Source organism: Amycolatopsis sp. CB00013 (genome assembly GCF_001905755.1).
In the GTDB taxonomy this organism is placed as follows: domain Bacteria; phylum Actinomycetota; class Actinomycetes; order Mycobacteriales; family Pseudonocardiaceae; genus Amycolatopsis; species Amycolatopsis japonica.
In genome coordinates, this window is the sequence record NZ_LIWC01000001.1 from 170774 (window position 1) to 401459 (window position 230686).

The window sequence follows — 230686 nt, forward strand, 5'->3', positions numbered from 1 at the left end:
CTGGTGGCACCGTCGACTCCGGTCGAGACTCTCCTGGCCGAAATCTGGCGGGATGTGCTCAAGGTGGACGAGCTGGGCGTCGACGACGACTTCTTCGACCTCGGCGGCCATTCGATGCTCGCCACCCAGGTGGTGGCGCGGATCGGCAAGGCGGGCGCCGGGCAGGTCGGCGTCATGGACCTGTTCCAGCACCGCACCATCCGCGAACTGGCGTCCTTCATGGACGGTGACGACGCCGACCGGCCAAGGCACCTGCTCTACGAGCTGACCAAGCCGGCGAAGCAGCGGACGTTGACCTACGTCTGCTTCCCCTACGGCGGCGGCAGCGCGATCGTCTACCAGCCCTTGGCCGACGCGCTCCCGGAGGGCCATTCGCTCTACTCGGTCGCCATCCCCGGCCACGACGTCGGACTTTCCGAGGAGGCCCTGCCCTTCGACGACCTGGTCGAGCGGCTGGCGGGCGAGATCCTCGACCGCATCGACGGCCCGCTGGCCATCTACGGTCACTGCGGTGTCGGCAACGCGCTCGCCGTCGCCGTCGCCCGGTTGCTCGAAGAACGCGGCCGCGAGCTGGAGGTCGTCTACATCGGCGCGATCTTCCCGTTCGCCCGGATGAAGGGCGCGGTGGGCACATTGCGCACCCGGCTGGAGAAGCTGCGCAGCAACCGGTACTACTCGAACTGGCTCAAGGGTATGGGCGTCGCCACCGACGACCTCGACCCGGCGCAGGCCGACCGGATCATCACGAACATGCGCGCCGACAGCCGCGCCGCCGAGGAGTACTTCAGCGGCCTGCTCGACGCCCGCGTGGCCAAACTGCGCGCGCCGATCGTGTCGGTCGTCGGCTCCGAGGATCCGGTCACCGACTACTACGCCGAGCGGTACCGGGAGTGGGAGTTCCTCACCGACACCACCGCGCTCGTGGTGCTCGACCAGGCCGGGCACTTCTTCCTGCGTTACCGCGCCGAAGAACTCGCGGAGATCGTCACGCGGGTGCATCCGGCGCTGGACGATCCCGGCGAACTCGACGTCCGGGTCCGCGGCGAGGACGCGGCCTGGGCGGTGCACGAGACCCATCGGGCGGTCGTGGACGACAAACCCGAGGTGCGGCCGAGTATGGGCCGGTTCGTCACGATCACGATCGGGCAGCTGGTGTCCTCCACCGGCTCGGCACTGACGTCGTTCGCGGTGCCGATCTGGCTCTACACCCGCACGGGCTCGGTCGCCGACCTCGGCCTGCTGTGGGCGCTCGCGCTGCTGTTCGGCGTGCTCGTCCTGCCGGTGGCGGGCGCGCTGGTCGACCGTGGTGACCGTCGGCGGATCATGATCGCGGCGAGCAGTATCGCGGGCGGGATCCAGCTGATATTGGCGTTGCTGCTGGTCACCGGGCACGTCCAGCTGTGGTTGTTCTACGTGCTGATCCCGCTCGGGTCGGTGGCCTCTTCGTTCCAGCGCATCGCTTATCAATCGTCGGTGGCGCAGCTGGTGCCGAAGCAGTACCTCGGACACGCGATGGGCCTCGCGCAGCTGTCCAACGGGTTCGCCCAGCTGCTGATGCCGGTGCTCGCCGCCGGGCTGCTGGCGGCGATCGAACTGTCCGGCATCCTGATCCTGGACATGGCGAGCTACGTGTTCGCGATTGTGGGCCTGCTGCTGGTGCGGTTCCCGGACATGATGGGCTGGCGCCCGCGCGAGCCGCTGCTGACGGCGATCGCGGGTGGGCTGCGGTACTCGTGGAACCACCGCGGTTTCCGCACGATGTTGCTGTACTTCGCGCTGGCGAACGTCTTCCTCGCTCCCGCGCTGGTGCTCGTCTCGCCGCTCGTGCTGTCGTTCGGTTCGGTCACCGACGTCGCGCAGGTGGCGCTCGCCGAGGCTCTCGGCGCGGTGGCGGGCGGTATCGGGATGGCGCTGTGGGGCGGCCCGCGGCAGCGGCGGATGGTCGGCGTGCTCGCCGGCAACGTCGGGATCGCGCTCGGCAGCCTGGTGATGGGCCTCCGCCCGTCGCTGATCGTGGTCGCGGCCGGGGTGTTCCTCCTGGCCGCCGCGATGGCCGTGTCGCAGGGTATCTACGCGACGCTCGTGCAGGTCAAGGTGCCGCAGCGGTTCCATGGCCGGGTGTTCGCGATCAACCAGACGATCACCTGGTCGACGCTGCCGATCGGGTTCGCCGTGCTCGCACCGCTGGCGGTCGGCTGGTTCTCGCCGCTGCTGGCGCCGGGCGGTGCGCTGACCGGATCGGTCGGCGCCGTGCTCGGCACCGGCGAGACGCGGGGGATCGGGCTCGCCTACGTCATCTTCGCGCTGATCCTGTTGCTGATCAACCTGGGCGGGTTCTCGCTGCGGCGGCTGCGCCGGTTCGACACCGAGGTGCCCGATTCGCTGCCCGACGATCTGGTGGGGGCACAGGAACGGGAGCGCAAGCTCGCCGGGAAGGAAGCCGCATGAGTACGGCAGTGCTGGTCAGGGAGGCCCGCGGGCACTGGGTCGGCGAGGTCGCGCCGTCGATGCGGGCGGCCGGGCACCGTGTGGTGCTGCTCGCCCCGCCGATGGACGAGGCCGAGCGTGCGTCGCTGGACGGCGTGGTGGACGACATCGTCGCCCTCGACGATGTCCATGACCCGGAAGCCGTCGCGGCGAAGGTCCGGGAGATCGACGGCGGCGCGTTGGCCGGGATCTTCACCGGCTCGGACGGCGCCATCGCGAGCACCGCCCATGCCGCGGAACTGCTCGGGGTGGCGCGGTGCCCGGCGTCGGTGTTCGCCTTGTGCGCGAACAAGTTCGCCGTCCGGGAGGCCCTCGCCGCGGCCGGTCTGCCAGGGCCCGCGTACGCCCTGATCTCGTCGGCCGCCGAAGCGGAGACCGTCGCTGCTGCGGTCGGGCTCCCGGCGATCGTCAAACCGGTCAACGGGGCGGGCAGCAACCTCGTCCGCACCGTGTCCACTGTGGACGAGCTGGCGGCCGCATACGAGCTGCTGGCCGCCCGGTTGCCCGAGTCCGCGGATCCGCGCTACCACCGTCCCTTGGGGACACTCGACCCCGCGAAGACGTTCCTCGTGGAAGGGTTCCTGAGCGGTCCGGAGTACGCGGTGGACGTGCTCGTCCGTGACGGAGTGGCCGAGCCGGTCGAAATCCTCGACAAACCGCTGATCGACGAACGGAAGTTCGAGCTGGCGCTGTCGTGCCCACCGGCCGGGCTCGCCGACGACCGGGCCGAACTGGTCACCGCGGCGGCCGTCGCCGCCGTCCGCGCGCTGGGTCTCGACAACACCTGTGCTCACGTCGAGCTGATCGACGACGCCGACCGCGGCCCGACGATCGTCGAGGTCAACGCGGGCAGGCCCGCCGGTTCGATCATGCCGCTGCTGGCGAAGCTCCGCACCGGCATCGACGTGTTCGCCGAGCTGGCCGCGCTCGCGGTGGGCGCTCCGCCGCCGGCGCGGGAACCCGCGAAACTGCCGATCCCGCTGGGCATGCTGATCCTCTACGCGGCCGGTTCGGGCCGGTTGACGAAGATCGGCGGGCTCGACGAGATCGCCGACCTGCCCGAGGTGATCGACGTCGTCACCACCGTCTCGCCGGGGCAGGTGCTCACCGACGAACAGGAGACCTACGCGGTCAACCTCGTCGTGGCCGGGTTCGCCGATCACGACGACCTCGCCGCCCTGCACGCGGAGGCGAGCAAGCTCGTCCAGCTGGAACTGGAGGATGTGTGAACACCGCGTTCGTGGTCCGGGAAACCGCCGGACAGTGGATCGCCGACGTCGTGGCCGCCGTGCGGGCGACCGGCCTGCGGGCCGAGCTGGTCACCGAGCCCCTGGAACCGGCCGAGCTCGCGCAGCTGGCCGACCTGGTGGACGGCTTCATCGTCGTCGGCGACGTCCGTGACGCGGAATCCGTGGCCGCGGCGATCCGGGCACGGACCCCGCTTCCGGCCGGGGTGGTGACCGCCGCCGAAGGGATCGTCGCGAGCGTCGCCCGCGCGGCCGAGCTGCTCGGCGTCGCGCGCTGCCCGGCGTCGGTGTTCACCTTGACGCACGACAAGTTCGCCGTCCGGCAGGCGCTGGCCGCGGCCGGGTTGCCGGGGCCGCGCTGCGCGCTGATCTCAGCCGAGTCCGAGGCGGCGTCGGTGGCCGAGGCGGTCGGGCTCCCGGCGATCGTCAAACCGGTGAACGGCGCGGCGAGCAATCTCGTCCGTACGGTGTCCACAGTGGACGAACTGGCGGCGGCGTACCGGCTGCTGGCCGAGCGGTTGCCGCTGTCGGAGGACGCCCGGTACCACCGGCTCGTCGGATCGATCGACCCGCTGAAGGTGTTCCTCGTGGAAGGCCTGCTGCGCGGGCCGGAGTACGCGGTCGACGTCCTGGTGCGCGACGGCGTCGCGGAGCCGGTGGCGGTGGTGGAGAAACCGCTGATCGACGAACGCAAGTTCGAGCTGGGCATGGTCTGCCCGCCGCTCGAACTGTCCGAAAAGGACACAGAACGGCTGTTCGCGGCGGCGACGGCCGCCGCGCTCGCGCTGGGCCTGGACAACACCTGCGCTCATCTGGAGCTGATCGACGACGCCGAACTCGGCCCGACGATCGTCGAGGTGAACGCGGGACGCCCGGCCGGCGGCGCCCAGCCGGTGCTGCTGAAGCTCGCGACCGGCATCGACGTCATCGCCGAAGCCGTGTCGCTGGCCCTGGGCACGCCGCCGCCCAAACGAGGCGTGGGACTGCCGGTGCCGGTGGGCTACCTCATCTTCTACGCCGAGGGCACCGGGCGGCTGGTCCGCGTCGAGGGCACCGACGAGGTCGCCGATCTGCCCGAGGTCCTGGAAGTGGTCACGATCGTGCGTCCCGGCCAGCTGCTCACCGACGACCAGGAGATCTACGCGGTGAACGTGCTCGCCGCGGGGTTCGCCGACACCGAGGACCTCGCCGCGCTGCACGCCGAGGCCGCCAAGCTGATCCGATTCGAACTGGAGGAGTCATGACCGCCGAACTCACGGCGAACCTCGGGCACATCGAGGGCAACGACCACACGAAGCTCGCCGTGTACGCGGCCACGGGCCTGGACTGGGTGCGTGCGCACCGCGAAACGTTGCAGGAGCGGCTGCGCGAGCACGGCGCGATCCTGCTGCGCGGGATGCCCGCCGATCTGACGGTGTTCAACCAGGTCACCGAGGAGATCGGCGGCTCGCTGCTGACCTACACGGAACGATCGACGCCGCGCTCGGCGGTTTCCGGCAACATCTACACCTCGACCGAGTATCCGCCCGCCGAGTCGATCCCGATGCACAACGAGAGCTCGTATTCGGCGCACTGGCCGGACCGCCTGTTCTTCCTGTGCGACATCGCGGCCGAAACCGGTGGCGCGACACCGATCGCCGACAGCCGCGCGATGTACCGGCTCCTGCCGGAAGACCTGCGCGAGCGCTTCGCGGGCGGCGTCACCTACACGCGGGCGTTCCGCGAAGGCCTCGGGCTGAGCTGGCAGGAAGCGTTCCAGACCGAAGACCGGCAGGCGGTGGAGGACTACTGCGCCGCCAACGGCCAGACGTACGAGTGGACCGAAGAGGGCTTGCGCACGCGGCACGTGCGCCCGTCGTTCGTCGAGGAGCCGCACACCGGCGGGATGGTGTGGTTCAACCAGGCCAACCTGTTCCATGTTTCGAGCCTGGGGGAGGAGGTCAGCGAGGCGCTGCTGGAGCTGTACCCCGTGGAAGACCTGCCCCGCAACGCTTTCTTCGCCGACGGCTCGCCGATCCCGCAGGCGGACCTGGACGCGGTCAAGGCGGCTTACGACGAGGTCAGCTACGCGTTCCCTTGGCAGCCGGGCGACATCATGGTGATCAACAACATGCTGATGGCGCACGGGCGGGAGCCGTTCACGGGTAAGCGGCGGACTCTGGTCGCGATGACCTGACCTCGCGGCGGCCGCGTTCGTGTCGCGAAAGCCACTTTCGGGACAGTCGGCGACTGTCCACAAGGGACGCAAGTCCTCATCAGGCTGCCCGGTTTGGGCGCTTCGTGCGGGGTCGTGAGTGGCAATGGTCGTTCTAACCCTCTTTATCACTCACGACCCCCACCTGGAATCGCGCATACAGGCATGAATCGGGCAGTCGACCGAGAGCCGCCTTGGCCATTGACGTTGCGAAAGCCACTTTCCCAACCTTCAACGTTGCGAAAGTGGCTTTCGCAACGCGTCAGGCCTTACCTGGCTTTATTCCCGGCGCGCGGGCATGGTGACGACGAAACCCGTGCTGCGCCCCAGATCGTCCAGCAGCCAGCCCATCCGTTTGGCCGTCCGCAGGATCAGCGCCGAGTCGACGATCGAGAGCGGGGCCAGGTCCTGCTCCAGATGTTCCTGCATCCGCATCGATTCCTCGATCGAGCGCATCCACGTGGTCACCAGTAGATTCGCCGGGCCGGGCAGGCTCGCGATCTGGCGGATGGCCGGGTTCGCCCGCAGCCGGTCCACGCAGGTCGGCACATGCGCGACCGGCACCTGGCACCACCAGTTGACGACGATCGGCGACGGGGTTAGCCCCTGCGCGATCTCGCACCGGAACGTCAGCGCGTCGGCGGCGATCAGGTGGCCGAGCTGGCGCCGGACGGTCGACACCGGACGGCCGGTGAGCCGGGCCAGGTCGGCGGCGGTGCGGCGGCCGTCCTCGCCCAGCGCGGCGGTCAGTGAGGCGTACGGCTCCTGCCACGGCTGCATCGCCGTCTGCCGTCCACCCGCGCCGCCGGACGGCGGCAGCTGGGACAACGCCTGCACGCGCCCCCGGTCCAGCGCGCCCACCCGCCACGAGCTGCCTTCGACGTGCAAGCGGGACACCAGATGTGAACGGATGTTGAGGACTCCGGGAAGCCCGGGGATCGCGTCGAGCAGCAGCGTCGACAGGTCGTGCATGCCGAGGCCGAACACCGTCAGCACCAGGCTGTACTCGCGCGAAGCCTCCTCGATGCTGACCACCGACGGCCAGGTGGACAGCTCGCTGATGAGTGCCCGCACTTGGCCGCTCGCGCAGCGGATCTCGACGTACGCGGCCTGGATCCGGGACCGTCCGGGCACGCGCGGATAGGCCGTCACCCAGGCTCCGCCTCCGTCACGCAGCCGTTCCCACCGCCGCGTCAGCGTCACCGGCGACGAGCCGAGGGCGTCGCCCAGCTGAGCCCAAGAGGCGCGGGGCCGCAGTTGCAGAGCGTGAATGAGCGAAAAGTCCTCCTCATCCAGCGAACCGATCACCATTTTTACTTCCAGGGGTCGATCGTTGAGCGATTCCGACAATTCTAGCCCGATATCGGACGTGGATTCGCACACTCGACGACCAAGACGCCGACGTCCGACGCAGAGGAGATCGACCGGTGGACCTTCACGACGACGCTCGAAGCCTGCAGGACGAGCTGGTCCGGTTGCGGCGCGACCTGCACCGCGAGCCCGAGATCGGTCTCGACCTGCCCCGCACACAGGAACGGGTCCTGCGTGAACTCGACGGGCTCGGCCTGGAGGTCTCCACCGGGACCGGCACGACCTCGGTGACCGCGGTGCTGCGCGGCGAGGGTACGGCCAGGGATTCGGCCCGGCCGCGGACGGTCCTGCTGCGCGCGGACATGGACGCGCTCCCGGTGGCCGAAGCGACCGGCCTGGACTTCGCCGCCACGAACGGCGCGATGCACGCCTGCGGCCACGATCTGCACACCACGTCGCTGGTCGGCGCGGCCCGGCTGCTGCATACACACCGCGACCGCATCAACGGCGACGTCGTCCTGATGTTCCAGCCCGGCGAGGAGGGCTGGGACGGCGCCGGCGTGATGCTCCGGGAAGGCGTGCTGGACGCCGCGGGCAGGCGCGCCGACGCGGCCTACGGGTTGCACGTCTTCTCGTCGATGCTGCCCAGCGGGCAGTTCGCCAGCCGTCCCGGCACGCTGATGTCCGCGTCGTACCGGCTGCTCGTCACCGTGCACGGCGAGGGCGGCCACGGGTCGATGCCGCACCGCGCCAAGGATCCGATCTCCGCCACCGCGGCGATGATCACCGCGCTGCAGACGATGGTCACCCGGCGGCTGGACATCTTCGACCCGGCCGTGATCACGGTCGGCGTCATCCGCGGCGGCACCAAGCGCAACGTCATCCCCGCCACCGCCGAGTTCGAGGCCACCGTCCGCTGTTTCTCGGACGCCGCCGGCGCGCTGCTCGACAGGGCGATCCGCGAGACGATCGACGGTGTCGCGCGGGCACACGGCGTCACCGCCGACGTCGTCTTCGAAAGCGAGTACCCGGTCACCGTCACCGACGTCGACGAGACCGCGTTCGGCGCCGAGGTCGTCCGCGAAACGATCGGCGAGCAGTACTACACCGAACTCCCCAATCCGGTGGCCGGATCCGAGGACTTCTCCCGGGTGCTGGCCGAAGTGCCGGGCACGTTCCTCGGTCTCGGTGCGCTGATGCCCGGGCTCGAACCGGACACCGCGCCCAACAACCACAGCCCGTACGCCGACTTCGACCCGTCCGTGCTGTCCAGGGCCGCCACCGTCTACGCGGAACTCGCCGTCCGCCGTCTCGACCGCTTCGCCGAAGGAGCCACCCGATGAGCGCGACCGCGGGCACCGCCACCATCCCGGACCGCCGCCGCACCCTGTTCGGCCTCGGCGCGGGCAACGCGATGGAATGGTTCGACTGGAACATCTACGCGACCTTCGCGTCGTTCTTCGCCGCGCAGTTCTTCAACGCGCACGACGAGGTTTCGGCGCTGTTGAGCACCTTGGCGGTCTTCGCGGTCGGCTTCGCCGCCCGGCCCCTCGGCGGCTTGGTCTTCGGCTGGATCGCCGACCGCAAGGGCCGTCAGCTGTCGATGACGCTGACGGTCGCGATCGCCGCCGGCGGCAGCCTCGTCATCGGCTTTTCCCCCACGTACGGCCAGATCGGCGTATGGGCGTCGGTGATCCTCGTGGTGGCACGGCTGGGCCAAGGCCTCGCGCACGGCGGTGAACTGCCTTCGGCGCAGACCTACATCGCCGAGGTCGCCCCGGCCGGCCGTCGCGGGCTGTGGTCGAGCCTGATCTATTTCTCCGGCACTTGTGGCGTGCTCGCCGGCACGCTGCTGGGCGCGGTCCTCTCCGGTGTGCTGAGCCACGATCAAATGCTCTCCTTCGGCTGGCGGATCCCGTTCGTGATCGGTGGCATCTTCGGGATCTACTCGCTCTACATGCGGCTGCGCATGCGGGAGACCGGGGTCTTCCTCGCCGAGTCGGCCAAGGACGAAGCCGCCGGGAAGAAGGCCGAGAAGGGCCGGATCTGGCAGACGATCAAGCAGAACCCGAAACTGCTCGTGCAGGTCGTCGGCCTGACCGTCGGGGCCACGGTCATCTACTACATGTGGGCCGTCGCCGCGCCGTCGTACGCGATCACCGTGCGCGGCGTCGACCCGACCGGTGCGCTGTGGGCAGGCGTGTTCGCGAACGTGATCTTCCTGATCGCCTTGCCGTTGTGGGGAAGGCTGTCCGACCGCATCGGCAGGAAGCCGGTCCTGTTCATCGCGATCGTCGGCCTGCTGGTGCTGAGCTTCCCGCTGAACGCGATGGTGGGTAACCAGGCCTGGCAGTTGTTCTTGGCGATGTCGATCGCCCTGGTCTTCATGGCCGGGTTCTCGTCCATCGGCCCGGCGGTCTACGCGGAGATCTTCCCGACGCGTATCCGCACCATCGGCGTCGGCGTGCCGTACTCGATCGCGGTCGCGGCCTTCGGCGGCACCGCGCCGTACCTGCAGACGCTCCTCGCCAAGAACGGCCACCCGTCGCTGTTCGTCGTCTACGGCATGGTGCTGATGGTCATCAGCGCCTTGGTCGTCTTCACGCTCCCGGAAACGCGGGGTGTCGACCTGCACGAGAAGACGAACGCGGACGTCGAGGCCAGGACCGTCGCCTGAGCGTGCTCGGGGCGGGTGAAGGGGACTTTCACCGCATGCGATGCGGGTAAAGCGCCCTTCACCCGCGCCAGGCGCACGACACTGGGCCACCGTGTCCGGTCACGGCGATAGTCGCCAGGGTGCGAGCGCGACTTCGGTCGCGGTCCTCATCGCGGCCTGCAAGGTGGCGGGGTCCGTTCCGTCGGTGTCGTCGAGCAGGGCCTGAAGCGCGCCGGTGACCGCGCCGACGAACGCCCCCGTCAGCGCCGCCGCTCCCACCGGATCGATCCGGTCCGGGAACGCGGCCGCCAGACGCTTCGCGATTTCTCGTTGCGCGGCCAGTTGTTCCTGGAGCGCACGGCCGCGGACGGCGGGCACGGTCTGGATCATCCGCAGCCGCAACGCCGCCAGGGGGCTGACCAATTCGTCACTGGTGGCGGTGACCTGGCTCAGGGCTCGCAGCAGTACCTCGGCCGGGCCTTCGGCCGGTCCGCGAGTGGCGATGGCGTCGATGGCGGCCTGTACGCGCTCGTCGGCGTCCGGGAACAGCAGCTCTTCCTTGCTGGCGAAGTAGCTGAAGAACGTGCGCGCGCCGATCTCCGCGGCCGCCGCGATGTCGGCGATCGTCGTCTCGTCGTAGCCCTTGCGCTCGAAGAGTTCCGTCGCCGCGTCGATGAGGGCTTGGCGCGTGCGGGCTCGCTTTCGATCACGGAGGGACATGCGGGGAGCATACGCGGAGCAGCACTGAGTGCAAACTTGCAGTCATTGCCGATTTGCACTCACTGCTGATATCGTCGTCCGGCATGGAGAACGTGTTGATCTGCGGCGCTGGAGTCGCCGGCTCGACGCTCGCCTATTGGTTGGCACGTAACGGCTTCAAGGTCACGGTCGTCGAGCGGGCCCAGGGCATGCGCTCCAGCGGTAACCCGGTCGACGTCCGCGGGCCCGCGCTGCCGGTCGTCGAGGCCATGGGTGTCGTAGGCCGTCTACGGGACGTCGCGACGAGAGCGAAAAGGGTGTGCCTGCTCGACGGAGACGGCCGTCGGATCGCCACCGTCGGGCTGTCTGCGGGCAAGGGGGAGGAGCTCGAAGTCCCACGATCCGATCTCGTCACCGTGCTGCACGAGGCGGCCCGCGGCGACGCCGAGTTCCTGTTCGACGACACGATCGCCGAGCTGCGGCAAGACGAGCACGGCGTCGACGTCACCTTCGACCGGGCCGCACCCCGGCGCTTCGACTTCGTGATCGGCGCGGACGGCCTGCACTCCGCGGTCCGGCGGCTCACCTTCGGGGCCGAGCGTTCTTTCGTGCGCCCCATGGGGTTCTTTGTCGCCACGACGTCGTTCGGAGGCCCGGTCGACCACCCCGAGGACGTGCTCCTGCACAACACACCGGGCAGGCTGGTCGCTGTTCACCCGTCACGGGACGACGGCGGCGTCGCATTCATCTTCCGTGCCCAGGCCGAGAACGTGGACCACCGGGACACGGCCCGGCACAAGCGGATCGTCACCGCGGTCTACGGCGATGCCGGATGGCGGGTCCCCGAGCTGCTCGAACGCCTGCGGGAGGCCGACGACGTCTTCTTCGACGCCGTCAGTGTCGTCGACCTCCCGTCCTGGTCACGCGGCCGGATCGCCTTGGTGGGTGACGCGGCCTCCTGTGTTTCCCTGCTCGGCGAAGGCTCCAGCCTCGCGATCGCCGGCGCGTACACGCTCACCACCGCCCTGACGTCGGCGTCGCCCACCGGTTTCGGTCAGTACGAGGCCGAGCACCGCGCCCGGGTCAGGCCCGCACGGCGTACCGCCAAGATGACCGCGGCCATGCTCGTGCCGAAGACCGGAATCGGCTTGGCGACACGAAATCTCGCGGCCCGGGCCTGGCGGTGGAGCGTCTGACCCACATGGGCGTGCGCTAGCTTGCCTGCCAGGACCGAGCGCGGATCCGTCGTCTGGCCACCGGCCCCGATCGAGACCGAGCGGCGTTCATCGACTTGTTCGCCTCGCCGGCGGTTGGACGGATCGATGATCGGCATGATCACGCTCGGTTGGTTCGCCGACGCGCTTCCCGCTGAACCGGTGGTGCTCTGCACGCAGACTGCGAACGGTCCCTCGATGCGGCTCGCGGCGAAGCTGGGATTCATCGAGGTGGAGCGGTTCGAGGAGTACGGCGCCGAGCAGTGGTTCGGCGTCTGGCGCCCCACGCATGACGAATAGCCGGCCGGGCTCGGACCGCCCTCGACCGGATCGGTCACCCGTCGTAGATGTCGGCACCCCCGGCCGGGGCGAAGCGGGCTTGGAAGAAGCGGAGGTGGGGTGGTTCGTGAGTGAAGGTGAGGCCGTGGGTGATGTCGTGGCGGTTCTTGTGGACGCGGACGAGGGTGTCGGCGACGTGGTCGATGTGGCTTTGGGTGTAGACGCGCCGGGGGATGGCGAGCCGGAGGAATTCCAGCGGCGGGTAGCGGTTCTCGCCGGTGGCCGGGTCGCGCCCGGCTGAGACGGTGCCGCGTTCGACGCCGCGGATCCCGCCTTCGAGGTAGACGGCGGCGGCGAGGGTCTGGCCGGGGAGTTCGGTGCGGGGGAGATGGTCGAGGACGGCGGTGGCGTCGACGCAGACGCAGTGCCCGCCGACGGGGTGGACGATCGGGACGCCCGCGGTGTCGAGCCGGTGGCCGAGGTATTCGACCTGGGCGATGCGGGCGCGGATGTGGTGTTCGTCGACGGATTCGCCGATGCCCTGCGCGATGGCTTCCATGTCCCGGCCGGCCATGCCGCCGTAGGTGTGGAGGCCTTCGTAGAGCAGGACGAGCCCGCGTGCCTGTTCGGCGAGGCCGGGGTCGCGGAGGGCGATCCAGCCGCCGATGTTGGCGAGACAGTCCTTTTTGGCCGACATGACGGCGCCGTCGGTGGGGGCGCACAGCGCGAGGAGGATGTCCGCGATCGAGTGGTTCGCCCAGCCCGGTTCGCGTTGCTTGACGAACCAGGCGTTCTCGACGGCGCGGGCGGTGTCGAGGAAGACGGGGATTCCGTGGGCGTGGGCGAGGTCGCAGGCGGCGGTGAGGTTGGCGACGCTGATCGGCTGGCCGCCCGCCATGTTCACGGTGGCGGCGAGTGAGACATAGGGGATGGCGGCGCCGTGTTCGGCGATGACGGCCCGCAGTTTGGCGAGGTCGACGTCGCCCTTGAACGGGTGTTCGTCGGCGGCGTCGTGCGCTTCGTCGATGATGACGTCGTGGAAGGTGGCGCCGTTGAGTTCCTGGTGGGCACGGGTGCTGGGGAAGTACATGTTTCCGGGGATATGGGAACCCGGGCGGATGAGGCAGCGGGAGAGGATGTTCTCGCCGCCTCGGCCTTGGTGGACGGGAATGACGTGTTCGTAGCCGTAGTGCGTCCGGACGGCCTGTTCGAAGAGGTAGAAGCTGCGGGCGCCGGCATAGGCCTCGTCGCCGCGCATGAGGGCCGACCACTGCCGGTCGGACATCGCGCTGGTGCCGGAGTCGGTGAACAGATCGATGTAGACGTCTTCGGAGCGGAGCAGGCAGGGATTCCATCCGGCTTCCCGTAAGGCTTTTTCGCGGTGTTCGCGGGTGGTGGTGCGGATCGGTTCGATCATCTTGATCCGCCAGGGTTCCGCCGGGTGGTCAGGCATCTCGGGTCACCTTGTCTCGTTCGAAGTGGTTGAGGAGCGGGCCGGTCATGGCCGTCGTCACGAGGGCCATGGCGACCATCGCGGTGTAGAAGGCGCTGTCGATGACGCCGAGGCCGAGCCCGATGCTGAGGAAGACGAGTTCGGTGACACCGCGGGTGTTCATCAGGGTCGCGAACACCGCGGCCGGCCGCGGCGGTTGTCCGGCGAGGCGGGCACCGAGGTAGGCGCCGCCGCCTTTCGCGACGACGGCGACCACGATGATCGCGAGGGTTTCGGTCATCAGGGCGGCGTCGAGCCCGCCGAGGTCGACCTTCCGTCCGATGAGGACGAAGTACAGCGGGACCAGCAGGGACGCGGCGGGCGTGATCAGCGCGGCGGGATCGTGCCGGGACACGGGCCTTCCGGCCGCCATGCCGATCAGGAACGCGCCGATCGCGGAATGCAGGCCGATGGCGTCGGTCGTCGCGGCTCCGGCGCAGGCGAGGGCGACCATGGTCACGACCGCGGTCGGCCCGGACAGGCGATCCACCGCCCGGCCGAACCACGGCCGGGCGAGGACGAGCAGGCCTGACAGGAACGGGACGGCCAGTAGGAGCGTCCAGTCCTGGGTTCCACTGTGGACGGAGGCGACGACGGCGAGTGCCGCCCAGGCGGCGGCGTCGGTGAGCGCGGCGGAGGTGAGCGCGCAACGGCCGCGGTCGTCGTCCAGCATCCGCCGTTCGGACAGGATCCGCGCCAGTACGGGGAAGGCGGTGACCGCCATGGCCGCGGCGGCGAAGAGGACGAACGGCGTGACCCCGGCAGGGGCGTGGCGTGCGGCGAGCCAGAGCGCGAGCAACGTGCCGAGGACGACCGGGACGACGGTCGCGCCGAGGGCGGGGACGAACGCCGCCGTGATCCGTGCCGCCGTCATCGACGGCGCGAGGCGGGCGCCGACCCCGAACAGGAACAGGATCAGGCCGAGCTGGGCGAGCGCGTCCAGCGTCGTGTCGACCCGGCCGGGCAGGCCCGGGCCGGCTTGCAGGGCGAGGCCGACGACGAGCCCACAGGTGATCTCCCCGAGGACGGCGGGCTGCCCGGCACAGGTGAAGACCCAGCCGAAGCAACGGGCCATGGCCAGCAGAACGGCGAGCGCGGCGAGCAGCAGGGCCAGGTCAGGCATCGGGCACCCGCCACCGCCTGCCGTCCGCGGTGGGGACGAGCCCGCCGGGGAACATCGGCGGCTCGTCGCCCGCGGCCTCGCCGAGCAGGCCACGCAGCTGGAGCTGCACACCTTCGGCGAGCACGTCGCCGAACATCGCGCGGGAAAAGTCCTGTGAGGACACTCCGCCGACAAGTTCGGCGAAAGCCTCGTCGGCGGTTCCGTGATGGCCGGTCAGCCGTCGCGCCTGCCGGAAGTAGTCGTCCTCGCCGGAGTCCAGCCGGTAGAAGGAGATGAGGAAATCCCGGAACAGCCCGAATTCCCGTCGGTAGCGGGCCTCGAACTCGGCGAAACACCGCTTCTCGTCCGCGAAACCCGAGAGGGTGCTGTTGATCGACCGGGCGGCCAGCAATCCGCTGTAGGTCGCCAGGTGTACCCCCGAGGAGAACACCGGGTCGATGAAGCAGGCGGCGTCGCCGACGAGCACCATGCCCGGCGACCACAGGACGGTCCGGTCGTAGGAATAGTCCTTCCGTACCCGGAGCCGGTCATACGGTGGTTCGGTCGCGCGGCGCGCGTCGCGGAGGAACTCCTCGATGAGCGGGCAATCCTCGATCAGCGCCGAGTAGGCGGTCTCCGGATCGCCCTGCACCCGGTCCGCCGATTCCTGTTTGACGACGGCGCCGACACTGGTCAACGTGTCCGACAACGGGATGTACCAGAACCAGCCGTCGGCGAACGAGACGCACAGGATGTTCCCCGCGTCGGGCGCGGGCATCCGTTGGCCGCCCTCGAAGTAGCCGAACAGCGCCAGGTTCCGGAAATGCGGCGAATACTCGCGGATGCCGCCGACGTCGTGGTGGAGCCGGCTGCCATGCCCGGAGGCGTCGACCACGAACCTGGCCGTCGCGTGCCGTTCGTAACCGGCGTCGTCGAGATAGCGGACGCCACCGATCCGCTCGCCCGCCCGGAGCGTGCCGAGTGCCCGATGGCCTTGCCGGATTTCGGCACCGAGACGGCGGGCACCGTCGAGCAGCAGCGTGTCGAACCGGGCGCGCTCGACCTGATACGCGTACGACGTGGGCCCGGCCATCCGGTCGGACGCGGCGAAGGAGAACGTCCACGGCTCGGCACCGGTGCCCCATTTGAAGGTGCCGCCCCGTTTCCGGACGAAGCCCGCCCGTTCGATCTCTTCGCGGACCCCGAGCATCGCGCAGATCCCGTGGACCGTGGCGGGGAGCAGGGATTCCCCGATCTGGTAGCGGGGGAAACGGTCCTTGTCCAGCAGCAGCACCCGGTGACCTTCCGCGGCCGTGAGGCCGGCGACGGTGGAGCCTCCCGGGCCGCCGCCGACGACGATCACGTCGTAGTCGTCCATCACGGCGTCTTTCCTTTCTCTGTGGCGGGAACGAGTTCGGCGAGCCGGGCCACGGTGCGGCGCAGCAGGACGTCCCGCAGGGAACAGGGCACACCCTGTGCCCGTAACCGAGCGGCGAGCGCCGCGGCGGAGAGACTGTGCCCGCCGAGGTCGAAGAAGTCGCTGTCCGCGTCGACCACCGGAAGCTCCAGTTGGACGCGGAACGCGGCGGCGACGAGCTCCTGGGTGGAGGTCAGCACGATCGTCCGCCGTACCGCGACGGGCGGGGTGAGAGCGGCCCGGTCGATCTTCCCGGTCGGCCCGAGGGGCATCGCCTCGAGCGGGACGATGGTGGAGGGGAGCAGATACGACGGCAGCATGGCTCGAAGCCGTTCCCGCAGCCGGCCGACGCTTCCCGTGTCGAGCACGACGTAGGCGACCAGCCGCGGCTCGGAGCCTTCGACCCTGACCGCGGCCTGCCGGACCCCGGGAGACGTGAGCAGCGCCTGCTCCGCCTCACCCGGCTCGACCCGATGGCCGCGGATCTTGACCTGATCGTCCAGCCTGCCCAGCCATTCCAGGTGACCGTCGGCCATGAGACGGCACCGGTCGCCGGTCCGGTACCGGCGTTCTCCCGCGGTGACGAACCGGTCCGCGGTCGGCCCCGGCCGCCCGAGATAGCCCAGTGCGAGGCAAGAGCCGCTGATCACGAGTTCGCCGGGTTCCCCGATCGGCACGGGCCGCAGGTGTTCGTCGACGATCCGGGCGGTGGTGTTGCCGATCGGCCGTCCGATCGACGGCGTCGCGTGGTCGTCGAGCCGGCAGGCCGTGGTGAACACCGTGCACTCGGTCGGGCCGTACAGGTTCACCGCGGTGACGCCCGGGGCCGCGCGCAGATACGACCAGAGATCCTGGCCGATGGCCTCCCCGCCCATCACCAGCATCCGCGGACGGCTCCGTCCTCCGAGCAACCCGGCCTCCACCAGCGCCGACATCTGCGCGGGCACCGCCTCCACGACCGACAACCGGTGCTCCCGGACGAAGTCCACATAGGACGCCGGATCCGTGCGGACGGGGTCGGGGAGCAGATGCAGCTCGTGCCCGCCCGCCATCCACAGCAGCGGATTCCAGGACGCGTCGAAGAACAGCGGCAATCCGTGCGCCACCCGCTGAGGGCCACGGCCCGCGGGGAAGAACCCGTCGGCCAGTTCGCCGTACAGGTTGACCAGGCTCCGGTGTCCCACCGAGACCCCTTTGGGGAGGCCCGTCGAACCGGAGGTGTAGATGAGGTACGCCGGACCGGCGGCGGCCCTGGGCGGCCGGTGCCCGGCATACCCGGAGAGCTCCGCCTGCCAGTCCTCAGTGGACAAGACCAGGTCCGCCCGTTCCGCGAGCCGCACCACATCCGTCAGCACGACGGCGGGGCGGGCGTCGGCGAGAATCGTGTCGAGGCGTGAGTCGGGCAGGGCGGGATCGACCGGAAGGTAGACCGCTCCCACCTTCGCCGTCGCGAGTACGCCCAGCACCGCTCGCACGGACCTCGTCATCGCGCAGGCCACCACCGTCCCCGGCGACGCGCCCGCGTCCCGCAGCATCTGGGCGAGCCGCTCGCCCCAAAGGTCGAGGTCGTGGAAGGTCCACGCGACCTCGTCGGCCACCAGACAGACCCGGGCGGGGGCCCGCCGGGCCTGAAGCTCGAACAAGTCGCACCAGGTCACGTCGGGAATCCGTCGTGTCACACCGCTCACCGTGGACAACGCCGCCTCAGACATCGCACGGTTCCAAACCGAACCGGACCAGATCCCAGAAGCGGGCTTCCTCGCCTGGCGTGAGAACCGCCAAGTGGCCCCCGGGCACGACGCAGCCGGTGAACCGTCCGGTCGTCCAGGCCCGCCAAGCCCGGATATCCTCGTCGCCGGTCGCGAAGTCCGGGTCGTCCGCTCCCCGGAACGCGACGATCGGGCAGGACAACGGCACTTTCGCGGGGCCCGGGTAGGCGCTGGTCAACCGCAGGTCGCCGAGGAACAGATCGAGCGTGTACTCCCGGAGTTCGGGGGAGTGCCGGTAGCCCGCCGACGAGCGCTCGAGCAGCCTTCCCGCCTCGGCGGTGTCCGTCTTCGCGTACTTCCCGGGAACGCGCCGCTGCGGCGCGCACGCTCCCACCACGACCAGGCCCGCGGGGCCGGGTAGCCCTCGGCCGAGGACGCGCTGGGCCACTTCGAGTGCGACGAACGCGCCCATACTGAAGCCGATCAGCACGGTTCGTGAAAAACCTTCGGCACCGAAGCGATCGAGGCAATCCAGGGCGATTTCCTCGGCGAGATCCGCGAACGATTCGCCGGGCGGCTCGGTGAGACGCGCGCCGCGTCCGGGATATTCCACGCCCCATACCGCCGATCCCGCCGCCGCGCGGGCGAGCCCGCGCAGCCCGAGAACCGTGCCGCCGGCAGGTGGGAAGCACAGGTATTCGGTACCGTGACCAGACCGTATGTCCACTATGGACAGTTGGCTGACAGCAGTGTTCCTTGCCACGTTCTCTCCCGAACCGTTCGTCAACGGGGGGTCGCCGCCCGTTGAAGACGAAGCCGAAGGGCACGACGCGTCGCCTCGGCGTCCATATCGGACGGAGTGGGCGGTGCGGTGCCGTGCGCTACCAGCGAGTTTTCACGATGTCGCGCCATCCCGGTGAACGTCCGGGCTCCGCGCGGATGACGCGCCTCGGCGAAAACGGGTTTCGCCTCGCCCGCACCTTTGGGGTGCTTCCGCGACCGCGCCGACCGCGGGAAAGATGCGGGCTCCTTCGTGTTCTCTTCCGTTAGGTGGTAACCGTCAGAGGTGGTGGTCCGAAAGATACGACGCCCTTAGGCCGTTCGGGGTAACAGTTTGATGGCGAGACCGAAATCGCTGCAAGCGGCGACCTGTCCGTGGTGCCGCTCACCCGGCCGGGCTACCTCAGTGTGCGTGGTGGCCTTCCCGCGGTTCTCCGTGGAGAACCGGGCGCTTGCCCGATCGGCCCGACTCGGCAGCCCGATCGTCCCCGAAGCCGCCGGATACGGGCGGAGGCGGCGGACCCGCTCCTAATTTGGTGTTCGTCGCACAAAAAGCGGAGCGGGGAGGAATCCGGATGGTGCCGGGAATGGCGAGCCGGTCGACGATGTCGCCGGGACGGGCGCGGTTCGTGCGGAACTGGACCGGCAGGCTCGTCGCGTTCGGCGAGTTCATCGACGGCTACGACCTGCTCGTCATCGGCGCCGCCGTCCTGTTCCTCAAGCCGTCGTTCCACCTCACCGCCTCCCAGGTCGGCCTCGTGACCGCGGCGGCGTTCGTGGGCACGGCGCTCGGCCTGGTGGTCTTCGGTGATCTGTCCGACCGGTTCGGCCGCCGGGTGATCTTCATGATCAACCTGGCGGTCTTCGTGGTGGCCTCCCTCGCCGCGGCGTTCGTCCAGGACGTGTGGCAACTGGTCGCGGCCCGGTTCGTGCTCGGGGTCGCGGTGGGGATGGACATCCCGACCTCCCACGCCTTCCTCACCGAGATCGCGCCCAAATCCCGCCGAGGCCGGATCGCGGGCAGCTTGCCGAACATGATGTGGCTGGGCGGCGCCGTCACGTCGGTGCTGCTCGCGCTCGCGCTCCAGCCGTTGTTCGGCGACGAGACCTGGCGGTGGCTGTTCGGGCTGGCCGCGCTGCCCGCGGCCGCGGTCCTGGTGGCGAGGCAGTTCCTGCCGGAGTCACCCCGCTGGCTGAGCGCGCGTGGTCGCGTGGAGGAGGCACGGCGGATCTACGACGCGCTCGGGTTGGAACCGCCGAAACACGAGGTCTCGGAGCGGCGGAGCTATCGGATGCTGGTGTCCGGCGGGGCGTGGCGGCGGCTGGCGACGGTCACGGCCATCTTCGCCATCCAGGCCTTCGGCGGCGCGGTGGCGACGGTCGCCGGACCGTTGATCATCAGCAGCACCGGCATCGGGGTCTCCAACACCCTGTACTTCTCCCTGCTGGGTTTCGTGGTGGGGCTGATCGCCGTGGTCGCGGGCGCCGCGATCATCGACCGCGTCAACCGGCGCTGGCTGGGTGTGTGGACGTGCCTCGGGGTGTTCGGCGCCGGGCTGGGAATCGCGTTCACCGGCGAGCACGCCGGTGTCGGACTGGTGGCCTTCTGGGTCGTGTACGCCATGCTGACCTGGTTCGGCCCTGGCGTGCTGTCCTGGGTGTGGAGCACCGAGGCGTTCCCCACTTCGTTGCGGGGCCTGGGATCCGGTATCGCGCAGTGCGTGACCCGGCTCGCGATCGCGCTCAACGTGTTCCTGGCACCCATGCTGGCGCAGAAGCACGGCATCACGGTCGTCGCGTGGTACGCCTGCGCGTTCCTGGTGAGCGCGGTGATCGTGCTGCTGTCGCCGTGGCTGGCCACCACCGGTGTCGAGCTCGAGGAGACCAACGGTGTCGAGTCCGGGAAACCGGAGTCACGATGAACCACCCCGGTCACACCGGAAGCCGGCCGCGCCAAGCCCGGCAGGCCAACACGGCCGCCGTGCTCCAGTTGCTCGTCCGGAACGGTCCGCTGGCGCGCGGCGACATCGCGAAGGAACTGTCCCTCAACCACGGCAGCGTCAGCCGGATCATCGAGCCTCTGCTGTCCGCCGGTGTCGTCCGTGAACTCGCCGAGCGGTCCACCGGTGCCCGGGTCGGCAGGCCCCGGGTGCCGGTGGAGATCGATTCGTCCAGCCGGTACGCGGTCGGTGTGCACTTCGGCCTCGAACGGACCACGCTCGGGCTGATCGACCTGTCCGGGCACTGCGTCCAGACGCACTCCGAGACGCGCGATCCGGCGGACAGCGCCGCCACCCTGCGGCACGCCGCGGAACTGGCGGCCGGGGTGGCGGACGCCGCGCCGGGACCGGTGCTGGGCATCGGGGTCACCGCCGGCGGTGAGGTGGACCGGGCGACCGGCCGGGTCGTGCGCAACGACGTGCTGGGCTGGGCCGACGTCCGGGTCTCCGACGTGCTACGTGAGCGGACCGGGCTCGACGTCGTGGTGGACGGCAACGTGGCCGCCCTGCTGGGTGCCGAACTCACCTTCGGCGCGGGGCTCGGCGGGCACGACGTGTCCTATCTGTTCATCGGCAACGTCACGGAGACGGGGTTCCTCAGCCGTCCGGTGGGTACCTGCTCGAACGGCATCGTTCAGGGCGACTTCGGCCGCCTCCTCGTGCCCGAGCTCGCCGGTGGCGGTCACCGGCGCTTCGGCGAATGCGGGACGGACGTGGCGTTGCTCGCCGCCGCCCGGTCCGCCGGGGTCGCGGCGACCTCGCTGACGGAGCTGATCCGCTTGGCGGACACGGATCCGGCTGCGGCGGGGCTGCTCGAGGGACGCAGCGCGCAGGTGGCTCTGGTGGCCGACACGGTGTACGACCTGATGCGGCCCGACCTGATCGTCCTCGGCGGCAGCGGCGCGCCGTCGGACCGGTGGCTCGACGCGGTACGCGATCGCGTGGAGACGGCCCCACCTGGGGCGCTGGTCCGGCCACTGGCACGGGGCAATCCGTTGGTCGTCGCGGCGGCGGGACTCGTCGTGCGTGCCTTCTTCACCAGTGGGGAGTGGTCATGAGCGGTGTGGTGGTACTCGGCGGCGCGGGCGGCATCGGCTCGGCCGTGGTCCGCGCGTTGCAGGCGGAGGGACGACCGGTGGCGGTGGTGGACGTCGCGCCAAAGCCATCGGAACACGACGGCGTGCCGTGGATCCGTGATGACGCGAGCGATCCGGCCGTGATCGGTGCCGCGTTCGACGCGCTCGGCGACGTGACCGGACTGGTGCATTGCCTGCTGAGCGAGCATCGCGCCCCCTTCACCGAGCAGACGACGGACGCGCTGCGCGAGGTGTTGGACATCGGCGCGGTGTCGGCGCTGGAGCCATTGCAGCAGTTGGTCGCCCGCGCAGGGGGAAGGCCGTGCGCCGCCGTGCTCGTCAGTTCGATCCACGCCGGTCTGGCCTGGGGCGGACAGGCCCCGTACGCGATGGCCAAGGCCGCGTTGGAAGCGCTGGGCCGCGCGGCCGCCGTGGAACTCGGACCGCGCGGGTTGCGGTGCAACACCGTCCGGCCGGGGTTCGTCATGGTGCCGCGTAACGCGCATCGCTGGCAGGACGCGGGCACCCGCGAAGCCTTGTCCGGGCTTCAGCCGTCCGGCGAGCTCGCCGGACCGGACGACGTCGCGAGTGTGATCGCCTTCCTCCTCGGCGATCGGGCCAGGTTCGTCTCCGGCGAGACCGTCACCGTGGACGGCGCGATGACCGCCGTGTTGCCCGAGCCGCCGCCGTCTTTCAACCGAGGAGGGCCTGGGTGATCTGGCGGGTGGTCTGCGCGGCGACGCGGGGGTTCACGGCGGCGTAGTGGACGTAGGCGTTCAACCCGGTTGCCAAGGCCCAACCACGTCCGCGGGTCCAGGTCGCGTCGTCCACATCGAGCGCGGCGCGGAAGGTGGCTCGCGTTTCGGCTGACATGAGGGTGAAGGCGATGATCAGATCGCGAGCCGGATCACCGACGCCGAGCTCGCCGAAGTCGATGACGGCGCTGAGGCGGCCGTCGGTCGTCAACAGGTTGCCAGTGTGGAAATCGCCGTGAAACCAGACCGGCGGACCGCCCCGGCCGGGGGCGGCGAGGGCGGTGTCCCACAGGTCGGTCATCGCCGCGGCGTCGAAGGCATCGCCGACTTTCGCGATGGCGATCCGCGTCGCCGTGTCCCGGGTGGCGAGCGGACGACCGGTGAGCTCCTCGGTCGTTCCGGCGTCGATCCGGTGGAGCGCGGTCAGGAACCCGGCCAGCGCAACCGCGGCCTCGTGCGAGCCGGACAGGGCGTCCACGGTCGCCACCTCGCCGTCCAGCCACCGCGACACCGCCCATGGCCACGGATAGCCGAAGCCCGCTGCTCCCACTCCCACCAGTTCGGGTACGGCCAGCGGCAGGTGCGGGGCCAGCCGGGGCAACCACTCGGCTTCCTTCGCCGCCTGCTCGATCGCGCCGTCGTGGCGAGGTAGCCGCACGGACAGGTTCTCGCCCAGCCGATAGATCACATGATCCGAGCCCGCCGGAGCGTACGGAAGCAACGGCAACCCGGCCCATTGCGGGAACTGTGTGTCGATCAGACGCCTCGCCAACGCGATGTCGATCACCGGGCTGGGTTTCACGGTCAAGAGCAGCTCCTGCGGTCGGCTGTGGCAGCGTGTCATGGCCGCTGCGGTGTGATCAACCGATTTGCCGGACTCGCGCGTGAGCTGGGCCCTCGCCTTCCGGGACATCGACGTGACCGGAGCCCGAACCCGACTTTCGGGCCTACTCGGCGGTGTGCCGGGCGCCTACCGTGGCATGGTCTAGACCTCTCATGAGAGGACTCTTGCGATGAAGTTTTCCCGCTCTGTGGTGAAAGTCGCGGTTTTGACCGCGGTGTTCGGCGCGGTTTCGGTGTTCACCGCCGTTCCCGCGCTCGCGCATGGCTCGATGGGCACTCCGATCAGCCGGATCATGCGCTGTTTTCAGGAAGGTCCGGAGAATCCGCGGTCCGCCGCGTGCAAGGCCGCCATCGCGGTGGGCGACAGCTGGCCGATTTACGACTGGGACGAGGTCAACATCGGTGACGCCAGCGGCCGTAGCCGCGAGATCATCCCGGACGGCAAGCTGTGCAGTGCCGGACGGGCCAAGTACAAGGGGCTCGATCTTGCCCGTGCGGACTGGCCGGCGACCACGATGCCGGCCAGCGGTCCGTACACCTTGCGGTATCAGCTGACCGCCGCGCACCCGGGCACCTTCGAGCTGTATGTCACCAAGCCGGGTTACGACCCGACGAAACCGCTCAAGTGGTCCGACCTGGAAGACACCCCGTTCTACAAGCAGAACAACCCGCCGATCGCCGGCAACGCCTATCAGTTGAAGGCGAACCTGCCCGGCGGGCGGACCGGCAGGCATTTGATCTACTCGATCTGGCAACGCCACTGGCCCGATTCCGGCGAGGCCTTCTACTCCTGCTCGGACGTCATTTTCACCTGATCTCCGCGGCCCGGCCGGCAAAGGTGGCGAAGACCGATGTCGGCTGGGCAACGCTCGCCGACTCCGCCCCGATTGTCGAGCGCGGGTCAGATGGCAAGAGGGCCTGAACGGTTTTGGCTGGGGTCGTGAGTGTTTTGAGTCGTTAGAGCCAAGGGTGTCTTAAGTACCTACGCGGAGCGCGGCTGCGGCTGATCCAACCTGCGTCAGTAGGCACTAGCGGAGTGGTGTGGACTGAAGGCTCCCTTCACCGAGTCTGACGCGACGAAAGGAGCCTTCGCCCCCGGCCGGCTACGGGAGCGGTGGTTCGGTCGCAGGTGCCGCTTCGTGAGTGTTTTGGGTCGTTAGAACGACCCAAAACACTCACGACCCCTTCGCAAACCGCCCGGATCGGGGCCCTTAACTGAGGTAGAAGCCGCCGTCGTTGCGGAGGACCGTCGCGACGATCGGGAACCGGCGAGTGCCGTTCCACCAGTGGTAGACGGCGTGGTACTGGCCGTTGGCCGCTTGGAAGAAGTCCATCCCGCCGGGGCCGGGGTGGTTGCCGGGCAGGCCGCGGTAGGGGTTGAGGCCGCCGGTGCCGGTGTACCCGAAGTAGGGCCGCTCGGCCCCGTTCTGCCGCGGTGTGCAGCGCGTCGACGGGATCGGGCCGGTGCCGCACCGGGCGATGCCGGTCGCATACCGTGCGCTGTCCCAGTTGTTGCCGGAGTAGGCCAGGTACCAATAGCCGTCGGCGGACTTGAACATCGACGGGTTCTCGATCACGTGCGTGCCGCCGCTCATCCGGATGGTCTCCCAGCCGATGTCGGTGCTCTTCAACGCGTCCCGGCGGGTGTCCCAGTCCGCCATGCCGTTGGACTGGGTGCGCACGACCGAGATACCGGTCTCCGGGTACGAGGTGATCGCGTCGTCCCGGTAGGCGACGTACATGGAGCTGCCCGAGACGAACGGGTTCGCGTCGATGGCCCAGCGGCCGTTGCCCGGGCAAGCCCACTCGACGGGGTTGGTGAACGGCCCCCGCGCACTGCCCGAGACGGCGCGGCCGAGGCATTTCTGGCCGGAGCCCCGCTTGGACGCGGTGTAGTACATGAAGTAGGTGTCGCCGAAGCGGACGACGCCGGGCGCCCAGACGTTGCCCTCCGCCCAGCTACCCGGCCCGTTGGGCAGGGCGTCGGCCGACGCGCACGTGCCCACGCCGACGGTGTTGCCGGAGCCGTGCACGAGTACCGGCACGAACAGTTTCCCGGTCACGCCGCACCGGTCGCCGACACCGGCGCCGACCGTGGTGCCGTAGGTGACGTACGAGCCGTCCTTCGCCTGGACGGTGTCCGGGTCGGCGAGGGGGAACGTCGACTCGGCGGCCGCGGTCGAGACACCGTCGGCCGCGCCTGCCGTGCCGACCGCCGTGACGGTGGCCGTGGCGGTCGTGGCGAGCACGCCGGCCACGAGTAATCTGGTCATCCACTTGCGCATGCTGAATCCCTTACTGGGCAAGAAGAGTGATGTCGGTCAAGAGGAGCACCCGGCCGCCCACGGTCGGGGTGGGAAGCCCTGCGGCTGCGATGCCGGGCGAGATTCGCCGGGGTGTCCGGCTCCTCTCCCCGGTTACTTGTGGACGGACAAGTGCGCCGGTTGCAAACTATGTGACCTCACTCGCCAACGGGACTGAAAGCGCGGAAACTGCCGCTCGATGCATCCGTACGGCCTATCGGCGCTGTCGTTCGACCGTGGTGAGCAGTCCGCGTAGCGCGGTCGGGGTGTGCCCCAGGTGTTCGCGCATCGTTCGGCACAAGTGCGCCTGGTCGGCGAACCGGAGGTCGGCGGCGAGAGTGGCCAGGCTGGGCTCACCCGCCTCCAGCCGGTCCAGAGCTTGGGCGACGCGGACGCGGTTGCGGTAGCGGGTCAGCGAAACTCCCAATTCGCGGGTGAAGGCTCGGCTGAGCCGGTACGGCGAGACACCCAGAAGAGTGGCGAGCGGGACCAGGCCCTCCGCGGCGGGATGACCCTCGCCGATCAGACTTCGGGCTCGGGCTACCAGTGTCCGGTCACCGGCGCTCGCCGGATCGCTCTCCGGGACAGTCGTGGTCACGACCTGCCGGACGGCCTCGGTCACCAGGCTGACCAGTCCTTCGGTCGCCGCGTAGTCCGTGTCGGCGGCGCGGGAGGCGGCCAGGAGTCGTCGGTGGGCGAGGTCGAGCCTGCCGTCGACGTACAGCGACGTGCGTTCCAGCCGTGGTGCGTCGCCGGCCATCGCACGCCAGAACGCGGGGGTCAGGCTGATCGACGTGCACCTGTCGCCGCCGGCGGGATGGGCGAAGTGCTCCTCCTCACCCGGCAGTCCGAGGTAGCCGACGGTGCGGTCGAGATCCACGTGGACGCCACGGACCCGGCGGCGGAACCCGCCGCGGCGCACGAGCACGAGCCGCACGTCCTCGCGTGGCCGCTCGGCCGACCAGCCGCGGTGATCGTCTCGGCAGTCCACGTCCGCGATGGCGAACTCCGGGCGGGCCGCGAGCCCGAGGAAGGAGAGCACCCGCGGAGGCTACGCGGTGGGTCCGACAGTTCCGCAAGGATCTTCAAGACCTGGGGGACGGGTTCGGGGCAGGGTTGGCGACATGACTTCCCTCAGCAACGAAATCATGGTCGAGTCCAGCGCCGAAGCGGTGTGGGAGGTGATCGGCGACTTCAGCGCGGGTCCTTCGCGGATGGCACCGGGGTTCGTGGTGGACACCCGGATCGAGGACGGCTGCCGGGTCGTCACCTTCGCCGACGGCACGGTGGTCCGGGAGCGATGCGTCACCGTCGACCACGACACGCGCCGGATCGTCTACGCGGTGATCGGCGGCACCGTTCGGCCGGACCACGACAACGCCTCCATGCAGGTCTTCGCCGACGGTGAACGACGGTGCAGGCTGGTGTGGGCCCGCGACGTCCTCCCCGACGCCTTGGCCGCGCCGATGGCCGAGGCGATGTCGCGCGGTTTGGAGGTCATCAAACGGACCCTCGACGAGCCCAGGCGGTGATCTCGGTCGTCGGCCTCTCCTGACCGGCCGCCCACGACGCCAAGAGGGCCAGGCCGTCCGCGGTCGTCGTCCCGGCGGGTGCGGTGTAGACGGTCAGAAGCAGGCCAGGTTCGGCAGGCAGCTCCATCGACTCGACGTCCAGGTCGAGCCTGCCCACTACGGGATGGTGCAGACGTTTGCGTCCGGACCGGTGAAGCTGAACGTCCTGAGACGCCCACCGCCGCCGAAACAGCCGACTGCGCGTCGACAACTCACCGACCAGGGCGATCAGCTTCTCGTCGTGCGGATCGCGGCCGGCTTCCATACGTAGCTTCGCGGCCACATCGCGGACGATCCGGTCATAGTCGACAAAGAACGCTTTCGCCGCCTCGGGATCCAGATACACGAACCGCGCGGTGTTCGCCGGTAGTCGCGGGTCGGCCAGCATCGGTGAATACAGTGCGCGGGCAAGGTGATTCATGGCCAGCACGTCATAACGGCCGTTGCAAATCCACGCGGGCGCATCGGTGATGGCGTCGAGAACCTGCTGAAGCGCGGGGCGCACCGTCACGGCGGGCCGGCGTCGGCGAGTGGGTGCCTTGGATCGCCGCGCCAGGTGGAACAGGTGATCGCGCTCGGCCTCGTCGAGGTGCAAGGCGGAGGCCAACGCGCCGAGCACCCCGTCGGAGGCGCCGGCGAGGCTGCCGCGCTCCATCCGCACGTAGTAGTCGACCGATACCCCGGCCAGGAGAGCTACCTCTTCGCGACGCAGACCTTTGACCCGGCGGTTGCCGCCGTAAGCGGACAGTCCGGCCCGCTCCGGCGTGATCCGGGCGCGACGCGAACTCAGGAATTCCTTGATCTCGGTGCGCAGGTCGATCGTGGCCACCCCTGCACTGTAGGCCGGTGTCCACAGGCGAAGGGAGGTACTGCTGGTACCCCCTAAGTACCCGACGCGGTCGTCGCGATGCCGCCGTCGACCGGGACGATGGCGCCCGTCAAATAAGACCCCGCCCGGCCGGCGAGGAACACGGCGGTGCCTGCCATGTCGTCGTCACGGCCGATGCGGCGCAGAGGCGTCTTCGCCGCGATCGTGTCGCCGATGGCGTCGATCGTGGCCGCCATCATCTGCGACGGGAACACTCCTGGGGCTATCGCGTTCACCGTGACGTGCTGTGGGCCCAGTTCCCTGGCAAGCACCCTGGTGAGTTGATGGAGTGCCGCTTTGCTGCCGGCGTACGAATAGTTGGGCGCCTCGGCGACGTGGATGGCGGCGATACTGCCGATGTTGATGATCCGCGCGGGATCATCGGCGGTGCCCGCCCTGCGCAGCGCGGGCAGCAGCGCCTGCACCAGCCAGAACGGCGACTTGAGGTTGAGGTCGATCACCGCGTCCCAGGCCTCGGCGGGGAACGTCTCCAGCGGCTCGCGCCACATCGCTCCGGCGTTGTTGACGAGGATGTCCAGGCGTTCCCAGCCGGCCTTGACGAGATCAGCGAGGCGCTGACACTCGTCGTACCTGGACAAGTCGGCCGGGATTGCTTGAACGTCGCCGAATTCGGAGAGCAGACGCTGTGCCTCCGCGCACGCGTCGGCCTTGCGTGAGCTGACGATGACGCGGGCGCCCGCCTGCAGAAGACCGCGCGCGATCATCATCCCGATGCCCCTGGTTCCGCCAGTGACAAGTGCGCATTTCCCGCTCAGGTCGAAAAGTCCTGAATGAGTGGTGAACTGGTTGCCCGCCATAGGTTTACGTCCGTTCTGTCCTGTGAAGCCGACTCGAACAGGCTGACAGGCGTGCTGGACGTCTGGGAGATCCTGGCGATACAGGTACTGCGAGGGCCCCTGTCCGGGGCCGCGGAGGCCGGCGGTTCCCACGTCGGGCGACCGCCGGCCCTTCCATCAGGGGCGGAGCCAGGGCCCGGTCATCGCGGCGAGAAGGCTGTGCTGCGGATCGTCGGCGCCCAGCTCCCACATCATCATGCCCGCCAGGCGGTGGCGTTTCGCGAACAGCGAGCGATCCTGAATGGACCGTGGGTTCTCGTAGCTCACCCAGATCTTCTTCTCCGGGTTCCAGAGGTACGGCGAGCGCACGATCGGATCCCATCCCTTGCGGAATCCGGGGTCACCGGCCCACTCCGGGCCCATGAGGACCTTGTAGTCGAGGAACTGCATGGCCGTGTACGGCTGGTAGAGGCCGTCGTTGGCGGTCGAAGTGACGGTGAAAGCCCGGCCGTAGAAGGGAACGCCGAGAACGATCTTCTCGCGCGGGACACCGTGGTCGGTCATGTACTTCAGCGCGCCGACGTTGTTGTTGTACTCGTCGTTCGGATCACCGGGCCGTTTGACCAGCGGGTCGTTGAAGCAGGAGAACTTCGAGTAGCCCGTGCAGAAGTCGTAGGTCATCAGGTTGAAGATGTCGACGAGCCTGCCGACTTCACGCAGGTCGAAACTGTTGGACGCGTCGTAGGGCGCGCCCCCGGTTCCGGTGCCGTCGTCCTGGACGCGGCCCGCGGGGATGTCCGCGGACAGCTTCATGGCGCGGGCAGGCCTGCCGTGGTCACGGGCATAGCGCTGCAGTTGTGCCCGGAATTCCTTGAGCAGCAGGGTGAAGTTCGCGCGGTCGGCGGGCGAGTTGCCGATACTGGGCAGCCCTCCGGAGACCGGGAACTCCCAGTCGACGTCGAATCCGTCGACCAGTCCGGCCGGGAACGCGCTCAGCCATTTGTCCACACAGGACTTCACGAAGGCGCGCCGGGATTCTGCCGTCGCGGCGCCGGCGCCGAAACCCGGTGCGGCCCAGCCGCCGATGGAGATCAGCACGGTCAGGTCGGGATGATCACGTTTCACCGCCGCGAGACTTTCGATGTCCTTGCGCTGCTTGGCGTCCGGGGTGCTGCACCGGCCGCCCGCCGGTGAGGCGAACCAGTAGCTGATGGTGTTCAGCATTTCCCAGGGGACCTGATCGGCGGGCGGCGTGCCGCCCCAGAACGCCTCGAGGACCGGCCGGTCCGGTGGCGGGGCGGCCTCGGTCTCCGGTGTCCCGGAAGCGGGGGAGGCGGGGAGCAGTGCCAGGACCGCGGCGAGGCACAGCCCCAGCCGCAAGGCCAGATTCTTCGGTCGCATGGAAGATCCTTCCTAGTGGGAATGCGTACGAGTGGTGGTGGCGACCAGACCCGCCCGCGCGGCGGCGACGCCCGCCTGGAACCGGCTCTCCGCGGCGAGTTCCTGCATCATCGCCGCGATGTGCCTGCGCAACGTCCGTTCGGACAGACCGACCCGCCGCGCGATCACCTCGTCCTTGAGACCGGCGGCGAGCAGGTCCAGCACCCGGGACTTGACGACGTCGAGGGTGCCGTCGTAACCGGACCGGCCGGGATCGAAGTCGGTGCCGGATTCCCAGCCGCGGTCGTGCGTCCCGGCGAGGAACTGCGCGATCACCGGCCCGTGCACCATCGCGACGGCCTGCTCGCCTTCGAGGCCGGCCCGGAGGAACGCGACCTCGCGGTCGAAGACGGCGAATCGGTCGAAGATCTCGTCCGAGGTCCGCACCCGGCCGCCGAGGGAGGCGACGTTGCACAGGAACGACCGGGTCGCCGCGTCAGCGCGGGCCGCGTGCGGGTACAGCACCCGGACGCGGAGCCCGCGCCGCAGCGCGTCCAGTACGAGCGGCCGCAGATGCCGCGCTTCGGGCGGCTCGTGCGCCACGCACGACTGCATCATCAGCACTTCGGACTTGCAGCCGTTCGCCGTTTCGACGAGCCGCAACTCGGTTTCGCGCGGATCGCGCGAGACCTGGATCGGCGAGTGACGCGGGTTCGCCTGTTCCGCGCGGCCGAAGGCGTCGGCGAACGAACGCAGTTGCCGCCGCCGGGCCAGCAGCAGGCTGCGTTGCTCGTGGATCGCCCGTTCCAGCGGCAGCAGCAGTTCGGTCCGCGCGCTGTCGGGATTGACCGCGACGACCTCGCCGTTCCGGGTCTCCCTGATCAGCCGCAGCCGCCGCAGGAGGCCGAACGCACGGTCCACCTCGGCCGCCGGGACACCGAGCCGGTCCGCGATCTCCGCGGGCCCGTCGCCGTCGAGGATCCGTTCGTAGACCTCGACGGCGAACTCGTCGGCCTCGATCCGGTCACTGAGCACTTCGCAGGTCCCTGATCGAGCGGACCGCGAGCAGCAGCACGGTACAGACGAGCCCGAGCACGGTCGCGAGGACCATCAGTGGCCGTGCGCCGAAGAGGCTCGCCATCGGTCCGGCGAGCGACCTGCCCAGCACCAACGCGAGCAGCGACCCCGAGACGTCGTAGGCGTAGACCCGGTTCAGGAGTTCCGCGGGAATCTGGGTCTGGACCGTGGTGGACCACAGGACACCCCAGTAGGCGAGGCCGAAACCGGCCAGCGTCCAGCCGGCGACGAGCAAGGCGACCGGAAGTCCCACCGCGGGTGTGATCGGGTACAGCGCGAACAACGCCCAGCCGATCGCCCCGGACAGCAGCGGACGGCCCGGTCGGACGCGCATGGCGACCGCGCCGCCCGCGACCCCGCCCGCGCCGAAGGCGGCCATCCCGATGCCCAGCGCGGTCGAACCGTAGTCCGAGACGACCAGGTCCGCGCCGACCGGCAGGGACACACCCGCCACGAAACAGCCGTACACCAGGTGGATCGCGATCACGCCCCAGAGCCAGCCACGGGCGGCGAACTCCCGCCAGCCTTCGACCAGCTGACGCCAGAACGACGGTTCACTGTCCTCAGTGGACTTCACCGGCGTGAGCCGCAGGGCGAACAGGCAGAGGGCGCTGATCCCGTACGTCGCGGCATAGATCCCGAACACGGTCCCGGTTCCGGCGACGGCGACCAGCACACCGGCGAGCGCCGGGCCGAGCACGCCCGAGATCGCCTCGGAAATCCGCAGGATGCCGTTCGCGCCCTGGACGTCCTCAGCCACTTGCGGGACCATGCTCGCCACACCGGGCTGGAACAACGCGGTGGCGGCACCGCTGAGGAACTGCAGGACCACGATCGTCGGCAGCGACGGCGTTCCGACGGCGAAGGCGACCGCCATCCCGCCTTGGACGACCAGCCGGACGAGGTCGGCGATGATCATCATCCGGCGCGGCGTGAACCGGTCCGCGAGCACACCGCCGAACAGCATGAACAATGCGAGCGCGCCCATCCACGCGCCGAGGGCGTAGCCGACGCCGTCGATCCCGTGACCCGCCGCCAGCACGGCGATCGAGAGTGCGACGGGCAGCATCGCGTCGCCCAGCATCGACCCGCTGCGCGCGGTGAGGTAGAGCTTGAAGTTGCCGGACCAGAGCCGTCCGGCGGCCGGTTTTCCTTCACCGGTCAGGGTTTCCGTGTCGTGACTCATACCGGCAGCTCCCGCCCGCTCGCGGAGTCGATGGCCGTGGCCGTCCAGGCGTCCGGATCCAGCGGATCGGCGGGAGGCTCGGCGCAGATCACGTAGTGGTGCGGTGCCAGCGCGGTCGGCCGTCCCGGTAGCGCGGCCAGTACTTCGGCGTGCAGGTCCGCGGGCGTCGCCGGGCCGGTCAGGTGGCACACCAGCCGGTGACCCAGGACGTCGTCGGGCTCCGCGGTCACCAGATGCGGCCGGTCACCGAGGACGTCGGAGACGAGTTCCCGGACGGCGTCCAGTTCGACCCAGCACGAGTCCGAGAGGTACCAGCCTTCCCCACGTTCGACGGGGGCGAGCGTGGTGAGCGAATGCAGTTCCTTCACCGGAAGATCCGCCTCGGCCGCCGCGCGCAACAACGCCAGGAGACCGCGGCCGAACTCGGTCACCTCGGAGGTGTCGAGGCAGCCGGGGTCGACCCACAGCGTCAGATCCAGTTCCGTGTCGAGGCGGTACAGGCAGCCGAAGAAACGGGTCGGGATGTCCTCCGGGGGCAGTAGTTCCAGTGTGCCACCGATTTCGGGGTCGTCTTCGACGTCCGGTCCACCCGGCAGCCACACCGACGGCAGCCTGCCGTACGCGGCGCGAGGCGGCTCGCCGACCGCCGCGTCGCCCAGGGCGCTCATGTCGTTGAACACGAGATCCCTGGCGAAGGAGAAGCCTCGTTCGTGGGTGACGCGGGTGATCACCTCCCAGATGGCGTCGGCTTCGAACCAGCTGTGCCGGTACGCGGGCACGGAAGCGGCGCGGACGGCGTGGACCAGTTCGTCGAACGTCTCCGGGATGGTGACCGGCAGCAGCGCGTCCTGCGCCATCGAACCGAAGAAGCGGCGCAACGGCTTGAGCACCCGGTTACCGGACAAGGACGTCGTCACGCAGGAGGACTGCGCGGTCCAGTGCGCGATCAGCGCGTTGAGCGCGGCGAGGGCGATGGCGGAGGGGCTCGCACTGGTCCGCTCGGCGATCGCCGCGATATGGCCCATCGCGGCCCGTGAACGGACTCGCAGCCCGGGCCGGAGGAAGCCGGTTCCGGTGGCGGGCACGGGGAACATCGCCTGCGGAACCGTGCGCAGCTTGCTTTCCCAGTACCGCGTCGCCGCTTGTCCCAGCCGCTGCACCGCGGGTGTCTTCTCGAGTTCGACGACGTCGAGAGGCTGCGGCGAGTCGTCCACGGGCAGCTCGTGCCCGGCGGCCAGTTCGGTCCATTCGCCGAGGAGGAGTTCGCAGGTGGCGACGTCCATCGCGGCGTGGCTCACCACCCAGACGAGCCGGCGGGGGACGGCGTTCTCGGTCACCACGGCGAGGTGCAACGGCAGCTCCGCGGTCAGATCGAAGACCCGGGACCGCAGGGCGCGCGCGGTGCTCTCGGCCGTCTGGAGGACGTCGCCGTCGCTCTCGACGACCTCGACCTCCACCTCGCCTTCCGCGAGCACGTGCTGGAGCGTCCGGTCGCCGAACGAGTACGTCGTCCGCAGCGACTCGTGGCGTTCGAGCAGCACCCGGATCCAGCCGGCGACCTGGTCCACCGGCGCGCCGGGTACGTCGAACACCATCGCGAGGTTGAGCCGCGTCGGATCGTCGTCGAGGGTGATGGCGCGGACGATGTTCGCGTGGCCGAACGCCAACGGACCGGAGCGAGCCGTCTTGCCGGTGAAACGGACCTGGAACCGGGTCATTTCGTCACCTCGTGGGTCGGGCGGGTCAGGGGAGCGGCGGTGGTCTCGAACCGGCAGAAGACGACTGTCGCGTCGTCGTGGTGTTTCCCGGCGAAGTGGCCCGGCGCGGTACGGAGTTCGGCGCGGCGGGTCTCGTGGACGACGGCGGCCGGGCCGTCGAGCTCGGCGACGTCGAGCAGCTGGTGCCAGGTCCACCCGTAGCGTTCGACGAGCCGGTAGGCGCCGTCGGTGAGGAGCGCGGCGCGCCGCAGTCGCGAGAGTTCCACGGTGCCGGTGCGGGCCTGATCCGCGGCGGCCGGATCGCTGCCCGCGACCCAGAACCCGCCGGGCGCGTTGCGCAGGGGCCGGACCTCCTGCCAGGACAGGTGCAGCAGCCGGTCGATCCGGTCGTCGATGACGGCCTCGACGGTGCCCTCGAGCCGTTCGAGCACCACCGCCGAATCGCTGAGCACCAGGTAGTCGGCGAAGCCGTCCCGTTCGCGCAGGATCGCCACGGTCGCGGTCGGGCCGCAGGGATTGCCGAGATCGCAGGTGCCGGAGTGGGCGTCGCGGACCGACTCGATGGCCGCGCGGAGGACGGCGCGCAGGTCTTCGGCCGGACGTTCGACGAGGATCCGGTCCAGCGCGGTGCCGAGCCTCGCCACCAGCCAGCGGACGTCGTGCACGCAGCCGGTCTCCGCGCCCGGTTCCGCCGTCGCGCCGTCGATGACCAGTGCGTGATACCGGCCTGAGAGCGCCAGATCCTCGTTGACCAGGCCGTCACCCGGCTGGGAGAGACGATCGACTTTCATGCTTCGTCCTTTTCGTAGGCGAGCCATTGGGCGAGTGCGCGGATGCCTTGATCGAGTTCCGTCGCCGGTTCGTCGGCGACGAGACGAGGGGCGGAAGGGCCGCGCGGTGACGACGGCCGGCTGACCGGAACCCGCCGGACGGTCCGGGCGACCGCCTCGGCCAGCTCCCGGCTGGTCAGCGGGGACGGCGTCGCGACGGTCCGCCGCGGCGCCGGCTGGTGCAGGAGGTGGTGCACGGCGAGCGCGATGTCCCGGATGTAGGCGGGCCGGTGGGTCGCCTGTGCCGGGACGTCGGCCTGGATCGGTTGTGCCAGCAGGGCTTGCCGGGTGAACGTCTCCAGGACGGAATAGCCCTCGATACCGGGCCCGTACGGCGAACCGGTCCGCAGGACGCTGGTGCCCGGCGCGGCGGCGGGGACGGGTGCGCCAGGAGGACAGACCTGGACAACGTGCCGCGCCGTCACGGGCGGGAGCGTGGAACCGGGTTCGGCGACGTGGACCACGGCGTCGACGTCCGGCCCGTCGTTTTCGTCAAGGACCTCGTATCCGCGATCGGCCAGATGACGCGCGATCTCCCGGCCGAGCGGGCGGTGGGTGGTGGTGACGAGGACGCGTTCCCGCCGGGGCGAGGGCGAACGTCGTGCCCGGGCACCGGCTTCGTGGCCGAGACGCGCCAATTCCGACATGGCGGGCCGCAGCGTCCGGAGCGTGGCGGCGCCGACGGTGGTGCACACCCCGCCCGCGCCGATCGTGCCCAGCGCGAGGGAGCCGACCCGGTCGAGCCTGCCGCGGGTCCCGAGTGCGCCGAGGAGGTAGGCCGTGGTCCAGAGTCCTTCGATGGCTTCCTCGTCGAGATGCCGTTCCAGCTCGTCGAGAGCGCCGAACACCGACCCGGTGACTTCGAGCCGTTGCTTCTGGCAGGCGTCGAAATCCCATCCCGCCCGGCCGAAGTACCGCTCGGCGTCGATGGTCGTCCGTCTTCCGTCCTCACGGACGACGCACTGGGCGATCCCGTGCTTGAAGAACGGGATGACGTCGGGATCGAGCGGACCCGCGCCGAGTGACCAGTCGTCGCCGGGCGGGGCGGCGAAGCACGCCGACCGCCGTGAGCCGTGCGAGTCGTTGCGGAGGACGCTGGGTTCGTCCGCGTGCTCGACGAGATTCGGCGCGACCAGGAGCACCGGGACCCCGGCCGCGCGCAGGTACCGGGACATGACGACGTCGTCGGGCCAGGTCGAGCCGTGCGCTTGCGCGAAATCCGCGAAACCGGCCGCGATCCGGGCGGGCAGCGCCAATGCGACCGTCGGGGTGTACTCGTGGGTCGCGGTGACCCATCTCGCCCCGGCCAGCGCGGCGAGCCGCACGGCGGCGCCGTTGCGGGAGTTCCAGTTGGTGTAGAAGGCGATCGCGGCGTCGGGCGCGGCCGCGACGGCGGCCCGGGCGTGGTCGAAGAAGCCGTCGGCGGGAACGGCGTCGTCCTGGAGGACCAGGTGGTGGGTCGTGCCTTCGGCGATCGCGGACCAGGCCCGGATCGCGGTACGCAGAGCGGTCGGCGGTCCGGCGGGCTCCGGATCGGCGACCGGTCGCAGCGCCCCGGCGGGCGCGGCGGCCAGCAGGCGGCCGGTGAGTCCCGTCCGCCGCGGATGGGTCATGACGGCACCGGTGAGCACTATGTCGTGGCGGAGAGTCGGAGTGGTCACGTGGCTTGTCCAATCAGGACGTGAATTCGAGACGATCCGGAACGGAATCTAGGTCGGTTCCGGCGGACGCCACCAGAATTTGGCCGAAAGCGGACTCGACGACCGGAGAAAGACATCCCGATCGGCGACGCCGGTGATGATCAATCCACAATGGACGAAGAATGCGGCCGGTACCGGACAGTCGCTTCAGCCGACCGCGTCGGCGGGAAGCCACCCGCATTCCGCCGCCCGGAAACCGAGTTCGAACCGGCTCCTCGCGCCGACGCGGGCCATGAGGACGTTCACGTACCGCCGAACGGTCCTCGCGGATACGCCCAGCCGGTTCGCGACCGCCTCATCGGTCAGTCCGTCGACCAGGCAGCGCAGGATCGCCTGTTCGAACTCGTCCGGCCGAGCGGACGTCATCTCCCAGGGCGTGGCCTCCTCCCAGCGGGGGTCGAAGGCGTCGGCGAGGGCGCTGATCAACGTCGGCGTGGTCACCATGAGCAAGCTTTTGGCGTCGTCGCCACCCGATGGGACCAGCGCCAGTCTGCGGTCTATCAAAAGGGATTCTTCGATCGCCCGATCGGTGACCTTCACCCGTAGCCCGTGCCGCACCGCCTCGATGATCTCGCCGCGCGCGTGCTCCGCCGGTGTCGTGCACAGCAGTCGCACCCGGACGTGCGGCGGGAAGGCGCCGCGGCGCGCGGCCGCGGTGACGGTCCCGCCGAACCACGGCGAACCGCCCGTAGCGGTGGTCAAGACTTCCTGTCTTGCGGTGGAAACCAGATCGAGTACAGTCGACAGGCTCGTTCCATCGGTCGGGTTCGGAGCGGATGACGCAGACACTGACCTTGCCCCCAGGCGTGTTCGTCCTACACGATCGCACTTTGTTTCCCGCCAGCTGAATTCTTGTTCCGAAGCATGCGTAGAGCCGGTATAAGTTTGGTATGGACCACTAATCGGAAAGGTCGCGAGCGCTTCGCGATTATTCCGGCGAGGTGAGTGGGGGACATATGGAGTTCACGATTCTCGGGCCGCTCGGTGTCCGCGATGGGAATACCGAACTCGAGCTCGGCGCGCCGAAAGTCCGCCGTCTGCTGGCACTGCTGCTCCATCGCGCGGGCGAGGTGGTCCCGGTGAGCGCGCTGGTCGACGGCCTGTGGGCGGGCCGCCCGCCGCGCACCGCGGCGAAGAACCTCCAGCTCTACGTCCTCCAGCTCCGCCGCGCGCTGGCGGATCCGGATCGCGTGGTGCACCGCAGACCCGGCTATCTGCTGGTGGTGAATCCCGGCGAACTGGACGTGCGGCGGTTCGAGGATCTCGCCGACCAGGCGCGCACGGCACACGAGCGGCGGAACGCGGTCGTCGCCGGAAGTCTCGCGCGGCAGGCACTCGCGGTCTGGCAGGGCCCTCCGTTCGGCGGGCTGGCCGACAGCAGTGCCGCGCTCCAGGTCGAGGCGGACCGGCTGCAGGAACGACGGCTGGTCCTGCTGGGGCAACGCATCGACGCGGATCTGGCGCTCGGCAGGCACGCGGACGTCGTGGCCGAACTCACCGAGCTGGTCTGGGAACATCCGTTGCGGGAACATTTCCAGGCCCAGCTCATGCTCGCGCTCTACCGGTCGGGGCGCCAGGCCGAGGCGCTCAAGGTCTACCGCCGGGCGCGTGCCCTGCTCACCGGCGAGCTCGGGCTCGAACCGGGTGCGGAGCTGACCGGCCTCGCCCAGGCCATCCTGCGCACCGATCCGGCGCTGGACCTGCCCGCCGCCGAACAGCCGGTTTCCGCCGGGCCGAGGCAGCTGCCCGCCGCTGTGCCGACGTTCACCGGCCGCACCACGCAGCTGCGCCGGATCGACGCCCTGGTCGCCGGCGGCGCACCGGTGGTGGTCGTCAGCGGCACCGCGGGGGTGGGCAAGACCGCGCTGGCACTGCAATGGGCGCACGGCGCGCTCGACCGGTTCCCCGACGGCCAGCTCTACCTGAATCTGCACGGCCACGCGCGGTCGGCCACGGTGACCGCGGCCGAAGCGCTGGTCCGGCTCGTGCGCTCGCTGGGTGTCCCGCCCGACCGGATACCGGTGGACCCGGACGAACTGGCCGCGCTCTACCGGTCCGAGCTCGCGGGCAAACGGATGCTCGTGGTGCTGGACAACGCCGGCACGGCGGATCAGGTGCGGCCGCTGCTGCCCGGCCGTCCCGGCAGCCTCGTCGTGGTGACCGGCAGGCAGGAACTGCCCGGGCTCGTCGTCCTGCACGACGCGGGCGCCGTCCGGCTGGACCTGCTGACCGAAGAGGACGGACTCAAGCTGCTCGCCAGGATCGTCGGAGCGCAGCGGGTCAAGGAGGAACGCCGGGCGGCGGCGAAACTGGTCCGGTTGTGCGCCGGGTTGCCGCTCGCGTTGCGGATCGCGGCCGCGGACATCGGCATCGGCCGGGACCGGCCGATCGGCGCCGTGGTCGACGGGCTGCTGCGGGCCGACCGGCTGGACCGGCTCGGGATCGACGGCGACCCGTCGGCCGCGGTCCGCGCCGCGTTCGCGCTGTCGTACCGGCGGCTCGGTCCGGCCGCCCAGGGCTTGTTCCGGTTGCTCGGCGTGGTCCAGGTGCCGGATTTCACCGCACGGTCGATAGCCGTGCTCGCCGGGCAGGACCCCGAGAGCACGTCTCAGGCTCTCGCCGAACTGGAGCGTGCGCATCTCGTCGCCCGGGGCGCCGACGGCCGGTACCAGTGCCACGACCTGCTTCGGCTGTACGCGACCGAACGCGCGCGGGCCGAGGACGACGCCGCCGACCGCGACGCGGCCAGGCTCCGGCTGTTCGGCTGGTACCTCGCGACGGTGACCGTCGCGGTCACGCGGATCACGCCGCAGATCCTCCGGCTTCGGGAGGGAGCCGAATTCGGCGAGACCGACGTCGTGTTCGATGACGACGCCGAGGCGCTGGAGTGGCTCGAAGCGGAACGTGCCGACCTCATGGCCATCGTCCACGACGCCGCCGCGCACGGCCCGCACCGGATCGTCTGGTTACTGGCGGACGCCCTACGCGGTTTCTTCTGGCTCAGAAGGCATTCCGTGGACTGGGTCGCCGTCGCGAAGGCCGGGCTGGCCGCGGCGGTCGTGGACGCTGAGCCGCGCGGCCGGATCGCCGCCCGGCAAAGCCTCGCTCAGGTGTATCGCGGGCTGGGCGACTACTCGGCCGCCGTCGCGCACTACACCAGGGCGCTGGAGCTGGCGACCGCCGAACGGTGGCCGGAGGCGGAAGCCGCCGCGCGCGGCAATCTCGCCGGAGTCCACTGGGAGCTCGGCGCGCTCGACGAGGCGGTCGCCGAACTCGACCGCGCGATCGAGCTGAACAGCCGGATGGGCTGGGAAGCAGGACTTTCGGCCAACCTGCACAACATCGGGACACTGCTGCGGGAGCTGGGCAAGCCACAGGAAGCCATCCAGCGACTGGCCCAGGCCCTGTCGCTCATCGAACGCGCCGGCAATCGCGACGGCGCCGCGCATGTGTACACCACGCTCGGCGAGGTCTATCTCGACCTCGGCAGGCTGACCGATGCGCGCGAGTCGCTGTCGAAAAGTGTTTCCCTGCACCGGGAGAACGGCGCTCGTTACGGGGAGACGACCGCACTCTGCTCACTGGCGGCCTTGTGCGCCGAGACCGGGGAATTCGCCGAAGCGGCCGAGCACGCCGAGGCGATGCTGGAACTTGCCCGGGAGACCGGAGATCGCCGGGCGGAGGCGAACGCGCTCGCGGCACTGGCCGAACTCGGTGGCCGGACCGAGTTGTCCGTGGCGCCCGAGATCTTGGCCGGGCAGGCGGTCGAACTCGCCCACAAGATCCACTACACCCGCGCGGAGATCGTCAGTCTGCTGGCGCTTGCCGAGGTGTGTCGTCGTGGCGGGCGGCTCGACGACGCCGTCACGCATGCGGGTGCGGCCGCGGATTTGGCCGCACGGAGGGACTTCCGGCTCCTCGTCGCCCGGGCCCAGACGGTGCTGGCCACCACTCGGCGGGACCTCGGCGACCGGAAACAAGCGGCCGAATGTGCCGAGCGCGCGCTGACCCTGCATCGCCGCACCGGCAACCGGATCGGCGAGGGACACGCGCTCGCCGTCCTCGGCGAAGTCACCGCGAAACGGGATCCCGGTGCCGGGCAGGGACTTCTGCGGAAGGCGCACGACATCCTCGCCGACTGCGGTTCGGTCGAACGATTCCGCGTGGCGAACCTGCTCGCGACCTGAGTTCAGGCCGTCCCCAGCGCGACCGCGATCACGAGCCCGCGCTCACAGGAAATGGAGACGTCGACCCGCTCGATGCCCAGCGCACGAGCACGTTCTGACGCCGCACCGCGCAACTCCACCGACGTCGCGCCCGCTCCGGACCGCCGGAGCACGATCTGGGCGGGCGGGACCGAACCGGACAGGCAGGTCCTGAGCATCTTCAGCACCGCCTCCTTCGCGGCGAACCGGCAAGCGAGACAGACGCTGCCCGCCGTCGCGAGGTCGTCGATTTCCTCCTGGGAGAACAGGAACTTCAGGAACCAGCCGCGCCGCGCGAGCAGGTCGAGTTCGGCCACGCGCAGCGCGTCCACTCCGACGAGCGTGGTCATACGTTCCCGGTCCCTTCGCACTTCGCGCCGGTCGCCCGGCCGAGTGGGTCGTGAGTGGCGATTCGTGTTCTGTCGAGGGGCAGGGCGAAGGGCGGCGTGTTGCGAAAGCCACTTTCGCAACGTTGAAGGTTGCGAAAGTGGCTTTCGCAACGTCAGCGGACTGTCCAGGTGGTCCGGCCGGACTGCGTCCTCGCCATGCGGCCACCCTAGATCGCCGCCGCATCGGGAAACCAGGGTGCTGGCCGGTGTCGGCCAGACCGCTTGCGGACGTTGAATCGCGCGGATTCCTTGCCGTAGCGTCGAATCGAGTCCGGAAGAACGGAGGAGACCTTCGTGGCCAGTGACATCAGCGACATCATCGACGCGGACGAACGGTTTCGCGGCCTGCTCGATCGCCTTTCGTCGAAGTCGATCGACGACTACTACAACCCCTATCAGATGTTCGAGTGGCCGGACAGCCTGCCCGAACGGATGTGGTGGATGAGCCCCGAGCTCACCACCACGCACGGCACCGAGTTCGCCACGACACTGAGCGAAGACCAGCTCTTCGCCTTGTCACGGTTCGAAAGCATCAACTTCTACAGCCTGAACGTGCACGGGATCCGCGAGCTGCTGATCGAGGTCGTCGCGCGTATCCACACGGCCGGCTTCGAGACGCCATCGGAGTTCTTCCATCACTTCATCGGCGAAGAGAACGAGCACATGTGGTTCTTCGCCGAATTCTGCCTGCGCTACGGCCAAAAGATCTACCGTGCCCCGGGTGCCGGTGTCACCATCCCGCCCGCGTCTTCGTCCAAAGTGGAGAGTCTGCTGGTGTTCGCGAGGATCCTGATCTTCGAGGAACTGGTGGACCACTACAACTCGTTGATGGCGCGGGACGAACGTCTGCACGAGACGATCCGCGCGATCAACCGCATCCACCATCAGGACGAATCGCGGCATATCGCGTTCGGCCGGGAGCTGGTGGAGCATCTCTACGGCGACCTCAAGAAGACGGCGACCGAGGAGGAACTCGTCGAGGTTTCGGCCTATCTCCGCCGTTATCTCACCTACAGTTTCGAGTCGCTGTACAACCCGCAGGTCTATCGCGACGCCGGCATCGAGAACCCGCTGGAACTCCGGCGTGCGCTGCTCGACGCGCCCACCCGGCCCGCCGCCGAGCAACAGGTGTTCCGCAAGACCCTGAAGTACCTGGAGCGAACGGGGATCCTCCGATGACCCGCACCACCGGAGTGGACGGCGCCGAAGCGCTGGCGATCCTCGGTCCCGACGAGACCGCCCTGGTCAAGGAACTCGACCGGACCTTCCTCGGCTGGGCGGGCGCCGCCGGGGCGCGGGAGATCAGCCCGCCGCCGCTGTACCCGGTCACCGACCTGGAGAAATTCGACGTCTACGCGAACTTCCCGCATCTGGCGTTCGTGGCCGGTCCGCTGGATCTGGCCGGCCGGGAGGGAAAGCCGGTCGACGGGCGGTTCGCCGGCGGCGATCTGCAGGACGGCCGTTACGGTCTGCCGCACGCGACCTGTTACGGGGCTTACCTTTTCTACGAGGGCACGAAGGTGTCCGAGACGGAGATCGTGACGCTCGTCAACCGCTGTTTCCGCAGCGAAGACCACTACAGCGGATTGCGGCGGCTGGCGAGTTTCCAGATGCGTGAGATCGTCGCGCTCGGCTCGTTCGAGCATACCCAGGAAGTCGTTTCCCGCTTCACCGAACGGATCCTGGCGTTCTCCGGCGAACTCGGCCTCGGCCTGGAAAAGGAGGCGGCGATCGATCCGTTCTTCCAGAACGACGGCGCCCGCGCTCTCCTGCAGAAGCTGAGCCCGGTCAAGTACGAGTTCCAGCACGGCACCCTCGCGATCGCCTCGGTCAACACCCACCGCAACTTCTTCGGCGAACGGTGCGACATCCGCTTCGGTGACGGCAAGGAGTTCGCCTACACCAGTTGTGTGGCGTTCGGCTTGGAGCGCTGGCTCGCCGTGCTGACCGAGGTCCATCACGGCGATCTCCCGGCGGCGCTGGCGGCCGTCCGAGCGGCGGCGGACCGGGCCGGGTGACCATGTCCGCGAGACGGATCGGCATCGACGTCGTCCCGCTCAGCCGGGTGCGCGAGCTCGTCGCCCAGGACGCGGAACCCGCGCTGCGGCGCATGCTCTCTTCCGCCGAACTGCTGAGTTCGTCCACTCCGGACGGTCCGGATCTGGCCGGTATCGCGGGACGCCTGGCCGCCAAGGAAGCGGTGTTCAAACTCTTCCACGTCGGTGGGCAGCCCGTGCCCTGGCTCTCGACCGAAGTGCTCAAGAGCGACGGCGGCTGGCCGGTGGTCCGGCTCACCGGACGCGCCGCGCGGCTGGCCCGGGAAGCCGGGCTCGGCGAGATCGAAATCAGCATCACCCACGACGACGCGTACGCCATCGCGGTCGCGGTGTCCGCCGCGGACTGAGAAGGAAACAACCTCGAAGGAGAAGACATGCCCGCCCCTGGTATCGAAAAGGTCAGTGACTGGATTCTCGGCAGGCACCCGGAACGCACCGAGCTGGCGTTCGAAGAGGACCTGATCGAAAGCCGCTTGGTCGACTCGCTTTCGTTCGTAGAGCTGGTCTACGTGATCGAGGACGCGAGCGGCGTCGAGGTCGACTTCGACAACATCGACATCGCGGACTTCAAGACCCTGTCGGCCATCGAGAAGGCGTTCTTCGCCGGAGCGGGAGTCAGCTGATGCACGCCGTTTCCTATACCGCGCAGTGGATGGCGGCGGCTCGTTCGCTCGAGTCCGAACGCGAGGACGCGCTGTTCGCCGACCCGCTGGCGAGCGCCCTCGCCGCGCCGGACGGGTTCCGGCTGATCGAGCGCTACGCCGGTGGCGGGCTGCTGCCGTTCATCAGCATCCGGACCAGGTTCCTCGACGACGCCATCGGTGAGCTGCGGTCGGATCCCTCCATCCGCCAGGTGGTGCTGATCGCGGCGGGGATGGACACCAGGGCGTTCCGGCTGGACTGGCCCGAGGACACCGTCGTCTTCGAGGTCGACCACGAGCCGCTGCTGGTGGAGAAGCAGCGGCGGCTGACCGAACTGGGCGCCGAGCCGCGTGTCGATCGCCGGGTCGTTCCCGCCGACTTGACCCGCGAATGGCTGCCGGACCTGGAGAAGGCTGGCTTCGACCCGACCCGCCCGACGTTGTGGGTGGCCGAGGCGCTGACCTTCTTCCTGACCGAGGAGCAGGCCGGCGGTCTGCTGAAGACGCTGGGTTCGGTGTCGGCGCCGGGAAGCAGGCTGGCACTGGACATCCTCGGCCGTGCACTGCTGCGCAGCCCGTTCTCGAAGCCGTTCCTCGACCGGCTGGCCGACGACGGGACACCGTGGATCTTCGGCACCGACGAGCCGGAGGAGTTCCTGCTGGCCCACGGCTGGAAGGTCGACGCCGTCAAGGAGCCCGGTCAGCCCGGCGCGGGTGAGGGCCGCTGGCCGTACGAGGTACAGCCGCCGGAACGCCGCGGCGCCAACCGGCTCTGGCTGTTGCAGGCCGAATACCTGGAGGGCTGATGGGCGCGACCACACTGGAACGCGTCGAATCGTTCGTACCCGACCGCAGCGTCCGCATCGAGGAGCTCGGCGAGCACCTCGGGCTGCGCCGGGCCGAACTCGGCGTGTTCCGGAAGTTCTACGGCCTCGACACGCTCCGGTTCGATCCCGGGATGGACCTGTTCGACCTCCTGTTGCCCGCCGCGAAGCGGGCGCTGGCGGCGCTGCCCGCCGGCCGGAGGATCGACAGGCTGGTGTTCGCGCATACGACCCAGGCGCTCGCGCCGGCCGACGTCGACATCGCCCAGGAGCTCGTGCGGCGGCTGGGGCTGGTGGACGTCGAGGCGTTCGCGTTGTCCCACCAGGCCTGTGTGAGCAGTCTGGGTGCCATCGACGTCGCGGCCGAGCTGCTGCGGGCCGAGGGCGAGACCGGCGGTTACGCGCTGATGGTGACCGGCGAGCGGGCGTTTTCGCCGATCGTGCAGCTGATCCCCAACACCGCGATCATGGCGGACGCGGCGTCGGCGTGCCTGCTGACGGTGGACGGCGACGGCGACGTCGTGCACTCCTTCGTCACGAAGACGTTGGGGCAGTACGCGGAATGGCTGGCGCTGACTCCGGAGCAGAACACCGAATTCGGCGAGCTCTACGGGCCGAGGCTGGCCGAGGTGATCCTTGAGGCGGTGGCCGAGGCGGGATGCGGGTTCGACGACATCGATCTGGTGATCCCGCACAACGTCAACGCCCTCGCCTGGCGGCAGACGGTGAAGGCGCTGGAGGCGCCGTCGGAGAAGTTCTTCCTGGAGAACATCCCCAAGCTCAGCCATTGCTTCTCGTCGGACGTGTTCCTGAACTACACGACCTTGCGGGAGAACGGCAGGCTCGTCGACGGTGCCCGCTACGTGCTCGTGACGGTCGGTCTCGGTGCGACGTTCGGCGCCATGGTGATCACCCATCGGACGCGGGGGAGCGGGACGTGACGGCCCGCGACGAGGTGGTGTCGGCGATCGGGGACGCGCTCGGGGACGTCCTGGAACGGGAGATCACCGGGCTGACCGAGGACACGCGGCTGTTCGACGACCTGCGGCTGGACTCGTCGAAGGTCTTGGAACTGCTGATGCTGGTGGAGATGGCCGTCGACATCACGGTGGATCCGGACGACCTCGACATCGATCGCCTCCGCACCGTCCGTTCGTTCGCCGACTACGTCGAATCCAGGCAGGCCATCGGGGAAGGAGTGTCATGAGCGGTGAACCGACCCTGCGCGGCACGAGCGCGGTGATCTCACCGCCGGGGCCCGGCTACCGGGAGGACGCGGCGGTCTCGAGGTTCCTCGCGGATCTCGTCGAACCGTTCGGGTCCAAAGTGGACGAAGAACGCTGGCAGCGCGGCGCGCACGTCTCGCACAAGGCGCTGACCGACCGGTTACTGGAAGCCGAGGGCGTGCGCACGAGCCGCCCGCAGCTGGTCATCGTGACCCACGCCCTGCCCGACGTCCTGCCGTTCACCGCCGTGGCGCCGTATCTCGCCGACCGGCTGGACGTCACGGCGACCACTTTCTCCTTGGCACAGCAGGGTTTGGCCGCGCCTTTCACGGCCTTGCGCGTCGTGGCGGCGTATCAGCGGTCGGGACGGTGCGACGAGGCGGTCGTCGCGGTACTGGAGCAGACGACGCTCCCGACCCCGCATCCGCTGGTCGACGACGGCGGGCTGGTCGACTCGGGTGCCGCGCTGGTCCTCGGCACCGGACCGGGGCCACGGCTGGCGTCGGTGTCGTCCAGCGGGACGGTGGGGGAGCTGCTCGAACCACATCGGGAGCCCGGCACGCTCGTGGTCCTCGGTCCGTGGGTGACGGAAACCGTCGAGGCGGACGTCCACCGGGTCGCGCCGGGCTCGTACTGCACCAGTGTGTGGCTCGCCCTGGCGGGAAACTGGCCGGCGTGGCAGGAGACGTACCGGAAGGTCGTGCTCTGCGACACCGACCCGGTGAGCGGCCGCAGTCACGCCGCGGTCTTCTCCTTCCCGGCGGGGTAGCAAGATGCGGATCGGGGCCGACCTGCTGTACGTCGGCGAACTGGACCGGCTGCTGGCACGGCCGTGGTTCCGTGCCTACGTCTACGCCGAGTCCGAACTCGCCACCGCGGCCGGTTTCGGCCCCGATCGATGCCGGGAGTTCCTGGCGGGCCGGTTCGCGGCGAAGGAAGCCGTCGCGAAGGCGATCGGCACCGGTTTCGCCGACGGCGTCGCGCCGCGCCAGATCGCCGTCGAACGAGCCGATTCCGGAGCGGCCCTGGTGGTGCTCACCGGCGCGGCGGCCGCGGGAGCCGCCGCGCTCGGGGTGGTGGAAGTCCAGGTCTCGATCACGCACAAGGCGGACCTGGTCCTGGCGGTCGCGCTCGCGGCGTAGACGAGATCACCGCGCGGTGCGGGGCCAGGTCCAGGCGTACCGCAGGATGAGGGCGAGAACGATCAATTCCAGTGCGACGCCGAGGCCGTAGAAGTACCGCCAGGACTCGCCCACCGCGTTGAACGCCGCGAAGGGGACCTGAATCGAGGCCACGATGAGGTTCGTGGTGCGGTTCGCCCGGGCGGGCAGGATCATCGACAGCACGACCATGAAGGCCGGGATCGCCATCAGCGTGAGGAAGACGGCGAACAACGTCTGGCTGATGTCGAACTCGAAGACGACGCCGGCCTCGATGTCTTTGACGACACCGGGTTTGAAGAAGGCGAGAATGTCCACATAGGCGTACAGGAGCACGAGGCTCGTCCACGCCGCGGCGAGCTTGGCTCTCACCGGGATCCGCTGCTCGTCCAGGGCGGTCGTGGCGGGTTGAAGTGTTCGCATCGTGGGCTCCGTTGTCGTCGTGAGGACCGGTGGGCCAACGATCGCCGAGCCGGGCGGCGGGCACATCGTCGTCGAAGCCGGACCCGTCCCGGCCGTGGGGAGGAGCGGCGTCTCGTTCTTTCGGTCGGTCCCTGACGCCTCGGCGGTCCCTAGGCTGAGCGCGTGACCACCAACGCCCTGCGCTCGCTGTGGGCCGAGCCGCGCGCCACCGACGCTCCCGAACGGGTTTCGCGCGACTGGGTGCTGGTCGCGGCGCTGATGGTGACGGCGCTGCTCGAAGGAGTCCTCCGGGACGACGTCGCCTGGCGGCCGTTCGTGACGATCGTGGCGGTCGGACTCGCGCCGGTGCTGCTGTGGCGGCGTAGCCACCCGTTGATCTGTGTCGTGGTGGCCTTCGGCGCCGCGACGGCGTTGGGACTGGCGAGCCTGCCGGGCGGGGCCCCGAGCCTGGGCCTCGACACGATGATCTACGTCCTGGTGTTCGTCTACGCGCTGGTCCGCTGGGGCTCCGGGCGCGAGATCGTGATCGGGCTGGCGGTGGTGGCGGTCGCCGCGGGAATCGGCATGGTCCCCGACCACGTCGGGCCGACCGAGATCTTCGGCGGGTTCGCCATCCTCGCGGCGGCTGCGGCGGGTGGAGCGGCGTTCCGCTACCGCGCGGACAGCCGGCGCCGGGAGCGGGACCAGATCCGCGGCCAGGAGCGGGTCGGTCTCGCGCGCGAGTTGCACGACATCGTCGCCCATCATGTCTCGGCGATCGCCGTGCAGGCGCAGGCGGGCCGGGCGATGGCAGCCCGGCGACCTGAGGCGGCACTCGAGGTGCTGGCGGCGATCGAAGGAGAAGCGTCGCGGACGCTCACGGAGATGCGGGCGATGGTCCGCGTGCTGCGCGACGGAGCGCCGGCGGGGTACTCCCCTCAGCCCGGCGTTGCCGACCTGCTCTCCCTCGCCAGAAGCGCTCCGGCCCCGGTGGTCGACGTGGAGTTGCCGGAGGACCTGGGTGAACTTCCGCCCCAGATCGACGCGGCGGTCTACCGGCTGGCGCAGGAGGCGCTGACCAACGCCCTGCGGCACGCCCGCGACGCCTCGCGGGTCGAGATCCGGGTCGTGGACGGCGCGGGAACGTTGCGGCTACGCGTGAAAGACGACGGACGGATCGATCCGGCACGGCCGGTGAACCACGGCTTCGGGCTGCTGGGGATGACCGAGCGCGTGCAGCTGCTCGGCGGCACGCTGCGTGCCGGGCCGGCGCCCGAGGGCGGGTGGACGGTCGACGCCGAACTGCCGACTAAGGTACGCCGATGACGGTGCGCGTGCTGGTGGCCGACGACCAGGATCTGGTGCGCACCGGCCTGTCGATGATCCTTGAAGCACAGCCAGGCATCGAGGTCGTCGGCCAGGCCGCCGACGGCCACGCCGCCGTCGAGCTGGCGCGTCGGCTCCGCCCCGACGTGTGCCTGGTCGACATCCAGATGCCCGGCCTCGACGGCATCGAGGTGACCAAGCTCCTCGCCGGGCGGGGCGTCCCGGACCCGATCGCGGTGGTCGTGATCACGACGTTCGACCTCGACGAGTACGTCCACGGCGCGCTCCGGGCCGGCGCCCGGGGCTTTCTGCTCAAGGACGCGGGGACGGAGCTGCTCGTCCAGGCCGTCCATGCCGCCGCCGTCGGCGATGCCCTGATCGCGCCGAACATCACCCGGCGGCTGCTGGCCACGCTCGCCGGCCGGGAACCGTCGAGCCGGCGGACCCAACCGGTCGAGCCGCTCACCGACCGCGAGGAGGAGGTGCTGACGCTGGTCGCCCGCGGCCGCACGAACGCCGAAATCGCCACCGAGCTCTTCATCGGCTTGACGACCGCCAAGACCCACGTCGCCAGCCTGCTGACCAAACTCGGCGCCCGGAACAGGGTCGAGATCGCGATGTGGGCGTACGACACCGGCCGGGTGGGGGACTGAACCGAACCCGACGAGCCGGCGTCAGAGCCCGTTCATGTACATGGCGTCTTCCGGGTACCGCTGGCCCTTTGTGATGCCCGCCGGCACCGCCGCGTCGAGCAATGCCATGTCGTCGGGACCGAGCCGCAGAGACACGGCCCGGAGGTTCTCCTCGAGCGTCCACCGTCGCTTGGTGCCCGGTATCGGCACGACGTCGTCACCTTTGGCCAGCAGCCACGCCAGGCACACCTGCGCGGGGCTCGCGTCGACCCGGGCGGCGACGGCGCAGACCTCGTCGACGGCGGCGGAATTCGCGCGGAAGTTCTCACCCTGGAAACGAGGATCCCGCCGGCGGTAGTCGTCGGCGGCGTACTCCTCCGCGGGTTTGGCGTTTCCGGTCAGGAAACCGCGGCCCAGCGGGGAATAGGCGACCAGGCCGATACCCAGTTCGCGCAGGAGAGGCAGGATCTCGGCCTCGATGTGGCGTTCCCACAAGGCGTATTCGGTCTGCAGGGCGGTCACGGGGGTGACCGCGTGCGCGCGGCGGATCGTGGCCGTCCCGGCTTCGGACAGGCCGAAGTACCGGACCTTGCCGGAGGCGATCAGCCCGCCGACGCCGTCGGCCACGTCCTCGATCGGGACCGTGGGGTCGACCCGGTGCTGCGACAACAGGTCGATGCGGTCGGTGCGCAGCCGGACGAGCATCGCGTCGACGGTCCGGCGGATGTGGCCGGGCCTGCTGTTCAACCTGCCACGGGTGCCGTCCTGGGCGTATTCCCAGCCGAACTTCGTGGAGATGAACGCTTCGTCGCGCCGTCCGCGCAAGGCGTCGCCGAGCAGTGCTTCGTTGTCGAAGGGGCCATAAACCTCCGCGGTGTCGAAGAAGGTACAGCCGAGGTCGAGTGCCCGGTGGACGGTGGCGATCGATTCGGCGTCGTCCGCGGCACCGTAGGCCCGGCTCATCCCGAAGCAGCCGAGGCCGAGCGCGGACACGGCGGGACCGCCGTTCCCCAGGACACGCGTGGGCAGGGCATCGTCGTATGTCACCGTAGTTTCGCTCCCTGGCCGACGACCGCGTCGAGGAAGTCGCCACGCGAGAGCGCGGCGGCGAGCGCTCCGATGTCGTCGCTCAGATACCGGTCCCGGTTCAGGGCCGGGACGGTCGCCCGTACCCGGTCGTGGGTGATCCGGCCGAGCGGACCGAGCCGCCGGTACCGGCCCGACACGTCCACGGCCTGCGCCGCGGCGAGCAGTTCCACCGCCAGGATCCAGTTGTTGTTCGCCAGTACCCGGCGGGCGTTCCTGGCCCCGATCAGGCCCATGCTGACGACGTCCTGGTTGTCGGCGTTGGCGGGCACGCTCTGGATGCTGGCGGGGCCGATCGTCCGGTTCTCGGCGACCAGCGCGCTCGCCGGATACTGGGCGCCGGCGAGCCCGCTGTTCAGACCGGGATCGCTCGAGATGAGGAACTCCGGCAGGCCGTCGTTGAGATGCCGGTTCAGCAGCCGATGCGTCCGGCGTTCGGAGAACACGCCGAGCTGGGTGAGCGCGATGGTGCAGTAGTCCATCGAGAAGGCGATCGGCTGACCGTGGAAGTTCGCGCCGTGGAAGATCTCTTCCTCGTCGGCGTCACCGGATTCGCCGAAGAACAAGGGATTGTCGTTGGCGGAGTTGAGTTCGATCTCCAGTGTGGCTTCGGCCTGCCGGAGGGTGTCGCGCACGGCGCCGAGCACCTGCGGCACCGCACGCAGGGTGTACGCCTTCTGCAGGTAGACCTCGCCGTCGCCGTCGCGGGCCTGCCGTGAAAGTTCGGCGTGACCGACGGCGAGCCCGCTGCCGTCCAGCAGCAGGCGCAGGTTCGCCGCGGTGTCGATCTGACCGCGGTGGGGCCGGGCCCGCTCGTGCCCGGCGGCGAGGAACGGGCTCGTCGAACCGCGCAGGACCTCCAGGACCAGCGCGGAGATGATCTCGGCCTGCCGCACCTGGTCCAGCGCGCGGCCGACCACCAGGGCGCCGAGCCCGGTCATCGCCGACGTGCCGTTGATCAGCGCGAGCCCTTCCTTGGCCCGGAGTTCGAGTGGAACGAGCCCGTGCCGCTCGAGGACCGGTCCGGTCCGTGTCCGTTCGCCGTCTTCGAGGACGTGACCTTCGCCGATCAGGGTGACGGCGACGTGCGAGAGCGGCGCGAGGTCCCCGCTGGCGCCCAGCGACCCGATCTCCGGCACGGCCGGGGTGATGTTCAGGTTCAGGTACGCCGCCAGCCGGTCGAGGACGGCGGGGCGCACCGCCGAGTGGCCCTTGGCGAGCGCGTTGAGCCTGGCCGCGATCATCGCCCGGACCTCGTCCTCGGCGAAGAGCGGGCCGACACCGGCACTGTGGCTGCGGACGAGGTTCGTCTGCAGGGCCACCTCGTCGCCGGCGCCGACCGGATGGTGCACCAGTTCGCCGTACCCGGTGGTGACGCCGTAGACGGGAACGCCGCGGCTTACCAGCTCCTCGAACGACTTCCGGTTCCTCGCGACGGCGTCCAGTGAGGACGGGGCCACCGTGCACGGCGCCCCGTCCTCGGCGATCCGCCGGACACCGGCGAGGTCCAGGCTCTCGCCGTCGAGTTCCACCGGCCGGTGTTCCCTGTCTTTCACAGCCCGGCTCCCGCCTGTGTCGCCGTTCCCGATCGGCCGAGCACCCAGCTCATTACCGCCGTCGCCACGGCGAGCGCCGCGAGCACCCCGCAGGTGACGACGAACGCGTCACCGAAGTCGCTCGCGGGGATCGACGCCGTGTCCTGCGGATTGCGCCCCAGCGCGGCGCGGTAGACCGTGCCGATCCCCGCGATCCCGACGGCCATCGCGGCCTGGGTGACGGTGTTCAGCACCCCCGAACCCGCCCCGGTCAGATCGGCGGGCACCTGTGCCATGGCGATGCCGACCAGCGGCGAGACCACCAGTCCCTGCCCGATCCCGGACAGCCCGATGGTGGCCGCGAGCGCGACGGCCTGGGTGCCGGTGCCCGCCTGCACGATGAACGGCATCGGCAGGAAGCTCGCGAACATCAGCAGCGCGCCGGTGATCAGCACCCGGGTGCCGTAGCGCTCGGCCAGCCGTCGTCCGGCCACCGAAGCCACCGCGAACCCGACGCCCAGTGGCACGAACACCACACCGGTGGCCAGCGGGTCCAGGTGCAGCGCGGACTGGAGGTAGTAGGTCAGCACCAGGAAGTAGCCCGCGTTGCCGGCGAAGAACACCGTCACCGTCGCCATGCTGGCCGGGAATCCGCGCCTGCGCAGGACCCGGGCAGGCAACAGGGGATCCCCGCCGCGTGCGGCGAGCCTGTTCTCGTACCGGAACAGGCCAGCCGTCAGCAGCGCCGCGGCGGCGAAACAGCCCCAGATCCACGGCGGCCAGCCGTGTTCCGGGCCGAGCGACAACGGGATCAGCAGGATCGGCAGCACGGACGCGGTGAGCACCGTGCCCACCATGTCCAGCGGCGCGGTGACCTCGCTCCGGCTCTCCCGGACCGTCGACGGCGCGGCCAGCAGGATGAGCAACCCGATCGGGACGTTGATCAGGAAGATCGTCCGCCATTCCAGCCCGGCGACGTCCACGTTCAGGAGCAGCCCGCCGCCGATCAGCCCGGCGACGACCCCGAGCCCGATCACCGAGCCGTACGCGCCGATCGCGCGCTGCCGGTCCCGCGGCCGGGCGAAGGTGCCCTGGATGATCGACAGCACCTGCGGCATCAGGACGGCCGCCGCGGCGCCCTGCACGACCCGCGCCACGATCAGCAGATTCGCCGTGGGACACAGCGCGCACAGCAACGAGGCGACGGTGAACGCCGCCACCCCGTACTGGAACACCTTCTTGCGGCCGAACCGGTCGCCGAGCTTGCCGCCGGTCACCATGCCCGCCGCGTAGGCGATCACGTAGCCGTCGATGACGAACTGGATCTGGCCGAAACTTGCGCCCAGATCCGCTTGGATCGGCGGGCTGGCCACGTTCACGATGAACATGTCGATCTGGCCCATGAACGTGGCCAGCAGCACCACCCCGATCCCCGCCCAGTCACGAGGACCGGGCACGGTCGAGGGTGATGTTTCCGCGACGGCAACCATTCTCGTCCTTACCTGGTCGGGTGGGCGCCGCCGTTGACACCGAAGGTCTGCCCGGTGATGTGCCGGGCGCCGGCGGAAGCGAGGAAGTACACCGTTTCGGCGATGTCGGCGGGAATCCCGGCGCGGCCGGTGCTGGTCGCGTCGATCAGCTGCTCGGCCCGCTCGGCGGGGAGCTTGTCCCGGAAGAACTCGGTCTCGCGGATGTAGCCCGGCGAAACCACGTTCGCGGTGATCTTGCGGGCCCCGAGCTGCTTGGCCAGGTCGACGTTCCACGACGCGAGTCCCGCCTTGGCCGCGCCGTACGATCCGGCGCCCTGGTCCGCGGCGATGGATCCGATGTGGATCACCGATCCGCCTTCGGCCAGCTTGTCCTGGGCAGCGGTGGTGGTCAGCACCGCGCTGATCAGGTTGGCGTCCAGGTTGGCCCGCCAGTGCGCGAGGACCCCGGCGAGCCCGTCCTGCTCGGGGAGGTCGAAGTCGGTGTTGCCGCCCGCGTTGTTGACCAGTACGTCGATCGGCCCGTCCAGCGAGTCCAGCGCGGCGGTCACCTGTTCGGGATCGGTGGCGTCGCAGACGAGCGGCCGGACCGACGAGCCGAGGTCGGCCGCCGCCGAGACCAGTACGTCCTTGCGGCGGCCGGTGATGTGTACGACGGCGTCGGACGCCGCGAATCTCGCCGCCACGGCCCTGCCGATGCCGGTGCCCCCGCCGGTGACCAGGATCGTCCGGGTCATCTAGCCTCCTTCGTGTTCGCCGGTCCTAACTCACGTTTAGGCCTAAATGATAGGCTGTGCGTCGTGCAGCCGACAACCGCGGTGGAGGTCTGGGATGAGTGCAACGTCCGAAAAGGACCCCACGCCGGACGCCGCGGACGAGATCGAGGCGGCATGGCAGCGCGAACGGCCCGGCACGTCGACCGAGTCCATCGGCATCGTGACCCGGGTGTGGCAGCTGGCGAAGCTGTTCGGTGAGGACCGGCGCCGCGTCCTGCTGGATTCCGACGTCGATTCGGCCACGCTGGACCTGCTCAGCATGCTCCGGCGCAGCTCACCGCCGTACTCGCTGACGACCAGGGAACTGGCGAGGCTGACCCTGGTCACCGCGGGGGCGATCTCGCAGCGGGTGGCCCGCGCGGAACGCGAGGGGCTGGTCGAGCGGCACACCGAACCGCGCGGCCGCAGCGTGTACGTGACCCTGACCCCGGCCGGGCACGCCCTGGTGGAGCAGACGGTCGATCGCGTGCTGGAGCGGGAACTCGAACTGATCTCCGGGCTGAGCGACGAGCAGCGCGCCCAGCTCTCCTCACTGCTACGGGTGCTCCTCGGCGAGGTCCAGGGCCGCTGCAACGATCACGGTGTTTCGCATGTCGGTGATGTCGGTTCGGTGCTCTGACCCTCGAACCGGTGGCGGTCGTTTCCTAGGTACATGAAGGCCCCCTTCCTGTACCTAGGCGCAAGGAAGGGGGCCTTCATGTACTCGGGAAGGTGTGAAGGTCGAGTTTTCTCCGCTGAGCCGAGGGAAGGAGGCCTTCACGGACGGCGCTCAGCCGCGAACGACCCTCCCCACCGGACGCGGATCAGAGCGACCGGGTGAAATGCCGGACGACCCGCTGCGCCTGATCCGGGTTCAGCCGGGGGTCGCAGGCCGACTCGTACCTGTCCAGGTCGAGGGCGCCGGACAGTTCCGCCACCGTGTCCACGCATTCGGTCACCGGGTCGGGGCTCACCTCGAGGTGGAGTCCGCCCGGGTGGACGCGGTGCTCCCGCAGGATCCGGCAGAACCGGGTGATCTCGGCCTGGATCTCGGTCACCACCCGGGTCTTCTGGCCCGCCGTGGTCTTCTTGGTGTTGCCGTGCATGGGATCGCACAGCCAGGTCACCTGCCCGGCACGCGTGCCGAGCGCCGCCACCAGCGCGGGCAGCCGGTCCGCGATCTTCTCCGCGCCCATGCGGATGATGAGGCTCAGCCTGCCCCGGCGATGTCCGGTGGCCAGCCGGTCGACGATGGCGATGAGCTCTTCCGGCGTCGCGTTCGGGCCGATCTTCACGCCGACGGGATTGGTGATCCGTTCGGCGAACGCGAGATGCGCGTGGTCGAGCTGCCGGGTGCGCTCACCGATCCACACCATGTGGGCCGAAGACGCGTAGTCGCCGCCTCGGGCCGGATCCGGGCGGAGCAGCGCGTGTTCGAAGTCCAGTAGGAGGGCTTCGTGGCTGATGTAGGTCGGCGCCAGCAACGAACCGATCCCGCTGCCACCCTCGAGAAGCAGCAGTTGCCGCATGAACAACGCGTCCAGGCCGCTCGCCGCGAGATCGTAGGCGGTCAGCATCCGCGCCGGATCGGCCCGCCTGGCCGCGGCCGTGGGGGTCACGCCGTTCACCGCGTCGCCGCGGTAGACCGGGATTTCCGTGCCGTCCGGCAGGACTTCCGTCGCGCAGGAACGGGGTTTGGCGAACTGCCCGGCGAACCGGCCGATGCGGACGGTCGGAACCCCGGCGGTTTCGGCGGTTTCACAGAGATGGTGCAACTGGGAGGCCTTGGCCTGGACCCGGTGCCGCGCCGAATCGGAGAACAGTTCCGCGCAGTCGCCTGCCTGGATCACCACGGCTTCCCCGCGGGCGACGAACTCGAGTTCACCCGCCAGGGCGTAACAGGAATGCGCGTCGACGAGCGGAGGTCTGGTGCGCAAGGCGTTCCGCACGGCGGCGAGCTCCTCCGGAGCGGACCAGTCGGGTTGGTGGGCGGCGGCGATTTCCAGCATTGTCCGGGGGATCATCGCGGTCTCCAGGTGGGGTGGTGGTGATCACGCGGGGCGAAGCTCCGGCGGTTTCAGCCGGAGCTGTACCCGCCGGGCCAGGTCGATCAACCGTTCTTCACTGCCGGGCGGCCCGACGATCTGCACCCCGAGCGGCGCGCGGTTCACCCGGCTGAGCCGGGCGGGCACGGCGATGGCGGGCAGTCCGGCGAAACTGGCGATCGGGGTGTACCCGATGCGCCGGTCGTAGTCGGCTTCTCCCGGGGCCGGGATGGTGGTGGCGGCCGGGCTTCCGGTCCGCAGATCGGGCGGGGGAGAGGGATCCAGCGGCAGCAGCCAGGCGTGCATGTCGTCCCCGAAGCGGGTGACGTTCGCCTGACGGCACGCGTGCATCGCGTCGAGGATCTCCGTGTACTCGGCGTCGGTCACCCGTGCGCCGACCTCCAGCGCCTGTTCGGTGCTCCGGTGCACCGGCACGGTGATCCAGTGTCGCCACTGCCGGTAGCCGTCCCACGCCTGCCGGGCGCAGAGCTGCCAGGCGTCGCCGCGGCGTCGCCAGAGATCGTCCCCCACCCGGAGGTCGGTCAGCTCGTGGCCGTCGTCGGACAGCGCTGCACTGACCAAGTCCAGCGTCTCCAGCATCTCGGGATCGCACGAGCCGTCCCGGACGTCGGCGGGCACGCCGATGCGGTACCGGGCGGGAACCGGTTGCCCGGCTTGGCCGAGCAGGGCGCGCAGCCCGAGGCGCCGCCACAGGAACGCGAGGTCCTCGGCCGTGCGCGCCACCCAGCCGACCGCGTCCATCGGTGGTGACAAAGGGAAAATGCCGTGCAGCAGCCCGGGATCGTGCGTCATCCGCAAGCCGACGGTGCCGCAGTGCCCGGCGGGCCAGCGCACCGAACCGAGGACGTCCGTGCCCATCGCGAGATCGCAGAGACCGGCCGCGACGGAGACCCCCGAACCCGTGCTCGAGCCGGCGGGGTCGATGTGCGGGAAGTAAGGGTTCACGCAGCCCGAGCCGACGCCGATGTTCAGCTCCGTGCTCACGACCTTGCCGATCACCTGCTCCTCGGCGCCGTCGAGCCGGGAAAGCGCCCTCGCCGACGCCACCGGATGGTGCCGGTAGTGCCGCAGGCCCAAGGAAGTCGGCAGACCGGCGACGTCGATGGTGTCCTTGACGCCGATCCGGATCAGCGGTGTACCTGATCGCGGGCCGCGCCGTGAGGTGACCGCGCGGTAGCGGGCGTCGGCCACGGAATGCCAGGTTTCGTTCTGCTCCGCCCATTTCCGGTCGTCCCACTCGCCCCGGTCGTGCAGGTCGCATCGTTCGGCGAGCGGGAGTTCGAGCAGATCGGGCAGCTCCGGGCGATCGTCCGGATAGGCGATTCCCGCGTTTTCGGCGTAGCTGCCCAGCGACGTGGCGGGATCGGACGGGCGCGGACGGGGGGCCGCGGCCATCAGCTCGCTCCTTCCAGCGCCGGCCTGGATTCCTGCTGGGTGAGCGCGTACAGGGCGGTGACCGCGATCTTCCCGGTCGCGGTCCGGGGGATGCGCCGGACCTGGTGCACCGCTCGCGGCGGGGTGACGTCGTGCATGACCTTCCGCAACCGGGCGGAGATCTCCCGGTGGGAGAGGTCCTGATCGAAGCTGTAGAACAGTTCGTAGTGCTCGGCGCGGACGGGATCGTGCACGGGCAGGCAGGCCACGTCCAGACCGTCGGCCGAGTTCCGCAGCGCGGTCGCGAGTTCCTCCAGGTTGATGCGCTCGCCGTTCACCTTGATCAGCGCGGAAGCCCGCCCGTGGAACTCGAAGGACCGGTCGTCGCGGTGGATCACGTCGGGCAGCTGCCACGTGTCCGGCCGGGTCGCCATGTCGCTGCGGCGGGCCAGCCGCGGGCTGCGGATGTTGAGCCACTGTCCCGGACCCGCGCTCGGATCGGCGAACTCGACGTCGGGCAGGAGCCGCCACCGTCCCGTCCCGGTGCCCGGCGGTGTGATCTCCCGGTGCGCGATCCCACCGGTTTCGGTGGACCCGAACAGTTCGAACGCACGGAAACCGGTGCCGGACAACGCGGCGAGCACCTCACCGGTGGCCTGCACCGTCGGCCCGGTGCCGTGCAGGGCGACCGCCGAGGGGAGTGCCTTGAGCCTGCCGAGCAGATGACGCAGCACCAGCCAGCTCGACGGCAGGCAGACGAACAGTGTCCGTTTCTCCTCCACCTCGGGCGGCAAACCGGTGGGCGCGTGGGTGAGGTGATGCACGGGAACGCCGCGAAGCTCCGGCAGGACCTGGGCGAACAACCGGCCGAACAGGTGCTCCACCGGCGCGAAGCTGACGATCTGCTCGATCTCGCCGACGAGTTCGTCCGCGATCAGCCCGGCCTCGGCCCGGAGCTGGTCCGGGGTGCGCAGCCAAACGGCGGGTGAACCCGTGTGCCCGGACGTGCGGAACTCGATTTCCGGTGCCGTCATCGAGACCCTCCGAAAACGGCCCGGTCTTCCAGCTGGGAGTGGACGAATTCGGCGATGCGGTCCAATTGCGCGAAGGTGTAGCGGACGTCGTGCTCGACGAAGTCGACCTCGATGCCGAACTCCTTTTCCATCGCGGTCACGCATTCCATCGCGCCGAGACTGTCGTAGCGGTCGCCGAGTGTTTCCGGGAGCGGCGTGTCGGCGGGAAGGTCGTCGATCTCCGGGCCGAACAAGCCGGCCAGCACGGTCCGGGTCCGGCGCTGGAGCGAGTCGAGGGTGGGGACGGAGGATAAGGTCATCGGTTTCCCCTCAGTGTGGCGTCCGCGCGACGAAGTCGTCCCTGGGCGCCGAAGTACACGGATTCCTTGGGTGTCGGCCGGAATTCCAGATAGAGGAACGGAGTTCCGGCGGTCATTCCGAGCGAGTCGGCGAGCACGGTGGCGAGTTCTTCGTAGAAGGCTTCGTCCCGTCCGACGGACACACAGCAGACGACGCTGGCGTGGTGCAACCCTTCGTCTTCGTGTGGCAGGGCTTCGACCGGGAGGCCGCCGACGAACACCGTGCCCTCCTCGGTCCGTTCGAACCGCACGACCACATGCTTGCGGTCGCTGTCGTGGTCGCCGAACCACCGGGTCAGCCGGACGGCGATGGCCCGTCGTTCGGTAGTGGACAGCGCGGTCGTGCGAATGGTGATGGTGGGCATGATTTCCCCAGGATGGAAGGGTTTTCCTTCAGGACAGGGTGAGCGCGGGCAGGTCCGCGCGGCGTCCCTCGATCCGTTCGCGGAGCAGTGAGCCGAGGCAGTCGGCCAGCGCGCCGCCGCCGGTCGGCGCGAGCGGGGTCCACCCGATGCCCTCCGGCCGGACGAGCCGGTCGAGGAAGACGGTCAGCCGGGCGAAATCCACGAAGATGCCCTGCCGGTCCGCGGTCACCACGGCTTCGTAGGTGCTCAGCAGGTCCGGCATGCGCGAACCGACGTTGGCGAACCCTCCACTGGACACCCGGTGGCGTTCGAGCAGGGCGGCCAGCTCGCCGGCCGTGGCCTGGCCCAGCTCTTCCCGGATCCGCAACGCCTGCAGCCCGGCCCTGAGCGTGGGAGGCGCCCCCGGGACGTGCCGATGGCCCTGTTCGTCACGGCAGCCCAGGACGAACTCCGCCAGGCGCGTGGTGTCCAGCACCTCGGAGACCGGAATCCCGAGCAGTCGCAACGCTTCCACCGCCGCCGCGGTGGAGACCAGATCCGATCCCCGGCCTTCCCAGTAGCCGAAGCCACCGTCCGGGTTCTGCAGATCCGCCAGCCAGTCCGCGATTCCGGCCGGCGCGGTGGGGTCGGCGTCGGCCGCCCCCGCGGCGAGCGCCCACAGGGTGCACCGCACTTCGCTGCCCCGGGCGGGCATGTACATGACCCCGCCCTCGTTCGGCAGACGGCATCCGGCGAGCCAGGTGCGCCACTGCTCCTGCCGCGGGTCGTCGGCCGCCGTCGTCAAAGCGGTCGCCGCGGTGCTCAGCGCGTCCCCGGCCTGATCGGGTTCGCGGTAGGTGAAACCGCCGGCGGGGCAGGAGAGCTCGTGCAGCCTGCGCAGCACGGGCCCGGCGTGCGGGCCGGTGTCCGCGCCCAGCGACCGCACCGAGCCGATCGCGCAGAACGAAGCCCAGACGTCGGCCACGTCGTAACCGGCCCAGCGGACGAACGCGCCGTCGGCCGTCCGGCGGTCCAGTACCCAATCGAGGCAGGACTGTTTCTCCGCGGGGACCGCGCCCAGCGCATCCAGCGCGGCCGTCGCCCGATAGGTGGCCCACAGACACGGGATGTCCGCCGACGGACCGAACCGGAAACCGCCTTCGGCCTGTTGCTGATCCCGCAGCCAGCGCACGAGCGCGGGACCGTCCCAGGGAAGCGCCAGCTCCGGGTCCACGGTTCGCAGCGCCCGCCAGGACATCACCCCGTAGAAGCAGGCGCGGACGTCGGAATCGGCGGCACCGGCGTGCTCCGGCGACCAGCCGAGGCCACCGTCCGGCGCCTGCAAGGCGCGAAGCCAGCTCACCAGCCGATCGAGGTCCGGCGGGGCGTCCCCGCACAGTTCGACCACGCTGCGCACCGAGAAGTGCGTGGCCCAGACGTCGGGCGCCTGGCCGGGCAGCATCGCGTACGCGTCACCTGACCAGGTCTCGCGCAGCCAGCCCCGCGTCGCGTCGAGCTCGGGGATCTCGGCGCCGAGTTCGGCCATCGCCTGGGTGCAGTAGAACGTCGCCCACGCGTCGGAGGCCATGCCCTTGCTCCAGGCGTACCCGCCATCGGTGTTGCGCCGGCTGCTCAGGTAGCCGATCGTGGCCGCGCGACCGGGCAGATCGCCGGTCCGGTCCAGCCATGCGGCCGCGCGAACCGCGGCGTAGGTGCACCACAGGTCGGCTTCACCGGTGGTGACGGCGACCCCCTTCGGCGCGTGGGGAGCGAGGCGCGCGGTCATCCGCGCGCTCCCACTACCCGGAAGTTGGAACGCTTCCAGCTCTTCTGGGACGCGCCGCTCTTGGTGCTCGCGGGCAGCTGGTTGACGAAGAGCACCTCGTCCCATTCCAGGCCGAGCACCTCCCGGGACGAATGCTGGAGGCGGTCGGCCATCGTGGCTTCCCCCGCCCGGTCCCAGTGCACGTCCCGTTCCAGGATCAAGCGGGCGAACGCGCCGGGGGCGTCGGTCTCCATCAGATAGCCGGTCGCCTCGGTCTCGCCGTAGACCACCTCTTCGACCGCGCGCACGGTGAGCTTCGCACCGCGCACGGCCACGGCGTCGGAACCGCGTCCGACCACTTCGATCACCGGGGCGCGGTCACCGCAGTCGCACTGGGCGCCCAAGCGCACGTCGTCTCCGGTGTCCAGGCGCAGCACGCACCGGGCATGCAGGTTGAGCGGGGTGACCACGAGCCGTCCGGCGCCGGATTCCGGCAGCGGGCGGACCGTTCCGTCGTCGTCGGCGAGTTCGAAGTAGTTGGTGGCGGTCAGCAGGTGCAGGCGGTCCCTGGCGCAGCCGGCGGCCAGGGTGCCGGTCTCCGTGCTGCCGTAACTCGCGTCCAGCGCGGAGGCGTCCCACCACCGGCCGAGGCGGGCCCGGAACGGCGCGGTGCTGACTTCGCCGAGCAGCATCATCCGATTCACGTCGGCGCTCAGTTCCGCCAATAGCCCGCGTTGTTTGACCAGTCTGCTGAACTGCAATGCCACTCCGGGCGCGGCGAAAACGGTGGTCGGCCGGAAGGAGCGGCACAAGCCGATCAGCCGGTCCCAGTCGGAGATCCCGGTGGCGAACGGATAGGCCCGTGTGTGGGGGCGCCCGAGGTACTCGCAGACACCGACGATAAGGTCCGCCACGGGAACGATGTCCGACGGCAGCATAATCAATACGCGTTCATTATCCGGCAACAGATCGCGCCAGGCTTCGGCCACCGAAACGGTGTTCCAGATTATGTCCTCCGCCAGCCGGGGAGTCGGCGTCGGCAGTCCGGTTGTCCCGGTCGTTTCATAATATTTTGCCGCCGCGTCGATAGGCGCTGCCAGGAATTCATAAGGGGTTTTCTTGAGGCGATGCTTACTGGTGGTGCCGAGCTTCTCGAATCGGGCAAAGGAGTACTCCGGGAGGCCGGCGTAGGCCTCGGTCCGTCCGGCCCGCTGCCATGTCTCGGATAGTTTTCGCAGGTAGAAGCCTTTGTCGGGCAGGCTTCGCTGCTGGTCGCGGATCTCGTCGCCTGCGTGCTGCACCAGGCGCAACCGATCGCTGCTGTTGATGATCAAGGACAATTCCTCCCCAGGAAATGAACTCAGTCGATGATCCCCTTGTGTCCCCATGGCGATTAGAACGCCGACGAAGTTTAGCACTAAACGCCAACTTCACGCAAGTTGTCCGGCGAGACAAAGCGACCTTTGTCTCCATCGCCGGTGACGTCACTCTGGTGGCGGTACGGGCCCTGTTGGGCGCTGAGTACAGTCCTCGACCAGATGAATTACCGGCAGTTGTCGTCGTGCGTTCGTCTGCACTATATCGCCGACATGGTCGGTCAAACACCCTCTTTCGTCCACCCCGTCGCGCCGAGCCAATAGCACGTGTCGCCAGGGTGAACGACTCGTCGTGGCAGCGTACGAGGGAATCGAGCAGACCCAGCATGCCTCTAAGACAGGGAGCGTCATGTGCGGAATCGCCGGCTGGATCGATCTCAGCCGTCCCAACGAGTGGAAAGAAGCGGATCTCGAACGCATGACCCGCACGCTGGCCCGCCGCGGGCCGGACGACGAACGGCTGTGGTCGGACCGGTATGTGGGACTCGGTCACCGCAGGCTGGCCATCCTCGACGTGCGCCGCGGTGTGCAGCCGATGGTCGCGGGTGCGCCCGAGGATCCGCACGCCGTGCTCTGCTACAGCGGCGAGGTCTACAACTTCCGTGAGCTGAGGGCGGAACTGGCCTCACGTGGCCACGTCTTCCGCACCCACGGCGACACCGAGGTGGTGCTCAACGCCTATCTGGAATGGGGCGAGAGTTTCGTCGAACGCCTCAACGGGATGTTCGCCTTCGCGCTGTGGGATCCGCGCGTGCGGAGGCTGCTCCTGGTCCGCGACCGGCTGGGCGTCAAACCCCTCTACTACGCCCGGTCCGGCGACGCCGTGTTGTTCGGGTCCGAACCGAAGGCGGTGCTCGCCCATCCGGAGTTCACCGCCCGGCTCGATCACCAGGGGCTCGCCGATCTGCTGGGCCTGGTCAAGACCCCCGGCGTGACCCCGTTCCACGACCTCTACGAGGTGCCGCCGGGGCACGTCCTCACCGTCGACGGCAACGGCAGCAGGCTGTCCCGGTACTGGAAACTGCCGACCGCTCCGCACGAGCAGGACATCCCGGACACGGCCGCCCACGTCCGCGAGCTGCTCGTCGACATCGTGCGCAGGCAGTTGATCACCGACGTTCCGCTGTGCACCCTCCTCTCCGGTGGCCTGGATTCGAGCGCGCTGACCGCCATCGCCACGGCCGTCCTCGACGAGGCGGGCGAAGGACCGGTCCGGTCGTTCTCGGTCGACTTCGTCGACAGCGCCGAACACTTCCGCGCCAGTGCCTTCCGGCCAGAACGGGACAATCCGTACGCCCTCCAGGTCGCCGAACATCTCGGGGCGGCACATCGGACCATCGAGCTGCCGGACGAAGCCCTCACCCAGGACGGGAACCGGGACGCGGTACTCGGTGCGCACGACCTCCCGCTCACCTTCGGCGACGTCGACACCTCGCTGTACCTGCTCTTCTCGGCCATCCGCGAGCAGTCGACCGTCGCGCTGTCCGGTGAGTCCGCGGACGAGGTGTTCGGCGGCTACAACTGGTTCCACGATCCCGAGGTCGTCGCCACGGCGGACTTTCCCTGGCTCAGCACCATGCAGTTCGTCCCCGAACACATGCTGACCACGGAGTTCCGCGAGCACACGCGGTTCGGCGAGTACCGGGCCGACCGCTACCGGCAGGCGATCGGCGAGGTCGAGTACCTGCCGGGAGAAGACGCCGAAGACCGGCGAATGCGCGAATTCGGTCATCTGCACCTCACGCGCTGGTTGCCGGTGCTGCTGGATCGCAAGGACCGGCTCAGCATGGCCGCCGGACTCGAAGTGCGGGTGCCCTTCTGCGATCACCGCCTGGTCGAGTACGTGCACAACATCCCGTGGAAGATCAAGACCTACGACGGCAGGGAAAAGAGCGTGCTCCGCGGCGCGGCGGCCGGTCTGCTGCCCGATTCGGTCCTCAGCAGGAAAAAGAGCCCATATCCGACCACCGCCGACACCCGGTACGAACAGGATCTGCGACGGCGCGTCGGCGCCCTCCTCGCGGAGAACCGTTCGCCGGCGCTGGACATCGTCGACGCGGGCGCGCTGCGCGAGTTGCTGAGCAGGCCGGAGGGCTACTTCGACACCCAGCTCCGGCGCAACCCGCTGGAGACCGTGCTGAGCCTCGCCCAGTGGTACCGGGAGCTGTGGAACTCGTGACCAGACCGTCGGGAGGAAAGATGGAAAACCTGTGGCTCGCCGACGTCCTCGCGAGACCCGCCCCGGAATCGGTGCGGTTCCTCAGCCGGGCCGACGTCGTCGAGTGCCTGGCGGGGATCGACGTCGTGGCCGCGGTCAAGGACGCGCTGGTGAGTCATCACTTCGGCCGGACGATCCTGCCGAGCGAGGCGTACCTGTCCTGGACCAACCGGCACGGCGCCTACAGCCGCTCGATCGGCATGCCGGGCGCGGTGCTCGAGAACGGCGCCGAGGGCGCCTACGGCATGAAGATCATCAACGCCAGCGTGTCGAATCCGGAGTTCGGCCTGGAAAGGGCCGGTGGGCTCGGACTCTGCTTCGACCCGCGGACCGCAAGGGTCACCGCGGTGATGGAGGTCGGTGTGCTCAGCGCCGTGCGGACGGCCGCCGTCACCGCGATCGCCGTCGAAGCCGCCGGGTACCGGGCGACGCGCTCGCTGGCCGTCGTCGGGTGCGGGACTCAGGCGCGGGTGCATCTCGCCCTGCTCCTCACGCGATGCCCGGAGCTGAGCCGGATCACCCTGTGCGACGTGCGGGGGCCGGTGGCGGAAAGTCTCGCCGCCGAACTCGCCGCACGGCATCCGGGAGTCTCGTTCTCCGTCGCGGCCACACCGGCCGAGGCGATGGCCGACGCGGAAACGGCGTTGTTCCTGACCACCGTCGCCGAGGGGTACGTCCAGCCGGAGTGGGTGCGGCCCGGGTCGCTCCTGGTCAACGTCTCGCTCGGCGATCTGACCGACGAGGTCCTGACCGGCGCCTCCGCCTTGTTCGTGGACGACGTCCAGCTGATCGTCGAAAACCCCCGGCGTCCCTTGGGCCGTCTGGTCAACGAAGGGCGAATCGCGGCGAAGGTGCGGGAAGACCGGCCATCGATCACCGCGACGCTCGGCGAACTGCTCGCCGGCGACACCGTCGCGGAGCGGCCGGACACCGGCTACGTCGTCGTGAACCCGTTCGGGCTCGGCATTCTCGATGTGGCGCTGTTCGGCGCGGTCCTGCGCCGGGCGAGCGGCGCGGACATCGGGCAGGCGCTGGAGCTCGTGTGATCCGGAAGTTCCACCGCCATCGATTCAGGGAGTTCAGGTGCGGTTGCCCAACCATCGCGGTCCGGTGAGCGAAATCCTCGTCCGGGTCTTCCAGCGTCCTCCGGAGGACGGCGACGAATCAATCCTGGGAGCCATTTCGGCGACCTATGTGGACGCCATTTCCGACGAGGACCTGCAGCTGAGTTTGTTCTTGTGCTATGGCCCCCAGTACTGCCTTTTCGGCGAAGCGGCGCAGACCTGGGAATGGGATACCTCGCTGGTCGAGTTACGCAAGCGGCTCGAAGCCCGCTTCGCCCGTGAACTACGGGAAACCGCCGGACCGCTTCCGGTGGTGGACGTGGACAAGCTCCCCGGGTTCCTGATGGAACTCGGGAAACCGAGCCCTGGGCGGTCTCTTTCGCGGTATCTCAAGCAGGACGCCACGATGGAGCAGTTCCAGGAGTTCCTCATGCACCGGTCCGTCTACAGCCTCATGGAGGCGGACCACCACAGCCTCGTCATCCCGCGGGTGCGCGGTGGCGGTAAACCCGCTCTGGTGGAAATCCAGGCCGACGAGTACGGCGGCGGAATTCCGGGTCGCCTGCATTCCCAGTTGTTCGAGCTGACCCTCGCCGAGCTCGGCATGCACACCGAATTCGGCGCGTATTTCGAGGACGTTCCGGCTTGTTCGCTCGCGAACGTCAACGTGATATCCTATTTCGGAACCTATGGTCGTCACCGTGGAGCGCTGCTCGGAAACCTCGCGATGACGGAAATCGGCTCCCACTACGTGAATCGCAATTTCCGGAACGGTCTGCAGCGGTTGAACGGGTCGGACGACTCGTGGTTGTTCTTCCAGGAGCACATCGTGGCCGACGCCGTCCATGAGCAGCTCGCCGCCTACGACATGTGCGGCAAGTTCGTGCGGGGCAACCCACGTGAACTGTCCGACCTGGTCTTCGGCGCCGTCGTGACGGCCGAACTGGGCGCACGGGCCAACGAGTACCTGCTGTCCTCCTGGGAACGGGGGGAGTCCTCTCTCCGTGTCGTGGCATCGGCGGCGGGCTGATGGACGCCCGGGAACCGGACCGGAACGGGGCCGCGGTGCAGAAGTCCGCTCCGGCCACGGTCGTGGTGTGCGAGGACGGGCCGGTCATCATCCGCGGTGACTACGACCTGCGCAGTCAGACCGACGAGCCGATAGATCCGCAGCGGAAGACCATCGCGCTCTGCCGTTGCGGGCGTTCACTGCAGAAGCCGTTCTGCGACGGCAGCCATATCTGGGCTAGGGGCGTGACCCATGGAGATCGGTCGAACCGGACGTGACCAGTGAGCTGGTACAAGGGGGAGGGGAAGACGTTGCCGAGTGAACTGCACGGCCCGGTGCCGGGGCGGACCCCGATGCTGAACGCCGTGACGAGATATCGCGGTAGAACGACGAATCTCTGGCTGAAACTGGAACAGGAGAACCCGTTCGGGTCCATCAAGGACAGAGTGGCGTACTCCCTGCTCTCCTCGATCTTCGAGTCGGGGATGCTCTGCGGCGGGATCATCGAGTCGACGTCCGGGAATCTCGGTGTCGCGTTGGCGAGGTACTCCCAGATCTGCGGGGTGGAGTTCACCGCGGTCGTCGACCCGCGGACGTCGCGCAAGCTCGTGCGGCAGATGCGGAGCGCGGACGCGAAGATCGTGGAAGTGACGAATCCCGACGAGACGGGCGGCTACCTGCTTTCCCGGCTGGCCTACATCCGTGACCGGATGGCGGTCGAAGACCTGCTCGTGTGGCCGAACCAGTACGAGAACCCGGCCAATCCCCGCGCGCATTCCGAGGGGACCGCTCCGGAGATCGCTTCCGCGGTCCCGCACGGAGAACTCGACGTCTTCCTCGGCGTGTCGACCGGGGGGACCGTGCGCGGGTTCACCGACTACGTCAAGCACAACAGCTTGCCCTGGCGTTGCGTCGCGGTGGACGAGGTGGGCTCGGTGGCGCTCGGCGGCCCGCCGGCGTCCCGCAGCCTCAACGGGATCGGCGCGAGCCGCACGTCGTCCTTCGTCGACGGGCGGGATTGCCTGAACGTGAAGGTGACCGCGGCCGAGGCGGTGGCCGCGTGCGACTGGGTCGCGAACGAACTGGGCGTCCGGGTCGGCGGCAGTTCGGGCGCCGCGGTCGCCGGTGCCCTGCGGTGGATCGGCGAGGGTCTCGGCGCCGAGCACGTGGTCGTCGTCTGTCCCGACGGCGGCGATCGTTACGAGGACACGATCTATTCGCCGGGCTGGCGCCGTGCGAAGGAACTCACGTCGAGGGCGGAGTGGGAGTTCCCCGAGGTGCGCTCGACGCGGGTCGTTGACAATTCACTGGTCTTGATCTGACGGGGGTGCACAGCATGGTCGGTTTTCTTTCACTCGATGACGTCGACACCGAGGACCTGCACGGAATCGTCGAGCGCTCCGCCGGCGTGCTCGACCGGCCGGAACCGTTGGCACAACGGCTTTCCGGCAAGGTTCTCGGCATCTACTTCGCCAAGACCTCGACGCGCACGCGGACAGCGTTCACCTCGGCCGCGTTACGGCTCGGGGCCTCGGTCATACCGTATGGCCCGAACGATCTCCAGCTCAACACCGGCGAGTCCCTGCACGACACCGGCCGGATGTTCGGCGCGATGCTCGACGGTCTGGTGATGCGCACCGCGGGCCCGCTGGAGGACATGCGACTGGTGGCCCACAGCAGCGGTTTGCCGGTCGTGAACGCGATGGCGGCGCAGGAACATCCGACTCAAGGCGTCTGCGACGCGGCGTCGATGCTTCGGCACTTCGGCCAGGTGGACGGCCTGTCGGTGCTGTATGTCGGCGAAGGGAACAACACGGCCGTGGCGCTGGGAAAGATCCTGAGCACCTATCACGGTGTCACAGTGGTTTTCGCCACGCCAAAGGGCTACGGGCTCGACGCCGCGCTGCTCGGTTCGTTGCAGGAAAAGGGCGCGGACTCGGGATCCCGTTTCCACGAGACCCACGACCTCGACGCCGTCGACATCACCGCCGACGTCGTCTACACGACTAGGTGGCAGACCACGGGGACGGCCAAGCCGAGCGCGGACTGGCGGGAGGACTTCCGTCCGTTCCACGTGGACGACGAAGTCATGGCCCGGTGGCCGAACGCGGTGTTCATGCACGACCTGCCCGCGCACCGCGGTGACGAGGTGAAGGGATCGGTGCTCGACGGGGACCGATCGATCGCCTGGGAACAGGCGCGGATGAAGTACGGCAGCGCGGTCGCGATCCTGCAGTGGATCTACCGCGACGCTCGATGAACGGCTCGTGAGTGAACAACGCGGGGGGACCGCTTGACGACAGCTACTTTGCTCGCTTTCACCGCCGCGGCCGCGGTCATCGTCATCGTGCCGGGGCCGGATCAGGCGTTGCTGCTCCAGACGAGTGCCGCCGCCGGACGTCCGGCGGCGGTGCGCACCGCCGGCGGCGTCCTGCTCGGCATCGTCCTGTGGGGCGTCGCTTCGGTCGCCGGGCTGGCCGCGCTGCTGGCCAATGGCAGCGTGGCCTTCCGGATCGTGACCGTGATCGGTGCGGCCTATCTGATCTGGCTCGGCATCACGGCCTTGCGGTCCGCGGTGACGGCGTCCACGTCCGCGCCGAAACACGAAGACCGCCGGAGCACGGGTTTCTTCCTACGCGGGCTGCTCATGAACTGCCTGAACCCGAAGATCGGCCTGTTCTACCTGTCGATTCTTCCGCAGTTCCTCCCTGGCTCGGCCGCATCGGCCCTGGGCGCGGAGCTCGTCCTCTTCGCCATCTACGTCACGGTGAGCGCCCTGTGGTTGTTCGGGTTCGCCTTCGCGGCCGGCAGTCTCCACCCGTTCCTGAACCGGCCGCGGGTCAAGCGATCGTTGGATTCGGTGGTGGGCGTGATCTTGCTGGGACTCGGAGTCATGGCCTTGGTGGGAGTGTGACGGTGTGGCCGTACGACAAGAAGAATCGGCACTGTGGCAAGAGCAGTTCGTCGGAACCCGCAGCGAGGTGGGGCGTGCCGTCGACGCAGTCGAACGGGCCCGAGGCGTGTTGCGGATGTCCGGTGATCCACTGATGGCCGCGGTCGACAGCGCCCTCACCTGTGCCGTGTCGCTGATCGAACTCCGGCGGCACGGAACGGAATGCGACATCGACACGCTTCACAACGCGCTGGACGCTGCCCGCGCACTGGTGGGCGAAGTGACCTTCGCCGTGCGGGACAGCTATCCGGGGTCCGGTTCTTGACGACCGGGTTGTGAAGCTCCGCTGAGGAGGCCGTCGACGATGAGCGACCAGATCGGACGCTGCTCATGACGCGGCTCCGCCGCGGTCTCGGCGGAGCCGGTTGATCCTGAGAGTGGCGGAAATCCGCAGCTCAGAGAGCTGGGAGGACGCGTGGTTGCTGTCCGAACCCCGTTGGGGATACGTGCAAAAGCGCCGATCGATCGGATCGGCGCCTTTGCGGTTTCGGAGTCGACACGGCGCCGGTGATTCTGTTGCTTCGCAGGATCCCGTAACACCTTCGGTGGGCTTCGCGCCGTCAGTGCTCGACGGGGTCGGGGCGGACGAGCTCGTCAGTGAGTCCTTCGAGGGGCTTGGTGAGGTATGGGTCGCGTGCGATCCATCGTTTTCCTTCGGCGGCGATGCCTTCCACGATGTGCAGGGTGTGGGTGAACCCGGTCTGGGCTTTCGTCGAGGGTGGTTTGGTCACTGGTGGGGTCGGTGATGTGGATGCTGCGGGGTTCACCGGTTACGAGAGTGAGTTCGAGGTCGCAGCTGAGGTCGGTCGGTGTGGCTACGTAGACGGATGAGACGGCGTCGAAGCGGAAGTTGTTGCGCTCGATGTCGGTGAGGGTCATGTACCGGGACGAATTTGCTGTGCGCTGGGTGAACAGGCAGCACAATTCGGAAGCCGGCAACCGATTGCGCTCCTTCGAACAAACCCATCGGATCCTCGACATGGATCGCTTGATTTCGCAGTGGAACAAGGTCTTGGACCCGAACGACCAGAAACGCTTCTGGGTTCCGATCACGCCCTGGAATCGGGCACGCTGGGTTCATGGCGAGCGAGGTGCGTCCGGAAGTCCGGGCGCATCTCACCGGCGTCGAGCCCGGACGTGACGACGAGAGGGTGGGTATTCGTGACCGTACCGGTGAACCAGCTGTGGCAGCAGATCATGAACCTGCTACGGGAACACGCCCCAGCCACCGCCCGCGAGATCCGGCCTCCCGGCCCTGCCGACGATATCCGGGGGCTTCAGCGCCTCGTCGGACTCGCTCTCCCGGATGACCTCGTCGGCTGGTGGGCGCTCATGGATGGCATCGTCGATCGCTACGACCAACGAGCCGGGGACCTGGTGCCACACGCCTTCGTCCCGCTCGCGGTGCGGCGCGCTCATGAGGAATACCGGCGGGTGTCGGAGTCCACCGCCACAGATCCGACGTGCTGCGGTCCAGGCCAGGCGCACCAGAACTGCGCAGGCGATGACGGAGGCCCGTTCTGCACCGCGCTCGTGCCCATCTGCCGTGATATCACCGGCGCCTCACTGTGCGTGGACCTGCGCTCCGGCCCCGACCACGGCATGATCATGACGATGGCGCCCGGAGACGGCTTCAGTGCGACCCACTGGGGAAGCGTGACCGAGATGCTCACCGAGATCGCGGAACGACTGGACGCCTACACCCGTCAAGCCGAACTTCCCTACGGTGAAAAGCATCCCACGGTCAACGACGAAGGCATGCTCCAATGGCCATAAGGGAACCTGCTGAATCGCACAGTCCACAACGGTGGCGGGGGAGGTCGCTGTGAATCCGGAGCGATCCGGGGAAGTGCAGCGGCTCTCGCAGGCCAAGACGCGACTCACAAGACTTCAGGAGGCGATCGAAGCGGGTGCGGATCCTGGAGCGCTGATCGAACCGTTGAACCGGGCGAAGGAGGAGCGCGACGCCGCTGAGGAGGATCTGGCGCGTGCTCCGGCTGAGGAGTCGATCGGCAGGGCCGAACTCGAAGCGATGGTCGATGCGTTCGGCGAGCTGGGACGTCAGGTCGGGACCGTGAGCCCGGAAGACTTCAGGAGCTCTACGGCGAGATCGGCCTGGAGATGGCCTACAACGCAAAAGAGCGGACGGTCGATGTGACCATCCGCCCACCCCGTAGGGTTAATGCGTGTGTCCGAGGGGGAGTTGCTCACTAACCACACGACTTCGACTGAAGTAACGATCGGTAGTCGGGTGTGCTTGCAGTCGACGGTGGGTACTTCCTTGTCGGGAAAATCGGACCGGCTCGTGCCCAGGCGTTTCTTCTGCTTCCGCAGGTCCGTGGTCTCGTTGCTCCTCGTTGGGACGGCTTCGAACGCGCTCCGGTCGCCTGAATATCACCGTGGGTGAGGTTCGGCACGTACAGGGTGATCTGGGCCGGGCGATCCCTCTGTAAGAGGCCACCATGGCCGACAGCGAGCGGGTGCTAGGCCCCCGACCACCTCAACATACTGGTCTCGTGCAACAACTTTTCTGCAGTGCTTTGCTTGTGTCTTCTCCGCCGGGCTCGCTGGCCGTGAGAACATCCTCCGCACGGCGGGAGGAGTTCGGGGTGGGACGCGACGAGCGGCCGATCGAGAACCGGATGGATGTCAGTGGCGACCTCACCGGTGCCGCGGTTCAGGCGGGTTTGGTGCACGGTGGACTGCACATCCACCTGGCGGCGCCATCGCCCGGGCCGCAACTGGCGGCCGACCCGCCCGACAGCTGGGACGACCTGCCGGAGCTTCCGCCGTCGATACAGCAACTGCTGCACGCCCAGGTCGAGATCGCGCAGGACTTTCCGTACCGGTTGCCAGGTGCGCAACGGCCGTCATTGTCGGCGGTGTACGTCCGTCAGGACATCAGCAGCGGGTCCGAAAGCCAGCCGTCGGAGCCGGAGCGTCCGGTCCCGATGCTGGACAGTCGTGGCCAGCTGATCGACGTCCCTGCTCGACCGGTGACCAGGTTGGTGGTGCGCCCGCCGTCCCGGACGGTCCGCGCCGCGCTCGACGACGACGATCACCTGCTGATCACTGGCGGACCTGGACAGGGAAAGTCGACTCTCTCACTGCGGCTGGCGGCTGACATCGCCACGCGGTGGTCCTCCGACGGCGACGCCCCGCTCGCCGAACCGGTGATCCCGCTAAGAGTGACCGCACGAGAACTGGCCATGCGACTCGACCTGCCGTTTTTTCAAGCCCTGGCCGAAACCGCGCTGGCCGAGTACGGCTCACTGCTGGCGTCTCCCGTCGACGCGGATACGCTGGCCAGGCGAGCTATGGGCTGCCGCTGGCTGCTGCTGGTCGACGGACTGGACGAGGTGGCCGACGGGAATCAGCGGGACCGTCTGATCAGGGTCCTGGGCACCTGGGCGTCGGATGTGGCTTCTTCGCACCTCCGGGTTGTACTGACAAGCCGGCCGATCGCAGGGCTCGCACTGGCACCGTTCCAAGTAGCGGGCGGGGCACGCTACGAACTACTGACGTTCGATGAAGAAGCGCTTCGCGCCTTCGCCGCCAACTGGTTCGACGAAAACGTCGCACAAAGGTTCGTCAGACAGGTCCACGAGGCCAATCTGGACGAACTCATCCGTATCCCGCTCCTCGCGACGATCGCCGCGATCATCTTCGAGCAGGACTACAACCGCCGATTGCCGGACAACCGGTACGAGCTTTACGAGGCATACCTGACCTACCTGCGTTCCGCTCGCTCGGCCGCGCCCTCATCGTGGGATCACCTGCGCGAAAGTCTTCTGGAACACCTGGGCAGGGTCCGCCTCGAACAGGACACCTCCCTAGTGACAGCGGCCTGCACCTGGATCAGCGAACATCTGCCTGAGGCCTGCGCGACCACTACCTGGCAAGAAGAGCTGACGACCTATCTCGCGGCGATCGGTCCCTTCAACTCACGTGGCGGAGACCTCAGATTCTTGCACCACAGCTTCGCGGAGCATCTCGCTGCCACCGCACACGGGCGCCTTCTCCCTGGTGAGTTCGACCCGGGGTGCCAGGAATTCGTTCGTCTTCTCCACGCCGCACGCCTGGAAGAACGTGGTCGGCACGCTCGGCTTGTGCTTCTCCATTACACGCGCCTGCACTCGGCGGAAACCGATAGCCTGATCCGACACCTCCACGCGGGCAATGGAGCGATGCACGTGTTGGCGGCCAGGCTTCTCGCGTGGCACGCACCGGCGAGTACCGAAACAACGGAGGCCTTCCTGGCCACGGCACGAGGGTGGGCGTCCACCACGCAGTATCCGTCCGGTGTCATTCTGACCCAGGTCAGCCGCGCCGCACACCACCCCGGTCTCTCGGAGTGGCTGTGCGACCTCATGGGAGACAGTGAAGCGCCATGGGAATCGCGGATCAAAGCGGCACGAGCGCTGGCCACCCGGCTCTACGGCTCTGATCGCCGCGGAGCGCTCACGCTGCTGCGAACAATCACGAGGAACGAGGCGATCTCAGTCGAGTTCCGCTTCGAAGCGGCGAAGGCGCTCGCCGACTGCGGCAGTGCCGAGCACGCTGGCGCCGTGAGCGGTTTGCGCTCGGTACTGAACAATCCCGCCACAACTGCTTGGCAGACCCGCAGTGCCGCGACCGTGCTCGCCGGTCTGGGCGCGGAGCCACGGCGCGAGGCGATCGAAGCGCTGATCCAGCTCCTCGAAGAGCCCCGGATTTCGGAGAGCGACATGGTCGATGCCGCCATGGGGCTCCTCGAAATCAGCGCTGAGTTCCATGACCGATGTGCCGACGTTTTCCGCAGGATTGTCACAAAGCGGAACGGCTCGATCGCCGGCCTTCGGGACGCGACACTCGGTTTGGCGTCTCTGGGACCAGATCACCTCGCAGAAGCGGCCGCCGCCCTCAAAGGACGTCTCATCGACAAGCGTCTGGTCGGCAACCCCCAGATGGTGTTCATCGCCCGGTTGCTCAGCGACCTCGGACCTCTCTATCGGGTTGAAGCAGGAAATCTTCTTCTGGCTTCGGCGAAAGCACCAGAGACAATCGCAGCCACTCGTGTGAACATCGCGAGTTCGCTCGCGGAGTTCGGGCCGGAATTCCGTGAATCGGCCCTGGTATTGCTGCGTAAGGTATTGGCAGACCGTTTGGCCAGCACGAACAACCGGCTTTGGGCGGCCAGGGCCTTGGCGGACTTCGGCCCCGAACATCACGCCGAAGCAGCACGAGAGTTGGAGCGGCTCGCTCGCCATCCTCTTGCTCCGGGATTCGAGCGAATCATCGCGCTGGGCAAACTCGCCGACCTCGGTGAGCCATATCGAGCTCCGGCGATATGTACCCTGCGGGGTGACCTCATGGCACGAGACGTCGAACCTGACAGAAGGATCCGTGCAGGTCGAGAGCTGATCCGGCTCGGACCGGAGTTTCAGGCCGAGGCAGCCCGGTATCTGGTCGAAGTAGCGTCGAACTGGGCGACCACCCCGGACGTCCGCGTGATAGCTTGGCGTGAACTCAGGTCTTTCGGCAGTGCTCTGCGTCACCAGGCATCAAACGCCCTTCTCGCGTTGATGGGTCCTGAAGCGGCGGTTGTTTGGGAGACGCATCGCGCGGAGGGCAGCTTTGTCGGAGGCGATACTGATCTCCAGGCGGCGGCAGCAGAGGCTTTCACCTCAGTCCTGCGGGATCCGGAGCGCGGAGTGCGGCATCGTGTCGCCGCTGCTCATAACCTGGTCAACCTCGGACGTAGCCATCATCAGGTCGCGGTCGACGGTTTCATGGACCTCATCCAGCACAAGGAGATACCAGCCGGTGAATTGGACTCCGCAGTCAGCAGCTTTTCAGACATAAGCGTCAGCCTGCGCACCGCGCTGGCAGCCTGCCTCAGGTCTGCGGTGTCGGATTCCGTGACCTCGGCGACGCTTCTCTGCGAGACTGCCGAGGCCTTGACTTCGTTGGAGATGCCTGCTTCCGACGTCGACGCGGCTCTGCGTGCCTGCTTCGTCGACGAGAAAACCCCTCCGTCTTCCCGCTGCGAGGCCGCCATGATCGTGGCACGCACTCAGGCCGCGGAGTTCACTACCGCGGTCAGCACGATCCTGCGGCTCCGATACGACATCGCGGCCAGTACTTGGATCAAGCACGTGCGCGAGCTGCGCACGCTCGGCGCGGACGTCATCGACGACGTGCGATCGGCAGTCTCGGAGCCCACTTCGAGCCGGTGGCTGCGCGAGCAGTGCGCGATGGCGATCGCCGAGGAAGCAGCCGACCTCCGTGAGGAAGCGCTGGCCGAGATACGTTCACAAGCAACGGACGAATTCCTCGAGTTCACGTGGCGGACTGAGGCGATCATGCGACTTGTGGAACTCGATCCGTCGACGACAGACGCCGCGATCGTTTTCCACAGGTCAGTGCTTGACGACGAGCAGTTGCCCGTCACTGCCCGAGCCGAGGCGGGGTATCAGCTCGTAAGGCTCGAACCGGACCAGTATGGCGCCGTGATCTCGGTGCTCCAGCATCTAGTCTGTAGTCCTCTCTTCCCGCAGTCCGAGCGTGCCGATGTGCTCAGCTGGCTTGACTACCTATCGTTGCCCTCGCTCGAGCTAGTACCGCTCGCACGCGCCATCGTTCACGACCCGTCGACCTCGTACAAGACCCGTCAGAAAGCGGCTCAGTATCTACCTGCTAGGGAACTTAGAGACCTCTCGAGGGCAACAATCGGCGAGCGCGCAGCACCAGTCACTTCTTGGCCCTCAGCAGTCAACTACTGGCACGACGCGAGGTCGGTGGCGGCGGAGGTCGAGGACGTCCTCCGAGAGACGGTGATCGCCCCTGAAGCCTCATGGGAAGAACGTGTCGAGGCCGCAGCCAGGCTTGCCGAGCTGTCGCCCCGGCTTACTCGTGACTCTGTCGGTCTCCTGGAGAAACTCAACGGAAGCGGGCGGCCGAAGCACAACGTGCTGCTGGCGTTAGCGGAGCTTGACCCGGCGTGGAGAACGCGTGTCGTCGCTGACGCACGACGCACGCTTGACGCGGAAGATCAACCATGGCAGCAAAAGGTTGCTGCAGGCACCCTTCTCCGGCTAGTGGTTTCCGAGTCACTGCCCGGCCCGGACCGCGACCGTCTCTCCCGACTGATCTCCGACGTTCGTGTCGCTGACCAGGTTCGCCTGCGCATACTCTTTGCGCTTGATCGACTGGATGACATCCGAGCGATCCGTGACGGAGAGCATACTGGTCCAGCAGCGCGATGGTTGGCAGCGAATTGGCTTCGCAATCATCAATGTGATGACCGCGAGCGGGGTGCGCAGGTTCTTGACAGTATCGCGGGAGATAAGTCTTGCCGTCCTCCCCTTCGATGGCGTGCAGCAAGAGAGCTCGCCAGGTTCGGGGTGCGCGGTCGAGCGCTCGCGGCTGTGCGGCTTCAGGGCATGATGTCCGACGAGATGATCCCGGTCATAGTCAGGGTCGACGCCGCCCGGGTTCTGGGAGAGTTTCGGCCCGACCTACGCGGCGAAACCCTTAGTTTGCTCCGTCGGCTTCAAACTGCCGAGAACCCGAGGGCCCGGCTTCAAGTTCTCGAAGCACTAGGCGCGTACGAGCCTGACGAGGCCGCCAGAGCGCTGCACGCCATGGCCGAGAAGCAGGAGCTCGAGCCGGCGGTCAGACTACGGTGCGCGGACGCATCGGCTTGGCTGCTCCGTGGTTACGGCGAGACCGCCGCGATCGTATGCCGGGAACTGGCACACGACGAACGCGTTCCTCGGCACATCCGCGTGAAGGCGGCGGAGCGTCTGGCCTTGTTCAGCAGTCTCTGCCGGTCGGAAGCGCGAGACGTCCTTGCCCAGCTGTCCTGATCGAAAGCGGCGAAGCCGGGCGCGGCGGCTCGAACCGCCGTACGTGCCAGCGGATCGGCAGGATACGTGCCCGATGTAGGCCCGGTTCATGACGCACGAGTACTGGCCTGACAAGGCGACTCTCGACTACGAAGAGTGAGGCCTGGTCCGGCGCCCGATGTTCCCTAACGTGTAGCGAACGTCGGAGCCGTAAAGACCGACGTCGTGTCGAGGGGGAACTCGCGACCGAGTCCCTGTGGTCGCACGACGCCGCCGCCCGGCCACTCGAACTGGCGATAGGGCTGACTCAGCGGCCAACCGTGATCACCAGGAAATCGGCACGGTCATCGACGCGGTCGCCCCGGTCAAAGGGGTCGGGATACCAGCGAACGCCAACGAGGTAACCCACTCGGTACTGTCGACTGGGTCAGGTCGTGTACGACTGAGGGAGCGAATGTGCCGGATCCGGTTCTTGTGTCCATCGCTGCGGCTGCGGCTGGGCGAGCCATCGCGGGTTTGTACCAGCTGATCAAGCAGCAGTTCGCGGACGACGAGGTGGCGACAGCGGTGCTCGAAGCCGCGGAGGGGGCGGCCGAAGACTCGGTCGAGGTGCGAGACCTCGGCGGCGCGTTGGAGCAGGCGGAGGCGGCCGACCCGGACTTCAGTGAACGCCTGCGTGCCCTGTGGCAGCAAAATGCCGACAACAGCGGCGTGACCAACCAGATCTCGGGCACCGTGCACGGCAACGTGGTCCAAGCGCGCGATATCAGCGGCGGCATCACGTTCTGAATCGCTGTTGCCGACCAGTGCAGGGTCGTGGAGCACGGCGGCGACGGGAACCGCATCGACGGCTCTGTCCATGCTCCGGTGGTGCAGACCAACGTCATTCACGGAGGGAGTTCACTTCCTGCCCGGTGGTCCGGGCTATGCCCTAGAGCTCCGTATAGACTGGATGGCGTCTCGAGACGGCCCGATCTGGGCTAGTCCGAACTATCTTCTCGATGCGCGGTCGGGGGTCGTCCGTTCCGTTCCCGGCCGTTCGGCAAGGGAAACTTCGGTCGCGACGTACCCGGTAACCTGTCCCTTGTCGTCCCTTACGGCCGTGCGGGCAAGGGCAGGAGTTGGCTCGCCGCGCGATTCGCGCGTGAGTCCGTCGAGGTGGGGTGGGCGGTCGTCGATGTCCGTCGCGCGTTCGGGTGGATCCGAGTCGGGGTGCGGTGTGGCAAACCGCGCTGGTCGTGGTCGACCACGCCGATCAGTGGACAAAGGATCAGCTCGCCGACGGTCCTGGATTCGTGCCTTATGCTATTCGGTCGCCTGTTGTTCTGTTGGGAGCGTCTTCATGATGGCGCGTGCTTGTTCGAGTAGCAGGAGTTCCTCGTCGTACCTGTGTGTCCCGCGGCGAACGCGACTGAGATAAGCCAGGGTCAGCGCTTCGCCGTGTCTGTCGCCGAGTGACCGGAAGATAGCCAAAGCGGTGGTATGGATGTTGTCGGCTTCGTGCCAGCGTTCGAGAGTTTGCAGGGCCTCGCCAAGTGCGTTGAGGGCCCTGCCCTCGCGAGGCTTGGTGTCGAGTCGGCGGCATATGTGGATTGCTTCAACGGAATAATTAATCACTAAATTATGATTTTTCACGTGATTACTGATGGTGATGAGGTGTTCCAGTGCTGCGAGTTCGCTGGCGCTGTCTTCGAGTTTTTTGCAGATGGCCAAGTCGCGTTGGTGGTACTCGGCGGCTTCCTGCCATCTGTTGAGGGTCTGGTATGCGGACCCGATATTGTTCAATGCGGTGGCCTGGAGGTGAAGATCGCCTAGTTTCTCGAAGATGTCGAGGGCCCGCCTGTGCCGTCGAATGGCTTTCAGGGGGCGTTGGAAGTGCTGATCGGTCAGGCCCAGGTTGTCGAGTGCTGTTCCCTCGAGGTGCGGCAGGTTCAGCTTGCGGGCCAGGTCTGCTGCCTGTCGGTGCAGGCTGGAAGCGTCGCCCCATTCATTCAGATCTTGCTGCGACAAGGCGAGGTTGTTGAGTGTGGACGCTTCGCCGCGGCGGTCGCCTATCGCTCGGAACACGGCGAGTGCCTCGCGATGACATCGGGCGGCGTCGTGGTGGCGGTCCATATTCTGATGGACCAAGCCGAGATTGCTTAATGTTGTTGCCAGGCCCCGCTTGTCACCCAGTTCCCGGCAGATAGAGCTCGATTGTTCCGTGTAGTTGGCGGCAGTCTTCCACTGGTGCAAGTATTGGTATATCCTGCCAAGACTGTTGAGTAGTATTCCCTCACTGTTCCGGTCCGCGATCCGTCGAGCGCAGGCCAGGGCAAGGCGATGCGTGGTGAGCCATTCGGGCACCATTTTTCGCAGGTCGAAATAGTGGTAGAGACGGTTCGTCAGGTTGATGACATAATCTTCGGCGCCGAACAGGCTGGTCATCTTGACAGATGCCACCAAGTTGGGATACTCGGCATCGAACCAGGCGACAGCCGATGCCCGGGCAGCCGATCGAGTGCCGCTGGGCGCAGACTTGGCGGAATTCAGGCTTTCGCTGGCAGCCGCGCTGGAGGACAGGTAGTAGCCCAGGAGTCGCCAAGTCGCCGCGGCCAAGTCATTGCTGACCCCGGGGCCGACTGCGTGGACTGCGTTCTCGGCGGCGTGGAGCCGGAGCAGATCGTGAATCTGCCATCGGCCAGGAACGGGTTGCTCTAACAACGACAGACGTTCCAGGGCCCGGAGAATGGTCCTCAGCTGACCGTCGGGCAGGTCGGTAAGTTCGGCCGCGGCGCGAAAGCTGACGTCGACGCCGGGAGCGCAGCAGAGAAAGACAAAAGCGCGCAGTTGTTCCGCGGACAGCCTTCGATACGACCAGGAGATCACGGCAGGGAGATTCGCGGCCCGATCGCCGTCGTCCAGGGCGCTCAGACGGGTAGCCTCGTCGCGCACTTCGGCGGCGAGATCCCCCAGCGGGAAACGAGGGTGGTCCGCGGCCCTGGCGGCGACGATGCTCAGAGCCAGCGGAATGCCACCGCAGCACTCCGCGAGAGTGTGCACGGCGCCGGGTTCGTCGTCGACGCGCCGGCTACCCAGGCGAGCCGACAGCAGTTGGCGTGACTGCGCCGCCGACAAGCACCCCACTGACAGCACGCGAGCACCGTGTGCCGCAACCAACCCTGGTAGACGGTGGCGGCTGGTGACCAGCACAACACAGGAGGCGCTACCTGGCAGCAACGGCGTGACCTGGTCGGCGTCCGCGGCGTTGTCCAGGATGATCAGCATCCGGCGCCCCGCGACGAGACTCCGGTAAAGCCCGAACTGGGCATCTGTGCCGACGGGCATGCGGGTCGCTTCGACGCCCAGCGCGTCGAGGAAGCCGCGCACGACCATCGCGGGAGGCGTGGGCTCGCCCGTGGGTGCGAAGCCGTGAAGGTCGACGAACAACTGACCGTCCGGAAAGCGATCGAGATGATGATGGGCCCACCGCAACGCGAGCGTGGTCTTACCCACGCCGCCGATTCCGGCGAGCGCGGTTACTATTGCCTGTTGCTCACCGGCGCGATCGACGGCTTCGGTAATGGCCGCCATCTCTTCAGTGCGGCTTGCGAAATATGTGGATACCGGCGGTAACTGCCGGGGGACCGGCGTCGGTGCCGGGGAGTGGACGTGCACGTCGCCGGTGATGGCGCCGGTCTGAACCAGGTTTCCGCTGACCGGACCGGTATGGACATTGCGGACCGCCAGTTGTCGCTCTTCGTTTGGCGGCGTGTCGGCACTAGCCGTCATCGGCACCTCATGTCGTGGTTTCGTTGTCCATACGGTGTCGATCCACCGTAGCGGTCAGCTGCGCCGAGGCGGACTTGTGCCGTTCGTCGCCGTGACGGCAGCTGCTGACACCTTGGGGCTGTCGTCGAATGCGGCGGTGAACTCGCCGTCAGCGATGTGACCGGCCACCCGCGATTTTGCCGTAACCTCACTCGGCTGGTCGCACTCTTCGAATTTTGGCCGAGTAGGCCGTCCACGCCACACAGCGGCGTCGTCGCGGGTTGCCGCAAGCTGGACTCTGTCATCGAGAACGGCGATGGACACGGCACTCGGCTCCATGAAGCAATATCTCACAGTTGCGGGGATCTCCGTTTCAGGCAAAGGCAGACGCCGGCTTCAGGACACGGACAATGCAGCACACTCCTGAAAAATACTGTTTAGCTGACGGTGCTGATCTTCAGACGGACGCGGTCGGCGTCTTTCGTGCGGTATTGCGACTGAAACAGCTCGAGAGCTTGTTTCCAGGCCTCGCGTGCCGCCGCCTTGTCTTGAGCCTGAATCGCATCTCCGAGGAGATCGAGCGCGTTGGCTTCAGATGCTGCATCGCCGAGTTCCCGGTAGAGGGAAAGGGAGTGCTGATAAGTGTTGACCGCGTGGTCGGTGTCACCGGTGTGGTGGGCGATGTAGCCGAGGCTGAGCAGTGTGGTTGCTTCGCCGCTGCGATCCTGCCGGCTTCGACATTGTGCCAGGGCGTCGGTGCAGTGCTTATGCGCGTGGTCGAGGTCGCCGATTTGGGCGGTGTACCAGCCGATCTCGTTGAGGGCGTGAGCGCTGCTGGCCGGGTCACCGACGTCCTCATAGAGGCGGAGGGCGCGTTCGGAGTGCTCTAGGGCTTTCTGGTATTCGTTGCGTTGGTCCCAGGCGACTGCGAGTGCGCGATGGGTGTGGGCCTCACCCAGCTGGTCGCCGTGCTCTTGTGCCCAGGAGATGCCGTCTTGCAGGTGGTGGAGTGCGTCATCATGTTGGCCGAGCAGCGCGGCGGCGCGGCCGCAATGGCGGTAGGCGCGAGTGCGGAGACGAACGTCGGGCAGGTGCTGGGACGCGGCCAGTCCTGCTTTCCATGCGGTCTGATAGTCCTGGAGGTGCCCCTGGCGGAGCTGGACGGTGGTCAGGGCCCAGGCGAGCTGCCATACCGCCGAGTCCCACCCCTTCTTCGCCGCCAGCTGCAGGGTGGCCATCAGATTGGCCCGCTCGGTAGTGAGATAGGTCCAGGCGTCGTCACGGTCGGCGAGTTGGCGGGGTACGCAGCCAGGAACCAGCTCGTCGAGCTTGATGGGGGTGTGGCTGGGTGCGATGAGCAGGTCGGCGGCGTGCGTGGTGTGGCAGGCGAAGGTCGCCAGGCGGCGCAGGCCCTGAGCTTCGGCAGTGGGCTCGGTGTGGCGTGCGGCGTAGAGCCGGACCAGGTCGTGCATCTGGTAGCGCTGAGGCGCGTGCTGCTTGATGAGCGACACGCGCTCGAGCGACCGCAGGATCGTGCGGGTCTGGGGTTCTGGTGTGCCGGTGAGGCTGGCGGCGGCAGGCAGACTGATGTCGGGCCCGGGCGCCGCGCCGAGCAGCGCGAACACCGTGGCCTGTTCTGGAGTGAGGGCACGGTAGGACCAGGACAGCACCGTTTCCAGGCTGCTGGTCGGGGTTCCCTCGTCGAGCGCCTGCAGACGAGTGGCGGTGTCACGCAGTTCCGCGGCCAGCTCCGCCAGGGGAACGTGCGGGTCCAGGATCGCGCGGCCAGCGACGATGCTCAACGCCAGCGGCAACCCTGCACAGCTGAGCACCAGCTCAGCCACCGCGGCGGGCTCGCCCGCCAGCCGAGCTTCGCCCAGCCGGCGGGCGAGCAGCGCATGTGACTGCTGCTCGTCGAGTTCCTTGACAGTGACCGGTTGTGCGCTGTGCCGGGCGATGAGGCCGGCCATCTGATCCCGGCTGGTCACCAGCACCGTGCAGCGGGAACCACCGGGCAATAGCGAGGTGATGTGGTCGCTGTCCCGGGCGTTGTCGAGCACGATGAGCATCTGTCGCGTTGCAACCAGGCTGCGGTACAACCCGACCTGTGCCGACGGCTCCGCGGGAATGCTGTCCGAGGCGACTCCGAGGGCGTCGAGAAACCCGCGGACCGCCTCGTGCGGTGGCATCGGGTCGTCGCTGGGGTCGAAGCCACGCAGGTCAACGAACAGCTGCCCGTCTGGAAAACGATCCTGGTGAAGGTGCGCCCAGTGCAGCGCCAACCATGTTTTCCCGATCCCGCCAGCGCCAGCAAGAGCTGAGATCACCACCGTGGAACCCTTCCCCAGCTCGTGCTCAAGCACCGCAGTTAGCCGTTCCAGCTCGGCTTCGCGACCGGTGAACAGCGACGATGCCGCCGGCAGCTGCTGCGGCACCACCGACGGGCGCCCCGCCTGCTCAAGGACGATCGTGCCGATATCCCTCGCCTGAACAGCGTTGCCCAGGACATCACCGCGGATCACGTTCTGCCCCTCTGAGGTCCCCACCATGCCCCTCAGTGTGCCCGATCGCAGGCCGCTGATCCTCCGCAGCTCAGAGATACCAGCTGCTGAGCTTCGTCACTGGGAGGGGACTGTTCGCGAAACGGCACCTCTCTGCCAACGACGCTGTGCAACAGAGATGAGCCGTTTGTGCCGGACAGACCCCAGCCATCCTCTCAATCACCCGGCGAGTGCTGCCGTAATTGGGAGCGCAAGGCGTCCGCGTTCTCGGTCTTTCCCAAGACGTCGAGAATTTTCGCTAATTGATCGTGGGTTTCGTATCGTGTGCTTGGAGCGAGATCCGGGATTAGCGCGTCGAGAGCGGTGATGAGTGCGTCCACTGGGGGCAGGATGTCGTCGCCGGCCACGATCTTTACCGTACGGTTTAGGTCTTCGACGACCGAGCTCAGCTTGGTGACGTCGTAGTCGTGGTGTCGCAACCACCAGAGCGCAGCCGATGCCGTGTTCTTGAAGACGGTGTTCTTCAGGTAAGTGAGTTCGGCCCGTTCGACTTCGTGCCCGGCGGCGGCGACTTCTCGTTGCCGGAGCTGTTGTGCATGTTGCTGTGCCAGTTCGAGTTGGTCCGGGGCCACGGTGACGACTACATCTTCTGCCCTCACACGAACCGGGGGATCGTTGGACAGCACTGTACCTGCCGCCAGGTCCGCGGCTAGTCGGGTTCCGGCGACGTCTGCGTGGGTAGGCGAGTAGTTGCTCAGCAGATTGATGGCATGGGCTACGACCTCCCGACAAGCCTTTTCTTGCCAGGCTGGAGATGCGTTCCAGACCACCGTGCAGCGCACCTCGAAGTCGAAGCTAGGCAGCTCACTGGGAACTGCGCCTGTAAATGGTGCGCGCCGGTCGGGCTCCTCCTGTGCGAACCCGACCGGTGTCGTGCGGCGGCGCCATCGCATGCTCAGGAGTCCTCGTTCCGGAGGGGTTGTGCGGTGAACGGATGCCCGGACAGCAGTGCCTCTGCCAGCGCCTGATGCACGACAAGGCGCGGGTCGGTGCTGTCATGGTCGTCCCAGTAGCGGGGGACGAATCCGAGCCAGCGGTCGGCAGCCATGCGCACCGTCCCGATCCGCGCGACCGAGGCGTCGAACGCCGTCGCAGCTTCGCCGAGCACGGCCAGCAGGAAAACCCGCTGGTCCGAGCCAGTCGCCAGGTCCAGCCAGGATCCGATCGCTTCATGGACGAGCGCGTGGTCTTCCACAGCCAGCAGGACCCGCCAAACCCGGACCAGCGCCTGCCGGTGCACCCCGATGAACTCGCCGGCGTCCACGGAGAGCAGTTCGCGCAAGATCCGCACCGCGACAGCCCGCTGCCGATCCTTGCCGCTGCGCAGCCACTCGTCGAGTTTTGCTAACACCTGCGGGAACGCGCCGTTGTCACGAACTAGAGCGAGCACGGCCGCCACGACCTTGTCGCTAACCTGGCGCTCGGTGTGCAGGGCGAGATTGCCTAGCCGGGTGAGCGCCTTGTCCGTGTGCTTGCCGCCAAACTCGGATTGGCAGACTGTCAGCACGAGATCGACGAGCGCGGGGGCGAGGTCGGATTTTCGAGCCCACTCGTTGAGCTGGCGGTGCACCACTGGAGCGCTGCGATCGTCGAGCGCTCCTGCAGTAAGGAGGTCGGCGGCCATGCGGGCGGGCACCGCCTTGCCGGAGCCCGCCCAGTTTTCAGCCACCTTCGTGATGAATTTGGTGGCGTCCTGGGATGCGCAGAGGTCGAGAAAACGGCTCACCATGCCAGTCCTGGCGTCATCGTCCAGCCGAGGCTGCTGTCCAAGTCCGAGGTCGGTCACCCACTTCACTAGCCTGTCGCGGAGTTCGGGGTATCCGCGCCAGACGTGCCGGAGCACCGAACGGTCATAGCCGAGGCGGTCGAACTGTGCCCGGTCGTCGGCGAAGCTAACGCCCTTGAGCTCGGTCAGCCGGCCGGCGAAGCCGCGGCCCTCTAGCAGCTTCCCGGTGGGGGGCGTGTAGCCGGCGGTGGTGAGTAGTGCGCGTTCCGCCCAGTACTGGGTTTCGGTGGAGCACCCACCGAGCAGGGCCACGGTGAGCAGAAGGCTGCGCTGGTTCCAGTCTTCCTCCTTGTCGACGACGGTGATCAGCTCGGCCGTCCAGTTGCCGTAGGCGAGGACCGCCTTCTCGACCACGGTGCCGATGGCGGCGTTCACGCCCGCGAGGTGGTACTCGCGAACGATTAGGTCGGCCAGCCAGGCCGCGTCGGCGGGGCGGGCAGACGTGAGCGCCTCGGTGATCTTGGGATCAGACACGATTTCCGCAGGAACCGAAGTCTTCTGCAGGTGTGCGTGCAGCACGTCTCCGGCAGCCGGTTCGATGAGCTGCTTGATCCGGCCCTGATAGAGCGCGTGCAACCCAGGCGGTGGTGGTTCGGGCAGGAGCACGACGAGATGTGCTTCCGCGGCCGCGACGGTACCTAGGAAGCTCTTGAGCTGGCTTTCGGCGTTGTCGAGCACGTCGTTGTCGGTTTTGGTCAGGTCGAGCAGGATGTGGGCGCTCTGTGCGACGCGGCGCAAGTCGAGCTGGGTCTCTTCGTCGAACTCGATGACGTTGATCGTCGGCGTTTCGGCGTTAGATACGGTCTTGAGCGCCAAGACGCCGGCCGTCCACCGTCCGCTGTGCGGGCGGCCGTAGAGGAAGACAACTTTGTTGTTACGCAACGAGTTCACGATTCCGGTGAAATCGTGCGGCTCGGCGAATCGGTCCTCGAGCCAGCGCAGGTGGCCAGGGTCGATCTCGTCCCGGACGATCAGATCCCGGTATCCGCTGCCGGTGCCGAAGACCTGGATCATGTCTCCCTTCTGCACGTCGATGGAAACATCGCCGGTGACGTCGCCGCGCACGGTCACGTTGCCGTCGCCGGTGACCGAGGTGCTATCGGTGGGGGCGGTGAAGCTATCCGTGGTCATCAGTCTTTCTTTCCGTTCTTGCGGACGTGCTGTCGGATACCGCCGCTCACGCTGCCGCCGGTGACGATGTTCCCGTCGCCGGTGGTGTGCTGGTGCGAGTGCCGGGATTTGTCGGTCCAGCGATTCTGGTCCCGCATTTGGATCGCGTTCCCGTGTACGGTGCCGTTGATTGTGTTGGTCACTGCACTTTCGGCTTCGGGAGCTTCGTCCGTTGAAGCCGAATCCTCGGGAACGAGCTCGTCCCGCGTGCCGATGCCGCGGGCCAGCAGATCACCTGAGGGTTTCGGCACGTGCAGATAAGCGTCGCCCACGTAGTTCTTCACTGACACCGGGACGCGAACGAACTCAGCCGGTGCCTTCGTCGTGTACCCGCAGAGCACCACGTCCTCGTAAACGCGTGCCGAGAGCACCGCAGCGACGAACGTGACCTCAGGTTCGGAACTGGCGAGTAGCATGCGGACTGGCTCGCAGTCCAGGAGTCGGTGCGTCTCGATCATTGCCGCACCTGAGCCGTCCCCTAGCCGGGCGTTCCCGGAATCGATCAGCGGGCCCACCGCGACGCTCACTCGCAGCCGGGTCGGCTCGCCGGACTGGCCGAGGCGCAGACGGTGGTGGTAGGCCAGTTCGTCTTGCAGGGCATCGAGGAACGACCCGACGAGAATCGGCAGGGTCTCTGGCCGGAAACCGACCACGAACCCGTCGCCACGACCGGCCGGAAACCGGCGGTCTGCCCAGACCGCGGCGTGGCCCGAACGCTCGAACGCGCGCTCAAGGATGGTAGGGATCAACTCGGTGAGTGCGTAATGATCGGCGGGGGTAACCCCACTGAAGTTCTTGACGTCCACCGACAGCACCGCGTGGTACGGCGGCAGCTCGTCGGAGGGGGAGTGCGTGTCCTCAGTCATGGGAAGCACTGTGGCCTGCTGGACCGTGGGGTGATGTCCACCGGAAGACGAACAAAAGTGACCTGCATCACTCCCTGTTGGGGTATGCGTGGCGGCGGAGCTTGTCGAACCGTTCGATGGTCAGGTTGCGCTCGGCACTCAGAATGCCCTCCTGGCGCAGCTGGGCGACCAGGCCGGCCACCAGGCTGCGGGACAGCCCCAGCACGTGCCCGAGCCGGGTCTGCGACAGCGGGATCAGGCGAGGGTCATGTCCCGGCTCGGCCAAGTCGGCTAACTGCACCATCAATCGCGCGATCCGCCGCAACGGGGGCAGGCTCAACATGTCCACCGAGTCCTGACCCGCCCGCTGCAGCTTGGCTGCCACATACCGGCCGAGCTCCCGGTGGACACCGTCGGCGACGAGCACGCGCTCAAAGGTGCCTAAGGGCACAGCAAAAGCTGCACAGGGTTCTAATGCGAAAACGTCGGCAGTCCGCACCCCACCGACCTCGAACGCCACCTCGCCGATCACATCTCCGGCACCGCGCAGGGCGATGAGGCGGTAGTCGCCGTCCTCAGTGTGGCACCCCACTTCGACCCGCCCGGACGTCAGCAGCAGAACCGAGCTCGCCGGAGCGCCACGTACGAAGATGGGCTCGCCCTTGCTGAACGCGCGTCGGAAGCCGAGCTTGCACAACGTCGACCAGGTGCGTTCGGGGACGAGCGCGCGAAACCCCCGGAGTGCATGATCATCTGGCACGACCAATCACGATAACCGGCCGGAGGCTGAATGTCAGGCGAACCACCCGTTCAGCCGGACCCTGTTGTCTCACACGAATCCGCACGCAGCGGTTCCTGGTTACCGGCTTGTCTATATCAGTGAGCGCTGCGCACGCGAAACTTCGGCGGGATAGCTTCCGCGACCTCCGGAGCCTCGTGACGAAGAGTGATCTTGGGGTCGTATCAAGTCCTACACAAGTAGGACTCAGGCGGATCGATGACGTGTGCGAGGCAGTAAGTCGGCAGCCGCCCCACGTGGTCGTCGGTGCGCGAGGATGCCGCCCGCTGATCGGTCTGTTACAGCTCGGTCAGGAAGGCCGGTTCGTCGGACTGTGGGCACCCGGCTCACCCCCCCGTTGGCGGCGGCGGGTGTCGTGCTTCAGAACCTTTCCCGCTGCTGAACGGGTGGGATCGATTGACGTAAACTCGGCGCGGATCAAGGGGTGAGGGCCATGGCAGGGGACGGCGGGGCAACCAATCGTTTCGTTGGTATTGCGGGAAATGTCGCGCAAGTCGGTGACGTTCATGGCGACCTTCACCTTCATAGCACGCCGGATATCCCGCCGAGAGCTCCCTTGTTCATGTTCCCGCCCGAGACCGAGCATGTGGTCGCCCGTCCTGAGCTGATCGAGCAGGTGGTGAAACGGCTCGGTGTCGTCGAATCCACGTCGGCCGTCGTCATCAGCGGGATCGGCGGGGCAGGTGGCTTCGGCAAGACCACGCTGGCCGCTCAAGTATGCCGGGACCGTCGCATCCGCTCCAGATTCGAGGAAGTCCTCTGGCTGACGGTGGGGGAGGATGCCGCCGGCACCGATTTGGCCGCCAAGATCAACGATCTGGCGGCACAGCTCGCGCCGAGCAGGCCGACTTATGTGGACCCGCAGCAAGCAGGGTATTTCCTCAGTTCTCTTCTGCGGGATCGCCCCCGGCTCCTTGTCCTCGACGATGTCTGGCGAGCCGCCCAGCTCGCACCGTTCCTGTTCGGCGAAGATCGGTGTGTGCGCCTGGTGACCACGCGCCAACCGGCCATCTTGCCTGCCGATGTCGACCCGGTCGTCGTCGACCAGATGACCGAAGCACAGGCGGAAGAGCTGTTGCTCGACTGCTTGCCCGCCGACGCGGAGAGCGCCAGCGTCGGTGAACTGCTACGACGAACGGGTCGCTGGCCGGTCCTCTTGCGGATCACCAACGGCGCAATCCGGCGTTTGCTGCGTACGGGTGCTTCACTGGACTCCGCGCTTCGCTGGGTGGTGGACCAGCTCGCGGTCAGAGGGCCTGCCGCGTTCGACCCGGGAAACGCCGACCAGAGGGCAGCTGCCGTGGACGCGACAATCGATGCGAGCCTTCGTCTGCTGGCGAAGCTCGACGAACGGTGGCTGGACCGGTTCCTGAGCCTGGCGGTGTTCCCCGAGGACACGCCGATCCCGTTCAGCGTGCTGACGGTCTACTGGTCGCGCCACGGCACGCTCAGCGCGGACGAATCACTGCGCTTGTGCCTTGACCTGCGTGACCTCTCCCTGGTCGAACGGTTCGAACTCGGCGACAGTCCCGAAATGCGGTTGCACGACGTCATCCGTGACTACTTGCGGCATCGCGCCGGGAACGCCGCCCGGGACATGCATCGCGACCTTGTCGAGGCGTACCGCGGCACCGGCGCTCCGTGGCGGGAGCTGGCGGACGAGGAACGATACCTGGCCGAGAGGCTGAGCACTCACCTCGCGGAGGCAGGACTCGAAGAGGAACTGAGCTCGCTCGCCTGCGACCCGCGGTGGCTGGCCGTCGTGCTGCGCTGGCTCGGGCCGCCCGCCGCCGAAAGTGAATTGGCGAAGTCCAGCGCTTCGCTGGCGCCGGTGATCGGGGAGGCCATCAGCCAAAACGCTCACTTGCTCGCCTCGATCGAGCCTCGCAGTGCCATGCTGCCGCTGCTGCTGACGAGGCTCGGCTGCGACGCGCGGTTGGCTTCCCTGGCTGGTGAACAGTTCGCGAAGCTCGACTACAGCCACCTGATGCCCTCCCGGCCGCTGCCCGACGCGCCCGATCCTGCCAACGCTCGCACGATCAGCGTCGGAAAAGGGGCGGTGCAGTGCTTGGAAAGCAGCCCCACCGGAGACTGGTTCGCCACCGCGGGCCGCGGTTCCCCTCAGGTCAGGTTCTGGAACGCCAACGGTTCGCCGCGAGCGACGTTCGAAATGCCCGACGGCGCGAGCGCGTTCGCGCTGAGCCCCGACGGGCACTGGCTGGCAGCGGCCGGACCCTTCGGACGTACGTCTGAACTGCGGATCTGGCACACGGACGGAGAGCTGATCGCCTCCGTCCCGACGTACGCTCGCGGCTTGGCGTGGAGCTCGGACAGCGACTGGGTCGTCACCTCGAAACTGGAGGTCATCGACCGCGCCGGGCAGAAAACTTCGATCGCGCCCCATGCCTGGAGCAGCGGCGCCGCTGTCGCCGTCAACCCTGCCTCGACCATGATCGCCGTGGTGAGGGACGTCGCGGTGTGGTTGTTCGACAGAACAGGCCACCCGATCGTCACGTTCGCAGGCCACACTGGCGGGATCAACGCCCTTGCCTTCGGCGCCGCCGGGCAATGGATCGCCACGGCAAGCGACGACGGGACGGTCCGGATCACCGGGCTCGACGGCGTTTGTCAGACCATCTTGTCTGCCGACGGCGATCCCGTGCGGGCTTTGGCCGTCGCGCCGGACGGACATGACTTGGCGACCGTGGACAATGCCGGCCAACTCCGGCTGTGGACCCTCGAAGGCGAGTTGCGGGCGACCGTCGACGCCCATCCCAAAACCAGGATCGATTCCGTCGTCTTCACTCGAACCGGCAAGCATCTGATCACCGGCGATGGGCGGGGAACGGTCCGGATATGGGACGTCAGCGCCGTATCGCGGCAGCGGCGAACGACGCTCGCCGAGCTGACCGCCGTGCTGGCGATCAGTCCGGACGGGTCCAGGAGGATCGCTGTCGACGACTCCGATTCGGCCGTGCTGATCGACCTTGCCACCAACGGGGCACGGCGAACGATTTGGCCCGACGGCCTTCACCTCGACTGCGTTCGTATCAGCCGCGACGGCCGCTACATGATCGGCGCTGGGGGAAAGGACGACGTCGGTAAAGTGCTCGTTTGGAACGCGGACAGTACCGAAGAACTCGAACTGTCCGGGCATACGCGGCCCGTTCTGACGGCCGCGATCAGCCCGGACGATACTTGGTTCGCCACCGGCGGAATGGACGGAACCCTCCGCTTCTGGGATCGGAGCGGATCATCGCGTGCGGTGGCCCACGACCAGGGATGGGTCATGGCCACGGCAGTGAGCCCCGGTGGCGACTGGCTCGCCTGCGCGCACGACGGCGGCGAAATCCGGATCTGGGAACCGGATGGGACGATGCGAACTCAGTTCGCGGACACTGAGGACGGCATCGCCCGTGCGCTTGTCGTACCCGCGGACGGCGCCACAGTCGTCAGTGGTCACGTCCGGGGAGCCCTGAACGTGTGGACACCCGAGGGCCAGTTGATCACCACACTACGGGGACACAGCGGCACCGTGTTGAGCCTCGCGCTGAGCCCTGACTCCCGATGGCTCGCCAGCGCCGGACACGACGGGCAACTCCGGATTTGGGACTTGCGCACTCACCAGTGCAGCGCGGCGACCCGCGTCGATGGCCACTTGCGCCACGTGTGCTGGGAGCCCGGCAGGATGGATATCCTGGCCAGCGGAACAAGGGGATTGTACGAGTTTTCGTTCCGTTCTGCACTCCAGTAGGGCGTTCCTGCGGATCTTGTTCCTAGTCGTGTGTTGAGTTGACGGATACGGCGTGAGCGGTGATTGCGCCTTTGCTTCCTGTGGAGACCGGGCAACGGGGCGGCCGGATCCGGAGACCTCGCGAGGCTGGCAGTTCGGAAACGCGCGCAAGTTTGTCGAGCCGCTCGGCGGCCGGATCGTGGCGGAGTACTTCGACATCGGGCAGTCGCGCTCAGTGCCGTGGGAGCGCAGGACCGAGGCATCCCGGTTGCTCGCCGAGCTGAAGAATCCGCGTCGGACGTGGAACGCTCTGGTCGTCGGCGAGGGCACCCGGTGTTGGTTCGGCAACCAGTTCTCGCTGATCGCCCCGCGGTTCGCCGCCTATGGGGTGGAGCTGTGGGTGCCGGAGCTCGGCGGGCGGTTTGATCCGCGGAACCCGTCACACAAGATGCTGATGAGCGTGCTCGGAGGCATGAGCGAGTCGGAGCGGCAGCACGTTCAGGCTCGGGTGAGGGCAGCGATGGACGCGCAGGTCCTCAACGAGGGAAGGCACCAGGGCGGCCGCGCGCCGTACGGCTACGTGGTCGTAGACGGCGGACCTCATCCGAACCCCAGGAAGGCTGCGGAGGGTTTCCGGCTGCGAGTGCTCGCGATCGACGAGCCTGCTGCCGAGGTCGTGCGGCGGATCTTCGCCGAGTACCTCGACGGGAAGGGCGACCGAGCGATCGCGAACGGGCTCAACCTCGATGGGATTCCGTGCCCTTCCGCTCGGCGGCCGGAGCAGAACCGGCATCGGCTCGCCGACGGATGGCAGGGCAGCACGACGCGATCGATTCTGGAGAATCCGCGCTACACCGGGTACGCCATCTTCGGTCGATGGGCGAAGCACGAGACGCTCTTGAACCCTGACGACGTAGGCGCTGGCCATGTGGTCCGGTTCCGGCGCGCGGCACCTGACCGCATCGTGCGCTCACGGCAGCCGGCGCATCCGAAGATCGTTTCGGTTGAGGACTTCACGCAGGCCCAGCTCATGCGCCGGTCACGGGCTGCCGGTGGACTGCGTGGCATCGCGAAGCTGGAGCGTGAGCGGCCCGCTGTCAAGCACACGTACTTGCTGAAAGGGCTGGTGCGCTGCGACATCTGTGCTCGGAGGATGCAGGGTGCGGTGATTCGGAAGGGCATCTACTACCGGTGCATCGCGCGGACGATGGCGCCGGGGTCGTCGGTCCTGGCCGATCACCCGAAGACGGTGAACCTTCGCGAGGACGTCGTGATCCCACCGCTCAATGCCTGGCTGTGCCGAGTGTTCGACCCGGACAACCGCGACGAGACCGTGGCCGCGATAGTCGGAGCTCAGCCGGGTGGGCCGGGAACGGGACGCGAGACCGTTGAGAAGCGGTTGAAGGCCGCAGAGGCGCGGTTGCTGCGTCATCAGGCGGCGATCGAGGCTGGCGTGGATCCGGCGGCGCTCGTGGACGCTATGAACCTTGCTCAGGCGGAGCGCCAGGCGGCACGAGAGGAACTGGAGAACCTGCCCGAGTCCGCCACGATCGACGCGGCGGAGGTGTACGCCATGCTGGACTCGCTGGGTGATGTCGAGCGAGCGCTGAACTCGCGGAACCCGGACCGCATCACGCAGGTCTACCGGGATCTCGGGCTGCAAGTGCTCTACGACAACAAAAAAGAGGCGGTCGTAGTGACCGCCTCTCCACGTGTGGATAACGTGTGTGTCCGAGGGGCGTGTTGTTCACTATCCACACGCTTCCACCTGCCCAAATGAGGCTTGGGACGCGCTAGGCCCCGCTCGTTCTCCTGGACGTCGTTAGACGGCTTCACCAGGCAGGTCGGCAGTACACCAACTGCATGGTCGGAAAGTGTCGGTGGTTCGTGCAACGCTGGCTTGGTGCGACTTCGTGATGCTCATGGTGCGGAACTGAACGCTGACTTCGGTATTGAGGTGGATGAGGGCTACTTGAGCCTTGTGCTGGAGAGCGCCGGCGGAAGGACGGCTGGGGCGGATCGTCCGCGCAATGACCAGTACGTTCCCGCGCTGAGGTTGCTGCTGGAGCGTCTACGTGACCGGCAAGCAGTGTTGCTGTCTGCGCTGGTCGCTTCTGCGCGGGTTTCGGGGTTGTCCGAGGACGAGCGAACCCTGGTCAAGGGGCCGTTGAACCTCTCCGGGGTGGCCGATGTCGAGCAGTTGAGGCTTGAGATCACCAGCGCCCAGGGCCGTGTCGGGTTGCGGCCGGGTGCGCGGAAGGAGGGCAACAACCGCAAGCGTATCCGGCTTCGGCTCGATGTGCCGGGGTATCGGCTTGAGGATGCAGCTCAGCTTGCCGCGGACCTCGCCGGCCTGCGCAGCGAGCCGATTGAGCGGTTGGCCGCGTCGAGGGAGCTGCCGACGGCGAAAGAATTGCTCGCCGCGCTGACAGGGGTGGAGATTCTGACGGCAACCGGCCGTCCGAATACCGTAGTCGACGTGCAGGGGAACGTTGCGCGCGTGCAGACCGAACGCTCTCCTGACGGCAGCCCGGTCGAGATCGGTGAGGTGCAGAAGGGTTTGGACAAGCTCGCCGAGCGCGGATCCGTGCAGGTGACGGTCGACGAGTTGGGCCACCGAAGTTCGTTTGTGGGCGCGGCGCTGGCGACGCTTCCCGGAGCACGGTTCGATGGCCCGCCCGCGAGAGTGGTCCTTCGTGAACCGACCGGTGACGAGGTGGCAAGCGATCTCCACTTCGGCGAACTCGACGCGGTCAGCAGTGTCAAAGTCCGTACCGAGCAGAGGAAGTTACGTAAGCTCCTGGCCGGAGGCGCAACATCCGCCGAGTGCGCGCTCTGCGGCGACCAATACCCGATCAACTTCCTGATCGCCGCGCATATCAAGAAGCGTGCGGTCTGCACAGATCAAGAACGCCGCGACTTGACCCACGTTGCAATGTTGGCCTGCTCGTTCGGCTGTGACACGCTGTACGAATCCGGCTGGGTAACTGTCGATCGACACGGCTTTGTGCGAACACGACCAACAGATGACTTGGCTGAAAGCCACCTTCGAACCCGGCTCTTGCATTTGCAAGGACGACCCTGCCTAGTTCACAGCGCAAAATCGGAGCCTTACTTTGACTGGCATCGAACAAACGTGTTTGTTCAGATTTGATCTGCAGCCTTTTGGTAAGCTCCGCGAGAGCTGGATTGCATGAGAAGGATTTCTAGTAATTCCTTATAGGCCATCCGAAAATTTAGAACTTTAAGATTGCCGATGCTGTACATATGACTTCCGAAACTAAGCAACGAGTTCGCTGAACTTTTCGTAGGCACTTGACAGCGCTTCGCGTGTCATACTGTCGACCATGAGCTGGCGATCGGTATTTTTCATCGGCGCTACGGTCGCGATACTGGCGAGCTGGGCGTGGTTCCTCTGCGAGCAAGGGCTCGACCGGGCAGACAAGTGGTCGAGCATCATTGGCGTAGTTATCTCAAGCATAATTGGAATTATCGGCATTATTGTTGGGCTTAAATCACTGCGGGCTGCACGAAAAACTCCAAGTGCAGGCGAAGGGCATGCAGGAACTACCTACAATATTAGCGCAGGGCGGGACTCTTACCTTGCACACGAGATGCACATTAACAAATCAAGCGAAAAGGATGATAATTGAAGAAAAAGTTCAGAATCTTTCGAAAGGTTGCTAGATCGTTTGACGAGGAGCTGCCAATACTTTCAAGTCGCGATGCCTACGTTGCTCAGACTATTAATTTCTACCAGTCGCAACGTCGCGCAATTGTGCTGCACAGTGCCACTCCGCGGCACGAGTATAGGTACTCGTCAGGTTCCATCAGCCAACTGCTGTTGGCTCGACACGCTGTCGTGCCGTTCATCGGCCGAGTTGACGAACTAAGCAAGCTATCTCGATGGAGAGACTCTGATCGTAAGGCGTCAGTTCAGGTGATCTTAGGGGCGGGAGGGCAAGGAAAGACGAGACTTGCGTCGGAGTTCGGGAGACGAAGCGTCGACCTGGGTTGGATCATAAGTAATGCAAAGATTGGTTTTGGATCTGCGAATCCGTTGAAAAGCAAAGAAAGGTCAACTGGCGAGAAGGGGGCAATTGGGAGGCTTATTTTAATTGACTACTCGGATCGGCTTGATCTCGACTCGATCGTTGAACTAATCGCTGAGCTAACAGTCGAAATGAACGGCCTTCCTTTACGTCTTCTGCTTACTGCTCGTTCAGGTGACTGGTGGAGTTCACTACAATACTCACTGTCGGACTACGGTATTCCGGTCTGCGTAGACCAGCTTGTCGAGGTTGCGTCAAGCAGGGGTGCGCGCATTGAGCTCTTTAACTTGGCATATGAATCCTTTGCGGATCATCTCGGAATAGATCCGCGTATCGCACCAGGTGACCCGAGCGTTATCGAGTGTGGTGCATCAAGTGTGCTTGCGGTTGAGATGCAAGCCCTGGTTCAGGTGCAGGCTCAAATTGAGAACAGAAAAGCCCCGTTGAAATCTACTGACGTAAGTATTCATCTGCTTGAGAGAGAAATTATCAATTGGAGGCGAAGGCATTCTGAGAATAAATGTGCGATCGGCGTAAAAACGATGGCACGCGCGTGCTTTCTGGCAACCCTCGTCCCTTGTGTTGAATATGAGTATACCAAAAATCTGATCGATTCTCTTGGGGTAGCGACTGCGGGAGAATCTGCAGATCAGATCATCTTCGATCATCGAAGCTATTATCCTTCGCCTGCCGGGAGCACGGATGTCGTACTTTCTCCAATACTTCCCAATCGCCTGGGCGAGGACTTCATTGCATGGCAACTTGAGGGAGGTGATGGAGGCGTTGAAGCAGTTGATCCTTGGATGAGCGTTGCGATAAAGAAAATCATTGATGCGAGTATCAAAGCCAGTAAACTCGAAGAACTGGCGATGACGATTACAATCCTTGTGGAGACCAGCTGCAGGCAACGTTCAGTCGCTCTTTTTCACCTCGCTCCCTTGCTGGAGAGTTCCCCTGGGCTGGCCCTGTATTCCGGGCCTGCTGTGCTAGCGAAGCTGGCAGCAATGCCTGAATTGGGAATCAAAACTATTCGCAGTCTCTATGAGGATGTGAAAGAAAAGCCAGGTGTCCAGTTTAGTGAAGCGGCTGCTCTTCTGGCACGTAGAATCGCCTTATCACTAGAGCAGGAAGCAGGGCATGCAAAAGAGTTTATTCTACTATCCGTAGACGCTGCCTCATTTTTTTCCGCCGCTGGGCGCGATAGAGATGCCGTGCTGATGCTATTCAAGGCAATGCGTAAGAGTAAACAGTTGAGCAATATAGACCCAGAGGTCTCACTAAAATCCTATGCTTCGATCTTGGGAAGCCTTGGATCCGCCTTATCTGAGACGGGGCGGCACAAAATGGCACTTTCCTTGACTTGGACATCGGTCGAGCTTTGGCGACATATAGCTCAGGGAGATGAGAACTGCAGGAACGTCTTAGCTACGCATCAAATCAACCTAGGAAACCGCTTGACCGATGCGCGAAGGTATAATGATGCGCTCGCTGTGGTCACCGATGCTGTAATCTCGCTGAGCTTGCAGGCAACTAGAAGGCCCACTATTCACATTATGGAGCAGCTAGCCCATGCGCAGGTAAGCTTAGGGAATCGTCTCGCCAAACTGGGTCAAATTGACGAAGCGCGATACGCGACAGAGAGATCCGTTACGACGTATGGATGGCTAGTTCGGCGCAATCCTGCTGAGTACAATCTTGGGTATGCGATTTCTTTAATAAATTTCGGCTGCCGTTTAAGTGAGACAGGTCAAAGGCAGGAAGCTTTAAGGGTAACTGTCAAGGCCGAGGAGATCTTGCGTCAGATTGTTGAACAGAATTACTGGGCGGGAATTAGATGGCATGTGCGCGCTTTGATGAATCTTGCGTTGAGAAATTCAGAAGCAGGAAATTTTGACAAATTTGTGACGACGGCAACCGAGGCAGTTAGTATAGGAAGAAAACTGTATTGGCGTGAACCTGAGGCCTACCGATCAGAATTGACCAGACTGCTAGTGGTCCACGCGGGGGCTCTTCGAAAGAGCGGGGACTATGTCGCCGCGCTAGAGGTTGCGTTCGAAGCTCAGAAATACTTTGATCAGTCATCAAATGATGTGGCGCAGTTCGAGGAAGAATTCGAGGGAGGGCTGCTCGCCCTGATTGGCGGACTGCTGCTGAAGCAGTCGAACCTCGCGTCGGCAGTATGGTACTTACGGCGCGCTGTCGAAAGCTTTTTAGGGTTAAATATGGAAGTAACCATAACGAAATCGGCGATGCTGGCCTCGGCTGCATCGGACTACAGCCTCGCCCTCTCAATGATGAATGACCAAGAGGGCTCTTATAATTTCACCAATTTGGCATTATACCTATACTCCGCATTGGCAGAACGAGATTATGCCTACTATGCAGAAGATGTGGCCGTTTGCCTAGGGAACCTAAGTTGGAGATGTATGGCTACGGGGCGACCCATGGGCGCAATTGAGGCATCGTACAGCGCATTCGATCTCATGGCTCGATTGATGCAAGATGACCACACTAAACACTTTAACAAGTTTATTGTTGCGGGTCGCAATCTTGAAGGACTTATTAGGACGGTCTGTATGCCTCGCGCCATCTGGGCGAGCGCGATGGCTGTTGATCGATTGCGAGAATTGGAGGGCTTTCCTGGCGAGGTTGAATGGTGTGAGGTTCAAATTAGGCTTCTTGTTTTATATTCAGCAATTATGATCGATGATGCCGAAGTTGAAGCGCGCGTTCAGGCGAAGTCGGTGGCGCGAGAAGCGTTGTCTATATATGAGAGTAACATCGAAACTCTTTCTGATAATCTTGACATTCAAGACGTAGTTCAAGTTGCTAGGACTATCTCTGAGGAAGCCACTCCGGGGGACTGAAACGCGTTTCAGGTGCCAACAATCGAAGAAATGAAATGGAGATTTTCTTCTTCGAGGCAAAATAACCTACGAAAAAGGACTCGGGTTGATAGTTAAGGTAAGGTCTGATGCGTATTCGCCTAAAGAATTTTGTGCCTGAACTATGAGAGTATCGTGCGGAAGGTCGAACTGAACCTTCCAAATCGGACGATAACGCCCCACGCTATGCTGAACTTGGCGTTCGATTCCGGGAGCTTGCTGGTTTTCGCAGTCACGCGAAATTGCCGACAGCACGTGAATCTCGGAAGCAGCGTCTCCCCATATTGTCCAGGTGACACCGTCTCGTCGTTCGCCAAGCCTTCTGATCGCCGGCGACCCGTCTGCTGCCACTCTTTGACATGTCGGCGTTGTGTTCTGCGAGACTATATCGAAGATCGTTGTTGCATGAGCGAGGAATTCCTTACTTCGATTATGCTTTTCAAAGCTAGCCAGAAGTAGTGCTTGCTTTGGGTTGTATCCATGTGAACGGGGCAGAGTAGTGTTTGCAAGCTTACTGATCGCGGGTTCAATCTGTGCGGAAAGGGACTTTTCTACTCTTTTGTTGGCCTGAAAAATGCCCGTAGTGGAGGAAGCTCCGATTTTGTTCAGTAGAGGTTCTGCTTTTCGGATCCAGGCGGGTCGTTGAGTATATTCTACAAGAAGTACCGTCATTGCCAGATCGCGATCGACTCTGTACTTACTTGCATATTTTACCGTGGCGTCGATTGCCGCCCTTGGGATCTTCTTAAAGTCTGCCTTGATGGATTCAATGTTTAGGCCGCTTTGCTGTGTCCAGCGAAGGAGGTAAGTGGATGCCAATGCGGCGACAATTCCTGTACTGAGAACTTCCATGTACTTGTCAAATCCAGGCAGCTTTGATCGCCACAGCGTCGCCGTTGCGGCTGCAGTCAGCCCAATTGTGAGCCCAAGAATAGTGACCCCAACATGAAATGCTAGCCTTGACAGGGCTAGCTGGCGGCGAACAATGCTTACGACTACTGCGCCAATATTTGACCATAAGAAATGAAACCCGCATGTCATTAGTGCCACTGCATACTGGTTTGCTCGCTCAGCTGGAACGTTTGCGCATGCAATAACACACGCACTGTAGACTGGAAGGTATCTGTATAGCAAAAACCGCGGAAGCGTGCGAGAAACTTGCTGACCGACTAAATCGGCCTCTGTGTAATAACTTGTGGGCCACTTTGTGCTAACTAATCGAAAAAATAATAAGAGTGCAGTGGCTGCGAGTATGCTCGGAACTATGGCTAGAAGGATGGGGTTTCCTGGTTGCATGAAGTCATTGTAGCTCTTAACTGGAGGATAGCCTAGGGGGTGTCTAATTGCAGAGGTCGAGCGCTTAAAGGAGTGGTGGCGTGAATCGATGATCTGATTGACAATGGCGAAGGCGCTGGCGGCTATGGCACTATTTTGCTTACCTGCTCGGCGAGCCAATATTGGGTTTCTTGGCATGTGAGCGCTTGCTGCGCGACGCGTTGCAGCTGGCTCCTGTAGTAGGCAGTGTCGTCGTCGTTCTCAAGGAAAAGGCTCGTCGTAAATTGTTGGTGGTGTACTACTGGGCGGTGCTGATCGTGCAAGTAGACCGTGAACCCTATATGCTTTGCGGTTATATCCGCATTCGCTGGAAGAACGTGGATGCGGTGATAGGGAACCGAAGAGATGATAAGCAGATGAAGCAGTTGCTCATGTAAGACTGACCGAGATGCAGAGTGTTCGAGCAGTGCAGCTTCGTGTAGATAGAAGGTGAACTGTCCCGACATTCGGGAGCATATGGATTGTCTGGCGAGCCGAGTGTGAACCAATGCGTCGAGAATGGGGCCTTCGTGGTATCCGCTCGCGACGAGAACCTCACGGATATATGGCTCGATTTGGAGTTGTCGCGGAATGCTGACCGGGTTGTATGTTGTGATGGACTGGCTTCCGTTGTCGAGCAGAGCGATGAGCGGAAGATCGTCGGGAAAGCCCGCGCGGTGGCTCCTGACCTGGTAACCGTCGTCAGGTCGGCGGTCTAGGGCTACCAGGTTGTTGAGCTCGCGAGGGGTGGCCTTTGCTCGGGCGAGGTAGATGGCGATGTCGCCGGCTTGGTAGGTGCGTAGACCGCTCTCTAGACGTGAGATGGTGGAAGCGGGCCAGCCGAGCATGCGGCTCATGTCGGTTGCGAGGTATCCGGCTCGCGTACGGATCCGGCGCAGCTCTGCACCCAACTCTCTCTGCTTTGCCGTAGACAACTGGGGCCGTTTCTTCGATTTCACCAGTTCCTGCTCAGGGGTGTTGTGGCGAATGCCGTGCTGGACATGGGGACAGGTCGGCCGTCTTCCGAGACACGTGCCGTCGAAGGCGTTGTGACACAGGAAAGTGGCAATGACCTGCGAGAACACCTCATGTGACGGTTGGGTCGGCTGGCTTTCAAGCCGTCACACCCGTCGCAGGTCGCCTTGGAGACCCGCCTTTTGAGGGGGCGATCAGGTGTCACACCGGTGAAGTGGGCCAGCGCGTTGTGCAGCGACGAGGTCTACGGCTCGGCTAGCGACTCGCTGGAACGCGGTCACGTGTCCGGCGAGCCGCTCGAAGCCGAGTTCGGTGAGACATAGCAAGCTTCGATGCCGTTCGTGCCGAGCTATGTACCCGGCCGCGAGCAGCCGGCCGGTGTGAGGGGTGAGGACTCGTGAGCTGACGCGAAGGCGGGTCGCAAGAGTGCCCTCTTCCTGCCACCTGACGTCAGCAAGAAGACACAGGACGAACAGCCGGACCGGCAGGAGCAGAAGCGGGTCGAGCTCACGCTGGAAGACGGGGAGCGAGGCGTCGGCTGGGGACGTCATGACTCGCCGCGGGGTAGCTCGGTAGTGCGGAGAGCGGCACTCGAAGTCGAAAGCCTGCGGGTTCGAGCTGTGCTCGGCAAATGCCGCGCACACGGCCTCCGGGCATCGGACCCAGGAAAAGGTCGGAAGAACCGGCGCAAGCGCGACGGCTTGCGGTGCTGAGGTGGGCGGAGACGCCGTTCGACGGTGGATGGCGTCGAACGAGCTGATAGGTACGTCTTGCAGCAGCCACACGCTCGCCCAGGTGGAACGAGCATCGAGAAGGGCACCACGATGTGGCCGCAGAGTCCCTCGTATCGTCCAAGGTCGTCATCTCGGCCGCGCGCGAACTCTTCGTCGGTTACGGCGTGATCGAGGCCGTCGATCTCGCTCCTGTGCCAGGTGACGTATGTCCCGGCAGCCGAATCCGGCCGCAGCACGTCGCACATGAGTCCTCCGCTCCTAACAGGCTGACCAGCCACAACGGGCTGTAAGATCTGAAATCAGCCTGCCTTATGAGCTTATTTAGGCGATAGGGCGCGCGGACGACATAGCGAGGACATCTCGCGGGCAGCACAAACGCCGGGAGGGCACGATGACGGCTGGCGGCGGCGACATGCCGCGGACAGTTCTGGAGATGAAGCTCCGCAAGCGGAATCAGACGCTCGCCGAGTTCGTCGAGGATGCCGAGCGGTTCGCGCGCAGGTTCGGCGAGCCTGGCACGCTCAGCGTGCGGCACCTGCAGCGCTTGATCTCGGGACGCAAGCCGGACGGATCTCCGGTCGGACGCCCGCGCCCGGCTACAGCGCGCCTGCTCGAACGGATGCTCGGTCTTGGGATCGGCGAACTGCTGTCGACACCTGACGCCGTCCGCAGTTCCACCGAAGACCCGGATGCGGAACTCCGGCAGCGACTTAGCGCTGCTCGCCGGGTGAACGCGGACGTGTTGACCCTGCTTCATAGCCAGTTGTCCTCGGTCCGGCGCCTTGATCGGGAGTTGGGTGCTTCAACAGCTCACGAAGAGGTGGCTACCAAAATCCGGCAAATCGCGCGCTTGCGGTCCCACAGCCTCACTGCGGACGTTCGTGGCCGACTTGCTGCTCTACTCGCCGAGTTTGGCACGCTTGCCGGCTGGCAGAGGCTCGATATGGGTTCCGTTTACGACTCCTGGCAGTTCTACGAGCATGCCAAGGCGGCTGCTCGCGAGTCCGGTGACAAGGCATTTGAAGTGCACTGTCTCGCTGAACAGGCCTTTGTGCTGATCGACGTCGGAGAGACTGGATCAGCGGTCGACCTGTTGTGCGCTGCCGAGCGTCAGGCCCGACATCTCGCCGGTCGCCTCCTTCGAGCGTGGCTCGCCGCCGCGCACGGTGAAGCTCTTGCGGCAGACGGGCAGCGTTCAGCGAGTCTGCTGGCCTTCGATCGTGCCGCAGCCCTTCTGCCGACCGACGTGTCTGCAGCGGACGGCCCCTACGTGGTGCTTGACCCTGTTCATCTCGCTAGGTGGCGTGGGCACGCGCTCGCCCGGATCGGTGAGCCGGAGGCGGTAAGCGTGCTTTCGACAGCGCTTAGCCGTCTCGATCCGACGTTCACGCGCGCGGAGGCAGCGTTGCGAGTGGACCTCGCGACGGCATTCGTCGCGATGGGCGAACACGAAGAAGGCCGAGCGCACGCAGCGCGTGCTCGTGCCCTTGCTGTCGAAATCGGGTCTGTGCGGCAGCAACGTCGAATTGCCCAGCTCATCGCTTCAGGGCGCGAAGACTGAGCAGGAGGTGGTACTGCGGGCAACTGCCAGCCCGTAGGCTCGCGGCGTGGCTGACGAGCATGGGTCGTGGAAGACGTTCGGTGAGCGCCTGGTCTACGACAACCGATGGGTCAAGGTCGGGCTGACGGACGTCGAGGCGCCGAATGGCGAGCGCTGGGACTACCACGTCGTGCACCTCGCGCGGATAGCTATCGCGTTGATCGTGAACGACCAGGACGAGGCGCTGATGCTGTGGCGCTACCGGTTCGCTACCGAGCAATGGGGCTATGAGCTGCTGGGCGGCATGGTCGACGACGGCGACGACTCCGCTGGGACGGCCGCGCGGGAGGCGGCCGAAGAGTCCGGCTGGCAGCCGGTCGGTGAGCCGGAACATCTGGTGAGCTTCGAGCCGCTGCCGGGCCAGGTCACGGCGCCGGTCGACGTGTACCTGTGGCGCGAGGCCGAACACATCGGCGAGCCCACCGACACGGAAGAAGTCGGCAGGGTGGAGTGGGTGCCACTGTCGCGGGTCAACGAGCTTGCGCAGCGTCAGGAGCTGCTCGGATCGGGCACGCTGGTGTCCCTGCTCTACTACCTCAACTCACGCCGGGGATGACTCGCCTGGCAACACCAGTCGTTCCAGCCGACGTCGTAGCCGCACGGAGCCGACCTGGGAGATGATCCGCCTGGCCTGCTGCGCATAGGTCCGGGCGGCCTCTCGGTCGCCTGATGCGCTGTAGGCGAGGGCGAGATCCACATACACGGCGGCGCCGGCGCGAACGAAGGACGTCGACCGGGCATCATCGACCACGCGTTCAAGATGCTCGATCGCTTCGGGCGCGCCGAGGTGCACCAATGCGTTGCCGCGCCATCGGTCGAGATGGCTGCCGCCGAGGAATACGAACGGAAGCTCAGGGTGGACGACTTCGTTCGGTAGGAGCGTGTCGGCCTCATCGAACGCTCGGAGAGCTTCGTCCCGGTGACCTGCGATCGCGTGGCCTTCGCCCTCCGCGGCCGCGAGCCAGGCACGCAGCAGTTCCGGGGCGCGCTCGCCGATCGAACGCGCCTCCTCGAACAGGGCTAGCGCGTCATCGACGTTGCCCGTGTCGATAAGGACGAATGCCTGCTCAGCTGTGGCGTGAGCAAGCAATCCGGTCGACCCGGACTCCAATGCCGCATATTTCGCGCGTTCGTAGTGCGTCCATGCCTGAGCAAGCGAGCCGATGTCGAGTGAGTTCCACCCCGCCAGCGTGGATGCCTCGACGAGCACACCGGCCAGCGGAGCCCTGTCGCGACGCAGGATGGTGTGCCTGAGCAGGCCCTCGATCTCGGTGATCTGTCCGCGGAGTCGTTCGAGCCTCGCGGCTGACCCGAACCGACGGTCGGCATGGCGAACGCTGATGACCTCATCGCGGAACAGTTCGATGGTCTGCTCGTCCACGCGGCGGGCGATGACCAGCCGTTCGGCCAGTTCATCGCCGGAGGGGCCGGCGAAATCGCCTGTCGGGAACCCGAGATCGTCGTCGGTTCGGCCATAGATCTCGCGTAGGACGGCGCGCATCGGCGGTTCGGGCACTACATGGCCGTTCTCCCACCGGGAGATATCCGTCTTCCGGCTGGGGACCGAGCGTTCGGGCAATCCGTGTGCTGCTGCACGCGCGTTGATTGCTCGCGCGAGTTTCTCCTGGCTCCAGTCAAGCGCATTCCGGGCGGCCTTCAAAGGGCTTGTCGAGTTCATGGCGCGCACCTCCGGCACCGGCCTTGAACTGCGGAGATAACAGGAAATAACACGGGGCATGTAAACCGCTGCCAGCTCCCGCGGCCCGGAAAAATGCCGTTTCTTGGTGACATGAGAAACGACAAGGAACACCGGCGGTCGACCGAGTCGGCCGATCGCAAACAGGGTTTCGCGCTAGCCGCGGGAAGTCCCATCGCGGCGGAGCAGCTCAGTGAGATCGGCGAGGTGCTCGGTGATCTCCGACAGCCGCTGTTCGATGACAGCGAGCCGTGCCGACACGGCGTCTTCCATGTCTTCGCGAGGCTGGCCGAGGGTTGGCGGGATGCGGCCATGCAGGACAGCGAGCAGATGCTGCGGGTGCAAACCGAGCGCGACCGCAAGCGCTTCGAGCGTCCGGTCGCTTCGCTTGCGCTCCACGGTGTGGTTCTGGATTTCACGGACGATTGCCTGGGAGACCTGCGAGCGCTCAGCCAGTTCGCGTTGCTTCCATCCGAGCTCGTGTACGCGCTCGTTGATGGTCTTCGCGACCGCCGCCCAGTCTTCCGACACTTATTCCTCTTCCTTCGTGGTCCGCCTCAGCGCCGACATTAGCGCTTGACGGAATCAACGACGCTGAGATCCACACCGCGTCGCGCGTTCGGACCATTCTCGCGCCTTTGTGCGACTAAATCAGCGCACTTTTAGGGCTTAAATCAGCTTTATGACTTTAAGGACTACCCAATGCAGAAGAAAATGCCTGACGCTGGCGGGCCAGCGTTCTACTCACCGGCTGACGCCGCCTGGATTCTCGGCGTTGACCTCAACTCGATCCATCGCGCCATCCGGATCGGTGAACTGCGGGCCGAGCGGCGCCGTTCGCGACTTGTCATCCCGGCTTCAGAGCTGCGGCGAGCCCTCGGTGGGGGTGCGCGATGAGCCAACCCGACTACACGGAGATCGCCGCCCAGCTAGACCAGTTCGCCTCTGTGCCTGACTCGGTCGTGAAGGATGTCGTCGAAAGGGACGGCCTGTGCTTCTGGGCATTCGAGCGCGCGGACATACCGGAACTGACCGGGGACGATCCACCTGACAGGGAGCTGGCCAAGCGGCTGTGCGCCGGCTGCCCAGTGATCGACGAGTGCCTTGAACTCGATCTGCGCACTACCGGACCGGATGCTCTCGGCGTGTGGGGCGCGATGGCGGATACCGACCGGCGCGTCCTCCACACGGTTTGGCAGCGTCGCCGAGGAGGCGAGGCGCGATGACGCTCACCCTCTCAACGACACAGGTTCTCGCCGGACTTGGTGTTCTGTTCGCCCTGTTCATGGTGTGGCGTGTCGGCGCACGCAAAGCGCGCCGCGCCGCCGAAACGGCACGAGCGGGCGCACGAGTCGTCTCGCTCACCGGAAAAGTGCTGTTCACGGGCGCTGCGTTCGTGGGCGTGCAGTGGCTCGTGATCACCCATCCTGGCAACCCGACTCTCTTGCTCGTGGTACTCGGAGTGCCGGACCTGATCGCGGCATACGTCCTGACGCGTGCTCTGACCGTCACGTCACTCGATACCTCACGTCGAGGAGGTAGGCGATGATCGCCACGAAGCAGGAGGCCGCGTCCTGTACACCATCGGTGAGCCGTGCTCAGCGACTCGCCGCGGAAGCCGCAGAGGCTGCCGATGTGCGCCGCTGGCGAACCCATCCGGACGTCGTAGCCCTTCGGATCGAGCGAGTTCGTGCTCAGGTCGATCGGCTGTGCTGGGCCGGAATCATCCTCGGACTGGCTTTCACCGCGGCCAACGTCCAGTGGTTCGCTGCCGCCGGATCGGAATTCGGCTCGTTACCCTGGCTGACGGCCTGGCTGCTGGACCCCACTGTGTGCCTGGTGCTGCTCGCCATCCTTCGAGCTGAGCAGGTCACCTCCCAGTACCAGGTTCGCACCGGGCGGTGGGTCCGTGCGGCGAAATGGCTCACGCTGGCGGCCACGTACGTCATGAACACCTGGTCCTCGTGGGCAGCCGGATCACCGGCTGGGGTGGTCTTGCATTCCGTGCCGCCGATGGTCGTATTCGTCGCGGCCGAAGCCGTCACCGATCTACGCGACAAGCTCACGGACGCCGTGCAGGTTGCTCTCGTGAACACCGCGAAACCCGCGGACGTTCATGAACTGGCGACGGCTGATCGTGAACGCCCCGCTCGTCGGCTGTTCGCCGACTACCTCGCCGACGCGCGGCTGGCCTGGAAACCCGAGGTCAAAGTGACGCCCGCCTGGGTGCGAGAGGTCACCGGTTGCTCGCGCGGGTTGTCCTCCCGGCTCGCTGCCGAGCTTTCGGCCGAGGTGGCCGAGGAGGTGCGCCATGGCAGCTGAAGCGAGTTCAGAGGCTGACAGCGGTGTGTCTCTGGCCCGAATGGCCTCAGGCGACGTCGAGCACGTCGGGCCGATCCTGGACGGCGAGTTGATCGACGACTCGCTACCCCAACCGCGTGTTCGGACCGTCCGTCGGCGGCTCGCGCGCTGGTGGAAGCACTCACCGCGAGTGCCACTGTGGATGAAGAGTAGGCCGCAAGCCGTCCAGGCTGCGAAGGACGCCGTGGTCTGGATAGTCAAGTCGCCACTTCGGTACGCGGGTGCGGTGGTCCGTGGGGCCGTAGCCGGAACGCGAGCCTGGCGAGGCTGGGTCAAGGTAAGCGACTACCGGACGGCTGCCGAGGACTCGGAGAAGCTTGCTGACAAGTTCACGGAGATTCGTGAACTGACGCTGTTCCGCTGGAAGGTCACTGGTGCCGTCGTTGCCATAGCGGCGTTGGCGGTCGCCGTTGTGGATCTCCTGTACGGGCACGATCCACTGTGGATCGGCGGGGCTGCCGCATCACTGGCGCTGGCGATTCTGGGACGCCGCAAGGATGGCAGTCCGGGACGGAAGCCCGCGCTTGCCGGTCCGCGCACGCTGACGTGGACGATGGATCCGCAAGTTCTTGTGGATGCGTTCCGCGACGCGAAGCTGATCGGAAAGGACGAGACACTTCGCTTGGTAGAACGAGCAACGCGCGTGGGCGACGGTTGGGCGGTCACCGTGGACCTGCCGGCGACGCGGAAGGCCGCGGATGTCGTGAAGAACCGGGATGCGTTGGCCTCAGCCCTGGCAGTCGACGAAGTTCAGCTCATCGTCGAGCGCGTGCGCGGAAACGGTGGGCATGCCGGCCGAATCTCGATGTGGGTCGCCGATGAGGACCCGTACGTTCGCGCGCCTCTTCAGACGCCACTGCTCGGCGTTACGCGGTGGGATGCTTGGCGACCTGTCCCGTTCGGACGTGACGCGCGAGATCGGCGGATCGATCTGCCGCTCGTGTGGACGTCGCTTCTGATCGGCGCTATTCCCAGGCAAGGTAAGACGTTCGCCGCCCGCCTCGCTGCTAGTGGACTTGTCCTGGACGCTTGGGTGCGGCTCTACGTGGCGGACTTCAAGGCTGGGAAAGACTGGGTCGCCGCCGGACAAGTTGCGCACCGCTTCATGGCTGGCGATGAGCCTGAACACGTCTTGGCCCTCATTGATTGGCTGGCCGAACTGGTCGCCGAAGTCCAGGGCAGGTTCCGGCGTATGCGGGATCTGGACGACTTGGTGTGCCCAGAATCGAAGGTGACGCCGGAGATGTCACGGGACAAGGCGCTGAACATGCCGATAACGGCGATCTTCATCGACGAGGTTCAGGTGCCGCTCGAAGATCGCACTCCAGTTGAGGTACAAGGAAAGAGGCTTGCGGCAGGCGAGTACATCGGCGAGTTGTTGACGTGGCTGGCCAAGAAGGGGCCAGCGGCCGGGATCGTGCTCGTACTCGCCACTCAACGCCCCGACTCCAAGACCATCCCATCCGGGCTCCGGGCGGTGCTCGGATCACGGTTCGCCCTTCGGGTGATGGACTGGCGTGACTCCAACATCGTGCTCGGCGAGCAGATGAACACCCGCGGGTTCGACTCGTCTCGCCTTCTGTCGTCGCACAAGGGCGTAGGCATCCTCAGACCGGACGGTGACACGGCGGCTGGGGCGGATGTGTTGGCGCTGATGGTCCGCACGTACTACATGCCGAACGAGGACTGGCAGACCATCTGTCGGCAGGGGCGCGCTCTGCGGGAGGCGGCTGGAACGCTGACAGGGCATGCGGCCGGTCAGGACAGCATGCCAACGCTCGATCACGCTGCCGTTGCACACGTTCTGGGCGCGGGGGTTGCAACCAGCCCATCGATGCCTGAGTTACCAGAACCGCTCTCTGCGCTCGTCGAGTATCTGGGGGTCGACCTCGGACCTGAGGGGCGGCAGTTCGTCCCCACGGCCGAGTTGGTGGAGGCGCTCGGCATCGAACGCAGGACGTTCTCGCAGCAGATGACCGAAGCAGGATGTCGGCCGACGCGAGACCGTGTGACCAGCGAAGACGGTGAGACTCGGCAGGTCCGGGGCTACCTGACCGCTGATATCCGCCGTGCTGTGGAGCAAGCCGGTCATGGCGAGGGGTATGCCGCCGCAGGGGCACAGCTATGAGCGCGAACCAGAAAAACCAGCCTTGTCGGGTTATCCTACCTGCGGGATTGCCTGATCTGACGCCTGCGGCAGCATGCGCCTTGCTGGCGGTTCTCATCGACCTGACTGAGGTGCCGGTCCTCGATGGACCGGGGAGGGAGGCGACCGATGGCCGCTGAAATCAGCGACCCATGGTCGAAATTGGACGAGATCCTCGGTCTTGAGGTGGCCGAGCCTGTGGACGATGGGATCGGCGCGCTGGCGGTCTACGGTCGCTGCTCGACTGAAGACAACCAGGACCCGGAGACCTCGCGAGGCTGGCAGATCGGCAACGCGCGCAAGTTCGTCGAGCCGCTGGGCGGCCGGATCGTGGCTGAGTATTTCGACGTGGGCCAGTCGCGGTCAGTGCCGTGGGAGCGGAGGACGGAAGCATCGCGTCTGCTCGCCGAGTTGAAGAATCCGCGCCGGACGTGGAACGCCCTGGTCGTCGGCGAGGGGACCCGTTGTTGGTTCGGCAACCAGTTCTCGCTGATCGCTCCGCGGTTCGCCGCGTACGGCGTGGACTTGTGGGTGCCAGAGCTGGGCGGGAAGTTCGATCCCCGGAATCCGTCGCACAAGATGCTGATGAGCGTGCTCGGTGGCATGAGTGAGTCGGAGCGGCAGCACGTTCAGGCGCGCGTCCGGGCGGCGATGGACGCACAGGTCGTTAACGAGGGGCGTCACCAGGGAGGCCGTGCACCGTACGGGTACGTGGTCGTCGATGGCGGGCCGCATCCGAACCCGAGGAAGGCGGCGGAGGGGTTCCGGCTGCGTCTGCTCGCGCTCGACGAGCCTGGCGCCGAGGTGGTTCGTCGCATCTTTGCCGAGTATCTCGACGGGAGCGGCGATCGCGCGATCGCGAACATGCTGAACCTCGAAGGAATCCCGTGCCCGTCTGCGAAGCGGCCAGATCAGAATCAGCACCGGTTGGCGGACGGCTGGCAGGCAAGCACGGTTCGAGCGATTCTGGAGAATCCGCGGTACACCGGCTACGCGATCTTCGGTCGCTGGGCCAAGCACGAGATGTTGCTGGATCCCGACGACGTAGCAGCCGGCCACGTGGTCCGCTTTCGGCGCGCCTCTCCAGACCGCGTGGTGCGGTCGAGGAGTCAGGCTCATCCGAAGATCGTGTCTGTCGAGACGTTCACGCAAGCTCAGTTGCTCCGACGCTCGAAGGCGAGTGGCGGCCTAGCGACCGCGAGGAAGGCGGAGCGAGGCGCTCGCAGCACAGCGCGGACCTACCTTCTGCGCGGCCTGATCCGTTGCGGGGTTTGCCATCGGAAGATGCAAGGCGCGACCATTCGGAAGGGTGCGTACTACCGCTGTACGGCGCGGACGATGGCTCCGGGCTCGGCGATGCTCGCCGACCACCCGAAGACCGTGAATCTGCGTGAAAGCACGGTGGTCGAAGCGCTCAACGGCTGGATCGGGCGGCTTTTCGCGCCTGACAATGTCGACCAGACCGTTGCGGCGCTACTTGACTCCGCTGGCGGGAACACCGGAACTGCGCATGAGGCAGCTCGGCGCCGACTGTCGGACGCGGAGGCGCGACTTCGCCGGTTCCAGGAAGCTATCGGGGCAGGGGTGGATCCCACGGCCGTCGTCGATGCCATGAACCAGGCACATGCGGAGCGAGTTGCGGCGAAGGCCGAGCTGGACGGAGCGCCTGCGAGCCGGAGAGTCACAGACGGAGAGATCTACGCGATGATCGATTCGCTCGGTGATGTCGGAGCGATGCTCGCCGATGCGAAGCCAGCCGGGCTGGCCCGGCTCTACCAGCGGTTGAACCTGGAGTTACGCTACGAACCAAAAGAGCTGGCCATCTATGCGATGACCAGCCCCGGTGTAGATACTGCGTGTGTCCGAGGGGGGACTTGAACCCCCACGTCCGTTAAGGACACTAGCACCTCAAGCTAGCGCGTCTGCCATTCCGCCACTCGGACTTGCTGATGTGAGAAGAGTATACGTCGCCTGAGAGGCCTCAATCAGGGGGGTACGTATAGTCACGCAGACCTACATTGAGACGATGATCGGTTACCCTCCGGAAGCTCTCGTGGCGTCAGGGCGGCAAGTTCCCCCAGGTCGAAGGCTAAAAGTGCGTAGTGTGACCGGAGGCTACGGAGAGTGGGGAATCAAAGCCGGGCGCTGGGCGCTTACACGGGCGTGAAGAAGATTGGTTTCCTGTCCTTCGGCCACTGGTCACCGAGCGCGCACTCCGAGACGCGGTCCGCGGCCGACTTCCTGCATCAGTCGATCGACTTGGCGGTCGCGGCCGAGGAGCTCGGTGTGGACGGCGCGTACTTCCGGGTGCATCACTTCGCGCGGCAGGCGGGGAGTCCGTTCCCGTTGCTGTCGGCGATCGGGGCCCGGACGTCGAGGATCGAGATCGGTACCGGCGTGATCGACATGCGCTACGAGAACCCGATGTACATGGCCGAGGAAGCGGGCGCCGCCGACCTCATCTCCCGCGGCAGGCTCCAGCTCGGGGTCAGCCGGGGATCTCCGGAGCAGGTGATCGACGGCTGGCGGTACTTCGGGTACGGGCCGGCGGAGGGGCAGACCGCGGCCGACATGGCCCGGCAGCGCACCGAGGTCTTCCTGAAGCTGCTCGAGGGCGAGGGGTTCGCGCAGCCGAATCCGCGGCCGATGTTCGCCAATCCGCCGGGGTTGCTGCGGCTCGAGCCGTACTCGGAGGGGTTGCGCGAGCGGATCTGGTGGGGATCCAGCTCCAACGCGACCGCGGTGTGGGCGGCGGATCAGGGCATGAACCTGCAGAGTTCCACCCTCAAGGACGACGAGACGGGGGAGCCGCTGCACGTCCAGCAGCGCAAGCAGATCGAGGCCTACCGCGAAGCCTGGAAGGAGGCCGGTCACTCGCGTGAGCCGCGGGTGTCGGTCAGCCGCAGCATCTTCGCGTTGACGAACGACCTGGACCGGGCGTACTTCGGCCGTGACCGGGACTCGCGGGACCAGGTCGGCATGATCGACGAGACGACCAGGGCGATCTTCGGCCGGTCGTACGCCGCCGAGCCGGACGAGCTGGTGCGGGCGCTCAAGGAGGACGAGGCGATCGAAGCCGCGGACACCCTGCTGCTCACCATCCCGAACCAGCTCGGCGTCGAGTACAACGCGCACGTGCTGGAGAGCATCCTCACCCAGGTGGCGCCGGAGCTCGGCTGGCGCTGAGAATGCGCGGTTCGGCGGATGGGCCGGGGCGTTCCGCTCGTTACGATCGGGACATCCCCGGCCATCGGAGGGTCCCGTGCGACTGCCCCGATCCCTGTCCTGCCTGGTCCTGGCCCTCGGCCTGGCCCTGCCGTCGACCGCGCAAGCGAGCGCTCCCGCTCCGCTCGGCGGCGGGAGCGTGTTGCAGAGCAGCGCCGCGACGCGGTGCACAGCTGGGTTCGCCGCCGTCTCGGGAAAGACCGGCTACTTGATCGCGAGCTCGGCTTGCGGCAAGCCCGGTGACACGATCCGCAGCGCCGGCCGGGTGGTCGGGGTGGTCGTGGGCGCCCAGACCCCGCCGACGGGCGCGATCGTCATCCGGGTGACCAACACGACCGACTGGCGGCTGGTGGGCTCGATTCCGCCCACCCAGCCCCGCGTGACGATCACCGGGTCGGTCGAGGCTCCGGTCGGCGCGTCGGTGTGCAGGTACGGCGCGACCACGGGCTGGCACTGCGGCACCATCCAGGCGAAGAACGTGTCGATCAGCTTCCCGGAGGGAACGCTGACCGGTTTGACCCGGACTTCCGTCTGCGCCGAGCCGGGGGACAACGGCGGGCCGTTCGTCAGCGGGACACAGGCGCAGGGCGTGCTGATCGGTGGCAGCGGCAACTGCTCGAGCGGCGGCTCCACCTACTTCGTCCCGATCAACCGGATCCTGTCGGCCTACGGGCTGACGATCCTCGCCGGACCTTAGAACGGCAGCGTCCTCGGATACGGGGGAGGCGAATGCCGCGCGAACGCCGGCGTGGTCGTCACCCGGGCTTCCCGCACGATGTCGAAGATCGTCTGGTGTTCCGGGGCGAGCGTTCCTGCTTCGGCGTTGAGCGTGGCCGGGCGGGTCGACGGCCAATCTCCACTGTCCAGCCGCCGTTCCAGCGTGCGCAGGGCGGTGATCTCCTCGGACGCGGTGAACACACAGTGACCTGCGCGGTTCACGAACAGCTGACGGAGTTCGTCGCCCTGCCCCACTCGGTCGGCGTAGGCGCGTTCGTGCGCCGCGGGTGCGGTGCCGTCCGCGACGGTGTGCATGGTCAGCACCGGTACCGGCGTGCGGCCCAGCGGCAGCCCGAAGCGGGCCAGATAGGCGGACGCGGCCGGATCCGGAGTGATCCGGGGCGCCTTCGCCAGGCGGTCGAGATCGGCGCCGAGGTCGAGCCCCGCCTCCGCGTAGGCGCGTTCCACCAGAGTCCGTTCGCCGGACTTCGCCAGGATCCGCCGGTAGTCGACACCCACGTTCCAGCTCGGGTTGCCGCCGGCCCGTTGTTCCAGTGCGACCCGGTCGATCCCGAACGCTCCCGCGCGGTAGAAGCGATCCCAGACGCCCTGCCAGAAAACCTGATCCGCGACGTCCGGCGGACGTGGCTGCGTGGCGTCCAGCCAGCCGGGGATCTCGGCCAGCGCGTTCGCCAGCGCGAGCCGCGCCCTGCCTCCCGGATTCGCGGTGGCGGCCTGCACCACGTCGACGAATCTGCCCACGTTGGCAGCGGGATCGGTGATCCGCACCAGCTGCAGCCGCGCGTCGAGCAGCGTGTTCAGCGCGTACCCGACATCGAGCGACGAATTCCAGTGCGCGGCCCCGCCGGCGAGGGTGCCGCAGAAGGTCATCAGGCCGTCGAACCGGCGCGGGTTCCGCTCGGCGAGCAGGGTCGCGGTGATCGCGCCCACCGATTCGCCCGCCGCGATGGTGCGTCGCGGCGGGCCGATCGTGTGGGTGAACCAGTCTTGCAACCGGGTCTGGTCGGTCAGCGCCTCCTCGATCGACCAGCCGCGCACGGTCCGATACTGGGACGCGGCCAAGGCGTATCCCCGCGCCAGCAGGAAAGACTCGGTCGCGGGCTGTGACGTCAGCGCGATCCGATCGGGTTCCGGATACGCCACGGAGTACATCCCGTGGCTCCACAGCACGAGCGTGCCGTTCCAGTTTTCCGGCACCAGCACCAGATAGCGTGCGCCTTCGAGGTCGCCCTCGTACCTGGCGACCGGGCCGTCGGCCGAGGCACGGGGAACCGTCAGCCCCAGAAAGATCGTGAGCAGGGCCAGGAAGACAAGTCCACGTCGTGCCACGACGACCACCCCCGCGGCTCATCTTTCGCCGCGCGGACCGCGGTGTCGACGGCCGCTCGGCCTAACTGAAGATGACCGAGCGGAAGAGAAGTCTGTCCGAGCCCCGGCCGCCGTTCGGGCGAAGCGAGAAGTAGGAGTCGCTCGAGCAGCCGTCGTCCAGGAACACCACGGCGGTCGAGTCGGTGTCGTTCCGCGGACGGAACGCGTCGACGTCCCAGTCGGCTATTTCGGGTATTTCGATGCATTCGCCGTCGTCCGGATCCACCAGGGTGCCGACCTGGATTTCTTCGTCTTCGTCGTAGTAGCGGTAGGTGAATTCGCCGTCGGCCGCGGAGGCCACCGCCGGAATCGTGAAGCACAGGGCGACGGCGCTGACAAGGGAAAGGAAAGCGGTTCGTGTACGCATGGTTCGACGTTAGGACGGTGATCAACATCTCCGGTAGGTCCCGCGGCGAGGTCCACCCGAGGGTGTGGACCTCGCCCGGACGGTGATCGATAGTGAGGGCATGTACACCGGCAACCCCGACGTCCCCGACGACGTGTTCGCGGACGTTCTCAGCCAGATCAGCGATTTCGTGCGCACCCGGGTGATGCCCCGCGAGCTGGAGATCATGAACACGGACGCCATTCCGGCGGATCTGCGGGCGCAGGCCGCGGAGATGGGACTGTTCGGGTACGCGATCCCCCAGAAGTGGGGCGGGCTCGGCCTCGACCTGGTGCAGGACGTCGAGGTCGCGATGGCGCTGGGGTACACGTCGCTGGCGCTGCGGTCGATGTTCGGCACGAACAACGGGATCGCCGGGCAGGTGCTGGTCGGTTTCGGCACCCGGGAACAACAGGCCCGGTGGCTGCCGGGGATCGCGTCAGGTGAGGTCGTCGCGTCGTTCGCGTTGACCGAGCCGGGCGCTGGGTCGAATCCGGCCGGGTTGCGGACCAGTGCGAAGCCGGACGGTGACGGCTGGGTGATCGACGGCGGGAAGCAGTTCATCACCAACGCCACCGAGGCCGGCCTGTTCGTGGTGTTCGCGCGGACGGACACCGGGATCGCGGTGTTCCTCGTGCCCGCCGACGCGCCGGGCATCACGGTCGGGGCGAAGGACGCCAAGATGGGGCAAGAGGGTTCGCGGACCGCGGACGTGACGTTCTCGCAGGTCCGCGTCGGGCCCGAGGCGCTGGTCGGCGGAGACGGCGAAGTCGGCTACAAGGCGGCGATGACGTCGTTGGCGCGCGGCCGGATCCACATGGCGGGCCTCGCCGTCGGGACGGCGCAGCGGGCGTTGGACGAGTCGGTCGCGTATGCCGCGTCGGCCACCCAGGGCGGTACGCCGATCGGGGATTTCCAGCTGGTGCAAGCGATGCTGGCCGATCAGCAGACCGGTGTGCTCGCCGGCCGCGCGCTCGCCCGTGAGGCCGCGCGGGCGTATGTGACGGGGGAGGACCGGCGGATCGCGCCGTCGGCGGCGAAACTGTTCTGCACCGAGATGGCGGGCAAGGCGGCGGATCTCGCGGTGCAGGTCCACGGCGGGAGCGGCTACATGCGCGAGGTCGCGGTCGAGCGGATCTACCGGGATGTCCGGTTGATGCGGCTGTACGAGGGCACGAGCGAGATCCAGCGGTTGATCATCGGCGGTGGGCTGGTACGGGCCGAGAAGAAGAAAGCATGACGCGGCCACTCGACGGGGTCACCGTCGTCGCCGTCGAACAGGCCGTGGCCGCGCCGCTGGCCACCCGCAACCTCGCCGACCTCGGCGCGCGGGTGATCAAGGTCGAACGCGTCGACGGCGGGGATTTCGCCCGCGCGTACGACCACGCCGTGCACGGCAGCGGCGCGCATTTCGTCTGGCTCAACCGGGGCAAGGAATCGCTCGCCGTCGACCTCAAGACCGGCGAGGGCCGTGACGTCGTCCGGCGGCTGGTCGCGAAGGCCGACGTGTTCGTGCAGAACCTCGCGCCCGGCGCGGCGGAGCGGCTCGGTTTCGGTGATCTGCGGGCGGATCACCCCGAGCTGGTCGTGGTGAACCTGTCCGGGTTCGGCGCGGGCGGGCCGATGGAGCGGCGCAAGGCCTACGACATGCTGGTCCAGGCCGAGGCCGGGCTCATCGCGATCACCGGCACCCCGGACGCGCCGGCGAAGACCGGCATCCCGACCGCCGACATCGCCTCGGGCATGTACTGCGCGCAGGCGGTGCTGGCGGCGTTGCTGCGCCGCTGGCGCACCGGCGAGGGCGCGACGATCGAGGTCTCGATGCTGGAAGCCACCGTCGAATGGATGGGATACGCGCTCAACACCCGGATGTACGCCGGCACCGAGCCCGAGCGGATGGGGCTGAGCCACAGTTCGATCGCGCCGTACGACGCCTTCCCCACGCGCGACGGCCAGATGCTCATCGGCGTCCAGAACGACACCGGCTGGCGCACGCTCGTCACCGACGTCCTCGACGCGCCCGAACTCGCCGACGACCCGCGTTTCACCACCAACGTCCAGCGGGTCGCCCACCGCGCGGAATGCGACGCCGCTGTCGCCGCGAGGACATCGCGGTGGTCCAACAGCGAACTCGACGACCGGCTCGCCGCGGCCGGGGTTCCCGCCGCACAGCTCAAGGACGTCGGCCAGGTCGCCGACCATCCTCAGCTCCGGGCGCGCGATCGCTGGCGCAAGGTCGGCACCGAATTCGCCCGGATCGACGCGCTGCTGCCGCCGGTGACGTTCGACGATTTCGAGGCGTGCATGGGCGACGTCCCGGCTTTGGGAGAGCACACGCACGCGTTGCTCGTCGAGTCCGGAGTGGACGCCGACGATTATCTTCGCCGCGGGATCGCCCGCTGAATTTCGGGAGCGTCTGGAGGAACTCCAGGATTACGATCAAGAACATGCGATTCGCCATCAAGACTTCGCCGCAGGACACCGTTTGGTCCGACATGCTCGCCGTCTGGCAGGCCGCCGACGAGATCGAACTCTTCGAATCGGGCTGGACCTTCGATCACTTCTATCCCATTTTCTCGGATTCGACCGGCCCTTGCCTGGAAGGGTGGGTGACGCTCACCGCGCTCGCGCAGGCCACGAAACGGCTCCGGGTGGGCACGCTGGTCAGCGGGATCCACTACCGCCACCCCGCGCTGCTCGCGAACATGGCCGCGACACTGGACATCGTTTCCGGTGGACGGCTGGAGATCGGTGTCGGCGCGGGCTGGAACGAAGAGGAATCCGGCGCGTACGGCATGGAGCTGGGCACCATCAAGGAGCGCAGTGACCGCTTCGAGGAGGCTTGCGAGATCCTCGTCGGCCTGCTGACCCAGGAGACCACCAGTTTCCAGGGCGAGCACTACCAGCTGACCGACGCCCGCTGTGAACCCAAGGGCGTGCAGAAGCCGCATCCGCCGATCTGCATCGGTGGCAGCGGCGAGAAGCGGACCCTGCGTACGACCGCGAAGTACGCCCAGCACTGGAACTTCGTCGGCGGCACGCCGGAGGAGTTCGCGCACAAGCGAGAGGTGCTGCACCGGCACTGCGCGGACATCGGCCGGGATCCGAAGGAGATCACCCTGTCCTCGCACGTCCGCCTCGGCGCGGACGGTGACTACGCGAAGGTGGCCGCGGAGGCCGAAGCACTCGGTGAAGTGGGGCTCGACCTGGCGATCATCTACTTGCCGCCGCCGCACACCCCCGCCGTGCTGGAGCCGCTCGCGAAGGCGCTCGAACCGCTGCGCTGAGGTCTCGAAGGCCGGCCGGGGAGCGACGGCCCGTTGCGGAACCGGCCGGTCTCGCTATACGGTGACAGAACTAGAACAGGTTACAGTTCTGCACGGTGGGCGACCGAGGAGCGGACATGGCGAACAGGGCTGCGCGCGGCGACGAGGCCGACTACGTGGTCGTCGGATCGGGCAGCTCGGGCGCCGCGATCGCGGGCAGGCTGGCGGAGGCCGGGGCCAGCGTGATCCTGCTCGAAGCGGGTAAGACGGACGAGAAGATGCTCGTCAAGAAGCCGGGGCTGGTCGGCCCGATGCACGCGGTGCCCCAGCTCAAGAAGCCGTTCGACTGGGGCTACTACTCGGTGCCGCAGAAACACGTTCTCGATCGCCGGATGCCGGTGCCGCGCGGCAAGGTGGTCGGCGGCTCCAGCTCCATCAACGGGATGGTCTACGTGCGCGGCAACCGCGCCAACTTCGACTCCTGGGCCGCCGAGGGCAACAAGGGCTGGGACGCCGACAGCGTCAACGCCGCGTACAAGCGGATGGAGGACTTCGAGGACGGCGAGAGCGACTTCCGCGGAGCGGGCGGGCCGATCCGGGTCACCCGCAACAAGACCCCGCAGGAGGGCACGCTCCAGTTCCTCCAGGCGACCGCCGACGCGATCGGTTGCGACATCCTCGACGACTACAACGCCGAGTCCCAAGAGGGCGTCAGCCGGATGCAGCAGAACGCCGCCGACGGCCTGCGCTACAGCGCCTCACGCGGCTACATCCACCATCTCGCGCCCGCCACGCTGCAGGTCCAGTCCGGCGTGCTGGCGAAGAAGGTGGTCATCGAGAACGGCCGTGCCGTCGGTGTCGAGGTCGTCGACGCGAACGGCGGGCAGCGCATCCTGCGCGCGGGCAAGGAGGTCATCCTCTCGGCGGGCTTCGTCGGATCCGCGCAGCTGCTGATGCTGTCCGGGGTCGGCCACGCCGAGCACCTGAAGGAACACGGCATCGACGTCGTCGCGGATCTGCCGGTCGGGGACAACCTGCACGACCACATGTTCCACGCGCTGACCTTCCGCGCGTCGTCGAGCAAGAACAGGGGCACGCCGCCGTACTTCGCGCGTGGCCTCGTCAGCGAACTGATGCGGCCCGGGACGACGTTCCTGGCGAACTCGGTCTTCGAGGCGGTCGCCTTCCTCAAGACCTCCCAGGCCGCCGAGGTGCCCGACCTCCAGCTGCATCTCCTGCCGTGGGCGTACGTGACGCCGAACCAGGACGCGCCCATCCGCCACGACGTCGACAAACGGCCCGCGCTCACCGTGCTCACGACGCTGATCTACCCGAGGAGCCGCGGCACACTGCGTCTCGCTTCGGCCGATCCCACGGCGGCGCCGCTCATCGACCCGCAGTACCTGTCCGATCCGGGCGATCTCGAGGTGCTCGGTGAGGGCTCGGAGATGGTCCGCGAGATCTTCGCATCGAAGGCGTTCAACGGCTCGATCAAGGAGGAGCTGCACCCGGGCAAAGCGCTGCAGGGTCAGGAACTGCGCGACGCGATCCTGAACCGCGCGACCTCGGTCTACCACGGTGTCGGCACCTGCCGGATGGGCGTGGACGAGCTCGCGGTCGTGAGTCCAGACCTCAGGGTTCGCGGGGTCGAGGGCCTGCGGGTCTGCGACGCCTCGATCATGCCGTCGATCACCGGTGGCAACACCAACGCGCCCGCCATCATGATCGGCGAAATGGGCGCGCAGCTCGTCCTTTCGGACAACTGACGGAGAAGAGGGCCATGACCGTCACACCGCTCGCGCTCACCCGTCCGGCGTCGGTGACCGACGCGTTCCTCCGACGGCTCGCCGCCCGCGTGCCGGGCTCGTCCGGCGCGACCTGGAAACTCACCGAGGTCTACACCGGCGAGGTGCTCGTCGAGCTGCCCCAGTCGACCCCCGCCGACATCGAGCAGGCGTTCACCACGGCACGCGCCGCGCAGGAGAAGTGGGCCGCCACCCCTCTCAAGCAGCGCCTGGAGGTGTTCAAACGCGCGCACACGCTCTTCGTCGACAACGCGCCGGCCGTCACCGACCTCATCCAGGTCGAGAGCGGCAAGAACCGCCGGATGGCGATCGAGGAGACCTGCGATCCGGCGATGGTGATGAGCCATTACCTCACGCGGGCCGCCAAACTGCTGGCGCCGGCGAAACGCGGGGGACCGGTCCCGTTCCTGACGACGTCCACCGAGATCCGGCAGCCCAAGGGCGTGGTCGGGATCATCGCGCCGTGGAACTTCCCGTTCGCCACCGGCATTTCCGACGCCGTCCCGGCGCTGATGGCCGGGAACGCGGTGGTGCTGAAACCCGACAACAAGACCGCGCTGTCCCCGCTCTACGGCGTCGAGCTGCTGGAGCAGGCCGGGCTGCCCAAGGGGCTGTTCCAGGTGGTGTGCGGCGAGGGCCCCGACGTCGGCCCGACGCTCATAGGCCAGGCGAACTACGTGATGTTCACCGGTTCCACCGCCACCGGCCGGGTGATCGGCGAACAGGCGGGCCGCAACCTCATCGGCTGCTGCCTCGAACTCGGCGGCAAGAACCCGATGATCGTGCTCGAAGACGCCGATCCGGACGAGACCGTGCAGGGCGCGATCTTCGGCGCTTTCGGCAACACCGGGCAGATCTGCATGCACATCGAGCGGATCTACCTGCCGGAGTCCCGCTACGAGGAGTTCAAGAACGCGTACGTGGCCAAGACCAAGGCCCTCGACGTCCGCGCCGCGTACGACTTCGGGCCGGACATGGGTTCGCTCGTCTCCGTCGACCACATGAGCCGGGTCAAATCCCACGTCGACGACGCCGTCGCCAAAGGCGCGACCGTCCTTTGTGGAGGGAAACCGCGGCCCGACCTCGGCCCGGCGTTCTTCGAGCCGACGATCCTCGAAGGTGTCACAAAGGACATGCTGTGCGGCGTCACCGAAACCTTCGGACCCGTTGTGGCACTGCACAAGTACCGCACGGTCGACGAAGCCGTCGCGCTCGCCAACGACACCGAGTACGGCCTCAACGCCTCCGTCTGGGGCGCTGACGTCGGCGCCGCGCGTGCCGTGGCCGCGCGGATCGAGTCCGGCAACGTCAACATCAACGACATCCTGGCCACCGCGTACGCCTCGAAGGGAACGCCGTCGGGCGGGGTCAAGAACTCCGGCGTCGGCGCCCGCCACGGGGACCAGGGCCTGCTCAAGTACACGGACGTGAAGAACGTCGCGGTGCTCAAGAAGCAGGTCATGGGTCCCCGCGGCGGCCAGACCTACGAGAAGTACGTCGAAGGGATGCTCTCCGGCCTGAAACTCATGCGGCGCTTGCGTATCCGCTAAACCTCGTCGGTGTGCTGCGGCGCGGCCAGCACACAGGCGATGCTCAGCACGCACATCCCGATCAGCAGGCCGATTGCCGGCCAGACACTGCCGGTCGCCTGGAACAGCAGCGTCGACACCAACGGCGAGAGGCCGCCGAACAGCGCGCCCGCGAGCTGATAGGACAGCGAGATGCTGGTGTAGCGCGCCCGCGGGCGGAACATCTGCGAGAGGATGGCGGCGATCGGGCTGTAGGTCGCCGTCATCGCCAGGCGCATCGCGACGAACGCCGCGATGATCAGCACCGCGTTCTTGGTCGACAGCACCAGGAACTGCGGCGCCGCGAGCACGGCGACCCCGATCAGGCCGATGACGACCACCCGCACCCGGCCGAAGCGATCGCCGAGCCAGGCCGCGCCGAAACTGACGACCAGTTCGACGAAGGCGGCGATGGTGAGCGCGTTGAGCACCAGCGATTCGGAGACGCCGACGGCCGGGTCGGTCGCGTACGCCGTCGCGAACGTGGTGACGAGGTAGTAGCCACCGACCGCGACGGGCAGCACGCAGATGCCCAGCAGGATCGGCTTCCAGTTCGTCCGCACCGCGTACAGGATGGGCACGCCGGTTTCTTCGACGGTTTCCTCGAAGACCGGTGACTCCTCGACCTTCAGCCGCACGATGAGGCCGACGCCGATGAGCAGCACGGACGCGAAGAAGGGGATCCGCCAGCCCCAGGTGGCGAGCCATTCCGTGCCGCCGGTGCTCAGGAGACTGAACAGGCCGGTGGCCAGCAGCGCGCCCGCGGGGTTGCCCGCCTGCGCGAACGCGCCGTAGAAGGTCTTCTTGTCCGGTGGCGCGTGTTCGACGGCCATGAGCACGGCGCCGCCCCACTCGCCGCCTACGGCGAGGCCCTGGACGAACCTGAGGACCACGAGCAGGATCGGCGCCCACGTGCCGATCTGGCCGTAGCCGGGGAGACAGCCGACCAGGAACGTCGCCGCGCCCATCATGGTCAGCGTGATCACGAGCGCGGTCTTGCGGCCGACCCGGTCGCCGACGTGCCCGAACACGATGCCGCCGAGCGGCCGCGCGAAGAACCCGACGGCGTACGTCGCGAAGGCCGCCGCGACACCGGTCAGCCGGTCGCCGGTGGCGGGGAAGAACACGGTGCCGAAGACGAGGCTCGCGGCCGTGGCGTAGATGTAGAAGTCGTACCACTCGATCGTGGTGCCGACGAAGGCCGCGAGCCCGGCCCGGCGGGCACGGCGGAGCGAATGTGTGTCGGTTCGGACGGTCATCGGGCCACCTCGCCGTCGATCCAGGTTTCCAGCACGCCGATGCCCGCGATCCGGCTCGGGTCGCAGGTCAGGGGATTCTCGTCCAGCAGCACGAAATCCGCGCGTTTGCCGGGGGTGATCGAGCCGAGGTCGCGTTCCCGGCCGAGCACCCGGGCGCCGGCGATCGTATGCGCGGCGACGGCCGACCGGACGTCGATCAGCAGGTCGTCCCCGCCGAGCCGGTGACCGCGGCGGGTCGTCCTGGTCACCGCGGTCTGGATGGCTTCGAGCGGATTCGGTTCCGCGACCGGGGCGTCCGAGCTCAGCGTGACCGGTACACCCGCGGCCTGGAACTCGCCGAGCGGGTTGAACCGCTCGCCGGGGGTCCCGACGGCGTCGGTGACGCCTTCGCCCCAGTTGTAGTAGTGCTGCGGCTGGTTGACCGGATGGACGCCGAGCGCGGCCATCCGCTCGATCTGCTCCGGGGAGGGCAGCCCGCAGTGCTCGATGCGGTGCCGCGCGTCAGGCCGGGGATTACGTTGCTGCGCGTCGTCGATGGCGTCGAGCACCATGGCGATCGCGTCGGGGGACTGGGCGTGGGTCGCGGTCTGGAGCCCGGCTTCGTGGGCCTTGCCGATGAGCGCGGCGTAGTCCTTCGGGTCGTGATAGAGCTGCCCGGTACGGCAGGGATCACCGACGTAGCCGTCCGGGAAGTACGCGGTCCAGCCGCCGAGCGTGCCGTCGGCGTAGAACTTGATCCCCGCGAAAGCGAGGCGGGTGGTGCCGAAAGCGCCGTGCAGTCCCATTTCCAGGGCCTGGTCGAGCAGATGGGAAAGCAAGTACATGTGGACGCGTGTCTTGAGCCGCCCGGCCTCGTCCAGCCGCAGGTACATGTCGAACTCGCGGCGCGTGACCTGGGCGTCGCCGATCGCGGTCACCCCGGCGGCGAGGAACTTCTCCTGCGCCGCGGCCAGCTGCCGCGCGTGCTCCTCCGGCTCGTCCTCGAGGTGGAAGTTCGGCCCGTGCCGTCCGACCTTCACCCCGGCGACCCCGGTGAGGATGTTGCACGCGGCGTCCGAGAGCTCCCCGGTGAGTTCGCCGTGCTCGTCACGGAAGAACACCCCGCCGTCGGGATCCGGGGTGTCCCGGGTGACGCCGTTGCGCCGCAACGTGAAGCTGTTCACCACGCCGCCGTGCCCGCTGGCGTTCATGAGGTAGACCTCGCGATCGCCGGCGACCGCGTCGAGTTCTTCCTTGCGGGGGTGGCGTTTCTCGGCGAGGTTGCGGTGTTCGTAGCCATAACCGCGGACGGGCCTGCCCGCCGGGGTGTTCTCGGCCGCCTCGCGCAGCAGGGCGACGATGGCGGGGATGGTCGACGCGCGCTCGGGACCGCAGTCGACCCAGGTCATCATCTGCCCGTACATCAAGGGATGCGCGTGCGGATCGACGAATCCCGGCAGGAGCGTGCCCGGCAGCCGCCGCACCTCCGGATCGGGACGGCCGAGGCCCGCCGCGCGGGCACGGCATTCCTCCACCGAACCGACCGCGGCGATCTCCTCGCCGAACACGAGTACCGCTTCGGCGCCTTCGGTGGCGTCGTCGACGGTCACCAGCTCATCGGGACGCAGGATCGTCGCTCGCGCGTCGAGGACTGAACGATCGAGGGGCAACAGGCGCATCGGGCGGACTCCTGGGGTTTTCGACGGTGAAGTGGGGCGAAGGTAAGCGACGAAAACCGTCAGCGCAATCAGATCGGTCGTATACGGATGGTGTTCACGATCGATCTGCACGCGATCATGAACACAACGCGCAATCCCGGCTGTCTTTGCCGGGTTTCCGCTGGTGATATGGTGCGTCTCGCCGTCGGAAATTCAGCAGAGGAGAAATCGCGTGGACGACGCGCTGGTCGCGGCTTTGCGCACGGACGGCCGGATGAGCGTCGCCGATCTGGCCAAACGCGTCGGGGCTTCGAGGTCGGCCGTGTCGGCCAGGCTGGAGCAACTCAAGGCCGACGGCTCGCTGAACGTGGTCGCGGCGGTCCATCCCGAGTTCCTCGGCCTGACCGCGTACGCGCACCTCGCCATCCGCACTACGGGCCGCTCGCAGGCGACGACGGACGCGATCGCGGCCTTGCCCGCCGCGGCGTTCGTCTCCGCGGTGAGCGGGGATCACCAGACCGTCGCCGAGCTGCGCTTGCCCGACTCGCCCGAGCTCTATCGCACGGTGGCCGACATCCGCGGCCTGCCGGAGGTGGAGCAGGTCAACACCCTGGTCTACGTGGACGTGGTCAAGGGACTGTTCATGCCCGGCCGCCCGCTGCCGCCCTGGTTGCGGCTCGACGACCGCGATCTCGCGATCATGCTGCGGCTGCAGGCCGACGGGCGGGAAAGCTACGCGCGTATCGCCGAGCACGTCGGGCTGTCGCCGTCGGCCACCCGCACCCGCGTGCGCTTCCTGGTCGAACACGACGTCATCCGCATCGCGCCGGTGCTCAGCCGCGCCCGGCCGGACGCCGGTCTCGTCTGCGGGATCGGCCTGAACGTGCGGGGATCCGGGGATTCCGTGACCGCCGCGCTCGCCGCGCGGGAAGACACCGAGTTCCTCGCCAGGACCATCGGCCGGTTCGACGTCGTCGCCACCATTGCCGCGCAGTCCGCCCGAGCCCTCGACCGGGCGCTCGAAGAGATCAGCGGCAGGCCGGACGTGGTGACCGCGGAGACGTGGGTCCACCTCCGCATCGCCAAGGAACGCTACGAATGGCCGCTGCCGACCGCGGAGGAACTCGCGCGCCGCTAGGCGTTGTCCAGCAAGGCTTTCCGGATCTCGGTCTTGAGCACCTTGCCGATCTTGGACCGGGGGAGATCCGGCCAGACCAGGATCTCCTTCGGCGTTTTGATGCTGCCCAGCCGCTCCTTGACCGCGGCGCGGAGCTCTGGCGCCGCCGCCGTTCTCCCGGAGTGGAGCTGGACCACGGCGGTGATCTGCTCGCCCCATTTCTCGTGCGGCAGCCCGATCACGGCGCAGTCCTGCACCGCTTCGTGCGCCATGAGTGCCTGTTCGACCTCGGCCGAATAGACGTTGAAACCGCCGGTGATGATCATGTCCTTGGCGCGGTCGACGATGTAGAGGTAATGGTCCTCGTCGAGGTAGCCGATGTCGCCCGTGTGATGCCAGCCGTGCGCGCTCGCCTCCGCCGTCGCGTCCGGATTCTTGTAGTAACCGAGCATCACCAGCGAACCGCGGACGACGATCTCGCCGCGTTCGCCGGGCGGGAGCAGCTCGCCCGTGTCGGACATGATCGCCACCTGGGTGAGCGGGGTGGGCTTACCAGCCGACGTGAACCGTTCCAGGGCAAGGGATCCATCGGGATGGACGTGCTCGGCGGGGGCGAGGGTGGACACCATCATGGGGGCTTCGCTCTGCCCGAACAACTGCCCGAAGACCGGGCCGATCCGGGTGATCGCTTCGGCGAGTTTGGTGGCCGACATCGGCGCGGCGCCGTACCAAAGGCATTGCAGCGACGACAGATCGGCGGTGTCGAGCGCCGGATTGTCGAGCAGCAGGTAGATCAGGGTCGGTGGCAGGAAGGTGTGCGTGATGCGGCGGCGTTCCACCAGTGCGAGGAATTCGCCGAGGTCCGGCGAGGGCATGACGACGATCTCGCCGCCGAGGGTCAGGACCGGGAAACAGAGCACGCCCGCCGCGTGGGTCAGCGGCGCCAGCGCCAGATAACGCGGGCGGCCGGTGAACGGGTAGCTCATCAGCGTGAGCGCCGACATCGTCTCCACGTTGGTGCCGCTGAGCATCACCGCCTTGGGGTGGCCGGTGGTGCCGCCGGTGCCGACCAGCAGGACCATATCGTCCGGCGGGGTTTCCTCCCAAGGATCGGCGCTGTCGATCCAGTCGGAAAACGGGACGGCGCCGGGCATCGTGCCGTCGAGACAGACCACTGTGGACAGTTTCGGCAGGTCGGGGAGCATCCGGGAGACGAGCGGTGCGAACGACTCCTGCACCAGGAGGCAGGTGCAGTCGAACAGGTCGAGCAGTTCCCTGTTCTCGGCGGCCTCGTTGCGCGGGTTGACCGGGCACCACACGGCACCGGCCCGGCTGATCCCGAAGACACAGCCGAACGACAGGGGATCGTTCCCGGACAGGATCGCCACCTTGTCGCCCGGCTTGACACCGGACCGGGCCAGCGCCCGCCCCACCTGCCACGACAGCTTTTGGACTTCGCCGTAGCTGAGGGACGTGTCGCCCATGGTGAGGCAGGGAGCCGCCGGATCTAGTGAAGCGCCCTTGTCGAGGTAGTCGGTCAGTCGCACGCGCTCGTCCTTCCGGTCAGTCGTGGACGGTCAAGACCGGATTCGAAACCAGCCCGAAGCTTCGTAGCACGCCGAGCAGTTCGCGGTGGCCGAAAGCCTGGCACCCGGAGGCGAACCCCACGCGTTTCGGCGGCTGCTGAAGCAGCGAGTAGGCGCCGTAAGCCTGCATCAACCCGGTCTGCTTGTAGTTGCAGGTCCCGTGGATGACACAGTGCGCGCGGCCCAACGGCCCCGAGGCGTGCACCGAATCCAGCGAGGTGTTGAGCCGCTGGTTCTCCCTCGGCGGCATCTCGTCGCGCACCGCGGCGGCCTGCTCCGCCAGCACACGCATCTTTTCGTCCAGCGGCAGGTCTTTCACCTGTTCCAACACGGCCGCGACGATCTGCGGCACCCCCTGCATGAGCGCGCGGTCGAAGACGCCGCCGACGGCCTTGACGTTGGCCACGCGGGCGTCGTTCTTGAACCAGACCGGATGCGAGGTGCCGCCCCAGGGAAGGGCCAGCCCGGTTTCGTGATGGCCGGGCACGGTGACGTCCTGCAGTCCGCCGTCGGCGGGCCAGGGTCGGTACTCGTTCTGTTCGAGGTAGTACGCGGCGGACAGCGCGGCGTTGACCAGGATGGTCTTCGTCGAAGCGACCGTGGGATAGCCCTTCCAGAACACCAGGATGTCCAAAGTGTCCAGTCCCGGTGTCTCCAGGCACAGATTCGCCGCGATCTCGCCGGTGGTGTACATCTGCGCGATACCGGGGGAGAGCAGCAGGCCCTTCTCGGCCATCTGCGCGCCGTAGCGTTCCTCGGAGGCGATCAGCCAGTCCTGTTCGCCGGTGGTGTCGAGGTAATGCGTTCCGGTGCGCAGGCAGGCTTCGACGACCTCGTGGCCGTACTCGCTGAACGGGCCGACGGTGTTGCACACGACCTTGGCGTCGCGGAACAGTTCGGTGAGCGCTTCGACGTCGTGCGAGACCTCGACGACTTCGTGATCGATGGTGTCGAGGCCGGGAACGTGGTCGATCGCCTCCTGGATGCGGGCCTTGTCCCGGCCGGCGGCGATGAACGGGACGTTGTATTCGCGCAGGTACTCGCAGATCAGCCGTCCGGTGTAGCCGGAGGCGCCGTAGACCACGACGGGTTTGGGGCTGCTCATGGTGATTCCTTTCGGGTTCGTGCTGGTCACATGCCCATTCCGCCGTCGACCGGGAGCCCGGCGCCGGTGATGAAGCGGGCGGCGTCGGAGGCGAGGAACACGACGGCGTCGGCCATGTCCGCGACCTCGCCGAGCCGCCCGGCGGGGGTTTGCGCGACGACCGCGCCGATCGCGTCCTCGACGCTGGGGAACAGCCCGACCTCGACGACGTCCTGCGCGAGCTGATTACCCATCTGGGTGGGGACGAGGCCGGGGTAGACGCAGTTGACGCGCACGCCGTAGCCGAGTTTCCCGGCCTCCATCGCGGCGACCCTGGTGAGCCGGTCGACCGCCGATTTCGTCGCCGAATAGCCGGCGATACCGGGGAAGGCGATGGTCGCGGCGACCGAGGCGATGTTCACGACGGCGCCACCGGCGCCCGCGGGACCACCGGGCCGCATCGCGCGGAAGGCGTGCTTCACGCCGAGGGCGGTGCCCAGGACGTTGACGTCGAGCATCTTGCGCACGTCGGCGGGGTCGAGGTCGGCGACGAGCCCGGTGATCTCGACGCCGGCGTTGTTCACCACGATGTCCAGCCCGCCGAGTTCGCCGATGACCGCGTCGACCGCCTGCTCCCAGCTCTGTTCGTCGGTGACGTCGAGCCGGACGAAGCCCGCGTCGAGCTTGTCGGCGGTGGCGCGCCCGAGATCCTCCTGGACGTCGCCGATGACCACCGAGGCGCCCGCCTGTGCCAGCGCTTCGGCCATTCCGGCGCCCAGTCCCTGCGCGCCACCCGTGACCAGGGCTTTTCGGCCCGAAAGGTCGTACGAACCCATGGACTTCTCCTCCTTGAGACTGTCCGCGGTTGCGGTGTGGGTCACATCCTGTGCCAGTTTTGGACAGTCGTCAAGATTTTCTTGGACAGTCGTCAAGAGATCCGCGAAGCTAGACTGTGGGACCCCGCGGCAGGCGCGGGCTCCCGGACCGGACAGGAACTCGTGGTGACCGAGACGAGCGAGCGGATCGCACGCCGGAGCGTGGACAAGTTCGCCCAGCGACGGGCGGAACTGGCGGAGTCCGCGCTGCAGGCGCTGTCCGAGCTGGGGTACGCGAGGACGAGCCTGCGGGAGATCGCGCAGAAGTCGAACTTCTCGCACGGGGTGCTGCACTACTACTTCACCGACAAGGTGGAACTGCTGACCTATGCGGTCCGCAAGTTCGAGGAAGTGTGCGTGACCCGCTACGACGAGGTCGTGGCCATGGCGCGTTCGGCCGAGGAACTGGAGCGGGGATTCGGCGAGGCGATGGCGGGCACGCTGCGGGCCGACGCCGTGATGCACCGGCTGTGGTACGACCTGCGGAATCAGAGCCTGTTCGAGGCCGCGTTCCGCGCCGACGTGCTCGAGATCGACACTCAGCGGCAGGCGATGATCTGGCGGGTCGTGGAGCGCTACGCCGAACTCGCCGACGCTTCGCCCGTCGTGACGCAGCAGGTCGCTTACGCGGCTTTCGACGGCCTGTTCCAGCAGGCGCTGCTGCACCATCTCGCCGATGGCCTCGCCGAGGACGCCGGGTCGTTGCTCCGGCGGCTGGTCTCGTAAGTCCGTTCGATGGGCTCCTGGAGGTGGAGCCCATCGAACGGCTTGCTGCTAGTCGGTGGCGTTGATCGCCGCGCCGTCGTAGAGAAGGGTTCCGGCGCTGTCGTAGACCCGGACCTTGAGCTTCGTCATTTCCGACCGCGAGTCGGCCATCAGCCGCTCGAACTCCGCGCGGCCTTCCGTGGAAGCGGCTTCATGGGCTTCCAGCCTTACCCGCGCGTGGCGGAGGCTGACCATGTCCACGGCTATTTCGGCGGCGAAGGTGCCGTCCACGACGTCGGCTTCGGCTACTGTGCCGTCGCTCGCGTGGAGCTCCAGTCTGGCCGCTCCGGGGGCGAGGCGTCCCATCAGGCAGGCGGGCCGGCCGTTGTAGGCGGCCATCCAGCGCCAGACCGCGTACGGGCGTTGGTCTTGGTCTTGTTTTCGGTCTTGGGGTTGCAGGTTCAGCCACGTGCCGCGGCCGTTCTCGAGGTTGCAGATGCCTGCGGATCCGTCGTCGTTGTAGGCGAGGAGTGCGCCGAGCTCGGCCGTGGCGCCGATTCTGGCGCCGGGATGCCAGCCTTGGGTGAGTGGCAGCTGGTCGGTCGAGCCTCGTGCGGTTTTCTCTTCGATGGTCGTGGTGAGGGCTGATTCGAGCTGTGCTGCGGGTGATGTCATTGCGTGCTGTTCTCCTTTGTGTCGGTTCGATGAGCGAGCGGATTCGATGTTAACAGTAAGCGCTTACTGAGGGTTCGGTTTGTTCTTGGAGTCGGCTGGTCGGCGGTGACGCCGAGAACACCAGTGGCCTGCCGGGAATCCGGTGGTGGCTCAACTCTTGAATCCCCGTTCGAAATTTCTTCGCATTCGTACATGTGTTCGATTTATGGTATTCTTATGGGGTGTCTGAGACCTTCCTCCCCGAGTTGCCGCAGGAGTTGTGGCGTGCCGGCAAGCTGGAGCTTGCCCATGGCGTGCAGCACGCTTTGCAGGTGATCCGGATCGCGACCGCCTGTCTGGGGCGGTTTTTGGCGGAGATCGAGTCTCGGGGCGTCAAAGACTTGTACGGGCATGGCAGTACGGCGAGCTGGCTCGCGGAGATCGCGGGGCTGTCACGCGGTGAGGCAGGTCCGATCGTGAAGCGCGCGATCGCGCTAAACCCGACGCGTGCGTTGGATGGCACTGAGGTTCCGCCTCTCGCGCCCGCCACTGCCGCCGTCGCCGCTCAGGGGTTGGTGGGGGATGAGCGGATCGATCAGATCCTGGAGATCTTGAAAAACCTTCCCGCCGAGATTTCGGCTGAGGATCGGGCGGGTGCGGAGCAGATCCTCGGCAATCTCGCTCCGACTGCCGGACCCCGGCAGCTCGCCAAGGCCGAGGCGAATCTGCAGGGCTTGCTCAACCCGGACGGCAACGAACCCAAAGACCCCGAGCCCAAGGAACCGCGTCGCGAGATCACCCTGGAGCGGCGTAAGGATGGGTTCTGGAAGCTGACCGGTCTGCTCGATGATGAGACCGGGGCTCGCACGGCGGCGGCGTTGGAGGCGCATGCTCAGCCACGCCCGGTGGACGAGTTCGGGCAGGCGGATCTGCGGATGAAGTGCGAGCGCATGGGCGATGCCTGGGCCGACCTGCTCGACCTGGCGATCGCGTGCCCGGACCAGCCCGGCACCAGCGGCTACAGGACCCTCGTGCATGTCACCGTCGGACTTGAGGAACTGAAGTCGGGTCTCGGGACCGCGTGTCTCGACTTTGTGGGGACGATGACGGCGCGGGAAGCCCGGCTAGCGGCCTGTGATTGCCTGATGGTGCCGGTCGTGATGGGTTCCTCGGGTGAACCACTGGACATGGGGCGGCTGAGACGGTTCGTCACCCCAGGCCAACGACGAGCACTGAACATCCGAGACGGTGGCTGCGCCTTCCCCGGGTGTCATCGGAAGCCGAAGAATTGCCACGCTCATCATATTGAGCACTGGGCAGACGGCGGGCCGACGGATCTTCGGAATCTGGTGCTGCTGTGTGGTTTCCATCATCGGCTGATCCACCACGGTGACTGGGAAGTACGCATGGCGGCCGATGGGCTACCGGAGTTCATCCCACCCCAGTACAGGGATCCGCTCCGAAAACCCCGGCGTAACACCCTGCACCACGTCTGAACCCGAGGAGCCCGTCGGCCACGCCGGCGACGGGCCCTTCGTCATGCCCGCCGGGCTCATCGATATCCGGCCGCTCCTGATCGGACCGATCACGCACGACTGTGTGGATTTCGGGTCATCCAACGCCCCAAAATCCACACAGTCCCTCGCCAACGGACCAGTCATGATCGATCGGACATCCTCGAGACCTGGCCGCCATCCGTCAAGCGTCCCCAGTCCGCTCATAAACGGTTAAAAGCCCCATACGTTCGACGGGATACACCGGGAGTGGGTGCCCATATCGTCGGAGGCCGACCGCGACCCGGTGAGGAGCACCTCGGATGAAACTCGTGCGGATGATGGGGTTGGCCGTGCTGACGGCCTCCGCGTTGGTGTTGTCGATGACCGCGGCGTCCGCGCACGATCCGGAGACGGCGGAGGGGCAGGCGGCGGCCCGCACCTTCATGGCCGACCACGTCCCGGCCGAGCGGCATGCCGTCACGGGCACCGCGGCGGGGGTCCCGTGCGTCAACGGCAAGGCCGACAAATACCCGTGCAAGAACGTCGACCTGCTCAGTGTGCTGCCTCTCTCCGGTCTCGGCGGCGGCAACGGCAACGACATCTGGGGCTGGACCGATCCGTCGTCCGGCAAGGAATACGCCATCGTCGGGCGGACCAACGGCACCGCGTTCGTCGACCTGAGCGTCCCGACCTCGCCGAAGTTCCTCGGCAACCTGCCCTCCAACGGCGGCAGCAGTTCGTGGCGGGACATGAAGGTGTACAAGAACCACGCGTTCATCGTGGCCGACTTCATCACCGGGCACGGGATGCAGGTGTTCGACCTGACCAGGCTGCGCACCGTCACGACACCGCAGACCTTCACGGCCGACGCGCTGTACAAGGAATTCGGTCCCGCGCACAACATCGCGATCAACGAGGAGACCGGTTTCGCCTACGCGATCGGCTCCAACACGTGCAGCGGCGGGCCGCACATCGTCAACATCCAGAACCCGAAGGCCCCGGCCAAGGCTGGCTGCGTTTCCCAGGACGGCTACACCCACGACACCCAGTGCGTCGTCTACCGCGGACCGGACACGGCGTACAGCGGCAAGGAAATCTGCTTCAACGCCAATGAGGACACGCTGACCATCGTCGACGTCACCGACAAGGCCAGGCCGGTCCAGATCTCGCGCAAGGGCTACTCGGGCGCGCAGTACTCGCACCAGGGCTGGCTGACCGGTGATCAGCGCTACTTCCTGCTCGACGACGAACTGGACGAGTCGCGCGGCACCGACAAGCGCACCAAGACCTACGTCTGGGACCTGGCCAAGCTGTCCGCCCCCGTGCACACCGGCGTCTACAGTTCGCCCGCCACCGCGATCGACCACAACCAGTACATCAAGGGCCAGTACTCCTACCAGGCGAACTACCAGGCCGGTCTGCGCATCCTGGACGTCAGCGGGGTCGCTTCGGCGAAGTTGTCCGAGGTCGGCTACTTCGACATCTACCCGGCGGGCAACGCGGCGAACTTCAACGGGGCGTGGAGCAACTACCCGTACTTCTCCAGCGGCATCGTCATCGTCAACGGTATCGAGCAGGGCCTGGTCGTGGTGAAGCCGAACCTCGGCGGCAAGTGACCGGGGGCAGGGCGTGCGCAAACCCCGGCTCACGGATTGGTTGTTCCTCGCGCTGGCCTTGGTGATCGGCACGGCCGCGGTCTTCGTGGCCCTCCGGCCGGCACCGGGCTCCGCGCATTCGGCTCACCGGCAACAGCCCGTGGTGACGGCGGATCTGCTTCAGGCCGCCCACAGCGACGGGCTGTCGGAGGCGGAAAGCGGCTACCGGTTCGAGCGGGTCACCACTCCCGCCGTCCGGGGTCCCGAGGTACCGGTCGCGTTCCGGATCCTGGGGCCCGACGGGCGGCCGGTGACCCGGTTCCTGGACAACCAGACCAAGCAGATGCACTTCTTCGCCGTGCGCGACGACATGAACGTCTTCCAGCACGTACATCCGAGGCTGGACGGGGACACCTGGCACACGAACCTCGAGCTGACCGACGGCGGCGCCTACCGGATGTTCGCCGAGTTCGTGCCGCTCGACACGAAGGATCCGAAGCATCCGGTGGTGCTCGGTGTCCCGTTCACCGTGCCCGGTGACACCACCTTCGTGCCGGTGCCCGCTCCGGCGGGCGACACCGTGACGGCCACGGGATACCGGGTGACGCGGGTCGACGGGGCGGCCCGGATCCCGTCGATGCGGGCGCAGGTCCTCCGGTTCGCCCTCCGCGGCCCGGACGGCGCGCTCCTCACCGCGGTCGACCCGCATCTGGGTGCCAACGGCCATATGACCGGGTTCCACAGCATGCTGCTGTCGGCCACGCATCTGCATCCGGTCCAGCCGCTCGGCGTGGCACTGGCCGGCGGCGAGCTGACCTTCAACTCCCTGTTCTCGGAACGCGGGGAGTACCGGCTGTTCCTCGAGTTCTCCCACGGCGGGCGGGTGCACACGGCCGCGATCACGGTCGCGGTGGACTGACCGGGACCACCTCCGCGATCTTCGGTGCCGCGCCTCCCGGTGACCAGAGGAGCCGGACCTTGTCGGTCGTGACGCCGTCGGCAGGCAGTTCCGTGTAGCCGCCCGACATCCGGCCGATCGTCCGCCAGCCGCCAACCGAATCCGCGACCTGGACGTCGGCGCCCGCACCGGCGTCCGCCGCCAGGACGACGACCTTGCTCAGCGGTTTCGGCGCGACGCCGGTGACGACGAGCGCGTCGCCCGCCATCGGCGCCGACGCCGCCGCGTACAGCGAATCGGCGTTGTTGTCCGCCGCCGCGGCCAGGTTCGACCCCGCCGGTGTGCCGGTGACGGTGTACTTCGGACTGTCCGGTGTGGACACGGTGAATTCGCGGACCACGACCCAGAAGGTCTGCGTGCCGGTCGTGCGGATGCGGACGAACCGCGCCTCGGCGCCCTCGGGGAGATCGGCCGAGATCACCGGCTCGGTGACCGTCTTCACGGTCGTCCACTGGGTGCCGTCGGCGGAATATTCGAGGACGCCGGCGTGGACGTAGTCGTCCGGGCTGGTCGGCTTCCCCATCAGGATGTCCACATGGGACACCCGCTGCGCGGAGCCGAGGTCGACCCCGATGGTGGCGCCGATCCGGGGTGCCCAGTCGCTCCAGTAGTAGGTCTCGGGGTCGCCGTCGACCATCCGGGCGGGGACGTTGTCGGTGTAGGTGCCGAGCGACGTCGTCGGCCGCGGCCGGATACCGGGCAGGCCGAACCAGCGGTCGGCCGTGGCCAGCGCGCTGTCGAGGAACGGCACGCAGACTCCCGTGCAAGTGCTCGGGTTGCGCGGGCCCCGCGAGGTCGGGACACGGATCGCCTGCGCCTGCTTGAGCGCGGAGACGAGCTCGCCGCGTTCCGCCCAGGCCTTCGCGCCGTCGCCGTCGACCTGGGCCAGCAGCATCCGCACCGCGTGCCTGCCGGCCTGACCGTAGAGCCCGACCTGGTCGAGCCACGGTCCGACCTCCGCGAGGAACTTCGGATTCGACGCCATGCCGCGCCGCAGATCTTCGGGGTCGGAGGCCATCGAGGTCAGGTAGCGATCCAGTTTCGCGGCCGCGTCCCACGGATCCTTTTTCTCCAGCGCGGTCCAGAAGGCGGCCAGCAGCGGCCGAAGCACCGGTGAATCCAGATCGGGTTTCCCGGTTTCGAGGCGGACGAGCAGACTCGAATAGTTGTTCTCCGCGAACACCTTCAGCGCGGGGGCGGCCGGTCCGCCGAGGTCGGCGATGGCGGCGAGCCACGACTTGTCGGGGTCGTACCGGTCCGGGTTCCACAGGAAGTCGCCGGAGGTGAACTCGGCGATCTTGGACGCCTCGGCCTGCACCATCGGGTTCGCGGTGATCCCGGAGAGGTACCTCGCGACGCCGGGCTCGCGGCCGATGTACGGGCCGAGCAGCAGACGTTCGGTGATGTAGTCGTTGACCGGGTAGTTGTCCCAGATCAGGATGTCGTGCCCGAAGACCTCTTTCGCCTGCCGGGCCTGCTTTTCGGTGATCTGCCCGGCGATCACGCCGACGCCGGTCCACTCGACGATCACCGCCTTGTCGAGCTGGGTGCGCAGCGCGGTCTTGTACGGCGAGTCGGCGAGGTCGTAGTACTCGGTCGGGACGGTCTGCAGCCGCTCGACACCGGGATGCGTCGCGATGAAGTCCTGCTGAACGCGGTTGAGCAGGAACGACTGTGCCGCGCCCGCGGCCGCGCCACCGGTGCCGAACTTCGCGGCGTCGGCGTCGCAGTTCCAGCGGGTGTAGGAGATGTCGTCGAGCGGGATCGCGAACGACCGCACCCCGATGTCCCACAGCGACTGGAACTTCGTGACCAGTGCGGTCTTGTCGGCGTCGGAGGAGTAGCACACGGAAAGGCCGGGGGAGAGGGCGTAGGTGAACTCGACGTGGTTCGCGTCGGCGCGGCTCACCAGCTGCGAGAGCAGGGCGAGCTGTTCCGGCGGGTACTGGTCGCGCCAGCGGGCACGCAGGAACGGGTCGTCCTTGGGCGAGTAGACGTACATGTTCTGCTTGGTGCGGCCGTAGAAGTCCAGCTGTGCCAGCCGGTCGGCATGCGACCACGGCGCACCGTAGAAGCCCTCGATCACGCCGCGCAGCGGGGCCGCGGGCCAGTCACGGATGCCGAACGCGCCGCTCGTGCCGGAAGCGAACAGCTGCCGGAACGACTGCGCCGCGTAGAACGTCCCCGAAGTGTCCACACCGGACAGTGCGATCACGCCGCGGTCGGCGGCGAGGACGTAGCCGCCGGGGGCCAGACCTTCCGGACCTTTGAGGCGGAGCGCCGCGAGAGCCAGTGCGGTCGCCCTGCTTTCGGTGGGTCCGCCGACGAAGACGACGAGGCCGCCGTTGCCGCGTTCCCGGTCGACCGCGGCCTGATCGTTGTCGGTGACCTTGACGATCGTGTTCGCGCCCGCCGCCCGGAGGACCTGGTCCACGACGGCGAGCGCGGAGGGATCGGTGGCCGCTCCGACGACTTCGACGACTGTGCGCGGGATGGTCACCTGCCCCGCTCGTGGCGTCACCTGCTGGGGCGTCGGCCATACCTGGGCCAGGGGAGGTGCGGGAGCCGCGCTCGCCGGTGCGGGGACGGCCACCGCCACCGCGGTCACGAGCAGCGTCACCGGAATGAGTCGGAATACCCATCGGAAGGACATCGGCGGCCCCCAAATCGTCGATCAACGACGTTCTGTGAGCAAGCAAACACCCGATGCGATGACCTGGGCTAGGTCGGTCCGGGTGATTTTCCGGCCGGACCGACGGCTACTCGGTCAACGCGGCGGCGGTCAGGGTGAGATGCCGGGTCAGCGCCTCGGCCGCCGCGTCGGCGTCGCGCGCGAGCGCCGTTTCCTCCAGCAGGCGGTGTTCGGCGAGGTGATCGCGGCCGGGAGCGCGGTGCGCCGCCCAGCGGCGGGCCAGTTCGCTCGCGGTCCACATCCGGTCGAACGTCTCCAGCAGGACGGGGTTCCCGCAGCCGTCGAGCAGGGTGCGGTGGAAGACGCGATGGGCTTCCGACCACGCGGCGCTGAGGTATTCGCCTTCTTCGGGAACGAACGGCGGCGTCCGGCTCAGCCGGTGATGGGCGGCGCGGACGCGGGCCTCCCAATCGAGGTCGCCGCGTTCGACGGAGAGGCGCAGGACGAGCGGCTCGAGGGTCCGGCGGGCTTCCGTGATCTCCTGCCAGCGCCGATCGGAGAAGGCGGGGACGGCGAAGCCGCGGTTGGGGAGCCGGTCGGCGAGGCCGTCGCCGACCACGCGGACGAGTGCCTCCCGGACGACCGCCAGGCTCACGCCGTGTTCCTTGGCGAGGTCCTGCGGTTTGAGCGCGGCGCCGGGGGCGTGGTCGCCGCGCATGATCGCGTCCCGCAGGCGGGTGTACACCTGCTCGGAGAGCATCTGCTTGTCCGGTGAAGCCATCCTCGGAGCATAGACGAACGGGCAGATAATCGATTATTTGTGTTATGGTCGATTTATGAACGATCCTTTCGCGAGGCTTCCTGAGGTGGCCTCCTTCACCGTCACCAGTGCTTCTGTCGCCGACGGCGCCGCCTGGTCACCCGAACAGCTGGCCGGGAAGGACGTCTCACCGCAGCTGAGCTGGAGCGGTGCTCCGCGTGGCACCAAGAGCTACGCCGTCACCGTCTACGACCCCGACGCGCCGACCGGCTCCGGTTTCTGGCACTGGGCGGTCGCCGACATCCCCGCCGCCGTCACGGAACTGCCCGAAGGCGCCGGTGACGACGCCGGCTCCGGGCTGCCCGAAGGCGCCATCCAGGTACCCAACGACGCCCGTCTCGCCCGCTTCCTCGGTGCGGCGCCGCCCGCCGGGCACGGCGTGCACCGCTATTTCGTCGTGGTGCACGCCCTCGACGTCGAGTCGCTCGGCGTCCCGGCGGACTGCACGCCTGCCTTTCTCGGCTTCACCATGGCCTCGCACGTTCTCGGTCGCGCGGTCCTGGTCGCCACGTCGGAAACCCCTGGCCCCGAACGCATCGAGGTCTCCCGGCTCGTCCCCGCCTCCGCGGACGCGATCTTCGCGGTCTTGAGCGATCCGCAGGGACATGTCGACATCGACGCGTCGGGAATGCTCATCGACGCGGAGGGCGATCCGGTCGAGCAAGCGGGCGACCGGTTCGTGGTCCACATGGACCGGGAAGCGCTCGGGGACGTGCCCCTGGGCAAGTACGACGTCGAGGTCGTCATCACCACGCTCGCTCCTGGCGAGGAGATCGCCTGGACCGTGGAGGGCCGGATCCGGCCGCATGCCCGGCACATCTACGGCTACCGGCTGGAGCCCGCCGAGGGCGGCACCCTCGTCACGTCGTACTACGACTGGTCGGAGGTGAGCGAGGAGTGGAAGAACCGCATCACTTTCCCGGTGGTTCCCGAGTCCTCGCTCAAGGCCACGCTCGGGATTCTCGAGCGGACCGTGCGGCGTCGAGGCGATTCACCCACGCGCTGACGCCGAACACGACAGAATGTCCCGGTGCGGAACATCCTCGTAGCGATCGCCCTCGTCCTGCTCGGTGTCACCGGTTGCCAGGGCGGGGTTTCCGGTCAAGCCGAACCCGAAGGTGACAGTTTCGCGATCAAGGACGGGTCGCGGCTGCGGTTCCGTCCGGTCCTGGCGGAGCTCCCGCCCGGCCCGGCGACGGGCGCGGCGACCGACCGCCAGAGCACGGATCCCGCCGCACAGCAGGCCGCCGCGGCGGCGCTGGACTGTTCGGAGGGGCCGGATCCACTGGACGGCCGCGACGACCCGGCGCTCCCGCTGGTCAGCTGCGACCGTGTGCAGGGCACGAAATACCTGCTCGGCCCGGCGTTCCTCACCGGAGCCGACCTCAGCCGGGCGAACGCTCGCCTCGACACACAATCCGGGGGTCCGCTCATCGGGCTCAGCTTCACTGACGCGGGCGCGCGGACATGGGCCGACTGGACCGCGGCGAACGTCGGCAAGCAGGTCGCGATGGTGCTGAAGAGCCGGGTGCTGACCGCGCCGTCGATCCAGTCGGCCATCACCGGCGGGGAAACCCAGATCACCGGCAAGTTCACCATGGACGACGCGCGCCGGCTGGCGCGCGACATCGCCGGCGGCTGAGCCCGCGGAATACGATCACCGCACCCGACGTTTGAGCGTTCAACTACTTGAGGAGTTGGACATGGGTTACGAGATCCTGGGCACCCCGCAGGCGCCGACCTTCGGCCTGGACACGTTCGGCGACGTCGGGAACGACGCGAACGGCCAGCCGGTGAGCCAGGCCGAAGCCATCCGCGAGGTCGTGGCCGAGGGTGTCCTCGCCGACCAGGTGGGCGTGGACTACTTCGGCGTCGGCGAACACCACCGCGCGGAGATGGCGGTGTCCTCGCCGGACGTCGTGCTGGCCGCGATCGCGGGCCGGACCGAACGGATCCGGCTGGGCACGGCGGTCACGGTGCTCAGCTCGGACGACCCGGTGCGCGTGTACGAGCGGTTCGCCACGCTGGACGCGGTTTCCCGGGGACGCGCGGAGGTCACGCTCGGCCGTGGCTCGTTCACCGAGTCGTTCCCGTTGTTCGGGTACTCGCTCGAGGACTACGAAGCGCTGTTCGCCGAGAAGCTCGACCTGTTCACGCATCTGCAGGAGGAGAAGCCGGTCGACTGGTCCGGGACGGTCCGCCCGGCCCTCGAAGGCGCGCAGGCCTTCCCGGTCACCGAATCCGGCAGCCTGCCCGCGTGGGTCGGCGTCGGCGGCACCCCGCAGTCGGTCGTCCGCGCGGCGGCGTACGGCCTGCCGCTGGTGATGGCGGTGATCGGCGGGTCGCCGGAGCGGTTCACCCCGCTCGCCGACCTGTACCGGCGCGCGCTGAAGGAGGCGGGCCACCAGGAACTCCCGATCTCGATGCACAGCCCCGGCCACATCGCCGAGACCGACGAACTGGCCGTCTCGCAGCACTTCTCGCACCACCAGGCCGCTTTCGCCAAGATCGGCGCCGAGCGCGGTTGGGGTCCGATGTCCCGGGCCGACTACGACGTCATGGCGGGCCCGCGTGGCGCGCTGTTCGTCGGCTCTCCCGAGACCGTCGCGCAGAAGATCGCCTGGGCGGTGCGGACGCTGGGCCTCTCGCGGTTCCAGCTCAAGTACAGCGTCGGCGCGCTTCCGCACGAGCAGCGCCTGAACTCCATCCGGCTCTACGGCGAGCAGGTCGTCCCGCGGGTGAAGGAACTGCTCGGTTAGGGTCGAAGCCGTGGTGTTCGATTCCGCGCGATTCGACCTTCAGCCCTACCTCGGTTTCGACATGGCCCGCTATGTCCGGCGGACCTATTGCAGCTGGGAGGATTCCGGCTGGGAGTCGCTGCTCGTCCAGCGGTTCGAGCACGTTCCCGTCGCGGAGGACATGCGGCTGCCCGCCGTCGCGGATCTGCATCTGGTCCTGCCGCTTTCGGGGCGGACGGTGATGGAGACCCGCGGCGAAGGCCGGTGGAACCGGCACGAATGGGGGCCGGGACGGCTCGAACTCGCCGTTCCCGGCAAGCCCCTGCGGCGCCGCTATCGCGGGGACGAAGCGATGCGCAGCCTGCAGGTGCACATCCCGGGCACGACGGTGGACTCGGTCGCCGCGCGGCTCGGCGGCCGCGCGGTGGACCACGAGGCGATGGCGGCGTCCGTGGCCGAGGGCGATCCGCTGCTCGACGAACTGGTCCGGGCGGTCGGGAACGCGAGCGAGGACGACGACCTCTACGCCGAATCCGCGGCCGCCTTCCTCGCCGTGCACCTGCTCACCCGGCATGCGCGGAAGCCGGGCCCGCCGAGCGCGGGCCGGGAGGACGACCGGGTCCGCGCGGCCGTCGCGATGATGCGTGACCGCCTGGCCGATCCGCTCAGCGTCGCCGAAATCGCCGGCGAGGTACATCTGAGCGTCTACCACTTCATCCGGGTCTTCAAGGAGAAGACCGGTGAGACACCGCACCGTTTCCTCGGCGGGCTCCGGATCGAGGAGGCGCGAAGGCTGTTGCGGGGCACCGATCTCCCGATCGCCGCCATCGCGGGAAGGTGCGGGTTCGCCACCCCCGGCGCCCTGTCGGCCGCTTTCCTGAAACACACCGGATCGCGGCCCTCGGAGTACCGCAATTCCTGATCACCGCGGCGCAATCCGGCGCATGGTGGCCCCGCCCGGCCGTTCCTAGGGTGATCCTTGTGAGTGGAACGCAGTCGTACGACGTCACCGCCGAATCGTCCGCACCGCCCGCCGCGGTGTGGGCCCTGTTGCTGGACGCCCGCAGCTGGCCGGTCTGGTCACGAGTCGGTTCCCTGGAGGTCGCCGCGTCACAAGGACTTTCGGCCGACGGTCAAGACAAGGTCGGCGCGGTTCGCGCCTTCCGGACCGGCAAGACGGTCACCAAGGAGCGGATCACCGCCCTGGACCCGGAGCGCCGGTTCGCCTACGAGGGCGTGGACGTTCCGGTGATGCTGGACTATCAGGCCTCGGTCGATCTCTGCGAAACGCCCGGTGGGGGAACGCGGATCCGTTGGCACGGAACGTATCGCGTGGGCAAGGGGAGCGCGTGGATCTTCCGGTGGTACCTCCGCCGCTTCATGCGCGACATGGCGACCGGGCTCGCCGGTCACGCCGGCGGCCCGATCCGGAGGCCATGACGGGGGATCAGTGCCGATGGGCGGCTTCGCGGTGGAAGCCCGCGATCATCGCTTCGGTGCCCGGCGGGTTGAACGGCTGGCCGAGAGTGCGCATGAGCGAATTCACGCTGGGGCGGTACATCCCGGTCTTGCAGTAGCGGGAACCCTCGAAGACACCGACCGTGCCACCGTCGGGAGAAGGCTTGCCGAGCCACTTGTACCACTTGGCCTGGCGGTCCTTCATCTGCTGGGCCGTGAGCGCGGAAGCGTTGGGCTCCCGGGGTTCCCGGGTGTCGCAAGTGCCGTAGTCGTACTCGTCGGCCAGCCCACCGATGGAGTGTCCGAGTTCGTGGGCGACGATCTGGCTGGCCTGGATGTTGCCGCCGGAAGACGTCGCGACCCCACCGCCCGCGCCGCCGTACTTCGTGGTGTTCGCCAGCATGATGACCTGATCGACGTCCGGCGCCGCCGCGGCGTACTGGTTCGCCTTGGTTTCGTTGACGCACAACAGCCGTTCGATGCCGCCGCACCAGAAGTACGAGCCCAGCGCGGTGTTGCGCCGGATGCCCTGGGTCGGGTCGTTCGTGATGCCCGACTGGGGCGAGACGACGTCGACCTGCCAGAGGTTGAACTGCTTGCGGTAGCTCTTGTACGGCTCGATGGCGAACAGCGCCGCGATACTGGAGCGGACGTGCTGTGAGTACGTGCCCAGCTGGGTGGAGGTGTAGCCGTCACCGACGAAGACCAGGTCGAAGGTGGTCTCGCTGGGACCGTTGGTCTCGATCGGGGTCACCGCGGCGGCGGCCGCGATCTGCTGCGGCGCGGCCGCCCGGTCCGAAGCGGGCCGGGTGACGTCCACCCGGGTGATGGTTCCTCCGGGCTCGAAGGCCTCCATCGACGTCGTGAATCGGGGAGCCGCCGACGCCGTCGCGGGAACGAGCCCGGCGACGAGGACGGCGGTCAGCGCGACCATGAGGCAGGCGCGTCGCATGCGTACTCCTTGCGGGGAGGGGAGAGGGGAGTACGAAAAACGATCCCGACTTTCGACGGCTTCCGGCACATCCCAAGTGGCCATAAGGTCCGCGTGATGGACGTCGAGTTACGTCATCTGCGAGTGGTGTGCGCCGTCGCCGACGCGGGCAGCATCACGCGTGCGGCGCTCGGGATCGGGAGCACCCAGCCCGCGCTGACCGCCGCCGTGCAACGGATCGAGCGCGCGTTCGGGGGAACCTTGTTCGTCCGGGGGCGCGACGGCGTCTTCCCGACGGCGTTCGGCGAATGCGTCCTCGTCCGCGCCCGTGCCGTCCTCGCCGCGGCGGACACGATGCACCGGGACGCGGCGCGTTTCCTGGCGGAGGGCGAGAAACGTCCTGTCGCGCTGGGTGGGATCGGCGGGTCCATGGTCGTCGAGCTGGCGGACCGGCTCGGGGATTCCGGCCGGGGACAAGCGGTTTCGGTGACCACCGAGTTCTCGCCGTTGCGGCTGCTGGATCTCGTGGCCGGCGGGCAACTCGACGCCGCGGTCGTCGCCGACTATCCGGGCCATCTCCTGCCGTCGGCGCCGGGTGTGGCGTCGCGGCCGCTGGCCACGCAACCGGTGTTCGTGGCGATCGCCGCGGACCATCCCGCGGCCCGCCGCGCCGAGATCGACCTAGCCGAGCTCGCGGGGGAACGGTGGGTGCTCGGGCCGTCCGACGGCGCCGGATGGCCGGAGTGCTTCGAAGAAGCCTGTGCCCGTGCGGGATTTCGGCCGCAGGTCGCGCACCGGAGCACGGAATTGCGCCCGCTGCAACGCCTGATCGCGGCGGGCCGGGCGATTTCCCCGTGCCAGGTCACCTTTCCCTCGTCACCCGGGATCGCGATCCGGCCTCTCGCGGGGGATCCGCTGTGGATGCGGTATCTGATCGCGTGGAACGCGGACGGTGCCTTCGGCGGCGACACCGACGCCTTGATCGCGGCGGCGGAGGCGGCTTACCGCTCCGACACCGAAACCAGCCTCCCCTATCGTCACTGGCTCGCCCGCCGCGCGGGACCGGTCAACGGCAGACGTGCCATCGGGTGACACCTGGTCGGGGAATTCCCCTTGTCGGGCAATGGGTCCTAGCCTCGGATCACCTCATCGACGAAGGGTAAGAAATTGCGTCTGCGCGCCCTGCTGGCCGCTGCTGTCCTGACCATCACCACCGCTCCGGCCGCGCTCGCCGCGCCGGACGTCGCCCACGGCACCGATGTCCCACCGGGGCGGTTCGGGTTCGTCGCGAAGATCGCGATGACGAAGATCCCACGTCCCGACGGTTCGACCTACGGCAGCTACTGCACGGGCGCGCTGATCGCGCCCAGCTGGGTCGTCACCACGGGGCACTGCTTCCACGACGCGCACCGCAAGCGGGTCGCGGGCAAGACGCCGTATCCGACGATGGTGACGTTGGGCCTGGTCGACGAGGCGGTCGAATCGGGTGTGGCCCGCAAGGCGACCGAAGTGCTGCAGGCGAAGGAAAACGATGTCGCCCTCATCAAGCTGGACACCCCGGTGACGACGGTGACCCCGTTGAAGGTGAGCAGAGTGCTCCCGAAGGTCGGCCAGCAGCTGACCTTGGCGGGCTGGGGGAGCCTGACCGCCACGAATCCCGCTCCGGCCACCCGGATGCAGCAAGGCACCGTGCAGGTGGCGACGGTGGCACCGACGACGATCGGCGTCCGCGGCGCCGCGCCGTCGATCACGACCAGTGCCTGCACGTACGACTCGGGGGCGCCGTACTTCGTCGCCGAGGGCACGGGTGGCGCGTTGGTCTCGCTGGAGGCCACCGGGCCGGCTTGCCCGCACGCCGGGATCGAGACGACCTCCCGCGCGGACGTCATCGCGGACTGGATCGCCACCCATACGGGCTAACGGACCGTTTCGGCCGGTGGCGCATCGGGTAGGTGGCGTGATCAGGAGGTATGTGCGATGACGAATCCTCGAACGACCGCCCCTCCGGCGCCGCCGGACCCCATGCCGCCGGACCCGGGTATTCCCGAACCGGTGCCTGATCCGGGCAAGCCGGAACCGGTCCCGGACCCCGGGGTACCCGAACGGGTCCCCGCTCCGGCGCCGGACCGCCCGCTGCCGGAACCCGAGAGCCCGCCGGAATCCCAGCCGGGACCGGCGGGGCTCAGAGGGTGAACGCGAGCCAGAGCGCGAGCCAGGCGCAGGCCGCGATCGCGACGACGACCGCGAACACCCGCAGGCCGGCGGTGGCGATCCGGAGTGACGCCGTGCCGGTGTGGTGTCGGTGATTCCCCATGATTCCGCCCTCCTTCCAAGATCACCATCCGCTCCCGGCGCGCCCGGCGCAGCGGGGAAGGTCCATCCGGGTGACCCCGGCCGGGTGAGTGATACCCGCATTCAGAGGACGAAATGCGGGGGTTTCAGAGCCAGTTGTTGTGCGTGGCGAAGACGCCCAGCTGGAACCGGCTGGAGACGCCGGCGCGGTCCATCAGGGTTTCGAGATAGCGGAACAGGGTGCGTCTGCTGACACCGAGTTCGGCGGCGATCTCGTCGTCCTTGCGCCCGGCGGCGAGCAGGATCAGCAGCTCCCGCTCGACCGGCCGGATCGGTTGGCCGGACGTCCGCCCACGCCGGTCGATCGGGAGCGCGGCCGCCCAGGACGTCTCGAACAGTCCCTCCAGCGCGGAGAAAAGGCTGCAGGGGCGCACGATGACGATGGACTGGTTGCGATCGGCCTCACGGATGGTCAGCGCGATGGTGGCCGCACGGTCGTCGAACAGCGTCAGTTTCACCGGGAGTTCGGGCAGCAGACGGGCCTGCTCACCGGCTCGCAGGCACGGCAGGATGTTCGCGGCCAGATAGCCGGGATCGCCGAACGACGCTCCACTGTAGACACAGCGGTAGCCGATCCCACGCCGCAGTTGCTCCTCCTCCAGGAGATTCCGGCGGCCGCCGGTGAAATAGGGCGGGGAATCGAGGCGGCGCACCTGATGTCGCACCGTGGTCGCGAGATGCTGCAGCCGGGGGATGATGGCGTCGCCGGTGACCACTTCGAGCAGGTCCTGCGCGTTCGGCATCCCCGCGTGCGCCCGCCTGAACGCGCGGTACGCGGTCTGGACCGCGAGCCGCGCGTCGTGCAGTTCGGCCTGTCTTCGCGTGGTCAACGCGGTGAGCGCCTCGCTGGGGTTCGCCGGGACGTACTCGTCTCCGTCCACACCGGACGACACCGCGAGACCGGCGTCGGCCAGTTCCTTCAGCGCCAGCTCGACGTTCTCCGCGTCGTCCTCCCGCCAGGCCAGCTCCGCGGCGGTGACAGGCGCGCTTTCGAGCATCCGCCGGTAGATCCGGGCGGCGGTTTCGCCGAGACCCAGCCTGCCCAGTTGCGGGCCGAGCCCGTCCGGAGTCGTCGATGCCACTTCCTAGACGCCCGACGTGTTCCGGATCCAGGTGCGGTTCGCCGAGATGCTGGTGTGCGTCGAGCTGTCCACCTTGTTGCCCGCGATGTGCACGCCGACCTGCTTGCCGCCGACGAAGACCGGCCCGCCCGAGTCGCCGCCGTTGGTCAGCCCGTTGCCCCGGCGGGCCTTGATCAGTCCATTCCCGACACTGGTCACCGTCATCCGGGCGACCTTGAGGTAACGCTGCAGATCGCCGTCTTCGTTGTAGCCCCAGCCATAAACGTATTCGGTGTCGCCGACCGCGACGGAGGTGCCGAGGGACGCGTACGTCGTGGTCACGGAACGGTCCAGTTTCAACAGTGCGATGTCGGCGCCACTGGACGGCGTGTAGATGTCGGCCACCACCGCGTACGTGCCGGCCTGGTGGTCGACGTCGCCCACCCGGACGGAGTATCCGGCGCCGGGTTCGTCGATGCAGTGCTGGGCGGTGAGCACCCAGCGGGCGCTGATGATCGAACCGGAGCACCACTGCTCGCCGTTCTGCTCGATCATGGCCGCCCACGGGCCGGACTGGGCGTATTCGCCGTCGATGATGGGGGCCGCGACGGCGGCGGGCGCGACCGTCGTGAGACCGGCCGCGCAGAGCAAAGCGGTGAGGAGACCTCGGATACGCATGGGTGCCTTCCAATGCAGGGGAATCAGGGAAATCGACGGGTCACCCGTTCACGGCCACGGCGGATCGCCGGGGATCGCCCGGCCGGATCCGATACCGGTTTTCCCATGCTAGGCAAGCGGATACGGCGGTTGATAGCGACTAAAGACGGGAGAAGGCCGCGGCGGGCGGCACGGGACCCGGGCTTTCGGCACTCGTGTGCCGGTGGCACCGATGTGCCAGGGAAGGGTCCTTTGGGTACGAGGTCGCCACTCACGCGGCGGTCGGGCGGCTGAGGTACATGAAGGCCCCCTTCCTGTACCTAGGCGCAAGGATGGGGGCCTTCATGTACTTGGGAAGATGTGAAGGTCGACTAGCGACGACGGCGGCGCTCGGACGGCCGCGGATCGAGCAGTTCCTCGGCGAGCAGGATGGCCCGGTCCGAAAGCGTGACGGACAGCCGCTCCACCGACTCGCCGATCCGGCCCGCTTCCCGGCGCACGCCCTCGCCCACGGGCTTGCTGTGCCGATCGGCGAGGCCCGCGAGCCTGCTCCCCGAGACCAGCACCAGATCGGCGAGCCGTTCGCCCAGTTCGGTCAGCCGGTTCGCCGTCCTGCCCGCGCGGCGCGCCACGAGATCTTCGGTCTCTCGTCGCAGCTCACGGACCGCGGACCTCGACTCGGTCGTCGTGCCGGTGAGTGCCGACCTCAAGGTTTTCGTCACGTCCATCAGGGTTCGACCTCCACGCGGCTCGCCTGCATTGAGTGTACAACTGTGCACCGTTTATGCGGAATACGTGACCACGCCTTCCCGCGTTCCCTTGTATTCGGAGAACAAGTGTGTCGCTCGGCAGCCCAATACTGACCGGCGAACTCATGTCGCAAAATTTCGGAAACAAGTCAACTTCTTGCATTTTGTCTCCGAGTTGTTGCATGCTCGTACGGCTCTGGCTCCCTCCCCGCCGTCTCAAAGAAGAGAAGACGCCATGACACGTATGCGCCTGTCCCGGATAGTCGCCGGTTTCCTGGTCGCCGGGCTTTCCGTCGCCGGACTCTCCTTCGCCTCCGCCGCGAGCGGGCCACCCGATCCCGCCGCCCCACCCGGTCCGGCGGCGCTCGCCGAAGTCCCGTTGACCCGCACGGTGTCGGCGAGCAGCGCGTTGCCCGGCTATCCCGTCGCGAACGCCGTCGACGGAAACCGGGAGAGCTACTGGGAATCCGCCAACAACGCGTTTCCTCAATGGATCCAGGCCGACCTCGGAGCGGCCAAAACCCTGTCGCGGATCGTGCTGAAACTGCCGTCCGGCTGGGAATCCCGCACTCAGACGCTCGCCGTGCGCGGAAGTACCGACGGCGCTGCGTTCACCGACCTCGCCGCGCCGACCGGCTACGCGTTCGCGTCCGGGACCAACACCGTCACGATTCCGATGACCGCGTCGGCCCGCTACGTCCGGCTGCAGGTCACCGCGAACACGCGCTGGCCAGCGGCGCAGCTTGCGGAATTCGAGCTGTACGGACCGGACACCGGGGACACCCAGGCGCCGAGCGCGCCCGCGAATCTCGCGCTGACCGAGCCCGCCGCCGGCCAGATCCGGCTGACCTGGGCGGCCTCGGCGGACAACGTCGGGGTCACCGGGTACACCGTCTACCGCGACGGCACGCCGGTCACGACGATCACCGGCACCACGTTCACCGAATCCCGGCCTGCCGGGACCCGGGTCGAGTACTTCGTGCGCGCCAAGGACGCGGCGGGCAACGAGTCCGGCGACAGCAACCACGTCGTGCGCTCCGGGACGAGCGCGGGCGCGAACCTGGCGGCGGGCAAACCGATCGAGGCCACCTCGGCGGTCCACTCGTTCGTCCCCGCCAACGCCAACGACAACAACACCGCCACGTACTGGGAGTCCGCCGCGGGCTATCCGAACTCGCTGACGGTGAAGCTCGGTGTCGACGCGGAGGTCGACTCGGTCGTGGTGAAGCTCAATCCGGACGCGATCTGGGGCGCGCGGACGCAGAACTTCGAGATCCTCGGCCGCGCGCAGGGTGCGACCGCGTTCACCTCTCTTTCAGCACGGGCCGACCACCGCTTCGACCCGGCCACCAACCAGAACTCGGTGGTCGTACCGGTCAGCGGACGCGCTTCGGACGTGCGCCTGCAGTTCTTCGCCAACTCCGGAGCGCCCGGCGGTCAGGTCGCGGAATTCCAGGTGATCGGCACGCCCGCGCCGAATCCGGACCTCGTCGTCACCGGCACGACGTGGACGCCGTCGAATCCGACGGAGACCAGCCAACTCGCCGTTTCGGCGACGGTGAAGAACACCGGCACCGCGAACGCGGCCGCCACGACCGTGAACGTCAGCCTCGGTGGCACCGTCGTCGGCGAAGCCGCGGTCGGGGCACTCGCCGCCGGCGCGTCCACGACGGTGACCGTCGACGCGGGAACGCGTCCACAGGGGACGTACACCGTGGCCGCGACCGCGGACCCGGCGGGCACGGTGGCCGAGCAGAACGAAACCAACAACACCTACACGTCGCCGACCGCGCTGGTCGTCGCGCAGGCGCCGGGGCCGGATCTCGAGGTCACCGGCATCACGTCGAACCCGCCCAACCCGGCGGCGGGTTCGGCCGTGTCCTTCACCGTCGCGGTGCACAACCGCGGCACGAGCCGCGCGGACGCTTCGGTGACACGGCTGGCCGTCGGCGGCACCACGCTGACCGGCACCACCGGTGCGATCGAGGCGGGGGCCACCGCGAACGTCGCGATCGCGGGCACCTGGACCGCCGCCGACGGTGGCGCGACCCTGACCGCGACGGCCGATGCGACCGGCACGGTCACGGAGACCAACGAGTCCAACAACAGCCTCTCGCGGGCGATCGTCGTGGGCCGCGGCGCGGCCGTCCCGTACGTCGAGTACGAGGCGGAAGCCGCGCAGTACCAAGGACAACTGCTGGAAACCGACCCGTTGCGCACCTTCGGCCACACGAACTTCGCGACCGAGTCCTCCGGCCGCAAGTCCGTACGGCTGGCGAATCAGGGGCAGTACGTGGAGTTCACGTCGGCGAACGAGGCGAATTCGATCGTCGTGCGCAACTCCATCCCGGACGCCCCGGGCGGTGGCGGGCAGGACGCGACCCTCAGCCTCTACGTCAACGGGACGTTCGCGCAGAAGCTGACACTGTCGTCGAAGCACAGCTGGCTTTACGGCAGCACCGATGACCCCGAAGGCCTGACCAACACCCCGCAGGCCAACGCACGGCGCCTGTTCGACGAGGCGCACGCGCTGCTGTCCCGCTCGTATCCGCCGGGCACGAAGTTCAAGCTGCAGCGGGACAGCGGTGACAACGCGGCGTTCTACATCGTCGATCTCATCGACTTGGAGCAGGTCGCCCCGGCGTCGGAGAAGCCCGCGAACTGCACGTCGATCACGGAATACGGCGCCGTGCCGAACGACGGGAACGACGATTCGGCGGCGATCCAGCGCGCGGTGACCGACGACCAGAACGGCGTGATCGCCTGTGTCTGGATTCCGGCGGGGCAGTGGCGGCAGGAGAAGAAGATCCTGACCGACGACCCGAACGTGCCCAACGGCGGCGGCCAGTACAACCAGGTCGGCATCTCCAACGTGACGATCCGGGGCGCCGGGATGTGGCATTCGCAGCTGTACTCGCTGATCGAGCCGCAGAACGCGGGCGGCATCAACCATCCGCACGAGGGCAACTTCGGATTCGACATCGACAAGAACACGCAGATCTCCGACATCGCCATCTTCGGTTCCGGCCGGATCCGGGGTGGTGACGGTGGCGCGGAAGGCGGCGTCGGTCTCAACGGCCGGTTCGGTACCGGAACGAAGATCACGAACGTCTGGATCGAACACGCCAACGTCGGCGCGTGGGTCGGCCGGGACTACAGCAACGTCCCGGCGCTTTGGGGACCGGGCGACGGCCTCGAGTTCAGCGGTATGCGGATCCGGAACACCTACGCCGACGGCATCAACTTCACCAACGGCACGCGGAACTCGAAGGTGTTCAACTCGTCGTTCCGCACCACCGGTGACGACTCGCTCGCCGTGTGGGCGAACCAGTACGTGAAGGATCCTTCGCAGGACATCGCGCACGACAACGTGTTCGCGAACAACACGATCCAGCTTCCTTGGCGTGCCAACGGGATCGCGGTCTACGGCGGCTACGGCAACAAGATCGAGAACAACATCGTCCACGACACGATGAACTACCCGGGCATCATGCTGGCGACGGATCACGATCCGCTGCCGTTCTCCGGGGAGACGCTCATCGCCAACAACGCCCTGTACCGCTGTGGCGGCGTGTTCTGGGGCGAGCAGCAGGAGTTCGGCGCGATCACGTTCTTCGCGCAGGGCAAGGACATTCCCGGAGTCGTGCTGCGGGACACCGAGATCCACGACTCGACCTACGACGGTGTCCAGTTCAAGACGGGCGGCGGCGTCGTGACCGCGGCCCTCACCAACGTCAAGATCGACAAGTCCAACAACGGCGCGGGCATCCTCGCGATGAGCGGCGCCCGTGGCAGCGCGACCTTGACGAACGTGACGATCAGCGGCTCCGCGAACGGTGATGTCGTCCGTGAGCCGGGGTCGCCGTTCGTGATCAACGACGCTCCGGTGCCGGCGGTGGTCTCGTCGGGCCGCCGCGGCACCCGGTAAGCGGAATCCGTGCCGGGGGCCGCAGTGGGCGACCACTCCGGCCCCTTGTCACGTCCCGGGGCTCAGCCCCGCCACGGCCAGCCGGAACAGCCGGTCCGCCCGGGCGGCCGGATCCGGGTGGTGCTCGGTGGCCAGGACGATGCCGACGATCAGCGTGATCAGATCCGCGACGGTGACGTCCGGCGGCACCGCGCCGTCCCGCGCGGCCCGCCGCAGGAGCGGTTCCCCGGCGGCCTCGATGGCGGCGGAACAGGAGTTCTCCTGTGCGGGCCCGTCGTAGGAGAGCGCGGCCGCCAGCCCACGGGCGGAGACGCAGTAGACGACGACCTCGTCGAGCCAGGTCAGGAGCGCTTTCCGGCTGTCTTCTTCGCCGGTCAAGGCGGCCGCGCGGGCGCACAACGCGGCGATCCGGCTCGCGGAGACCGCCTCCAGCAGCGCCCGGCGGGTGGGGAAGTGGCGGCGCACGGTCGCCGAGCCGACGTTGGCGGTGCGGGCGATCTGCTCCAGCGAGGCGCCGGAGCCGTGGGCCGCGACCTCTTCCTCGGCCACCGCGAGGATGCGCGCGTAGTTCCGCCGCGCGTCGGCGCGCTGACCGTCGGACATGCCTTCACCTCGGTGTTTGCGTAAGTGGCGGGGCCCGCCATATTGTAGCGGACGATAAGTGGCGGGCCCCGCCACTTAGGCGAGCGAAGGAGTCACCATGTCCGCAGCACCCGTTCTGGTCACCGGCGCCACCGGCAGGCAGGGCGGTGCGACCGCCCGCGCCCTGCTCGCGGCCGGCGTTCCCGTCCGCGCCCTCGTCCGCGATCCGGCCAGGGCGAAAGCCGTCGAAGCGCTCGGCGCCGAGCTCGTCGTCGGCGACCTCCACGACGTCGAGTCCGTGATCCGCGCGGCCAAGGGGGCCCGCGCCGTTTTCTCGGTGCAGATGCCCGGAATGAACGAGGACGGATTCGACTTCGCGGGCGAGGTGACGCAGGGCGTCAACCTCATCGAGGGTGCGAAGGCGGCGGGCGTGCCGCAGTTCGTGCACACCTCCGTCTCGGGAGCCGGTCAGCACGTCGAGGCGGACGGTTGGGCCGAAGGTCGCTGGGCATCGATGGAGCCGACGCTGGGCGCCAAGGCGGCGATCCAGGATCGCCTCCGCGAGGCGGGCTTTCCGCGATGGACACTGCTCAAGCCGGGTTTCTTCATGGAGAACTTCCTGCCCGACATGAAGTTCCTGTTCCCGCGCGGGGTGGACGGTGGCCTGGTGAGCGTCATCAAGCCCTCGACGTCCCTTTCGCTGGCCGCCGTCGACGACATCGGCACCGCCGCCGCGGCGGCCATCGCCGAACCGGACCGGTTCGCCGGGGTCGAACTCGAACTCGCGAGCGACTTCCTGACCATGACCGAGATCGCCGAGGTCCTGTCCGGTGCGCTGGGGACGAGGCTGACGGCTCCGAATATGACCGTCGAGCAGGCGGTCGCCGCCGGGATGCCGCCGATGGGCGCTTCGCACGAGTGGCTGAACGTGATCGGTCAGCCGGGACGTCCGGAATTCGCGCGGGACCTCGGCATCCCGCTCACCGGCTTCGACGGCTGGGCGCGGAAATACCTTGCGTAGCGGGTGATCGTTGAGGCATGCGCATCAAGCCCCTGCTGGACCATCTCGACCGCGAGGATCCCGGCGGCGTCCTCGGGTTGTACCTCTACGGTTCCGCCGCGGCCGGCGGGCTCAAACCGGACAGCGACGTCGATCTGCTGCTGGTCACCCGCCGGTCGCTAGATGAAGAGGAACGCGCCGCTCTGGTATCACTGCTGCTGCGGCTTTCGGGCTGGCGTGGCCACGCCGACCGGTTTCCCGACGCGGCGGACCGGCGTCCGATCGAACTGACCGGGATCGTGGCCGGAGGCGAACCGGCTCGCCGGGATTTCCAATACGGGGAATGGCTTCGGGAAGAGTTCGTCGAGGGCCGTCTTTCTTGGCCTGCCGAGGATCCCGATGTCGTGATCCTCGCTGCCACGGCCCATGCGGCGCACCGGGTTCTGCGCGGCGCCGCGCTCGCGGAGGTCGTCGATCCGGTGCCGCCGGACCAGCTTCGTGAGGCGGCACTCGGCGTCATCCCCGGCCTGTTGTCCGAGATCGAAGGCGACGAACGCAACGTCCTGCTCACGCTCGCGCGCATCGTCGTGACCGTCGAAACGGGACGGATCGTCTCGAAGGACACCGCGGCGGAGATGGTCGACGGTGGTGTGCTGCTGGAACGGGCGCGGGCGGGGTACCTCGGCACGGCTTCCGATGACTGGACCGGGCTTTCGGCTGAGGTGGCCTCGCTCGCGAGTGCTCTTGCGGACCGGGCGAGGGGCGTTTGACAAAGCGGAACACTGCTCCGTATGTTTGTGGAACAGTGTTCCGCTTATCTCGCGAAGGAAGTTCACATGAACACGCCAGTGATCTCGATCGCCCCGGTGGAGCTGTCCACGCCGGACCGGGCCGTGGCCCTGCGGCTGCGGATCTCCGTGCCGGCGACCGGGAACGAGCTGCCGATCATCCTGCTGTCGCACGGCCAGGGACCTTCGAACCATCTCTCGTCGTTGCACGGCTACGCCCCGCTCGTGAATCACTGGGCGGCGCACGGATTCGCCGTCGTCCAGCCGACCCATCTGAGCTCGCGGTCGCTGAACCTGCCGCCCGGCGACCCGGAAGCGCCGCTGTACCAACGGTCCAGGGCCGAGGACATGATCCGGATCCTCGACCGGCTCGACGAGATCGAGGACGCCGTCCCGCTGCTGCGCGGCAGGCTGGACCGGGGGAGGGTCGCGGTGGCCGGGCATTCGATGGGCGGGCACACCGCGAGCCTTCTGCTGGGCGCGCGCTACACCGATCCCCGCAGTGGTGAGGAAGTACGGCTCGCCGATTCGCGGATCTCGGCCGGTGTCCTGCTCGCCGCGCCCGGCCGCGGCGGCGACGCGGTCACCGGATTCGTGGCCGAGAACTATCCGTTCTTCGTCAGTACGGACTTCTCCGCGATGACGACCCCCGCGCTCGTCGTCGCCGGGGACAAGGACGACTCCGGCCATCTGACGGTCCGGGGCCCGGAATGGCACACCGACCCGTACTTCCTTTCGCCAGGCCGGAAAACGCTGCTGACCCTGTTCGGCGCCGAGCACGGGCTCGGCGGGGTGTCCGGCTACGACGTCGCCGAGACGACGGACGAGAACCCGGATCGGGTGGCCGCGGTGGGGCGTCTCACCTCGGCTTATCTCCGCTCCGAGCTCTACCCGGGCGACACCGCGTGGCGGGCGGCCTGCGAGGAACTGGCGGCGGCGCCGGATCCGCTGGGCCGGGTCGAGTCGAAGTAGTTCAGCTCACCGGGATCTCCGCCCACACCGTCTTGAATCCCGCACCGGTGTCCACGCCCCATTCGGTGCTGATCGCCTCGACCAGCGCCAGCCCTCGTCCATGCGGACTCGTCGGGTCGGTTTTGATCACCCGGTGCGGCCGCAGCCGAGGGCGGCGGTCATCGACCTCGACGCGGACGACGTCCCGTCCCGAGGGGACGGAGACCCTGAGCTCGGCGACGCCGTCCGCGTGTTCGTGCGCGTTGGTGACCAGTTCCGTGGTCAGCAGTTCGGTGTCCGCGATGGTGGTGCGTCCGACCTCGCTCAGCCGCTCGCGCAGCCAAGCCCGGACCTCTCCCAGTGGCGGGGCGATGCCGGTGGGGAATTCGTACGTCTGTCGTGTTCTCGTGATACCCACGCGTTCTCCTTAGCGGGTTTCCCAGCTGGGCCAAGAGCATGGGCGCAGCCATGGAGTACCCAAGGAGTGCCGGATTCACACGCGGGCGTCCCCGGCGATCGCGGTGACCCTGATCTCGACCCGCATCTTCGGCGCGCCGAGGGCCGCGACGCCGATCTCGGTCCAGATCGGCGCCCGGTCGCCCATGTGCTCGCGGAACTGCGCCACCATCACGCGGTTGTGGGTTTCGCCGATGAAGCCGGGGACCTCCGGGACGTGGTACGAATCGACGGAGACGACGTCGCGCCAAGTGGCGCCCGCGGTGGCGAGGGTGCGGGCGACGTTCTCGAAGGCCTTGACGATCTCCTCCTCCAAGGATTCCGGGAAGGTCAAGTCGTCGTCCCAGCCTCCCTGTCCCGAGATCTCGACGCGATCGCCGACGCGCACCGCCTGGCTGTAGCGCATTTCGGCCAGCTGCCGGTCGCCGTAGCCGGGCGTGGCGAAAAACTCCGGCTGGGTCATGGTGGATCCTTTCGTTGACTTCACGCTTGAAGTCAAGCTAGCACGATTTCACTTCACGTGTGAAGTCGCGTCGTTCTGGGTAAGGTTCCGCCATGGCCACCCAGGACCCGGACGAAGCGCTGTGGCTGACCCCTGCCGAAAAGGAGGCCTGGACCGGGCTGGTCTCCTTGGTCCTCCTGCTGCCGGGGCGGCTCGAGTCGCCGTTGCAGCACGACGCCGGGTTGACGCTGTTCGAGTACTTGACCCTCAGCCATATTTCGGAGGCCCCGGAGCGGCGGCTGCGGATGAGCGAACTGGCGTACCTCGCCAACGGCTCGCTCTCCCGTCTGTCCAATGTGGTCAAACGCTTCGAGCAACGCGGCTGGGTGGAGCGGACGCCGGACCCCGGCGACGGCCGGTACACCCTCGCCGTGCTCACCGACGACGGCTACGACATGGTCGTCGCGGCCGCGCCCACGCACGTCCGTTCGGTACGGGAGCTCGTCCTCGACCCGCTGACTTCGGACGATCAGCAGGCGCTGGCCCGGATCGCCGCCAAACTGCGGACGCGGCCCGTCGATCTCGCCTAGTGAACCGAAGGTCGAACGTGTCTTGCCGGGCGGAGTGTCCAGGACCAGGGCGGCACCTGCGACCGAACCGCCGCTCCCCGTAGCCGGCCGGGGCGAAGGCTCCTTTCGTCGCATCAGACTCGGTGAAGGGAGCCTTCAGCCCACACCACTCCGCTAACGACCCACGTTTGCCCTGCCTCTCGCCTAGTACTTCGAGGCGGTCGAATGTGCGCGCGAAGGTACGTTGTGCGCGCGTCGCGGACTCTGGTCCCCTGGCGGAGTTCATTCCGCACGAAGAGGGGGAACTCTCGTGGTCAAGAAGATATTGGCCGTCTTGTCGGTGTTTTCGATGGCGCTCCTGGGGCTCGCGGGAACGGCGCAGGCCGGGATCGTGCAATGGTCCGACGGTTACGAATCGAACCCGTTCGGTGTATGGGAACGGGGAATTCAAGGCGGTGACGGGCATTCCTGGTTCGATATCGGTATGGGAGTGGCCCGGACCGGCAACAACAACGGCTGGCTCTTCGCGGACAACGGCTGGTCGGCGATGAGGACGGCGAAGTCGCTCAGCAGTTTTCCGTCGAACCGGTCGAATTGCGCGGCCGCGATCCACGCCGACCCGGTCGGAGGCGGAGCGAACATCGGCCTCGAGATCTGGGACCCCAACGGCTGGCGGAAAATCTCCCACACGGTGAAATGGATCGACGACCGGGCGGGCTATCAGCTCATCACGCTGCCCAATCTGAATCTGAACGGCGTGGGTACCGTCTATCTGCAGCCGATCTACGGCAACAACGGCGGCCCGGCGAAGTACATCCGCTTGGACGACGCGATCATCCAGTGCGTCTACTGAGCGGACCCGATGTCTCGCCGCGGTATCGATCGGCGCGTCACGTTGCGACATTCGGTGACTGTTCGCCGGGTTGATACGGATTCCGTCCGGCCGAGGTGATCACGGAAAGCAGGAAACTTCGACATCTCTCACGCTGAAGAGTGAGAGATGTCGAAGGTCCTTCGGCTGGACGGCGCAATGCGGACCTGGTCCGAGTAGCGCGGATTCGCGGTAACAGCCCGTTGGACGGCTTGACACAGGGCGCTCCGGGTGAAGCCCGGCTCTCGCGCTAACGAAAATCGAAATATTCCGTCTTTTCGAGGAAGCCCACAGCAATTCCGGCTCCGGCCGGGTCTGAGGAGGGAAGTCCATGTCACGAAGACCACTGCTCGTCGTCCTGGCCGCCGTCACGGCGATGTTCGCGTCCACCGCGGTCGCCGCCGCGGCCCCGCCGGGAGTCGACCCGGCCACGGTCGACCTCACCCTCAACGCGGGGCAGAGCACGACCGTGACCAAGAACGTGACGACCTCGGCCGTGCCGCCCAATCCCGACCTCGTCCTGCTCGCCGACACCACGGGCAGCATGGGCGGGCCGATCGGCAACGTGCGGTCGAACGCCAGCGCCATCACCGGTGACGTGCTCGCCGCGCAGCCGACCGCGCAGTTCGGCGTCGCCGAGTACAAGGACTTCACCGACTCGGTGCCGTTCAAGGTCAACCAGGGCATCACCGGGGACACGACCGCCGTCCAGGCGGGGATCAACCAGTGGGTGGCCACGGGCGGCGGGGACACGCCGGAGGCCAACCTGAACGCGCTTTACCAGCTGGCCACCGGCGCGGTCGCGTTCCGGCCGGACGGCACCCGCATCATCGCGTGGTTCGGCGACGCGCCGTCGCACGACCCGAGCGGCGGGCACACCCTGGCCCAGACCATCGCGGCGTTGCAGGCGGCGAAGATCCGCGTGGTCGCGGTCAACGTCGGCGGCCTCGACGCCACGGGGCAGGCCTCCGCCATCACCTCCGCGACGGGTGGCGTCCTGCTGAACAACGTCCCGGCCGGCCAGGTGTCGCAGGCCATTTTGGACGGGATCAAGTCCATCGAGGTCACCGTGACGCCGAAGGTGACGAGCTGCGACCCGCAGCTCACCGTCACCAACGATCCCGGCAGCGTCAAGGTGACCAGCGGCGAGGTCGCCACGTTCACCGAGACGATCAAGGCGGCGGCCGGCGCCGCTCCCGGCACCTACCAGTGTGTTGTCGACTACCAGGTCGACGGGGTTTCCCGCGGGTACATCGAGACCACCACGGTGCGCGTGCTCGGCTTGAGCATCAACGACGTGACGGTCGACGAGGGATCCGGGGGCGCGCAGGTCCCGGCGACGTTCACGGTGTCGCTGCTCGGCGGCCCCAGCCCGAACCCGGTGACGGTCCAGTACGCGACCGCCAACGGGACCGCCACCGCGCCCGCCGACTACGCGGCGGCGAGCGGGACGGTCACGTTCGCTCCCGGGCAGACGGCCAAACCGGTGACCGTCCTGGTCAACCCGGACACGGTCGACGAGCCGAACGAGACCTTCACGGTGAACCTCTCGGCCCCGTCGGGCGCCGGTCTTCTCGACGCGACCGGAGTCGGCACGATCGTCGACGACGACCGTGACGGCGTCTTCTCCTGCACGGGTACCGCGGCGAACGTCCTCGGCGTGACCGCGGCTCGGGCCAACCCGGCGAACCTGCCGTGTGTCGACGACAGCAGCACCGTCGCCGCCGCGACGCTCAACGCCGGTCTGATCAAGGTGGACACCAAGGTGCTGACCGCGTCGACCGATCTGACGCCGGACGACCAGTCGGCGGCTCCGGCCGCGGGCGATCGCGCGCTGGCGTCGGCCAAGATCGACAAGACGGTGATCAGCACGCTCGGGCTGACCATCGAGCTCGGCGTGATCCAGTCGCAGGCGACCGCGACCTGCCAGCCGTCGCCGGGCGGGCTCGCGCCGGTGCTGGCGGGCAGTTCGAACGTCGCCTCGCTGAAGATCAACGGCGAGTCGATCACGGTGGGCTCGGCGCCGCTGACCATTCCGCTGGTCATCGGTTCGCTGAAGCTCAACGGCCAGACCGTGGCGAACGGCGTCGTCAAGCAGCAGGCCGTCGCGCTGGACACCGCGCTCGCGAAGATCGTGCTCGCGGAGTCCCAGGCCGACGTGCACGGAACCTCGGCGCATCCGGCGGGCAACCCCTGCCGTCGCTGAGCCGCTGAACCCCGCCGGGACGGACGGATCCTCGTCCGTCCCGGCGGGACCGGTCAGGGAAGGGCCTTGATCGCGGCCGCGGTGGCGTCGGCGAGGAGCTTGTTGTCGATCTTGGCGTCTTTCTCCGCCCGGTCGGTGAGCACCGAGACGACGATCGGCGCGCGGTTCGGCGGCCACACGACACCGATGTCGTTGCGCGTGCCGTAAGCCGCCGTGCCGGTCTTGTCGGCGACCGCCCAGCCGGGCACGCCGGCGCGGATGTTCTGGTCGCCGGTGGTGTTGGCGCGCATCATGTCGACGAGGATCTTGCGCTTGTCCTCGGGGAGGGCGTCGCCGAGCGCGAAGGCGCGCAGGCCCACGGCGAGGGCGCGGGGCGTGCTGGTGTCCCGGCTGTCGCCGGGCGCCGTGTCGTTGAGCGCGGGTTCGATCCGGTCGGCGTGGCTCGTGGTGTCGCCGATCCCGCGGAACACCGCGTTGAGTCCTTCCGGGCCGCCGAGTTCGCGGAAGAGCAGGTTCCCGCCGGTGTTGTCGCTGTACCGGAGGGTCGCGTCCATGACGGCGCGCAGCGGCAGGCCCGTCGCCACGTGCTTCTCCGTGACCGGCGAATTGGTGACCAGATCCTGCTGCCCGTAGGTCACCGTGCGGTCCAGTTCGGCGACCGGCGTCCGCTGCAGGACACCGCCGGCACTGAACACCTTGTGTGTCGAGGCGTAGGCGAAGCGTTCGTCGGCGCGGAAGGCGACCTCGCGGCCGGTCGCGGTGTCCACCGCGTACACCCCGAGCCGGGCGCCGAAGGTTCGTTCGAGCTGTTCGAAGTCGGCGCTCGCGGACGGTGCGACCGGGGTGGTGGCAGTGGGCGGCTGTGCCGGAGCGGGCGTGGAGCACGCGGCGAGTGACGCGACCGAGAGCGCCAGCAAGGCGGCCCACCGGCGAGAAGTGACGGACACGAGGATTCCTTTCAAGATCGTTCGATGTCCGCAGTCTGGCCAGCGCCGGTCATGCTGTCCAAGACACGAATGACGTCTTTCATGCGAAATGCGCATAGTATGTGGTCGTGGACCTGATCGGGAGTTGCCGGGCGTTCGTGAGCGTGAGCGAGGCCGGGACTTTCACCGCCGGAGCCGCCCTCGCGCGTATCCCGCAGCCGGTGGCGAGCCGCCGGATCGCCGCGCTGGAACGGCATTTCGGCGAGCGGCTGTTCGACCGCTCCACCCGGCGCGCCCTGCTCACCCCGTTCGGACGGGACATGCTGCCGTCGGCGAAACGGCTGGTGGCCTTGGCCGACACCCTGGAGCACGACGCGCGGCGCGCCAGGCTGCGGCCGATGCGGCTGGCGATGCCGGAAACCTGCACCGTCCGCGAGCTCGCCGAACTCGACGCGGCGGCGCGGGAGCTGGACGTCTTCCTGGAGTTCCGGCAGGCGCCGCCGAGGGAACGGGCGGAACTCGTGCGCACGCAGGAGGTCCGCGCCGCGCTCACCGCCGTCCCCGGCGAGGAGGGCAGCTGGAAGGTGCCGCTCGGGCTGGCGGGCGGAGGCAGGCCGCGGACGGACGTCCTCCATCTGGAAACGCTGCGGGTCGGCCGGTCCGGCGGTTCGCCTCGGCGGGTTTGGATCCAGCCGGAAGACGACGTCCCGCATCTGCGCGACCGTCTCTTCCGGATCCGCGACGCGGTGGGGCTGCGGCCCGCGCAGGTGTCCGTCGCCGATTCGCTCACCGCGGCCGCGGCGGCCGTGTTCGGTTCGGAGGATCTGCTGCTGTGCTCGGCGGCGCAGGCGACCGAGCTCGGCCTGAGCTGGCGGACCATCGGCGAGATCCGGCTCGTGCGCGGGTTCGAGATCACGGCGGGGCCCGGCGAGGACGCGCAGCGGCTCCGGGCACGATTGGGGCCGGACATCGCCCGGTGTCTCGGCGCGGAGGAGACGACGTGAACACGGAAACGCTGCTCCTGCGGCTGCGCGCCGACTTGGCCGACGGAGGCCTGCGCGGTTCGTTCCTCGTGCGTGATCTGCGGACCGGCTTCGAGACCGGCATCGACCCCGACCTCGAGTTCCCGAGCGCCTCACTGGTGAAGATCCCGCTCGCCGCGGCGACCCTGGAGCGGATCCGGCGGGGCGAGCTGGACGGTTCGGCGGCGCTCGACGTCGAGCCGGGGCGGGCCACCGCGCAGGGGCCGACCGGGCTGACGCGGTTCCGGCATCCGGCCAGGGTGGCGATCGACGACCTGCTCTACCTGACCATGGCCATCAGCGACGAGACCGCCGCGGACGCGCTGTTCGCGCTGACGCCGCCCGCCGAGGTCACCAGGATGACGCGGGACTGGGGCATCACCGGGATCACCGCTCGGCATCCGGCCGCGGATCTGAGCGACACTCCTGCCGAACGCTTCGACCCCGCCGACGTCCACCTCGCGCACGCGCTCGCGATCAACGCGGGTACCGCGGGGCAAGGTCATCCCGTTCCGCAGCTCGACGTCACGCGCGCGAGCTCCGGTTCGGCCCGCGCGTTCGTGAACCTGCTCGAAGCGCTGTGGAAGCGGTCCAAAGTGGACGAACAGGTCGCGGCGCGGGTGCGTGAGCTCATGGGGCTCAACCTGTTGCGTCAACGACTGAGCCCGGATTTCGTCTCCGACGCCACGAAATGGTCGTCGAAGACGGGCACCGTGCTGAACCTGCGGCACGAGGTCGGGGTGGTCGAGCACGCCGACGGCGGGATGTTCGCGATCGCCGCGCTGACCGAATCCCAGGTGCCCGCGGCGATCCAGCCGGAGGCCGAGGTGCTGATGGCCCGCGTGGCGCGGGAGCTGCGGGATCACCTGCGCGAGGGGTGACGTCACGTTCTCCGCCGCTGTCCGGTTCTTGAGGGAAAGGACCGGCGAAGTGGAGGATCGGCATGAAGGTCGTCATCGTGTGCGTTTCGGTGTCGCACGGCAACACGGAGAGGGTCGCCGAGGTCATGGCGGGGGTGCTCGGCGCCCGCGTCGTCAGCCCCGAGGAAATCGAGCCCGCCGACCTCGATTCGTGTGACCTGGTGGGGTTCGGCTCGGGGATCTTCGGGATGGACTTCCATCCGCGGCTGCTTCGGTTCGTCGAGGAGTTGCCGGGGGAGCAGCGGCGGAAGGCGTTCGTGTTCACCACGAGCGGGCTGCCCGAACCGCCGTTCCGGCGCTACCTCCGCCGCCTCGCGCGGCTGCTCGGCCACAAGGGATTCGATGTGGTGGGCACGTTCTCGTGCCGTGGTTTCGACACGTGGTTCCCGTTCCGGCTCGTCGGTGGCATCGGCAAGAACCGGCCCGGTACGGCGGATCTCGACGCGGCGCGGCGGTTCGCCGAACGCCTTACGGCCTGATCCGGAACGTGAGCAGGCTCGGTCCGTGATCGCGTCCCGCAGCAGGTCCCGAGGCCTCCCGGCGGGCAGGTAAAAGCGAGTACCCGAGAACTGAGGAAAAGCTCATAATAGTGCCATGACCTGCAAAAATCCCGAGGGCGCGCGATGATCCCGCGCCTCAAGGCCCCGGTCTCGCGCAAGATGATCACGCTGGAGGTCCGGGAGCGTGTCAGCCTCAGCCCGAACTTCGCGTCGGTCACACTCGGCGGGCCGGAGCTGAAAGATCTCGTCGTCACGGGCGCGGACCAGACGGTGCGGCTGTTCTTCCCCCGTGAGGGACAGCGCGGGCTGCGGATGCCCACCTTTTCGAACGAGACGTGGATGCCGGAGCTGATGTTGCTGCCCAAGTCGGTGCGGCCTTGGGTGCGCACGCTCACCATCCGCCGGGCGAGGCCCGCCGACGACGAGGTCGACATCGAGTTCGCCCTCCACGGGAATTCGCCGATGAGCGAATGGGTCCGCCGCGTGCGACCGGGCGATCCGGCCGGGATCTTCGACATGGGCACCACCTACCGGCCACCGGACGACGTCGGCGCTCAGCTCATCGTCGCCGACGAGAGCGCGCTGCCCGCCGCGTTGGCGATCCTCGACGACGCCCCGGAATCCCTTGCCGCGCACGTGTTCCTGGAAGTCCCCGCCGCCGCGGACATCCGGCGCTACGACACGGCCGACGGCGTCCGCGTCCACTGGCTCAGCAGGGACGACCCGGGACTTCGTCCAGGAACTTCGGCGCTGGAGGCGGTTCAGCGGGCATCCTTGCCTCAAGGGCGGTTCTATACGTGGGTCGCGGGCGAGTCCCGGCTGGCGACGTCGTTGCGCCGCCATCTTGTGTCCGAGCGAGGTGCGGCGAAGGCTGACATCTCGTTCGCCGGATATTGGCGGCACGGCTGGAGCTCCCCGGGTTGACCGTTCGTGTCGAGATCCCGCCATGTCGGGTATCCGCCAGCTCGCGGCCGTGTGGGAAACCTGATCACCCGTCTTTACTTCACGTACGGACGTCGGGGGGCTCCTGTCGAAAGGGTTCATGGTGATCAGTAGGACGAGAAAGACGCGGAGAGGCACGGTGGCCGTGGTCGCCGGCGCGTTCCTGGCCTCGGGCCTGGTACTGGCCCCCGCCGCGGGTGCGGCTCCCGCGGCCAAGGCCGAGCCGGACACCGCCGCGCTCGCCGGTGCGCTGACCAAGCAGGCCGTGGCCTGGGGCGAATGCTCGTTCCCGTCCGTCGCGCCGGCGACGGAAGCGGAACTGAAGAAGGTCAAGGGCCTGGCCTGCGCCACGGTCCAGGTGCCGCGGGACTGGCACAACCCGCAGGACGGCAACACGATCGGCGTCCGCGTCTCCAAGACCGCGACCGCCTACCCCGGCACCGGCAGGCAGGGCATCGCGCTGGTCAACCCCGGCGGCCCCGGTGGCGAAGGGCTCCCGTGGGGCGCCGCGATGGCGATGCGGAGCCCCGTTCTGGCCTCGCAGTACGACTTCGTCGGCTTCGACCCGCGCGGCGTCGGCCAGAGCACCCCGCTGACCTGTAGCTACACCGTCCCGGACAGCACGGACCAGAACGTGATCAGCCGGGCGAAGGTCGAGGGCTGCCTGAAGAACCCGCTGACGAAGTTCATCACGACCGAGCAGACCGCGTACGACATGGACTTCATCCGGGTGCTGCTCGGGGAGAAGAAGACCAGCTACATCGGCTACTCGTACGGCACGTGGCTCGGCACCTGGTACGCCACCACGTTCCCGAGCAAGGCGCACCGCTTCCTGCTCGACTCTTCGACCGACGCGAGCCGCCCGACCCTGGAGAAGACCTGGGACCTGCAGCCGCGCAGCCGTGACCGCCAGTTCCAGGAGGCGCTGCTGCCCTACGTCGCGCGCAACGACGCCAAGTACAAGGCGGGCACCGACCCGCTGGAGATCCGCCGCAACTGGGAGAAGGCGGGCGGCACGCGGGAATTCGCGGGCATGCTCTACGCCGCGTGGTTCATCATCCCGGCGATGTACGACACCACCCAGTATCCGTCGGCGGCCTCCATGGTGGCCGCGCTGGCGAAGGGACCGGCGCCCACCGGGACCGACGCGGAGAAGCTGGAGCAGGTCGTCGCGAAGGCGCTCGCCACCCCGGGCCTGACCGACGCGAACAAGGCGTTCCTGAACAAGGCCAAGGGCAACGCGCTCGAGGCCATCGCGAAGAAGGACTCGGTCGAGCGCAAGGCCTCGTACCAGGGCGGCGCCGAGGTGGAGACCTGGGACGCGGCGTTCGAGGCGATCCGCTGCCAGGACGGCCAGTGGAACCAGAATCTGCACTACTGGACCTACTGGCAGGCCGACCTGACCGTGAACGCGCCGTTCATCGCGCCGATCATGGCCCTGTCGGGCGCGCCGCTGTGCGCGTTCTGGCCGACCACCAACGCCAAGCCGGCGCCGGACGCCAAGACGTTCCCGAAGCTGCTGATCGCGCAGACCGAACTCGACGCGGCCACGCCGTACGAGGGCGCGCTCGCCACCGCGAACGGCCTGCCGGGCGCCAAGATGATCAGCGTCGACAACGAAGGCAGCCACGGGATCTTCCCGTACAACACCGACTGCGTCGACGACCCGATCGTCGCCTACTTCCAGACCGGTCACACGCCGAAGAAGAAGTTCACCGGTTGCCAGGGCCTGCCCTTGCCCGGTGAGGACAAGACGGTCGAGGTCGGCGGCAACCTCGGGCACGACGGGAAGATCAAGATCAAGATGATCACGCCCCAGGTGCGCAAGGCGAACGAGATCGTCCGTGAGCTGCTCGAAGGCACCGCCACGCCGGAAGCGGACGAGAAGGGCCTGCCCGCCAACGCCTGATCCCCGGCAGCGTCGCACAAGGGCTCCCGCGAACCGCTTTGGTTCGCGGGAGCCTCTTCGGCGTGATCCGTGACGGTTTCGTTATCGGTCCAGGCGCACGATCCAGCCGGTTTCCTCCTCAAGAAGGGTGAGGCGTGACATCGATGTCACGCCGATCGATCCTGGGGTGGGGGAGGAGAAGCGTCATGCTCGCCGAGTCGCGAGGCCTGTCGGTGGAGGCCGAGCAGCTGTATCGGGCTCTGCTGGAAGGGCGTCCTGGCCCGCCCGGTGCCGAACTGGCGGAGCTGGAGCGGTTCGGCCTGATCCGCGCCGGCGAGTCCGGTGTCGAGGTGTGCCCGCCGCGTGCGGCGCTGTCGGCGTTCGCGGCGCAGCACGAGGCCGCGGCCGTCCGCGCGCGGGAAGCGGCCGAGGTGCTCGGCGCCGCCTACTCCTTGCGGACGGGCCGCGACGCGGACTTCGTCGAGGTGCTGCGGAGCCGGGACGAGGTGATCGCCACCTTCGAAGCCATGCAGACGCAGGCGGGGGTGGACATCGTCGCGCTGGACCCGGGGTCGTACATGAGCCCGAAGGCCGAAGTGAGCACGGTGCAGCCGGGATCGATGGCGCGCGGCATCGCGTACCGCGTCGTCTACGACTCGTCCGTGCTGCGGACCGACGACGGATTCGCCCAGGTGCAGTCGAGTATCGCGCTCGGGGAGCAGGCCAGGGTGTTCCCCAGGCTGCCGCTGAAGCTGGTGATCGCCGACAGCAACCGGGCGCTGATCGCCGTCCCGAACTCCGACGCCGGTGACGTGCTGGCCCTGCTGATCCATCCGTCGATGCTGCTGAGCGCGCTGATCGAGTTGTTCGAATCGTTCTGGCGGATGGGGGTGCCGGTGCGGGCGGGTGGTCCGGACGACGCGGAAGCGACGCAGGAGCCGACCGTCGCCACGCGCCGCCTGCTCGCGTTGCTGAGCGGCGGCCTGACCGACGAGGCGATCGCCCGCGAGCTCGGGATCAGCGAACGCACCGTCCTGCGGCGGATCAGCCGCCTGCAACAACTGCTGGGCGCGCAGACCCGGTTCCAACTGGGAGCGCAGGCTTCACGGCAGGGGTGGTTATAGCGCGAGCGTGAACGGGGCAGGCGGGAATTGTCACGGGAGAGTGAGGTCCGGTTTCGTGAGTGGTAAGGACGGTTAGAACCGTCCTCTTCACTCACGAGGAGCCGAAATGCGAGCGACGCTCCTCATGATCGGGCTCGGGGCCTTCGTCACCACCCTCGACAACACGATCGTCGCGGCGGGCGCGCCTTCGCTCGCCCGGGAACTCGGGCTCGATCTGCCCACGCTGCAATGGGTGAGCATCGGCTACATGCTCCCGTTCGCCGGGTTGCTGCCGGTGGCGGGAACGCTGGTGGACCGTTGGGGCCAGGCCGCGACCCTGCGGGCGGGGCTGCTCGCGTTCGGTGCCGGCGCGGCCGCCGGAGGATTCGCCACGACGGCGTGGCTCGTCGTCTCCGCGCGGATTCTGCAAGGCGCGGCGGCGGCGTTCCTGGTCCCGGCCCTGCTCAGCCTGCTCCGCACCAACCTCGACGCGCGAAGACGCGCTGTGGGAGCGACGGTCTGGACCGCCTGCCTCGCGGCCGCCCTCGCTCTCGGCCCGACGCTCGGCGGGATGCTGAGCGAATATCTGGGCTGGGGCTGGATCTTCTTCGCCAACCTCCCGTTCGTGGCGGCGATGCTGCTACTGGTGCGCAAGGTCGCCCTCGCCGATCGTGATCCGGCGGCGGGGAGGCCCGCCGTGCTGTCCATGCTGGTCGTGACCACCGCGATGGTCCTGACCACCGCCGCCGTGGTGGAACTGAGCGTCGTGCTCGGTGCGGCGGGGACGGCCTTCGCGATCTGGTTCGTGCTCAGGGAAAGACGCGCGCGTGTGCGGCTGGTGCCGAAGACGCTGACCGGAACGCGGGTCTTCACCGGCGCGCTCACCGTGCAGCTGCTGTGGGGGCTGGGGGTTTCGGGGGTCTTCTTCTTCACGCCGTTGCTGCATCAGGAATCCCTCGGTCTCGGGCCGATGCTCGCCGGATTGCCGCTGGTCGTGGTGGCGGTCGCGGTCGTCGCCGCCACCCCGCTGGTGCCTTGGGCGGTACCGCGCTGGGGTCCACATCGGACGGTCGCGGCCGGGCTGACCACGGTGGCCGCCGGACTGCTGGCGCTCGCCGCGGTCAACCACCTGCCGGAAATACCGCCCAGGATTCCCGGTCTGGTGCTGATCGGCGCCGGATCGGCCCTGACCACCCCGCTGACCTCGTACGCGCTGGAAATCGTCGCCGAACGGCACGCGGGCACCGCCTCCGGACTGCTCACCGCGTCCCGTGAACTGTCGAGCGCGCTGGGCGTCGCGCTGATCGGGGCCGTGCTGTCGGTGGTCCGGGCGGCCCGGCTCGACGAAGGTGCCGCGGCCGCGCTGGCCGACGGCTACACGGCGGGCCTGCTGACCGCGGCGGCACTGCAACTCGCCGGAGCGCTCCTCGCGCTCCGGCTCCTGAACCCCCGAAGTTCGTCCCGAAGTGACAAGCGGGGTGCCCCCTTTCTCACTTCCCGGTGAGCACGTCCGCACGCGCACCGGCATTCCATCATCCTTTCATTGACACCCTTCCCGGGACGTCCATACAGTTCCGGGCAGATAAAGAACGGTCTCCGGAATGGAATCCGCTTTCGGCAACGGCGCCGTTCCGAATTCACCCGCTCCTGCTCACGTCGTCAAACGAGGGGCCATGGAAACCATTTCGGAAACGGTCGTCGCCGCCCGCGGCACGGACGACGCACCCGGTGGGGAATCGTTCGCCACGCTGCTGCGGTACTGGGCGTGGCGGCTCGGCGACGAGGTCGCGGTGACCTACCTCGACCATCGCGCCGGAGCGGACGGCCGGGCGATCACCCTGTCCTGGCGGGAACTCGACGAGCGTGTCGACGTCCTCGCCACCCGGCTGACCTCGTTCACCGGCGCGGGAGACCGGGCCGCGATCCTGGCGCGGCAGTCCGTCGACTACGTCGTCGCGTTCCTCGGCGCGATCCGCGCCGGGCTGGTCGCGGTCCCGCTGTTCGCCCCGGACCTCCCCGGGCACGCGGGCAGGCTGGCCGCCGTGCTCGCCGACTGCGCGCCTAGGGTCGTGCTCACGACCACCGACGGACTCGACGCCGCCGCCGGTTTCCTCGCCTCGACGGCGATCGAGCGCCCCGCCGTGCTCGCCGTCGACACCACTGCTCCGGTCGCGGCCGGTGACCGCTCCTGGCCGCGACCGGAACCGGACGGACTGGCGTACCTGCAGTACACGTCCGGTTCCACGAGGACGCCGGCGGGCGTGATGCTGACCCATCGCAACGCGCTCACCAACGCACGCCAGGCGTGCGACGCCTACGCGATCGAAACCGGGACGACGTCCACGGTCAGCTGGCTGCCGCTCTTCCACGACATGGGCCTGATCCTCGGGATCGGCGCGCCCATGGCGGCGGGCGCGTCGTCGGTCCTGATGGATCCGCTCGCCTTCCTCGAACGTCCGTCGCGCTGGCTGCGCGCGCTTTCGGCGAGTCCCGGCGCGATCAGCGCGGCACCCAATTTCGCCTACGCCTACAGCGCTTCCCGGGTGACCGAGGCCGAGAAGAGCTACCTCGAACTGAGCCGGGTCGTCTCGCTGATCAACGGCAGCGAGCCGGTCCTCCCGTCGACGATCGCGAAATTCCACGGCGCCTTCGAGGAGTGTGGGCTGCGCCCGGAGGTGCACCGGTCGTCCTACGGGCTGGCCGAGGCCACCGTGCTCGTGTCCGTCACCGAGGCGGGCAAGGCGCCGCGAGAGGTCGCTTTCGACCGCGATCAGCTCGCCACCGGCCTGGCGACGCCCGCGCTTCCCGGCGCGACGTCCACCACGCTCGTTTCGTGCGGGTTCCCGGTGGGGCAACGGGTCCGCATCGCCGATCCGGTCACCGGCGCGCTGGTCGAACCCGGCAGGGTGGGGGAGATCCAGGTCAACGGCCCGAACGTCGGAGTGGGGTACTGGGGACGGCCCGTCGCGGACGGTGTCTTCGGCCTGCCGCCGATCGACCCGGAGTCCGGCGCGGGCTGGCTCGCGACCGGGGACCTCGGGGTGCGCTACGACGGCGAACTTTTCATGACCGGCAGGCTCAAGGATCTCGTCATCGTCGACGGCCGCAACCACTATCCGCAGGACATCGAGCAGACCGTGGAGATCCATCCCGCGGTCCGGCCGCATTCCGCCGCGGCGTTCGCGATCCAGCGTGAAGACGGCGAAGCGGCGGTCGTGCTGGCGGAGCGTGCCAAGGGGAGCGAGACCGACCTCGTCGTGGCGACCGGCGAGATCCGGCGGGCGGTCTCGGCCGCGCACGGTCTGCGGCCCTACGATGTCGTCTTCCTCGCCCCGGGCGAGATCCCGCGCACTTCCAGCGGCAAGATCAGCCGGGCGCGGTGCCGGAAGTCCTATCTGGACGGATCGCTGACCCTGCGGCGGCTCGGGTGACCGCGGAGATCCGCGCCTGGCTCATCGCGCGCGTGGCCGAACGGACCGGCTCGCCCGCCGACCAGGTCGACCCCGATCGGCCACTGCACGAGAGCGGGCTTTCCTCCCGCGAGTCGATGGAACTGGCGGCGGAACTGGGCAGGCACCTCGGCCGCCCGATGCCGCCGACGCTGGTGTGGCAGTACCCGACGATCACCGCGCTCGCCGCCCGTCTGTCCACAGTGGAGGAATCCACGGCCGTCGTCGGTGAAGGCCGCGAAGAGGAACCGATCGCGATAGTCGGCCTCGGCTGCCGTCTGCCGGGCGGCGCGGACTCCCCGGAGCGGTACTGGCGGCTCCTGGACGCCGGACGCGACGGCATCCGCGAGGTCCCGGAAGACCGCTGGGAGACCCCCGTCCGCGGCGGGTTCCTCGACGACATCGCCGGTTTCGATGCCGAATTCTTCGGTATCACGCCGGGCGAGGCCGAGACGATGGATCCCCAGCAGCGGATGCTCCTCGAAGTCGCGTGGGCGGCGCTGGAACACGCCGGGATCCCGCCGTCCACGTTGCGCGGGAGCCGGACCGGGGTGTTCGTCGGGCTGTCGGCCGGCGAGTACGGCCACCTGACGATGGCCGATCCCGCCGCCGTCGACGTGTGGTCCGCCACCGGTGCCGCGATGAGCATCGCCGCGAACCGGCTGTCGTATCTGTTCGACCTGCGCGGTCCCAGTCTCACCCTCGACACCGCGTGCTCGTCGTCGCTGGTCGCGGTGCACCAGGCGGTGCAGAGCCTCCGCCGCGGCGAATGCGGGGCGGCGCTCGTCGCCGGGGTGAACCTGCTGCTCTCGCCCGCGGTCACCGCGTCCTTCGAGCGGGCCGGGGTGCTGGCGCCGGACGGGCACTGCAAACCGTTCGACGCCGCCGCCGACGGTATCGCCCGCGGCGAGGGCTGCGGGGTGATCGTGCTGAGACCGCTGAAGGCCGCTCGCCGCGCGGGCGACCGGGTGCTCGCGGTGATCCGCGGCAGCGCGGTCAATTCCGACGGCCGGTCGAACGGTCTCGTGGCGCCCAGCCCCGGCGCGCAGGCGGACCTGTTGCGCGACGCGTACGCGGCGGCGGGCGTCGAACCGTCCTCTGTGGACTACGTGGAGGCGCACGGGACCGGGACCGAGGTGGGCGACCCGATCGAGGCCGGCGCGCTCGGCGAGGTGCTCGGCGCCGGCCGCGAACCCGGCCGTCCGCTCCTGATCGGCTCGGTGAAGGGGAACCTGGGCCACCTGGAAGGCGCGGCGGGGATGGCCGGGCTGATCAAGGTCGTCCTCGCGATGGTCCACCGGCGGCTGCCGCCGACCCCGCATCACCACGAACCCAGTCCGCATATCGATTTCGCCGGTCTCCGTCTTCGCGTGGTCGACACCGGGACGGACTGGCCGCGCTACTCCGACGTCGTGCGCGCCGGGGTCTCCGCGTTCGGTTTCGGCGGCACCAACGCCCACGTCGTTCTCGAAGAATGGCCTGCCGCGTCGTTCGCCGCCCGGGGGAAGGAGACCGAGAGGGCGCACGTGTTCGCGCTGTCCGCTCGTTCGGCCGAGGTGCTCCGGGCGCGGGCCACCGATCTGGCGGACTGGCTCGAAGACCCCGCCCACCGGTCCGTCTCGCTGGACACGGTCGCCGCGACGCTGGCCAGGAGCCGGGACCATTTGCCTGTCCGTGGCGTGGTCATCGCGGAGGGACGCGACCGGGTGGCCGCCGCCTTGCGGGCGATGGCCGCCGGACGCGAGAGCGCCGACGTCGTCCTCGGCGAGGCCGCGCCGGCGTCCGACGTCGTGTTCGTCTTCTCCGGCTACGGTTCCCAGTGGCCCGGGATGGGCCGTGTCCTGCTGCGCACCGAGCCCGTGTTCCGGGCCGAGGTGGAGGCGCTCGATCCGGTGTTCCGGGCCGAAGCCGGATTCTCCCTGCGTGCGGTGTTCTCCGGCGATTACGACCCGCCGGACCTCGGCGCGACGCAACTCGCGTTGTTCGGCATGCAACTCGCCCTCGCCGGGCTCTGGCGTGCGCACGGTGTCGTCCCGGCCGCGGTGCTCGGGCATTCGATGGGCGAGGTCGCGGCCGCCGTCGTCGCGGGCGCGCTGGACGTCGCCGACGGTCTGCGCGTGATGGCCACCCGCGCCCGGCTGCTGGCCGAGGTCGACGCCTCCGGCGACGGCGCGATGGCGGTGGTCGAGCTGTCCCCGGCCGAACTCGCCGACCTGGAGGCGGACTTTCCCGGGATCACGGTCGCGGTCTACGCCTCGCCGGTCCAGTGCACCGTCAGCGGTGGAGCCGAGCAGGTCGAGGCGCTGGTGTCGCACGTCGAGAGCCTCGGCAGGCTGGCGAAGCGGCTTCCGGTCGGCGGCGCGGGCCATTCGGAAGCCGTCGACGCCGTTCTCGGCCGGTTCCGCGCCGAGCTTGCCGGGCTGTCCCCGCGACCGGTCGAAATCCCCTGCTACAGCAGCGTCCTCGACGATCCACAGTGGATGCCGGTGTTCGACGTCGACTACTGGGCGGCGAATCTGCGGCGTCCGGTGCGGTTCAGCCAGGCGCTGGCGGCGGCGACCGCCGACGGATACGGCGTGTTCGTCGAGATCTCGCCGCATCCGGTGGCACTCGCCGCGATCGAGCAGAGCACCGGCGCGCTCGCGGTGCCGTCCGCGAGCCGCAAGGTCGACGAGCGGCAGACGTTCCTCACCACGCTCGCCCGGCTCCACACCCTCGGGCTGCCCGTCGTACTCGACGACGGCGGCCCCCGCCCGCTTCCGGTCGAACTGCCCGCTCCGCCCTGGCGGCACCGGCGGTTCTGGCCGCGGCGCCCGGCGAACCGATCCGGTGGCACGCATCCGTTGCTGGGTGTCCACATCGAACAGCCGACCGGCGGCGGGCACCTGTGGCACGCGGACGTCGGGACCGAGACGCTGCCCTGGCTGGCCGACCACGCGGCGATGGGCGTCCCGCTGTTCCCCGCCGCCGGATTCCTGGAACTCGCGCTCGCGGCTGCGAAGTCGGTCCTGCGGCCTGGTGGACAGCTCCGCGTCGGCGGCCTCGAACTGCACCGGGTCCTCCCGCTGGCCGCGCACACCGAGGTGACGACCAGCCTGAGCATCGGACCGTCCGAAGTGGACGTCTACGCGCGGTCCGCGGACGGCGGCTGGGTGCGGCACGCCACGGCCCGTGTCCGCGACGGGAACACCGTGGTGGTGCCGTTCGGCGTGGTCGGCGACGACGCCCGGCCGATCGACCTGTATCAGGTGCTGGCGGGAATGGGGCAGAGTTACGGTCCCGCTTTCCGCGGGTTGCGCGATGTCCTGGCGGCGCCCGGCCGGGCCTCGGCGTCGATCACCCTGCCCGCCGACGATCCGGCGTACGTCCTGCATCCGGTGATCGCCGACGCCTGCCTGCACGCGCTGGCCGCGGCCGCCGGGGACGTGCTGCGCGAAGCCGACGGCGTGTTTCTGCCGCTGACCTTGGGCGAGGTCGTCCTCACCGGCGACCCACGCCGCGGTGTCCGGGTCGACGCCGTACTCGACTCGCTCGATCCGGCCGGTGACGGCCTGGTCGGCGGGGTCCAGCTGGTCGACGCCGACGGTGTCGTCCTGGTCGAGTTCCGCGATGTCTACTGCCGCCGGTTCCAGCGTTCGGCGCTGCCGGTGCCGATGGCGGATCTGCTGTTCGAGACGGTCTGGCGGCAGGCCGACCTGCCCTCGGCCGCGCCGGGCCCGCGCCGCTGGGTCGTCCTGCACGAGGACGCGCCGTGGCTGACGGCGTTGCGTGACCGGCTCGCCGGGGACGAACTGGTGACCGTTCCGCTCGGGGACCGGGCGGCGCTGGCGGAAGCCCTGCGAGCCCGTCAGGTCACGGGAGTTCTGGCTTGCCTCGCGTCCGGTGACTTCGACCCGATGCGGGACGCGCGGATGGTCGCGACGCTCTCGGGTGTCCTCGCCGAACTGGTCGAACGAACGCCGAGGCTGTGGCTCGTCAGCGCGGGCGCGTCGGCCGTCGAACCCGGCGAGCGTGGAGACCCCGGCCAGGCCTGGCTGCGCGGACTGGTCCGCGTTCTCGCCTTCGAGCACCCCGAACTGCGGGCGAGCCAGGTCGACTTCGACGCCGAGCCGGATCCCGCCCTGCTCTGGGTCGGCAAGCTGGCGGCGGAGCTCCGCGCGGACGCGCCGGACGACGAGATCGCCTGGCGCGAGGGCGTCCGCTACACCCGGGTGCTGGCCCGGCCGGAACTCGGCGAACCCGGCCGTGAAACCGTTGTGCGCGAAGGCGCTTACGTGATCACCGGTGGTCTCGGCGGCCTCGGCCTGGTCGCGGCGGACTGGCTGGCCGGACACGGCGCGACCAGGCTCGTCCTCTCCGGACGGCGTGGTGCGAGCCCCGCCGTCGAACCGTTGCTGGCGGATTTGCGTGACCAGGGCGTCGACGTCCGCGTGGTGGCGGCTGACATCGCGGCGCCCGGGACGGCTGAGGCATTGGTCGCGGCGGCGACCGAGGGCGGCCTGCCGTTGCGTGGTGTCCTGCACGCGGCCGGTGTGCTGTCCGACGGTGCCGCCGTCAGCCTCGACGACGACGCCGTCGAGGCCGTCTGGCGGGCGAAAGCGTTGGGGGCGTGGCGTTTGCACGAAGCGACGGCGGGGCACGAACTCGACTGGTGGCTGACGTACTCGTCGGCGGCCGCACTGTTCGGATCGCCGGGGCAGACCGCCTACGCCACCGCGAACGCGTGGGTGGACGCACTCGTCGCATGGCGCCGGGCCGCCGGATTGCCGGCGGCGACCATCGGCTGGGGTGCCTGGGGCGAGGCCGGAGCGGCCGTCGGCAACCGCAACCCCGTCCTCGAACCGCTCGGCACGGAGGAGGCGCTGGCGGCACTGGACGCCGTGCTGCGCCGCGACCGCGCCTCGACCGGGATCGCCCGCGTCGACGCCGGGACGGTCTTGGCCCTGTTCCCCCGGCTGGCCGGACGGCCCTTCTTCGAAATCCTGGTACCGGGCGACGAACCGGTCGCCGGACAGTCCACTTGGGACGGGCTGGACGCGCTGCGGGCCGTCCTGCCCGAAGCGGCCCGCGAGATGCTGGCCGACTACCTGGCCGGGCTCGTCGCCGGGATGCTCGGCCTCGCCGCGGACGAGATCGACAGGAACGCGCCGCTCACCCGGCTCGGCCTGGACTCCCTCACCGCCATGCGCGCCAGGGGAGTGGTGGAGCGCGACTTCGGCCTGCCGCTGCCGATCCCGCTGCTGCTGCGTGGCGCGAGCCTCGGCGAACTCGCCGACCATCTCGCGGAACAGGCCGGGTTCGGCGAGGCGGGTTCGCGGTCTGCCGGACCGAGTGCTGCCGTCGGGCCCCGCGACCCGGCCGAACGCTGGATCGCCCGGCACTGGCAGGCCGAACTCGGCGGCGCGGAACCCGGCGTCCACGACGACTTCTTCGCCGTCGGCGGCGACGCCGAAGCGGCCGAGCGGCTGCGCGTCGTTTTCACCGGGCAGCTCGGAGTGGTCCCGGAACGGCTGTTCGCGACGCCGACGATCGCCGCGATGGCCGATCTGCTGCGCGACGCGATCGAGGGACGCGGAGGCTGCCCCGTCCGGCCGCTGCGCGAGGGTGGCGTGGATCCGGTGTTCCTGTTCCACCCGGCGGGTGGTCCGACGAGCGTCTACGAAGGGCTCGTCCGTCTGCTGCCGGAGGGCAGGCCCGTCTACGGGCTCGAACGGATCGACGAAGAGGAGACGGTCGAGGACAAGGCCGAGTGCTATCTCGAGCTGATCCGGGAGATCCAGCCGCAGGGCCCGTACCGGCTGGGTGGCTGGTCGTTCGGCGGTTGCCTCGCCTACGAAACCGCCAGGCGGCTGACGGCGGCGGGGGAGCGGGTCGATCTGGTGTTCATGATCGACAGCATCCTGCCGCTGCCCGCGCCGGGGAAGCCGGCGCACGAGATCCTGCTGGACCGGTTCGACCGCTTCGCCGAACACGTCGAGCGGACCTACGGCGTCCCGCTGGACGTCCCGCGCGAGGACCTCGTCCGGCTCGGCGACGACGAACAGATCCGGCTGGTGATCAGCAGGCTGGCCGCGCAGGTGCCCGGGATGGGGCACGGCGTGCTGCGGCACCAGTACGAGTCCTATGTGGACGCGCGCGTGGCCGAACGGTACGAGCCGGAACCGTACGCCGGGCCGGTGCTGCTGATGCGCGCGCAGGAGCCGCATCCGCTGACCACCACCCTCGACCCGCGGTACCTGCGCACCGACGAAGCTCTCGGCTGGGACGCCTTCTGCGCGGATCTGGAGGTCGTGCGGGTACCGGGCGATCACCTGTCGATGATCGACCCGCCGCACGTCGAGGTGGTCGCCGCCGCGCTCGCGGCCCGGCTCGGGGCGCCCAAGGCGGCGCGGCCATGACCGACACGACGGCGTTCCGGATCGCGGACCTCGCCGCCCGCCGGGAAGATCTCCGGATCGCCGAGAAACGAGCCGTCGACCGGCAGCACGCCAAGGGCAAGCTGACCGCGCGCGAACGCGTCGAACTGTTGCTGGATCAGGATTCCTTCGTCGAACTCGACCAGTTCGCCCGGCACCGGTGCACCGAGTTCGGGATGGACGCCAACCGGCCCTACGGCGACGGCGTGGTGACCGGGCACGGCACCGTCGACGGCAGGCGGATCTGCGTGTTCTCCCAGGACTTCACCGTGTTCGGCGGCAGTATGGGCGAGGTCTTCGGCGAGAAGGTCCTCAAGGTGATGGATCTGGCGATGACGCTGGGCTGCCCCGTGGTCGGCATCAACGACTCCGGCGGCGCCCGGATCCAGGAAGGCGTCGTCTCGCTGGCCTACTACGCCGAACTCGGCAGGCGCAACGCGCTCGCGTCCGGTGTCATCCCGCAGATTTCGCTGATCATGGGACCGTGTGCGGGCGGGGCGGTGTACTCGCCGGCGATCACCGACTTCACCGTGATGGTGGACGAGACCGCGCACATGTTCGTCACCGGCCCGGACGTCGTGCACGCCGTCAGCGGCGAGCGGGTGTCCGCTCAGCGGCTCGGCGGAGCCGCGGTGAACAGCGAGGTCTCCGGGAACGCCCATCACCGGGCCGCCGACGAGCACGACGCCATCGATTGGGTGCAGACCTTGCTCGGCTACCTGCCGTCCAACAACCTCGACGCCGCACCGGAATACGCCGACGAGACCGATCCGGAACTCACCGCCGCCGATCTCGAACTCGACCGCCTGGTGCCCGACTCGCTGAACCAGGCCTACGACATGACCGAGGTGCTCTCGCGGCTCGTCGACGACGGCGAGTTCACCGAGATCCACAGCGCCTTCGCGCCGAACATGATCTGCGCGTTCGGCCGGATGCGGGGCCGCACGGTCGGGGTCGTGGCGAACCAGCCGCGGCATCAGGCCGGCGTGATCGACATCGACGCCTCGGAGAAGGCGGCGCGCTTCGTCCGGTTCTGCGACGCCTTCGGCATTCCGATCCTCACCCTCGCCGATGTCCCCGGCTACCTGCCCGGTGAGGCGCAGGAACGGCACGGGATCATCCGGCGCGGCGCCAAACTGATCTACGCCTACGCCGAAGCGACCGTGCCGAAGGTGACCGTGGTGATCCGCAAGGCCTACGGCGGCGGGTACGCGGTGATGGGGTCGAAACACCTCGGTGCGGACGTCAACCTGGCGTGGCCCACCGCCGAAATCGCGGTGATGGGCGCCGAGGGCGCGGTGCGGGTGCTGCACCGGCACGAACTCGCCGCGCTACCGCCGGAGCAGCGGACCGTGGAACGGCGGCGGCTCACCGAGGCGTACCGGGAACGGCATTCGAACCCGTACCTGGCGGCGGAACGGGGCTACGTCGATCAGGTCATCGCGCCGTCGCAGACCCGCCTTCAAGTGGCGAGGGCCCTGGACGCGCTGCGGACCAAACGGCAGACCCTTCCGGCCAAGAAACACGGAAACATCCCGTTGTGAGCAAGGAGAAGTGATGAAGCGAACCCGGCGGTGGGGTCTGCTGGCGCTGGCCATGGTGGCCCTGCTCGGAAGCTCGATCCCGGCGAGCGCGGCGCCCGCACCGGTGTCCGCCGACAACGGGGCGAAGGTCGTCGAAGAGACCTGGCTGGACGCGCGCACGGTCGATCTCAAGATCAGTTCGCCCGCGCTCGGCACCACCGGCATGGTCCGCCTGCTGGTCCCGACCGGCTGGGCCGCGCAGCCCACGCGGACCTGGCCGACGCTGTACCTGCTGCACGGCTGCTGCGAACCGGTCGACTACCGCTCGTGGGACCAGTTCACCGACGTCAAGGCGTTCACCGCGGACAAGGACGCCCTCGTCGTCATGCCGACGGGCGGGCCGGCCGGTATGTACACGAAGTGGTGGAACTTCGGGCTCAGGAGCACTCCCGACTGGGACACCTTCCACACCTTGGAGGTGCGGCAGATCGTCGAACGCGGCTACCGGGCGGGCACCCGCCGGGCGGTCGCCGGACTGTCGATCGGCGGGTACGGCGCGCTCGCGTATTCGTACAAGCACAAGGGGATGTTCACCGCGGCGGCGTCCTACAGCGGGGTGCCGAACACCCTCAACCAGGGAGCGCCGCTGTTCATCCAGGGGATCCTGGCCCGCGCGGGGATCTTCAACTACCTGGAACTCTGGGGCGACAGCTGGGGGATGCGGCCTATCTGGACGGCGAACAACCCGTACGACAACATCGACGGCCTGCGCGGCACGGCGCTCTACATCTCGTGCGGGAACGGCAAGACCGGCCCGCTGGACCCGCCGGGCCAGTCCGACATCTTCGAACCCCAGGCGCTGGCTTCGTCGGTGACCTTCACGGATCGGTTGAAGGCCAAGGGGATTCCGGCGACCGTCGACTACTACGGCGACGGTACGCACAGCTGGCCCTACTGGCAGCGGGCGCTGCGGAACTCCTGGCCGGTGCTGGCGGGCGGGCTTGGCCTGTGAGCAGCCGCCGAACTCGCGTGATCAGACGCGGCACAGCGAGTCCGGCCTCCAATCACGTGAGTTCGGCGTCTGATCACTCGAGTCACGCGGTCGGCCCTCGCCGAGGCGTTGCGAAAGCCGCTTTCGCAACCTTCAACGTTGCGAAAGTGGCTTTCGCAACGTCAGTCGGTGGGCGCGGGGGCGACATGAGGTGGGGAATGCCGTGAAAGCCACTTTCGGGACACCAGACGTCCCGAAAGTGGCTTTCGCGACACCAGCACCGCGGGGCCTTCACGGACAGCCGCATTCAGAGGACGAAATGCGGAGGGGTCAGCCGGCGATCAGTTCGGCGAAGCGTTCCGGGCTGACGTTCCCGCCGCTGATGATCACCCCGACCCGGCCCGACGCGGGAATCCGACCGCTGAGCAGCGCGGCGAGCCCGGTCGCCCCGCTCGGCTCGATGACCAGCTTCAGCCGCTCGAACGCGAACCGCATCGCGTCCCGGACCTGCTCGTCGGTGACCAGCGCGATGTCGTCCACGAGCCGCCGGTTGATCGAGAACGTCAGTTCGCCGGGGATCTCGGCGGCCTGGCCGTCGGCGATGGTCCGCGGCACCGGGATCGACACGCGTTCCCCCGCGTCCAGCGAGCGTTTGGTGTCGTCGCCCGCGGCGGGTTCGACGCCGATCACCCGGATGCCGGGCCGCACGGCCTTCGCGGCGGTCGAGCTGCCCGCGATCAGGCCGCCACCGCCGACCGGGACGACGAGCGTGTCCAGGGATTCGGTGTCCTCCAGCAGTTCCAGCGCCGCGGTGCCCTGTCCCGCGATCACGTGCGGGTGCTCGTAGGGCGGGATGAGCGCGAGACCGCGGTCGGCCGCCAGCGCCTCGCCGATGGCGACGCGGTCGCCGGTGTACCGGTCGTACGTGACGATCTCGGCGCCATAACCCGCGGTGGCGTCCTTTTTGGACTGCGGGGTGTCCTCCGGGATCAGGATGACCGCGCTGCTCCCGAGTTCGCGCGCGGCCAAGGCGACGGCCTGCGCGTGGTTGCCCGAGGAGTACGCGGCGATGCCCTTGGCCAGCTGTTCCGGCGAGAGCCGGGAGGCGGCGTTGTACGCGCCACGGAACTTGAAGGCCCCGACGCGCTGGAGGTTCTCGCATTTGATGAAGACCTCTGCGCCGACGAGCTCGTCGAGGGTGCGGGAACGCACGACCGGGGTCCGGTGCGCGACCCCGGCCAGGCGGGCGGCCGCGTCGCGGATGTCGTCGATGGTCACGGGGGCGGTCATGATGCTCCTTGTTCACGGATTTCGGCGAGATAGTTGTAGGCGGAGGCGCGGGAGATCCCGATCCGCGCCGCGACCTGGGGCACGGCCCGCCGCACGGCGAAGACTCCACGCGCGTGCAGGCTGCGGAACAGGTCGAGACGTTCTTCGCGGCTGAGCGCGGTCCACGGTTTGTTCAGCCGGAGTTGGTGCTCGTCGACGATCGCGTCGACCACCGCGTCGACGTCGTCGCCGAAGGTGGTGGTCGGCGTTTCGGCGGCGGTGCCGACGTCGGCGAGTTCGCCGACGAGGGTCCGCAGCTGGCCCAGCGCGGTGACGTCGAGGTTCACGCACAACGCGCCGAACACCGAGCCGCCGCTGTCGCGCAGCAGCATGGTCGAAGACTTCACGAGCTTCCCGGACGCGGTCCTGGTGACGTAGTTCAGCTGGTCTTCGGCGTCGTCGCCGCGAGCGAGCAGGCCCATGCCGATCTCGCTCATCGATCCGCCGACGGTGCGGTCGGTGACCGAGCCGGCGATCGCGACCACCGACTGCTCCGGACGGCGGAAGTCGTGCACCACGACTTCGCAGAACGAGCCGAGCGTCGCCGCGATGCCGTCGGCGACCGGGGCGAGCGCGTCGAGGATCGCGTCCTGCTCAGACATCGCGTACCCGGGCGAGGGCTTCGACTTCGACGACGCCGCCGTACGGCAGGGACGCGACCCCGACACAGGTACGGGCCGGCCTGGGCTCGGAGAAGAACTCCTCGTACACCCGGTTGAGGCCGTCGCGGTCGGCGATGTCGGTCAGGTAGACGACGACCTTCACCACGTCCGCGCGGGTCGCGCCCACCGACCGCAGCGCGGTGTCGAGGTTGGCGAAGGCCTGCGGGCATTCGGCGTCGAATCCGCCGGATACCAGCGTCCCGGTCTCGGTCACGCCGAGCCGTCCGGACACGGAAACCAGGTCGCCGCTGCGGAAGGCGGGCGGATACGGATGCTCGTTGGTCACGAGACCGACTGTATAAGTGCTGGACGGATTGTCCAACCGAATATGAAGTGACCTACCGCTCACGCGCGACGACGGTGATTGATATACCGTATACAGACAGGGAGGGGTCCGTATAACCATGAGTTCCGTGCAGGACGAGGACGGCCGCATCGTCGCGCCGCCGAGTATGGCCGACCTGGCCACCCAGGCGCTGCGCGCGATGATACTTTCCGGCGAACTCCCGCCCGGCACGCGTTTGGTCGAGGCCAAACTGACCGAGCGGCTCGGGGTGTCCCGCCCGCCGCTGCGGGAAGCGTTGCAGATCTTGGCCTTCGAGGGACTCGTCGTACCCCATCCGCGGCGTGGCGTCATCGTCCGCCCGCTGACCCGCCATGACGTCTACGAAATCGTCACCCTGCGCGAAGAACTTGAAGCCTTCGCCGTCCGGATCGGGATCCCGGTCCGCTCGCCGGAGCGGTTGCAAGCGTGCCGGGACGCCCTCGCGGCGTTCGAGCAGGCGGGCCGTGACGGCGACGAAGGTGTGTTCACGCAACGGAAGTACGACTTCCACCAGTCGATCGTCGCGCTGGCCGGGCACGAGCGGGTGACCGAGGCCTATCGCGCGCTTTCCCTGCAGATGCAGCTGTGCATGGCCCTCAACCGCAGCGCCCGCCGCGACGGCGAATCGTTGATGCAGAACGTCGAACGGCACCGCGAGCTGCTCACGATCATCGAGGGCGGCGACCCCGACGCGGTGTTGCAGGCACTGGCCGACCACGGCCACGGCAGTTTCCTCGACGCGGTGGTGGATCAGCTCGACGGCGGCACTCCCGATTCGGAACGCTGGCTGGCCGAGCGCCGGAGCCGGTAGCCTTCGCCTGGTCGCGACTGGCGGTATTCGCTAGGCCGCATCCTCGGTTTTATCGCCTGGTTGTGACTCGTTCACTACCCCAAACGGCACATGAACGCATGGAACTCCAGGGGCTGCGCTGAGGTGCCTTTGCTGGTCGTCGAAGAATATATGCGGTTTCAGAACATTCAGTATTGCAGCCTTGTCGATTCCGCCCAGGAAAAAAGCGTCGTTCACTGTGACGCCCCAGGATTGTAGGCTCCGTACGGCTCTTTCATGAGATGGGGCGTTGCGTGCAGTGACTATTGATATCCGTGCTCGGTTCTTATAATGCTCGTCGAGTGAACGTCGCTCTTCTTCAATTCTCTGAATGCGATTCATGCCTGTTAGGAACTTGCTTAACGGTCCGGGCTCCAGGGGGATCGCGGCGTTGGCGACCTCGTGGCTGTGGAAGTCGGCAAGGGTGCCAGTTTGCATTACCCTTTCAGCCTCATCGTTTGCAATTACCCCGTCGAAGTCGAAAGCTATCCGGAGGTTGTCATCATCGTCGTCTACAAACGATGAGTGCTGCACATGTCCTGCCGGAAGACCGAGCTGTATGGCATTTCTGACGTCGGATGCGTCGGCGGATAGGAAGAGGGACATGTTCAAAGCGGGCATGTACCTGTAGGGAGACTGTCCCTGTGTGAATATTGATCTCGTGATCGCCAGACCGTGGTGCTCAATTGATCGCATTACTCTCATGCCTGTGTCTGGGCTATTTCGTGAAAGGACGATGACTTCAACGAGAGGATCGTCAGGGGTTGCTAGATTGTTCAGAGACAGAAGACGTCTTATGAATGGATATGCAACCCCGTGTGCCAGTGGATTGTCAAGGTTATCTTCTTGGTATTTCCTGTAAATTTCCTCGTTGCCAGTTTTGAATACTTTATGAGATTCTGTCAGGTCAAACAAGGCGCTTGAAGCTACGCCAACGACCAGGCGGTCGGTCAATGTAAATGGCATCTTGCACCTCTGGTTCTGCTTTGGGCAGGCTTTGCATCGTGTCGTGCCGCATTGCCTTGTCGTCCGGGTTGAGAAGGGGTTCTTGTCGGTCGCTTCGGAGGTGGGCTTCGTTACCAACTCAATGGAGCGTCATCTTTCCGCTGGTCAAGTGTTATCAAAATGATTCATATCTCGAGTGGTGGTGACGCGTTGCTTCGCAGGGGAAGCGGTGAGTCAGCATTCTGATGACCGATGCGGGCGGTTCATAATGTTCGTGTGTGGCGCCCTATGTACCGGTGGGCAGTCTGAGGCACGTCCGCTGAGGCGTCAGTGCAAGGCGGTCGTATCGTGGTAGGTAACAGCGAGGCTCAGGTCGTATCTGAAAGCAACTCGCGGCCACCCTATGTCGATGTCTCGTGGAACGACCGGTACCGGGGAAAGCTCTCTCCGCCTCAGCCGGGGAGGATGAACAGCAGCCACGTCGCGATCGGCGCGATCGCGCACATGCTGAATCCCCAGATCATCAGGCCCCGGAACACTTTGTCGTTCTGCCCGGCGGGCGCGTTCGCCACGACCAGTGCGCCGCTGGTGGAGAACGGCGACGAATCGACGACCGAGGACGAGATCGCCAGCGCGATGATCATGCCGACCGCGCCGACCTCGCCCGCCAGCAGGAACGGCACCGCGAGCGGGATGAGCGCGCCGAGGATCCCGGTCGTCGACGCGAACGCCGAGACCACCGCGCCGATCGCGCAGATCAGGATCGCGGCCAGCAGCGGCGAACCGATCCGCGTCACCAGGTTGCCGAGCCAGTCGATCGTGCCGACTCGCTCCATCAGCGAAACGAAGGTGACGATCCCGCAGATCAGCAGCACTGTCGGCCACGCCACTTCGCCGACGGCCGCCTTGGCCGATCCCGGCGAGACCAGTGACAGCACGGTCGCCACGGTCAGCGCGGTGAAACCGACGTCGAGTTTGAACACCAGCGCGCCCACCGCCAGGGCCGCCAGCCCGATCAGCGTGAACACGTGGTCGCGCGTGAGTGGAAGACGCTCTTCGGGCTCCTCGGTGCCACCGCTGGAAGGTGTGCCGGTCATCGTCGTCACCGTCGAGGAACCGCTGTGGGCGAGCGCGGCGATCTTGGGCTTGGCCGACGACCGGCGGATCAGTTCGCGGCCGCCGAAGAGGAAGAACACCACGACACTCAGCGCCAGGTTGAAGACGAACGACGACACGAACAGCAGCCCCGGATCGCTCGGCAGATTGTCGCGGGCGACGACGCCGTTGACGATGCTGCCGAAGATGCTGATGGGGGAGAAGCCGCCCGCGCTGGCGCCGTTGATGATCAGCAGGCCCATCAGCATCGGGTTGATCGAGTAGCGGCGGGCGAACCCCATGCCGATCGGCGCGATGATCGCCACCGCCGCCGGCACCACCGCGCCGACCGCGGTCAGGGCCGCGGTGACCACGAACATCACCCACGGGATCAGGGCGATCCGCCCGCCGACGGCGCGCACCACCAGGCGCACGAGCCGGTCGACGGTGCCGTTGCCTTTGGCGATCGCGAACAGCAGGGTCACCCCGACCAGGATGACGAAGAGATCGCCGGGAAAGCCCGAGACGATGTCGTCGGTGCTCTCTCCGGCGAAGACCGTGCCGATCACGAAGGCGGCGACGAACGCCAGCGCTCCCATGTGGACGGGGAGCACGGTCGCGATCAGGAAGACCAGGGCGAGCGCGACGACGGTGACGAGTTGTATGGACATCGGAATCCTCTGCGGTCGGCGCTGACACATTCAGGGAAACGGGTCGAAGTTGTTCCGGGTAGCCCCTCGACGGAGTTCGGTACACGGTATACCGTTCAAGCGGCGAGACCAAGGTCTCGTTCCCGAAACCTTCGAAGCCGAGCGTGGAGGCGCACATGACATACGCGGCCGGACGGCACTTCCTGCAGATCCCGGGGCCGACGAACGTGCCCGACGTGGTGCTCCGGGCGATGGCGGCGGCGACCATCGACCACCGCGGACCGGAGTTCCAGGAGCTGGCGACGCGGCTGCTGCGCGACATCAAGCCGGTCTTCGGCACCACGAACCCGGTCGTGATCTACCCCGCCACCGGGACCGGCGCGTGGGAAGCGGCGCTCACCAACACCCTCAGCCCCGGCGACACCGTCCTGGCCTTCGAGACCGGCCATTTCGCCACGCTGTGGCAGGAAATGGCGCGGGGGCTCGGCTTGCACGTCGAGTTCGTGCCCGGTGACTGGCGGCGTGGTGCCGATCCCGAGGTGGTCGCCGACCGGCTCGCCGCCGACACCGCGCACCGGATCAAGGCGGTCTGCGTGGTCCACAACGAGACCTCCACCGGTGTCACCAGCCGGATCCCGCAGATCCGCGCCGCGATCGACGCCGCCGGACATCCCGCTCTGCTGCTGGTCGACACCATCTCGTCGCTGGGCTCGATCGACTACCGGCACGACGAATGGGGTGTCGACGTCACCGTCGCGGGCTCGCAGAAGGGCCTCATGCTCCCGCCGGGCATGAGTTTCAACGCGATCAGCGACAAGGCCCTCGACGCCGCCAAAACCGCGAGCCTGCCGAAGATCTTCTGGGACTGGGGCCCGATGCTCACCGCGAACGAACGCGGATTCTTCCCCTATACCCCCAATACGAATCTCATGTACGGCCTGCGGGAGGCCTTGCGCCTGCTCTACGACGAGGGGCTCGAAAACGTCTTCGCGCGCCACGCCCGGCATGCGGCCGCCACGCGTGCCGCCGTCCGCGGCTGGGGCCTGGAGGTCCTGTGCCAGGACGAGCGCGAGCATTCCGGTGCGCTGACCGCCGTCCTGATGCCCGAAGGGATCGACGCCGACAAGGTCCGCGCGATCATCCTCGACCGGTTCGACCTGTCCTTGGGCGCGGGATTGGGCAAACTCGCCGGGAAGATCTTCCGGATCGGGCATCTCGGCGCGTTCAACGATCTCACCCTCGCCGGCACCCTCGCGGGAGTCCAAATGGGACTGACACTCGCCGACGCCCCCGCCGATCCACGCGGGCTGCAGGACGCCCTCGAACTGCTGCAGAACCACTGAGGGCCCGCCGATGACCAGCCTTCTCGAAGAAACGTTGCGTGCGCGGATCACCGGGGAAGTCGCCTTCGACGACTACACGCGCCACCTGTTTTCCCGCGACGCGAGCATGTACTCGATCATGCCGCGCGGGGTCGTGTTCCCCGTCGATCAGGAGGACGTCGCCGCGGCCGTCGCCACCGCGGCGGAGTTCGGCGTGCCCGTCGTCCCGCGCGGGGCGGGCACCAGCCTGGCCGGGCAGACCGTCGGCCCCGGTCTGGTGCTCGACCTTTCTCGGCACATGAACCGGATCATCGCACTCGATCCCGTCGCGCGGACCGCCGTCGTCGAACCCGGCGTCGTCCAGGACCAGCTCAACCAGGCGGCGGCCGCGCACGGGCTGATGTTCGGGCCTGACACCTCCACCAGCAACCGAGCCACGATCGGCGGTATGGTCGGCAACAACTCGGCGGGTTCCGGGTCGCTGACCTTCGGGATGACCATCGATCACGTCCGCGCGCTGGACGTCGTGCTCGCCGACGGCTCCACCGCCCGCCTGGAACCGGTGAGCGAGACCGAACGCCTGCGGCGCGCCGAGGCGGACACACACGAAGGCCGCATCTACCGCGAACTCCCCGAACTCGTCACCGCGCACGAGGACGCGATCGCCAAGGGCATGCCGCTGTTCTGGCGGCGTGCGTGCGGTTACCGGCTCGACCGGCTCTCCGGATTCGGCGAAGACAAACCCTTCGACCTCGCCAAATTCGTCGTCGGCGCGGAGGGCACGCTCGTGCTGGCCACCCGGATCGAAGTCGATCTGGTGCCCAAGCCGAAGAAGACCGTCTACGCGGTCGGGCATTTCGAAACGACGCACGGCGCCATTTCGGCGACGCTCGACGCGCTCAGTTGCGAGCCGCATCAGGTCGAGATGATGGACAAGACGATCCTCGATCTGTCGCGGCGGAAGATCGAGTACGCCGATCTCGGCAACCATCTCGTCGGCGATCCGGAAGCACTGCTGTTCGTGTCGTTTTCCGGCGACGACGAGACCGTGCTGGCGGCCAAACTAGACGAGGTGGCCGCACTTTGGGAGCGCAACGGGCACGGCTATCACACGCTCAAACTCGTCACGGCCGCCGAACAGGCGGCGCTGCTCAAGGTGCGCAAGTCCAGTCTCGGCCTGCTGATGGCGGCGGGCGAGGGGACCAAGCGGCCGCTGGCGTTCATCGAGGACACCGCCGTCGACCCCGAGCACCTCGCGGAATACACCGCGCGGTTCAAGGAAATCCTCGACGAGCACCGGCTCGAAGCCGGGTTCTACGGCCATTGTTCGGTCGGCTGCCTGCACATCCGGCCGTTCGTCGACCTCACCGACCCCGCCCAGGTCGACACGATGCGCGCGGTCGCGGAGAAGATCAAGGATCTCGTGGCCGAATTCGGCGGCGTGAACTCCTCCGAACACGGCGACGGCCTCGCCCGCTCGGAGTTCAACCGCGAGATCTTCGGCGACGAACTCTACGAAGCCATGCGCCAGGTCAAGAAACTCTTCGATCCCGCGGGCACGATGAACCCCGGCAAGATCGTCGACGCGCCCTCGATGACCGAGAACCTGCGCGACCGCGACGCCCTGCCGCCAGCGCCGCCGCTGCGGACGATGCTGTCGTTCGAGGTCGTCGGCGGGATGCGCGGCGCCGCCGACCGCTGCATGAACATCGGGTTGTGCCGCAAGACCACCGGCGGCGTGATGTGCCCGTCGTACCAGGTCACCCTGCAGGAGGAGCATTCCACGCGCGGCCGGGCCAACGCGCTGGTCAAGGCGCTGTCCGAACCGGATCCGAAGGCCGCGCTCGGCGGGGACCGCCTGCACGAGATCCTCGACCTGTGCCTGATGTGCAAGGCGTGCAAGAGCGAATGCCCGATGAGCGTCGACATGGCCTCGCTCAAGGCCGAAACCCTGCACCAGCACCACGAGGAGCACGGCACGCCGCTGCGGTCGCGGATCTTCGGCTCGATCCGGTTCCTCAACCGGCTCGGCTCGGCGACCGCGCCACTGTCCAATGTGCCCGGTCGGATCGGTCCGCTCCGCAGGCTCATGGAACGGACCGTCGGCATCAAGGCCGAACGGCCGCTGCCGAAGTTCGCGCGGGAGAACCTCGTGCGCTGGAGTCGCCACCGGGTGACGGCGCCGGGGACCGCGGGCACAGTGAACTGGCTCGCGGATTCCTTCACCACCTTCACCGAACCGCAGATCGGCAAGGCGGCGATCGAACTGCTCGAAAGTGCGGGCTGGGCGGTGGAACTCGCGTCCGGGGGCTGCTGCGGACGGTCGAGCCTGTCCAAAGGCCTGCTGGACGACGCCAAGAAGAAGGCCACCGGATTGGTCACGTCCTTGGCACGTGACACGGAACCGGGATCGCCGATCGTCGGCTGTGAGCCGTCGTGCGTGTTCACCTTGCGCGACGAGACTTTGGCGCTGCTGCCGGACCTTCCCGAAGCGCGGCAGGTCGAGGCGCGGGTCCGCCAGGTCGAGGAACTGCTCGTCGAGGCCATCGACGACGGCAGGCTGAACCTGCCGGAACGATCGTGGCTGAGCGGGCGGCGCGTGGTCTTCCACGGCCACTGTCATCAGAAGGCGGAGGTCGGCGCCGCCGCCACGATGGCGCTCCTGCGCCGCATCCCGGGGCTGGAGGTCGCCGAGATCGACTCCGGATGCTGTGGGATGGCGGGTTCGTTCGGCTTCGAGGCCGAGCATTACGAGACCTCGATGGCCGTCGGCCGCGACCGGCTCTTCCCCGCGCTGGAGCGGGAACCGGCCGGAACACTGGTCGCCGCCACCGGCGTTTCGTGCCGTCAGCAGATCTTCCACGGTGCAGGCCGCACGGCATGGCATCCGCTCGAACTGGTCCGTGAAGCGCTCGGCGGTCCGGCATGAGGCTGATCCGCTTCGGCCGGGAGGAGGCCGCCAGGACGGGCTGCGTCGAAGGCGACGTCGTCCGCGCGTACGACCCGGCCACCGGCCCCGGCGAGGTCGTCGGCCCGCTGTCCGATATCCGGCTGCTCGCGCCGTGCGAGCCGCGCACGATCGTCTGTGTCGGCAGCAACTATCCCTGCCAGCTGGAGGAAAAAGGCCGCCCGTGGCCCGAGCGGCCCGCCCTGTTCCTCAAGGCCCCGAACGCCGTGACCGGTCCGGGGCAGCCGATCCTGCACCCGCGACAGGTCGAACGCCTGGAGTACGAGGGCGAACTGGCCGTCGTCATCGGCAGGACCGCGCGGAACCTGACCGTCGAGAACGCTTTGGCGCATGTCTTGGGCTACACCTGCGCCAACGACGTCACCGCGCACGACTGGCGGGCCGATGGTCAATGGGCGCGGGCCAAGAGCGCCGACACGTTCCTGCCGCTCGGGCCCTGGATCACCACCGATATCGAGAACGGAGACCTCGAGGTGACCACGCGGATCAACGATCGGCTCGCCCAGCGTGCCACCACGCGGGAGATGATCTTCGGCGTGCCGGAGATCCTCGCGTGGGTGACCCGCTGGTTCACCCTGCGCCCCGGCGACGTCGTCCTCACCGGCAGCCCGGCCGGGGTCGGGCCGATGGAGCCGGGGGACGAGGTCACCGTCGCGATCGAGGGGATCGGGGCGTTGACCAACCCGGTCCGCTAGACCACCTCGAAGTTCGCCATCATCGCCATGTCCTCGTGTTCGGCGTTGTGGCAATGGAAGACGTACCGGCCGCGATAGCCGTCGAAGCGGGCGATGACCTCGACCGATTCGCCCGGGGCCAAGTCGACGGTGTCCTTGATACCGCCGTCGAACGGCCCCGGCGGCCGCCCGCCACGCGAAAGGATCCGGAATCCCACCAGATGCAGATGCACAGGATGGTGGATGTCGGCGACGAATCGCCAGATCTCGGTGTCGCCGAGGCGCGGGCTCGCCGACATGAGGTCCGGCGAGAACGGCTCCCCGCCGATCACCCAGCCCGAACGACCGTGGACGGCGCCCGCGCGGAACGAGAAGTCGCGCGTGGTCGTGGCCTGCTCGCGGGGCAGCGGCGGGATCTCGCTGAGCTTGGCGGGAACCCGGCTGTCGTCCGCCGCACGGCGCGCGACGAGGAACCGCATGACCTGGGCGGTCGAGCCGGTGCCGAGCCGGTTCACGAGGGTGACCTCGGTGCCGACCGGATACCGGCCGAAGTCGACGACGACGTCGTACCGTTCCGCCGGGGCGATGGGGAGATGGTCGTGTGCGCGCGGCGCGTCGAGCAGGCCCTGGTCGGCGCCGATCTGCACCAAACCGCCTCCTCCGGGCGGCGGCGGGTCGAGCGCCAGGTCGTACCGCCGCGCGTTGGAGCCGTTGAGGAGACGCAGCCGATACCGCGTGGCCGCGACTTCGTGCACCGGCCACGGCGCGCCGTTGACGAGGATCACGTCACCGAAAACACCCTCCACGTAAGCACTTTCGACTCCCGGCGTGGTCCGCAGCGAGCGGTCGAGGGAGGGATAGGCGAACTCGCCGTGCTCGTCGAAGGAACGATCGGCGATCATCAGCGGCAGTTCACGTTCGCCCGACGGGAGGCCCAGGGCGTCTTCCTCGTCGTCGCGGACGAGGTGGAATCCGGCCAGGCCCCGGTACACGGCCGGACCAGTGAAATCCATGCGATGGTCGTGGTACCACAGCGTCGCGGCCCGTTGCCGCAGCGGAAAGACGTAGTCGCGTTCCCCGTTCGAGATCCGGGCACGGGCGTCGACCATGCCGTGCCCGGCGTGCGCGGTGCTCCAGCCGGACCGCGGCAGGACGAGATCGGTCGGGTAGCCGTCGGAATCGGCCGGCGTGTGCCCGCCGTGCAGATGGACCACGGTCGGCACGGGAAGCTCGTTGCGATGGTGCGCCACCACCGTCCGGTCCCGCCGCGATTCGATCGTCGGACCCGGGAAGATCCCTTCGTAGCCCCAGATCGGCGTCCGGACGCCGGGCAGGATCTCGGCCGTCGCCGCCCGCTGGGTGATCGTGTAGTGATCGGCGTCGGCCCTCCTTTGTGGACGCAGGACCGGCGGGATCGGCAGCGGCACCCGGAACGGTTCCGGCAAGGGGAGCCCGCTGCGCAGCAACTCACCGGTCCCCGGCGCGCCTTGCGCGAGCAGGCGGGGAGCAGCGATCCCGGCGGCGACGAGGACACCGGCCCCGCCGGCGAGCCCGAGGAAGGTCCTGCGGGGAAGACGGCGGCTCATCGGCGTGCCCGCCAGATCTGCGGCCGCCAGACGGCGATGGTCGTCAGCACCGCTCCGGTGACCAGCGCGACGCCGAGGGGGATGTGCAGATCGAGTGCGCCCGCCATCCCGGCGAGGTACTGGCCGGTCTCGCCCGCGGCGAGCAGCAGGCTGATCCAGAACAGCCAGCGCGGTCCGCGCACCAGCCAGAGGACCAAGGCCGCGATGATCTGCGCGTACGCCAGGTACGAGACCGCGTCGGCACCCCAGCGGTGCAGCCAGAGCATGTCGTAATCGCCGCCGAGGTAGCCGCCCGCGAACACCGGCTGGCCGATGATCGCGACGGCGTGGGCGCTCACCAGCACCCGGTTCACCACCAGCGTCCCGTTCGCCTTCCGGCTCGGGCTGGTCAGGGTTTCACTCACGCGATCGAACGTAAGAGCCGAGGCCTTATGCTGTCCAAGACAAGATCGGTTATCTGTTCATAACAGGTGAGGTATCAGCAGTGGATCTTCTGGCCCTCCGGTACTTCCAGACCGTCGCCCGGCTCGAACACGTCGGCCGCGCGGCCGAGAAGCTGCGGGTCGCGCAGCCCTCGCTCAGCCGGACCCTGGCCAGGCTGGAAAACGAACTCGGCGTACCGCTGTTCGACCGGCACGGCCGCCGGATCAGGCTCAACCGCTTCGGCACCGCGTTCCTCCGCCGCGTCGACCGGGCGCTGGCCGAACTCGACGACGCCCGTCAAGAGCTCGATGACGCCGCCGGGCTGGAGCGCGGCACCGTCACCGTCGCGGCCGAAAGCCTGCTCGCCCTCACCGATCCGCTTCGCACGTTCGTGCCCGGGCATCCGCTGGTGGACGTCCGGCTGTCCCAGGCGTCGGCGGAGGGCATGACCGAGAAGCTGCGGGCCGGCGACGTCGACCTGTGCATCTCGTCGCAACCCTTGGCGGGTAACGACATCCGCAGCCGCGTGCTGCTCGACGAACAGGTGTTCCTCTGCGTGCCGTCCGGGCACCGGCTCGCCGGGCGTGGTCACGTCGGCCTGGCGGACCTCGAAGGCGAGCCGTTCCTCACCACGCGCCCCGGGTACTGGCAGCGCGCGCTCGTCGAGCGCCTGTTCGCGAAGGCCGGGCTCGAACTCCACATCGTCTGCGAGGGCGACGAAGCCGCCGTGCTCTTCCAGCTCATCGACGCGGGTCTCGGACTCGCGCTCGTGCCGTCGCTCGGACTGCGCCCCGAGACCAGCCAGACGGTGGTCTGGCTCGACGTCGACGATCCCGATTGCCGTCGCGTGCTCAGCGTCGCGTGGCGCGAGGACACCTATCTTTCGGCCGCGGCACAACGCTTCCGTGACCACGTCGTCGAGCATTTCCACGCCCCGGCCAGGCCCCGGTCGCGGTGACCGGGGCCCGGACCGTGCTTACGGGTTGAGCGTGACGCTGTAGGCGCTCAGCGCCTCGCCGATCGGCTGGAAGTACGAGGTGCCACTGCCCTTGCCGGAGGTGATGCCCAGACCGACGCTGCCGGAGAACAGGCAGCCGCCCGAGTCACCGGGGTTGACCAGCGCGCTGGTCTGGATCAGCTGGTACACCGAGCCTTCGGCGTAGTTCACCGTGACGTTCAGCCGCTGCACCGAACCCGAGGTGAGCCGGGTGGTGCTGCCGCTCTTGCTGATCCGCTGCCCGACGGTGGCCGAACCGGCGGAGGCGATCCGCTGGGTGGAACCGTTCCACAGGGTGACCGCGCCCGGCGCGCTGCCGGTGGTGTTGCGGATCAGGCCGTAGTCGTTGGTCGGGAAGCTGGCGCCCTGCGACGGCCCGACGTTCCACTGCGACACCGCGCGGGTGCAGTGGCCGGCGTCGAGGATGTAGTTCTGGCCGCCGCGGTTGGTGTTGAAGCCGACCGAGCAGCGGGTGCCGCCGCCGGTGATGGCCTCACCGTTGTAGATCGCGGTGTGCATCTCGCCGGTGGTCCGCTCCACGCGGACCCGGTCGCCGAGTGCTTCCGCGGCCTTCACGAGGGCGCCGGTGCCCTTCGCGGCGTCGGAGATGGTCAGCACGACCTGGTTGGCCTTGGGGTCGAGGCCGATCGAGGTGTGCGCGACCGTGGGCAGCGCCTGCAGGGCGTTCTGCGCGCTCGTGAGCGCGGCGGTGGAGTGCTTGACCACGCGGGCTTGCGCGCCGGTCGCGGTGACCTGGTCGGCGGCGGCCTGGTCGAGCACGTTCACCACCGGTTCGGCGGCGTCGTCGAGGTAACCATCGGCGGCACGGGAGCCGAGCGACGCGGTGACCTTCCGCAGCGTTTCGACACTGGCCGTCTGCGTCCGGAGGAACTCGACCGCGGCGGCCTGGCTGATCCCGGTTTCGGCGGCGAGGGACGTCACCGCCTCGTGCTGCACCGTGGGGGAGTAGCCCGCGATGGTGGTGGCGGTGGCCGTGGACGGGGCGAGGAAGCCGACGGCCGCGGCGGCGGCCACCAGTGTGGTGGCGGTACGAGCTAAGGGGTTTGTGCGCATACCGGTGACTCACTTTCGCGAGGGAGGATCCAGCGCGAGGGGTGGCCGCACTGGACACAGTGGGGTCGCCGGGCACGGCCAAGGCGACCCGGCACCGGTGATCCGGTGCCGATCATGGTGATCCGCCGCACCGGTGGCGGATACCGACTTTCGTTGGACAGGAAGAAAAATAGGTAGCCGCACCGGGTGCTACCGGGTTAGACGCGCACAGTAAACGGTGGGACTCACGAGGCGTCGAAAGCCAGGCGGGCGAAGCGTTCTCCGATGAGCCGGTGCGTGGCCGCGTCCGGATGGAGGCGGTCGGGCAGTGGCAGCTCGGCATGGTCCGCCTCGCCGTACAGTTCGAGGCCGTCGAGGTAGCGCAGATGGGGATCGTTCGCGCTCCGCTCCTTGACGATGCGGGCGAGTTCGTCGCGGATCACGGTGAGCGTCAGCTTTCCCGCGGCGGTCTCCGCGGGATCACCGGTCGCCCTGAACCGCACTTTTCCTTCCCGCAAGGCCTCCGGGTCGAATTCGCCGGGCCCCGGCGTGTGCTCGTGGATGGGGCAGTAGAGCGGCGAGACGACCAGCAACGGCGTGGCGGGATGGCCTTCCCTGATGGTGTCGAGGAAACCGTGCACCGCCGGGCCGAACGCGCGCAGCCGCAGCAGATCCGCGTTGACGACGTTGATCCCGATCTTGAGGCTGATGAAGTCGGCCGCCGTGTCGCGCATCGCGCGCGCGGTGAACGGGTCGAGCAGCGCACTGCCGCCGAAACCGAGATTGACCAGTTCCTTTCCGGCGATGGCCGCGGCTGTGGCGGGCCAGATCCCGGTCGGGGTCGCGGCGTTGGAGCCTTGGCTGATGGAGCTGCCGTGGTGCAACCACGTCTCGCCGCCGGGTGACTGGACACTGTGGACGGACGCGTCGGTGCGCAGGGCGACGAGCTGGGTCGTTTCGTTGTGCGGCAGCCAGATTTCGACGTTCTTCTCGTGCCCGGCCAGGCCGTCGAACCGCAGCGTCCGGACGGGGCCGGGCTGGTGCCGCGCGGTACCGGTGGCCAGGTCGACGGTGATCGTGTCGCCGTCGGTCACGCTCGCCCTCCCGACGAGCCGACCGTCGACGAGCAGTTCGTAGACGCCATCGGGCCGGGGCGGCGTACCGGCGAAGACCCGTTTGGTGGCCAGGACGTCCAGTTCGACGAGCGTCGCCGTACTGCGGAAGACCAGCCGCACCCCGGACGGCTGCGCTTCCGCCATGGCCAGCTGGCCGTCGGGGATCTGCTGCCTGGCCCGGGCGGGCAGGCGGTGGGGGAGCACGCCGCGTTCGGTGTCTTCGAGGTCCAGCGCACCGCGCACGAGGGCGGCGCTGATCGGGGTGGTGAGCATTCTTCCGTTCATTTCGTTCGGGGCCAAGCGCGCAGCAGGACGTCGAGCGCGTCGAGGATCTCGGTCCAGCTCTCCTGCGGGCCGGGGGTGCTGTGGCTGAAGCCTCCGGCGGACTCCAAGCCGACGAAACCGCTGAACACACTGCCCAGCAGCCGGACGGCGTGCGTCTGGTGCGGCTCGGCCAGGTCGTAGCCGCGCAGGATCGCCCGCATCAGTTCGGCGTGCCGGACACCGGCGCTGGTGGACGCCTTCTCCGGGGCGAGCCGGAATCTCGCGGCGGTGAATCTGCCGGGGTGTTCGAGTGCGTAGTCACGGTGGACGTTCGCCAAGGCGATCAACGCGTCCTTGCCCGCCAGGCCGGCCACCGCGGTGGCGGCGAGATCGGCGAGTTCGGCCAAGGCCAGCAGGGTGATCTCGGTCTTCAGCTCGTGGGCGTTCCTCACGTGCGAGTACAGGCTCGCCGTCTTGACGCCGCACCGCTTCGCGAGCTCGGTGGGGGTCACGTGCTCGAAGCCGATCTCGTCGGCGAGCTCCGCACCCGCCCGGACCACCCGTTCCGTGGTCAGTCCCGCTCTCGCCATGACGACCACCGTACCATAGTCCATTCGGGACTTGCCTAATCAGATTAGGCAGCCGAAACCTGGGTTCGGTAGCGCCCGGACCGGCGAAGACTGACCGCACCCGCCCCGGAAGTCTGGAGTAACGCCCATGCCGCTCGCCCTCGCCCGCGGATTCCTGACCGGGATCATCACCGGGACGACCCTGTGCGCGTTCGTCGTGGGGATCGTCATCGAGTACGTGCCACTGATGATCACGGGCGTCGGGCTCCCCATCGCCTACGGAATCCTGCTCTACCTCGCCGGAGCGCCACGACGTGCTCGTGAGGCGAGGATCGCGCCGGTGATCGCGCTCGCCAAGGTCGAGAGCCTCCGCGCGGGCGGCACCGAGACGGGCGACATCCCGGTCTACTTCGACCTCACCGTCGCCCCCGAGGGGGCGGCGACCTACCGGTTGAAGATCACCCACGGCATCAACCTGGTCGACCTTCCGGGCTACCACGCGGGCGATGTCCTCGTCGTGCGGTATCCGCCGGACCGGCCGTGGAAGGCGGAGGTCGTCGAGCGGCTGTCACCGGAGTGGGAGCGTCGCGTGGCCGAGGCGGTGATCGAATCCGCCCCGGAGTCCAGCGTGGTGCAGGAACCGGCGGAGGGCTGTGCGTTCGGCGCGCTCGCGGTCCTCGGGTTCGTCCTCGGCGCGGCGCTCGTGCTGTACCTGTTCCGCGCGGAACTGTTCGCGCCGGAAGAGCCCGTCCGGGCGGAGGAAACCCAGTCGAGCACGACCACGTCCTCCTCGGGATCGGCGACCGTGAACGTCGACAGATCCCTGCTGGGCGAAGGGGAACTGCGCCGCGCGATCGACTCGCTGGCGCTGGCCACGGATGTTTCCCAAGTGATCACCGCGGTCGTCGAGGACCGGCGGCTGACCGTGGTCTTCGCCCCGACGGGCGCCCAGGTGCCGCGGTTCGACCTCCGAGAGCCGTCGGTCGACCGCGTCCCTGCCCTGGTCCAGCGGGCGAAGGCGACCATCCACGTCGGGGAGCCGAAGACGTGGCAGGTCACGATCATCCCGTTCGGGACCGCGGTGAGCAGCCGGGTGATCGTGACCGGCCCCGATGGCAGCGGCTCACTCGCGGACGGTGGCTGAAGCCGTGGTCAGGCTCCGTGCTTTCCCGGCGCGGCGCTGCCGGAATACTCGCCGAGGCCGGAGATCAGCTCGGTCAGCTCGGCGTCGTTGTCGTAACGGCGCTGGTGCAGTTCGGCGATCTTCGCGCCCATCTCCGGATCCGGGTCGTCGGTGACGTCGAAGGACGCGAACCGGTCGACCAGCGGGAGCCCGACCCGGTCGGTGTTCCGGTGCGCCGGATGCATGAGGTACTCCCAGTACCCGTCGAGGTCTTCGATCGCGAAGACGGCACCCCATTCGTAGTCGCCGCCGAAATCGCGGCCGACGACGAAGGACTTCACCGCCGGGATGACCCGGCCCTGATTCCGGAGGCTCTCCAAGGCCTCCTCGACCTGCTCCGGCGAGGCGTCGGACCGCAGGGTGAAACGGTTGCCGTGGTAGATCATCGTGCTTCCTTTCCGTTGTTCCGGTTCGAGAGAAGGGCGGCGAGTGCCGCTCCGGCACCCAAGGCGATGCCGGTCCAGGTGAACGCGTCGGCGATGCCGATGCCTTGGACGAGGGGTTGGACGACGAGCGGGGACAGGAACTGGCCGAGGAAGATCCCGGTGACCAGGCCGCTGAGCACCCGGCCGCGCCGCGCGGGATCGGCGGACTCGGCCAGGAGCAGGTTGAGGTTCGGGACGACGAAGCCGACGCCGAGCCCGCCCGCGAGCAGTCCCGTCACGACTTGGGCGACGGTGCCCGCGGTCCCGATCACCAGCCAGCCCGCGCCCATGAGCGCGACACTGACGGTGGTGATCGCGGTGGGGCCCAGCCGCCGACGCAGCCGCGGGAAGGTCAGCGCGCCGACGACGCCGGTCAAGGTGCTCCCGGCGACCACGGCACCGACGACGACGGGCCCGCTGCCGAAGCCCTGCAACAGGAACGGCAACTGGGTCGGCGCCATGTAGAAGACCAGCGTCACCACCAACGCCAGGACGTAGACCCCGACGACGCGGGCGGGCAGCCGACCGCCTCCACCGACCGCGGGGCTGTTCCGTTCCGGTTCGCGCAGGGACACGATCGCGAAGACCGCCACGATCGCCGAAACCGAGTAGATCCAGAACGGCGCATGCCAGCTCACGGTGGCCAGCAAACCGGCCAGTGGCAGGAAGACGACGCCGCCCAGGCTCGCGAAAGCCTGCTGCAGACCGAGGAAGGAGGCGCGGCGTTCGCCGGTGAACCAGTCGGTGATCAGCGTGCTGACCGCGGTCATGATTCCGCCGACGGCCAGTCCGAGCCCCGCCCGGGTGATCAGCAGCAGGTAGAGGTCGTCCACGAAGAACCCGGCCGTACCGGAAACCGCGTAGAGCCCCAGACCCGTCAAGAGCAGTGGACGGCGTCCGACGCGGTCCGCGACGATCCCGGAGAGGGGCGCGCTGATCGCGATCGCGAGCGAGGTCACGGTCAGCGCCAACCGGACGAGAAGACCCGAACCGGGCGTATCGGCGAAGTCCTCCCGCATCGCGGGCAGGCTGGGCGCGATGATCGCCGCCGCCATGATGGTCAGGGGCGCGGCGGCCAGCACGGTGCCACGAGCCCGCCGCGTCGGTGCCAAAGTGTCCGTCACGCCACCAATTTCGCAGCGGGACACCGGCATTCGCGTCGGTGAAAATCGCCTATGTCCGGCCGCGCTCGGTAGCGTGCGAGGCATGACCGACGAGATCCTGCCCGCCATCGCCGGAGAGATCCTCACCGGAGATGCCGCCTTGTCCGTCGCCGGCCAGGACTGGGGGAAGCTGATCCACGCGAGGCCGGGCCTGGTGGTGCGGCCCGCTTCGGTGACCGACGTCGCCGTCGTGCTCAGGTTCGCCGCCGCGCGAGGCCTTCCGGTCGCCGCCCGCGGCGCCGGGCATTCGCCGTACGGGCAGGGGCAGGTCGAGGGCGGCATCGTGCTGGACATGACTTCACTGCCGCCGCGTCGCGTGGTCACCGGTGATCTGGTGTCGGTGGACGCAGGTGCCCGCTGGCGGGAGGTACTGGAAACGACGTTGCCGCACGGGCTGGCACCGCCGGTGCTCACGGACTATCTCGAACTGACCGTCGCGGGCACGCTGGTGGTCGGCGGGATCGGGGGAGCGACCCACCACCATGGCACGCAGACCGATGGCGTGGTGGAACTGGAGGTCGTCACCGGCACCGGCGAGGTGCTCACCTGTTCCCGCGAAACGAACGCGGACCTGTTCGATGCCGTGCTCGCCGGTCTCGGGCAATGCGGCGTGATCACCCGCGTGACGCTGCGGCTGACCCCGGCCCCGGCGCGGGTCCGCCGGTGGAAGCTCTACTACGACACGCTTCCGGCGTTCCTGGCCGATCAACGCGCCGTGGTCCGCGACGGTCGTTTCGACTACGTGGAGGGGCAGCTGATCCCCGTCGAGGACGGCTGGCGGTACATGCTGGAGGCGGTCGCCTACCACACGCCGCCCGCCGAACCGGACGAGTCCGCGTTGCTGGACTCGCTCGAATTCGACGAGTCCGAAGACGAGGACACGGCGTACTTCGACTTCCTGAACCGGATGGCCGACGGGGAGGCGGCGCTCCGGGCGATGGGAAGCTGGTTCCGTCCGCATCCGTGGCTGAACGTGTTCCTCACCGACGACACGGTCGAGCGGTTCGTCGCCGAAACCCTCGCCGCCACCGGCGAATCCGAACTGGGGGCCACCGGGCTGATCCTCCTTTACCCGGTGCGGAACGACCGCTTGAAGACCGCGCTGTTCAGCGTGCCGCCGGGTGAGCTGTCCTGGCTCTTCTCCCCGCTGCGCGTCGGTTCTCCCGAGGATCCGCCGCACAACGTGCGCCTGCTGGAGCTCAATGTGGACCTCTACCGGAAGGCACGCGCCCTCGGCGGAAAGGTCTATCCGTCGAACGCGCTGCCGATGTCCACAGAGGACTGGCGCGCGCACTTCGGCGACGCCTGGCCGAAACTCGCCGACGCCAAGGCCCGGTACGCGCCGGGGAACCTGCTCAACCCCGGCCAGCGCCTGCACTGGTAGAAATGTCCGGTGCGGGACTTCTTCAAGGGTATCCGGATGTTCGGGCGAGGCCTCGGCATCCTGGCGCGGTCGCCGAGACTGCTGCTGATCGGCGCGCTGCCCGCGTTGCTGACCACGGTGCTGCTGATCGGCGGGATCGTCGCACTGGCGTTCTGGATCGACGATCTCTCGCTGCTGATCACGCCGTTCGCCGACGACTGGTCGGCGGGCTGGCGGACGACGATCCGGGTGGCGGTCGGCGTCGCGGTGTTCGGGGCGGTGCTGGCGATCGCCATGATCGGCTTCACGGCGATCACCATCGCCGTCGGAGGGCCGTTCTACGAGCACATCGCGGAGAAGGTCGAGGACGATCTCGGCGGCGTGCCCGGCGCGGTGGACCTGTCGGGGTGGCGGTTGCTGGTGATGGGCCTGAAGGACGGCCTGGCCCTGGTGCTGCGTTCGCTCCTGTTCACGATCCCGCTGCTGATCGCGGGCTTCATCCCCGTGGTGGGGCAGACCGTGGTGCCGGTCCTGCTGGCCCTGGTGACGGCGTGGTTCCTGGCGCTGGAACTGATCGCCGTGCCGTTCTACCGGCGCGGGATGGGCCTGAAGCAGCGCCGGCTGCTGCTGCGGCGGCACCGTGCGCTGGCCCTCGGGCTGGGGCTTCCCGTGTCACTGCTGTGCCTGATCCCGTTCGCCGCGCTGATCGTGATGCCGGTCGGTTTCGTCGGCGGTGTGCTCGTCGCGCGCGAGGTCCTGGCGGACGACATAGCCTAGAGGTCTGTGTCAGATGACGCAGACACCGGCGGCTCCCCGGCGCCATCGTTGGCGCGACACTGAGGGGAGCTTCCGATGAAGAGAGCGTTGTTCCTGGCCGCCGCCATCCCGATCGTCGCGCTGCTGACGACCGGTCCGGCGATGGCCGACGAGGGGATCGTGGCCGGGGTGGTCAAGGCCGCCGACTCCGGTGAGCCGGTGGCCGGGGCATGTGTGACGCTGTTCGATCTCGACCTGAAGGAGACGGGGTCGGGGTGCGCGGGCGCGGACGGCCGCTACGAGATCGCGGGCGTCGTACCCGGCAAGTACAAGGCACGCGCGACCGCCGCCGGATACGCCGAGCTTTGGGCGTACAACAAGGGAAGCGCACTCGCCGCCGAGGTACTGGACCTGCCGCACGGCCTGGACTTCTCGTTGCGGCAGGGCACGGCCACGGTCCGCGGGCAGATCACCGCCGAGGGAAGGCCCGCCGCGGGTGCCTCGGTGAGCCTCACCGATCAGAACCAACGGTGGTGGTCGACGGTCCTCACCGCGCCGGACGGCACGTATTCGTTCAGCGGTGTCAAGGCGGACACCTACACGATGGCGATCACCTACGGCGATCGCACGCAATGGATCCGGCAGAAGTCGAGCTTCCCGGAAGCGGACACCTTCGCGGCCGAGGAAGGCCAGGTCGCCGTCGTCGACGAGGCCATGGTGCCGTACGGAAAGCTCCGGGTGGTCGCGACCGACGAGAAGACCGGCGCGCCCGTCGCGGGCGCGTGCTCGCAGCTCAACCGGCCGCGTCCGCCGGAACTGCGGAAATGCGCGGGCGCCGACGGGGTCATGCTGTACGAGGACGTGCCGCCGTTCGACTACTACACACTGAGCGTTTGGGGCCCGGACGGTACGCATTACCCGGTCAACGGGCAGCAGGTCCATCTGACCCCCGGCCAGACCACCGAATTCGGGGCGCCGATGAAGCCCGCCGCGTCGATCGTGGCCACCGTGCGGGACGCGAAGACCAAGGCGCCGCTGGAGCGGATCTGCGTCGACACCTACGCCCTCCCGATCGTCGGCGTCCTCGACGCGGACTATCAGTACTACTGCAGTGACGCGGACGGGAAACTGGTGATCGGGCCGATCGACCCCGGCGCGTACAAGCTGCTGGTCAAGCCGCTCGACGAGCGCTACGGCATCCAGTGGGCCGGGCCGGACGGCGGCACCGGCGACATCGGCCAGGCCCGCACGGTCACCGCCGAACTCGGCAAGGCCGTCCCGACCGCGGACATCAAGATGGATCCCGCCGGCACGATCACCGGCAAGGTCACCGATCGCGCCACGGCGGCGCCGGTGAACGGCGTCTGCGTCTACCCGTACGCGGTCGACCCCCGGATCGGCTTCCGCTTCGACGTGAACTGCAGCCGGAACGGCGGGGTCTACACGATCAAGGGCCTCGGGCCGTACAAGTGGCCGCTCGAATTCGCGTCCTCGCGGGGCGACTACGCGTGGCAGTGGTCGGGAGGCGGCGCGGACCGGTTCGCCGCCCGTCCGGTGCGGGTGCGGCCCGGCGCGACCGTGACCGAGAACGCCGCGCTGGTGCCGAACGGCGCGATCAGCGGACGGATCCTCGACAAGGACGGCAAGCCGACGTTCGGCTACGTCTACGCCTTCGGCGCGCGCACCGGCGACATCGTGGACTGGGCCACGCCGGATTCGAACGGGCAGTACACCGTCAACGGTCTCACCACGCAGAACGTCAAGATCAAGCACTACACCGATGCCGACTGCTGGTACCGAGACGCGGCCGATTTCGCTTCCGCCACACCGATTCCCGTCACCGCCGGGCAGACCACGGGAGGAGTGGACCTCCGCCCCTGCCGCCGCTGACAAAGTCCGTGAAGGCCTCCTTGAGGGACCCTGGGTCCTTCAAGGAGGCCTTCACGGACAGCTCCGGAATCAGCCGATGGGCTCGATCCAGATGTTGCGGAACCGCGGGTTCTCACCGGGATCCCCGTGGTCCTGCAAGCGGATCGCGCCCGGTGCCGCGCTTTCCGGGATGCTGTCGCCCGTACCGCCGTCGATCGCCACGTCGTTGTGGACCACGACGCCGTTCCACACCACGGTCACGCGGGCGTTGTCGGTCTTGTTCCCGGCACCGTCGAACCGGGCGGCACGGAAGGTGACGTCGTAGGTCTGCCAGGTTCCTGGTGCCGTCGCCATGTTCCGGTCTGGCGCCTTCTTCGAGTAGATCGCGCCCGCCTCATTGTTGGCGAGCGTGGTGTCCCCGAAGGATTCGAGCACCTGCAGTTCATAGCGTTCCTGGAGGTAGACGCCGCTGTTGCCCCTTTGCTGTCCGGTGACCTCCGGCGGATAGTTCGGCTCGTTCCATTCGACGTGCAGCCGGAAATCGCCGAACTGCTGCTTCGTACGGATGTCCCCGCCGTTCGACTCCATCGCGCCGCCGGACACCGGCCAGGTCGCCGCGCCGCCCACGCGCTTCTCCCACGCGTTCAGATCGGTGCCCTTGAACAACGAGATGCGCCGGGATTCGGTCAGCGTGAGACTGTCGAGGTTGACGTTGCCCGCGTCGCCCGTGTCGTAGCGATAGGAGATCGTGTTCGCTCCGGCTTTGAGGTTGAGCGTCTCGGGCTGGGTGTTCCAGGTGTCCCAGTTGCCGGTGCTCGCGAGCCTGACCTGTTTCACCTTCGTCCCGTTGACGTAGACGGTCACCGATTTGGTCCCCGGCGCCGGATCCGGGCCGTTCGAGTAGCGCAAGGCCGCGTTGTAGGCACCGGACTTCGGCGCGTTCACGGTGAACGTCGTCGCGGCGCCCTGGTTCCAGTAGCCGTCGACGAAACCGGTGCCCGTGTAGCCGGCGTGGTTCGTGTTCGTCCCCGCGCCACCGCTCAGCGCGGCCCGCTCCGCCTCGTACGTCGTGCTCGCCGGCGGGCCGCCGACCAGGGAGTTGAGCGTGTACCAGGCTTCCGTGCTCCACAGCGCCGCACCGGACTCCGCCGCGAACGGACGCGGTGAGCGCAGGTGCACCACGTGCCCGGCCTTCAGCCCCGCCACCTGCAGCGTGACCTTCTTGCGGTCGGCCGACAGGCTCGCGGACGTGACGGACAACGTCTGCTCGTCGATCTTCGGCCCGCCGTAGGCCGGTGTGGGCTGGTAGCGCCATTGCTGTGCCTGGTACTTCGCCGCGAGGTCCTGCGCGGTCCCGGCCGACAGCGGCTGGGTGTACTCCAGCTCGAATCCGCCCGCGACGGCCCGCATCGCCCGGATGTCGAAGGCGTTCGTGCCGTTGGGTGTCACCTTTTGGAGGCCGTAGGCGAGTTTGCCGGGCTGTCCCCAGTTCCCGCCGCCGTCGATCCCGCCGGTGTAGATCGCGCCGTCGGGGCCGAGGCTGATCCGGCTGACACCCGACTCGAGGCCCTGGGTCATGCGGAAGACCGCACCCTGGTACTCGCCGTTGACCTTCTCCAGGAAAGCTCGCTGCAGCCCGCCGTAGGTCACGTCGCCGTACACCATCTGCCCGGCGAACGGGCCCGTCGGCAGCATGACCATGTTGCTCGGCGAGTTCGCGATCTCGTTGTGCGGCAACCACAACACGGGCGCGGTCACCGGCTTCGCGTCGAACGGGCCCGCAGGATTGGTGTAGTGGTTGAAGAAGCGGTCCTGCTTGACCCGGACGAGTTTGTTCGCGGGAAGCCAGCCGCCCTGGTTGTCGGTGACGAAGACGTCGCCTTCCGGTCCCCAGCCGATGCCGTGCGGGGTACGCAGCCCGCCGGCGATGTAGGAGACCTGGCCGGTGGCCTTGTTCACCTTGATCGTCGTGCCGCGGTTGGGCGCGGGCTGCGGGTCGGTCGTGGCGCCGCCGTAGTTGATGGAGACGGAAAGGTTGGCGTAGAAGTAGCCGTCCTTGTACAGCAGGCCGAACGCGAACTCGTGGAAGTTGCCGCCGAACGGCCAGGTGGCGACCGTGCGGTAGTCGTCGGTCACGCCGTCGCCGTTGGTGTCGTTCAGTTCGACGAGCCGCGTCTTCTCCGAGACGTACAGCTTGCCGTCGACGTACTTGACGCCCATCGGTTCCTTCAGCCCGCTGGCGACGCGCTGCGTGCGGACCTTGCTCGGGTCGGTGTTCCCGCTGACGTTGCTCAGCAGGTGGACTTCGCCGAGGACCTTGTCGGAGCCGCCCCACGTGGCGATCGCGAGCCGTCCGTCCGGGAGCCAGTCCATGCCGGTGACCTGCGGCTGGAATCCCTCGGGACGCAGGTTCGTCAGCGTGAAGCCGGGGTGGACGCCGTTGAGCGGCAAGCCGTCACCGGGGGAGTCCGTGGCGCCTTCGCATTCCTTGCGCCCGGGCGAGGTCACCCGCACGACGTCGGCGTCGGTGCTGAGCACCGAATTCGGCACGAGCGCGAAATCCGCCGCGCCCGGCGGCCGCCATTCGAGGGTGACCTGCTGATCGTTGGTGTTGTCGAAATGGTCGATCCGCAACGCGTGGTACCCGGTGCTCAACTGCACCGATCCGGTCGCCGGGGTCGCCCCGTGCAGGCCGTCGTGGTTGATCACCGTCTGGCCGTCGATCCGGAGCCGGGAGCCGTCGTCGCTGGTGAGCCGGAATTCGTACTGGCCAGCGGTGGCGATGTTGATGTTCCCGATGACCTCGGAGACGAACCGCTCGTCGAGCCCGAAGTCGGCGGTGGTGGTCCAGTTGATCGTCGGCATCAGCTTGTCGACGTTGGGCGTCTGGCCGGATTTGATCGCGCAGAGCTTGGTGAGCTCGCGCTGGAGGTCGTACGTGCGGAGCGTGACACCGGGTTGCTGGGGTGGGATGGCCGCTTCGGCCGGGACTGTCGTCAGCCCGGTCAATGCCGTGACCAGCGCCAACGAGGCGACGATGGACCGGTTGAAGCGCTTGCGGACAAACGGAAGCATCGTTGCTCCTCGGGTCGGCGGCGGAGCACCTCTGTGACGTCGCTGAACCTAAGAGGACTTTCGATCGAAGTCAACGAAAGTATGTACAGAACGGACGAAAGTTAGTCCGAACGGTCGCGTTCGGGGTCTTTGCCTTGCCGTCTCGACCTGCGCCATTCAGGTGGGAACCGCGGGAACTCGCGACAACGGTCCGCCCCGGCGCGATTTCCCGGTATGGATCGTTGGTACGACGAGTCCCCCGGGCGCGGTGAAGGTTCGCCGCTGACGCCGCACCAGCTCCCGTCGGTGACCGCGACGTTCGTCGGGCGGGAAACGGAATTGGCGAAGATCAGCGCGATCGCGGACCGAGGGGACGGCCGCTCCAACGCGATCGCGATCATCGCGGGCGCGCCGGGGGTGGGAAAGACCGCCTTGGCCGTGCAATGGGCGTCCGCGCAGCGCGAGCGTTTTCCCGACGGCGATCTCTACTGCGACCTTCACGGCTACGCGCCGGGTCCGGCCAGTACGCCTCCCGAAGTTCTCGCCGGTTTCCTGCGCGCGCTCGAGGTTCCCGGGAAGAAGATCCCGCGAAGCCTGGAGGCGAAGTCGGCGCTCTTCCGCTCGTTGCTGAACGATCGCCGGTTCGTCATCGTCCTGGACAACGTCACCTCGCCGGACGCGGTACGCCCGCTGCTGCCCAGCACGCCCGGCTGTTTCGTGCTGGTGACGAGCCGCAGTAGCCTGTCGGGCCTCGTGGTGACCAACGGTGCCCGCCGGATCACCTTGGACATGCTGATGCCGTCCGAATCGGAGACCCTGCTCCGGACGGCTATCGGAGCGCGCCGTGCGGACGGCGAACCCGGCGCGATCAGGGAACTCGCGGATCTGTGCGGGCATCTGCCACTGGCGGTGAGGATCGCCGGCGAGCGGGTGGCGGCGCATCCGTATCTGAGGCTGGCGGACCTTCTCAGGGAACTCCGGTCGGAGGCACGAAGGCTCGACGCGTTCGAAACGGGTGACGACGAAATGTCCGCCCTGCGGCCGGTGTTCTCGTGGTCGTACCAAGCCTTGGATCCCGCCACGGCCCGCGTCTTCCGGATGCTCGGCCTGCATCCCGGACCGACCGTCAGCGTGGCCACCGCGTCCGTGCTCGTCGGCCCGCCCACGGCCGATGTCCGGCGCAGGCTCGACAAGCTCACCGCGGGGTGCCTGCTGAGCGAAGTCGACCGCGACAGATTTCGTTTCCACGACCTGCTGCGCGTCTACGCGAAGGAACGTGTCGATGCGGAGGAGTCCGCCGAAGAACGCGAGGAATCGCCCCGGCGCTTGATCGAGTGGTATCTCGCCTGCGCCGATTCAGCGGACCGGGTGCTCACGCCCATGCGAAGACGCGTCGCCCTCGAAGTCTCCCCGGACGTCTCCGGCAAGCTCGAATTCGGCACCTACGGGGAAGCGCTCGCCTGGTGCGAGGCCGAGCAGGCCAATCTGGTCGCGTCGGTGCACGCCGCGCTGGCCGCGGACTGGTCCTCGATCGCGTGCAGGCTCCCGCTCGCGCTGTGGGCGTTCTTCACCTTGCGGAAACCATGGGCCGACTGGATCGCCACCTACAAAGCGGGCGTGGAGGCCGCGCGACGATGCTCCGACCAGTTCAGTGAGGCTTCCCTGCTGGCCGGACTGGGCATCGCACACCGGGACCTGTGCCGGTTCGAAGAGGCGTTGGCGTATTTGGAGTCGGCGCTCGCCATCCGGCGGCGGATCGATGATTCCTGGGGGCAGGGCCAGGCGCTGATCAGTCTCGGGATCGCGTACCACGAGCAGGGCCGGTTCGCCGAAGCCCTCGGACACCACACGGACGCGCTGGAGGTCTTCCGGCTTCTCGGTGACGAATGGGGAGCGGCGCAGACACTGCATTTCCTCGGCCTCACGAACCATGGGCTGGGCCGATTCGACCAGGCTTACGAGAACCTCCGGCAGGCCTTGGACATCCGGCATCGGATCGGTTACCGCTACGGCGAAGCGGAGACGCTGGTGGGACTGGCTCTCGTCTTCCAGAAGATCGACCGGAGCGGCGAATCCGCAGGGCAGCTGAAGCGGGCCTTGGAACTACGTCGCGACATGGGAGATCGCTATGGTGAAGCGGCGGCGCTGGACCACTTGGGCCAGCTCTGGGCGAGAAAAGGCGAAACCGAGTGGGCGAAGACCTGCTGGGGTGACGCGTTGAACATCTTCAACGAACTCGGTGCGCCGAGGGCTGCGGAGGTGTACGCGCGGCTTCGTGAGGTTCAAGCGAGCTAGGGTTTTGACTGCGGAGGCCTATTGGCGGGAGATGTGATGGGCCGCCGGTTTTTGTTGCCATGGCGGACAGTTCTCGCACTGAGGCGGCTCGTTGTCGGAAAACGGCGACGGCGCGACGCGTCTGGAATTGGTTTCACGTTATTTTGCTGGTGATACCGGCCCTGTCGTGGTGCAGAGGCATTGCCGAAAATCGGCAATGCCTCTGTCGTTCGTGGGCCCGGGAATTGTCGGTGGTGGGTCGTATGTTCGTGGGGTGGATACACATTCCGCGCCTGTGGCGCTCTTGGAAAGCCTCACCGATCCCGAGGTGCTGGCTGCGGTGAACGCTGCCGCAAATGTGTTGGACGACAAGGATTCCGTGGCGTTGGCGCAGGCCGCGTCGGCCGGGATCGCGCGCCTGGAGGCGGTGCGGTTCCGGGCGCTCGCGCAGTTGAACCGTCATCGTGAGGGTGCGCGGAGTGTGGCGCAGGAGGTCGCGTTCGCGTTGTCTGTCACGGACAATCACGCGGGTGCACTGGTCGCCGCCGCGGACGCGCTGACCACCCGCCTGCCCCGCACGTTGAATCTGATGGATGAGGGGAAGCTGGCCGGGTTCAGCGCGATGAAGGTCGCGACGGCCACCGCCTGGCTGTCCGATGAGGATGCTCGTGCTGTCGACGCGTTGTTGGAGGATCGGATCGGGGAGAAGAACCCGGATCAGGTGCGGAAGGCGGCCAATCACGCGGCGAACACGATCGATCCCGAGGGTGCTGGTAAACGGGCTGAGCGGCATCGGGAGGGGCGTCGTCTGACGTTGCGGCATGGTGAGACCGGGGTCGCTTCCATCGAGGTCGAGGATGGGCCAGTGGAGAGAGTCGCTGCTGCTTATCAGCGGATCGATCGTGAAGCGAGGGCTCTCAGAACCGGTGGTGAGACTCGTACTCTCGACCAGTTGCGGGCGGATGTCGCCCTCGATCTGCTGCTCGGCGGCCAAGGAGGCACGAGTGAACGCAGCGAGGTGTTTCTCTATATGGATTTGTTCACCTATCTGGGGCTGAATGATGATCCGGCGGAGCTGGCCGGGCATGGCACGATCCCCGCCGCGTTGGCCAGGGAGATCGCCAGCGGCGGGAACAGTGTGTTGCGGCGGATCATCACCGACCCGCTGTCCGGGCAGATCCTCGATCTCGGCCGGGATCGGTACCGGCCCAGCGCGGGTTTGGCCGAGTTCGTGCGGGTGCGGGACCGTGAGTGCCGAAGACCCGGCTGTCACCGGCCCGCCCAAGCCTGCGACATCACCATTCGGTGCCGTGGCAACACGGCGGCCACACCGCCGATACCGACCTCATCGACCTCTGCCGCCGCGACCATCGGTTGAAGGACGAACCCGGCTGGATCTACCACCTCGCCACTGACGGCACGCTCACGATCACCACGCCTACCGGGCAGCGCTACGACAGCACACCACCACCGCTTCACGGACCCCGCCTAGCAGCCGACGAGCCACCACCGTTCTGAGCCGTTGCCGAAAAGCGGCAACGGGCGAGGTGTGTGCTGGACTTCAGCTTCCGGCCCGTCGCCGAAAAGCGGCAACGGACGGCTTGCCCGAGTAGAGGTAAGTCGTCAAGCGCGGTGAGGGGCGCTTTGCCCGCGTCGGATGCGGTGAAAGTCCCCTTCATCCACCCCGGGGCCAGAAGAACTCAAGACACGAATCCCATCCGGCGAGCTAGCGTTTCCGTGCCCACGCCACCAGCCCCCGTTTCGTCAGCGACAAAGGCACCGCCGTCTTGGTGGCCAGCCGCCACGCGGACGACTCGGGCAGACCCCGGCCGCGGAGGAACAGTGCGACCGCGGCGCGATCGGGAAGTGTCACCAACCGGGCGTCCCAGGCTCGGATCGACTCGACCTCGAACACCTTGCCCAGCAGAGGTTCGGCGGTTTCCGCGTCGAAGCTCGACGCCCGACCCCAGCGAGGCAGCGCCCACGCCAGCTCGGGATCGTTCCACCGGCTCGACGCCGAGACGGCCAGCAGCCCGCCCGGGGAGAGGACCCGCCTTACCTCGGTGAGCGCTTCCACCGGGTCGGGAACATGGTGAAGCATCCACAACGCGGCCGCGCCGTCGAAGGTCGCTTCGCGGAAGGGAAGGCCGGTCACATCGGCCTGGACGGAGTATCCGGGCGCGTGGGACACGTGCGACGCGAGGTCGGCCACCACCGTCGGCACGTTCCGGCGTACCAGCAGCCGGGAAAGTGCTCCGGTGCCGCCTCCGACGTCCAGAACCAGCGAACATCCTTCGGTCGCGAAGCCGGCGGCGATCTCCGGATGGACGTCACCGCACGAGGAGAACCACGCGGTCGAGAGCACATTGGCCGCGAAGCGTCCGGGATCACTCTCGTAATCGACGGGAACGGCGTCACTCACGACCTGACAGACTAGGGACGAGCGAGTCGATTCGCGTCGTCTGCTCGGTGGGGTCTTTCGGGCATCAGGGTGAGGCCCGGCCTCGGATAGAGTGGCGGCCGGAGCGGGGGAGGGCGAGTGACGACGGCATCGGGCGAATCCCGGCTGAGGTCGGCCGTTCTCGCGCAGGCGTGGCAACGGATCGACGGCGTCGAGGTCCTCTCGTCCGCCGACGGCGGCCCACTGACCCGCACGATCAAGAAGATCATCGACCCGCTGGTGATCCGCACGGCGGCGCGTCCCCGGCTCGGCCGTCCGGTGCTGGACGCGGTCACGGCGGCGGAGCTGACGGAACTCCTGCTGGCCGACACGGACAGGCTGCGCGCGACGGCCGCGTGGTTCACCCACCTCAAACGTCAGCGCCGCGCCCTGCGGATCACGGCGGGCAACGTGCAGGACGTCTGTTTCCCGCTGGCGTATGAACTGGCGACGGGCTTCGGCTCGCCGGGGCCCGACGCGGCGGCGACGGCCGCGGCGGCGTTGCGGGATCTCCATGGCGAGGGCGGCTCGGCGGGAGCAGATCAGCTCACCGCGTATCTCGCGGATCCGCGACAGGAGGCGCGGCTGACCGCGGAGTTGCAGCGCCGCTGGGCCGCCGAAACTGTTGTGCCGCAAGATATCGCCGCGCTTCAGACGTTCGTCGACGACCTTTCCGACGCTGCTTGGCGAACCCTCGCCGAGTCGGCCGCCGGGCACGCTCTCGGGCTCGGGCTGAGGAAGCCGGGCGGGGCACGCGAGCTCGGCGAGATCGTCCGAGAGATCTCCGGGCTGCCCGCGCCGGATCTCGGTCTGCAGCGCGGAGATCGCACCGCCGTCCCGCCGCTGAACCGGCGCGACGAAACCGGCGCCGAACTCCTCGAACGCAGTGTCGAACGCCGCGTGCGCGCCACCCTGCGCCGTCTTCCGCCGGACGAGCGGCCTCCCGTCGAGGACCTCGTCGACGACGAACTCACCCGGGTCGCGGCCGGATTCGGGCTCGGCCTGCCCGCGCTGGCCGCGTGCTTCGCGCTGGGTGTCGTCCTCGCCCCCGCGCTGCGGCCGCTCGACGGCGCGGCCCCCGCCGGGGTCCCCGAATTCGCGCGGCGGCTCAACGCGCAAGTCGCTCGGGAGGGTTACGTCCTGCACGCCCGCCGCGCGCTGGCCGGAGCCACACCGCTCACCCCGCGGCCCGACGCCGAGCTACTGCGCGACCTTCGCGAGTTCGCCAAGCAATTCCTCAGCAGGCTGTGGGTCCGGCTGCACGGTTTCGACGTCCGCGGCGACCTGCCCGCCGACGCCGCCGACGTCCGCGACCTCGTCACCGGTGTGGTCCGTTCGTCGTCGCTGGATCTGCGGACGAAGGTGCGCCGCGCGCTCATGGCCCGCCTCCCGGATCTGGAGGCCGTGTCATGACGCATCCGGTGCACACGCCCGTCGTCGCGGCCGACGGCGGTCTCATCCGTTTCGCCCTCGCCGATCTGCTCGTGGGCAGGGCGACCACGATGCGCGTCGAGCTCAGTGACGCCGGGGCCGCCGAACCGTGGCTGACCCGGCTCGTGGGCGCGGAAGCGAGTCTCGCCGCGCTCGCCCAGGGCCACGCGGATCTTCCCGCCCGGCCGGAATTGGGCAGGCTCGCGCTGCTGTTGTGGCTCCGGCGCTGGTGGCCCGCCGGCCCCTCGCTCGGAGTCCCGTCGCTGGACCCGGCGTTGCTGGACCTCGAAACGGCGGTCGCGACGGCCGACGTCGAGGACCTGGCCGAAGGGCTTCTCGACGGTTTCGAAGCCTCACCGGCGGAACTGTTCGACGCGGCGGTCGCGGACGGCGCCCTCCTGGCAGCGGCGGGGCCGGTTGCCGACGACGTGCGGGGACTGTGCACCCGTTTTGCCGCCTGGTTCGACGATCAGGACGACGTCGTGCGCGCCGAAGTCGCGGCGCGCGTGGAAACACCGGCACCGAGCCAAAACGCGTACGCATTGGCGGCGGGCCTCGAACCGGTGGCGCCCGGCGAAGGCGTACTGGCGAGCGGACGGGCGAGCGTCGACTGGGCGCGGGTCCCACCCGGGATCCTGGACGCCGGCGAGGACACGGTGAGCTGGCGGATCGTCGCCGCCGCGGCCGCCACCCGGCTCGAAGTCGTCGTCGCGGGCGCGTTCGCCGACGCGGCCATCAGCGCGTTCGCGAGCCACGAGGGCGAGCCGTTCGCGGAGGTGCCGCTGGAGCTGGGCGCCGGGCGGTTCAGCGGCACGACCGACTTGGACGACGCCGCGGCGCGGCTGGCGGCGCGTGTCCCACCTGGACAGATCGCCGTCGTCGTCGGGGTGGCGAACGAGAGTGTCGCCGGGACCACGGCGGAAGACCGGGCGGAGGTGGTCGCGCTCGTGCGGGCCCGTCCGCCCGAGCTCAGGACGCTGGCCGAACGGGCGGCGGCCGCTTCCGCCGATGAGGAGTTCTGACGTGCTCGTCGGCATGCCGCCGCCCCGGAACCCGCCGGATCGCCCGCTTCCGCCCGAACTGGGTCCCGCGAGTTCGCACGGGTACAACTGTCGTTGCGTCGCACGGCATTTCTGTCTCGATCCGGCTCCGTACGGCGAACTCCCCGCGTGCTCGCTGTCCGAGCGCCAGTACCGGAAGCTGCTGGTGGAGGCGGCCAAGGTCCAAGACCAGGCCAAACGACTGGCCGTCACACGGAACGTCGCGGACGCGCAACGGAAGTACGCCCGGATGCGGGAGATCGCGCAGCGGCTCGACCGGACGGATCTGGAACTCGCCGCGGTCAGCGACCTTGCCACGCTCTGCTATTCGGCGGGCGATCTGCGCAACGCGCGGCAATGCGCCGAAGCCGTGCTCAACGTCTTCAAGGTGAGCGCCGTCGCCATCGTCCACTTCGGACAGTACGCCGAGGCGCGGATGATCGAAGGCTCCCGCGAGGTCGCCGAGCGCGTGCTCATCTCCCTGGCCACCGAGGAAGGTGACGTCGTCAAGGCGCGCGAGCTGATCGCCGGGCAGCGGCGCCGGGCGGCGTTCCGCAAGGAGGCGGGGCCGGACCATTATCCGCCCGAGCTGCTCGACGTCCATGGTGTCGACGAGCTGGAACTGCGCATCTTCGACGTGCGGGTGCAGATCGCGGCCGGGGATTTCGCCGGCGCGCGGACGGCGATCGAGGAGATCTTGGCGGCGTTGGACGCGCTCGCGGAGAACGACGAGGTCCGCGAGCGGGTCGTGCACCAGCAGGCCATGGTTAGGGCCGAACGTGCCCGGATCCGCCAGGCGGGTGGCGAGGACGCCGAGGCGCGGGCGGACCTGCTGAGGCTGACCGCTCAGCACGCGGGGAGCCCGATGGCCGCGAAGGTGGGCATCGGGCTGGCGGAGGCCCGCGCCCTCGCGGGTGATTTCCCCGGCGCGGTCGCCGCGATCGTCACCGCCCGCGACGAACTCGCGGCGGCGGGCCTGACCGGCGACGTCGCGGAGGCGAGCCACGCGCTGGGCACGTTGCTGCTGCACGCGGGCGACGTCGCGCAGGCCAAAGAGCAGTTCGAACACGCGAGAACGATCCGGACGGCCAACGGCGACGGTCCGGGTCTTCGTCTCGTGGACACGGCACTGGCCCGCTGCGCGGCCGCGGAAGGCGACTGGGCGACGGCGGAGGACCACGCGAACCGCGCGAGGGAATCGGCGCGGACGGCGGGGGACTGGGCGGATCTCCTGCACACGGATTTCGTGGCGGCGTCGATCGGGTTCGCCCGGGGAGAAGACCTCCCCGCGGTGCTGGATCTGCTGCTCCCGCTGACGCTCGCGGCGGCGGAGTACCGGTTCGAGTTCGTCTCGCCGGAGGCGCGCACGGCGTGGGCGCGGGACATCGCCGCCCCGACGATGGGGATGGCGCTCGCGTTGCTGGCCCAGCTCAAGGAGCCGAGGCTCGCGGCGGAACTCGTCGAGCGCACCTGCGCCGTCGGCGCGTACACGGGCACGGAGGAGCGCACGCTGGACCTCACCGGCGCGCTTCCCACCCTCGAAGTGGGCCCGGTCGCGGAGGGACTTCCGTTGGCGGCACTGGGTTCCGTAACTTCGTCGCTTCCGCTGCGGCTCGCCCCGCCGCCCGCGCTGCGCTGGTCGCCGTCGTCGCCCATGGAACTGGACCGATGGCTCGCCGTCGCCGCCGAGCGATACCGGCTGCCTCGTCCGGTCACCGACACCGTCGAGACCTGGCCCGCCGCGAAGCCCGGGCGCGAGACTTTCCTCCTGCGCTTCGCCGACGCCGGGCACACCTTCCTCACCTGGCGGACCACTGAGGACCTCGACACCGTCCACACGCACCCCATCGACTTCGCCCTGGTCGGGACCGCCCGTCAGGTCTTGGACGCCGCGTCCCCAACACCGCACGAAGGCGAGAGCGTGGCCGACGCGGTCCGGCGCTCACTGGGCGAAGACGCGTTCGGGAGCTTCGCCGGGGAACAACGCCTGGCCCGCGTGCTCGCGCTCAACCTCCTGCCCGCCGACCTGGTCGAGCGGCTGCGTCGTGCCGCCGCCGGGGGAAACCGCCCACTCCTGCGGATCCAGCCGTCGCCGAGCCTCGCCGCTGTCCCGTGGGGACTGCTGGCGCTGCCCGACCGGCGGGCCGATCGTGTGCTGGAAATCGACGAGATCGGGCTCTGTTTCGACGGAGACGAGCGCGTCCTCGACGTCGCCGACGTCTCGCTGCTCGCCCCGACCGCGATCCCGCGCCGCCCGTCCTCGGCCGGCGGCCCGCCGGTCTACCTGCTCGACCCGCGCATCCCCGGCCAGAGCGCGTTCGGTGAGCTGGGTTCCGTGCTCGGCAAACAGGACGCGACGTCACCGTTGATCCGCCATCTCGACGAGCGGCTCGCCGACGGGCCGGTCCTTCCCGCCGTCGAACGCGGGCTCGATCTGGTGCGCCGCACCGACACCGACCGCCGCCTGCTCGCCGAACTCGTGGCGGGGCCCTGTTCGCGGCTGGTGTTCGTCGGGCACGTCAGCCGCGTCCGCGACGAGCACGGCGCGCAGACCGCGCTGCATCTGTCCTGTGCGGCCGATCTCCCGGGCACGGCCGCCCCGATCGGTGCGCATCGGCCGTTCACCGCAGCCGACCTCGCACTGTCCGAAATGGACATGCCCGCGCGGGTGGCGCTCGTCGGCTGTGCCAGCGCGAGCGATTTCGGTCTCGCCGAACCGTTCGGCGTACTGCTCGCCGCCGTCGCGGCCGGAGCCGGTCTGGTCGCCGCCACGGTCTGGGCGCTGCCGACGTCGGCCGCCGTGCCCGGTGCGGACCCGATGTCCGATTTGGTCATCGCCGTCGACACGGCGCTCGCCGGTGAGGATCCGGTCACCGAGCTGTGCGCCTGGCAGCGATCCCGGCTCGCCCGCTGGCGTGAGCGGCCCGAGCCCGCGACCTCTCCGGTCTTCTGGGCGCCGCTGACCTGCCTCGACGCGACCGACGACGGGAAAACCTGGGTTCGGTAGCGGGAGGGGCCGCCGAAGCTGTGTCCAGCACGAACGACACGGCGAAAGGCGGCACCCGATGTTCAAGAAGATCCGCGACAAGATCAACGACGCGACGCAGCAGGGCATGGCGCGGGGAGAGCAGGATTTCCAGCGCCACGCGGAGCAGTTCCGGCAGGCCGCCGCCGCGCAGGGCCACGACATCACGCCGCAGCTGCCGACTCCGCAGCTGGCCGCACAGGCGTTCCGGAGCCTCAACGCCGACCCGGACATGGCGGCGTTCATGGCGTTGCCGATGGACGAGCAGTTGCGCCAGCAGCAGGAACTGCAGGCCTACGGCACCGAACTGCGGCGGCTCTACGACACCTGCGAGCCCGCCACGCTGGTGGTCCGCGGTCTGGAGCCGACCGGCCGGAAGATCGCCGGGCAGGCGCAGTACACCGCGACGCTCGAGGTCACCCGCGCCGACGGCACCACCTACCGGACGGTGACGCAGCTGATCACGCCGCTGGCGACGATCCAGCAGTACGCGCCCGGTACCCGGCACGAAGCCCGCGTCGACCCCGCCGACCCGGCGAAGGTCGCCGTGTTCGGCCCGATCGGTTAGGCGGTGGAGATGTTCGGGACCTTCGAGTTCGGCCTGCCGGAAGACTCCCGGCGGGCCCGCCGCCCCGGTCTGCGTCTGTGGCTGCTGGGCGTGCCCACGACGCTCGCCTGGGCGGTCGTGGGCTGGTCGGGCGCCCTCGGGCTGCTGGACGGTTTCCGGTCGATGTCGCTGAACCGCGTCGACGCGTGGGGGGCCGACGCGGGCCCGGCGGTCTCCCTCGTCCTGCTCTTCAGCATCTCGATCACGGTGGCTTCGTCGCTCGGGTTCGCGATGCTGTGGGGTGGCGGGATGTCGCTGCGCGGGATGGGCGTCGGCTTCCGGGCGAGCAGCCTGGCCGCCTCCCTCGGCATCGCGCTGGGCTCCGGCGCCGCGATTCCGTCCTGGACGCCGCCGGAGGCGGTGGGGAAGCGGCTGCCGTCCGAACCCTGGACCGATGTGGACTGGGTCGTCTACTACGAGCCGTATCTCGTCCCGGCGGTGGCCGGGGTGACCGCACTGGTGATGATCATGGTGCTGGGACGGGCGTTCGTCACCAAGGCCGAAGCGGACGACCGCGCGCAGGCGCTGGCGCAGACCGGCCGCCAGGTGATGGGCACCGTGCTCGGCGTCGAATTCACCAACGTCTGGGTGATGGGGAATCCCCGGTTCACCGTGCAGGTCCGGTTCCCTGCGGACGAGGGGGAGCGGACCGTCGTCGCCACGATGATCACCCCGCCGTTGCAGGCACCGGCCCGCGGTTCGACGGTGAAGGTCACCTACGACCCGCGCGATCCGGACTCGGTCCGGATCGATCCGGATCCGGCGGATCGGGCGGCGGGCGGAAACCTCGGTGCCTTCCTGCCCCCGTTGTTCTGATCGCCCTCTACACTCCCGCGGATGGACGAACAGACGGCAGAGGTGTCCACCGCGCAGGCGGTCCGCAAGGCGATGATCCGGCTGGTCCCGCTCCTCGGGCTGCTTTATCTGCTCAACTATCTCGACCGGGTCAACGTCGGGTTCGCGGCGCTCACCATGAACGCCGACCTCGGCATCAGCTCGGCCGCCTACGGGCTCGGCGCGGGCCTGTTCTTCGTCGGGTACTTCTTCTTCGAGGTGCCCAGCAACGTCATCCTGCACAAGGTGGGCGCCCGGATCTGGATCGCGCGGATCATGGTCACCTGGGGCATCGTCGCCTCGGCCACCGCGTTCATCCAGGGCGAGGTCAGCTTCTACATCGTGCGGGTGCTGCTCGGCATCGCCGAGGCCGGGTTCTTCCCCGGCATCATCCTGTACCTGACCTATTGGTTCCCGCGTAAGCAGCGGGCCAAGATCGTCGCGCTGTTCTTCCTCGCGGTGCCCCTTTCCTCGGTCATCGGCAGCCCGGTTTCCTCCCTGCTCATCAAGCATGGCGACGGCGTCCTGGGCTTCGACGCCGGCTGGCGGTTCATGTTCTTCGCCGAAGGGGTGCCGTCGATCCTGCTCGGGGTTGCGGTGTTCTTCCTGCTGCCGAGCAAGCCGAAGGACGCGAAGTGGCTGACCCCGGGGGAGCGCACGGCGTTGCAGTCGGCCATCGACGCGGAGGACACCCGTGAGGTCGGCAAGGAGGTGAGCACCCGGTCGGCGCTGACCGATCCGCGTGTGCTCGCGCTGAGCGCCGTCTACTTCGGCATCATCTTCGGCCTCTACGTGCTCGCGTTCTTCCTCCCGCAGGTGATCAAGGGCTTCCAGCAGCAGTTCCAGACCAACTACAGCATCGTGGAGATCGGGCTCATCACGGCGATCCCGTACGCCGTGGCCGCCGTCGCGATGGTGTTGTGGGCACGCCATTCCGACCGCACCGGCGAACGGGCCGGGCACGTCGCCATCGCCGCGTTCGTCGGCGCGGTCGCGATCGCCGCCGCGCTGTATCTCGGCTCGCCGCTGTGGGTGATGATCGCGGTGACCATCTGCGCGGTCGGCGTGTTCACCGCGATCCCGGTGTTCTGGCAGCTGCCCAACGCCTTCCTGACCGGAGTCGGCGCCGCCGCCGGGATCGGCCTGATCAACTCCTTCGGCAACCTGTCGGGCTTCGTCGGTCCCTACCTCACCGGCTGGCTGCAGGGCCTGACCGGGAGCTTCCGCGCGGGGATGTGGGCCGTCGCCTTCTTCATGGCGATGGCGGGGGTCATCGCGTTGACCTTCCGCAACAAGGAGAAGAACCCGGTCAAGTGAGGTGGTCGAAGTCGCCGTTCACCCATCGGACATGGGTTTCGGCGCTTCGGCGCACGACGGCGCGGGCGTCACGGTCGATCGTGTCCCCGCCCAGGGTGTAGAGCCGGTCGTAGGTGAAGTCGTCGAGCCGGTCGACGACGCGGCGGACCACGGCCGCCGACAGCGGGATGTGCTTGGGGAAGTTGCGCTGGAACGACACCCAGCCCGGCGCGAGCCCACCCGAGATCGTGTCGCCCGCCAGGATGCTGCCGTCCGGTGTCCTGGCGACGGCGCTGCCGCGCATATGCCCGCCGAGCCGGATCAGTTCGAGGCCGGGTAAGGGTTCCACGTGCTCGTCCCAGAACTCGAACGCCGGATCGGGCGAGGGCAGCCATTCGCGGTTGCGTTCGTTGACCAGCACCGGGACCCCGCCCAGCGCGCGGCTCCAGCCGAGCTGGGCGCCGAACATGTGCGGATGGCTGGTGGCGATCACGGCGACGTCGCCGAGGCCACGTACGACGTCGAGCACTTCGGTGTCCAACCAGGACGGCGGATCCCAGAGCAGGGTGCCCGCCGGGGTCGTCGCGACGAACGACCAGTGCCCGATCGCGAACTGCGGGTCCCGCTTGATGCTGTGCAGCCCGCGGCCGTGATCCCGGTGCAGGGTCTTGTGCGGCACCGACATCAGTTCTTCGTGCGTCCACCAGCGTCCGGTGTGCGCGCCGAGGTCACCGGCCTCCTCCATGCCGACCTCGCCGCGGTCGAGCACGCACCGGGGCGGCTCCGGGGTGGCCGGGTGTTCGATACCGCACCTGTCGCAAATCCACATGATCGAGAGTCTGTGACCTCCAGTGCGCTGGAGGTCAAGACGCGTCTTCCCCCGGCTCGGCGAGCCGGGGGAAGACGGGTGATCAGCTGACGGTCGTCTTGCCGAGGACGGCGTCCTGGTCGGGCGGGTCGAGAGTGAGGTTGACGTCGAACTCGCCGAGCGAGCTGTCGGTGACGATATGCGAGGTCGCCGCGGCGTCCACGCTGCTGGTCGCCTCACCGGCGGGGGTCCCGGCCGGGATGGTGAAGTCGACCTTGCCCGTCGCGGTGAACTTCAGCGAACCTTCGGCGGGCACCTCGGTGTCCGGGATCGGCAGCTCGATGGGGATCGACACCTTCTGCTCGCCGAGCGCGATGTTCACCTTCGAGCTGATGGTGCCGGAGAGCTTCTTCGCACCGACCAGCCGGAGCCCGTCGCCTGCGGCCTGACCGGAATCGACGTCGAGGGTGAACGGCACCGAAATCGGCTCACCCGCCTTGGCCGTCGCCGGGATTTCCGCCTTCACCACCACCGCCACCTTCTGGTCGCCGATGATGGGGAAGCCGCCCTTGTACGTGAGATTCTTTTCGACGGCGGCCGCGGTTCCCGCCGCGGTGAGCATTACGGTTCCGGCGACCACGGCCGCGATCCCGGCCGCGCGGAATCGCCGGACACCCTTCCGTACGAGGGTTTCCGTCATGTCAGGTCCTTTCGTCGTTGAATGGGCTCGAAACCGAATGTAGGTGGAAAGTCACCAACGAGGAAAGGAAAAGATCTCTCGCGTTTTCTTTACGCTTCGATCTTGTCACGCGTATGGAGAATGGCGAGTTCGTGAATTGTCACGCGAAGGCGGAAAGGGGAAATGCCGTCCGTATTCTTGTCACCCCGGTGACAGGTGCTCCGTCCGTGCGGCGAACGGCTATCGTCTTGATCGTGACCGAACGACCTGAGCCGTGGCACCTCCGGACCCGCAGGTTCCTGCGCGCGACGGACCAGCGCGGTGAGCTGGTGCGCGGCGCGCGGTTCCTGCGCGGGCTCGTCCCCGGGAACGCCGAGCCACTGGCGCCGTCGACGGGACGATCGTCCGACCGGCTCGCCCGCCTGCTCACCGAGGCGGGCGCCGACCGGCCCAGCGCCACCCGCGAGCTGGGGCTGGCCGCGGTCCAGGCCTGGCAGGCCGTCCGCCGCTCCGGCGCCCCGCCACTGTCCGCGGACGGCATCACCGTGCTGTTCACCGACCTCGTCGGCTTTTCGACCTGGGCGCTGGAGGCCGGCGACGACCGCGTTCTGGAGCTGCTGCGGGAGGTCTCCAAGGTGACCGAGTCGATCGTCGTCGGCCACCGCGGCAGCGTCGTCAAGGGGCTCGGCGACGGTGTGATGGCCGTGTTCGCCGATCCGGGGGAGGCGGTGAACGCCGCCTACGAGACGTGTTCCGCCGTGAGCGTGATCAAGGCCGAGGGCTATCTGCCCCATCTGCGCGCGGGGCTGCACCGCGGGAATCCGCAGCGGGTCGGCGACGACTACCTCGGCGTCGACGTGAACATCGCCGCCCGGATCATGGCCGCCGCCGACGGCGACGAGGTCCTGGCCAGCGCGAGCGTCGTCGAAGAACTCGACCAGGACACCTTCACCGTGCGCCCGCGCCGGAACTTCCGGGCCAAGGGGACTCCGAGGGACCTGCGCGTCTTCCGCGTCGTTCCCCGGTACACGGCCGACGGCTGAATGTCCCCTCGATCACCTTCGCTTGCCTGATCCTCTATTTCTCTAGAGGCTTCCTCTATGGGCATAGAGCTGGACTCCGGGCAGATCGCCGTCGCGGCGCTGCTGGACGAGGTGCCGCGCAGGCGGCGTGGTGTCTACCTGTGGGGTTCCGTCGGGCGGGGCAAGACGATGCTGCTCGACGCCTTCCACGCGGCCGCGCCCGGCCACAAGGGCCGATGGCATCTGCATCATCTGCTCGCGCATCTGCAGTCCACCGCGCACGACCTCGGCGGGATCGACCGGGCCGTCGCCACGGTGCTGGACCGGCTCTCGCTGTTGTGCGTCGACGAGTTCCACCTGCACGACATCGGCGACGCGATGCTCCTGCGGCGTTTGCTGGACGCGGTGTTCGCCCGGAAGATCACGCTGGTCGCGACGTCGAACTACCCACCGGAAGGGCTGCTGCCGGATCCGCTCTTCCACGACAAGATCGAGGCCGTCGTGACGGCGCTTCGAGCACACCTCGACGTCGTTCGCCTCGACGGCGAGAACGACTACCGCCTGCCGGGAACCAGGCCGGGCCGATTCGTCGTCGGCCCGGCACCGGAGACGACGGCCGGTGTCACGTTCGGTTTCGACGAGCTCTGCGCGACGACGGAGATGTCGACCAGGGACTACCTGGAGCTGGCGGCGCGCCACCGCCGGTGGACCATCACCGACGTCCCGTCGTTGAGGACGGCGGGGGCCGACGCCACGATGCGGTTCCGGGTCCTGATCGGCATCCTCGTCGATCAGGGCGTCGAACTGGCCGTCTACGCGCGGACGTCGCTGGACGAACTCTTCCGTGACCCTCCGGAAGTCCCGGATCTGGACCGGATCCGGAGCAGGCTCACCGCGCTGTCCGACGGGAAGGTCCACTGTGGAGTCAACTGACCGGCGGACCATGATCGCCGAGGCCGCGACGGAAATCCTTGCCTCGCAAGGAATCCGCGGCCTGACGCACAGCGCGGTCGATGTCCGGCTGGACCTGCCTCGCGGCTCGACGTCGTACTACTTCCGCACACGCCAGGCGTTGCTGGAAGCGGTGGTCCGGCGTATCGCGGACACGTCCGCCCACCGCTTCCAGCTGACCGGCCTGGCGCATGCCGCCGTCGCAGGCCACACCGCCGCGGCGCGGGCGATGGCGGCGTGGCTCGACGACCTTTTGGTGAGCCGCCGCCATCACGTCACCGCCCGCTACGCGCTGACGATCGAACTCGCCGGCTTCCCCGAGCTCCACGACCTTCTCGCGCGGGCCCTGTTCTCCCGTGAGCACGCGGCGCGGTTGTGCGAAGCCCTCGGCGCGTCCGATCCCGGCACGGCGAGCGCGGACCTCGTCAGCCTGATCGAAGGCCTGCTGTTCGACCGGTTCGCCGGTGCGCGTTCCCTCGACGGCGTCGAGGCGGGCACCCCGGCCAGCGTCGACCAGTTCGCCCGGCCGCTGGAGGCCTACCTGCGGGGAATGCCTTAGCCGGGCATCTCCGAAGGCTGCGAGTCCAGCCCAGGCCTGGCTTTCGTCCAGCCGCCACGCGTGAAGTCCGGTACCGCCACCGGTTTCCCGCCGCGCGCGAGGGAGACCACGCTCAACGGAACGGGGGAGCACCAGGCAGCCGAGTCGTAGACGTCGATGTCCGGCACCAGCCCGGCGCGCATCTGCTGCACGATCCGCCACTGCAGCACGTAGTCCATGCCGCCGTGCCCGCCGAGGTTCGGGTCGTCCTTGAGCGTCTTCCACAGCCAGTGGTCGTGGCGGTCGCGGTACGGCCCGAAGTCCTTCCATGCGTGCCCGCTGTGGTCGGGCTCGACGTAGATCCGGGCGGGGTAGTCCTCCACGATGCCGCGGCTGCCGGCGAGGCTGTTGATGCGGCTGTACGGACGCGGCGAGCTGACGTCGTGCTCGGCGCGGATGATCCGGCCCTGCTCGGTCTCGATCAGGCAGGTCACCAGGTCGCCGTTGATGTAGGTCTCCTTCCACGACGGGTGACCCGGCGGCATATGGCGTTTCCGGTAATCGGCGAGGCCCTTCGGCTCGGTCGCCGTGGCGCGCAACGTGGCGAACCGGTCGCCCCGGTTGACGTCCATGCAGGCGGCGATCGGCGCGAGACCGTGCATCGGGTAGAAACTCGCGGTGCTGCGCGTGTGCCACTTCCGGCGCCACGCGTCGGTGTAGTACGTGTCGGAGAACAGCAGCTCGCGGAGGTCGTGCAGGTAACCGCCGTGCCCGTTGGTGACCTCGCCGAAGACGCCCTCGTGCGCCATCTTGAGGATCGCCAGCTCGTTGCGGCCGTAACTGCAGTTCTCGGCGAGGAACAGGTGTTTGCGGGTTTGTTCGCTGGTGTTGACGAGGTCCCACAGCTGGTCGAGCTCGGTGGCGATGGGCAGCTCGACGCCGACGTGCTTGCCGGACAGCAGCGCGGCCTTGCCCTGCGGGTAGTGGAACTCCCACGGCGTGGCGATGTAGACGAGGTCGATGTCGTCCCGCGCGAGCATCTTCTGGTAGGCGTCGGCGGATCCGCCGTACTCCGCCGGACGCGGACGCCCGTCGGCGGCGAGCTTGTCCGCGGCGGCCTTCGCGCGCTCGGCGCGGATGTCGCAGACGGCCGTGACCGCGGCGCCCGGGACGGCACTCCAGCCGCCGATCATGGACATCCCACGGTTGCCGAGACCGATCATCCCGATCCGGACGGTCCGGTGCCGTTCGAACGGGACGCCGATCATGCTGCGCTGGCCAGGACGGCGGGGCGAGCTCGCGGCTTCTTCCGCGGCGGTGGCGCTCGCCGGCATCGCGGCGAGCGCCCCGGCGGCGAGCGCGCCACCGAACAGTGTCCGCCGGGAGACAGAGGGCAGGTCGGCCATGAAGAACACTCCTTCGTGTCGCCTTCGGTGCCCAGACTTTGTCCAATCGCCGCCGGATATGTCAAGAGATGCGCCAAAGTGAGCAGTAAACTGCACTAATGCGCAGTTTGGCTGTGTGTTCGCGGCCGGTTCGCGCAACCCGGGTGCGCGCGCACCCGGGTCACGCGTCGGCTCAGCGGCGGATCATGACCTGATCGATGGACTTGCGCACGAGGTTCGGTACGACGCAGTCGTCCGCCGGGTAGCCCACCGGGATGACGGCGAACGCCTTCTCGTTCTGCGGCCGCTCGAGCAGTTCGCCGAGGAACCGCATGGGCGACGGTGTATGCGTCAACGCGGCCAGCCCGGAGAGGTGCAGCGCCGTGAGCAGCATGCCGACCGCGATGCCCACCGACTCGTCGACGTAGTAATGCTTGTGCTTGGTGCCGTCCTCGTCGAGGAAGTAACGCTGCTGGAAGACCACGATGAGGTACGGGGCGTCGGTGAGATGGGTCTTCACGGCGTCGGTGCCCAGCGGGCGCAAGGCGGACAGCCACTCCTCGCCGAGCCTGCCCTCGTACGAAACGCGCTCTTCCTCTTCGGCGGCTTCACGAATCCGCTGTTTGGTCACGTCGTCCTTGATGAGCACGAACGTCCACGGCTGCTGATGCGCGCCGCTGGGCGCGGTCGAAGCCACCGCGATGGCATCGACGACCACCTGCTCGGGCACCGGGTCGGTCGAGAACATCCGCACGGTGCGGCGATCGTCCATGCGGCGGCGCAGATCGGCGGCGGTGGCCAGCGATTCCTCCTCGGACATGCGCGCCGGGCGATAGGGCACCGGCTCGAAGGGGTCGCCGTAGGTCGGGGTCCACTGTGCTGCGGTCATGGTGGCGATTCTGTCGGCGGGAAGGGATTTCGGGAAGACCCGGCACCGGGTTATGTCCCTGGAGTTATGCCGCCATCTGTCTCAAGTGGACGGACGCCGGGTGTCGTAACCGGCGGGTGGTTCCGGTACCTAGAGGGGCACTTAGCGGTGGTGGGGGCGAAGAGATAAGTACCTACTGCACGACTTTCGGCGGTGTCCGATTTCTCTTGCCGCGTCCCAGAATCAGCACACCCGTCCCCATCGCGCGGCCGAATCCCGGCCGCAGAAATGAGTCGGAACCATGCGACTGCGCTCCTTCGCACTGATCGCCGGCACCGCCTTCGCGGCACTGCTCGGCGTCACCGCCCCCGTGGCGTCCGCCGCGGAACCGTCCTCCGACGTCCAGCCGATGATCATCGGCGGCCAGAACGCGTCGAGCGGCCCGTGGGCGGCCAGGCTCTTCGCCAACGGCCGGCAAACGTGTACCTCGACGATCATCGCGCCGCAGTACATCCTGACCGCGAAGCACTGCGTTGCCAGCGGTGGCACGTTCACCTTCCGGATCGGCAGCCTCGACCAGCAGAGCGGCGGCACCATGGCCACCGGCTCCACCGTCACCCGGCACCCGAGCGCGGACCTCGCGATCGTGAAGCTGACGACATCGGTCAACGCCACCTACTCGCCGCTGGGCACCACCGCCAACGTCTCCGTCGGCCAGACCGTCCAGGTCTACGGCTGGGGCGCGACGAGCCAGTGCGGCTCGGAGATCAACTGCCAGTCGCGCTACCTGAAGGTCGCCAACGTCTCGGTCACGTCGGTCTCCTGTCGTGACTACAACGGCGGCATCGCGGTGTGCGCGCGCCGCGGCGACGGCATCACCGCCGGCGGGGACTCGGGCGGCCCGATGTTCGCCTCCGGCCGTCAGGTCGGCGTCGCGTCGACGAGCGACCGGCAGACGACGACCGCTTACACGAACATCACGCGGTACCGGCCCTGGATTCAGCAGGTGGCCGGGGTCTGAGTTTCGGTTGTGGCGGGGCCCTTTCCGGCGGTTGCCGGGGAGGGCCCTGTTCGCATCACGGCATCAGCGCTCGCCGGGCCGGCTTCGCAGGAGATGGTCGATCAGATCCACGAACAACGTGAAGGTGCGGTCCACGCGTTCCCGGTCGCCGGTGGCGAGCAGGTCGAGCTGCAGGCCGCGTGCCTGGGCCACGATCATCGTCGCCACCAGAGGCGCTTGCTCACGTGGACACCCGTCCGCGATGACCAGACCTTCCATCAGCGTCAACGAGTCCAGCACGACCTGCTGCCGGAAGCGCTCGTAGCGGTCGGGATCCCGTGCCGCCTGAGCGAAGACCTCGAACAGCAACCGGTAGACGGGCAGACGTTCCGCTGTCGTCGAGTCTCGCCACCAGGAGAGCAGGCTCGTCAGACGGGCGGGCGAGCCGGCCAGGCCCGTCGCGTCCGACAGCCGTTGGCGCAAGAGGTCGATGACCTCGGTGACGAGGTTCTCCTTCGAGCCGAAGTGATGCAGCAGCGTCCCGTGGCTGACCCCGACCGCCACGGCCAACGGCCGCATCGCCAGGCCGGTCAGCCCGTGCGACAAGACGTGGTCGGTCACGGCCTCGAGCAGTTCGGGCCGCCGATGCTGATAGCGGACGCGTCGGCCGTCGATGTGATCCGCGCTCATCACGTGACAGTACGCCCGGGCAAGATAGATTGACCACTTGGTCGAGCTACTTCTACAGTGGCCGCCATGGCCACCGAGATCACCCGCCTGCACCACGCCGGTCACGTCGTCCGCGACATGTCCGCGGCGCTCGACCTCTATCGGCGTCTGGGTTTCGTCACGCCCGCGCCCGGTTACCCCGCGATGCCACCGCGGGCAGGGGGCGAGCCCGAGCCGTTCGGCGCCGCCAACACTCACGCCGACTTCCCGGGCGACTTCCTCGAACTGGCCACGGTCGTCACCGCCGACGGCCACGTACCGCCCGGTGCCCGGCTCGTCCCGCTGCAGGCCCCGCCCGACGTGTTGCCGACTCTGGTGGAGCGAATCGACGCCACTCGCGCCAACTTGGCGGAATGCCTGGAACGCTTCGAGGGCTTGCACATCCTGATGTTCTCCTCATCCGACATCGACGTCACCGCCACTCGGTTGACCGCCGCGGGCGTGGGGCATGGCGGAGTGAACACGGTGCGGCGTCCGGCCGGTGGCGAGGTCGAGACCGTCCGCTATCTGGAGATCGACGGCACGCGGCCGGGCTTGGAGGCGGAAGGCAGGATCGGCGTCGTCGCGGACCTGGACCCACGGGTTCAGGCCACTCGGCTGGTCGACCACCCCAACGGCGCGGTCGGCCTCGTCGATGCCGTTCTCTGCACCGCCGACGCCGAACTGGATGCCGTCCAGGCGCGCTACGAGCATTACCTGGGGCGGGCGCCCCGAAAGGAAGGGCCCTCCCGAGTCTTCGACCTCGATGGGGCGACGCTGACCCTCGTGCCCGCGTCCGGTCTCACCGCGCTGTTTCCCGGCGAGCAGGCTCCCGCCCTGCCCGCTCTCGTCTCGTGCACCGTTGCCGTCCACGATCTGACCGCCGCGGAGAACCTGTTGCGTAATAACAAGGTTCCACTGGTGCGGACGCCGTCCGGAGATGTCTTCGTGCCGTCCACCGCCGCGCTCGGCACCGCGATCGCCTTCCGGCAAGCGGAAGAATCCGATGGTCAGGGGTCGGCCACGACCGTACGGTGAGCCCCATGTATGCCGGGCTTACGGAGCGCATCGAGGCGAACTTCGCCGAACATGCCTGCTACCTGCATCGCCGTACCGGCGGGATGACCGTTACGGAAACAGCCGATCTGGTGATCGCCGACAGCCGAGGTCGCCGGTATCCACGACATCTCCACTCTGCCCGCCTTCCGGCGCCGGGGATTCGGCGGCGTGATGACCTTGGCCACTGTGGACAGTGCTCGCGCCGTCGGATACGACACCGTGGCGATCCGAGCGTCCACCGAGGACGAGCCGGTGTACCGCAGGCTCGGTTTCCGTGTCGCCGGCCGGTACACCGAGTACCCCGTCCCGATCATTCCGCTGGAAGACCGCGGCTACACCACGCGGGAGCAGCTGATCTCCATCGGCTTCGAACACGTCCACATGGAAAACGAGCGCTACGACGGCCCGCAAGCCGGTGTCGCCGACATCTCCGGCGTTCCCCACTACTTCGTCAGGCTGAATACCTTGTTCGGGGACGGTGATGAGTTCTCCGTCTGGCCGATCGACGACGAGACTCTCGCGCTCGAACAGGAAGCCTGGCGTCTCTACGTGGGACGCGGGGTACCACGTCGCTCGCCATTGCACGAACGATGTTCGCGCAATGGCGTTTCGACGAACGCGATGCGCGCCACGACGACAGCGGACCCACCTACATGATGCGCTGGCGCTAGTTCCGCACGGATGGCGGTCGAGCTTCTTGCCGCTCGGTGATCGTGCCTCAGGCGAGGGTGGCGCCGTATTCGGCGAGGACGGAGCGTAGTGGCTGGAAGAAGCTGACTTGGCTGTTCCCACCGGACAGCACTCCGTAGCCGACGCCGGCGTAGAACAGCGGGCCGCCGCTGTCGCCGATCCCGATGGGGATGTCGGTGGCGATCGTCCCGACAACCTGCTTGCCACCGCCGAAGTTCACGGTCTGGTTGAGACCGAGGACCTTCCCGCACGTCTTCTTCGTGGTCATGCCGCTTTTGCACACCCGTTGTCCCACCTGTGGAGTGCCCGCGCGCAGGATCCGCTGGGTGCTGCCGTCGTAGAGGTCGACCCGGCTGTGCCCTGAGCCGGAAAGGTCCCGGACACGGCCGTAATCGGTCACCGGGAAATGGGTGTCCACGCTGGGGCCGATACCTTGCCAGTCCAGCCCGTGTTCGGTGCAGTGCCCGGCCGTGAGGATGTACCGGACATCCTTGACGAGGATCGCGAACCCCGCTGAGCAATAGTACGGTTCACGGCCGGGTCCCGGCGAGACCGTGTACATCGCATCGCCGCCGTTCACCGCCGGCTGCTGCGCCACACCGACCGCGGACGGCGCCGCGGAGACGACCGGGCAAGCCGACAAGACAGCCGCGGCCGTGGAAATCAGCACCCCGGCCAGCCTGCGGCGTGAGCAGCCGAACATGATCATGTCCTTCCGTCCTTTGGAGACTGGATATGTGTGACCAGTCCAGTGCCACACGGGCCGCGACACAAACGGAGTCAGCCTGACGAGTGATCAGGAGCCGACGTGTCTCGAACGGGAGTGCCGGATTTCGGCCGGCCTGCGTGACGTAGCCCATTGCGCGCTTGGTGGCGTCCCGTCCCGACTGGCTACTGTTCGCAGAATGAACTTTCTTGATCATGTTCTTCTGGGAGTGCGCGATCTCGAGGAGGCGGCGGACCGGTTGCGTCGCGAGTGGGGTTTGGGAACTGTGCCTGGCGGATCGCCGGTTTCGGGGGTCGCCAA

194 protein-coding genes, 1 tRNA gene and 1 pseudogene (2 of these 196 cut by a window edge) are annotated in these 230686 nt (G+C 68.0%); 113 read left to right on the forward strand and 83 right to left on the reverse strand.

What is annotated here, in order from left to right:
* The 4 genes in view from AMK34_RS00720 to AMK34_RS00735 are tightly spaced (each overlapping or abutting the next) and all read left to right on the forward strand, a layout consistent with a single transcriptional unit that may run on beyond the window.
* Positions 1–2448, forward strand: the end of a protein-coding gene (locus tag AMK34_RS00720; RefSeq protein WP_073842295.1) for a non-ribosomal peptide synthetase/MFS transporter. Its footprint begins 2982 nt before the window's first position; the window shows 2448 of its 5430 coding nt (coding positions 2983–5430); its start codon lies off the left edge, out of view; the stop codon is at positions 2446–2448.
* The gene (locus AMK34_RS00725) at positions 2445–3716 is read left to right on the forward strand and encodes an ATP-grasp domain-containing protein (protein WP_073842296.1); all 1272 of its coding nucleotides are present in this window, start codon (positions 2445–2447) and stop codon (positions 3714–3716) included. The genes AMK34_RS00720 and AMK34_RS00725 overlap by 4 nt, the downstream gene beginning before the upstream one ends.
* Positions 3713–4978, forward strand: a complete 1266-nt coding sequence (locus AMK34_RS00730) for an ATP-grasp domain-containing protein (RefSeq protein WP_073842297.1) — start codon at positions 3713–3715, stop codon at positions 4976–4978. Before AMK34_RS00725 ends, AMK34_RS00730 begins: the two co-directional genes overlap by 4 nt.
* Complete coding sequence (locus tag AMK34_RS00735; protein ID WP_038515022.1) at positions 4975–5910, forward strand: TauD/TfdA family dioxygenase; 936 nt, start codon at positions 4975–4977, stop codon at positions 5908–5910. Before AMK34_RS00730 ends, AMK34_RS00735 begins: the two co-directional genes overlap by 4 nt.
* Positions 5911–6207: 297 nt before the next feature.
* Here the strand turns inward: AMK34_RS00735 and AMK34_RS00740 are convergent, their stop codons facing one another.
* A complete protein-coding gene (locus AMK34_RS00740; RefSeq protein WP_073842298.1) occupies positions 6208–7239 on the reverse strand; it encodes an Lrp/AsnC family transcriptional regulator in 1032 nt (343 codons plus the stop codon).
* A 116-nt stretch (positions 7240–7355) separates the two neighbouring features.
* Between AMK34_RS00740 and AMK34_RS00745 the strand changes: the two genes are divergently transcribed.
* Positions 7356–8582: a M20 metallopeptidase family protein gene (locus AMK34_RS00745; RefSeq protein ID WP_073842299.1), complete on the forward strand. Its 1227-nt coding sequence runs from the start codon at positions 7356–7358 to the stop codon at positions 8580–8582.
* Positions 8579–9916: an MFS transporter gene (locus tag AMK34_RS00750; protein WP_073842300.1), complete on the forward strand. Its 1338-nt coding sequence runs from the start codon at positions 8579–8581 to the stop codon at positions 9914–9916. The genes AMK34_RS00745 and AMK34_RS00750 overlap by 4 nt, the downstream gene beginning before the upstream one ends.
* Positions 9917–10015: 99 nt before the next feature.
* Here AMK34_RS00750 and AMK34_RS00755 read toward each other — a convergent pair whose 3' ends face one another.
* Entirely contained in the window at positions 10016–10615 is a 600-nt protein-coding gene (locus tag AMK34_RS00755) for a TetR/AcrR family transcriptional regulator (RefSeq protein ID WP_073842301.1), read from the reverse strand.
* Between the two features lie 83 nt (positions 10616–10698).
* Between AMK34_RS00755 and AMK34_RS00760 the strand changes: the two genes are divergently transcribed.
* Entirely contained in the window at positions 10699–11790 is a 1092-nt protein-coding gene (locus AMK34_RS00760) for an FAD-dependent oxidoreductase (protein WP_073842302.1), read from the forward strand.
* Positions 11791–11925: 135 nt separating this feature from the next.
* Positions 11926–12108: a hypothetical protein gene (locus AMK34_RS43360; protein WP_241832649.1), complete on the forward strand. Its 183-nt coding sequence runs from the start codon at positions 11926–11928 to the stop codon at positions 12106–12108.
* Between the two features lie 34 nt (positions 12109–12142).
* Here the strand turns inward: AMK34_RS43360 and AMK34_RS00770 are convergent, their stop codons facing one another.
* From AMK34_RS00770 to AMK34_RS00790, 5 genes are read right to left on the reverse strand one after another with little or no spacing between them, the layout of a single operon-like run.
* Positions 12143–13540 carry a tryptophanase gene (locus AMK34_RS00770; RefSeq protein WP_073842303.1) on the reverse strand — a complete coding sequence of 466 codons (1398 nt, stop codon included), beginning with the start codon at positions 13538–13540 and terminating at the stop codon, positions 12143–12145.
* Complete coding sequence (locus AMK34_RS00775; RefSeq protein WP_073842304.1) at positions 13533–14702, reverse strand: cation:proton antiporter; 1170 nt, start codon at positions 14700–14702, stop codon at positions 13533–13535. Before AMK34_RS00775 ends, AMK34_RS00770 begins: the two co-directional genes overlap by 8 nt.
* Positions 14695–16059: a tryptophan 7-halogenase gene (locus tag AMK34_RS00780; protein ID WP_073842305.1), complete on the reverse strand. Its 1365-nt coding sequence runs from the start codon at positions 16057–16059 to the stop codon at positions 14695–14697. The genes AMK34_RS00775 and AMK34_RS00780 overlap by 8 nt, the downstream gene beginning before the upstream one ends.
* On the reverse strand, positions 16059–17777 hold the full coding sequence (locus AMK34_RS00785; RefSeq protein ID WP_241832650.1) for an amino acid adenylation domain-containing protein: 1719 nt from the start codon (positions 17775–17777) through the stop codon (positions 16059–16061). The genes AMK34_RS00780 and AMK34_RS00785 overlap by 1 nt, the downstream gene beginning before the upstream one ends.
* Positions 17778–17802: 25 nt before the next feature.
* Positions 17803–18534 (reverse strand): thioesterase II family protein, encoded by a 732-nt coding sequence (locus AMK34_RS00790; RefSeq protein WP_241832651.1) that lies wholly within the window; start codon positions 18532–18534, stop codon positions 17803–17805.
* Positions 18535–19162: 628 nt separating this feature from the next.
* On the opposite strand from AMK34_RS00790, the gene AMK34_RS00795 reads away from it, so the two are divergent.
* Genes AMK34_RS00795 through AMK34_RS00805 form a run of 3 tightly spaced genes read left to right on the forward strand, consistent with a single transcriptional unit; the run spans position 19163 to position 22379 of the window.
* Complete coding sequence (locus AMK34_RS00795) at positions 19163–20509, forward strand: MFS transporter (RefSeq protein WP_241832652.1); 1347 nt, start codon at positions 19163–19165, stop codon at positions 20507–20509.
* A complete protein-coding gene (locus AMK34_RS00800; protein WP_083649698.1) occupies positions 20506–21645 on the forward strand; it encodes an ROK family transcriptional regulator in 1140 nt (379 codons plus the stop codon). Before AMK34_RS00795 ends, AMK34_RS00800 begins: the two co-directional genes overlap by 4 nt.
* Entirely contained in the window at positions 21642–22379 is a 738-nt protein-coding gene (locus AMK34_RS00805; protein WP_073842307.1) for an SDR family oxidoreductase, read from the forward strand. The genes AMK34_RS00800 and AMK34_RS00805 overlap by 4 nt, the downstream gene beginning before the upstream one ends.
* On the opposite strand, the gene AMK34_RS00810 is transcribed toward AMK34_RS00805, so the two are convergent.
* Positions 22357–23220, reverse strand: coding sequence for an aminoglycoside phosphotransferase family protein (locus tag AMK34_RS00810; protein WP_241832734.1), 864 nt, complete (start codon positions 23218–23220; stop codon positions 22357–22359). The two genes, AMK34_RS00805 and AMK34_RS00810, sit on opposite strands and share 23 nt — an antisense overlap.
* Positions 23221–23431: 211 nt before the next feature.
* Here AMK34_RS00810 and AMK34_RS00815 point away from each other — a divergent pair, with 211 nt between their 5' ends.
* Positions 23432–24076, forward strand: coding sequence for a lytic polysaccharide monooxygenase auxiliary activity family 9 protein (locus tag AMK34_RS00815; protein ID WP_038514999.1), 645 nt, complete (start codon positions 23432–23434; stop codon positions 24074–24076).
* 396 nt (positions 24077–24472) lie between these two features.
* On the opposite strand, the gene AMK34_RS00820 is transcribed toward AMK34_RS00815, so the two are convergent.
* Together AMK34_RS00820 and AMK34_RS00825 are read right to left on the reverse strand one after the other, a co-directional pair.
* On the reverse strand, positions 24473–25534 hold the full coding sequence (locus tag AMK34_RS00820) for a family 43 glycosylhydrolase (protein WP_241832653.1): 1062 nt from the start codon (positions 25532–25534) through the stop codon (positions 24473–24475).
* A 244-nt stretch (positions 25535–25778) separates the two neighbouring features.
* Positions 25779–26606, reverse strand: a complete 828-nt coding sequence (locus AMK34_RS00825) for a helix-turn-helix transcriptional regulator (protein ID WP_073842309.1) — start codon at positions 26604–26606, stop codon at positions 25779–25781.
* Positions 26607–26688: 82 nt separating this feature from the next.
* Here AMK34_RS00825 and AMK34_RS00830 point away from each other — a divergent pair, with 82 nt between their 5' ends.
* The gene (locus AMK34_RS00830) at positions 26689–27096 is read left to right on the forward strand and encodes an SRPBCC family protein (protein WP_073842310.1); all 408 of its coding nucleotides are present in this window, start codon (positions 26689–26691) and stop codon (positions 27094–27096) included.
* Here the strand turns inward: AMK34_RS00830 and AMK34_RS00835 are convergent.
* The 9 genes from AMK34_RS00835 to AMK34_RS00875 all read right to left on the reverse strand — a co-directional run bounded on the left by AMK34_RS00835 (position 27065) and on the right by AMK34_RS00875 (position 37393).
* Positions 27065–27964, reverse strand: a complete 900-nt coding sequence (locus AMK34_RS00835) for a helix-turn-helix transcriptional regulator (RefSeq protein ID WP_073842311.1) — start codon at positions 27962–27964, stop codon at positions 27065–27067. The two genes, AMK34_RS00830 and AMK34_RS00835, sit on opposite strands and share 32 nt — an antisense overlap.
* A 53-nt stretch (positions 27965–28017) precedes the next feature.
* On the reverse strand, positions 28018–28821 hold the full coding sequence (locus AMK34_RS00840) for an SDR family oxidoreductase (protein WP_073842312.1): 804 nt from the start codon (positions 28819–28821) through the stop codon (positions 28018–28020).
* A gap of 156 nt (positions 28822–28977) precedes the next feature.
* The gene (locus tag AMK34_RS00845) at positions 28978–30201 is read right to left on the reverse strand and encodes a glycoside hydrolase family 18 protein (RefSeq protein WP_073842313.1); all 1224 of its coding nucleotides are present in this window, start codon (positions 30199–30201) and stop codon (positions 28978–28980) included.
* Between the two features lie 12 nt (positions 30202–30213).
* The gene (locus tag AMK34_RS00850; protein WP_073842314.1) at positions 30214–31215 is read right to left on the reverse strand and encodes a helix-turn-helix transcriptional regulator; all 1002 of its coding nucleotides are present in this window, start codon (positions 31213–31215) and stop codon (positions 30214–30216) included.
* Entirely contained in the window at positions 31205–32443 is a 1239-nt protein-coding gene (locus AMK34_RS00855) for an MFS transporter (protein WP_073842315.1), read from the reverse strand. Before AMK34_RS00855 ends, AMK34_RS00850 begins: the two co-directional genes overlap by 11 nt.
* Complete coding sequence (locus AMK34_RS00860; RefSeq protein WP_083649699.1) at positions 32440–34161, reverse strand: condensation domain-containing protein; 1722 nt, start codon at positions 34159–34161, stop codon at positions 32440–32442. Before AMK34_RS00860 ends, AMK34_RS00855 begins: the two co-directional genes overlap by 4 nt.
* Positions 34158–34952: a protein phosphatase 2C domain-containing protein gene (locus AMK34_RS00865; RefSeq protein WP_073842316.1), complete on the reverse strand. Its 795-nt coding sequence runs from the start codon at positions 34950–34952 to the stop codon at positions 34158–34160. Before AMK34_RS00865 ends, AMK34_RS00860 begins: the two co-directional genes overlap by 4 nt.
* Complete coding sequence (locus AMK34_RS00870; protein ID WP_143202307.1) at positions 34949–36652, reverse strand: NAD(P)-dependent oxidoreductase; 1704 nt, start codon at positions 36650–36652, stop codon at positions 34949–34951. Before AMK34_RS00870 ends, AMK34_RS00865 begins: the two co-directional genes overlap by 4 nt.
* 186 nt (positions 36653–36838) lie before the next feature.
* A complete protein-coding gene (locus tag AMK34_RS00875; protein ID WP_051972558.1) occupies positions 36839–37393 on the reverse strand; it encodes a helix-turn-helix transcriptional regulator in 555 nt (184 codons plus the stop codon).
* Between the two features lie 254 nt (positions 37394–37647).
* On the opposite strand from AMK34_RS00875, the gene AMK34_RS00880 reads away from it, so the two are divergent.
* Entirely contained in the window at positions 37648–40878 is a 3231-nt protein-coding gene (locus AMK34_RS00880; RefSeq protein WP_073842318.1) for an AfsR/SARP family transcriptional regulator, read from the forward strand.
* Between the two features lie 2 nt (positions 40879–40880).
* Here AMK34_RS00880 and AMK34_RS00885 read toward each other — a convergent pair whose 3' ends face one another.
* On the reverse strand, positions 40881–41246 hold the full coding sequence (locus AMK34_RS00885) for a holo-ACP synthase (RefSeq protein ID WP_038514984.1): 366 nt from the start codon (positions 41244–41246) through the stop codon (positions 40881–40883).
* Between the two features lie 333 nt (positions 41247–41579).
* On the opposite strand from AMK34_RS00885, the gene AMK34_RS00895 reads away from it, so the two are divergent.
* Genes AMK34_RS00895 through AMK34_RS00935 form a run of 9 tightly spaced genes read left to right on the forward strand, consistent with a single transcriptional unit; the run spans position 41580 to position 47175 of the window.
* The gene (locus tag AMK34_RS00895) at positions 41580–42464 is read left to right on the forward strand and encodes a diiron oxygenase (RefSeq protein ID WP_083649700.1); all 885 of its coding nucleotides are present in this window, start codon (positions 41580–41582) and stop codon (positions 42462–42464) included.
* Positions 42461–43303: a hypothetical protein gene (locus tag AMK34_RS00900; RefSeq protein ID WP_073842320.1), complete on the forward strand. Its 843-nt coding sequence runs from the start codon at positions 42461–42463 to the stop codon at positions 43301–43303. Before AMK34_RS00895 ends, AMK34_RS00900 begins: the two co-directional genes overlap by 4 nt.
* A 2-nt stretch (positions 43304–43305) precedes the next feature.
* A complete protein-coding gene (locus tag AMK34_RS00905) occupies positions 43306–43689 on the forward strand; it encodes a holo-ACP synthase (protein ID WP_073842321.1) in 384 nt (127 codons plus the stop codon).
* Positions 43690–43716: 27 nt separating this feature from the next.
* A complete protein-coding gene (locus AMK34_RS00910; RefSeq protein ID WP_037348320.1) occupies positions 43717–43965 on the forward strand; it encodes a hypothetical protein in 249 nt (82 codons plus the stop codon).
* Complete coding sequence (locus AMK34_RS00915; RefSeq protein WP_073842322.1) at positions 43965–44789, forward strand: SAM-dependent methyltransferase; 825 nt, start codon at positions 43965–43967, stop codon at positions 44787–44789. The genes AMK34_RS00910 and AMK34_RS00915 overlap by 1 nt, the downstream gene beginning before the upstream one ends.
* Positions 44789–45748 (forward strand): ketoacyl-ACP synthase III family protein, encoded by a 960-nt coding sequence (locus AMK34_RS00920; RefSeq protein ID WP_174492037.1) that lies wholly within the window; start codon positions 44789–44791, stop codon positions 45746–45748. Before AMK34_RS00915 ends, AMK34_RS00920 begins: the two co-directional genes overlap by 1 nt.
* On the forward strand, positions 45745–46014 hold the full coding sequence (locus AMK34_RS00925; protein WP_038514973.1) for an acyl carrier protein: 270 nt from the start codon (positions 45745–45747) through the stop codon (positions 46012–46014). The genes AMK34_RS00920 and AMK34_RS00925 overlap by 4 nt, the downstream gene beginning before the upstream one ends.
* Complete coding sequence (locus tag AMK34_RS00930) at positions 46011–46802, forward strand: hypothetical protein (RefSeq protein ID WP_073842323.1); 792 nt, start codon at positions 46011–46013, stop codon at positions 46800–46802. The genes AMK34_RS00925 and AMK34_RS00930 overlap by 4 nt, the downstream gene beginning before the upstream one ends.
* Positions 46803–46806: 4 nt before the next feature.
* Positions 46807–47175, forward strand: a complete 369-nt coding sequence (locus tag AMK34_RS00935; RefSeq protein WP_073842324.1) for a holo-ACP synthase — start codon at positions 46807–46809, stop codon at positions 47173–47175.
* 6 nt (positions 47176–47181) lie between these two features.
* On the opposite strand, the gene AMK34_RS00940 is transcribed toward AMK34_RS00935, so the two are convergent.
* Positions 47182–47616, reverse strand: coding sequence for a DUF6326 family protein (locus AMK34_RS00940; RefSeq protein WP_073842325.1), 435 nt, complete (start codon positions 47614–47616; stop codon positions 47182–47184).
* Between the two features lie 162 nt (positions 47617–47778).
* Between AMK34_RS00940 and AMK34_RS00945 the strand changes: the two genes are divergently transcribed.
* Positions 47779–48921 (forward strand): sensor histidine kinase, encoded by a 1143-nt coding sequence (locus tag AMK34_RS00945; RefSeq protein WP_073842326.1) that lies wholly within the window; start codon positions 47779–47781, stop codon positions 48919–48921.
* Positions 48918–49574, forward strand: coding sequence for a response regulator (locus AMK34_RS00950; protein WP_073842327.1), 657 nt, complete (start codon positions 48918–48920; stop codon positions 49572–49574). The genes AMK34_RS00945 and AMK34_RS00950 overlap by 4 nt, the downstream gene beginning before the upstream one ends.
* Before the next feature lie 21 nt (positions 49575–49595).
* Here AMK34_RS00950 and AMK34_RS00955 read toward each other — a convergent pair whose 3' ends face one another.
* Genes AMK34_RS00955 through AMK34_RS00970 form a run of 4 tightly spaced genes read right to left on the reverse strand, consistent with a single transcriptional unit; the run spans position 49596 to position 54398 of the window.
* A complete protein-coding gene (locus AMK34_RS00955) occupies positions 49596–50600 on the reverse strand; it encodes an aldo/keto reductase (protein WP_083649701.1) in 1005 nt (334 codons plus the stop codon).
* Entirely contained in the window at positions 50597–52195 is a 1599-nt protein-coding gene (cmdF, locus tag AMK34_RS00960; protein ID WP_073842328.1) for a tyrosine 2,3-aminomutase, read from the reverse strand. The genes AMK34_RS00955 and cmdF overlap by 4 nt, the downstream gene beginning before the upstream one ends.
* Entirely contained in the window at positions 52192–53664 is a 1473-nt protein-coding gene (locus AMK34_RS00965) for an MFS transporter (RefSeq protein WP_241832654.1), read from the reverse strand. The genes cmdF and AMK34_RS00965 overlap by 4 nt, the downstream gene beginning before the upstream one ends.
* Positions 53665–53672: 8 nt before the next feature.
* The gene (locus tag AMK34_RS00970) at positions 53673–54398 is read right to left on the reverse strand and encodes an SDR family NAD(P)-dependent oxidoreductase (protein ID WP_073842329.1); all 726 of its coding nucleotides are present in this window, start codon (positions 54396–54398) and stop codon (positions 53673–53675) included.
* A gap of 94 nt (positions 54399–54492) precedes the next feature.
* Between AMK34_RS00970 and AMK34_RS00975 the strand changes: the two genes are divergently transcribed.
* Positions 54493–55056 carry a MarR family winged helix-turn-helix transcriptional regulator gene (locus tag AMK34_RS00975; RefSeq protein ID WP_038514956.1) on the forward strand — a complete coding sequence of 188 codons (564 nt, stop codon included), beginning with the start codon at positions 54493–54495 and terminating at the stop codon, positions 55054–55056.
* 184 nt (positions 55057–55240) lie between these two features.
* On the opposite strand, the gene AMK34_RS00980 is transcribed toward AMK34_RS00975, so the two are convergent.
* From AMK34_RS00980 to AMK34_RS01010, 7 genes are read right to left on the reverse strand one after another with little or no spacing between them, the layout of a single operon-like run.
* Positions 55241–56440, reverse strand: coding sequence for a 3-deoxy-7-phosphoheptulonate synthase (locus AMK34_RS00980; protein ID WP_073842330.1), 1200 nt, complete (start codon positions 56438–56440; stop codon positions 55241–55243).
* Between the two features lie 27 nt (positions 56441–56467).
* On the reverse strand, positions 56468–57877 hold the full coding sequence (locus AMK34_RS00985; protein ID WP_073842331.1) for an amidase family protein: 1410 nt from the start codon (positions 57875–57877) through the stop codon (positions 56468–56470).
* The gene (locus AMK34_RS00990; RefSeq protein ID WP_073842332.1) at positions 57877–58890 is read right to left on the reverse strand and encodes a class I adenylate-forming enzyme family protein; all 1014 of its coding nucleotides are present in this window, start codon (positions 58888–58890) and stop codon (positions 57877–57879) included. Before AMK34_RS00990 ends, AMK34_RS00985 begins: the two co-directional genes overlap by 1 nt.
* Positions 58887–59189, reverse strand: coding sequence for an acyl carrier protein (locus AMK34_RS00995; RefSeq protein ID WP_038514950.1), 303 nt, complete (start codon positions 59187–59189; stop codon positions 58887–58889). Before AMK34_RS00995 ends, AMK34_RS00990 begins: the two co-directional genes overlap by 4 nt.
* On the reverse strand, positions 59186–59593 hold the full coding sequence (locus AMK34_RS01000) for a hypothetical protein (RefSeq protein ID WP_038514948.1): 408 nt from the start codon (positions 59591–59593) through the stop codon (positions 59186–59188). Before AMK34_RS01000 ends, AMK34_RS00995 begins: the two co-directional genes overlap by 4 nt.
* Positions 59594–59621: 28 nt before the next feature.
* A complete protein-coding gene (locus AMK34_RS01005) occupies positions 59622–61358 on the reverse strand; it encodes a prenyltransferase/squalene oxidase repeat-containing protein (protein ID WP_073842333.1) in 1737 nt (578 codons plus the stop codon).
* Positions 61355–62671: an AMP-binding protein gene (locus AMK34_RS01010; RefSeq protein ID WP_083649702.1), complete on the reverse strand. Its 1317-nt coding sequence runs from the start codon at positions 62669–62671 to the stop codon at positions 61355–61357. Before AMK34_RS01010 ends, AMK34_RS01005 begins: the two co-directional genes overlap by 4 nt.
* A gap of 391 nt (positions 62672–63062) precedes the next feature.
* On the opposite strand from AMK34_RS01010, the gene asnB reads away from it, so the two are divergent.
* From asnB to AMK34_RS42430, 8 genes are read left to right on the forward strand one after another with little or no spacing between them, the layout of a single operon-like run.
* Positions 63063–64892 (forward strand): asparagine synthase (glutamine-hydrolyzing), encoded by a 1830-nt coding sequence (asnB, locus tag AMK34_RS01015; RefSeq protein ID WP_073842335.1) that lies wholly within the window; start codon positions 63063–63065, stop codon positions 64890–64892.
* Positions 64893–64912: 20 nt separating this feature from the next.
* Positions 64913–65977 carry an ornithine cyclodeaminase family protein gene (locus AMK34_RS01020; protein WP_073842336.1) on the forward strand — a complete coding sequence of 355 codons (1065 nt, stop codon included), beginning with the start codon at positions 64913–64915 and terminating at the stop codon, positions 65975–65977.
* Positions 65978–66014: 37 nt separating this feature from the next.
* Positions 66015–67025, forward strand: a complete 1011-nt coding sequence (locus AMK34_RS01025; protein WP_073842337.1) for an iron-containing redox enzyme family protein — start codon at positions 66015–66017, stop codon at positions 67023–67025.
* Positions 67025–67282: a CDGSH iron-sulfur domain-containing protein gene (locus tag AMK34_RS01030; RefSeq protein ID WP_073842338.1), complete on the forward strand. Its 258-nt coding sequence runs from the start codon at positions 67025–67027 to the stop codon at positions 67280–67282. The genes AMK34_RS01025 and AMK34_RS01030 overlap by 1 nt, the downstream gene beginning before the upstream one ends.
* Positions 67283–67285: 3 nt before the next feature.
* Positions 67286–68326 carry a pyridoxal-phosphate dependent enzyme gene (locus AMK34_RS01035; protein ID WP_073842339.1) on the forward strand — a complete coding sequence of 347 codons (1041 nt, stop codon included), beginning with the start codon at positions 67286–67288 and terminating at the stop codon, positions 68324–68326.
* 14 nt (positions 68327–68340) lie between these two features.
* Positions 68341–69264: an ornithine carbamoyltransferase gene (locus AMK34_RS01040; protein WP_073842340.1), complete on the forward strand. Its 924-nt coding sequence runs from the start codon at positions 68341–68343 to the stop codon at positions 69262–69264.
* A 33-nt stretch (positions 69265–69297) separates the two neighbouring features.
* The gene (locus AMK34_RS01045; protein ID WP_241832655.1) at positions 69298–69918 is read left to right on the forward strand and encodes a LysE family translocator; all 621 of its coding nucleotides are present in this window, start codon (positions 69298–69300) and stop codon (positions 69916–69918) included.
* Positions 69919–69922: 4 nt separating this feature from the next.
* A complete protein-coding gene (locus AMK34_RS42430; protein ID WP_143202308.1) occupies positions 69923–70222 on the forward strand; it encodes a hypothetical protein in 300 nt (99 codons plus the stop codon).
* A 295-nt stretch (positions 70223–70517) separates the two neighbouring features.
* On the opposite strand, the gene AMK34_RS42935 is transcribed toward AMK34_RS42430, so the two are convergent.
* A complete protein-coding gene (locus AMK34_RS42935) occupies positions 70518–70688 on the reverse strand; it encodes a hypothetical protein (protein WP_158073268.1) in 171 nt (56 codons plus the stop codon).
* A 430-nt stretch (positions 70689–71118) separates the two neighbouring features.
* On the opposite strand from AMK34_RS42935, the gene AMK34_RS01055 reads away from it, so the two are divergent.
* The 4 genes from AMK34_RS01055 (at position 71119) to AMK34_RS01070 (ending at position 78575) form a co-directional block, all read left to right on the forward strand.
* Positions 71119–71733, forward strand: coding sequence for an SMI1/KNR4 family protein (locus AMK34_RS01055; protein ID WP_083649704.1), 615 nt, complete (start codon positions 71119–71121; stop codon positions 71731–71733).
* A gap of 31 nt (positions 71734–71764) precedes the next feature.
* Positions 71765–72115: a hypothetical protein gene (locus AMK34_RS01060; protein ID WP_143202309.1), complete on the forward strand. Its 351-nt coding sequence runs from the start codon at positions 71765–71767 to the stop codon at positions 72113–72115.
* A 451-nt stretch (positions 72116–72566) separates the two neighbouring features.
* A complete protein-coding gene (locus AMK34_RS01065; RefSeq protein WP_073842344.1) occupies positions 72567–77807 on the forward strand; it encodes an NACHT domain-containing protein in 5241 nt (1746 codons plus the stop codon).
* A gap of 435 nt (positions 77808–78242) precedes the next feature.
* Positions 78243–78575: a hypothetical protein gene (locus AMK34_RS01070; protein WP_073842345.1), complete on the forward strand. Its 333-nt coding sequence runs from the start codon at positions 78243–78245 to the stop codon at positions 78573–78575.
* Between the two features lie 516 nt (positions 78576–79091).
* Here the strand turns inward: AMK34_RS01070 and AMK34_RS01075 are convergent.
* From AMK34_RS01075 to AMK34_RS01100, 6 genes are all read right to left on the reverse strand, one after another.
* Positions 79092–81557, reverse strand: a complete 2466-nt coding sequence (locus AMK34_RS01075) for an ATP-binding protein (protein ID WP_083649706.1) — start codon at positions 81555–81557, stop codon at positions 79092–79094.
* 416 nt (positions 81558–81973) lie between these two features.
* On the reverse strand, positions 81974–84085 hold the full coding sequence (locus AMK34_RS01080; RefSeq protein WP_073842347.1) for an ATP-binding protein: 2112 nt from the start codon (positions 84083–84085) through the stop codon (positions 81974–81976).
* A 167-nt stretch (positions 84086–84252) separates the two neighbouring features.
* Complete coding sequence (locus AMK34_RS42435) at positions 84253–84990, reverse strand: hypothetical protein (protein WP_143202310.1); 738 nt, start codon at positions 84988–84990, stop codon at positions 84253–84255.
* A 2-nt stretch (positions 84991–84992) separates the two neighbouring features.
* The gene (locus AMK34_RS01090; protein WP_073842349.1) at positions 84993–87014 is read right to left on the reverse strand and encodes a hypothetical protein; all 2022 of its coding nucleotides are present in this window, start codon (positions 87012–87014) and stop codon (positions 84993–84995) included.
* Positions 87014–87919 (reverse strand): hypothetical protein, encoded by a 906-nt coding sequence (locus AMK34_RS01095; protein WP_073842350.1) that lies wholly within the window; start codon positions 87917–87919, stop codon positions 87014–87016. The genes AMK34_RS01090 and AMK34_RS01095 overlap by 1 nt, the downstream gene beginning before the upstream one ends.
* 67 nt (positions 87920–87986) lie before the next feature.
* Complete coding sequence (locus tag AMK34_RS01100) at positions 87987–88658, reverse strand: Crp/Fnr family transcriptional regulator (protein WP_158073269.1); 672 nt, start codon at positions 88656–88658, stop codon at positions 87987–87989.
* Between the two features lie 472 nt (positions 88659–89130).
* On the opposite strand from AMK34_RS01100, the gene AMK34_RS01105 reads away from it, so the two are divergent.
* From AMK34_RS01105 to AMK34_RS42445, 5 genes are all read left to right on the forward strand, one after another.
* A complete protein-coding gene (locus AMK34_RS01105) occupies positions 89131–92451 on the forward strand; it encodes an NB-ARC domain-containing protein (protein WP_143202311.1) in 3321 nt (1106 codons plus the stop codon).
* A gap of 52 nt (positions 92452–92503) precedes the next feature.
* Positions 92504–94210, forward strand: coding sequence for a recombinase family protein (locus AMK34_RS01110; protein WP_083649709.1), 1707 nt, complete (start codon positions 92504–92506; stop codon positions 94208–94210).
* Between the two features lie 123 nt (positions 94211–94333).
* The gene (locus tag AMK34_RS01115) at positions 94334–95584 is read left to right on the forward strand and encodes a hypothetical protein (RefSeq protein ID WP_143202312.1); all 1251 of its coding nucleotides are present in this window, start codon (positions 94334–94336) and stop codon (positions 95582–95584) included.
* A gap of 193 nt (positions 95585–95777) precedes the next feature.
* Positions 95778–96083, forward strand: a complete 306-nt coding sequence (locus tag AMK34_RS42440) for a hypothetical protein (RefSeq protein ID WP_143202313.1) — start codon at positions 95778–95780, stop codon at positions 96081–96083.
* Positions 96080–99349, forward strand: coding sequence for a hypothetical protein (locus AMK34_RS42445; RefSeq protein WP_143202314.1), 3270 nt, complete (start codon positions 96080–96082; stop codon positions 99347–99349). Before AMK34_RS42440 ends, AMK34_RS42445 begins: the two co-directional genes overlap by 4 nt.
* A gap of 66 nt (positions 99350–99415) precedes the next feature.
* On the opposite strand, the gene AMK34_RS42450 is transcribed toward AMK34_RS42445, so the two are convergent.
* Complete coding sequence (locus tag AMK34_RS42450) at positions 99416–100219, reverse strand: hypothetical protein (protein ID WP_143202315.1); 804 nt, start codon at positions 100217–100219, stop codon at positions 99416–99418.
* A 566-nt stretch (positions 100220–100785) separates the two neighbouring features.
* On the reverse strand, positions 100786–101766 hold the full coding sequence (locus AMK34_RS01125) for a helix-turn-helix domain-containing protein (RefSeq protein WP_073842355.1): 981 nt from the start codon (positions 101764–101766) through the stop codon (positions 100786–100788).
* Between the two features lie 1015 nt (positions 101767–102781).
* Here AMK34_RS01125 and AMK34_RS01135 point away from each other — a divergent pair.
* Both AMK34_RS01135 and AMK34_RS01140 read left to right on the forward strand, forming a co-directional pair.
* A complete protein-coding gene (locus tag AMK34_RS01135; protein ID WP_073842357.1) occupies positions 102782–103951 on the forward strand; it encodes a hypothetical protein in 1170 nt (389 codons plus the stop codon).
* A gap of 46 nt (positions 103952–103997) precedes the next feature.
* Positions 103998–104546 (forward strand): NUDIX hydrolase, encoded by a 549-nt coding sequence (locus AMK34_RS01140; protein WP_073842358.1) that lies wholly within the window; start codon positions 103998–104000, stop codon positions 104544–104546.
* On the opposite strand, the gene AMK34_RS01145 is transcribed toward AMK34_RS01140, so the two are convergent.
* Positions 104532–105668: a tetratricopeptide repeat protein gene (locus tag AMK34_RS01145; protein ID WP_073842359.1), complete on the reverse strand. Its 1137-nt coding sequence runs from the start codon at positions 105666–105668 to the stop codon at positions 104532–104534. The two genes, AMK34_RS01140 and AMK34_RS01145, sit on opposite strands and share 15 nt — an antisense overlap.
* 174 nt (positions 105669–105842) lie before the next feature.
* Positions 105843–106217, reverse strand: a complete 375-nt coding sequence (locus tag AMK34_RS01150) for a helix-turn-helix domain-containing protein (protein WP_073842360.1) — start codon at positions 106215–106217, stop codon at positions 105843–105845.
* Between the two features lie 183 nt (positions 106218–106400).
* Here AMK34_RS01150 and AMK34_RS01155 point away from each other — a divergent pair, with 183 nt between their 5' ends.
* The 6 genes from AMK34_RS01155 (at position 106401) to AMK34_RS01180 (ending at position 112071) form a co-directional block, all read left to right on the forward strand.
* Positions 106401–106583: a helix-turn-helix domain-containing protein gene (locus tag AMK34_RS01155; protein ID WP_228688366.1), complete on the forward strand. Its 183-nt coding sequence runs from the start codon at positions 106401–106403 to the stop codon at positions 106581–106583.
* Complete coding sequence (locus AMK34_RS01160; protein WP_073842362.1) at positions 106580–106912, forward strand: WhiB family transcriptional regulator; 333 nt, start codon at positions 106580–106582, stop codon at positions 106910–106912. Before AMK34_RS01155 ends, AMK34_RS01160 begins: the two co-directional genes overlap by 4 nt.
* Positions 106909–107235 (forward strand): hypothetical protein, encoded by a 327-nt coding sequence (locus tag AMK34_RS01165; protein WP_073842363.1) that lies wholly within the window; start codon positions 106909–106911, stop codon positions 107233–107235. The genes AMK34_RS01160 and AMK34_RS01165 overlap by 4 nt, the downstream gene beginning before the upstream one ends.
* Positions 107232–108008: a hypothetical protein gene (locus AMK34_RS01170; RefSeq protein ID WP_073842364.1), complete on the forward strand. Its 777-nt coding sequence runs from the start codon at positions 107232–107234 to the stop codon at positions 108006–108008. The genes AMK34_RS01165 and AMK34_RS01170 overlap by 4 nt, the downstream gene beginning before the upstream one ends.
* The gene (locus AMK34_RS01175; RefSeq protein ID WP_073842365.1) at positions 107998–110175 is read left to right on the forward strand and encodes an FtsK/SpoIIIE domain-containing protein; all 2178 of its coding nucleotides are present in this window, start codon (positions 107998–108000) and stop codon (positions 110173–110175) included. The genes AMK34_RS01170 and AMK34_RS01175 overlap by 11 nt, the downstream gene beginning before the upstream one ends.
* 147 nt (positions 110176–110322) lie before the next feature.
* Positions 110323–112071, forward strand: a complete 1749-nt coding sequence (locus tag AMK34_RS01180; RefSeq protein ID WP_073842366.1) for a recombinase family protein — start codon at positions 110323–110325, stop codon at positions 112069–112071.
* Here the strand turns inward: AMK34_RS01180 and AMK34_RS01185 are convergent.
* Positions 112053–112136: transfer RNA gene (locus tag AMK34_RS01185), tRNA-Leu, on the reverse strand. The two genes, AMK34_RS01180 and AMK34_RS01185, sit on opposite strands and share 19 nt — an antisense overlap.
* Before the next feature lie 220 nt (positions 112137–112356).
* On the opposite strand from AMK34_RS01185, the gene AMK34_RS01190 reads away from it, so the two are divergent.
* Together AMK34_RS01190 and AMK34_RS01195 are read left to right on the forward strand one after the other, a co-directional pair.
* Positions 112357–113379 carry an LLM class flavin-dependent oxidoreductase gene (locus tag AMK34_RS01190; RefSeq protein ID WP_073842367.1) on the forward strand — a complete coding sequence of 341 codons (1023 nt, stop codon included), beginning with the start codon at positions 112357–112359 and terminating at the stop codon, positions 113377–113379.
* Positions 113380–113455: 76 nt separating this feature from the next.
* Entirely contained in the window at positions 113456–114115 is a 660-nt protein-coding gene (locus AMK34_RS01195; protein WP_038514920.1) for a S1 family peptidase, read from the forward strand.
* Here AMK34_RS01195 and AMK34_RS01200 read toward each other — a convergent pair.
* Positions 114112–115485, reverse strand: a complete 1374-nt coding sequence (locus AMK34_RS01200; protein WP_073844487.1) for a DUF6351 family protein — start codon at positions 115483–115485, stop codon at positions 114112–114114. The two genes, AMK34_RS01195 and AMK34_RS01200, sit on opposite strands and share 4 nt — an antisense overlap.
* Positions 115486–115546: 61 nt before the next feature.
* Positions 115547–115891 carry a hypothetical protein gene (locus AMK34_RS01205; RefSeq protein WP_073842368.1) on the reverse strand — a complete coding sequence of 115 codons (345 nt, stop codon included), beginning with the start codon at positions 115889–115891 and terminating at the stop codon, positions 115547–115549.
* A 100-nt stretch (positions 115892–115991) separates the two neighbouring features.
* Between AMK34_RS01205 and AMK34_RS01210 the strand changes: the two genes are divergently transcribed.
* From AMK34_RS01210 to AMK34_RS01230, 5 genes are all read left to right on the forward strand, one after another.
* Positions 115992–117149, forward strand: coding sequence for an acyl-CoA dehydrogenase family protein (locus tag AMK34_RS01210; protein ID WP_073842369.1), 1158 nt, complete (start codon positions 115992–115994; stop codon positions 117147–117149).
* A complete protein-coding gene (locus AMK34_RS01215; RefSeq protein ID WP_073842370.1) occupies positions 117146–118312 on the forward strand; it encodes a CaiB/BaiF CoA transferase family protein in 1167 nt (388 codons plus the stop codon). Before AMK34_RS01210 ends, AMK34_RS01215 begins: the two co-directional genes overlap by 4 nt.
* Positions 118313–118356: 44 nt before the next feature.
* Positions 118357–119196 (forward strand): LLM class F420-dependent oxidoreductase, encoded by an 840-nt coding sequence (locus AMK34_RS01220; RefSeq protein WP_073842371.1) that lies wholly within the window; start codon positions 118357–118359, stop codon positions 119194–119196.
* A gap of 116 nt (positions 119197–119312) precedes the next feature.
* Entirely contained in the window at positions 119313–120941 is a 1629-nt protein-coding gene (locus AMK34_RS01225; RefSeq protein WP_073842372.1) for a GMC family oxidoreductase, read from the forward strand.
* Positions 120942–120955: 14 nt separating this feature from the next.
* Positions 120956–122530 (forward strand): succinic semialdehyde dehydrogenase, encoded by a 1575-nt coding sequence (locus AMK34_RS01230; RefSeq protein ID WP_073842373.1) that lies wholly within the window; start codon positions 120956–120958, stop codon positions 122528–122530.
* Here the strand turns inward: AMK34_RS01230 and AMK34_RS01235 are convergent.
* Positions 122527–123807: an MFS transporter gene (locus tag AMK34_RS01235; protein ID WP_073842374.1), complete on the reverse strand. Its 1281-nt coding sequence runs from the start codon at positions 123805–123807 to the stop codon at positions 122527–122529. The two genes, AMK34_RS01230 and AMK34_RS01235, sit on opposite strands and share 4 nt — an antisense overlap.
* Positions 123804–125465, reverse strand: a complete 1662-nt coding sequence (locus AMK34_RS01240) for an amidohydrolase (protein ID WP_073842375.1) — start codon at positions 125463–125465, stop codon at positions 123804–123806. The genes AMK34_RS01235 and AMK34_RS01240 overlap by 4 nt, the downstream gene beginning before the upstream one ends.
* A gap of 211 nt (positions 125466–125676) precedes the next feature.
* Here AMK34_RS01240 and AMK34_RS01245 point away from each other — a divergent pair, with 211 nt between their 5' ends.
* Positions 125677–126582, forward strand: a complete 906-nt coding sequence (locus AMK34_RS01245) for an Lrp/AsnC family transcriptional regulator (RefSeq protein WP_073842376.1) — start codon at positions 125677–125679, stop codon at positions 126580–126582.
* On the opposite strand, the gene AMK34_RS01250 is transcribed toward AMK34_RS01245, so the two are convergent.
* The 3 genes from AMK34_RS01250 to AMK34_RS01260 are packed head-to-tail and all read right to left on the reverse strand — an operon-like array spanning position 126579 to position 130067.
* Positions 126579–128108: an AMP-binding protein gene (locus AMK34_RS01250; RefSeq protein WP_073842377.1), complete on the reverse strand. Its 1530-nt coding sequence runs from the start codon at positions 128106–128108 to the stop codon at positions 126579–126581. The genes AMK34_RS01245 and AMK34_RS01250 overlap by 4 nt on opposite strands.
* Before the next feature lie 16 nt (positions 128109–128124).
* Positions 128125–129252: a DUF5938 domain-containing protein gene (locus tag AMK34_RS01255; protein ID WP_038523611.1), complete on the reverse strand. Its 1128-nt coding sequence runs from the start codon at positions 129250–129252 to the stop codon at positions 128125–128127.
* A 26-nt stretch (positions 129253–129278) separates the two neighbouring features.
* Positions 129279–130067, reverse strand: a complete 789-nt coding sequence (locus AMK34_RS01260; RefSeq protein WP_038523608.1) for an SDR family NAD(P)-dependent oxidoreductase — start codon at positions 130065–130067, stop codon at positions 129279–129281.
* A gap of 165 nt (positions 130068–130232) precedes the next feature.
* Between AMK34_RS01260 and AMK34_RS01265 the strand changes: the two genes are divergently transcribed.
* On the forward strand, positions 130233–130832 hold the full coding sequence (locus tag AMK34_RS01265) for a TetR/AcrR family transcriptional regulator (protein ID WP_038514893.1): 600 nt from the start codon (positions 130233–130235) through the stop codon (positions 130830–130832).
* A gap of 48 nt (positions 130833–130880) precedes the next feature.
* Here the strand turns inward: AMK34_RS01265 and AMK34_RS01270 are convergent, their stop codons facing one another.
* Positions 130881–131486 carry a hypothetical protein gene (locus tag AMK34_RS01270; RefSeq protein WP_073842378.1) on the reverse strand — a complete coding sequence of 202 codons (606 nt, stop codon included), beginning with the start codon at positions 131484–131486 and terminating at the stop codon, positions 130881–130883.
* 221 nt (positions 131487–131707) lie between these two features.
* On the opposite strand from AMK34_RS01270, the gene AMK34_RS01275 reads away from it, so the two are divergent.
* The 3 genes from AMK34_RS01275 to AMK34_RS01285 all read left to right on the forward strand — a co-directional run bounded on the left by AMK34_RS01275 (position 131708) and on the right by AMK34_RS01285 (position 135475).
* Complete coding sequence (locus AMK34_RS01275) at positions 131708–132961, forward strand: HNH endonuclease signature motif containing protein (RefSeq protein WP_073844489.1); 1254 nt, start codon at positions 131708–131710, stop codon at positions 132959–132961.
* A 320-nt stretch (positions 132962–133281) separates the two neighbouring features.
* Positions 133282–134577: a choice-of-anchor B family protein gene (locus AMK34_RS01280; RefSeq protein ID WP_073842379.1), complete on the forward strand. Its 1296-nt coding sequence runs from the start codon at positions 133282–133284 to the stop codon at positions 134575–134577.
* 13 nt (positions 134578–134590) lie between these two features.
* Positions 134591–135475, forward strand: coding sequence for a hypothetical protein (locus AMK34_RS01285; protein WP_073842380.1), 885 nt, complete (start codon positions 134591–134593; stop codon positions 135473–135475).
* Here AMK34_RS01285 and AMK34_RS01290 read toward each other — a convergent pair.
* Positions 135456–138134 carry a beta-N-acetylglucosaminidase domain-containing protein gene (locus AMK34_RS01290; RefSeq protein WP_241832656.1) on the reverse strand — a complete coding sequence of 893 codons (2679 nt, stop codon included), beginning with the start codon at positions 138132–138134 and terminating at the stop codon, positions 135456–135458. The genes AMK34_RS01285 and AMK34_RS01290 overlap by 20 nt on opposite strands.
* Before the next feature lie 139 nt (positions 138135–138273).
* Positions 138274–138906 (reverse strand): GntR family transcriptional regulator, encoded by a 633-nt coding sequence (locus AMK34_RS01295; RefSeq protein WP_198941651.1) that lies wholly within the window; start codon positions 138904–138906, stop codon positions 138274–138276.
* A gap of 76 nt (positions 138907–138982) precedes the next feature.
* On the opposite strand from AMK34_RS01295, the gene AMK34_RS01300 reads away from it, so the two are divergent.
* From AMK34_RS01300 to AMK34_RS01320, 5 genes are all read left to right on the forward strand, one after another.
* Positions 138983–139972 carry a YbhB/YbcL family Raf kinase inhibitor-like protein gene (locus AMK34_RS01300; RefSeq protein WP_073842383.1) on the forward strand — a complete coding sequence of 330 codons (990 nt, stop codon included), beginning with the start codon at positions 138983–138985 and terminating at the stop codon, positions 139970–139972.
* Positions 139973–139996: 24 nt separating this feature from the next.
* Positions 139997–140608 (forward strand): SecDF P1 head subdomain-containing protein, encoded by a 612-nt coding sequence (locus tag AMK34_RS01305; protein WP_073842384.1) that lies wholly within the window; start codon positions 139997–139999, stop codon positions 140606–140608.
* A 61-nt stretch (positions 140609–140669) separates the two neighbouring features.
* Positions 140670–141725 carry an LLM class flavin-dependent oxidoreductase gene (locus AMK34_RS01310; protein ID WP_073842385.1) on the forward strand — a complete coding sequence of 352 codons (1056 nt, stop codon included), beginning with the start codon at positions 140670–140672 and terminating at the stop codon, positions 141723–141725.
* 10 nt (positions 141726–141735) lie between these two features.
* Entirely contained in the window at positions 141736–142626 is an 891-nt protein-coding gene (locus AMK34_RS01315; protein WP_073842386.1) for an AraC family transcriptional regulator, read from the forward strand.
* Between the two features lie 53 nt (positions 142627–142679).
* Positions 142680–143144 (forward strand): SRPBCC family protein, encoded by a 465-nt coding sequence (locus AMK34_RS01320; RefSeq protein ID WP_143202372.1) that lies wholly within the window; start codon positions 142680–142682, stop codon positions 143142–143144.
* Positions 143145–143151: 7 nt separating this feature from the next.
* Here the strand turns inward: AMK34_RS01320 and AMK34_RS01325 are convergent, their stop codons facing one another.
* On the reverse strand, positions 143152–144114 hold the full coding sequence (locus AMK34_RS01325) for a M64 family metallopeptidase (protein WP_073842388.1): 963 nt from the start codon (positions 144112–144114) through the stop codon (positions 143152–143154).
* A 96-nt stretch (positions 144115–144210) separates the two neighbouring features.
* Between AMK34_RS01325 and AMK34_RS01330 the strand changes: the two genes are divergently transcribed.
* From AMK34_RS01330 to AMK34_RS01340, 3 genes are all read left to right on the forward strand, one after another.
* On the forward strand, positions 144211–145185 hold the full coding sequence (locus tag AMK34_RS01330) for a LysR family transcriptional regulator (RefSeq protein ID WP_073842389.1): 975 nt from the start codon (positions 144211–144213) through the stop codon (positions 145183–145185).
* Between the two features lie 75 nt (positions 145186–145260).
* Entirely contained in the window at positions 145261–146013 is a 753-nt protein-coding gene (locus AMK34_RS01335) for a S1 family peptidase (protein WP_073842390.1), read from the forward strand.
* Positions 146014–146070: 57 nt separating this feature from the next.
* Complete coding sequence (locus AMK34_RS01340; RefSeq protein ID WP_073842391.1) at positions 146071–146286, forward strand: hypothetical protein; 216 nt, start codon at positions 146071–146073, stop codon at positions 146284–146286.
* Here AMK34_RS01340 and AMK34_RS43685 read toward each other — a convergent pair.
* From AMK34_RS43685 to AMK34_RS01355, 4 genes are all read right to left on the reverse strand, one after another.
* The gene (locus AMK34_RS43685) at positions 146276–146407 is read right to left on the reverse strand and encodes a hypothetical protein (protein WP_255355316.1); all 132 of its coding nucleotides are present in this window, start codon (positions 146405–146407) and stop codon (positions 146276–146278) included. The genes AMK34_RS01340 and AMK34_RS43685 overlap by 11 nt on opposite strands.
* Before the next feature lie 124 nt (positions 146408–146531).
* Positions 146532–147527: a helix-turn-helix transcriptional regulator gene (locus tag AMK34_RS01345; RefSeq protein ID WP_073842392.1), complete on the reverse strand. Its 996-nt coding sequence runs from the start codon at positions 147525–147527 to the stop codon at positions 146532–146534.
* Positions 147528–147530: 3 nt separating this feature from the next.
* Positions 147531–148184, reverse strand: coding sequence for a S1 family peptidase (locus tag AMK34_RS01350; RefSeq protein WP_038514845.1), 654 nt, complete (start codon positions 148182–148184; stop codon positions 147531–147533).
* Between the two features lie 350 nt (positions 148185–148534).
* Entirely contained in the window at positions 148535–148891 is a 357-nt protein-coding gene (locus AMK34_RS01355) for a hypothetical protein (protein ID WP_038514842.1), read from the reverse strand.
* A gap of 256 nt (positions 148892–149147) precedes the next feature.
* On the opposite strand from AMK34_RS01355, the gene AMK34_RS01360 reads away from it, so the two are divergent.
* Positions 149148–152840, forward strand: coding sequence for a CARDB domain-containing protein (locus AMK34_RS01360; RefSeq protein ID WP_073842393.1), 3693 nt, complete (start codon positions 149148–149150; stop codon positions 152838–152840).
* 48 nt (positions 152841–152888) lie between these two features.
* Here the strand turns inward: AMK34_RS01360 and AMK34_RS01365 are convergent, their stop codons facing one another.
* A complete protein-coding gene (locus tag AMK34_RS01365; RefSeq protein WP_073842394.1) occupies positions 152889–153443 on the reverse strand; it encodes a TetR/AcrR family transcriptional regulator in 555 nt (184 codons plus the stop codon).
* Positions 153444–153540: 97 nt separating this feature from the next.
* On the opposite strand from AMK34_RS01365, the gene AMK34_RS01370 reads away from it, so the two are divergent.
* The 3 genes from AMK34_RS01370 (at position 153541) to AMK34_RS01380 (ending at position 156182) form a co-directional block, all read left to right on the forward strand.
* Entirely contained in the window at positions 153541–154443 is a 903-nt protein-coding gene (locus AMK34_RS01370; RefSeq protein ID WP_073842395.1) for an NmrA family NAD(P)-binding protein, read from the forward strand.
* 17 nt (positions 154444–154460) lie between these two features.
* On the forward strand, positions 154461–155192 hold the full coding sequence (locus AMK34_RS01375; RefSeq protein WP_073842396.1) for an aminoglycoside adenylyltransferase domain-containing protein: 732 nt from the start codon (positions 154461–154463) through the stop codon (positions 155190–155192).
* Between the two features lie 66 nt (positions 155193–155258).
* Positions 155259–156182, forward strand: coding sequence for an alpha/beta hydrolase family protein (locus tag AMK34_RS01380; RefSeq protein ID WP_073842397.1), 924 nt, complete (start codon positions 155259–155261; stop codon positions 156180–156182).
* Between the two features lies 1 nt (position 156183).
* On the opposite strand, the gene AMK34_RS01385 is transcribed toward AMK34_RS01380, so the two are convergent.
* Complete coding sequence (locus tag AMK34_RS01385; protein ID WP_038514829.1) at positions 156184–156579, reverse strand: ATP-binding protein; 396 nt, start codon at positions 156577–156579, stop codon at positions 156184–156186.
* Between the two features lie 75 nt (positions 156580–156654).
* Positions 156655–157080: a Rid family hydrolase gene (locus tag AMK34_RS01390; RefSeq protein WP_073842398.1), complete on the reverse strand. Its 426-nt coding sequence runs from the start codon at positions 157078–157080 to the stop codon at positions 156655–156657.
* 92 nt (positions 157081–157172) lie between these two features.
* On the opposite strand from AMK34_RS01390, the gene AMK34_RS01395 reads away from it, so the two are divergent.
* From AMK34_RS01395 to AMK34_RS01405, 3 genes are all read left to right on the forward strand, one after another.
* On the forward strand, positions 157173–157649 hold the full coding sequence (locus AMK34_RS01395) for a MarR family winged helix-turn-helix transcriptional regulator (protein ID WP_073842399.1): 477 nt from the start codon (positions 157173–157175) through the stop codon (positions 157647–157649).
* A gap of 328 nt (positions 157650–157977) precedes the next feature.
* Complete coding sequence (locus AMK34_RS01400; protein ID WP_143202316.1) at positions 157978–158481, forward strand: hypothetical protein; 504 nt, start codon at positions 157978–157980, stop codon at positions 158479–158481.
* A 349-nt stretch (positions 158482–158830) separates the two neighbouring features.
* A complete protein-coding gene (locus AMK34_RS01405) occupies positions 158831–160705 on the forward strand; it encodes a Calx-beta domain-containing protein (protein ID WP_073842401.1) in 1875 nt (624 codons plus the stop codon).
* A 53-nt stretch (positions 160706–160758) separates the two neighbouring features.
* Here the strand turns inward: AMK34_RS01405 and bla are convergent, their stop codons facing one another.
* Positions 160759–161652, reverse strand: coding sequence for a class A beta-lactamase (bla, locus tag AMK34_RS01410; protein WP_073842402.1), 894 nt, complete (start codon positions 161650–161652; stop codon positions 160759–160761).
* A 101-nt stretch (positions 161653–161753) separates the two neighbouring features.
* Between bla and AMK34_RS01415 the strand changes: the two genes are divergently transcribed.
* The 11 genes from AMK34_RS01415 (at position 161754) to AMK34_RS01465 (ending at position 180406) form a co-directional block, all read left to right on the forward strand.
* Positions 161754–162635 carry a LysR family transcriptional regulator gene (locus AMK34_RS01415; protein WP_073842403.1) on the forward strand — a complete coding sequence of 294 codons (882 nt, stop codon included), beginning with the start codon at positions 161754–161756 and terminating at the stop codon, positions 162633–162635.
* Complete coding sequence (locus AMK34_RS01420) at positions 162632–163534, forward strand: serine hydrolase (RefSeq protein ID WP_073842404.1); 903 nt, start codon at positions 162632–162634, stop codon at positions 163532–163534. Before AMK34_RS01415 ends, AMK34_RS01420 begins: the two co-directional genes overlap by 4 nt.
* Positions 163535–163596: 62 nt before the next feature.
* The gene (locus tag AMK34_RS01425; protein ID WP_038514808.1) at positions 163597–164052 is read left to right on the forward strand and encodes a flavodoxin family protein; all 456 of its coding nucleotides are present in this window, start codon (positions 163597–163599) and stop codon (positions 164050–164052) included.
* A gap of 144 nt (positions 164053–164196) precedes the next feature.
* Positions 164197–164997: a siderophore-interacting protein gene (locus AMK34_RS01430; RefSeq protein WP_073842405.1), complete on the forward strand. Its 801-nt coding sequence runs from the start codon at positions 164197–164199 to the stop codon at positions 164995–164997.
* Positions 164998–165154: 157 nt separating this feature from the next.
* On the forward strand, positions 165155–166924 hold the full coding sequence (locus AMK34_RS01435; protein ID WP_073842406.1) for an alpha/beta hydrolase: 1770 nt from the start codon (positions 165155–165157) through the stop codon (positions 166922–166924).
* 185 nt (positions 166925–167109) lie between these two features.
* On the forward strand, positions 167110–168027 hold the full coding sequence (locus AMK34_RS01440; RefSeq protein WP_038514799.1) for a helix-turn-helix transcriptional regulator: 918 nt from the start codon (positions 167110–167112) through the stop codon (positions 168025–168027).
* 106 nt (positions 168028–168133) lie between these two features.
* Positions 168134–169510: an MFS transporter gene (locus AMK34_RS01445; RefSeq protein ID WP_073842407.1), complete on the forward strand. Its 1377-nt coding sequence runs from the start codon at positions 168134–168136 to the stop codon at positions 169508–169510.
* A 169-nt stretch (positions 169511–169679) separates the two neighbouring features.
* The gene (locus tag AMK34_RS01450; protein WP_073842408.1) at positions 169680–171437 is read left to right on the forward strand and encodes a fatty acyl-AMP ligase; all 1758 of its coding nucleotides are present in this window, start codon (positions 169680–169682) and stop codon (positions 171435–171437) included.
* The gene (locus AMK34_RS01455) at positions 171434–177853 is read left to right on the forward strand and encodes a type I polyketide synthase (RefSeq protein ID WP_073842409.1); all 6420 of its coding nucleotides are present in this window, start codon (positions 171434–171436) and stop codon (positions 177851–177853) included. The genes AMK34_RS01450 and AMK34_RS01455 overlap by 4 nt, the downstream gene beginning before the upstream one ends.
* Positions 177850–179415, forward strand: a complete 1566-nt coding sequence (locus AMK34_RS01460; RefSeq protein ID WP_073842410.1) for an acyl-CoA carboxylase subunit beta — start codon at positions 177850–177852, stop codon at positions 179413–179415. The genes AMK34_RS01455 and AMK34_RS01460 overlap by 4 nt, the downstream gene beginning before the upstream one ends.
* 13 nt (positions 179416–179428) lie before the next feature.
* Positions 179429–180406, forward strand: a complete 978-nt coding sequence (locus AMK34_RS01465) for an alpha/beta hydrolase (protein ID WP_038514788.1) — start codon at positions 179429–179431, stop codon at positions 180404–180406.
* A gap of 309 nt (positions 180407–180715) precedes the next feature.
* On the opposite strand, the gene AMK34_RS01470 is transcribed toward AMK34_RS01465, so the two are convergent.
* From AMK34_RS01470 to AMK34_RS01480, 3 genes are read right to left on the reverse strand one after another with little or no spacing between them, the layout of a single operon-like run.
* Positions 180716–181675, reverse strand: a complete 960-nt coding sequence (locus tag AMK34_RS01470; RefSeq protein WP_073842411.1) for a pyridoxal-phosphate dependent enzyme — start codon at positions 181673–181675, stop codon at positions 180716–180718.
* Positions 181672–182316, reverse strand: coding sequence for a helix-turn-helix transcriptional regulator (locus AMK34_RS01475; protein WP_037336669.1), 645 nt, complete (start codon positions 182314–182316; stop codon positions 181672–181674). Before AMK34_RS01475 ends, AMK34_RS01470 begins: the two co-directional genes overlap by 4 nt.
* The gene (locus AMK34_RS01480; RefSeq protein WP_073842412.1) at positions 182309–182662 is read right to left on the reverse strand and encodes a RidA family protein; all 354 of its coding nucleotides are present in this window, start codon (positions 182660–182662) and stop codon (positions 182309–182311) included. The genes AMK34_RS01475 and AMK34_RS01480 overlap by 8 nt, the downstream gene beginning before the upstream one ends.
* 112 nt (positions 182663–182774) lie before the next feature.
* Between AMK34_RS01480 and AMK34_RS01485 the strand changes: the two genes are divergently transcribed.
* The gene (locus AMK34_RS01485) at positions 182775–183512 is read left to right on the forward strand and encodes a GntR family transcriptional regulator (protein WP_083649712.1); all 738 of its coding nucleotides are present in this window, start codon (positions 182775–182777) and stop codon (positions 183510–183512) included.
* 30 nt (positions 183513–183542) lie between these two features.
* Here AMK34_RS01485 and AMK34_RS01490 read toward each other — a convergent pair whose 3' ends face one another.
* The gene (locus tag AMK34_RS01490; RefSeq protein WP_198941616.1) at positions 183543–184484 is read right to left on the reverse strand and encodes a 5'-nucleotidase; all 942 of its coding nucleotides are present in this window, start codon (positions 184482–184484) and stop codon (positions 183543–183545) included.
* Between the two features lie 443 nt (positions 184485–184927).
* Positions 184928–186241, reverse strand: a complete 1314-nt coding sequence (locus AMK34_RS01495; protein ID WP_073842414.1) for an SLC13 family permease — start codon at positions 186239–186241, stop codon at positions 184928–184930.
* A gap of 155 nt (positions 186242–186396) precedes the next feature.
* Here AMK34_RS01495 and AMK34_RS01500 point away from each other — a divergent pair, with 155 nt between their 5' ends.
* The 3 genes from AMK34_RS01500 to AMK34_RS01510 are packed head-to-tail and all read left to right on the forward strand — an operon-like array spanning position 186397 to position 191205.
* Positions 186397–187563 (forward strand): pyridoxal-phosphate-dependent aminotransferase family protein, encoded by a 1167-nt coding sequence (locus tag AMK34_RS01500; protein ID WP_073842415.1) that lies wholly within the window; start codon positions 186397–186399, stop codon positions 187561–187563.
* A 10-nt stretch (positions 187564–187573) separates the two neighbouring features.
* Positions 187574–190471 carry an FAD-binding and (Fe-S)-binding domain-containing protein gene (locus AMK34_RS01505; protein ID WP_073842416.1) on the forward strand — a complete coding sequence of 966 codons (2898 nt, stop codon included), beginning with the start codon at positions 187574–187576 and terminating at the stop codon, positions 190469–190471.
* On the forward strand, positions 190468–191205 hold the full coding sequence (locus AMK34_RS01510) for a fumarylacetoacetate hydrolase family protein (RefSeq protein ID WP_073842417.1): 738 nt from the start codon (positions 190468–190470) through the stop codon (positions 191203–191205). The genes AMK34_RS01505 and AMK34_RS01510 overlap by 4 nt, the downstream gene beginning before the upstream one ends.
* On the opposite strand, the gene AMK34_RS01515 is transcribed toward AMK34_RS01510, so the two are convergent.
* Positions 191202–192770 carry a multicopper oxidase family protein gene (locus AMK34_RS01515; protein WP_073842418.1) on the reverse strand — a complete coding sequence of 523 codons (1569 nt, stop codon included), beginning with the start codon at positions 192768–192770 and terminating at the stop codon, positions 191202–191204. The genes AMK34_RS01510 and AMK34_RS01515 overlap by 4 nt on opposite strands.
* The gene (locus AMK34_RS01520; RefSeq protein WP_037336683.1) at positions 192767–193174 is read right to left on the reverse strand and encodes a hypothetical protein; all 408 of its coding nucleotides are present in this window, start codon (positions 193172–193174) and stop codon (positions 192767–192769) included. The genes AMK34_RS01515 and AMK34_RS01520 overlap by 4 nt, the downstream gene beginning before the upstream one ends.
* 80 nt (positions 193175–193254) lie before the next feature.
* Here AMK34_RS01520 and AMK34_RS01525 point away from each other — a divergent pair, with 80 nt between their 5' ends.
* Positions 193255–194151: a LysR family transcriptional regulator gene (locus AMK34_RS01525; RefSeq protein ID WP_073842419.1), complete on the forward strand. Its 897-nt coding sequence runs from the start codon at positions 193255–193257 to the stop codon at positions 194149–194151.
* Between the two features lie 18 nt (positions 194152–194169).
* On the opposite strand, the gene AMK34_RS01530 is transcribed toward AMK34_RS01525, so the two are convergent.
* The 3 genes from AMK34_RS01530 to AMK34_RS01540 form a co-directional block, all read right to left on the reverse strand.
* Positions 194170–195264: a S1 family peptidase gene (locus tag AMK34_RS01530; protein WP_073842420.1), complete on the reverse strand. Its 1095-nt coding sequence runs from the start codon at positions 195262–195264 to the stop codon at positions 194170–194172.
* A gap of 224 nt (positions 195265–195488) precedes the next feature.
* Complete coding sequence (locus AMK34_RS01535; protein WP_143202317.1) at positions 195489–196631, reverse strand: SGNH/GDSL hydrolase family protein; 1143 nt, start codon at positions 196629–196631, stop codon at positions 195489–195491.
* Positions 196632–196639: 8 nt separating this feature from the next.
* Positions 196640–197212, reverse strand: a complete 573-nt coding sequence (locus tag AMK34_RS01540) for a TetR/AcrR family transcriptional regulator (RefSeq protein WP_073844491.1) — start codon at positions 197210–197212, stop codon at positions 196640–196642.
* Between the two features lie 127 nt (positions 197213–197339).
* Here AMK34_RS01540 and AMK34_RS01545 point away from each other — a divergent pair, with 127 nt between their 5' ends.
* Entirely contained in the window at positions 197340–198335 is a 996-nt protein-coding gene (locus AMK34_RS01545; RefSeq protein WP_073842422.1) for a hypothetical protein, read from the forward strand.
* Positions 198336–198343: 8 nt separating this feature from the next.
* On the opposite strand, the gene AMK34_RS01550 is transcribed toward AMK34_RS01545, so the two are convergent.
* Both AMK34_RS01550 and AMK34_RS01555 read right to left on the reverse strand, forming a co-directional pair.
* The gene (locus AMK34_RS01550) at positions 198344–198760 is read right to left on the reverse strand and encodes a Dabb family protein (RefSeq protein WP_073842423.1); all 417 of its coding nucleotides are present in this window, start codon (positions 198758–198760) and stop codon (positions 198344–198346) included.
* A complete protein-coding gene (locus AMK34_RS01555) occupies positions 198757–199923 on the reverse strand; it encodes an MFS transporter (protein WP_241832657.1) in 1167 nt (388 codons plus the stop codon). The genes AMK34_RS01550 and AMK34_RS01555 overlap by 4 nt, the downstream gene beginning before the upstream one ends.
* A gap of 82 nt (positions 199924–200005) precedes the next feature.
* Here AMK34_RS01555 and AMK34_RS01560 point away from each other — a divergent pair, with 82 nt between their 5' ends.
* The 3 genes from AMK34_RS01560 to AMK34_RS01570 all read left to right on the forward strand — a co-directional run bounded on the left by AMK34_RS01560 (position 200006) and on the right by AMK34_RS01570 (position 203971).
* Positions 200006–201346, forward strand: a complete 1341-nt coding sequence (locus AMK34_RS01560) for an FAD-binding protein (protein ID WP_073842425.1) — start codon at positions 200006–200008, stop codon at positions 201344–201346.
* A 9-nt stretch (positions 201347–201355) separates the two neighbouring features.
* Positions 201356–202102, forward strand: a complete 747-nt coding sequence (locus tag AMK34_RS01565) for an EI24 domain-containing protein (protein WP_073842426.1) — start codon at positions 201356–201358, stop codon at positions 202100–202102.
* Between the two features lie 75 nt (positions 202103–202177).
* Positions 202178–203971 carry an MSCRAMM family protein gene (locus tag AMK34_RS01570; protein ID WP_073842427.1) on the forward strand — a complete coding sequence of 598 codons (1794 nt, stop codon included), beginning with the start codon at positions 202178–202180 and terminating at the stop codon, positions 203969–203971.
* Positions 203972–204040: 69 nt separating this feature from the next.
* Here AMK34_RS01570 and AMK34_RS01575 read toward each other — a convergent pair whose 3' ends face one another.
* Complete coding sequence (locus AMK34_RS01575; RefSeq protein ID WP_073842428.1) at positions 204041–207025, reverse strand: family 16 glycoside hydrolase; 2985 nt, start codon at positions 207023–207025, stop codon at positions 204041–204043.
* Between the two features lie 213 nt (positions 207026–207238).
* Between AMK34_RS01575 and AMK34_RS01580 the strand changes: the two genes are divergently transcribed.
* Complete coding sequence (locus AMK34_RS01580) at positions 207239–209299, forward strand: ATP-binding protein (RefSeq protein ID WP_073842429.1); 2061 nt, start codon at positions 207239–207241, stop codon at positions 209297–209299.
* A 274-nt stretch (positions 209300–209573) separates the two neighbouring features.
* A pseudogene (locus AMK34_RS01585) lies at positions 209574–210796 on the forward strand (DUF222 domain-containing protein).
* A 208-nt stretch (positions 210797–211004) separates the two neighbouring features.
* Here AMK34_RS01585 and AMK34_RS42940 read toward each other — a convergent pair.
* Positions 211005–211700 (reverse strand): class I SAM-dependent methyltransferase, encoded by a 696-nt coding sequence (locus AMK34_RS42940; RefSeq protein ID WP_158073270.1) that lies wholly within the window; start codon positions 211698–211700, stop codon positions 211005–211007.
* A gap of 117 nt (positions 211701–211817) precedes the next feature.
* Between AMK34_RS42940 and AMK34_RS01600 the strand changes: the two genes are divergently transcribed.
* The 6 genes from AMK34_RS01600 to AMK34_RS01625 are packed head-to-tail and all read left to right on the forward strand — an operon-like array spanning position 211818 to position 219972.
* Positions 211818–213131 carry a hypothetical protein gene (locus tag AMK34_RS01600; RefSeq protein ID WP_073842430.1) on the forward strand — a complete coding sequence of 438 codons (1314 nt, stop codon included), beginning with the start codon at positions 211818–211820 and terminating at the stop codon, positions 213129–213131.
* Complete coding sequence (locus AMK34_RS01605) at positions 213128–214171, forward strand: hypothetical protein (protein WP_073842431.1); 1044 nt, start codon at positions 213128–213130, stop codon at positions 214169–214171. The genes AMK34_RS01600 and AMK34_RS01605 overlap by 4 nt, the downstream gene beginning before the upstream one ends.
* The gene (locus AMK34_RS01610; protein ID WP_241832658.1) at positions 214158–217196 is read left to right on the forward strand and encodes a tetratricopeptide repeat protein; all 3039 of its coding nucleotides are present in this window, start codon (positions 214158–214160) and stop codon (positions 217194–217196) included. Before AMK34_RS01605 ends, AMK34_RS01610 begins: the two co-directional genes overlap by 14 nt.
* Before the next feature lie 58 nt (positions 217197–217254).
* A complete protein-coding gene (locus AMK34_RS01615) occupies positions 217255–217782 on the forward strand; it encodes a hypothetical protein (RefSeq protein ID WP_038514728.1) in 528 nt (175 codons plus the stop codon).
* A gap of 9 nt (positions 217783–217791) precedes the next feature.
* A complete protein-coding gene (locus tag AMK34_RS01620; protein ID WP_073844493.1) occupies positions 217792–218637 on the forward strand; it encodes a DUF3592 domain-containing protein in 846 nt (281 codons plus the stop codon).
* Positions 218638–218658: 21 nt separating this feature from the next.
* Positions 218659–219972, forward strand: coding sequence for an MFS transporter (locus AMK34_RS01625; RefSeq protein WP_038514727.1), 1314 nt, complete (start codon positions 218659–218661; stop codon positions 219970–219972).
* Here the strand turns inward: AMK34_RS01625 and AMK34_RS01630 are convergent.
* Both AMK34_RS01630 and AMK34_RS01635 read right to left on the reverse strand, forming a co-directional pair.
* Positions 219965–220780, reverse strand: coding sequence for a hydrolase (locus tag AMK34_RS01630; RefSeq protein WP_241832659.1), 816 nt, complete (start codon positions 220778–220780; stop codon positions 219965–219967). The two genes, AMK34_RS01625 and AMK34_RS01630, sit on opposite strands and share 8 nt — an antisense overlap.
* 82 nt (positions 220781–220862) lie before the next feature.
* Positions 220863–221459 carry a DUF6801 domain-containing protein gene (locus AMK34_RS01635; RefSeq protein ID WP_037336713.1) on the reverse strand — a complete coding sequence of 199 codons (597 nt, stop codon included), beginning with the start codon at positions 221457–221459 and terminating at the stop codon, positions 220863–220865.
* A gap of 227 nt (positions 221460–221686) precedes the next feature.
* Between AMK34_RS01635 and AMK34_RS01640 the strand changes: the two genes are divergently transcribed.
* Genes AMK34_RS01640 through AMK34_RS01650 form a run of 3 tightly spaced genes read left to right on the forward strand, consistent with a single transcriptional unit; the run spans position 221687 to position 223970 of the window.
* Complete coding sequence (locus tag AMK34_RS01640; protein ID WP_073842433.1) at positions 221687–222481, forward strand: adenylate/guanylate cyclase domain-containing protein; 795 nt, start codon at positions 221687–221689, stop codon at positions 222479–222481.
* A gap of 57 nt (positions 222482–222538) precedes the next feature.
* Positions 222539–223393 (forward strand): cell division protein ZapE, encoded by an 855-nt coding sequence (gene zapE / locus AMK34_RS01645; protein ID WP_083649714.1) that lies wholly within the window; start codon positions 222539–222541, stop codon positions 223391–223393.
* Positions 223380–223970: a TetR/AcrR family transcriptional regulator gene (locus AMK34_RS01650; protein WP_198941617.1), complete on the forward strand. Its 591-nt coding sequence runs from the start codon at positions 223380–223382 to the stop codon at positions 223968–223970. Before zapE ends, AMK34_RS01650 begins: the two co-directional genes overlap by 14 nt.
* Here AMK34_RS01650 and AMK34_RS01655 read toward each other — a convergent pair.
* Both AMK34_RS01655 and AMK34_RS01660 read right to left on the reverse strand, forming a co-directional pair.
* Positions 223967–225355 (reverse strand): Gfo/Idh/MocA family protein, encoded by a 1389-nt coding sequence (locus AMK34_RS01655; protein WP_073844499.1) that lies wholly within the window; start codon positions 225353–225355, stop codon positions 223967–223969. The genes AMK34_RS01650 and AMK34_RS01655 overlap by 4 nt on opposite strands.
* Positions 225356–225527: 172 nt before the next feature.
* The gene (locus tag AMK34_RS01660; RefSeq protein ID WP_073842435.1) at positions 225528–226223 is read right to left on the reverse strand and encodes a nitroreductase family protein; all 696 of its coding nucleotides are present in this window, start codon (positions 226221–226223) and stop codon (positions 225528–225530) included.
* Positions 226224–226503: 280 nt separating this feature from the next.
* Here AMK34_RS01660 and AMK34_RS01665 point away from each other — a divergent pair, with 280 nt between their 5' ends.
* Entirely contained in the window at positions 226504–227223 is a 720-nt protein-coding gene (locus tag AMK34_RS01665; RefSeq protein WP_073842436.1) for a S1 family peptidase, read from the forward strand.
* Between the two features lie 63 nt (positions 227224–227286).
* Here the strand turns inward: AMK34_RS01665 and AMK34_RS01670 are convergent, their stop codons facing one another.
* Positions 227287–227892, reverse strand: coding sequence for a TetR/AcrR family transcriptional regulator (locus AMK34_RS01670; protein ID WP_051972547.1), 606 nt, complete (start codon positions 227890–227892; stop codon positions 227287–227289).
* Positions 227893–227958: 66 nt separating this feature from the next.
* Here AMK34_RS01670 and AMK34_RS01675 point away from each other — a divergent pair, with 66 nt between their 5' ends.
* Together AMK34_RS01675 and AMK34_RS01680 are read left to right on the forward strand one after the other, a co-directional pair.
* The gene (locus AMK34_RS01675) at positions 227959–228948 is read left to right on the forward strand and encodes a VOC family protein (protein WP_073842437.1); all 990 of its coding nucleotides are present in this window, start codon (positions 227959–227961) and stop codon (positions 228946–228948) included.
* Between the two features lie 138 nt (positions 228949–229086).
* Positions 229087–229626, forward strand: a complete 540-nt coding sequence (locus AMK34_RS01680; protein ID WP_143202318.1) for a GNAT family N-acetyltransferase — start codon at positions 229087–229089, stop codon at positions 229624–229626.
* Positions 229627–229687: 61 nt separating this feature from the next.
* Here AMK34_RS01680 and AMK34_RS01685 read toward each other — a convergent pair whose 3' ends face one another.
* On the reverse strand, positions 229688–230368 hold the full coding sequence (locus AMK34_RS01685) for a S1 family peptidase (protein ID WP_241832660.1): 681 nt from the start codon (positions 230366–230368) through the stop codon (positions 229688–229690).
* A 196-nt stretch (positions 230369–230564) separates the two neighbouring features.
* Here AMK34_RS01685 and AMK34_RS01690 point away from each other — a divergent pair, with 196 nt between their 5' ends.
* A protein-coding gene (locus AMK34_RS01690; protein ID WP_073842439.1) for a VOC family protein crosses the window boundary here: on the forward strand, positions 230565–230686 show its beginning. 481 nt of this gene lie beyond the right edge of the window; 122 of the gene's 603 nt are visible here — the first part of the coding sequence; the start codon lies at positions 230565–230567; the stop codon falls past the right edge of the window.

What these genes read in the sequence shown, in the direction of transcription:
- AMK34_RS01370 (WP_073842395.1), top strand. Translation starts at nt 153,541, where the DNA reads ATGTCCGCAGCACCCGTTCTGGTCACCGGCGCCACCGGCAGGCAGGGC.
- AMK34_RS01365 (WP_073842394.1), bottom strand. Translation starts at nt 153,443, where the DNA reads ATGTCCGACGGTCAGCGCGCCGACGCGCGGCGGAACTACGCGCGCATC.
- AMK34_RS01425 (WP_038514808.1), top strand. Translation starts at nt 163,597, where the DNA reads ATGAAGGTCGTCATCGTGTGCGTTTCGGTGTCGCACGGCAACACGGAG.
- AMK34_RS01470 (WP_073842411.1), bottom strand. Translation starts at nt 181,675, where the DNA reads ATGACCGCCCCCGTGACCATCGACGACATCCGCGACGCGGCCGCCCGC.
- AMK34_RS00990 (WP_073842332.1), bottom strand. Translation starts at nt 58,890, where the DNA reads ATGACGGCACCGGAAATCGAGTTCCGCACGTCCGGGCACACGGGTTCA.
- AMK34_RS01005 (WP_073842333.1), bottom strand. Translation starts at nt 61,358, where the DNA reads ATGACCGCGCGCCTCGCTCCCCACGCGCCGAAGGGGGTCGCCGTCACC.
- AMK34_RS00940 (WP_073842325.1), bottom strand. Translation starts at nt 47,616, where the DNA reads ATGCGAACACTTCAACCCGCCACGACCGCCCTGGACGAGCAGCGGATC.
- AMK34_RS00950 (WP_073842327.1), top strand. Translation starts at nt 48,918, where the DNA reads ATGACGGTGCGCGTGCTGGTGGCCGACGACCAGGATCTGGTGCGCACC.
- AMK34_RS01630 (WP_241832659.1), bottom strand. Translation starts at nt 220,780, where the DNA reads ATGTGGATTTGCGACAGGTGCGGTATCGAACACCCGGCCACCCCGGAG.
- AMK34_RS01620 (WP_073844493.1), top strand. Translation starts at nt 217,792, where the DNA reads ATGTTCGGGACCTTCGAGTTCGGCCTGCCGGAAGACTCCCGGCGGGCC.
- asnB (WP_073842335.1), top strand. Translation starts at nt 63,063, where the DNA reads ATGTGCGGAATCGCCGGCTGGATCGATCTCAGCCGTCCCAACGAGTGG.
- AMK34_RS00750 (WP_073842300.1), top strand. Translation starts at nt 8,579, where the DNA reads ATGAGCGCGACCGCGGGCACCGCCACCATCCCGGACCGCCGCCGCACC.
- AMK34_RS00830 (WP_073842310.1), top strand. Translation starts at nt 26,689, where the DNA reads ATGACTTCCCTCAGCAACGAAATCATGGTCGAGTCCAGCGCCGAAGCG.
- AMK34_RS01300 (WP_073842383.1), top strand. Translation starts at nt 138,983, where the DNA reads ATGAACGATCCTTTCGCGAGGCTTCCTGAGGTGGCCTCCTTCACCGTC.
- AMK34_RS01535 (WP_143202317.1), bottom strand. Translation starts at nt 196,631, where the DNA reads ATGCTCACCACCCCGATCAGCGCCGCCCTCGTGCGCGGTGCGCTGGAC.
- AMK34_RS00935 (WP_073842324.1), top strand. Translation starts at nt 46,807, where the DNA reads ATGCGGATCGGGGCCGACCTGCTGTACGTCGGCGAACTGGACCGGCTG.
- AMK34_RS01660 (WP_073842435.1), bottom strand. Translation starts at nt 226,223, where the DNA reads ATGACCGCAGCACAGTGGACCCCGACCTACGGCGACCCCTTCGAGCCG.
- AMK34_RS00865 (WP_073842316.1), bottom strand. Translation starts at nt 34,952, where the DNA reads ATGAAAGTCGATCGTCTCTCCCAGCCGGGTGACGGCCTGGTCAACGAG.
- AMK34_RS00965 (WP_241832654.1), bottom strand. Translation starts at nt 53,664, where the DNA reads ATGGTTGCCGTCGCGGAAACATCACCCTCGACCGTGCCCGGTCCTCGT.
- AMK34_RS01105 (WP_143202311.1), top strand. Translation starts at nt 89,131, where the DNA reads ATGGCAGGGGACGGCGGGGCAACCAATCGTTTCGTTGGTATTGCGGGA.
- AMK34_RS00820 (WP_241832653.1), bottom strand. Translation starts at nt 25,534, where the DNA reads ATGACCAGATTACTCGTGGCCGGCGTGCTCGCCACGACCGCCACGGCC.
- AMK34_RS00910 (WP_037348320.1), top strand. Translation starts at nt 43,717, where the DNA reads ATGCCCGCCCCTGGTATCGAAAAGGTCAGTGACTGGATTCTCGGCAGG.
- AMK34_RS00920 (WP_174492037.1), top strand. Translation starts at nt 44,789, where the DNA reads ATGGGCGCGACCACACTGGAACGCGTCGAATCGTTCGTACCCGACCGC.
- AMK34_RS01615 (WP_038514728.1), top strand. Translation starts at nt 217,255, where the DNA reads ATGTTCAAGAAGATCCGCGACAAGATCAACGACGCGACGCAGCAGGGC.
- AMK34_RS01165 (WP_073842363.1), top strand. Translation starts at nt 106,909, where the DNA reads ATGACGCTCACCCTCTCAACGACACAGGTTCTCGCCGGACTTGGTGTT.
- AMK34_RS01450 (WP_073842408.1), top strand. Translation starts at nt 169,680, where the DNA reads ATGGAAACCATTTCGGAAACGGTCGTCGCCGCCCGCGGCACGGACGAC.
- AMK34_RS01495 (WP_073842414.1), bottom strand. Translation starts at nt 186,241, where the DNA reads ATGTCCATACAACTCGTCACCGTCGTCGCGCTCGCCCTGGTCTTCCTG.
- AMK34_RS01145 (WP_073842359.1), bottom strand. Translation starts at nt 105,668, where the DNA reads ATGAACTCGACAAGCCCTTTGAAGGCCGCCCGGAATGCGCTTGACTGG.
- AMK34_RS01515 (WP_073842418.1), bottom strand. Translation starts at nt 192,770, where the DNA reads ATGAGCCGCCGTCTTCCCCGCAGGACCTTCCTCGGGCTCGCCGGCGGG.
- AMK34_RS01530 (WP_073842420.1), bottom strand. Translation starts at nt 195,264, where the DNA reads ATGCGCACAAACCCCTTAGCTCGTACCGCCACCACACTGGTGGCCGCC.
- AMK34_RS01325 (WP_073842388.1), bottom strand. Translation starts at nt 144,114, where the DNA reads ATGCGACGCGCCTGCCTCATGGTCGCGCTGACCGCCGTCCTCGTCGCC.
- AMK34_RS01225 (WP_073842372.1), top strand. Translation starts at nt 119,313, where the DNA reads ATGGCGAACAGGGCTGCGCGCGGCGACGAGGCCGACTACGTGGTCGTC.
- AMK34_RS01445 (WP_073842407.1), top strand. Translation starts at nt 168,134, where the DNA reads ATGCGAGCGACGCTCCTCATGATCGGGCTCGGGGCCTTCGTCACCACC.
- AMK34_RS01665 (WP_073842436.1), top strand. Translation starts at nt 226,504, where the DNA reads ATGCGACTGCGCTCCTTCGCACTGATCGCCGGCACCGCCTTCGCGGCA.
- AMK34_RS01580 (WP_073842429.1), top strand. Translation starts at nt 207,239, where the DNA reads ATGGATCGTTGGTACGACGAGTCCCCCGGGCGCGGTGAAGGTTCGCCG.
- AMK34_RS01270 (WP_073842378.1), bottom strand. Translation starts at nt 131,486, where the DNA reads ATGACATCACCCGCAGCACAGCTCGAATCAGCCCTCACCACGACCATC.
- AMK34_RS00880 (WP_073842318.1), top strand. Translation starts at nt 37,648, where the DNA reads ATGGAGTTCACGATTCTCGGGCCGCTCGGTGTCCGCGATGGGAATACC.
- AMK34_RS01230 (WP_073842373.1), top strand. Translation starts at nt 120,956, where the DNA reads ATGACCGTCACACCGCTCGCGCTCACCCGTCCGGCGTCGGTGACCGAC.
- AMK34_RS01175 (WP_073842365.1), top strand. Translation starts at nt 107,998, where the DNA reads ATGGCAGCTGAAGCGAGTTCAGAGGCTGACAGCGGTGTGTCTCTGGCC.
- AMK34_RS01625 (WP_038514727.1), top strand. Translation starts at nt 218,659, where the DNA reads ATGGACGAACAGACGGCAGAGGTGTCCACCGCGCAGGCGGTCCGCAAG.
- AMK34_RS00740 (WP_073842298.1), bottom strand. Translation starts at nt 7,239, where the DNA reads ATGGTGATCGGTTCGCTGGATGAGGAGGACTTTTCGCTCATTCACGCT.
- AMK34_RS00905 (WP_073842321.1), top strand. Translation starts at nt 43,306, where the DNA reads ATGTCCGCGAGACGGATCGGCATCGACGTCGTCCCGCTCAGCCGGGTG.
- AMK34_RS42435 (WP_143202310.1), bottom strand. Translation starts at nt 84,990, where the DNA reads ATGCGATGGCGCCGCCGCACGACACCGGTCGGGTTCGCACAGGAGGAG.
- AMK34_RS00780 (WP_073842305.1), bottom strand. Translation starts at nt 16,059, where the DNA reads ATGGACGACTACGACGTGATCGTCGTCGGCGGCGGCCCGGGAGGCTCC.
- AMK34_RS00840 (WP_073842312.1), bottom strand. Translation starts at nt 28,821, where the DNA reads ATGGCGGGCAACCAGTTCACCACTCATTCAGGACTTTTCGACCTGAGC.
- AMK34_RS01505 (WP_073842416.1), top strand. Translation starts at nt 187,574, where the DNA reads ATGACCAGCCTTCTCGAAGAAACGTTGCGTGCGCGGATCACCGGGGAA.
- AMK34_RS00815 (WP_038514999.1), top strand. Translation starts at nt 23,432, where the DNA reads ATGAAGTTTTCCCGCTCTGTGGTGAAAGTCGCGGTTTTGACCGCGGTG.
- AMK34_RS01350 (WP_038514845.1), bottom strand. Translation starts at nt 148,184, where the DNA reads ATGCGTATCCGAGGTCTCCTCACCGCTTTGCTCTGCGCGGCCGGTCTC.
- AMK34_RS01500 (WP_073842415.1), top strand. Translation starts at nt 186,397, where the DNA reads ATGACATACGCGGCCGGACGGCACTTCCTGCAGATCCCGGGGCCGACG.
- AMK34_RS01000 (WP_038514948.1), bottom strand. Translation starts at nt 59,593, where the DNA reads ATGCCCACCATCACCATTCGCACGACCGCGCTGTCCACTACCGAACGA.
- AMK34_RS01550 (WP_073842423.1), bottom strand. Translation starts at nt 198,760, where the DNA reads ATGATCTACCACGGCAACCGTTTCACCCTGCGGTCCGACGCCTCGCCG.
- AMK34_RS00725 (WP_073842296.1), top strand. Translation starts at nt 2,445, where the DNA reads ATGAGTACGGCAGTGCTGGTCAGGGAGGCCCGCGGGCACTGGGTCGGC.
- AMK34_RS01545 (WP_073842422.1), top strand. Translation starts at nt 197,340, where the DNA reads ATGCCGCTCGCCCTCGCCCGCGGATTCCTGACCGGGATCATCACCGGG.
- AMK34_RS01205 (WP_073842368.1), bottom strand. Translation starts at nt 115,891, where the DNA reads ATGCGTACACGAACCGCTTTCCTTTCCCTTGTCAGCGCCGTCGCCCTG.
- AMK34_RS00755 (WP_073842301.1), bottom strand. Translation starts at nt 10,615, where the DNA reads ATGTCCCTCCGTGATCGAAAGCGAGCCCGCACGCGCCAAGCCCTCATC.
- AMK34_RS01465 (WP_038514788.1), top strand. Translation starts at nt 179,429, where the DNA reads ATGAAGCGAACCCGGCGGTGGGGTCTGCTGGCGCTGGCCATGGTGGCC.
- AMK34_RS00845 (WP_073842313.1), bottom strand. Translation starts at nt 30,201, where the DNA reads ATGCGACCGAAGAATCTGGCCTTGCGGCTGGGGCTGTGCCTCGCCGCG.
- AMK34_RS01440 (WP_038514799.1), top strand. Translation starts at nt 167,110, where the DNA reads ATGCTCGCCGAGTCGCGAGGCCTGTCGGTGGAGGCCGAGCAGCTGTAT.
- AMK34_RS00805 (WP_073842307.1), top strand. Translation starts at nt 21,642, where the DNA reads ATGAGCGGTGTGGTGGTACTCGGCGGCGCGGGCGGCATCGGCTCGGCC.
- AMK34_RS01260 (WP_038523608.1), bottom strand. Translation starts at nt 130,067, where the DNA reads ATGGGTTCGTACGACCTTTCGGGCCGAAAAGCCCTGGTCACGGGTGGC.
- AMK34_RS01575 (WP_073842428.1), bottom strand. Translation starts at nt 207,025, where the DNA reads ATGCTTCCGTTTGTCCGCAAGCGCTTCAACCGGTCCATCGTCGCCTCG.
- AMK34_RS01215 (WP_073842370.1), top strand. Translation starts at nt 117,146, where the DNA reads ATGACGCGGCCACTCGACGGGGTCACCGTCGTCGCCGTCGAACAGGCC.
- AMK34_RS01460 (WP_073842410.1), top strand. Translation starts at nt 177,850, where the DNA reads ATGACCGACACGACGGCGTTCCGGATCGCGGACCTCGCCGCCCGCCGG.
- AMK34_RS00855 (WP_073842315.1), bottom strand. Translation starts at nt 32,443, where the DNA reads ATGAGTCACGACACGGAAACCCTGACCGGTGAAGGAAAACCGGCCGCC.
- zapE (WP_083649714.1), top strand. Translation starts at nt 222,539, where the DNA reads ATGGGCATAGAGCTGGACTCCGGGCAGATCGCCGTCGCGGCGCTGCTG.
- AMK34_RS01075 (WP_083649706.1), bottom strand. Translation starts at nt 81,557, where the DNA reads ATGACGGCTAGTGCCGACACGCCGCCAAACGAAGAGCGACAACTGGCG.
- AMK34_RS01295 (WP_198941651.1), bottom strand. Translation starts at nt 138,906, where the DNA reads ATGCTCTCCGAGCAGGTGTACACCCGCCTGCGGGACGCGATCATGCGC.
- AMK34_RS01255 (WP_038523611.1), bottom strand. Translation starts at nt 129,252, where the DNA reads ATGAGCAGCCCCAAACCCGTCGTGGTCTACGGCGCCTCCGGCTACACC.
- AMK34_RS01030 (WP_073842338.1), top strand. Translation starts at nt 67,025, where the DNA reads ATGGACGCCCGGGAACCGGACCGGAACGGGGCCGCGGTGCAGAAGTCC.
- AMK34_RS01380 (WP_073842397.1), top strand. Translation starts at nt 155,259, where the DNA reads ATGAACACGCCAGTGATCTCGATCGCCCCGGTGGAGCTGTCCACGCCG.
- AMK34_RS01360 (WP_073842393.1), top strand. Translation starts at nt 149,148, where the DNA reads ATGACACGTATGCGCCTGTCCCGGATAGTCGCCGGTTTCCTGGTCGCC.
- AMK34_RS00735 (WP_038515022.1), top strand. Translation starts at nt 4,975, where the DNA reads ATGACCGCCGAACTCACGGCGAACCTCGGGCACATCGAGGGCAACGAC.
- AMK34_RS00760 (WP_073842302.1), top strand. Translation starts at nt 10,699, where the DNA reads ATGGAGAACGTGTTGATCTGCGGCGCTGGAGTCGCCGGCTCGACGCTC.
- AMK34_RS01430 (WP_073842405.1), top strand. Translation starts at nt 164,197, where the DNA reads ATGATCCCGCGCCTCAAGGCCCCGGTCTCGCGCAAGATGATCACGCTG.
- AMK34_RS00900 (WP_073842320.1), top strand. Translation starts at nt 42,461, where the DNA reads ATGACCCGCACCACCGGAGTGGACGGCGCCGAAGCGCTGGCGATCCTC.
- AMK34_RS01330 (WP_073842389.1), top strand. Translation starts at nt 144,211, where the DNA reads ATGGACGTCGAGTTACGTCATCTGCGAGTGGTGTGCGCCGTCGCCGAC.
- AMK34_RS01540 (WP_073844491.1), bottom strand. Translation starts at nt 197,212, where the DNA reads ATGGCGAGAGCGGGACTGACCACGGAACGGGTGGTCCGGGCGGGTGCG.
- AMK34_RS01160 (WP_073842362.1), top strand. Translation starts at nt 106,580, where the DNA reads ATGAGCCAACCCGACTACACGGAGATCGCCGCCCAGCTAGACCAGTTC.
- AMK34_RS43360 (WP_241832649.1), top strand. Translation starts at nt 11,926, where the DNA reads ATGATCACGCTCGGTTGGTTCGCCGACGCGCTTCCCGCTGAACCGGTG.
- AMK34_RS01210 (WP_073842369.1), top strand. Translation starts at nt 115,992, where the DNA reads ATGTACACCGGCAACCCCGACGTCCCCGACGACGTGTTCGCGGACGTT.
- AMK34_RS01375 (WP_073842396.1), top strand. Translation starts at nt 154,461, where the DNA reads ATGCGCATCAAGCCCCTGCTGGACCATCTCGACCGCGAGGATCCCGGC.
- AMK34_RS01040 (WP_073842340.1), top strand. Translation starts at nt 68,341, where the DNA reads ATGGTCGGTTTTCTTTCACTCGATGACGTCGACACCGAGGACCTGCAC.
- AMK34_RS01390 (WP_073842398.1), bottom strand. Translation starts at nt 157,080, where the DNA reads ATGACCCAGCCGGAGTTTTTCGCCACGCCCGGCTACGGCGACCGGCAG.
- AMK34_RS00770 (WP_073842303.1), bottom strand. Translation starts at nt 13,540, where the DNA reads ATGCCTGACCACCCGGCGGAACCCTGGCGGATCAAGATGATCGAACCG.
- AMK34_RS01135 (WP_073842357.1), top strand. Translation starts at nt 102,782, where the DNA reads ATGACGGCTGGCGGCGGCGACATGCCGCGGACAGTTCTGGAGATGAAG.
- AMK34_RS01170 (WP_073842364.1), top strand. Translation starts at nt 107,232, where the DNA reads ATGATCGCCACGAAGCAGGAGGCCGCGTCCTGTACACCATCGGTGAGC.
- AMK34_RS00795 (WP_241832652.1), top strand. Translation starts at nt 19,163, where the DNA reads ATGGTGCCGGGAATGGCGAGCCGGTCGACGATGTCGCCGGGACGGGCG.
- AMK34_RS01310 (WP_073842385.1), top strand. Translation starts at nt 140,670, where the DNA reads ATGGGTTACGAGATCCTGGGCACCCCGCAGGCGCCGACCTTCGGCCTG.
- AMK34_RS01395 (WP_073842399.1), top strand. Translation starts at nt 157,173, where the DNA reads ATGGCCACCCAGGACCCGGACGAAGCGCTGTGGCTGACCCCTGCCGAA.
- AMK34_RS01180 (WP_073842366.1), top strand. Translation starts at nt 110,323, where the DNA reads ATGGCCGCTGAAATCAGCGACCCATGGTCGAAATTGGACGAGATCCTC.
- AMK34_RS01675 (WP_073842437.1), top strand. Translation starts at nt 227,959, where the DNA reads ATGGCCACCGAGATCACCCGCCTGCACCACGCCGGTCACGTCGTCCGC.
- AMK34_RS01020 (WP_073842336.1), top strand. Translation starts at nt 64,913, where the DNA reads ATGGAAAACCTGTGGCTCGCCGACGTCCTCGCGAGACCCGCCCCGGAA.
- AMK34_RS01080 (WP_073842347.1), bottom strand. Translation starts at nt 84,085, where the DNA reads ATGGTGGGGACCTCAGAGGGGCAGAACGTGATCCGCGGTGATGTCCTG.
- AMK34_RS01155 (WP_228688366.1), top strand. Translation starts at nt 106,401, where the DNA reads ATGCCTGACGCTGGCGGGCCAGCGTTCTACTCACCGGCTGACGCCGCC.
- AMK34_RS00985 (WP_073842331.1), bottom strand. Translation starts at nt 57,877, where the DNA reads ATGGCCGCGGCCCCCCGTCCGCGCCCGTCCGATCCCGCCACGTCGCTG.
- AMK34_RS01240 (WP_073842375.1), bottom strand. Translation starts at nt 125,465, where the DNA reads ATGCGCCTGTTGCCCCTCGATCGTTCAGTCCTCGACGCGCGAGCGACG.
- AMK34_RS00975 (WP_038514956.1), top strand. Translation starts at nt 54,493, where the DNA reads ATGAGTGCAACGTCCGAAAAGGACCCCACGCCGGACGCCGCGGACGAG.
- AMK34_RS01685 (WP_241832660.1), bottom strand. Translation starts at nt 230,368, where the DNA reads ATGATCATGTTCGGCTGCTCACGCCGCAGGCTGGCCGGGGTGCTGATT.
- AMK34_RS01655 (WP_073844499.1), bottom strand. Translation starts at nt 225,355, where the DNA reads ATGGCCGACCTGCCCTCTGTCTCCCGGCGGACACTGTTCGGTGGCGCG.
- AMK34_RS01355 (WP_038514842.1), bottom strand. Translation starts at nt 148,891, where the DNA reads ATGGACGTGACGAAAACCTTGAGGTCGGCACTCACCGGCACGACGACC.
- AMK34_RS01475 (WP_037336669.1), bottom strand. Translation starts at nt 182,316, where the DNA reads ATGTCTGAGCAGGACGCGATCCTCGACGCGCTCGCCCCGGTCGCCGAC.
- AMK34_RS01605 (WP_073842431.1), top strand. Translation starts at nt 213,128, where the DNA reads ATGACGCATCCGGTGCACACGCCCGTCGTCGCGGCCGACGGCGGTCTC.
- AMK34_RS43685 (WP_255355316.1), bottom strand. Translation starts at nt 146,407, where the DNA reads ATGGGGAATCACCGACACCACACCGGCACGGCGTCACTCCGGATCGCC.
- AMK34_RS00860 (WP_083649699.1), bottom strand. Translation starts at nt 34,161, where the DNA reads ATGACCCGGTTCCAGGTCCGTTTCACCGGCAAGACGGCTCGCTCCGGT.
- AMK34_RS01635 (WP_037336713.1), bottom strand. Translation starts at nt 221,459, where the DNA reads ATGACGGAAACCCTCGTACGGAAGGGTGTCCGGCGATTCCGCGCGGCC.
- AMK34_RS01400 (WP_143202316.1), top strand. Translation starts at nt 157,978, where the DNA reads ATGGCGCTCCTGGGGCTCGCGGGAACGGCGCAGGCCGGGATCGTGCAA.
- AMK34_RS42450 (WP_143202315.1), bottom strand. Translation starts at nt 100,219, where the DNA reads ATGGAAGTTCTCAGTACAGGAATTGTCGCCGCATTGGCATCCACTTAC.
- AMK34_RS01095 (WP_073842350.1), bottom strand. Translation starts at nt 87,919, where the DNA reads ATGACTGAGGACACGCACTCCCCCTCCGACGAGCTGCCGCCGTACCAC.
- AMK34_RS00775 (WP_073842304.1), bottom strand. Translation starts at nt 14,702, where the DNA reads ATGCCTGACCTGGCCCTGCTGCTCGCCGCGCTCGCCGTTCTGCTGGCC.
- AMK34_RS01405 (WP_073842401.1), top strand. Translation starts at nt 158,831, where the DNA reads ATGTCACGAAGACCACTGCTCGTCGTCCTGGCCGCCGTCACGGCGATG.
- AMK34_RS01670 (WP_051972547.1), bottom strand. Translation starts at nt 227,892, where the DNA reads ATGAGCGCGGATCACATCGACGGCCGACGCGTCCGCTATCAGCATCGG.
- AMK34_RS01280 (WP_073842379.1), top strand. Translation starts at nt 133,282, where the DNA reads ATGAAACTCGTGCGGATGATGGGGTTGGCCGTGCTGACGGCCTCCGCG.
- AMK34_RS00995 (WP_038514950.1), bottom strand. Translation starts at nt 59,189, where the DNA reads ATGACCTTATCCTCCGTCCCCACCCTCGACTCGCTCCAGCGCCGGACC.
- AMK34_RS01340 (WP_073842391.1), top strand. Translation starts at nt 146,071, where the DNA reads ATGACGAATCCTCGAACGACCGCCCCTCCGGCGCCGCCGGACCCCATG.
- AMK34_RS00885 (WP_038514984.1), bottom strand. Translation starts at nt 41,246, where the DNA reads ATGACCACGCTCGTCGGAGTGGACGCGCTGCGCGTGGCCGAACTCGAC.
- AMK34_RS01090 (WP_073842349.1), bottom strand. Translation starts at nt 87,014, where the DNA reads ATGACCACGGATAGCTTCACCGCCCCCACCGATAGCACCTCGGTCACC.
- AMK34_RS00800 (WP_083649698.1), top strand. Translation starts at nt 20,506, where the DNA reads ATGAACCACCCCGGTCACACCGGAAGCCGGCCGCGCCAAGCCCGGCAG.
- AMK34_RS01610 (WP_241832658.1), top strand. Translation starts at nt 214,158, where the DNA reads ATGAGGAGTTCTGACGTGCTCGTCGGCATGCCGCCGCCCCGGAACCCG.
- AMK34_RS00980 (WP_073842330.1), bottom strand. Translation starts at nt 56,440, where the DNA reads ATGATCCCCCGGACAATGCTGGAAATCGCCGCCGCCCACCAACCCGAC.
- AMK34_RS01220 (WP_073842371.1), top strand. Translation starts at nt 118,357, where the DNA reads ATGCGATTCGCCATCAAGACTTCGCCGCAGGACACCGTTTGGTCCGAC.
- AMK34_RS00930 (WP_073842323.1), top strand. Translation starts at nt 46,011, where the DNA reads ATGAGCGGTGAACCGACCCTGCGCGGCACGAGCGCGGTGATCTCACCG.
- AMK34_RS01235 (WP_073842374.1), bottom strand. Translation starts at nt 123,807, where the DNA reads ATGACCGTCCGAACCGACACACATTCGCTCCGCCGTGCCCGCCGGGCC.
- AMK34_RS00970 (WP_073842329.1), bottom strand. Translation starts at nt 54,398, where the DNA reads ATGACCCGGACGATCCTGGTCACCGGCGGGGGCACCGGCATCGGCAGG.
- AMK34_RS01510 (WP_073842417.1), top strand. Translation starts at nt 190,468, where the DNA reads ATGAGGCTGATCCGCTTCGGCCGGGAGGAGGCCGCCAGGACGGGCTGC.
- AMK34_RS00915 (WP_073842322.1), top strand. Translation starts at nt 43,965, where the DNA reads ATGCACGCCGTTTCCTATACCGCGCAGTGGATGGCGGCGGCTCGTTCG.
- AMK34_RS01560 (WP_073842425.1), top strand. Translation starts at nt 200,006, where the DNA reads ATGACCGACGAGATCCTGCCCGCCATCGCCGGAGAGATCCTCACCGGA.
- AMK34_RS42440 (WP_143202313.1), top strand. Translation starts at nt 95,778, where the DNA reads ATGAGCTGGCGATCGGTATTTTTCATCGGCGCTACGGTCGCGATACTG.
- AMK34_RS01570 (WP_073842427.1), top strand. Translation starts at nt 202,178, where the DNA reads ATGAAGAGAGCGTTGTTCCTGGCCGCCGCCATCCCGATCGTCGCGCTG.